Source organism: Streptomyces tendae, from assembly GCF_014650435.1.
GTDB lineage: Bacteria > Actinomycetota > Actinomycetes > Streptomycetales > Streptomycetaceae > Streptomyces > Streptomyces tendae.
The window spans coordinates 343,989-570,975 of record NZ_BMUY01000003.1 but is presented as its reverse complement, the minus strand read 5'-3'; the positions used below and the strand labels follow the sequence as shown (position 1 = coordinate 570,975).

General features: G+C 72.5%; 195 protein-coding genes, 5 tRNA genes and 5 pseudogenes (2 of these 205 only partly in view). 98 read left to right on the top strand and 107 right to left on the bottom strand.

The features are described 5' to 3' along the window. Positions 1-921, bottom strand: partial view of a Gfo/Idh/MocA family oxidoreductase gene (locus IE258_RS11260; protein WP_189742310.1) — the 5' portion only. The gene continues 162 nt to the left of window position 1, outside the view; the window shows 921 of its 1,083 coding nt (coding positions 1-921); its start codon is at positions 919-921; its stop codon lies off the left edge, out of view. A 98-nt stretch (positions 922-1,019) separates the two neighbouring features. Between IE258_RS11260 and IE258_RS11255 the strand changes: the two genes are divergently transcribed. From IE258_RS11255 to IE258_RS11200, 12 genes are all read left to right on the top strand, one after another. Continuing rightward, complete coding sequence (locus IE258_RS11255) at positions 1,020-2,270, top strand: ROK family transcriptional regulator (RefSeq protein ID WP_189742663.1); 1,251 nt, start codon at positions 1,020-1,022, stop codon at positions 2,268-2,270. Positions 2,271-2,321: 51 nt separating this feature from the next. Then, on the top strand, positions 2,322-3,077 hold the full coding sequence (locus tag IE258_RS11250; protein ID WP_127897034.1) for a GntR family transcriptional regulator: 756 nt from the start codon (positions 2,322-2,324) through the stop codon (positions 3,075-3,077). Between the two features lie 110 nt (positions 3,078-3,187). Continuing rightward, positions 3,188-4,333, top strand: coding sequence for a TIGR03364 family FAD-dependent oxidoreductase (locus IE258_RS11245; RefSeq protein ID WP_189742307.1), 1,146 nt, complete (start codon positions 3,188-3,190; stop codon positions 4,331-4,333). Positions 4,334-4,341: 8 nt separating this feature from the next. After that, positions 4,342-5,046 (top strand): phosphonatase-like hydrolase, encoded by a 705-nt coding sequence (locus tag IE258_RS11240; protein ID WP_189742304.1) that lies wholly within the window; start codon positions 4,342-4,344, stop codon positions 5,044-5,046. Further along, on the top strand, positions 5,046-6,107 hold the full coding sequence (locus IE258_RS11235) for an ABC transporter ATP-binding protein (RefSeq protein ID WP_189742301.1): 1,062 nt from the start codon (positions 5,046-5,048) through the stop codon (positions 6,105-6,107). The genes IE258_RS11240 and IE258_RS11235 overlap by 1 nt, the downstream gene beginning before the upstream one ends. Before the next feature lie 103 nt (positions 6,108-6,210). Next, positions 6,211-7,005 (top strand): 2-aminoethylphosphonate ABC transporter permease subunit, encoded by a 795-nt coding sequence (locus IE258_RS11230; RefSeq protein ID WP_229892070.1) that lies wholly within the window; start codon positions 6,211-6,213, stop codon positions 7,003-7,005. Further along, on the top strand, positions 6,992-7,789 hold the full coding sequence (locus IE258_RS11225; RefSeq protein ID WP_189742295.1) for an ABC transporter permease: 798 nt from the start codon (positions 6,992-6,994) through the stop codon (positions 7,787-7,789). Before IE258_RS11230 ends, IE258_RS11225 begins: the two co-directional genes overlap by 14 nt. Positions 7,790-7,827: 38 nt before the next feature. Beyond that, complete coding sequence (locus tag IE258_RS11220) at positions 7,828-8,880, top strand: 2-aminoethylphosphonate ABC transporter substrate-binding protein (RefSeq protein WP_189742292.1); 1,053 nt, start codon at positions 7,828-7,830, stop codon at positions 8,878-8,880. Positions 8,881-8,989: 109 nt separating this feature from the next. After that, positions 8,990-9,769, top strand: coding sequence for an HAD-IIA family hydrolase (locus tag IE258_RS11215; RefSeq protein ID WP_061444532.1), 780 nt, complete (start codon positions 8,990-8,992; stop codon positions 9,767-9,769). Positions 9,770-9,872: 103 nt separating this feature from the next. Further along, positions 9,873-10,439, top strand: coding sequence for a hypothetical protein (locus IE258_RS11210; protein ID WP_189742289.1), 567 nt, complete (start codon positions 9,873-9,875; stop codon positions 10,437-10,439). 2 nt (positions 10,440-10,441) lie between these two features. Next, positions 10,442-11,149 carry a class F sortase gene (locus IE258_RS11205; RefSeq protein ID WP_229892054.1) on the top strand — a complete coding sequence of 236 codons (708 nt, stop codon included), beginning with the start codon at positions 10,442-10,444 and terminating at the stop codon, positions 11,147-11,149. 91 nt (positions 11,150-11,240) lie between these two features. Beyond that, on the top strand, positions 11,241-12,278 hold the full coding sequence (locus IE258_RS11200) for a glycoside hydrolase family 6 protein (RefSeq protein ID WP_189742286.1): 1,038 nt from the start codon (positions 11,241-11,243) through the stop codon (positions 12,276-12,278). Between the two features lie 91 nt (positions 12,279-12,369). Here IE258_RS11200 and glxA read toward each other — a convergent pair whose 3' ends face one another. The 3 genes from glxA to IE258_RS11185 all read right to left on the bottom strand — a co-directional run bounded on the left by glxA (position 12,370) and on the right by IE258_RS11185 (position 16,647). Next, positions 12,370-14,307: a radical copper oxidase GlxA gene (glxA, locus tag IE258_RS11195; RefSeq protein WP_189742282.1), complete on the bottom strand. Its 1,938-nt coding sequence runs from the start codon at positions 14,305-14,307 to the stop codon at positions 12,370-12,372. Further along, entirely contained in the window at positions 14,304-16,280 is a 1,977-nt protein-coding gene (locus tag IE258_RS11190; RefSeq protein ID WP_189742280.1) for a glycosyltransferase family 2 protein, read from the bottom strand. The genes glxA and IE258_RS11190 overlap by 4 nt, the downstream gene beginning before the upstream one ends. 293 nt (positions 16,281-16,573) lie before the next feature. Further along, a tRNA-Lys gene (locus IE258_RS11185) sits at positions 16,574-16,647 on the bottom strand. Positions 16,648-16,844: 197 nt separating this feature from the next. Between IE258_RS11185 and IE258_RS11180 the strand changes: the two genes are divergently transcribed. The 3 genes from IE258_RS11180 (at position 16,845) to IE258_RS11170 (ending at position 19,863) form a co-directional block, all read left to right on the top strand. Continuing rightward, entirely contained in the window at positions 16,845-17,900 is a 1,056-nt protein-coding gene (locus tag IE258_RS11180) for a peptidoglycan-binding protein (protein WP_189742277.1), read from the top strand. A gap of 56 nt (positions 17,901-17,956) precedes the next feature. Beyond that, positions 17,957-19,108, top strand: a complete 1,152-nt coding sequence (locus IE258_RS11175) for an SPFH domain-containing protein (RefSeq protein WP_189742274.1) — start codon at positions 17,957-17,959, stop codon at positions 19,106-19,108. Positions 19,109-19,257: 149 nt separating this feature from the next. Beyond that, positions 19,258-19,863 (top strand): lytic polysaccharide monooxygenase auxiliary activity family 9 protein, encoded by a 606-nt coding sequence (locus tag IE258_RS11170; RefSeq protein WP_087809154.1) that lies wholly within the window; start codon positions 19,258-19,260, stop codon positions 19,861-19,863. A gap of 44 nt (positions 19,864-19,907) precedes the next feature. On the opposite strand, the gene IE258_RS11165 is transcribed toward IE258_RS11170, so the two are convergent. The 6 genes from IE258_RS11165 to ehuB all read right to left on the bottom strand — a co-directional run bounded on the left by IE258_RS11165 (position 19,908) and on the right by ehuB (position 24,098). Next, a tRNA-Lys gene (locus tag IE258_RS11165) sits at positions 19,908-19,981 on the bottom strand. 127 nt (positions 19,982-20,108) lie between these two features. Next, positions 20,109-20,867, bottom strand: a complete 759-nt coding sequence (locus IE258_RS11160) for an IclR family transcriptional regulator (protein WP_189742271.1) — start codon at positions 20,865-20,867, stop codon at positions 20,109-20,111. 181 nt (positions 20,868-21,048) lie between these two features. After that, complete coding sequence (gene ehuA, locus IE258_RS11155) at positions 21,049-21,834, bottom strand: ectoine/hydroxyectoine ABC transporter ATP-binding protein EhuA (protein ID WP_159327754.1); 786 nt, start codon at positions 21,832-21,834, stop codon at positions 21,049-21,051. Further along, positions 21,824-22,474 (bottom strand): ectoine/hydroxyectoine ABC transporter permease subunit EhuD, encoded by a 651-nt coding sequence (ehuD, locus tag IE258_RS11150; RefSeq protein ID WP_159327755.1) that lies wholly within the window; start codon positions 22,472-22,474, stop codon positions 21,824-21,826. The genes ehuA and ehuD overlap by 11 nt, the downstream gene beginning before the upstream one ends. Further along, on the bottom strand, positions 22,471-23,172 hold the full coding sequence (ehuC, locus tag IE258_RS11145) for an ectoine/hydroxyectoine ABC transporter permease subunit EhuC (RefSeq protein WP_159327756.1): 702 nt from the start codon (positions 23,170-23,172) through the stop codon (positions 22,471-22,473). Before ehuC ends, ehuD begins: the two co-directional genes overlap by 4 nt. After that, positions 23,169-24,098, bottom strand: a complete 930-nt coding sequence (gene ehuB, locus IE258_RS11140) for an ectoine/hydroxyectoine ABC transporter substrate-binding protein EhuB (protein ID WP_189742268.1) — start codon at positions 24,096-24,098, stop codon at positions 23,169-23,171. Before ehuB ends, ehuC begins: the two co-directional genes overlap by 4 nt. Positions 24,099-24,205: 107 nt before the next feature. Between ehuB and IE258_RS11135 the strand changes: the two genes are divergently transcribed. Beyond that, positions 24,206-24,703 carry a DUF3830 family protein gene (locus IE258_RS11135; protein WP_189742266.1) on the top strand — a complete coding sequence of 166 codons (498 nt, stop codon included), beginning with the start codon at positions 24,206-24,208 and terminating at the stop codon, positions 24,701-24,703. A gap of 134 nt (positions 24,704-24,837) precedes the next feature. Here the strand turns inward: IE258_RS11135 and IE258_RS11130 are convergent, their stop codons facing one another. Both IE258_RS11130 and IE258_RS11125 read right to left on the bottom strand, forming a co-directional pair. After that, complete coding sequence (locus tag IE258_RS11130; RefSeq protein ID WP_189742264.1) at positions 24,838-26,229, bottom strand: amidase; 1,392 nt, start codon at positions 26,227-26,229, stop codon at positions 24,838-24,840. Between the two features lie 36 nt (positions 26,230-26,265). Then, positions 26,266-27,255, bottom strand: coding sequence for a D-2-hydroxyacid dehydrogenase (locus tag IE258_RS11125; RefSeq protein ID WP_189742261.1), 990 nt, complete (start codon positions 27,253-27,255; stop codon positions 26,266-26,268). A 187-nt stretch (positions 27,256-27,442) separates the two neighbouring features. On the opposite strand from IE258_RS11125, the gene IE258_RS11120 reads away from it, so the two are divergent. The 7 genes from IE258_RS11120 to IE258_RS11090 all read left to right on the top strand — a co-directional run bounded on the left by IE258_RS11120 (position 27,443) and on the right by IE258_RS11090 (position 33,517). Further along, on the top strand, positions 27,443-28,345 hold the full coding sequence (locus IE258_RS11120; RefSeq protein WP_189742260.1) for a maleate cis-trans isomerase family protein: 903 nt from the start codon (positions 27,443-27,445) through the stop codon (positions 28,343-28,345). Next, positions 28,342-29,073, top strand: coding sequence for a maleate cis-trans isomerase family protein (locus IE258_RS11115; protein ID WP_159327762.1), 732 nt, complete (start codon positions 28,342-28,344; stop codon positions 29,071-29,073). The genes IE258_RS11120 and IE258_RS11115 overlap by 4 nt, the downstream gene beginning before the upstream one ends. 332 nt (positions 29,074-29,405) lie before the next feature. Then, positions 29,406-30,218, top strand: coding sequence for a hypothetical protein (locus tag IE258_RS11110; protein WP_189742257.1), 813 nt, complete (start codon positions 29,406-29,408; stop codon positions 30,216-30,218). A gap of 432 nt (positions 30,219-30,650) precedes the next feature. Then, a complete protein-coding gene (locus IE258_RS11105; RefSeq protein WP_189742255.1) occupies positions 30,651-32,219 on the top strand; it encodes a pectate lyase family protein in 1,569 nt (522 codons plus the stop codon). A 150-nt stretch (positions 32,220-32,369) separates the two neighbouring features. Then, on the top strand, positions 32,370-32,717 hold the full coding sequence (locus tag IE258_RS11100; protein WP_189742254.1) for a DUF8844 domain-containing protein: 348 nt from the start codon (positions 32,370-32,372) through the stop codon (positions 32,715-32,717). Between the two features lie 139 nt (positions 32,718-32,856). Further along, positions 32,857-33,453: a bifunctional DNA primase/polymerase gene (locus IE258_RS11095; RefSeq protein ID WP_159327766.1), complete on the top strand. Its 597-nt coding sequence runs from the start codon at positions 32,857-32,859 to the stop codon at positions 33,451-33,453. After that, positions 33,444-33,517: transfer RNA gene (locus IE258_RS11090), tRNA-Lys, on the top strand. Before IE258_RS11095 ends, IE258_RS11090 begins: the two co-directional genes overlap by 10 nt. A gap of 206 nt (positions 33,518-33,723) precedes the next feature. Here IE258_RS11090 and IE258_RS11085 read toward each other — a convergent pair. After that, entirely contained in the window at positions 33,724-35,034 is a 1,311-nt protein-coding gene (locus tag IE258_RS11085; protein WP_189742252.1) for a M6 family metalloprotease domain-containing protein, read from the bottom strand. Positions 35,035-35,318: 284 nt separating this feature from the next. On the opposite strand from IE258_RS11085, the gene IE258_RS11080 reads away from it, so the two are divergent. Next, complete coding sequence (locus IE258_RS11080) at positions 35,319-37,241, top strand: putative bifunctional diguanylate cyclase/phosphodiesterase (RefSeq protein WP_189742249.1); 1,923 nt, start codon at positions 35,319-35,321, stop codon at positions 37,239-37,241. Here the strand turns inward: IE258_RS11080 and IE258_RS11075 are convergent. Both IE258_RS11075 and IE258_RS11070 read right to left on the bottom strand, forming a co-directional pair. Next, positions 37,217-38,317 carry an LLM class flavin-dependent oxidoreductase gene (locus tag IE258_RS11075; protein ID WP_189742245.1) on the bottom strand — a complete coding sequence of 367 codons (1,101 nt, stop codon included), beginning with the start codon at positions 38,315-38,317 and terminating at the stop codon, positions 37,217-37,219. The genes IE258_RS11080 and IE258_RS11075 overlap by 25 nt on opposite strands. 146 nt (positions 38,318-38,463) lie before the next feature. Further along, a complete protein-coding gene (locus IE258_RS11070) occupies positions 38,464-39,057 on the bottom strand; it encodes a TetR/AcrR family transcriptional regulator (protein ID WP_189742242.1) in 594 nt (197 codons plus the stop codon). Between the two features lie 138 nt (positions 39,058-39,195). Here IE258_RS11070 and IE258_RS11065 point away from each other — a divergent pair, with 138 nt between their 5' ends. Next, a complete protein-coding gene (locus tag IE258_RS11065; RefSeq protein WP_189742239.1) occupies positions 39,196-40,053 on the top strand; it encodes a class I SAM-dependent methyltransferase in 858 nt (285 codons plus the stop codon). 21 nt (positions 40,054-40,074) lie between these two features. On the opposite strand, the gene IE258_RS11060 is transcribed toward IE258_RS11065, so the two are convergent. Together IE258_RS11060 and IE258_RS11055 are read right to left on the bottom strand one after the other, a co-directional pair. Further along, the gene (locus IE258_RS11060) at positions 40,075-40,584 is read right to left on the bottom strand and encodes a hypothetical protein (protein ID WP_189742236.1); all 510 of its coding nucleotides are present in this window, start codon (positions 40,582-40,584) and stop codon (positions 40,075-40,077) included. A gap of 79 nt (positions 40,585-40,663) precedes the next feature. Beyond that, positions 40,664-40,888: a DUF397 domain-containing protein gene (locus IE258_RS11055; RefSeq protein ID WP_189742232.1), complete on the bottom strand. Its 225-nt coding sequence runs from the start codon at positions 40,886-40,888 to the stop codon at positions 40,664-40,666. 486 nt (positions 40,889-41,374) lie between these two features. Here IE258_RS11055 and IE258_RS11050 point away from each other — a divergent pair, with 486 nt between their 5' ends. The 3 genes from IE258_RS11050 to IE258_RS11040 are packed head-to-tail and all read left to right on the top strand — an operon-like array spanning position 41,375 to position 42,979. Next, positions 41,375-41,629 carry a hypothetical protein gene (locus tag IE258_RS11050; RefSeq protein ID WP_189742230.1) on the top strand — a complete coding sequence of 85 codons (255 nt, stop codon included), beginning with the start codon at positions 41,375-41,377 and terminating at the stop codon, positions 41,627-41,629. Further along, positions 41,601-42,116, top strand: a complete 516-nt coding sequence (locus IE258_RS11045; RefSeq protein WP_189742226.1) for a DUF6879 family protein — start codon at positions 41,601-41,603, stop codon at positions 42,114-42,116. The genes IE258_RS11050 and IE258_RS11045 overlap by 29 nt, the downstream gene beginning before the upstream one ends. Before the next feature lie 14 nt (positions 42,117-42,130). Continuing rightward, positions 42,131-42,979, top strand: coding sequence for a helix-turn-helix domain-containing protein (locus IE258_RS11040; RefSeq protein WP_189742223.1), 849 nt, complete (start codon positions 42,131-42,133; stop codon positions 42,977-42,979). On the opposite strand, the gene IE258_RS11035 is transcribed toward IE258_RS11040, so the two are convergent. Further along, complete coding sequence (locus IE258_RS11035) at positions 42,980-43,177, bottom strand: DUF397 domain-containing protein (RefSeq protein WP_189742221.1); 198 nt, start codon at positions 43,175-43,177, stop codon at positions 42,980-42,982. 4 nt (positions 43,178-43,181) lie between these two features. Next, positions 43,182-44,033 (bottom strand): helix-turn-helix domain-containing protein, encoded by an 852-nt coding sequence (locus tag IE258_RS11030; RefSeq protein ID WP_189742218.1) that lies wholly within the window; start codon positions 44,031-44,033, stop codon positions 43,182-43,184. 218 nt (positions 44,034-44,251) lie between these two features. On the opposite strand from IE258_RS11030, the gene IE258_RS11025 reads away from it, so the two are divergent. After that, positions 44,252-44,662 (top strand): ATP-binding protein, encoded by a 411-nt coding sequence (locus IE258_RS11025; protein WP_189742214.1) that lies wholly within the window; start codon positions 44,252-44,254, stop codon positions 44,660-44,662. Between the two features lie 9 nt (positions 44,663-44,671). Here the strand turns inward: IE258_RS11025 and IE258_RS11020 are convergent, their stop codons facing one another. Together IE258_RS11020 and IE258_RS11015 are read right to left on the bottom strand one after the other, a co-directional pair. Continuing rightward, a complete protein-coding gene (locus tag IE258_RS11020; protein WP_189742211.1) occupies positions 44,672-45,238 on the bottom strand; it encodes a dihydrofolate reductase family protein in 567 nt (188 codons plus the stop codon). A 61-nt stretch (positions 45,239-45,299) separates the two neighbouring features. After that, on the bottom strand, positions 45,300-46,550 hold the full coding sequence (locus IE258_RS11015) for an MFS transporter (RefSeq protein WP_189742208.1): 1,251 nt from the start codon (positions 46,548-46,550) through the stop codon (positions 45,300-45,302). Between the two features lie 92 nt (positions 46,551-46,642). Here IE258_RS11015 and IE258_RS11010 point away from each other — a divergent pair, with 92 nt between their 5' ends. Then, the gene (locus IE258_RS11010) at positions 46,643-46,969 is read left to right on the top strand and encodes an ArsR/SmtB family transcription factor (protein ID WP_189742205.1); all 327 of its coding nucleotides are present in this window, start codon (positions 46,643-46,645) and stop codon (positions 46,967-46,969) included. 27 nt (positions 46,970-46,996) lie between these two features. On the opposite strand, the gene IE258_RS11005 is transcribed toward IE258_RS11010, so the two are convergent. Continuing rightward, positions 46,997-47,875 (bottom strand): helix-turn-helix transcriptional regulator, encoded by an 879-nt coding sequence (locus IE258_RS11005; protein ID WP_189742202.1) that lies wholly within the window; start codon positions 47,873-47,875, stop codon positions 46,997-46,999. 198 nt (positions 47,876-48,073) lie between these two features. Between IE258_RS11005 and IE258_RS11000 the strand changes: the two genes are divergently transcribed. Next, entirely contained in the window at positions 48,074-48,940 is an 867-nt protein-coding gene (locus IE258_RS11000) for an SDR family NAD(P)-dependent oxidoreductase (protein WP_189742199.1), read from the top strand. Between the two features lie 12 nt (positions 48,941-48,952). On the opposite strand, the gene IE258_RS10995 is transcribed toward IE258_RS11000, so the two are convergent. Further along, a complete protein-coding gene (locus IE258_RS10995; RefSeq protein ID WP_189742196.1) occupies positions 48,953-49,807 on the bottom strand; it encodes an NAD(P)H-binding protein in 855 nt (284 codons plus the stop codon). A 123-nt stretch (positions 49,808-49,930) separates the two neighbouring features. Between IE258_RS10995 and IE258_RS10990 the strand changes: the two genes are divergently transcribed. After that, positions 49,931-50,539, top strand: a complete 609-nt coding sequence (locus tag IE258_RS10990; protein ID WP_189742659.1) for a TetR/AcrR family transcriptional regulator — start codon at positions 49,931-49,933, stop codon at positions 50,537-50,539. Between the two features lie 11 nt (positions 50,540-50,550). Here the strand turns inward: IE258_RS10990 and IE258_RS10985 are convergent, their stop codons facing one another. After that, positions 50,551-50,916 carry a VOC family protein gene (locus tag IE258_RS10985; RefSeq protein WP_189742192.1) on the bottom strand — a complete coding sequence of 122 codons (366 nt, stop codon included), beginning with the start codon at positions 50,914-50,916 and terminating at the stop codon, positions 50,551-50,553. 104 nt (positions 50,917-51,020) lie between these two features. Here IE258_RS10985 and IE258_RS10980 point away from each other — a divergent pair, with 104 nt between their 5' ends. Further along, complete coding sequence (locus tag IE258_RS10980; protein ID WP_189742189.1) at positions 51,021-52,007, top strand: helix-turn-helix transcriptional regulator; 987 nt, start codon at positions 51,021-51,023, stop codon at positions 52,005-52,007. A 60-nt stretch (positions 52,008-52,067) separates the two neighbouring features. Here the strand turns inward: IE258_RS10980 and IE258_RS10975 are convergent, their stop codons facing one another. Genes IE258_RS10975 through IE258_RS10960 form a run of 4 tightly spaced genes read right to left on the bottom strand, consistent with a single transcriptional unit; the run spans position 52,068 to position 57,211 of the window. Further along, positions 52,068-53,429: an AAA family ATPase gene (locus IE258_RS10975; RefSeq protein WP_189742186.1), complete on the bottom strand. Its 1,362-nt coding sequence runs from the start codon at positions 53,427-53,429 to the stop codon at positions 52,068-52,070. Continuing rightward, positions 53,426-55,063, bottom strand: a complete 1,638-nt coding sequence (locus IE258_RS10970) for an amino acid adenylation domain-containing protein (RefSeq protein WP_189742182.1) — start codon at positions 55,061-55,063, stop codon at positions 53,426-53,428. The genes IE258_RS10975 and IE258_RS10970 overlap by 4 nt, the downstream gene beginning before the upstream one ends. Continuing rightward, the gene (locus IE258_RS10965) at positions 55,054-56,325 is read right to left on the bottom strand and encodes a hypothetical protein (RefSeq protein ID WP_189742179.1); all 1,272 of its coding nucleotides are present in this window, start codon (positions 56,323-56,325) and stop codon (positions 55,054-55,056) included. The genes IE258_RS10970 and IE258_RS10965 overlap by 10 nt, the downstream gene beginning before the upstream one ends. After that, positions 56,222-57,211 carry a phosphatase PAP2 family protein gene (locus IE258_RS10960; protein ID WP_189742176.1) on the bottom strand — a complete coding sequence of 330 codons (990 nt, stop codon included), beginning with the start codon at positions 57,209-57,211 and terminating at the stop codon, positions 56,222-56,224. The genes IE258_RS10965 and IE258_RS10960 overlap by 104 nt, the downstream gene beginning before the upstream one ends. A 213-nt stretch (positions 57,212-57,424) precedes the next feature. Between IE258_RS10960 and IE258_RS10955 the strand changes: the two genes are divergently transcribed. Continuing rightward, positions 57,425-58,021, top strand: coding sequence for a histidine phosphatase family protein (locus tag IE258_RS10955; RefSeq protein ID WP_189742173.1), 597 nt, complete (start codon positions 57,425-57,427; stop codon positions 58,019-58,021). 138 nt (positions 58,022-58,159) lie between these two features. On the opposite strand, the gene IE258_RS10950 is transcribed toward IE258_RS10955, so the two are convergent. Further along, on the bottom strand, positions 58,160-59,581 hold the full coding sequence (locus IE258_RS10950) for an NsdA family TPR-like regulatory protein (RefSeq protein ID WP_189742170.1): 1,422 nt from the start codon (positions 59,579-59,581) through the stop codon (positions 58,160-58,162). A 283-nt stretch (positions 59,582-59,864) separates the two neighbouring features. On the opposite strand from IE258_RS10950, the gene IE258_RS10945 reads away from it, so the two are divergent. Then, on the top strand, positions 59,865-60,245 hold the full coding sequence (locus tag IE258_RS10945; protein WP_229892052.1) for a hypothetical protein: 381 nt from the start codon (positions 59,865-59,867) through the stop codon (positions 60,243-60,245). A 67-nt stretch (positions 60,246-60,312) separates the two neighbouring features. After that, positions 60,313-61,182, top strand: a complete 870-nt coding sequence (locus tag IE258_RS10940) for a spermidine synthase (protein ID WP_189742167.1) — start codon at positions 60,313-60,315, stop codon at positions 61,180-61,182. Between the two features lie 22 nt (positions 61,183-61,204). Here IE258_RS10940 and IE258_RS10935 read toward each other — a convergent pair whose 3' ends face one another. Next, positions 61,205-61,768 (bottom strand): hypothetical protein, encoded by a 564-nt coding sequence (locus tag IE258_RS10935; protein WP_229892050.1) that lies wholly within the window; start codon positions 61,766-61,768, stop codon positions 61,205-61,207. A 119-nt stretch (positions 61,769-61,887) separates the two neighbouring features. Here IE258_RS10935 and IE258_RS10930 point away from each other — a divergent pair, with 119 nt between their 5' ends. From IE258_RS10930 to IE258_RS10920, 3 genes are all read left to right on the top strand, one after another. Next, positions 61,888-62,592 carry a response regulator transcription factor gene (locus tag IE258_RS10930; RefSeq protein WP_161379919.1) on the top strand — a complete coding sequence of 235 codons (705 nt, stop codon included), beginning with the start codon at positions 61,888-61,890 and terminating at the stop codon, positions 62,590-62,592. Beyond that, positions 62,589-64,022 carry a sensor histidine kinase gene (locus IE258_RS10925; RefSeq protein WP_189742161.1) on the top strand — a complete coding sequence of 478 codons (1,434 nt, stop codon included), beginning with the start codon at positions 62,589-62,591 and terminating at the stop codon, positions 64,020-64,022. Before IE258_RS10930 ends, IE258_RS10925 begins: the two co-directional genes overlap by 4 nt. Positions 64,023-64,203: 181 nt before the next feature. Further along, positions 64,204-65,670: a glycoside hydrolase family 18 protein gene (locus IE258_RS10920; RefSeq protein ID WP_189742158.1), complete on the top strand. Its 1,467-nt coding sequence runs from the start codon at positions 64,204-64,206 to the stop codon at positions 65,668-65,670. 159 nt (positions 65,671-65,829) lie between these two features. Here the strand turns inward: IE258_RS10920 and IE258_RS10915 are convergent, their stop codons facing one another. From IE258_RS10915 to IE258_RS10900, 4 genes are all read right to left on the bottom strand, one after another. Next, the gene (locus IE258_RS10915; RefSeq protein WP_189742154.1) at positions 65,830-67,269 is read right to left on the bottom strand and encodes a GH1 family beta-glucosidase; all 1,440 of its coding nucleotides are present in this window, start codon (positions 67,267-67,269) and stop codon (positions 65,830-65,832) included. Positions 67,270-67,383: 114 nt separating this feature from the next. Continuing rightward, positions 67,384-68,295, bottom strand: a complete 912-nt coding sequence (locus tag IE258_RS10910) for a carbohydrate ABC transporter permease (protein ID WP_189742152.1) — start codon at positions 68,293-68,295, stop codon at positions 67,384-67,386. Positions 68,296-68,307: 12 nt separating this feature from the next. Beyond that, complete coding sequence (locus IE258_RS10905) at positions 68,308-69,321, bottom strand: carbohydrate ABC transporter permease (protein WP_189742657.1); 1,014 nt, start codon at positions 69,319-69,321, stop codon at positions 68,308-68,310. A 5-nt stretch (positions 69,322-69,326) separates the two neighbouring features. Further along, complete coding sequence (locus IE258_RS10900; RefSeq protein ID WP_189742149.1) at positions 69,327-70,652, bottom strand: ABC transporter substrate-binding protein; 1,326 nt, start codon at positions 70,650-70,652, stop codon at positions 69,327-69,329. 364 nt (positions 70,653-71,016) lie between these two features. Here IE258_RS10900 and IE258_RS10895 point away from each other — a divergent pair, with 364 nt between their 5' ends. After that, a complete protein-coding gene (locus tag IE258_RS10895; protein WP_159327795.1) occupies positions 71,017-72,072 on the top strand; it encodes a LacI family DNA-binding transcriptional regulator in 1,056 nt (351 codons plus the stop codon). Positions 72,073-72,194: 122 nt separating this feature from the next. Here IE258_RS10895 and IE258_RS10890 read toward each other — a convergent pair. From IE258_RS10890 to IE258_RS10875, 4 genes are all read right to left on the bottom strand, one after another. Continuing rightward, a tRNA-His gene (locus IE258_RS10890) sits at positions 72,195-72,267 on the bottom strand. 121 nt (positions 72,268-72,388) lie between these two features. Continuing rightward, entirely contained in the window at positions 72,389-72,991 is a 603-nt protein-coding gene (orn, locus tag IE258_RS10885; protein WP_059300531.1) for an oligoribonuclease, read from the bottom strand. Between the two features lie 164 nt (positions 72,992-73,155). After that, complete coding sequence (locus IE258_RS10880) at positions 73,156-74,355, bottom strand: helix-turn-helix domain-containing protein (protein ID WP_159327802.1); 1,200 nt, start codon at positions 74,353-74,355, stop codon at positions 73,156-73,158. A 386-nt stretch (positions 74,356-74,741) separates the two neighbouring features. Continuing rightward, complete coding sequence (locus IE258_RS10875; RefSeq protein WP_164458098.1) at positions 74,742-75,041, bottom strand: hypothetical protein; 300 nt, start codon at positions 75,039-75,041, stop codon at positions 74,742-74,744. Positions 75,042-75,346: 305 nt separating this feature from the next. Between IE258_RS10875 and IE258_RS10870 the strand changes: the two genes are divergently transcribed. Further along, positions 75,347-75,874 (top strand): universal stress protein, encoded by a 528-nt coding sequence (locus tag IE258_RS10870; RefSeq protein WP_127893007.1) that lies wholly within the window; start codon positions 75,347-75,349, stop codon positions 75,872-75,874. 48 nt (positions 75,875-75,922) lie between these two features. On the opposite strand, the gene glmS is transcribed toward IE258_RS10870, so the two are convergent. Then, positions 75,923-77,740, bottom strand: a complete 1,818-nt coding sequence (gene glmS / locus IE258_RS10865) for a glutamine--fructose-6-phosphate transaminase (isomerizing) (RefSeq protein WP_159327803.1) — start codon at positions 77,738-77,740, stop codon at positions 75,923-75,925. Between the two features lie 51 nt (positions 77,741-77,791). Next, positions 77,792-78,049, bottom strand: a complete 258-nt coding sequence (locus tag IE258_RS10860; protein ID WP_003976012.1) for a hypothetical protein — start codon at positions 78,047-78,049, stop codon at positions 77,792-77,794. A gap of 165 nt (positions 78,050-78,214) precedes the next feature. Between IE258_RS10860 and IE258_RS10855 the strand changes: the two genes are divergently transcribed. Next, the gene (locus IE258_RS10855; RefSeq protein WP_189742146.1) at positions 78,215-79,777 is read left to right on the top strand and encodes a purple acid phosphatase family protein; all 1,563 of its coding nucleotides are present in this window, start codon (positions 78,215-78,217) and stop codon (positions 79,775-79,777) included. Positions 79,778-79,786: 9 nt separating this feature from the next. Here the strand turns inward: IE258_RS10855 and IE258_RS10850 are convergent, their stop codons facing one another. Next, positions 79,787-80,680 (bottom strand): DUF4429 domain-containing protein, encoded by an 894-nt coding sequence (locus IE258_RS10850; RefSeq protein ID WP_189742144.1) that lies wholly within the window; start codon positions 80,678-80,680, stop codon positions 79,787-79,789. A gap of 128 nt (positions 80,681-80,808) precedes the next feature. Between IE258_RS10850 and IE258_RS10845 the strand changes: the two genes are divergently transcribed. Next, entirely contained in the window at positions 80,809-82,416 is a 1,608-nt protein-coding gene (locus IE258_RS10845; protein WP_189742141.1) for a beta-N-acetylhexosaminidase, read from the top strand. 68 nt (positions 82,417-82,484) lie between these two features. On the opposite strand, the gene desD is transcribed toward IE258_RS10845, so the two are convergent. The 10 genes from desD to IE258_RS10795 all read right to left on the bottom strand — a co-directional run bounded on the left by desD (position 82,485) and on the right by IE258_RS10795 (position 95,495). Continuing rightward, positions 82,485-84,263 (bottom strand): desferrioxamine E synthetase DesD, encoded by a 1,779-nt coding sequence (desD, locus tag IE258_RS10840; protein WP_189742138.1) that lies wholly within the window; start codon positions 84,261-84,263, stop codon positions 82,485-82,487. Next, on the bottom strand, positions 84,260-84,820 hold the full coding sequence (locus tag IE258_RS10835) for a GNAT family N-acetyltransferase (protein WP_189742135.1): 561 nt from the start codon (positions 84,818-84,820) through the stop codon (positions 84,260-84,262). The genes desD and IE258_RS10835 overlap by 4 nt, the downstream gene beginning before the upstream one ends. Next, positions 84,817-86,097 (bottom strand): lysine N(6)-hydroxylase/L-ornithine N(5)-oxygenase family protein, encoded by a 1,281-nt coding sequence (locus IE258_RS10830; protein WP_189742131.1) that lies wholly within the window; start codon positions 86,095-86,097, stop codon positions 84,817-84,819. Before IE258_RS10830 ends, IE258_RS10835 begins: the two co-directional genes overlap by 4 nt. After that, complete coding sequence (gene desA, locus IE258_RS10825) at positions 86,081-87,523, bottom strand: lysine decarboxylase DesA (protein WP_189742128.1); 1,443 nt, start codon at positions 87,521-87,523, stop codon at positions 86,081-86,083. Before desA ends, IE258_RS10830 begins: the two co-directional genes overlap by 17 nt. Before the next feature lie 178 nt (positions 87,524-87,701). After that, the gene (locus IE258_RS10820) at positions 87,702-88,562 is read right to left on the bottom strand and encodes a siderophore-interacting protein (RefSeq protein ID WP_189742125.1); all 861 of its coding nucleotides are present in this window, start codon (positions 88,560-88,562) and stop codon (positions 87,702-87,704) included. Positions 88,563-88,589: 27 nt separating this feature from the next. Continuing rightward, entirely contained in the window at positions 88,590-89,639 is a 1,050-nt protein-coding gene (gene desE, locus IE258_RS10815; RefSeq protein ID WP_189742122.1) for a siderophore-binding protein DesE, read from the bottom strand. A gap of 129 nt (positions 89,640-89,768) precedes the next feature. Continuing rightward, positions 89,769-90,929, bottom strand: coding sequence for an acyl-CoA dehydrogenase family protein (locus IE258_RS10810; protein WP_189742655.1), 1,161 nt, complete (start codon positions 90,927-90,929; stop codon positions 89,769-89,771). Between the two features lie 5 nt (positions 90,930-90,934). Further along, positions 90,935-91,888 (bottom strand): hydroxymethylglutaryl-CoA lyase, encoded by a 954-nt coding sequence (locus tag IE258_RS10805; RefSeq protein WP_189742120.1) that lies wholly within the window; start codon positions 91,886-91,888, stop codon positions 90,935-90,937. Next, a complete protein-coding gene (locus IE258_RS10800; RefSeq protein WP_189742653.1) occupies positions 91,885-93,840 on the bottom strand; it encodes an acetyl-CoA carboxylase biotin carboxylase subunit in 1,956 nt (651 codons plus the stop codon). Before IE258_RS10800 ends, IE258_RS10805 begins: the two co-directional genes overlap by 4 nt. 38 nt (positions 93,841-93,878) lie before the next feature. Further along, positions 93,879-95,495, bottom strand: a complete 1,617-nt coding sequence (locus tag IE258_RS10795; RefSeq protein ID WP_189742116.1) for a carboxyl transferase domain-containing protein — start codon at positions 95,493-95,495, stop codon at positions 93,879-93,881. Between the two features lie 105 nt (positions 95,496-95,600). Here IE258_RS10795 and IE258_RS10790 point away from each other — a divergent pair, with 105 nt between their 5' ends. The 4 genes from IE258_RS10790 to IE258_RS10775 all read left to right on the top strand — a co-directional run bounded on the left by IE258_RS10790 (position 95,601) and on the right by IE258_RS10775 (position 99,440). Further along, positions 95,601-96,221, top strand: coding sequence for an SACE_7040 family transcriptional regulator (locus IE258_RS10790; protein WP_189742113.1), 621 nt, complete (start codon positions 95,601-95,603; stop codon positions 96,219-96,221). 189 nt (positions 96,222-96,410) lie between these two features. Beyond that, positions 96,411-97,568, top strand: coding sequence for an acyl-CoA dehydrogenase family protein (locus IE258_RS10785; protein ID WP_007449784.1), 1,158 nt, complete (start codon positions 96,411-96,413; stop codon positions 97,566-97,568). A 10-nt stretch (positions 97,569-97,578) separates the two neighbouring features. Beyond that, the gene (locus IE258_RS10780) at positions 97,579-98,451 is read left to right on the top strand and encodes an acyl-CoA thioesterase (protein WP_161381296.1); all 873 of its coding nucleotides are present in this window, start codon (positions 97,579-97,581) and stop codon (positions 98,449-98,451) included. Positions 98,452-98,456: 5 nt separating this feature from the next. Continuing rightward, positions 98,457-99,440, top strand: coding sequence for a cation diffusion facilitator family transporter (locus tag IE258_RS10775; RefSeq protein ID WP_189742110.1), 984 nt, complete (start codon positions 98,457-98,459; stop codon positions 99,438-99,440). 67 nt (positions 99,441-99,507) lie between these two features. On the opposite strand, the gene IE258_RS10770 is transcribed toward IE258_RS10775, so the two are convergent. Then, positions 99,508-100,296, bottom strand: coding sequence for a phosphatase (locus IE258_RS10770; RefSeq protein WP_189742107.1), 789 nt, complete (start codon positions 100,294-100,296; stop codon positions 99,508-99,510). Between the two features lie 209 nt (positions 100,297-100,505). Between IE258_RS10770 and speB the strand changes: the two genes are divergently transcribed. The 4 genes from speB to IE258_RS10750 are packed head-to-tail and all read left to right on the top strand — an operon-like array spanning position 100,506 to position 105,863. Continuing rightward, on the top strand, positions 100,506-101,474 hold the full coding sequence (speB, locus tag IE258_RS10765) for an agmatinase (protein ID WP_189742104.1): 969 nt from the start codon (positions 100,506-100,508) through the stop codon (positions 101,472-101,474). Further along, positions 101,471-103,156 carry a thiamine pyrophosphate-binding protein gene (locus tag IE258_RS10760; RefSeq protein WP_189742101.1) on the top strand — a complete coding sequence of 562 codons (1,686 nt, stop codon included), beginning with the start codon at positions 101,471-101,473 and terminating at the stop codon, positions 103,154-103,156. The genes speB and IE258_RS10760 overlap by 4 nt, the downstream gene beginning before the upstream one ends. Before the next feature lie 59 nt (positions 103,157-103,215). Continuing rightward, on the top strand, positions 103,216-103,635 hold the full coding sequence (locus IE258_RS10755) for a hypothetical protein (protein WP_189742098.1): 420 nt from the start codon (positions 103,216-103,218) through the stop codon (positions 103,633-103,635). Then, a complete protein-coding gene (locus IE258_RS10750) occupies positions 103,632-105,863 on the top strand; it encodes a tetratricopeptide repeat protein (RefSeq protein WP_189742095.1) in 2,232 nt (743 codons plus the stop codon). Before IE258_RS10755 ends, IE258_RS10750 begins: the two co-directional genes overlap by 4 nt. Positions 105,864-105,867: 4 nt before the next feature. Here the strand turns inward: IE258_RS10750 and IE258_RS10745 are convergent, their stop codons facing one another. Both IE258_RS10745 and IE258_RS10740 read right to left on the bottom strand, forming a co-directional pair. Beyond that, positions 105,868-106,704, bottom strand: coding sequence for an endonuclease I family protein (locus IE258_RS10745; RefSeq protein WP_189742093.1), 837 nt, complete (start codon positions 106,702-106,704; stop codon positions 105,868-105,870). Positions 106,705-106,819: 115 nt separating this feature from the next. Then, the gene (locus IE258_RS10740) at positions 106,820-108,943 is read right to left on the bottom strand and encodes an ArnT family glycosyltransferase (RefSeq protein ID WP_229892048.1); all 2,124 of its coding nucleotides are present in this window, start codon (positions 108,941-108,943) and stop codon (positions 106,820-106,822) included. Positions 108,944-109,074: 131 nt separating this feature from the next. Here IE258_RS10740 and IE258_RS10735 point away from each other — a divergent pair, with 131 nt between their 5' ends. From IE258_RS10735 to IE258_RS10720, 4 genes are all read left to right on the top strand, one after another. Then, complete coding sequence (locus IE258_RS10735) at positions 109,075-110,112, top strand: esterase-like activity of phytase family protein (RefSeq protein WP_189742087.1); 1,038 nt, start codon at positions 109,075-109,077, stop codon at positions 110,110-110,112. A 100-nt stretch (positions 110,113-110,212) separates the two neighbouring features. Beyond that, complete coding sequence (locus tag IE258_RS10730) at positions 110,213-113,944, top strand: ABC transporter ATP-binding protein (RefSeq protein WP_189742085.1); 3,732 nt, start codon at positions 110,213-110,215, stop codon at positions 113,942-113,944. A gap of 95 nt (positions 113,945-114,039) precedes the next feature. Further along, the gene (locus IE258_RS10725; RefSeq protein WP_189742082.1) at positions 114,040-114,432 is read left to right on the top strand and encodes a hypothetical protein; all 393 of its coding nucleotides are present in this window, start codon (positions 114,040-114,042) and stop codon (positions 114,430-114,432) included. 63 nt (positions 114,433-114,495) lie between these two features. After that, positions 114,496-115,920: a S28 family serine protease gene (locus tag IE258_RS10720; RefSeq protein ID WP_189742079.1), complete on the top strand. Its 1,425-nt coding sequence runs from the start codon at positions 114,496-114,498 to the stop codon at positions 115,918-115,920. Between the two features lie 37 nt (positions 115,921-115,957). Here IE258_RS10720 and IE258_RS10715 read toward each other — a convergent pair whose 3' ends face one another. The 3 genes from IE258_RS10715 to IE258_RS10705 all read right to left on the bottom strand — a co-directional run bounded on the left by IE258_RS10715 (position 115,958) and on the right by IE258_RS10705 (position 119,739). After that, positions 115,958-116,602: a hypothetical protein gene (locus tag IE258_RS10715; protein WP_189742077.1), complete on the bottom strand. Its 645-nt coding sequence runs from the start codon at positions 116,600-116,602 to the stop codon at positions 115,958-115,960. 150 nt (positions 116,603-116,752) lie between these two features. Then, complete coding sequence (locus tag IE258_RS10710; protein WP_189742074.1) at positions 116,753-118,600, bottom strand: glycoside hydrolase family 3 protein; 1,848 nt, start codon at positions 118,598-118,600, stop codon at positions 116,753-116,755. 197 nt (positions 118,601-118,797) lie between these two features. Continuing rightward, the gene (locus IE258_RS10705) at positions 118,798-119,739 is read right to left on the bottom strand and encodes a LysR family transcriptional regulator (RefSeq protein WP_189742071.1); all 942 of its coding nucleotides are present in this window, start codon (positions 119,737-119,739) and stop codon (positions 118,798-118,800) included. A gap of 138 nt (positions 119,740-119,877) precedes the next feature. On the opposite strand from IE258_RS10705, the gene IE258_RS10700 reads away from it, so the two are divergent. Together IE258_RS10700 and IE258_RS10695 are read left to right on the top strand one after the other, a co-directional pair. Then, complete coding sequence (locus IE258_RS10700; protein WP_127891948.1) at positions 119,878-120,816, top strand: EamA family transporter; 939 nt, start codon at positions 119,878-119,880, stop codon at positions 120,814-120,816. Continuing rightward, positions 120,813-121,490: a GNAT family N-acetyltransferase gene (locus tag IE258_RS10695; protein WP_189742068.1), complete on the top strand. Its 678-nt coding sequence runs from the start codon at positions 120,813-120,815 to the stop codon at positions 121,488-121,490. The genes IE258_RS10700 and IE258_RS10695 overlap by 4 nt, the downstream gene beginning before the upstream one ends. Here IE258_RS10695 and IE258_RS10690 read toward each other — a convergent pair. Both IE258_RS10690 and IE258_RS10685 read right to left on the bottom strand, forming a co-directional pair. Then, positions 121,474-122,274 (bottom strand): sugar phosphate isomerase/epimerase family protein, encoded by an 801-nt coding sequence (locus IE258_RS10690; protein WP_189742065.1) that lies wholly within the window; start codon positions 122,272-122,274, stop codon positions 121,474-121,476. The genes IE258_RS10695 and IE258_RS10690 overlap by 17 nt on opposite strands. A gap of 242 nt (positions 122,275-122,516) precedes the next feature. Next, positions 122,517-123,563 carry a LacI family DNA-binding transcriptional regulator gene (locus IE258_RS10685; RefSeq protein ID WP_159327838.1) on the bottom strand — a complete coding sequence of 349 codons (1,047 nt, stop codon included), beginning with the start codon at positions 123,561-123,563 and terminating at the stop codon, positions 122,517-122,519. A gap of 217 nt (positions 123,564-123,780) precedes the next feature. Here IE258_RS10685 and IE258_RS10680 point away from each other — a divergent pair, with 217 nt between their 5' ends. From IE258_RS10680 to IE258_RS10670, 3 genes are read left to right on the top strand one after another with little or no spacing between them, the layout of a single operon-like run. Beyond that, positions 123,781-124,932 (top strand): Gfo/Idh/MocA family protein, encoded by a 1,152-nt coding sequence (locus IE258_RS10680; RefSeq protein WP_052838047.1) that lies wholly within the window; start codon positions 123,781-123,783, stop codon positions 124,930-124,932. Next, on the top strand, positions 124,929-126,095 hold the full coding sequence (locus IE258_RS10675) for a dihydrodipicolinate synthase family protein (RefSeq protein ID WP_189742063.1): 1,167 nt from the start codon (positions 124,929-124,931) through the stop codon (positions 126,093-126,095). The genes IE258_RS10680 and IE258_RS10675 overlap by 4 nt, the downstream gene beginning before the upstream one ends. A gap of 47 nt (positions 126,096-126,142) precedes the next feature. Then, the gene (locus IE258_RS10670) at positions 126,143-126,958 is read left to right on the top strand and encodes a sugar phosphate isomerase/epimerase family protein (protein ID WP_189742651.1); all 816 of its coding nucleotides are present in this window, start codon (positions 126,143-126,145) and stop codon (positions 126,956-126,958) included. A 239-nt stretch (positions 126,959-127,197) separates the two neighbouring features. Here IE258_RS10670 and rbsD read toward each other — a convergent pair whose 3' ends face one another. The 6 genes from rbsD to IE258_RS10640 all read right to left on the bottom strand — a co-directional run bounded on the left by rbsD (position 127,198) and on the right by IE258_RS10640 (position 133,803). Continuing rightward, positions 127,198-127,587 carry a D-ribose pyranase gene (gene rbsD / locus IE258_RS10665; RefSeq protein ID WP_189742060.1) on the bottom strand — a complete coding sequence of 130 codons (390 nt, stop codon included), beginning with the start codon at positions 127,585-127,587 and terminating at the stop codon, positions 127,198-127,200. Next, entirely contained in the window at positions 127,584-128,504 is a 921-nt protein-coding gene (locus tag IE258_RS10660; protein WP_189742057.1) for a ribokinase, read from the bottom strand. The genes rbsD and IE258_RS10660 overlap by 4 nt, the downstream gene beginning before the upstream one ends. A gap of 89 nt (positions 128,505-128,593) precedes the next feature. Then, positions 128,594-130,549, bottom strand: a complete 1,956-nt coding sequence (locus IE258_RS10655; RefSeq protein ID WP_189742054.1) for an ABC transporter permease/substrate-binding protein — start codon at positions 130,547-130,549, stop codon at positions 128,594-128,596. Next, on the bottom strand, positions 130,539-132,092 hold the full coding sequence (locus IE258_RS10650; protein ID WP_189742051.1) for a sugar ABC transporter ATP-binding protein: 1,554 nt from the start codon (positions 132,090-132,092) through the stop codon (positions 130,539-130,541). Before IE258_RS10650 ends, IE258_RS10655 begins: the two co-directional genes overlap by 11 nt. Continuing rightward, positions 132,089-133,144, bottom strand: a complete 1,056-nt coding sequence (locus IE258_RS10645; RefSeq protein WP_189742048.1) for a LacI family DNA-binding transcriptional regulator — start codon at positions 133,142-133,144, stop codon at positions 132,089-132,091. The genes IE258_RS10650 and IE258_RS10645 overlap by 4 nt, the downstream gene beginning before the upstream one ends. Before the next feature lie 173 nt (positions 133,145-133,317). Then, positions 133,318-133,803, bottom strand: coding sequence for a carboxymuconolactone decarboxylase family protein (locus tag IE258_RS10640; RefSeq protein WP_189742045.1), 486 nt, complete (start codon positions 133,801-133,803; stop codon positions 133,318-133,320). Positions 133,804-133,988: 185 nt separating this feature from the next. Between IE258_RS10640 and IE258_RS10635 the strand changes: the two genes are divergently transcribed. Beyond that, positions 133,989-134,927 carry an RNA polymerase sigma-70 factor gene (locus tag IE258_RS10635; protein ID WP_229892045.1) on the top strand — a complete coding sequence of 313 codons (939 nt, stop codon included), beginning with the start codon at positions 133,989-133,991 and terminating at the stop codon, positions 134,925-134,927. A 9-nt stretch (positions 134,928-134,936) separates the two neighbouring features. Here IE258_RS10635 and IE258_RS10630 read toward each other — a convergent pair whose 3' ends face one another. Continuing rightward, positions 134,937-135,731, bottom strand: coding sequence for an ArsR/SmtB family transcription factor (locus IE258_RS10630; protein ID WP_189742040.1), 795 nt, complete (start codon positions 135,729-135,731; stop codon positions 134,937-134,939). Between the two features lie 138 nt (positions 135,732-135,869). Between IE258_RS10630 and IE258_RS10625 the strand changes: the two genes are divergently transcribed. Continuing rightward, positions 135,870-136,523, top strand: a complete 654-nt coding sequence (locus IE258_RS10625) for a DUF7691 family protein (protein WP_189742037.1) — start codon at positions 135,870-135,872, stop codon at positions 136,521-136,523. Between the two features lie 101 nt (positions 136,524-136,624). Here IE258_RS10625 and IE258_RS10620 read toward each other — a convergent pair whose 3' ends face one another. Next, positions 136,625-137,089, bottom strand: coding sequence for a hypothetical protein (locus tag IE258_RS10620; RefSeq protein WP_189742034.1), 465 nt, complete (start codon positions 137,087-137,089; stop codon positions 136,625-136,627). Between the two features lie 367 nt (positions 137,090-137,456). Next, a complete protein-coding gene (locus tag IE258_RS10615; RefSeq protein ID WP_102928343.1) occupies positions 137,457-137,867 on the bottom strand; it encodes an ATP-binding protein in 411 nt (136 codons plus the stop codon). 216 nt (positions 137,868-138,083) lie between these two features. On the opposite strand from IE258_RS10615, the gene IE258_RS10610 reads away from it, so the two are divergent. The 4 genes and pseudogenes from IE258_RS10610 to IE258_RS10595 all read left to right on the top strand — a co-directional run. Further along, positions 138,084-138,920, top strand: coding sequence for a helix-turn-helix domain-containing protein (locus tag IE258_RS10610; RefSeq protein WP_189742031.1), 837 nt, complete (start codon positions 138,084-138,086; stop codon positions 138,918-138,920). A gap of 7 nt (positions 138,921-138,927) precedes the next feature. Beyond that, complete coding sequence (locus IE258_RS10605) at positions 138,928-139,125, top strand: DUF397 domain-containing protein (protein WP_189742027.1); 198 nt, start codon at positions 138,928-138,930, stop codon at positions 139,123-139,125. Positions 139,126-139,130: 5 nt separating this feature from the next. Continuing rightward, complete coding sequence (locus IE258_RS10600; protein ID WP_189742649.1) at positions 139,131-139,328, top strand: DUF397 domain-containing protein; 198 nt, start codon at positions 139,131-139,133, stop codon at positions 139,326-139,328. Between the two features lie 40 nt (positions 139,329-139,368). Continuing rightward, positions 139,369-139,547, top strand: a pseudogene (locus tag IE258_RS10595) (transposase); the annotation flags it as partial. A gap of 274 nt (positions 139,548-139,821) precedes the next feature. Here the strand turns inward: IE258_RS10595 and IE258_RS10590 are convergent. Continuing rightward, on the bottom strand, positions 139,822-140,280 hold the full coding sequence (locus IE258_RS10590; protein ID WP_189742024.1) for a peptidoglycan-binding domain-containing protein: 459 nt from the start codon (positions 140,278-140,280) through the stop codon (positions 139,822-139,824). A gap of 333 nt (positions 140,281-140,613) precedes the next feature. Between IE258_RS10590 and IE258_RS10585 the strand changes: the two are divergent. Continuing rightward, positions 140,614-141,237: pseudogene (locus tag IE258_RS10585) on the top strand (DUF5753 domain-containing protein); the annotation flags it as partial. A gap of 59 nt (positions 141,238-141,296) precedes the next feature. Continuing rightward, the gene (locus tag IE258_RS10580) at positions 141,297-141,440 is read left to right on the top strand and encodes a DUF397 domain-containing protein (protein ID WP_373309740.1); all 144 of its coding nucleotides are present in this window, start codon (positions 141,297-141,299) and stop codon (positions 141,438-141,440) included. Here IE258_RS10580 and IE258_RS10575 read toward each other — a convergent pair. Further along, the gene (locus IE258_RS10575) at positions 141,397-141,948 is read right to left on the bottom strand and encodes a hypothetical protein (protein ID WP_189742022.1); all 552 of its coding nucleotides are present in this window, start codon (positions 141,946-141,948) and stop codon (positions 141,397-141,399) included. The genes IE258_RS10580 and IE258_RS10575 overlap by 44 nt on opposite strands. A 58-nt stretch (positions 141,949-142,006) precedes the next feature. Between IE258_RS10575 and recD2 the strand changes: the two genes are divergently transcribed. Both recD2 and IE258_RS10565 read left to right on the top strand, forming a co-directional pair. Further along, a complete protein-coding gene (gene recD2, locus IE258_RS10570) occupies positions 142,007-144,268 on the top strand; it encodes an SF1B family DNA helicase RecD2 (protein WP_189742018.1) in 2,262 nt (753 codons plus the stop codon). A 237-nt stretch (positions 144,269-144,505) separates the two neighbouring features. Next, the gene (locus IE258_RS10565) at positions 144,506-145,804 is read left to right on the top strand and encodes a citrate synthase (protein ID WP_229892042.1); all 1,299 of its coding nucleotides are present in this window, start codon (positions 144,506-144,508) and stop codon (positions 145,802-145,804) included. A 672-nt stretch (positions 145,805-146,476) separates the two neighbouring features. Here the strand turns inward: IE258_RS10565 and IE258_RS10560 are convergent. Next, positions 146,477-148,768 carry a heavy metal translocating P-type ATPase gene (locus tag IE258_RS10560; protein ID WP_189741998.1) on the bottom strand — a complete coding sequence of 764 codons (2,292 nt, stop codon included), beginning with the start codon at positions 148,766-148,768 and terminating at the stop codon, positions 146,477-146,479. 38 nt (positions 148,769-148,806) lie between these two features. Further along, positions 148,807-149,049, bottom strand: a complete 243-nt coding sequence (locus IE258_RS10555; RefSeq protein WP_087809250.1) for a heavy-metal-associated domain-containing protein — start codon at positions 149,047-149,049, stop codon at positions 148,807-148,809. 219 nt (positions 149,050-149,268) lie between these two features. Between IE258_RS10555 and IE258_RS10550 the strand changes: the two genes are divergently transcribed. Further along, positions 149,269-150,306: a zinc-dependent alcohol dehydrogenase family protein gene (locus IE258_RS10550; protein WP_189741995.1), complete on the top strand. Its 1,038-nt coding sequence runs from the start codon at positions 149,269-149,271 to the stop codon at positions 150,304-150,306. Here the strand turns inward: IE258_RS10550 and IE258_RS10545 are convergent. Beyond that, complete coding sequence (locus tag IE258_RS10545; RefSeq protein ID WP_189741992.1) at positions 150,293-150,913, bottom strand: GNAT family N-acetyltransferase; 621 nt, start codon at positions 150,911-150,913, stop codon at positions 150,293-150,295. The genes IE258_RS10550 and IE258_RS10545 overlap by 14 nt on opposite strands. A 55-nt stretch (positions 150,914-150,968) precedes the next feature. Beyond that, positions 150,969-151,160 carry a helix-turn-helix transcriptional regulator gene (locus IE258_RS10540; RefSeq protein ID WP_189741989.1) on the bottom strand — a complete coding sequence of 64 codons (192 nt, stop codon included), beginning with the start codon at positions 151,158-151,160 and terminating at the stop codon, positions 150,969-150,971. Between the two features lie 558 nt (positions 151,161-151,718). Here IE258_RS10540 and IE258_RS42015 point away from each other — a divergent pair. Both IE258_RS42015 and mmsA read left to right on the top strand, forming a co-directional pair. Further along, positions 151,719-151,928: pseudogene (locus tag IE258_RS42015) on the top strand (hypothetical protein); the annotation flags it as partial. 14 nt (positions 151,929-151,942) lie between these two features. Then, positions 151,943-153,445 (top strand): CoA-acylating methylmalonate-semialdehyde dehydrogenase, encoded by a 1,503-nt coding sequence (gene mmsA, locus IE258_RS10530; RefSeq protein ID WP_127895296.1) that lies wholly within the window; start codon positions 151,943-151,945, stop codon positions 153,443-153,445. A gap of 55 nt (positions 153,446-153,500) precedes the next feature. On the opposite strand, the gene IE258_RS10525 is transcribed toward mmsA, so the two are convergent. Then, on the bottom strand, positions 153,501-154,352 hold the full coding sequence (locus IE258_RS10525) for an SCO4651 family lipoprotein (RefSeq protein WP_189741983.1): 852 nt from the start codon (positions 154,350-154,352) through the stop codon (positions 153,501-153,503). A 343-nt stretch (positions 154,353-154,695) separates the two neighbouring features. On the opposite strand from IE258_RS10525, the gene IE258_RS10520 reads away from it, so the two are divergent. The 5 genes from IE258_RS10520 (at position 154,696) to IE258_RS10500 (ending at position 163,638) form a co-directional block, all read left to right on the top strand. Beyond that, positions 154,696-156,126, top strand: coding sequence for an APC family permease (locus IE258_RS10520; RefSeq protein ID WP_189741981.1), 1,431 nt, complete (start codon positions 154,696-154,698; stop codon positions 156,124-156,126). A gap of 147 nt (positions 156,127-156,273) precedes the next feature. Further along, positions 156,274-158,925, top strand: a complete 2,652-nt coding sequence (locus tag IE258_RS10515) for a CocE/NonD family hydrolase (protein ID WP_189741978.1) — start codon at positions 156,274-156,276, stop codon at positions 158,923-158,925. Then, positions 158,922-159,821 carry an ABC transporter permease gene (locus tag IE258_RS10510; RefSeq protein WP_189741975.1) on the top strand — a complete coding sequence of 300 codons (900 nt, stop codon included), beginning with the start codon at positions 158,922-158,924 and terminating at the stop codon, positions 159,819-159,821. Before IE258_RS10515 ends, IE258_RS10510 begins: the two co-directional genes overlap by 4 nt. Before the next feature lie 147 nt (positions 159,822-159,968). Further along, the gene (locus IE258_RS10505; RefSeq protein ID WP_189741972.1) at positions 159,969-161,597 is read left to right on the top strand and encodes a vWA domain-containing protein; all 1,629 of its coding nucleotides are present in this window, start codon (positions 159,969-159,971) and stop codon (positions 161,595-161,597) included. 112 nt (positions 161,598-161,709) lie between these two features. Beyond that, positions 161,710-163,638 carry an AMP-dependent synthetase/ligase gene (locus IE258_RS10500; RefSeq protein WP_189741969.1) on the top strand — a complete coding sequence of 643 codons (1,929 nt, stop codon included), beginning with the start codon at positions 161,710-161,712 and terminating at the stop codon, positions 163,636-163,638. A gap of 72 nt (positions 163,639-163,710) precedes the next feature. On the opposite strand, the gene rdlB is transcribed toward IE258_RS10500, so the two are convergent. Beyond that, positions 163,711-164,112 carry a rodlin RdlB gene (rdlB, locus tag IE258_RS10495; protein WP_003976081.1) on the bottom strand — a complete coding sequence of 134 codons (402 nt, stop codon included), beginning with the start codon at positions 164,110-164,112 and terminating at the stop codon, positions 163,711-163,713. 262 nt (positions 164,113-164,374) lie between these two features. Here rdlB and rdlA point away from each other — a divergent pair, with 262 nt between their 5' ends. From rdlA to chpA, 3 genes are all read left to right on the top strand, one after another. Further along, positions 164,375-164,770: a rodlin RdlA gene (gene rdlA, locus IE258_RS10490; RefSeq protein WP_030179702.1), complete on the top strand. Its 396-nt coding sequence runs from the start codon at positions 164,375-164,377 to the stop codon at positions 164,768-164,770. A 287-nt stretch (positions 164,771-165,057) separates the two neighbouring features. Continuing rightward, positions 165,058-165,285 carry a chaplin ChpD gene (gene chpD / locus IE258_RS10485; protein ID WP_059300460.1) on the top strand — a complete coding sequence of 76 codons (228 nt, stop codon included), beginning with the start codon at positions 165,058-165,060 and terminating at the stop codon, positions 165,283-165,285. A 151-nt stretch (positions 165,286-165,436) separates the two neighbouring features. Further along, positions 165,437-166,222, top strand: coding sequence for an LAXTG-anchored chaplin ChpA (gene chpA / locus IE258_RS10480; RefSeq protein WP_268256318.1), 786 nt, complete (start codon positions 165,437-165,439; stop codon positions 166,220-166,222). 87 nt (positions 166,223-166,309) lie between these two features. Here chpA and IE258_RS10475 read toward each other — a convergent pair whose 3' ends face one another. Further along, positions 166,310-167,620 (bottom strand): carboxylate--amine ligase, encoded by a 1,311-nt coding sequence (locus IE258_RS10475; protein WP_189741966.1) that lies wholly within the window; start codon positions 167,618-167,620, stop codon positions 166,310-166,312. Between the two features lie 155 nt (positions 167,621-167,775). Between IE258_RS10475 and IE258_RS10470 the strand changes: the two genes are divergently transcribed. Continuing rightward, positions 167,776-169,047, top strand: a complete 1,272-nt coding sequence (locus tag IE258_RS10470; RefSeq protein WP_189741963.1) for a glycoside hydrolase family 26 protein — start codon at positions 167,776-167,778, stop codon at positions 169,045-169,047. Positions 169,048-169,096: 49 nt separating this feature from the next. Here the strand turns inward: IE258_RS10470 and IE258_RS10465 are convergent, their stop codons facing one another. The 8 genes from IE258_RS10465 to IE258_RS10430 form a co-directional block, all read right to left on the bottom strand. Further along, entirely contained in the window at positions 169,097-170,188 is a 1,092-nt protein-coding gene (locus IE258_RS10465) for a GNAT family N-acetyltransferase (protein ID WP_229892068.1), read from the bottom strand. 71 nt (positions 170,189-170,259) lie between these two features. After that, entirely contained in the window at positions 170,260-170,979 is a 720-nt protein-coding gene (locus tag IE258_RS10460; protein WP_229892018.1) for a YveK family protein, read from the bottom strand. Further along, positions 170,976-172,160 carry a glycosyltransferase family 4 protein gene (locus tag IE258_RS10455; RefSeq protein ID WP_189742643.1) on the bottom strand — a complete coding sequence of 395 codons (1,185 nt, stop codon included), beginning with the start codon at positions 172,158-172,160 and terminating at the stop codon, positions 170,976-170,978. Before IE258_RS10455 ends, IE258_RS10460 begins: the two co-directional genes overlap by 4 nt. Before the next feature lie 10 nt (positions 172,161-172,170). After that, on the bottom strand, positions 172,171-172,860 hold the full coding sequence (locus tag IE258_RS10450; protein ID WP_189742639.1) for a polysaccharide deacetylase family protein: 690 nt from the start codon (positions 172,858-172,860) through the stop codon (positions 172,171-172,173). 31 nt (positions 172,861-172,891) lie between these two features. Next, positions 172,892-174,835 carry a murein biosynthesis integral membrane protein MurJ gene (gene murJ, locus IE258_RS10445; protein WP_229892017.1) on the bottom strand — a complete coding sequence of 648 codons (1,944 nt, stop codon included), beginning with the start codon at positions 174,833-174,835 and terminating at the stop codon, positions 172,892-172,894. A gap of 2 nt (positions 174,836-174,837) precedes the next feature. Continuing rightward, positions 174,838-176,154: an O-antigen ligase family protein gene (locus tag IE258_RS10440; protein ID WP_189741957.1), complete on the bottom strand. Its 1,317-nt coding sequence runs from the start codon at positions 176,152-176,154 to the stop codon at positions 174,838-174,840. A gap of 5 nt (positions 176,155-176,159) precedes the next feature. Next, on the bottom strand, positions 176,160-177,608 hold the full coding sequence (locus IE258_RS10435; protein WP_189741954.1) for an exopolysaccharide biosynthesis polyprenyl glycosylphosphotransferase: 1,449 nt from the start codon (positions 177,606-177,608) through the stop codon (positions 176,160-176,162). Continuing rightward, positions 177,605-179,089: a glycosyltransferase gene (locus IE258_RS10430; protein ID WP_373309739.1), complete on the bottom strand. Its 1,485-nt coding sequence runs from the start codon at positions 179,087-179,089 to the stop codon at positions 177,605-177,607. The genes IE258_RS10435 and IE258_RS10430 overlap by 4 nt, the downstream gene beginning before the upstream one ends. Positions 179,090-179,375: 286 nt before the next feature. Between IE258_RS10430 and chpG the strand changes: the two genes are divergently transcribed. The 6 genes from chpG (at position 179,376) to IE258_RS10400 (ending at position 183,336) form a co-directional block, all read left to right on the top strand. Continuing rightward, positions 179,376-179,615, top strand: coding sequence for a chaplin ChpG (gene chpG, locus IE258_RS10425; RefSeq protein WP_030179666.1), 240 nt, complete (start codon positions 179,376-179,378; stop codon positions 179,613-179,615). A 276-nt stretch (positions 179,616-179,891) separates the two neighbouring features. Then, positions 179,892-180,626 carry a hypothetical protein gene (locus tag IE258_RS10420; RefSeq protein WP_189741944.1) on the top strand — a complete coding sequence of 245 codons (735 nt, stop codon included), beginning with the start codon at positions 179,892-179,894 and terminating at the stop codon, positions 180,624-180,626. Between the two features lie 251 nt (positions 180,627-180,877). Next, entirely contained in the window at positions 180,878-181,180 is a 303-nt protein-coding gene (locus tag IE258_RS10415) for a hypothetical protein (RefSeq protein ID WP_127896819.1), read from the top strand. Between the two features lie 98 nt (positions 181,181-181,278). Then, positions 181,279-181,794, top strand: coding sequence for a hypothetical protein (locus IE258_RS10410; RefSeq protein WP_189741941.1), 516 nt, complete (start codon positions 181,279-181,281; stop codon positions 181,792-181,794). Between the two features lie 122 nt (positions 181,795-181,916). Then, positions 181,917-182,486 (top strand): tyrosinase family oxidase copper chaperone, encoded by a 570-nt coding sequence (locus IE258_RS10405; protein WP_189741938.1) that lies wholly within the window; start codon positions 181,917-181,919, stop codon positions 182,484-182,486. Continuing rightward, on the top strand, positions 182,470-183,336 hold the full coding sequence (locus tag IE258_RS10400; protein WP_189741935.1) for a tyrosinase family protein: 867 nt from the start codon (positions 182,470-182,472) through the stop codon (positions 183,334-183,336). The genes IE258_RS10405 and IE258_RS10400 overlap by 17 nt, the downstream gene beginning before the upstream one ends. 95 nt (positions 183,337-183,431) lie before the next feature. On the opposite strand, the gene chpF is transcribed toward IE258_RS10400, so the two are convergent. Continuing rightward, positions 183,432-183,704, bottom strand: a complete 273-nt coding sequence (gene chpF, locus IE258_RS10395; RefSeq protein WP_189741932.1) for a chaplin ChpF — start codon at positions 183,702-183,704, stop codon at positions 183,432-183,434. 369 nt (positions 183,705-184,073) lie between these two features. Here chpF and IE258_RS10390 point away from each other — a divergent pair. Beyond that, positions 184,074-184,379, top strand: a pseudogene (locus tag IE258_RS10390) (DUF2087 domain-containing protein); the annotation flags it as partial. Between the two features lie 6 nt (positions 184,380-184,385). On the opposite strand, the gene IE258_RS10385 reads toward IE258_RS10390, so the two are convergent. Further along, positions 184,386-185,375, bottom strand: coding sequence for a D-2-hydroxyacid dehydrogenase family protein (locus IE258_RS10385; protein WP_189742637.1), 990 nt, complete (start codon positions 185,373-185,375; stop codon positions 184,386-184,388). 159 nt (positions 185,376-185,534) lie between these two features. Continuing rightward, positions 185,535-185,607, bottom strand: a tRNA-Arg gene (locus IE258_RS10380). A 331-nt stretch (positions 185,608-185,938) separates the two neighbouring features. Here IE258_RS10380 and IE258_RS10375 point away from each other — a divergent pair. From IE258_RS10375 to IE258_RS10360, 4 genes are all read left to right on the top strand, one after another. After that, entirely contained in the window at positions 185,939-187,546 is a 1,608-nt protein-coding gene (locus tag IE258_RS10375) for a dynamin family protein (RefSeq protein ID WP_189741926.1), read from the top strand. Positions 187,547-187,549: 3 nt separating this feature from the next. After that, complete coding sequence (locus IE258_RS10370; protein WP_189741923.1) at positions 187,550-189,826, top strand: YfjP family GTPase; 2,277 nt, start codon at positions 187,550-187,552, stop codon at positions 189,824-189,826. A gap of 180 nt (positions 189,827-190,006) precedes the next feature. Further along, the gene (locus IE258_RS10365; RefSeq protein WP_229892067.1) at positions 190,007-190,549 is read left to right on the top strand and encodes a single-stranded DNA-binding protein; all 543 of its coding nucleotides are present in this window, start codon (positions 190,007-190,009) and stop codon (positions 190,547-190,549) included. Positions 190,550-190,787: 238 nt separating this feature from the next. Next, positions 190,788-192,197 (top strand): Cys-Gln thioester bond-forming surface protein, encoded by a 1,410-nt coding sequence (locus tag IE258_RS10360; protein WP_189741919.1) that lies wholly within the window; start codon positions 190,788-190,790, stop codon positions 192,195-192,197. A 197-nt stretch (positions 192,198-192,394) separates the two neighbouring features. On the opposite strand, the gene IE258_RS10355 is transcribed toward IE258_RS10360, so the two are convergent. Then, a complete protein-coding gene (locus tag IE258_RS10355) occupies positions 192,395-194,587 on the bottom strand; it encodes an FG-GAP repeat domain-containing protein (protein ID WP_189741916.1) in 2,193 nt (730 codons plus the stop codon). Between the two features lie 272 nt (positions 194,588-194,859). Between IE258_RS10355 and IE258_RS10350 the strand changes: the two genes are divergently transcribed. Continuing rightward, on the top strand, positions 194,860-196,251 hold the full coding sequence (locus tag IE258_RS10350) for a PIN-like domain-containing protein (protein WP_189741913.1): 1,392 nt from the start codon (positions 194,860-194,862) through the stop codon (positions 196,249-196,251). Between the two features lie 300 nt (positions 196,252-196,551). On the opposite strand, the pseudogene IE258_RS10345 reads toward IE258_RS10350, so the two are convergent. Then, a pseudogene (locus IE258_RS10345) lies at positions 196,552-197,046 on the bottom strand (HAD domain-containing protein). Between the two features lie 134 nt (positions 197,047-197,180). On the opposite strand from IE258_RS10345, the gene ettA reads away from it, so the two are divergent. Genes ettA through IE258_RS10330 form a run of 3 tightly spaced genes read left to right on the top strand, consistent with a single transcriptional unit; the run spans position 197,181 to position 199,995 of the window. Continuing rightward, on the top strand, positions 197,181-198,845 hold the full coding sequence (ettA, locus tag IE258_RS10340; RefSeq protein ID WP_159330080.1) for an energy-dependent translational throttle protein EttA: 1,665 nt from the start codon (positions 197,181-197,183) through the stop codon (positions 198,843-198,845). 2 nt (positions 198,846-198,847) lie between these two features. After that, a complete protein-coding gene (locus tag IE258_RS10335) occupies positions 198,848-199,258 on the top strand; it encodes an acyl-CoA thioesterase (RefSeq protein WP_159330081.1) in 411 nt (136 codons plus the stop codon). After that, complete coding sequence (locus IE258_RS10330; protein ID WP_189741910.1) at positions 199,255-199,995, top strand: DUF8010 domain-containing protein; 741 nt, start codon at positions 199,255-199,257, stop codon at positions 199,993-199,995. The genes IE258_RS10335 and IE258_RS10330 overlap by 4 nt, the downstream gene beginning before the upstream one ends. 30 nt (positions 199,996-200,025) lie before the next feature. Here the strand turns inward: IE258_RS10330 and IE258_RS10325 are convergent, their stop codons facing one another. The 4 genes from IE258_RS10325 to IE258_RS10310 form a co-directional block, all read right to left on the bottom strand. After that, positions 200,026-200,985, bottom strand: a complete 960-nt coding sequence (locus IE258_RS10325; protein WP_189741908.1) for an ABC transporter ATP-binding protein — start codon at positions 200,983-200,985, stop codon at positions 200,026-200,028. A gap of 76 nt (positions 200,986-201,061) precedes the next feature. Beyond that, a complete protein-coding gene (locus IE258_RS10320) occupies positions 201,062-203,785 on the bottom strand; it encodes an ABC transporter permease (RefSeq protein ID WP_189741904.1) in 2,724 nt (907 codons plus the stop codon). A 5-nt stretch (positions 203,786-203,790) separates the two neighbouring features. Then, complete coding sequence (locus IE258_RS10315) at positions 203,791-207,114, bottom strand: ABC transporter permease (RefSeq protein WP_229892066.1); 3,324 nt, start codon at positions 207,112-207,114, stop codon at positions 203,791-203,793. 197 nt (positions 207,115-207,311) lie between these two features. Next, positions 207,312-207,725, bottom strand: coding sequence for a globin (locus IE258_RS10310; RefSeq protein ID WP_030399988.1), 414 nt, complete (start codon positions 207,723-207,725; stop codon positions 207,312-207,314). An 87-nt stretch (positions 207,726-207,812) separates the two neighbouring features. Between IE258_RS10310 and IE258_RS10305 the strand changes: the two genes are divergently transcribed. Next, entirely contained in the window at positions 207,813-208,787 is a 975-nt protein-coding gene (locus IE258_RS10305) for a methyltransferase domain-containing protein (RefSeq protein ID WP_189741896.1), read from the top strand. A gap of 7 nt (positions 208,788-208,794) precedes the next feature. Here IE258_RS10305 and IE258_RS10300 read toward each other — a convergent pair whose 3' ends face one another. From IE258_RS10300 to IE258_RS10240, 13 genes are all read right to left on the bottom strand, one after another. Beyond that, a complete protein-coding gene (locus tag IE258_RS10300; RefSeq protein ID WP_189741893.1) occupies positions 208,795-210,489 on the bottom strand; it encodes an FHA domain-containing protein in 1,695 nt (564 codons plus the stop codon). A 46-nt stretch (positions 210,490-210,535) separates the two neighbouring features. Beyond that, positions 210,536-211,882 carry a vWA domain-containing protein gene (locus IE258_RS10295; protein ID WP_189741890.1) on the bottom strand — a complete coding sequence of 449 codons (1,347 nt, stop codon included), beginning with the start codon at positions 211,880-211,882 and terminating at the stop codon, positions 210,536-210,538. Positions 211,883-211,995: 113 nt separating this feature from the next. Then, positions 211,996-213,408: a PP2C family protein-serine/threonine phosphatase gene (locus tag IE258_RS10290; protein WP_189741887.1), complete on the bottom strand. Its 1,413-nt coding sequence runs from the start codon at positions 213,406-213,408 to the stop codon at positions 211,996-211,998. A gap of 3 nt (positions 213,409-213,411) precedes the next feature. Further along, the gene (locus tag IE258_RS10285) at positions 213,412-216,114 is read right to left on the bottom strand and encodes a serine/threonine-protein kinase (protein ID WP_189741885.1); all 2,703 of its coding nucleotides are present in this window, start codon (positions 216,112-216,114) and stop codon (positions 213,412-213,414) included. Between the two features lie 34 nt (positions 216,115-216,148). Next, positions 216,149-217,483, bottom strand: coding sequence for a coiled-coil domain-containing protein (locus tag IE258_RS10280; protein WP_189741882.1), 1,335 nt, complete (start codon positions 217,481-217,483; stop codon positions 216,149-216,151). A gap of 71 nt (positions 217,484-217,554) precedes the next feature. Then, positions 217,555-218,604: a glutamate ABC transporter substrate-binding protein gene (locus IE258_RS10275; protein WP_159329585.1), complete on the bottom strand. Its 1,050-nt coding sequence runs from the start codon at positions 218,602-218,604 to the stop codon at positions 217,555-217,557. Positions 218,605-218,705: 101 nt separating this feature from the next. Further along, a complete protein-coding gene (locus IE258_RS10270; protein ID WP_189741879.1) occupies positions 218,706-220,070 on the bottom strand; it encodes a GlnX family signal transduction membrane protein in 1,365 nt (454 codons plus the stop codon). A gap of 210 nt (positions 220,071-220,280) precedes the next feature. After that, positions 220,281-221,252: an N-acetylglucosamine kinase gene (locus IE258_RS10265; protein ID WP_189741877.1), complete on the bottom strand. Its 972-nt coding sequence runs from the start codon at positions 221,250-221,252 to the stop codon at positions 220,281-220,283. After that, positions 221,243-222,508: a 6-phospho-beta-glucosidase gene (locus IE258_RS10260; RefSeq protein WP_189741874.1), complete on the bottom strand. Its 1,266-nt coding sequence runs from the start codon at positions 222,506-222,508 to the stop codon at positions 221,243-221,245. The genes IE258_RS10265 and IE258_RS10260 overlap by 10 nt, the downstream gene beginning before the upstream one ends. Before the next feature lie 7 nt (positions 222,509-222,515). After that, positions 222,516-223,427 (bottom strand): carbohydrate ABC transporter permease, encoded by a 912-nt coding sequence (locus IE258_RS10255; protein WP_189741871.1) that lies wholly within the window; start codon positions 223,425-223,427, stop codon positions 222,516-222,518. Continuing rightward, positions 223,424-224,368, bottom strand: coding sequence for a carbohydrate ABC transporter permease (locus IE258_RS10250; RefSeq protein ID WP_189742635.1), 945 nt, complete (start codon positions 224,366-224,368; stop codon positions 223,424-223,426). Before IE258_RS10250 ends, IE258_RS10255 begins: the two co-directional genes overlap by 4 nt. A gap of 17 nt (positions 224,369-224,385) precedes the next feature. Next, a complete protein-coding gene (locus IE258_RS10245; RefSeq protein ID WP_189741868.1) occupies positions 224,386-225,723 on the bottom strand; it encodes an ABC transporter substrate-binding protein in 1,338 nt (445 codons plus the stop codon). Positions 225,724-225,817: 94 nt separating this feature from the next. After that, positions 225,818-226,987, bottom strand: partial view of an ROK family transcriptional regulator gene (locus IE258_RS10240; RefSeq protein WP_189741865.1) — the 3' portion only. 48 nt of this gene lie beyond the right edge of the window; 1,170 of the gene's 1,218 nt are visible here — the last part of the coding sequence; its start codon lies off the right edge, out of view — the gene reads right to left on this strand; its stop codon occupies positions 225,818-225,820.

Genomic DNA, 226,987 nt, shown 5'->3' with positions numbered 1-226,987 from the left:
CGCCACCTGTCCGCCGCCGGTCAGCGGGGACTCCCCGGAGCCGACGCGGCCCCACAGCGACTCGTCCTCCTCGCCCCAGCCGGGGCCCGGTCGCTTGCCCTCGCGCAGTGCGGCCTCCTGCGGGTCGAGGCCGTGCTTGACGTACCCCGCCTTCGAGCCGAGCACCCGGAAACGCGGGCCGAGCTGGGCGGCGGTGGAGGAGACGTACAGGTGGGAGCGGACGCCGTTCGCGTGCGTGAGCGCGAGGAACGTGTCGTCGTCCGCCTCCGCACCCGCGCGCCGGACCACGGACTCGGCGTACACCTGCGTGACCGGGCCGAACAGGACGAGGGCCTGGTCGACGACGTGGCTGCCGAGGTCGTACAGCAGGCCGCCGATCTCCGCCGGGTCGCCGGACTCGCGCCAGCCGCCCTTCGGCTTCGGCCGCCAGCGCTCGAAGCGGGACTCGAAGCGCCACACCTCGCCCAGCGCGTCCTCGGCGAGGAGCCGGCGCAGGGTGAGGAAGTCGTTGTCCCAGCGGCGGTTCTGGAAGACGGAGAGCAGCAGGCCGCGCTCCTCGGCCAGCGTCGCCAGCGTCCGCGCCTCGGCCGCCGTGCCCGCCACCGGCTTGTCCACCACGACCGGCAGACCGGCCTGAAGGGCCCGGGTCGCGAGCGGTACGTGCGTCTTGTTCGGGGAGGCGACGACGACCAGGTCCAGCTCGCCGGCCCGGTCGAACAGCTCGTCGGGCGTGGCGACGGTCCGCACGTTGGGGAACTCGGCGCGGGCCTGCTGCTGCCGCTCCGGGTTCGAGGTGACGACCGTGTCCAGGGCCAGGCCCTCGGTGGCGGCGATCAGCGGGGCGTGGAAGACGGAGCCCGCGAGGCCGTAGCCGACGAGGCCGACGCGCAGCGGGGGAGTGCCGGGAGGGGTACCAGTCATGCACCCTACTTTCGCAACGGTGTTGCCAAAGTGCAAGCGCCGGAGACAATGGGGGTGTGAACAGGAGCAACGGCGGAGGAACGGGGACCGGCGGCGGCATGCGGGGCGCGGCGGGCGGCGCCAACCTGCTCGCCCTGCGCAGCCACAACACCGCCCTGGTGCTCGACCTGCTGCGCACCGCCGGCGGCGCGGGCATCAGCAGGCTGGAACTCGCCGAGCGCACCGGACTCACCCCGCAGGCGGTCAGCAAGATCACCGGCCGGCTCCGGGGCGAGGGCCTGGCCGCCGAGGCCGGGCGCCGCGCGTCCACCGGCGGCAAGCCGCGCACGGTACTGCGCCTGGTGCCCGGGGCGGGCCACGCTCTCGGCGTCCACCTGGACCGCGACGAGCTGCGGGCGGTGCTGGTCGACCTCGACGGCACGGTGGTGGCGGAGCGGCGCGCACCCCTGGACCTGGGCGCGGGAGCGGAGACCGTACTGGAGATGGTGGCGCGGGCCGCGGAGGAACTCGCCGCGGAGGGGCTGGGGCATCTCGTCGCGGAGGGCGCCCGGGTGCCGGGCGCCGCACTCGCCGCCGCTCCCACCCTCCTCGGGCTCGGCGTCGCCCTGCCGGGGCCGCTGGACCACGTCCGCGGGGTGCTGCACCGGATCACCGGCTTCCCGGGGTGGGACGGCTACCCGCTGCGGGAGGCGCTGGAGCGGCGGCTGGGCGTGCCGGTCGTCGTCGACAAGGACACCAACGCGGCGGCGCTCGGCCTCGCGGTCGGCGGCGCGGGGGCCGAGGAAGGTAGCGAGGAGGGCAGCGGCGCGGGAGTCGAGGCGGGAGGCGAGGGGGGTAGTGGCGCTGGAGTCGAGGCGGCCGGTGCGGGTGCCCGGGGCGGATCCTTCGCGTATCTGCACCTCGGTACCGGACTCGGCGCCGGTCTCGTCTTCGGCGGCGGCGTGCACCGGGGCGCCAGGACCGGCGCCGGGGAGTTCGGGCACCAGGTCGTCCAGCTCGACGGGCCGCCCTGCACCTGCGGCGCCCGGGGCTGCATCGAGGCCCTGTGCCTCGCCGCCGTCGCCCGCGGGGACCTCGCGGAGGCGGCGAGGGTGCTCGGCACGGGTGCCGCGAACCTCGCCGGGCTGCTCGACATCGACCTGGTGCTGCTGGGCGGCCGCACCGTCGCCGCCGCACCCGAGGCATTCGTCCACGGCGTCGGCGCGGTCCTCGACGCCCGAGCCCGCCGCGAGGGCGGCCACGACGGCCCCGTACCGGTGCGCCTCGCCCCGGCCGGGACCCGCGGTGTGGCGGAGGGCGCGGCCCAACTCCTGCTCGCCCCCCTGTTCGGGCGGGGGGAGGGCGGCTGAGAGGTCGCCGGCGGGACCCGGCTCGTCACCCGCGTCTGCGAACATCCCTGCGTGGACTATCCGAACGACCAGGCCCCGGGCGCTCCCGTGCGCTCCGGGATTCCCGAGCACGGGCGTGTGCCGAAGTACTACGCCGTCAAGGCGCGGATCGACCGGCTCGTCGGTGAGCTGGGGGAGGGGAGTGCCATCCCCACCGAGCGGGACCTGTCCGAGCGCTACGAGGTCGCCCGCGAGACCGTGCGGCAGGCCCTGCGTGAACTCGTGCTGGAGGGCAAGCTGCGCCGACAGGGGCGGGGCACCGTGGTCGCGGGGCCGAAGCTGGCCCAGCCGCTGTCCCTGGCCAGCTACACCGAGGGCGTCCGGCGCCAGGGGCGCACCCCCGGCCGTGCGCTCGTCACCCTCGACCGCTTCCCGTGTCCCGACGCGCTCGCCGCCGAGACCGGCCTCACGCGCGGGGAGCCCGTCTGGCACCTGGAGCGCGTGCTGCTCGCCGACGACGAGCGGGTCGGCCTGGAGAGCACCTACGTCGCCGTGGCCCGCATCCCCGACCTGGACACCGCCTTCGACCCGGACTCGTCCTTCTACGCGCACCTCGCCGAGCAGGGCATCGCCTTCGGGGACGCCGACGAACGCATCGAGACCGTGCTCGCCACCCCGCGCGAGGCCCTCCTCATCGGCACCCCGCCGGCCCTCCCGATGCTGCTCATCCACCGCGTCTCCCGGGACACCGGGGGCCGCCCGCTGGAGCGGGTGCGCACGCTCTACCGGGGCGACCGCTTCTCCTTCACGGCCCATCTGCGCGGCTGAAAAACATCCTCAACGACCGTCCAGCAGAGTAACGAAAAGATAACGGGTCTAGCCCAAACGTGATGGCCAGTTCACGCTCTCGTTGTCAGCCGGATTCCTCCGGTTCCCCGATGCCAAGGAGCGTGGCGGTCGTGAGAGTGATAGTCGTCGGAGCCGGCGTGGTGGGCACCATGCACGCGTGGCACGCAGTGAACCGCGGCCACGAGGTCGTACAGATCGAGCGCGAGACCGAGGCCCGCGGCGCCTCGCTGCGCAATTTCGGCCAGATCTGGGTCAGTGGCCGCGCGGGCGGTGCGGAGCTGGAGACCGCACTGCGGGCCCGTGAGCTGTGGGAGGAGATCGGCGGCCGGATCCCCGCCCTCGGCTTCCGCCCGAACGGCTCCCTGACCCCGCTGCGCGGCGACCTGGAGGTGGCCGTCGCCGAGGCGGCCGTCGCCCGCCCGGACGCCGCCGCCCGCGGCCACAAGCTGCTCACCGCCGCTGAGGCCCGGGCCCTGAACCCGGCCCTGCGCGGCGCGTTCGACGCCGCCCTGTACTGCGAGCGCGACGCCGCCGTCGAACCGCGCACCGCCCAGCTCGCCCTGCGCGCCGAGCTGCTGAAGTCCCCGCGCTACACCTTCCTGCCCGGCCGCGAGGTCCGCGACGTCGTCGGCGAACACGCCGTCCGCGACGACCACGGCGACACGCACACCGGCGACGCCGTCGTCCTGTGCACCGGCGCCTGGCTCGGCGGCCTCGTGCGCGAACTGGCCGGCCCCGAGCTGCCGGTGCGCCGGGTGCGGCTCCAGATGATGCAGACCGACCCGCTCGGCGAACCGCTCACCACCTCGGTCGCCGACGCCGACAGCTTCCGCTACTACCCCGCGTACGGCTCGCCCGCCCTGGACGAGCTCAACGCCCGGCAGCCGCAGCCGGCCACGGCCGCCGAGCACCGGATGCAGCTGCTGATGGTCCAGCGCGCCGACGGCGGCCTGACCATCGGCGACACCCACGAGTACGAGCACCCCTTCGCCTTCGACACCGTCGAGGACCCCTACGAGCACCTCACCGGCGTCGTCGAGTCCCTCCTGGGCCGCCCGCTGCCCCGCATCCGCCGCCGCTGGGCCGGGGTGTACGCGCAGTGCACCGACACCCGCCGGGTCGTGCACCGGCAGCGGGTGCGCGACGGCGTGTGGCTGGTCACCGGGCCCGGCGGGCGCGGCATGACCTGCTCACCCGCGATAGCCGAGACCACCGCGAACGAACTGGGTTGGTGACAGCACCGATGACCCCTCCGACCACCCCCGACATCAGCCTCGTCGTCCTCGACATGGCCGGCACCACCGTCGCCGACGGCGGCCTCGTCGAGCGCGCCTTCGACGCCGCCGCCCGCGAACTCGGCGTCGAGCCCGGCACACCGGACCACGCCGAGAAACTCGCCCACGTCCGCGCCACCATGGGCGAGTCCAAGATCTCCGTCTTCCGCCACCTGTTCGGCGACGAGGACCGCGCCCGGCGGGCCAACGCCGCCTTCGAGAAGGCGTACGGCGCCCTCGTCGACGACGGCCTGATCGCCCCCGTCCCCGGCGCCCGCGAGGCCGTCGCGGAACTGGCCGCCGACGGCCGCACCGTCGTCCTCACCACCGGCTTCGCCCGCGTCACCCAGGACGCCATCCTCGACGCGCTCGGCTGGCGCGACCTGGTGCCGCTCACCCTCTGCCCCGCCGACGCCGGCGGGCGCGGACGGCCGTACCCGGACATGGTGCTGGAGGCGTTCCTGCGCACCGGCGCCGCCGAGGGCGTACAGCAGGTCGCCGTCGTCGGCGACACCTCGTACGACGTGCTCAGCGGCGTACGGGCCGGTGCGGGCCTGGTCGCCGGAGTGCGCACCGGAGCCCACGGCGACGACGCCTTCCGCGAGGCGGGCGCCACTCACGTGCTGGACTCCGTCGCCGGCCTGCCCGCCCTCCTGCGGGGGGAAGCGGGCTGATGAGCACCACAAGCAGCGGCATCCGCTTCGACTCGGTAACCGTCGCCTACGACGGCAACGTCGTCCTGGACGCCCTCGACCTCACCGTCGGACCGGGCGAGGTCATGGCGCTGCTCGGGCCGTCCGGATCCGGCAAGACCACCGCGCTGCGGGCGGTCGCCGGGTTCGTACGGCCCGCCTCCGGGCGGGTGTTCCTCGGCGACCGCGACGTCACCGGCCTGCCCCCGCACCGGCGCGGCATCGGCATGGTCGTCCAGCAGTACGCCCTGTTCCCGCACATGCGGGTGGCGGACAACGTGGCCTTCGGACTGAAGGCCCGCAAGACCGCCAAGGCCGAGATCCGCACCCGGGTCGCCGAGGCGCTGGAGCTGACCGGCATGGGTGCCTACGCCCGCCGCCACCCCCGGGAGCTGTCCGGCGGCCAGCAGCAGCGCGTCGCCATCGCCCGCGCGCTCGCCATCCGGCCGGACGTCCTGCTCCTCGACGAGCCGCTGTCCGCACTCGACGCCCAGTTGCGCTCCGGCATGCTCGCCGAACTGGCCCGCCTGCACCGCGAACTGCCCGACGTGTCGATCCTCTACGTCACCCACGACCAGGTCGAGGCGCTCACCCTCGCCGACCGCATCGCCGTGATGGACCGGGCGAGGCTGCGCGCATGCGGGACACCGAGGGAGTTGTACCGGGCGCCGACCGACGAGTTCACGGCGTCCTTCGTGGGCGGCGCGAACCTGCTGCCGGTGACGGTGGGGGCCGGGGGAGTGTCCCTCGGGGACGCGGAGATCAAGGTCGACACCGGGGGTGCCGCGCGGGGCGCGTCGGCGACCCTGTGCGTACGGCCGCACCTCGTCGGGCTCGGCGACGGGCCCAACCGGCTCACCGGGACGGTGGGGGAGATCCAGTGGCGCGGCGCCACGCATCGGCTGTACGTCGACGTGGACGGGCACCGGGTCATGGCGGACGTGCGGGAACTGAAGGCTCCGCCGGTGCACGGTGAGTCGGTGAGTCTGCATTTCTCTTCCGAGGATGCGGTGCTGCTGCCCGCGGGGGTGAGCGGTGACTGAGGTCGTTCGGAAGCCGCGGGCCGTCTTGGGCTGGTCGCGCCCGCCCGGCGGCAGCCGGAAATCGAGCACAGCCCCGCGCCCCTTTGGGGCGCTCCTCTGGGCCCTGCCTCCCCTCGCCCTGCTCGCCCTCGTCTTCCTCTACCCCCTCGCCCTCGTCGTCCAGCAGTCCTTCCAGCCCGACACCGGCGGCACCTCGGTCCAGCCGTACGCCGACGTCTTCGCCTCGTCGGCGTTCCGTGAGGCGCTGTGGACCACCGTGTGGCTGGCGGTGGCGGCCACCGTCGGCTGCCTGGTGCTCGGCTTCGTCCTCGCGCTGGTCATCGCCTTCGTGCCGTTTCCCGGGGCGAAGGCGGTGGCCCGTTTCATCGACGTCTTCCTGTCCTTCCCGTCCTTCCTGATCACGCTCGCCCTGCTGTTCGTCTACGGCACGGTCGGCATGGCCAACGGCGCGTGGACCGGCGTCACGGGGGCGGCCGAGGGGCCGTTCCAGTTCCTCACCACGCCCTGGGGCGTGCTCCTCGCGGAGATCACGTACTTCACGCCCTTCGTGATGCGCCCGCTGCTCGCCGCCTTCTCGCAGCTCGACACCGGGCAGCTGGAGGCCGCCAGTTCGCTGGGCGCCCGCGCGCCGCGCATCGTCCGGCAGGTCGTCCTGCCGGAGGCGCTGCCCGCCCTCGCGGCCGGCGGCAGCCTGGTCCTGGTGCTGTGCCTGAACGAGTTCGGCATCGTCCTGTTCACCGGCGCCAAGGGCGTCACGACCCTGCCGACCCTCGTCTACGGCAAGGCGATCCTGGAGTCCGACTACCCGGGCGCCTGCGTCGTCGCCGTCGTCAACGTCCTGATCTCCGTGGGCCTCTACGGCCTCTACCGGGTGGTGAGCCGCCGTGCTGGTGCATAGCCGGGCGGCGAGGTGGGCCGTGTGGGCGGTCTTCCTCGTCCTCTTCCTGCCCCTGTTCGCCCTCCCGCTCCTCGTGGTCCTCGGCGCCTCCTTCGCCACGAACTGGTCCGGCGTCCTGCCCTCCGGCTTCACCACCGCCCACTACGAGGCGGCCACCCGCGGCGAGGCCCTTCAGGCGCTCACCACCAGCCTGGTCACGGCCACCGCCGCCAGCCTCCTCGCCCTCGCGACCGGCACCTGGGCCGCCCTCGCCGCGGCGGCGCTGAAGCAGCGGTACCGCAAGGCGCTCGACGCCCTGTTCGTGCTGCCCCTCGCCGTGCCCTCGGTCGTCGTGGGACTCGCCACCCTGGTCGCCTTCTCCCAGCCGCCGATGCTGCTCAACGGCACCCGCTGGATCGTGATCATCGCCCACTCCGTCCTGGTCACCGCCTTCGCCCACCAGTCCGTGTCCGCCGCCCTCGCCCGCCTCGACCCGGCCTACGAGCAGGCCGCCGCGTCCCTGGGCGCCTCACCGGCGTACGTCCTGTGGCGGGCGAAGCTGCCCCTGCTGCTGCCGTCCCTGACCGCCGCCGCCGGGCTCTGCTTCGCCCTGTCCATGGGCGAGCTGAGCGCCACGATGATGCTCTACCCGCCCGACTGGACCCCGCTGCCCGTGCTGATCTACGCGGCCACCGACCGCGGCGCCCTGTTCACCGGCTCCGCCGTCGCCGTGGTCCTCATGACCGCCACCCTGCTGGTGCTGCTCGCCGTCTCCCGCATCCGCACCAGAGCCTCCTACCGCTGAACCAGCCCCGCCCCGACACGCAAGGAGTTCACCTCGCCATGCCCAGGAACGCCCTCAAGCCGCTCGCCGCCCTCGCCGTCCTCGCGATCCCGCTGACAGCCTGCTCCGGCACCTCCGCCGCCTCCGACGAGAACGTCGTCACCGTCTACAGCGCCGACGGCCTCAAGGGCGAGAACGGCGACGGCTGGTACGACCAGGTGTTCAAGGACTTCGAGAACGAGACCGGCATCAAGGTCGAGTACGTCGAGGGCGGCTCCGGCGAGATGGTGCAGCGCACCGTCCGCGAGAAGCGCAACCCGCAGGCCGACGTCCTCGTCACCCTCCCGCCCTTCATCCAGCAGGCCGACACCAAGGGCCTGCTGCAGAAGTACGCCCCGAAGGGCGTCGACCGGGTGAGCGGCGCCGACAAGGCCGCGAACGGCACCTGGACCGCCGTCGTCAACAACTACTTCGGCTTCGTCCACAACACGAAGGAGCTGAAGCAGGCCCCCGCCACCTGGGAGGACCTGCTCGATGCGAAGTACAAGAACAAGCTCCAGTACTCCACCCCCGGCGTCGCCGGCGACGGCACCGCCGTCCTCATCAAGGCCATGCACGACTTCGGCGGCGAGCAGCCCGCCATGGAGTACCTGAAGAAGCTCCAGGCCAACAACGTCGGCCCGTCCGCCTCCACCGGCAAGCTCGCCCCCAAGGTCGACAAGGGCGAACTCCTCGTCGCCAACGGCGACGTGCAGATGAACCACGCCCAGTCCAAGTCCATGCCGAACCTCGGCATCTGGTTCCCGGCCCGCGAGGGCGGCAGGCCCACCACCTTCGCCCTGCCCTACGCGGCCGGCCTGGTCACCGACGCCCCGCACACCGGGAACGGGAAGAAGCTCCTCGACTACATGCTGGGTCAGAAGGCACAGCGGCAGGTCAGCGAGATCGGCGGCGGCTTCGCGGCCCGCGAGGACGTCAAGGCCACCGACGCCAACGCCATCGCCCTCACCAAGCTGATGGACGGCGTGGAGGTCTTCGAGCCCGACTGGAACGACATCGAGAAGAACCTCACCTCCCACATCGACGCCTGGAAGGAGGCGACGGGCAGCTGAGCCCATGGGCGCGGCCGGGACGACCGGTGGTCGAGACGGCCGTTCCCACAAGATCCGGCACTGTCTAGGCTGGGGCGCACGCAGGACCGCGCAGGCAGGAGACCCGCACATGGCAGACCGCAAGCCCATCGAGTCGTGGCTCACCGACATGGACGGGGTCCTCATCCACGAAGGGGTGCCGATCCCCGGCGCCGACGCCTTCATCAAGAGGCTCCGCGAATCCGGCAAGCCCTTCCTGGTCCTGACCAACAACTCGATCTACACCCCGCGCGACCTGCACGCCCGGCTGCGCCGCATGGGCCTGGAGGTGCCGATCGAGTCCATCTGGACCTCGGCGCTTGCCACCGCCCAGTTCCTGGAGGACCAGCGGCCCGGCGGCTCGGCGTACGTCATCGGCGAGGCCGGCCTGACCACGGCCCTGCACGACATCGGCTACATCCTCACCGACCACGACCCCGACTACGTGGTCCTCGGCGAGACCCGCACCTACTCCTTCGAGGCCATGACGAAGGCGGTGCGCCTGATCAACGCGGGCGCCCGCTTCATCTGCACCAACCCCGACGAGACCGGCCCCTCCACCGAGGGCCCGCTCCCGGCGACCGGCGCGGTGGCCGCCCTGATCACCAAGGCGACCGGCAAGCAGCCGTACTTCGCCGGCAAGCCCAACCCGCTGATGATGCGCACCGGGCTCAACGCGATCGGCGCGCACTCCGAGACCAGCGCGATGATCGGCGACCGCATGGACACCGACGTGCTGGCCGGCATGGAGGCCGGGATGCAGACCTTCCTCGTCCTCACCGGCCTCACCCGGCCCGAGCAGGTCGAGAACTTCCCCTACCGCCCCTCCCAGGTGGTCGACTCCATCGCGGACCTCGTCGAACGGGTCTGAAACGCGGGCCCTCCCCGCGTGACCCGAACGGAGTAGCCCGGCCCCCGCGCGGGATGCGGGGGCGGGGTGCGCGGGGCAGCCTCCAGGTAACTGGAGGTACACGATGGGCTCAATGAAAGTCACTCTCTGTGCCGGAGCCGCGCTGGCCGCCGCGCTGTGCGCACCGGCGGCCCACGCCTACGCGGCGGACGGCGGCGGCGTCTCCGTCACGCCGTCCTCACCCGCCCCGGGCACCGACGTCACGCTCCGCGTGCCCGACTGCACCGAGAAGACGGCCGTAGCCGTGTCCGCGGCCTTCGAGTCGGACGTACGGCTCAGCCTGGCCGCGGGGGACGGCGTCCTCGTCGGCTCCAGCCGGGTCCGCACCAGCGTGCAGGCCGGTGCCTACGCCGTACAGGTCAAGTGCGGCGACCACGCCCGCAAGGGCACCATCACCGTCGAGGAGAACCGGCGCCCGGACACCCGGCCGACCTCGCCCGCCTCGCCCGTCGCCCCGGTCGACGCGGGCGGCGGCGGCACCGCCCGGCTGGCCGCCGCCGACAGCGGGGAGCAGGCCCGCTCCGAGCCTCCCGGCACGGCGCACACCGTGACCGGCCTGGTGCTCGCGGGCATCGCCGCCGTCGCCGTGGCGCTGCGCAGCGTCCGCAGCCGGAGCCGCGGGACGGACTGACCATGTCCGAACAGGACACACGGCACACAGCACCCCACGCCGAATCCGGCACCGCACCTACCGCCGCCCCCGGCGGCCGCCTGGTGACCGGCATCGCCTGGGCGGTGCTGCTCCTCGGGCTGTGGCTGTGGGGCCGCGAGGCCACCGACGTGCGCGAGGGCATATCGAGGCCGGCCACCGGCGACATGGCGGCGGCCGGCCGGCCCCCCGACGTCCCGCTGCCCCCGGCCCACGCACCGCTCGGCGCGGCCCCGCCCCAGCGGCTCGACGTGCCCGAGCTCGGCATCGACGCCCCCGTCGTGGCCCGCGGTCTCGACGGCAAGGGCGCCATCGAACCACCGCCCTTCGACCAGCCCGGCACCGTCGGCTGGTACGCGGCCGGCGTCACCCCCGGAGCGGCCGGCACCGCCCTGCTGGTCGGCCACGTCGACACCGAGACCCGGCCCGCCGTCTTCTACGAGCTGAGCACCCTGGAACCCGGCGAGACGATCCGGGTGGTCCGCGACGACGCCGAGGTCGCCGAGTTCACCGTCGACGACGTCCAGGTCCTCACCCGCGACGGCTTCGACGCCCAGCAGGCATACGGGCCCCGCGACACGGAACGCTCCGAACTCCGCCTCATCACCTGCGGCGGCACCTTCGACCGGACGACCGGCACCTACACGGCCAACGTCGTCGTCTCCGCCTACCTGACCGGAACGGCGTCCTAGCACAACCCCGGGGCCCCCACCCGGGAACCGCGTGGGCCCTGGCCGCGTATGTCAGGATTGAGCCTCGGAACAGTGCACCCAGGGGGGTTGGATGTACGGCAGCAAGCCGGCCGGAAACATGTCCAGGAGGCGGGCTGCGTCGACCGCGGCGCTGGGGGCGGCGGCGCTGCTGCTCGCGGGCTGCTCCTCGTCCGGCGACGGCGGGGACGACAAGGGCGCGGGCGCCGGGATCACGCAACAGCCCAAGGAGACCGACCCGTTCTGGGTCAACCCCGACGGCAACGCGGCACAGCAGGTCGCGTCGCTGACCGAGTCGGGCAAGAAGGACCAGGCCGAACAGATCCGCAAGATCGCCCAGCAGCCGACCGGCGAGTGGATCAGCCCGGAGAACCCCGAGGAGCAGGCCCGCGGCTTCACCGAGGCCGCCGACGAGGCCGGCCGCACCGCGCTGCTCGTCCTCTACAACATCCCGCACCGCGACTGCGGCCAGTACTCGGGCGGCGGCGCCGCCGACGGCGACGCCTACCGCTCCTTCGTCGACGGCGTGGCCAAGGGCATCGGCGACCGTGCCGCCACCGTCGTCCTGGAACCGGACGCGGTGCTGCACCTCGTCGACGGCTGCACCCCGCAGGAGTTCCACGAGGAGCGCTACGACCTCCTCAAGGGCGCGATCGCCAAGCTCGGCGCCCTGAAGAACACCAAGGTGTACCTGGACGCGGGCAACGCCGGCTGGGGCCACCCCGACCAGATCTTCGACCCCCTGAAGCGGGCCGGCATCGACCAGGCCGACGGCTTCGCGGTCAACGTGTCGAACTTCTACACCACCGAGGACTCCATCGCCTACGGCAAGCAGCTCTCCGCCAAGGTGGGCGGCAAGCACTTCGTCGTCGACACCAGCCGCAACGGCAACGGCCCCTACACCGAGGGCGCCCCGGACGAACGCTGGTGCAACCCCCCGGGCCGGGCCCTCGGCGAAACCCCGACGACGAAGACGGCCGACCCCCTGGTCGACGCCTACCTCTGGATCAAGCGCCCGGGAGAGTCAGACGGCGAATGCAAGGGCGGCCCGAAGGCAGGGCAGTGGTACCCCGAGTACGCCCTGAAACTGGCGCAAGGACAAGAAACCTAAGGGGCGCGGGGCTGTGACATGTGCGGCTACCGCCGCGTGCGCGCGACCAGCCACAGCGCTCCCGCGCCCTTAGTCGCAACCTGCGGGAGCGCTACGGAATCCGCACCCACTCCGCCTTGGAAGGCGTCCCCTCCCCATCCGTCACGAACATCATGTACCACCCCGACTGCACCAGGTTCTTGCCCTCCGGCACCGTCACCGTCAGCTTGTCCCCGTCCGCCTTGAAGTCCAGCGCGATGGACCGCTGATCCACGTCCGTGACATGGGTCGACGCGCTCGGCCGGATCAGCCGCACCTTCTTGACCGTCGACGCCGCACGCGAGGTGAACGTCCCCGACTCGCCGCGCGCGATGGTCTGCGGGCCGCCGGACAGGTCCGGCCGCGAGTCCCGGTACAGGTACGGCGGGGTGTAGATCTCGATCCGCTGCTCGAACTTGCCCGGCTTGGTGTTGGCCTTGTCGGCGTAGAGCGAGTCCGAGCCGAAGAACATCAGGCGCCCGTCCGGCAGCAGGATCGAACCGGAGTGGTAGTTGCGGCCCACCAGCGGATCGGCGACCCGCTCGAAGGAGTTCGTGTCCGGGTGGTACAGCCGCGCCTGGAGGATGTTGGAGTCGCCGCGGCCCCGGTAGTCCTGGGAGCCGCCGGAGACCAGCACGCTGTCGTCGGGCAGGACCGAGGCCTGCGGATAGCGCGTGCCCTTCTCCAGTGACGGTCCGTCCACGAACTTCGGGTCGTCCGCCTTGAGGTCGGCGATCCGGGTCTTCTCGCTGGACAGCTTGGACTCGCCGACCCCGCCGCCGCCGATCACCATGTACTTCTCGTCCTGCGCCGGCGGCAGCAGCACCGTGTTCGCCGTCTCCAGCATGTTCGCGTCGCTCATGCCGGGGACCTTGGTGAACTTGTTGGTCTCCACGTCCCAGATGCCCGGGGTGCGGCCCACGTCGTCGGGTCCGTACCCCGCGTTCGCGCCCGAGTAGAAGATCTTGCCGTTCTGCATCAGGAACAGCGCCGGGTACGTCGGGAACTGGCGGACCTTGTCGGTGTAGGTCCACTCCTTGGTCTTCGGGTCGTAGACCTCGTTCTTGCCCGGGACCAGCTGGCCGATGTCGTCGAGGCCGGAGACGCTGAGGATCTTGCCGTCGCCCAGGGTGGTGAGCGTCGGGTACCAGCGGGCCTCGTGCATCGGGTCGACATTGATGTACTTCTCGGCGACCGGGTCGAACTCGAAGGCGTCCCGGATGCCCTGGAAGTCCTTCTTGTCGAGGGCGAGCTTCTGCGCGATGCCGTACGTGTTGCGGGCGTCGGCGCCCGACAGACCCTGGATGCGGTAGTTGTCCTCGGTGCCCGTCTCGTACTTGCTGCCGCTCTGCTGCGCCTCGACGTAGATCCGGCCGAGGCCCGGGTCGTTGCGCAGGAACTTGCCGGTCGCCGGGTCGAAGACCTTCTCGGCGCGGGGCACCAGGACCGGGTCCTTGGAGACGAAGGTCTTGCCGTTCTCCTTGCCGGTGAACCTGGTGCCCGCCGGCAGGGTGATCGGCTTGTCCGGGTTCTCGTTGTGGACGACCATCAGGCCGCCGGCCTTGGTGACGTCGCCCTTGAGCTTCTCGTACCGCTTGGTGCCGCCCGCGATCAGCAGATTGCCGTTGGCGAGCTGGGTGTGCCCGGTGCAGAACAGGTCGGTGGGCGTCGGCACCTTCTTGATGGTGCCCTTGACGGGGTCCCAGATCCGGGTGTCGTACTGCTTGTCGTCGGAGTTGTCCTGGTTGTTGCCGGACCCGGCGACCATCAGCACCTTGCCGGTGCGCAGCAGTGCCGCGTGGATGGTGTTCTGCCGGTACTTCTCGGGAAACTCGATGATCTCCCACTTGCCGTTGGCGGCCTTGTACTCCGGCTGGTTGATCTTGTACTGGTGGTATTTCTCGGTGCTGAAGCGGTAGAGCCACGGCCCGTTCATCCCGGCCAGCGCTACTACCACCGCCGTACCTATCGCGAAGCGACGGGCGCGGCGGCGGCCGGCACGGTCTTTCATTCCTTACGTCCCCCAAGTCCACCAAGGGCGATCTGCATGGTCTGGTCGTCGCCCCCGTCGGCGGAGGCGGCCCAGTTGGGCTTGTGCTGCGGTGTGTGCGCCGCGTGTCGTCCGTGCGGCTGCGGCTGCGGCTGCGGCGGGACCCGTGGTCCGGGCTCCGCCGCCGCGACCGGCGGTTGCTTCTTCGCCTTCCGCAGCTCGTGGCGCCAGGCGAACATCGGCGACGCGGTGATCAGCAGCGCGAAGGTCGCCCAGATGATCATCGCGGGGTGCGAGTGGCCGTACGCGAAGCCGGCGGCGATCGAGCCGCCGAAGATCACGATGAAGTACCAGTGGTAGCGGAAGGTGCCGAACAGGGTGTCCGGGCTGGCCGAGTCGCCCTTCGGGGTCACCACGAACTTGCTCTTGCGGCGCAGCACGGAGTCGATGAGCGCCTTGGCGTACAGCGGCGCCGACAGCGCGGACATGATCATGCCGGCCACGCCGCCGGAGCCCTCCGGCTCGTGCGGGGAGACGTTGTGGCGGCGGTTCCAGACGTACAGGCCGATCTGGAGCGCGGAGGCGTTGCCGTAGAGCATCAGCCAGACCGCCGGGTCGATGTTGACGCCGGATGCGCCCAGGCCCAGGAACAGGCAGCAGCTCAGCGCCGCCAGGATCCAGTTGAGGGCCGACATCGGGTAGAAGATGATCATCATCGTGTAGTTGAAGAGCTTGCTCGGCGGCAGCGAGTACCAGCCCTTCCAGTACTGCTTGAGGATCGTCTCGTACGTCCCGCGCGACCAGCGCATCTGCTGGGTGAAGAAGTCCGTCCAGGCGTTCGGGCCCTCGCCGACCGCGAGCACGTCCGGGGTGTAGACCGAGCGCCACTTGCGGCCCGTGACCGGGTTCTTGTGGCGGTGCATCTCGAAGCCGGTCGCCATGTCCTCGGTGATCGAGTCGTACAGGCCGCCGATCTGCTTGAGCGCCCTGATGCGCACCGCGTTGGAGGTGCCCACGAACATCGGCCCGCCGTAGCGGTTGCCGGCGCGCTGGATCAGCGCGTGGAAGAGGAACTGCTGCGACTCGGCGGCCTTGGTGATCGGGTTGTCGTAGTTGCCGTAGACCTGCGGGCCGATGACGAAGCCGACGTCGGGGTCGCGGAAGAAGCCGAGCATCCGCTCCAGGTAGTTGGGCAGCGGCACGTGGTCGGTGTCGACGGAGGCGAAGAAGTCGTAGTCGTCGCCGTGCGCCTCGAGCCAGGCGTTGTAGTTGCCGTGCTTGGTCTTGGCGCGGTGCGGGCCCTTCTTCCGGTTCCACTTCGCGACGCCCTTGCGGGAGAAGTGGTGCACACCCAGGCGCGCGCACACCTCCTTCACCTCCGGGTCGTCGCCCTCGTCGAGGAGCCAGACGTGCATCAGACCGCGGTGGCGGATCTTCACGGCCGCCTCCAGGGTCTTCGTCACCATCTCCAGCGGCTCCTTGCCGGGCACGAAGGAGGTGAGGAAGGCGACCCTGGTGCCGGTCTCGGGCACCACCGGGACCGGGTCGCGGGCGACCAGGGTGGCGTGCGCGTTCGACAGCACGTTCAGGCAGCGGAACAGCTCGATCAGGCCGATCGCCACGAGCATCACGATGTCGAGCGCGGGCAGCCAGGAGAAGGCCACGTAGTCGCGCTCGGTCCAGTGCTCCGGCTGGAGCAGCCAGACCAGCAGCACCACCGACAGCAGCGGGGCGGCGGCCAGCATCAGGGCGACCCGGAGGCGGTGCGGCTCCTGCGAGATCAGCGAGCGGTACTGCACCCGGTACGGCTTGTTCGGGTCGGGCTGGGTGAGGGGGCCCGCGAGGCGGCTGTAGTGCTCGTAGTCGTACTTCGGCAGCGTCTTCTTTATCCGGCGGAACGAACCGGTGTTCCAGTTCCGGTGCCCGGGCACCCTGAGCTGGGTGGTCTGGGACGGGTCGTGGTCTGGCCCGGCGCCCGTCGGCGTCGACGTCATGAGTCATTCCCCCCACACGCGGGTCATGCGTGTTTCGTCGCTTCCTTCGCCTGCACCGGTCCCCCTCGACCGTCACGGACGTATCAGTGGTGGGTCACAGTCACCACGGCATGCACACCTTATATAGACATGGAATGGTGACCCCCGGTTGCATGATGCCCCCCTCGGCATCCCCTCGGCATCCGGCCCCCAACCGGACCAGGGTTCTACGGCGTTCATCATGATCGCAAGACGTCCCGGTGCCGGATACGCCGAAGGCCCCCCGTGTGATACGGAGGGCCTTCGACCGTCGGTGCGCCGCCAGGGACTCGAACCCCGGACCCGCTGATTAAGAGTCAGCTGCTCTAACCAACTGAGCTAGCGGCGCCTGCTGACCTGCACAACTCTACCCGATGCCGACTGGTGCTCCGGACCACCGCCTGGGCCCCCGCGGGGCCGCGCTCACGGCCGGGTACATCATTCGGACCGTCAACATGCGCGTGCTGGGGACAGTTGCGAAACTGACCGACATGTACCGAAGTGCACCGGCGCGGACCTGTCCACCGGGAGTGTGAGGGGAATCGCATGGAGACTCCCGTATTCGAGGAGATCGAGCCCGCGAGCGACTGCGACTGCGCCGGCTGCCGTCACTGGCGGCGCGTGCTGCCGCACTCCCCGGCGGGCCGCGCGCTCGCCCATCCGGCGGCGTACCGCACGCTGGTCGTGGCCACCGCCGCCGCTTCCGCCGGTGCCGTGACCGCCCTCGGCGCGGGGCCGGCGGCGGCGCTCCCCGCGGCCGCCCACGCAGCCCAGCGGCCGGGCGTTCCCGCGGCCGACGAGCCCGGCACCCCGCAGGGTCCCCGGGCTCCGCTGTACGGCGCGACCGGCCGGCCCGCGGCGCCCCCGGCCGGTGCGGAACTGGCCGGTATCACCCGTACGGAGATCATCGACCGGGCCAAGACCTGGGTGGCCGCGAAGGTCCCGTACAGCGTGACCGCCTACTGGTCCGACGGTTACCGGCAGGACTGCTCCGGCTTCGTGTCGATGGCCTGGAAGCTGCCCGCCAACGAGTGGACCGGAAGCCTCGCCACCGTCGCCGACCGCATCACCAAGGAGGAGCTCGAACCCGGCGACATCCTGCTGTTCCACAACGCGTCCGACCCCCAGGAGGGCTCCCACGTGGTGATCTTCGGCGGCTGGACGGACGGCACGCACACCGCCTACACGGCGTACGAGCAGACCCCGCCGCACACCCGCAGGCTCGACACGCCCTACGCCTACTGGAACAACTCGGCCAAGTACCTGCCGTACCGCTACAAGGGGGTCACGGCGGGCGGGGCGAGTACGGCCGGCGCCGAGCGGACGCCGCCGCCCGAGGCCACGGGCCCCGCCTCCCACGGGGTGGCCGGATACCCCGGACGGGCGATGTTCGGGCCGGGCGCGGACAACCCGTACGTCACCCGGCTGGGCAGGCAGTTGGTGCACAAGGGGTTCGGCACGCATTACACGAAGGGGCCGGGTCCGCGCTGGGGCGAGGCGGACCGGCGGGGCGTCCAGGCATTCCAGCGCGCCCAGGGCTGGCGCGGCGGAGCGGCCGACGGGCACCCGGGCCCGGAGACCTGGCGGCGGCTCTTCTCCTGACCGCACCGGGGTGATCACCCGTTCATGACGCGTCTGGCGCGGAGGCTGGAGCACGCATGAGTACGACATCGTCAACGAACCCGGAGACCGCGGCGACGGCACCGGAGGAGCCCGCGGCGGCGACCGGTCAGCGGTCCGTCCGGCTCATCCACAACGAGGCCACCACCGAGATCCCGGTCCACCTGCTCTTCCGCGACGACCCCGACCCGGCGCCGGTGGCGCTGCGGCCCGCGGTCGTCGCACGGCGCCAGGTGCCCGGGGAGCGGACGGGGGAATGGCGCAGCACGCGGCGCCCGGTCGCCGCGCGACCGCGGCCCGCGCCCCGTGTCGACCCGGAGCTGACGGAACGTCCGGCCCGGGTGCTGCCCGGCGCCGCGGGCGTGGCCGCGGGTCTGTGCGGGGCCGTCGGGTGCGCGGCCACCTCCTGGTGGGCCGGTCTCGTGCCGCCGCTCACGGCCCAGGCGCTGGGACTGCCGGTGTCCGCGGGTGCCGGACTGGGACCCGCGCAGTGGGCGGCGTATGCGGCGGCGGGGGCGCTGGGGATGTTCGGGTTCGGCGGGCTCGCCCGGGGCCGGACCGGGCGGGCCTGGGTGCTCGGCCTGTTCGGCCGCTACCGGGGGACGGTGCGGCGCACCGGACTGATGTGGGTGAACCCGCTGCTGCTGCGCCGCCGGGTGGACGTGCGGCTGCGGCACTGGCGCAGCGAGCCGATGCCCGCGGCGGACGGCAACGGGGTCGCGCTCAGGGCGGTGACGCTGGTGGTGTGGCGGGTGCGGGACACCGCCAAGGCCACGCTGGGCGTCGAGGACCACGAGACGTATCTGCGCGAGTGCGTCGAGGCGGCCTTGGCCCGGGTCCCGGTGGAGCCGCTCGGCACGGTGCGCAGCTCGGCGGACGTGGCCGGGGACACGCTGACCCGGCTGGTGGCGGCGGACGCGGCGCCGGTCGGTCTGGAGGTGTTCTCGGTGCGGCCGGTCCGGGTGGAGTACGCCCCCGAGGTCGCCGCCGCGATGCACCGGCGCCGGATCGCCGCGCTGGACGCCGCGCAGCGGGCGAGCGTGCTCACCTCGGTCGTGGACTCGGTGGAGGACACGGTGACCCGGCTGACCATGCGCGGGCTGGTCGAACTGGACGACTACGAGCGCAAGGTGCTGGTGAAGGACCTGACGGTGGCGTTCTGCGCGGGGCGCGGGGACACCGGGGCGTGACCCGTACGGCGGCCCGGCGTGGGCGGGCAGCACATCCCGTCTTTGGTATGGACATGTTCAACTAACGGCAATAATCTGAACTTGGTCTAGACCTGCACGGCTCACTGAACTTCCCCTGAACTTCCCCACACGTCACAGGGAGCAGCAGTATGCGCACAAGGACCAAGTTGTACGCGGCCGCGCTGGGCATGGCGACCACCGGAGCCCTCGTGCTCTCGTCCGGCGGCGCCAGCGGTCACGGCTACACCGACCTGCCCGTCAGCCGGCAGAAGGTGTGCCAGAACGGCACGGTCGGCGGATGCGGCGCCATCCAGTGGGAGCCGCAGAGCGTCGAGGGACCCAAGGGCTTCCCGGCCTCCGGGCCGGCCGACGGAAAGATCTGTTCCGCGGGCCACGGGTCGTTCGCCGCGCTCGACAGCCCCAAGCAGCCGAACGGCCAGGCGTGGCCGACCACCAGGGTGAACGGCGGGCAGAGCTACACCTTCCGCTGGCAGTTCACCGCCCGGCACGCCACGACCGACTTCAAGTACTACGTCACCAAGCCGGGCTGGAACCAGAACCACAACCTCGCCCGGTCCGACCTCAACCTCACCCCGTTCTTCACGGTGCCCTACGGCGGCAAGCAGCCCCCGGCCACCCTCTCCCACAGCGGCACGCTGCCGTCCGGGCTGAGCGGGCACCACGTGATCCTCGCGGTGTGGACGGTCCACGACACGGGCAACGCGTTCTACGCGTGCTCGGACGTCACCTTCTGAAACAGCGGAAGGGCCCCTCGCTCGGCGAGGGGCCCTTCCTTCTGTGCGCCGCCAGGGACTCGAACCCCGGACCCGCTGATTAAGAGTCAGCTGCTCTAACCAACTGAGCTAGCGGCGCATGACTCCCGCCGTCCGCTTCCGCGGTCGGCGACGACGAAAATACTACCCGGTCCCGGGCAGTGCTCGTGACCAGCTCCGGGCCGGTCCGCCGGAGGGGCCCACTGGAGGAGTCCGCCGGAGGGGCCCTAGATCGCCAGGGACAGGAGCACCGGTGCCGCGCTCCGGTTCAGCTCGTCGGCGGCCCGGCGCAGCCGGTGCGCGTGCTCGACCGGGAGCGACAGGGCCAGACAGCCCACGGCGGAACCGGCGGTGATCGGGACGGCCGCGCAGACCGTGCCCACCGCGTACTCCTGGAGGTCGAGGACGGGCACGGTGGCCGGCTGCGACTCCAGCCGGGACAGCAGCAGCTTGTCGCTGGTGATCGTCCGCGAGGTCAGGCGGGCCATCCGGTGCCGGGCCAGGTGGTCCCGGCGACCCGCGTGGTCCAGCTGGGTCAGCAGGGACTTGCCCACCGCGGTGGCGTGCGCCGAGACGCGGAAGTCCACCCACTCGTTCACCCGGGGCGTGGCCGGACTGTCGGCGTACTGGGTGACGCTGACCTCGCCGTCGACGTACCGGCTGATGTAGACGGCGGCGCCCACCGAGTCGCGCAGCCGGTCCAGGGTGCGCTGGAGCTTCTCGCGCAGCGCCTGCTCGCGGCCGTGGGCCGAGCCGAGGCGGGCCAGGGCCTCCCCGGTGACGTACGCGCCGTCGGCGGTCTGCTCGACGTAGCCCTCGCGGCGGAGCATGTGCAGGAGCGTGGTCAGGCGCTCCGGGTCGATGCCGCTCTCGCGGGCGATCTCGGTGTCGGTGACACCGGAGGTGTGCCGCGTCACCGTCTCCAGGACGCGCAGGGCGTCCTGGGCCGAGTGGTGCGGCGCGGTCGGCCTGTGCTGCAGCGCCACGGTGGTCTCCCCCTGCGCTCGCTGGTGCATCCCTGCGTTCAGGGTAGCCGCCAAGATGCCTCTCGTGAGGGGGTGTTGACCGGATTTCGGGGCCCTCATCTGCGGCGCAGGCCCACTGGCATATGCCCTCGGCCTGCCCCAACGTTCCGACCTCGGGCGTTGGGGCAGGCGCGTCGCGCAATTACAGGACCGCGCTCAGGAACTCCCGCGTACGGTCGTGCTCCGGCTCGCTGAAGATCTTCTCCGGCGGGCCGGCCTCGATGACCCGGCCCGAGTCGAACATCAGGACCTGGTCCGAGATGTCCCGGGCGAAGTTCATCTCGTGGGTCACGCAGAGCATGGTGATGTCCGTGGTGCGGGCGATGTCCCGCAGCAGGTCCAGGACGCCCGCGACCAGCTCCGGGTCGAGCGCCGAGGTCACCTCGTCGAGCAGCAGCACCTTGGGGCGCATCGCCAGTGCCCGGGCTATCGCCACCCGCTGCTGCTGGCCGCCGGAGAGCTGGGCGGGGTGGGCGTCGCACTTGTCGGCCAGGCCCACCAGGTCCAGCAGGCCCTTGGCCCGTTCCACCGCCTCGTCCTTGGACATGCCGAGCACGGTGACCGGCGCCTCGGTGATGTTGCGCAGCACCGTCATGTTCGGGAACAGGTTGAACTGCTGGAAGACCATCCCGATCTGCTTGCGCACCTCCCGCCGCTCCTTCTCGGTCGCCGGGAAGAGCTTCTGCCCGTCCACGGTGATCGTGCCCTCGTCGGGCTTGAGCAGCGTCATCAGCAGCCGCAGGATCGTCGTCTTGCCCGAACCGGACGGCCCGATCAGCGTGACGTGCTTGCCGGCGTCCACGGAGAAGTCCAGGTGGTCCAGGACGGTGTTGTCCCCGAACCGCTTGGTGACCTGCTCCAGGCGGATCAGCTCACCGCCGCTCTGCTCCGGGCTCTTCTCGGGGTTGGGGAGGGTGTCAGTGGACAAGGCGTCGCTCCAGGGCTCGCAGGGCAAGGGAGGCCAGGTAGGAGATGATGATGAAGGCCACACCGATGACCGTCAGGGGCTCGGTGAACTGGAAGTTCTGCTGCGAGAACAGCCGGGCCTCGCCGAGCATCTCCAGCACCGTGATCGCCATCAGCAGCGGCGTGTCCTTGAGCATGGAGATCACGTAGTTGCCGAGGGCGGGCACCACCCGGCGGATCGCCTGCGGCAGGATGATCGCCGTCCAGGTCCGCCGCAGGGGCAGGTTCAGCGCCGTCGCGGCCTCCCACTGGCCGACCGGCACGCCCTCGATGCCGGCCCGGTAGACCTGCATCGTGTACGTCGAGTAGTGCAGGCCGATGGCGACCACACCGGTGGTGAGCGCCGAGAACGTGATGTTCCACTCGGGCAGCACGTAGAAGAGGAAGAACAGCTGCACCAGCAGCGGGGTGTTCCGGACGAACTCGGTGACCACCCCGATCGGCCAGGTCACCCAGCGGCTCGGCACCCGCATCAGCAGCGCCCACACCAGGCCGAGGCCGAAGGAGACCAGCGAGCCGAGGACCAGGATCTGCAGGGTGACCAGCAGGCCGTCCCAGAAGTGCGGCATGAAGTCGGAGACCGCGCTCCAGTCCCATTTCACGACACACCACTTCCCTCAGGCACCCGCACGGCCGCCGTCTTCTTCTTCGGCGCCTTTCCGACGCCCGCCTTCAGCTTCTTCTCCAGACCGCGCATCACCCGCGTGAGCAGGAAGGCGATCACGAAGTAGATCAGCAGGATGTACGTGTAGATCTCCGCGCTCTCCTGCAGTGCCAGCCGCACCAGGTTGCCGCTGAAGGCCAGGTCGCCCATGCCCATGATCGAGACCAGGGCGGTGCCCTTGAGCAGCTCGATCAGCAGGTTGGAGAAGGGCGGGATCATCTCCGGCACCGCCTGCGGCAGCAGGATCAGCTTCATCCGCTGCCAGGGCGTGAAGCTGAGCGCGATGCCGCCCTCCTTCTGCGCCGGGTCGACCGCGGCCAGCGCGCCGCGCACGATCTCGGAGCCGTACGCCCCGTAGGTCAGGCCGAGCGCCAGCGTGCCCGCCCACATCGGCACCAGCTGCCAGCCGAAGGCGGGCGGCAGCACGAAGAAGACCCAGAAGATCATCACCAGCGCTGAGGTCCCGCGGAACACCTCGGTGTAGAAGCCCGCGAGGAAGCGGACGATCCACAGCCGGTGGGTGCGCGCGATGCCGACCACGAAGGAGACGGCCGTCGCCAGCAGCGAACTGAAGAAGAGCAGCTGGACGGTGACCCAGACGCCCTGGAGTACGAGTTCCCACAGTCCCGAGGTCATCCGCCGCAGAGCTCCTTCGCGGTCAGATCCGTCATCTCTTCCTCGGTGAAACCGAAGGGCTTGAGGATTCGCAGCAGTTCGCCGCTCTTCTTCAGCTTCTGCAGCTCGACGTTGAAGGCGTCCCGCAGGTTGGTCTCGTCCGGACGGAAGGCGAAGCCGCCGCCGTCGACGTGGGGCTTGCCGCCGACCAGCGGTGCGAAGGGCTCGGTCGCCTCCGCCTTGCTCGACTTCTTCACCACCTCGCGCACGGTCAGGGCCGTGCCGGCGAAGACGTCCACGCGCCCGGACTCGACGGCGTTGAGTCCGGCCACCTGGTCGGGGACGATCAGGATGTCGTCCTCCTTGTACCCGTGCTCCACCGCGTAGGCGATCTCGGCGTAGCCGGTGCCGGTTGCGAACTTGGCCTTCTTCTTGACGACGTCCCGGTAGTTGTGCAGCCCGAGCGGATTGCCCTTGCGCACGATGTACGCGTCGAGCATCTGGTAGTCGGGGTCGGAGAAGATGACCTGCTCACAGCGGTCGGCGTTGATGTACATCCCGGCCGCCACGACGTCGAACTGCTGGGACGCGAGCCCCGGGATGAGGGAGCCGAACTCCGTCGGCACGGGCTGCACCCGGTCCACTCCGAGCCGCTTGAAGATGACCTTCGCCAGCTCCGGGGCCTCACCGGTCAGCTCGCCGTTCTTGTCGATGTACCCGAAGGGGATCTCACCGGCGATGCCGAGCCGGGCGACGCCCTGTGCCTGGAGCCGCCCGAGCAGGTCTCCCCCCTTGACGTCGGACGCGGTGGCCACCCGCGAGCAGCCGGCCGCCCCCAGCGCACCGAGCGCCGCGACCCCCGCGAGCAGCGTCCGGCGAGTGGGCCCGGCTGTCCTGGACCTTTGGTCGGATATACCCCGTAGAGGGGTTCTGTGTGGTGGAGCCATGGGCGCGCAGCTACCCGAAGGTGGGCAGGTTATGCCGATCTTTTTCAGTCCGATACATCGGCCCGGCGCCCTTGACCGCGGGGGCCCGGGGCACTGCCATGGAGGGCATGGCTGATCGCTACATCGAAGTCTCGCTGGTCAAGCGCGGAATCACCTGCACGGCCCAACTGCTCGACGACCGGGCCCCGATCACCTGCGCGGCCGTCTGGGACGCGCTCCCCCTCGGCGGCGACGTGTACCACGCCAAATACGCCCGCAACGAGATCTACGCCCTTTTCCCGCCCTTCGCGACATCCGAACCCCCACTGGAGAATCCGACAGTCACGCCCATTCCGGGTGACCTGTGCTATTTCGCCTTCGCGGGTGCCGAGTTGGGCACGAAGGCGTACGGCTACGACCGCGAGGTCCGCCCCGGCACCACCCTCGTCGACCTCGCCCTGTTCTACGAGCGCAACAACCTGCTCCTCAACGGCGACGTCGGCTGGGTCCCCGGCACCGTCTGGGGCCGCATCACGGAGGGCCTGGAGGCGATGGCGGAGGCCTGCAACGACCTGTGGCGCACAGGAGCAGCAGGCGAAACCCTGAGCTTCCGCCGGGCAGGGTAGCTGCGACCAGTCGTGCCGCCCCAGCCCCCAGCCTGCGGGCAGTCGTGCCGCTGGGGCGGCACGGGTGGGCGCAGGCGGCACCCGCCAGCGCCGGTCGGCGTCCCCCACCGCGCGCCCACACCGACGCCGGTCAACTACTGAGCCGACGTACCAGCACCCTCCCCGTACAGCGCATGCGCGGCCCGCAACACCAGATCGTCCCGATGCCGAGCCGCGACGATCTGCACCCCCACCGGCAACCCGTCCCCGTCCACCCCCACCGGCACGGTGGCAGCAGGCTGCTGCGTGAGATTGAACGGATACGTGAACGGCGTCCACCCCGTCCACCGCCGCTGCCCCGACCCCTTCGGCACCTCCACCCCCGCCTCGAACGCCGTGATCGGCAACGTCGGCGTCACCAGCAGGTCGTACGACGCGTGGAAGACCCCCATCCGCCGCCCCAGCTCCATCCGCACGTCCACCGCCGCCAGATAGTCCAGCGCCGAATACCGCGCCCCCGCCCCCACGATCTCCCGCAGCCCCGGGTCAAGGAGCTCCCGCTGCCCCGCCCGCAGATGCTGCACCACCCGCGCCGCCCCGCTGAACCACAGCGTGTGGAAGGCGTCCACCGGATCCGTGAAGTCGGGGTCGGCCTCCGTCACGTACGCGCCGAGACCCGCCAGCCGCTCCACCGCCCGCCGCACCGCCCCGGCCACCGCCGGACGCACCGCCACCTGTCCGCCGAGCGAGGGCGAGTACGCCACCCGCAGCCCCCGCACCCCGCCCGACAGGGCCTCGGTGTACGACCCGGGGGCCGGTCCGAGCGCCGACCAGTCCCGGGCGTCCGGGGTGCCGATGACGTCCAGCAGCAGCGCCGCGTCCGCCGCGTCCCGGGTCATCGGACCGACGTGCGCGAGCGTGCCGAACGCACTCGCGGGGTACAGCGGCACCCGGCCGTACGTCGGTTTCAGGCCGAAGATGCCGCAGAAGGACGCCGGGATGCGCACACTGCCGCCGCCGTCCGTGCCCAGCGCCAGCGGCCCCGCCCCGAGCGCCACGGCCGCCGCCGCGCCCCCGCTGGAACCGCCCGCGGTACGAGAGGGATCGTGCGGGTTGCGCGTCACGCCGGACAGGGGCGAGTCCGTCACGCCCTTCCAGCCGTACTCCGGCGTCGTGGTCTTGCCGACGAACACCGCGCCGTGTTCGCGCAGCCGGGCGACGGACGGTGCGTCCTCGTCCCAGGGACCGTCCGGCGAGACGGCCCGCGATCCGCGCAGGGTCGGCTGACCGCGCGTCAGCAGGATGTCCTTCACTGTGACCGGCACCCCGTCCAGACGCCCGCACGGCTCCCCGCGGCGCCACCGCTCCTCGGCCCGCCGGGCCTGGTCCAGCGCCTCCTCACCGGTCAGCCGGACGAAGGCGTTCACCTCCGGCTGGATCCGTTCGGCCCGCTCCAGGACCGCCCGGGTCGCCTCCACGGGGCTGAACACACCCTTGCGGTAGCCGTCGACGAGCTGTACGGCGGTCAGCTCGGTGAGGTCGGTCATGCGGCATCCTCCCGCGGGTCGGAGACGTCGGCGACGTCAGTGTCCGGGCACGTATCCACGTTCTTTGTCGACCACGTTGGCCAGCGGTCCGCCCGCCGCCCAGCTCTCGAACAACTCCACGAACTGCGCCCCCAGTTCGTCCCGCCAGCCGACCGTGTCCCCGCTCATGTGCGGCGAGACGATCAGCCCCGGCACCTCCCACAGGGCGCTGTCCTCGGCCAGGGGCTCGTGGTTCAGCACGTCCAGGGCGGCGCCCCCGATCCGGCGCGCGGTCAGTGCCTCGACCAGGTCGTCCTCGACGACCAGCGGCCCCCGCCCCACGTTCACGAACCGGGCGGAGGGCCGCATCAGGGCGAACCGCCGGGCGTCGAACATGCCGCGCGTGTCGTCGGTGAGCGGCGCCGCCGCCACCACCCAGTCGGCTCCGGCCAGCAGCCGGTCCAGGTCCTCCGGGCCGTGCGCGCCGGGGCGCGCGGCGCGGCCGACCAGCGCGGTGGTGATGCCGAGCGCCTCCAGCGTGCTCACCACCGCCCGGCCGATCGGGCCGGAGCCCACCACGCAGGCGCGGGTTCCGGCCACCCGCGTCGACTCACGGTGCCGCCAGGTCCGCTCACCCTGGAGGCGCAGCGTGGTGGGCAGGTCCTTGGCCATCGCCAGCACGAGCGCGGCGACGTACTCGGCGATCGGCCGGTCGAAGACACCGCGCGCGTTGGTCACCACCGTGTCCGACGCCGCCAGCTCCGGGCACATCAGATGGTCCACACCGGCGCTCGCCGTGTGCACCCAGCGCGGGCGCGGGCCGCCGCCCGGCCATGCCTCGCGCACCGCGTGCGAGGTGAAGTCCCACACCAGCAGGACGTCGGCGTGCGGCAGCCGCTCGGCCAGCGTCTTCGCGTCGGCGTGCTCGACCCTGGCCCGGCCGGTCAGCCGGCCCAGCCGGGGGAGTGGCTCGGCGTCCAGGACGAGGAGGGTCGGCAGGGAGGTCGGCGCGGGCGTGGACGCGGGCGCGGACGGGGACGTGGTCATCGGCGGCCTGTCTCCGGTCGGTGGAAGCGGGTGCGGTTCAGGTGTTGACGCGGAAGTTAACCGGCTGTTGACCTGGGAGTGATGCGGGCGGATTGACCACGCTCGCACCGGAACCTACCTTCGTCAACACGGCCGTTCATAACGGTGCGTTGCCCTCTCCTTCCTCAGTGTGAGGCCGGTGCGTGCCATGGACATCTCCTTTCTCGGCGGACCAGCTCCGCAACGCGGGGTCGGCGTGGTCGCCCCCTTCGACTTCGCACTCGATCGCGAGCTGTGGCGATGGGTGCCCGACGACGTGTCACTGCACATGACACGGACCCCCTTCGTGCCCGTCGAGGTCAGTCTGGACCTCGCCCGGATGGTCAGCGAGCACGAGACCCTCGGCGAGGCGGTGCGCACCCTCAACGCCATCGCGCCCGAGGTCGTCGCCTACGCCTGCACCTCGGGCAGCTTCGTCGGCGGCATCGCCGGGGAGCGCGCCATGTGCGAGGCGATGACCTGGGCGGGCGCGGTCCCGTCCGTCACCACCTCCGGCGCACTGCTCGACGCGCTGACCGAGCTGGGCGTGCGCCGGGTCGCGCTGGTGACGCCGTACACCGTGTCCGTGACCCGGGCGCTGGAGGCGTACGTCGCCGAGGCCGGAGTCACCATCACCGGGTGCGCCTTCATGGGGCTGACCCGGCACATCTGGAAGGTCCCCTACCGCGACGTGGCCGACATGGCCCGCCAGGCCGTGCCCGCGCCGGGTGCCGCGGACGCCCTGTTCATCTCCTGCACCAACCTCCCCACCTACGACGTCATCCCGCAGCTGGAGGCCGAGCTGCGGATCCCGGTGATCTCGGCCAACCAAGTGACGATGTGGGCGGCACTGCGCCGACTGGGTACCCCTGCGGTGGGGCCGTACCAGGCGCTGACCGATCCGGCCGCGCGCCTCGGCCCCGCGGCGGCGGGTGCGGCCGGTCCCGCGGTGGTGGGGCCGGTGGGTCCCGTCGACCCGGCGGTGGCGGGCCCGGTCGGCCCTGCGGCCGCGGACATGCCGGGCGTCGCTGACGGCCCGGACACGGAACAGCAGCAGGAAGGGTGGACATGACAGCACTGGGATTCCTGTACCCGGGCCACTCCGGCGAGGACGACTACCCACGCATCGAGCAGCTCCTGGGCAGCGACATCCGGGTGGACCTGGTGCACACGGACATCGGTGAGGACGCCCACCGGGTGGACGCGCTCCTCGAGATGGGCTCGCCCCGGCGGCTGGAGGCGGGCGTGGCCGAGCTGCGGCTGGCCGGCGCCGACGCCGTGGTGTGGGCCTGCACCAGCGGCAGCTTCGTGCACGGCTGGGACGGCGCCCACGAGCAGGTGCGCGCCCTCGCCCAGGCGGCGGGCCTGCCGGCCTCGTCCACCTCCTTCGCCTTCGTGCACGCGGCGAAGGAGATCGGGGTGCGGCGGGTGTCGATCGGCGCGACCTACCCGGAGGACGTGGCGCGGCTCTTCGCGGACTTCCTCGGCGCCGCCGGCATCGAGGTGGCCGACGTCGTCAGCTCGGGCATCATCACGGCGGCGGAGGTCGGCACCTGGACCGAGGAGGAGGTGCTGGCGCTGGCCCGCGCCGCCGACCGCCCGGACGCCGAAGCGGTGCTCCTCCCGGACACGGCGCTGCACACGGCGGCCCACATCCCGGCCCTGGAGAAGGAGCTGGGCAAGCCGGTCCTCACCGCGAACCAGGTCACCATCTGGGAGGGCCTGCGCCTGGCCGACCGCCGGGTCAACGCTCCCGAGCTGGGCGCGCTGTTCACGCGGGAGCCATTGGTACAGGTCTGAGAAGGGGACCGCGACGTAGTTCGCGGGACCCGAAGTGGAAGAACCCCGGTCCGCGTGGGCGGGACCGGGGTTCTCGTCGAGCGCTGGGCAGGCCTTGCACCTGCATTTCCCCACGGGAAGTGGGGCGTCTTTCCTTGGACCACCAACGCAGTGCCCGCTGCGGGGGGTTGGCCCCGTGATCAGGCAGGATGATCGTACCGCAGTGCCGACCGGGGTGCACGTCGGCGGCACGGCGCGGTCGCGTACAACCCCGGGCGGGTCCCGGTCGTCTTGATCTTGTCGACCCCGCGCTGCGTCTCGGTGCGGGGCGCTTGAGCACAAGGAGAACGACCATGCGCGCCACTGCCGTACGCCGTACCGTCCTGACCGCTTCCGCGGTCGCCCTCACCCTGGCGGTCGCCGCCTGCGGCGGAGGTGACCAGGACGGTGGAAACGGCGGGGACGACAAGCCCGAGGGCGGCGCGGCCGAGAAGCCGGCGTCGAAGGCGCTGACCGCCGCCGAGCTGGAGAAGCGGATCGTGGCCACGGCCGACCTCAAGGACCACAAGGTGCAGGAGCCCGGGAAGGACGACGTCTTCGATCCCGCTTCCCTCACCGTGGACCGGGCGGAGTGCGAGCCCGTCGCCCGGGTGCTCTCGGCTCTTCCGGCGGGCGACCCGGCGGCGAGCGCCCAGCGACTCGTCGTCCAGGAGTCCGCGGCGTCCAAGAAGGGGATGCCCTCGATGGAGGAACTGGCGGAGATGACGGAGGAGGAGGCGAAGGAGGCGACCATCGACTCCCTCGACATCACGAAGACGATGACCTCCCTCTGGTCCTACGACGCCGACGGCGCGGACCAGGCCCTCGGCACGCTGCGGGCGGCGGGCGAGAAGTGCGCGAAGGGCTTCGCCATGACGATCGACGGGGAGAAGCAGCAGGTCACCAAGGTCGCCGGGGAGAAGCTCACGGCCGGTGAGGACGCCGTCGCCTGGACGGTGGCCGCGAAGACGGACGAGGACCCCGTCGAGACGAAGGTCGTCGTCTTCCGGACGGGCACCACGCTCGCCGGCTTCTCCTCCTTCAACATCGCGGCGATCAGCCGCGGTGAGGCGTACGAGCAGCCGACCGCCGTCATCGGCGCACAGGAGGCCAAGCTCGCCCGATGACCCGGACCCGGGTCCGGGCGCTGCTCCGGACCCGGCCGACACGGAAGAACCCCGGTCCGCGTGGGCGGGACCGGGGTTCTCGTCGAGCGCTGGGCAGGCCTTGCACCTGCATTTCCCCACGGGAAGTGGGGCGTCTTTCCTTGGACCACCAACGCAGTGCCCGCTGCGGGGAGTTGGCCCCCGTGATCAGGCAGGATGATCGTATCGCAGGTCCGGACCGGGTGCACATCGAGCGTCGTGCGGATCGCCGCACGTTCATGTAGATGGATGCCGGTCGGGATACTGAATGCGGGCCAGCTTGTCTGAACCCTTGTCAGCTTCCGGACGTCCCCCTATTCTCACGCCGAGAAAGCGCTTTCCGCCAGGGCGTGATTGACATGATCACGCCATGGCTTCCGTTCCGGCATGTGAAGGCGAATGGGGAGACCGAGGATGAGACGACCAGTCGCGCTGCGACTCCAAGCGGCACTGGGCACGCTGGCCCTCGCGGCCGCGGCCGGTGTGGTGCTGACGATGCCCGAGACGGCGTCGGCGGCGGCCGGCGGCGCCACCGGCTACGCGACCCAGAACGGCGGCACGACCGGCGGTGCGGGCGGGCAGACCGTACGGGCCACCACCGGCACCGCGATCCACGAGGCCCTGTGCGGCCGGGCCAGCAGCAGCACCCCGATCATCATCGAGGTCGAGGGCACCATCAACCACGGCAACACCAGCAAGGTGTCGGGCGACAGCTGCAACACCGCCGCCGACAAGATCGAGCTGAAGCAGGTCAGCAACATCACGATCGTCGGGGTCGGGAACGGCGCCGTCTTCGACCAGCTGGGCATCCACATCCGGGAGTCCAGCAACATCGTCATCCAGAACGTGACCGTACGGAACGTCAAGAAGTCCGGCTCGCCCACGTCCAACGGCGGCGACGCCATCGGCATGGAGAGCGACGTCCGCAACGTCTGGGTCGACCACACCACCCTGGAGGCGTCCGGCGGGGAGTCGGAGGGCTACGACGGCCTCTTCGACATGAAGGACAACACCCAGTACGTGACCCTGTCCTACAGCACCCTGCGCAACTCCGGGCGCGGCGGCCTGATCGGCTCCAGCGAGTCCGACCGCTCCAACGGCTACGTCACCTTCCACCACAACCTGTACGAGAACATCGACTCCCGGGCGCCCCTGCTGCGCGGCGGGATCGCCCACATGTACAACAACCACTACAAGAGCCTGAACGAGTCCGGCATCAACTCCCGGGCCGGCGCCAAGGCCAAGGTGGACAACAACTACTTCGAGGACTCCAAGGACGTCCTCGGCACCTTCTACACCGACCAGGCCGGCACCTGGCAGGTCAGCGGCAACATCTACGACAACGTCACCTGGTCCGAGCCCGGCGAGGACAACAACCCGGCCGGTCCCGACCCGCAGTCCAACACCACGGTGTCCATCCCGTACTCCTTCACCCTCGACGCCGCCTCCTGCGTGCCGTCCGTCGTGAGCGCCACGGCGGGCGCCAACAAGGGCCTGAAGGTGTCGGACGGCAGCTGCACGCCGCAGAGCCCGGACCCGACCGACCCCACCGACCCGGACCCGACGGACCCGGACCCGACCGACCCGACGGACCCCGACCCGACCGATCCGCCGAGCGGGACCAACCTGAGCCTCGGCGCCGGCGCCGACGGCTCGTCCAAGGCGAGCGGCACCAGCTACGGCAACGTCCGCGACGGTGACCTCGGCACGTACTGGTCCCCGGCCGGCACGACCGGCTCCATCTCCGTCAAGTGGCCCTCCGCCACCACCGTCGGCAAGATCAACGTCCGGGAGGCGGCGGGCTCCGAGGGCACCGTCGGCTCCTACCGCGTCGTCAACCACGACACCGGTGCCGTCCTGGCCTCCGGCAGCGGGGCGGGCGTGATCGGCTTCTCCCCGGTCTCGCTGGAGAAGATCACCTTCGAGATCACCGGCGCCTCGGGCACCCCGAGGATCGCCGAGTTCGAGACGTACGCGGGCTGACCCGGCCCGGCGGGCGGGGTGTGACCGGATCGCGGCTCCGGTCACACCCCGCCCTCTTGCGCGGGCGCGGGACAATGGACGGTGGCCCACTCCACCGGAGTGCCCCCGCACCCGGGGACGGGCCGTCGTCCCGTACGAGGAGGAGAAGACATGGCGGAGCCCACGCCGCGTCGGCACGAACCGCGGCTACGCCCCGCGCCCCTGCTCTTCGAGCCGGCGGAGGCGGCCGCCGATCCCGAGCACTTCTTCGACCTCGAGTCCATCGACGACCCCCGCGCCCTGCTGGAGCGGGCCACCGAGCTGACCCACGCGTTCCGCGCCGCGGCGGACCGGGCGATGGAGTTCCAGGCGCTCGCCGCCGCCCAGCTGGCCGATCCGCGGCGGTTCGACCGGCTGACGACGGCCGACATCGCCGAGCGCGCCGAGTGGACCGAGGACTACGCCAAGAAGATGGTCGAGTTCGGCCGGGACCTGATGCGCGGCGAACCGGCCGACTGAGCCGACGGCCGCGGCCGTACCGAGCAGCCGGAGCGCATATGCCAGGAGGGTGGGCAAGATACTCGCCTCCCCGCCGCCGTGTCCCGGTTTCCGGTAACCCGGCGGAGCGGAATCCTCACGCCCGGTAGACATGGGCGGTATGAGCAGCACACGCAACGCCACGCCCCACATCTCGGACGTCACCTCGGACGGCGCCGCCTGGCTGGCCTCGGCGGGCGCGTACCCGCGCAGCACGCTCTCGCTCTGGGAGGAGCGCCCCGACGCCCCGGTCGTCCTGCCCTGCGGTTCCGCCTTCGACGTGGTGAGCGCTCCCGCGATCTTCGGCCGCCGGATGCTGGACCGGCTGTGGGACGACGGCCCGGGTTCGGGTCCGGTGGCGGAGTTCCGCGGCCGGATGCTGCTGTTCGCCGCACCGGGCACCGCCCAGCGGCTGCCGTCGCTGCTCGACTGGGAGGAGTGGAGTGCCCGCGGCCGGGAGGGCGGCCGTACGGACGAGGTGCCACCGCTGCTGTGCCACGGCGCCGGGGACGCGGTGACCGTACCGGCCCCCGCGGGTGCGCCCGCGCGCTCCGGGTCCCGCTGGCTGGTGGCCCCGGACACCCGCCAGCCGTGGCTGCCCGGCCCGGAGATCATGCTCTGGGCGGCGGTGCGGGCGGCCCGGGCGGCGGTGCGGATTTCGATTTTTCCTCCCGCCGACCAGGATGCTAAGGTCTACGACGTCAGCAGGCGCCGCTAGCTCAGTTGGTTAGAGCAGCTGACTCTTAATCAGCGGGTCCGGGGTTCGAGTCCCTGGCGGCGCACGATGGCGATGGCGAGGCGTGTTCGCGGAAAGCGCGAACCGGCCTCGCCATCGTTGTTTTTGCGCGGCTTTGCCGCGCGTTGTGGGGGCTTCGCCACCCACACCCCCCATGCGCGGTGGGCCGGGGATGCCTGGTGGTCCGAGATCGGTGCGGGCCGGGGATGTCTGGGTGGCCGAGGTCGGTGCGGGCCCGGGGGCGGGGGTGGGTCAGCTGGGGGTGATTCGTACGGTCCAGGCGCCCGACTCCGTGCGGTTCTCCACCTCCACCCGTACGTGGTCGCCGGGCACCGTGAAGCTCTCGCCGAGGGCCACCGGGGCGTCGGCGAGCGGGGGATAGACCGAGTCGGCCCAGCACGCCTCGGTGTCCGGGTGGGCGTCGACCACCTCGATCGGCCCGCCGCCCGACTCCGCCCCGGTGTGCACCCGGTACACCAGCACCCCGGCCCGGCAGGAGGCGGCGTCGTTGCCGACCGGCGTGCGCACCTCGAAGGCGAGTGCGCTGTCCGCGCCGGTGCGCACGACCGCCAGCTTCGTGCCCCGCCCGAGACCGAAGGCCGGTGCGCCGGCGGCGCCGGTCACCACCACCCCGGGCCCCGCCCCCAGCGGCTCCAGCGTCAGCCGGGTCGGCTCGCTGCCCCGCACGCAGGCCACCTGCCGGGGCTGCAGCCAGCCCAGCTTCCACTTGTGCCAGGCGAACAGGTCGGGGGAGAGCCCGAACTGGCTGCCCATCAGGTCCCAGTCGCCGACATGCGTGTCCCAGTCGCCGTCGCCGTCCACCGGCCGGTGGTACAGATCGGGCAGGTCGAAGACGTGCCCCGTCTCGTGGGCCAGGACCAGCCGGTCCGGCGGATGGTTCTCGAAGACCGTGACGACCCGCCGGATGTCGGTGCCGTCCGCCCGCATGGGGGTGTCCAGGTTGACGACCTTCGTGGCGTCGGAGTCCACCCCGGGCGCGTCCGGGTCCGCGACGAAGTAGACGACGTCGTACCGGGAGAAGTCGACGTGCCGGTCGGCCGCGGCCAGCGCGTCGCGCAGATAGGCGGCCCGGTGCTCCGGGCTCCAGTCGCGCCGTATGGCGTACGACGTCGACGGGCTCGGCATCCGGATCCAGTCCCGCAGCGGGTGCGGGCGGAGCGTGAAGGCGCCGTAGGAGGCGCGCCGGAAGAAGTCGCCGGTGGCGGGGAAGTGGTCGGCGGCGAGTTCGGCCGGTGCCGTCAGTGGCTGGGAGTCGGGAAAGGAGAGGAAGACCATCACCGCGTCCAGGGCCCGGGCTGGCCGCGGATAGGCGGCGTTCCAGGTGTCCAGACCCTCGGAGTGGTGCACGGCGGTGCGCTGGAGGGCGCAGGGCTCCGGGGAGAAGGGCTCGGCGACCGAGGGCGCGGTGATCAGGGACGTCGCGGCGAGCGCCGACATCGTGGTGCATACCGCGGCGGTGCTGCGCAGCCTGTTCCGGGGGAGCTGGCGCGGCACATGAACCTCCGGACGCGGTTGAGGGGACACCGCACCCAGCTTGTGCATGATTGTCGTATTGCGCCCTGTTCGCCTGCACCGGATGGGTGAGCCGGCTGGGATTTCGCCGGAGTTCTCCCGGTCGACACCTCGAAGACACTCACGGAACGTCACAACTGGTCGGAGGGGTGACGGACCCGTCCAGGTGTGGGCAGAAACGATCTGCCAGAGGGGTCGCTCGGTCTGCAACGCGGAACGGCGGCTGGAAGGGCCCGGTGTCAGCCTCTATGATCGGCACACTTTCCTGCACGAACAGAGCACGAACAGAGATCGAGGCACTGCGGGAGCGAGCGGTGAACGGAACCTCCGAAGGGCCGGCGCCCGCGGTAGACCTCGGCCCGGCGGTCACTGAGAGTGACGACGACCTGGCTCCTCGTACCGGGCGTACCGGCCGTACTGGGCGTACAGGGCCGCCGGCCTACCGGTCGGTCTTCACCACGGCGCCGCTCGCCATGGCCGTCGTCGACGCCGAGGGCCTGGTCGTCAGCGCCAACGACACCCTGGGCACCCTGCTCGGCACCGACCCCGCCGCGCTGGCCGGGTCGGTGGCGGCCGACCTCGTCGACCTCGCCTCCGACGCCGGTACCTGGCACGCCTACCGCGAGGTGCTGCGCGGCCACCGGTCCCGGCTGCGCTGCACCCGGCGGCTGAAGCGGGCCGACGGACACTCCCTGTGGGCGCAGGTGACGGTCGAACCGCTGGCCGGTACCGGGGACTCCGCGGACTCCGGTGACGGGGACGCCCCGGGGCTGCTGCTCTCCGTCGCCGACGTCAGCGCCCGGCGCGAACTCCAGGCCCGGCTGCGGCACCTCCAGATGCACGACCCGGTGACCCGGCTGCCCAACCGCGCGCTGTTCTTCGAACGCCTGACGGCCGCGCTGGAGGCGGAGTCGCACGAGCACGGCGGCACCGGCCGGATCGGCGTGTGCTATCTGGACCTGGACGGCTTCAAGGCCGTCAACGACACCCACGGCCATCGCGTCGGCGACCGGCTCCTGGCCGCCGTGGCCGAACGGCTGACCAGATGTGCGGAGGAGGCCGCCCACGCCCGGTCGGGCGCCCCGCTGGTGGCCCGGCTCGGCGGCGACGAGTTCGCCCTCCTGGTGGAGGACTCCACCGGCACCGACCAGCTCGCCGAACTGGCCGCGGCGGTCCTGGCGGCCCTCCAGCCGCCGTTCGAGCTGGCCGACCGCCGGCTGTCGGTCACCGCCTCGGTCGGCGTCGTCGAACGCCACACCGCCGGCACCACCCCCACCGCGCTGATGCAGGCCGCCGACACCACCCTGTACTGGGCGAAGGCCGACGGCCGGGCCCGCTGGACCCTCTTCGACCCCGAACGCAACGCCAACCGCATGACCCGCCAGGCACTGGCCGCCACCCTCCGGCCCGCCATCGAACGCGGTGAGTTCGCCCTCGAGTACCAGCCGCTGGTCGGCATGGAGGACGGCCGGGTGCGGGGCGTCGAGGCGCTCATCCGCTGGAATCATCCTCAGTTCGGCGTACTTGCGCCGAATCGGTTCATCGCACTGGCGGAGGAGGATGGTTCGATCGTTCCCCTCGGCCGCTGGATCCTGCGCACCGCCTGCCACCAGGCCCGCCGCTGGCAGCTGGCCCATCCGGACGAGCCGCCGATCTTCGTCAGCGTCAACGTGGCCGTCCGCCAGGTCTGGGACTCCGACCTGGTCGCGGACGTCGCCCGCACCCTGGAGGAGACGGGCCTCGCCCCGGAGCTGCTCCAGCTGGAGCTGACGGAGTCGGCGGTGATGGGCTCGGCCGGGCGCCCGCTCCAGGTCCTCAAGGCGCTCAGCGACATGGGCGTCCACATCGCCATCGACGACTTCGGCACCGGCTACTCGAACCTGGCCTACCTCAGCCGGCTGCCGGTCTCGGTGCTGAAGCTGGACGGCGCGTTCGTCCGGGGCTTCCAGTACGACGCCGTGCCCGACGCCGCGGCCGCCGGTGCCGGGGGCGCCAACCCGGCCGACGAGGTCATCGTCGAGGCGATGGTCCAGCTCGCCCACCGCCTCGGCCTGACCGTCACCGCCGAGTGCGTGGAGACCTCGGCCCAGGCGACCCGGCTGCGCCGCATCGGCTGCGACACCGGCCAGGGCTGGCTCTACTCCCGGCCGGTGGCGCCGGACCGCATCTCCGCGCTGCTGGGTCACGCGGGACCCGGCGGCCCCGCCGGGGTTCAGGCGGGCGTCGGCAACCCGTAGGCGTCGGCGATCAGCTCGTAGGAACGCAGGCGTACGTCGCCGCCGTGGGCGTTGGCGGTGAGCATCAGCTCGTCGGCGCCGGTGCGCTTCTGCAGGTCGTCGAGGCCGGCCCGCACCTCGTCGGCGGTGCCGTGGATGACGTTGGCGTTCCAGGACTGGATGAAGTCCTGCTCCATCGGGCTGAAGTCGTACGCCTCGGCCTCCTCCGGCGTCGGCACCAGCCCCGGGCGGCCGGTGCGCAGCCGGACCATGTTCAGCGCGGCCGCCAGCACCTGCCTGCGGGCCTCCTTCTCGTCGTCGGTCGCGAGCGCGGAGACGCCGATGAGGGCGTACGGCGCGTCCAGGACGGCGGACGGCCGGAAGGACTCGCGGTACAGGTCGAGCGCGGGGATCGTGTTCTGCGCCGAGAAGTGGTGCGCGAAGGCGAACGGCAGCCCGAGGGTGCCGGCCAGCCGCGCGCTGAACCCGGAGGAACCGAGCAGCCACACCGGCGGCCGGTGCGCCGACTGCACGCCCCCGGGCGAGGTGGCCTGCACGGGCCCGGGCACGGCGTGGATACGGGCGTACGGGTGGCCGTCCGGGAAGTCGTCGTCCAGGAACCGGATCAGCTCGGCGAGCTGCTGCGGGAAGTCGTCGGCGCCCTCGTTCAGCCGGTCGGTGCGGCGCAGGGCGGCGGCGGTGGCCCCGTCGGTACCCGGGGCGCGGCCGAGCCCGAGGTCCACCCGCCCAGGCGCCATCGCCTCCAGCGTCCCGAACTGCTCCGCGATGACGAGCGGCGCGTGGTTGGGCAGCATGACGCCGCCGGAACCGAGCCGGATGCGGTCGGTGTGGGCCGCCAGGTGGGCGAGGATCACCGCGGGGGAGGACGAGGCGACGCCGGGCATGGAGTGGTGCTCGGCGACCCAGTACCGCTGGAATCCGCGCGCCTCGGCGAGCCGCACGATGTCCACGCCGGTCCGCAGGGCGTCGGTGGCGGTCCGACCGGCCCCGACGGTCACCAGGTCCAGTACGGAGAGCGGGACGGGAGCGGTGCCGTGGGCGGTGCCCCGGATCTCCTCTGCGGCGTCTGCGGGCATGGTGGGGTGCCTCCTGTGCTTGACGTGGTCGTACACGCGGTCGTACGCGGGTCGCTTCGCGAGGTAACAGGAGGGGCTCTCCGGTTATTCCCGGCCGATCGCGGGTGAGCGGTCGGCGCCCACACGTCGCGCTCCGCGTGAGCGGCTCACGAGGTCGGGGCGTTCACCAGCGTGGCGATCAGGCGGGTCACCAGCGGGCGCGGGTCGGGTGTGCCCTGCCGGCCGGTCATCAGGAGATGGTGAGCGGTGCCGACGACGGCGAGGGCCACCGAGGGCGGGTCGACGGTCCGCGCCACGCGGCCGAGCTCCCGCTCGGCCTCCAGGTAGTCGGCAATCGCCTCCTCGATCGCGGTGAAGCCCGGCGCGCCCTTCTCCAGCGCCTCGCGGATGCCCAGCGTGGCGGCCGGGCGGGTCATGGCGAGGCCGGACAGGGCGAGGCCGCCGGATTCGAACAGGGCGAGAGCGACGGTGTTCAGGTTGCGCTCCACCGTGCCGTGTCCGGCGATCCCGGACAAGGCCCGCGCCTTCGTCGCCGTCTTCGCGAACCGGTCCAGGCACAGCTCGGCCACGAAACCGTCGAACCCGGCGAAGTGCGCGTGCAGCAGCCCCTTGGCGCAGCCGGCTTCGGTGGTGACCGCCCGGCTGGTGAGCGCGCCGGGGCCGTCCCTCTCCACGATGCGCTCGGCCGCCGCGAAGAGCCGCTCGCGTACGTCCGGTGTCGCCACTCCGCGCGGTGCCATGGTCCCCTCATTCGTCCCGGATCGCTCGCCCCGGCTGGGCTCGACCCCGTGGATCGTAACGGGGATTGCGGAGTTTGGGCACTTGCCCATACTGTTTGGGCGCACGCCCATTCCCTGTCGTTCGCCCGGGAGGCACCTGTGCCGGACATCGTCAACACCGAGCAGTCTCAAGCGTGGAACGGCCCGGAGGGAGCCCACTGGGCACACAACCAGGACCGCTGGAACGCCGTGAACGAGGGCTTCGACGACCCGCTCCTCGACGCCGCCGGTGTCACCGGAGAAGACCGGGTTCTCGACCTCGGTTGCGGCTCGGGCCAGACCACGCGGCGCGCCGCGCTGCGGGCACCCCGAGGACACGCGCTGGGTCTCGACCTGTCCGGCCCGATGCTGGCCGAGGCCAGGAGTCGCGCCGAGCGGGAAGGCGTCGCGAACGTCTCCTTCGCACAGGGCGACGCGCAGGTCCACCCCTTCGAGGCGGGGGCGTTCGACGCGGCGGTCAGCCGCTACGGGGTGATGTTCTTCGCCGACCCCGTGGCTGCCTTCGGTAATGTCGGCCGGGCGTTGCGGCCCGGCGGGCGGCTGACGTTCGTCTGCCCGGCCGACGCGATGCTGAACGGCTGGGTCACGGCGATGGCGTCACTGCGCGAGGTCCTGCCGGTGGGCGACTTCGGGCAGCCCGGGCTGCCCGGCATGTTCTCCCTGGCCGCCCCGGACCGCATCGGCGACGTCCTCGCCGCGGCGGGCTTCGTCGACATCGACGTCCACCAGGTCCAGGCATACGGGACGTGGGGGCAGGACGCCGAGGACGCGGCGGAGTTCCTCCTGGGCACGGGCCCCGGCCGCCACCTCATGAACCTGGCCGACCCGACCGCGCGGGCCCGCGCCCGCGGCATCCTGTCGGACCATCTGCGCGCACACGAGGCGGCTGACGGTACGGTCCGGCTCCTCAGCACGTCGTGGCTGGCCACGGCGGACCGCCCGACCGCTGCCGCATGACTGGGTGACCGCGCCGACGCCTCAGTTCCTGCTCGACGATGTTGTGCGAGCTGCACCGAAATCGCGTGCGGTAGGGCAGGGCAGTCCGGCGTTCGCCCGATTCGGGGAGCAGGTCACCAGGGCGACGGACAGGTACGAGGGATGTTCCAGGTAGAAGCCGTACGACACGTCGGCGCCGGCGCGGAGCCGTCCGGTGCCGCCGTCGACGAGTCGGCGAAGGCGGGTGCTGTCCCGGTCCCTGTCTGCCGAGAAGCGGGGCGCGTACTCGGCCAGCCGTTCGCCGATCCATGTCGCCGCCTCTTGCGGCTCCTCCCACGTGCCCTCGACCAGCGACCGGGGCTTGAGCAGCCAGTATGCGGTCTCCAGCGGCGGCAGGTCCGCCGTGGGAAACGCTGCGGCCACCTCCCGGTACCGCTGAATCGCTTCCGGTCTGCTCCTGGCAGGGGGCGGCTCGGGGTGTGGGGGGCGTCGTAGTGCCTCCTGGTCGAAGCGCTGCTTCGGGCCGGACCACAGGTAGCCGTGGTGGTGCACGAGGCGTTCCCGTTCGAGAGGTGCCGGTCGAGAGCGGGGGCGGGGCCCGGCGCCCGACCGGCGGTGGGGGAGGAGAGGATCAGACGTCGAGTCCGAAGCGCGCCGGGTCGATACCGGCCGCGCCCAGTTCCTCCGTGGTGAAGCGGAGCGGCTGGGCGTCGGGCCGCTTGCTGTCACCGAGGGCCCAGGCGTTGTCACCGATCCGCGCCAGGGTCACGCATCCCTCGGTGCAGGGGCCGCCACACGCCTGCACGAACGCAGCGCTGGCGATGTCGAGGGCGTACAGGTTACTTCCGTTCAGCATCACTGCACCTTCCTGCTCAACTGATCGCGGCCATGACTGACCGCCGCCGCCCGTACCGGGCGGGAGTACATGGGGCGAGACCTGGGAATCCGGGCACTTCACGCTCCCGCACGCACACCGAGGCCAGTGCAGGACCGAGCCGGGGGCCAAGTCCGCGCCTTCGGGGCCGGGGTCACTCTTCTGGACGACGAGGACGCCGCCGGCGCCGAATGCTGTTGAAAGACGCGAGAGGAACTGTCGGGCCGCACTGCTGCCCCGACGATCCATCGATCCGGTGTCCCGCGCTCCGTTCTCGTCCATGGCGCCGCAGCCTCTCGATCGATTCCGCTTCGATGTGCCGACGGTAGGAAGCGGCGAGTGGCGAGCTCCAGGACCTTGCATGACCTTGCACAGGAGTTGACGTGGAACCTGGCGCCATTGACACCGTCTCAGCAGCTCAGCATGGTTGATGCAAGCCTGAGCAAGTGCCTGGATGAGGAGCCGACCATGGCCGTAGAGTTCATTGGGATCGACCCCGAGACGGACCGGGACCACTGCCCCACGGTGTGGGCGGACGCGGACGCTCAAGAGATCTTGTTGCAGGGGTGGAAGCCGGACACCGAGACTCGGACGGGGTGCGAGGCGAGCAGCCCCGCGAACGGCTCAGTGCCCGACAGTGAAGCCATCGTCAGGATGCCTGCCCGGATGATCCCGATGATCAGGGAGGCGTGCGATGCCGTCGAGCGTGCCCGACTTCGCTGAGTTGCTCGGCCGGTGCGAGCGGTCCGCCGTCCACCTGGAACTGCGCGACTCCTACGCCCCGACGGACCGGTTCGAGGCGTGGAAGCGCGGTGAGCGGATCGATTGGGAGGACCGCGCCTCCTGGTGGCACCCCTACGATCAGTTGATCGAGGACGCCGTCTCCCGGGGCGTGGCGATCCGTCGCGCCCGTGTGGTCTCCGAGCCTGTGTCGGACTACATCCGTTGGGAGCACTACGTGACCCGCGCGAACGTCACGGCGGGTGAGGAAGTGCGGTGGCTGCCACGGCGACAGGCTACGAGCATCGCTCTGCCGGGCAATGACTTCTGGCTCTTCGACGGCACCCTGCTGCGGGTGCACCACTTCTCGGGTGATGGAGTGGTGGTCGAAGATGAGATAACGGCTGACCCGGAAGCCGTGAAGCTGTGTTCCGCCGCCTTCGAAGCGGTCTGGGAGCGAGCGATCCCGCACGGCGTGTACGAGATCTGACGAAAGCCGGCTCCATGCCCCCGCACCCCTCCTCACGCGTTCAGAAGGCCCGCGAAGAGTTGGCCGGTCGGCTGCGCGAGATCCGCAAGGACGCGGGGATCAGCGGGCGGGAGCTTGCCGTCAGATGCGGCTGGTCGGAGTCGAAGTCGTCCCGCATCGAGAATGCCAGGACTCCTCCCTCCGACGCGGACATCAAAGCGTGGTGCCGGGCCTGTGACGCCGATGATCAGACGGCCGACCTGATCGCCGCCAACAGGCAGTCCGCAGACGCTCATGTGCAGTGGAGGCGACTGCAACGAAGCGGCCTTCGACGGCTGCAGGAGTCGACCGGGGATCTGTATCGGCAAACGCAGATGTTCAGGACCTATGTCTCCGACGTGATCCCCGGATTCCTCCAGACGCCCGGATATGCCACTGCCCTGCTGTCGTCGATCGCGGGCTTCCGGGGGACCCCGGACGACGTGGGCGATGCCGTCGCGGCCCGTATGAGGCGTAACGAAGTGCTGAGCAACGGTGCACGCCGGTTCTCGTTCGTGCTGGAGGAGTCAGTGCTGCGGTACCGGTTGTGCAGTGCGGAGACCATGGCGGCGCAGCTCGGACACCTGCTCGGGGTCATGGATCACCAGAACGTGGCCGTGGGACTCATCCCGCTCTCGGCCCAACGAGCCGTCTGGCCCATGCCCACCTTCACGATTTTCGATGACACCAGGGTGCACGCGGACACCCTGGACGCCGCTGCCACTCTTACGCAACCCGGCCAGGTCGAGCTGTACGCCCGTGCCTTTGACCGGCTGTCGCAGGGGGCTGTGAGGGGAGCGGCAGCACGTTCGCTCATAACGGATGCGTTGGCATCCCTGGACTGACTACTTCATCGCCCCGGGTGGGTTCCGAAGGGCGGCGAGGAAGGCGGTGAAGGCGGGGGTGGGGAAGGTGAGCACGGCTCGGGCGGGGGCCTTGGAGTCGCGGATGGCTATGTGGGGGTGGTCGAGGGCGACCTCCACGCAGGCGTTGCCCTCGCCTCCGCCGGAGTACGACGACTTCTTCCATGCGCCGCGTGTCATCGGGTCACAGCTCCTTCGTCAGCCGGTGAATGAAGTCACGGGAACGTTCGGGCTCGAAGGCTACTTCTTCCACCCTACGGAACAAGGTTCGAAAATGGCTCAGTTGAGCTTCGGCATCGACGAAGACGGTGCCGTGCGGTGTGTCCCGGACGACCGTGTCCAACTGGGGGACGGGTCCGCCCGCGTACACCATCGCGCTGCCGGCGCCCGCGAAGCCGGTCACGGTGAACGGAATGACGCGTACGGTCACGTGGTCGGACTCGGCTAGACCCAGGATGTGGGCGAGCTGAGCCTTCGTGCCGACGTCGTCGACCACCTTGATGCGCAAGGCCGCTTCATGGATGACGGCTTCGTACGGGATCGGCTCCGAGCGCTCGACGATGGTCCTGCGTTTCATGCGGTGATCCACCCAGCGCTGGATCTCCTCGCCCGAGAACTGAGGGTTGACGTAGGAGAAGAGCGCACGAGCGTAGTCAGCGGTCTGCAAAAGCCCCGGCACGTGCAGGAAGTCCACGTCCCACCGGAAAGACGCGTGATGCTCCAACTCGGAGAGGTCCAGGAACGGGTGGGGCAGCGAGCCCCGGTACTCCTCCCACCATCCAAGCGTGCGACCGGTGGCCATCGTCACCAGCGCCGCGATGAGGTTCTCGTCCGCACAGGCGTAGTGGGCGGCGAGACGTCGCAGACGCTCCTCGCTCACGCCTGCGACGCCGGATTCGATCTGACTGATCTGAACCGAGTTCACGCCGAGGAGACTTGCCGCCTCCGTCGCCTTGAGGCCCGCGGCTTCCCGCAACTTTCGCAGCTCGATCCCGAGGCGCTCCTGGCGCGCCGTGCGGGTGCGTCTGGGCGGCACGACTCCTCCTTGTCCAACGGCCGTCCACGAGCGGCCCGTTCGAGGCAAGGTTACGCGATCTGCTTGCCCCGTAATAAAACTATGCCCTACCGTCAGTGACGTAAGGCGCACTCATTGCGACTCCGTGGCGCCGGAAGCGCACCGCTTTGCCCTGTCATGGCAAGGCGGCATGGACACCGGCACCGCGACCACCCACCCCGTCCCCGAAGGGAACCGGCATGCCTGAAAACGATCCGTGGGAGTACTCCCTCTATATCCCGAACGACCCCAGAGCCGTGACCGTCTGCCGTCGGACCCTGCGGTTGATCCTGACGATGCACGGGCTGATCCGGATGGTCGATCTCGCCGAACTGCTCGCGACGGAGCTGGTATCGAACGCCGTGCGGCACACCAAGGGGCCCGCCGCGCTGCGGGTCCGCTGGTCCGGGGGCGGCGTGCTTCGGCTGGGCGCCTGGGACGCGGACCCCTCGCCGCCGGAGCCCCCGCAGCCCTTCGACCGGGCGGCCGACCGGGAGGACGGGCGGGGGCTGGCGCTGGTCCGGGCGTGTGCGGACGTGTGGGGGTGGCAGCCGCTCGCACGGGAGGGGAACCGGGGCAAGTACGTGTGGTGCGAGCTGGGTGTGGCTTGACGGGCCGGGTCAGTGGAGCACGCGGTGGCGGAGGAGGGTGACGTTTCGGCCGAAGGTGCGGGACTCGACGAGTTCGAGGTTCACCCGGCGTCCGTGGTGGGGGAAGAACGGGGTGCCGCCACCGACCAGTACCGGGTGGATCATGGCCCGGTACTCGTCGATCAGGTCGGCGGCGGCGGCCTCGGCGGCGAGGGTCGCGCCGCCGATCGCGATGTCGCCCTCGCCGGGTTCCGCACGCCGGCGCTCGATCTCCTCCGCCAGGGTGCCGGAGGCCAGGTGGGTGTTGGTGCCCCGCACCGTCGACAGCGTCCGGGAGAACACCACCTTCGGCAGTGCCTTCCACAGCGCGGCCCACTCCGACTCCGCGGCTCCGAGCGGCTCGTCCTGCTCGGCGGTCTCCCAGTACAGCATCGTCTCGTACAGCCGCCGCCCCAGCAGGTGGACGCCGGCCTCGCGGATCTCGTCCGTCCAGTACCGGAAGACCGCCTCGTCCGGGTCGCTCCAGTCGATGTCGCCGTTCGCGTCGACGATGTAGCCGTCGAGGGACACGTTCATCGAATAGGTCACGCTGCGCATCGGAAGCCTCCTCGGTAGCCGCTCGGGTTCGACGGTACGGCCATGTACGGGCGGGTGCCGGTCAGTCGGCGGCGTTCACCGCTGGTACTTCCGTTTCCGGTGCCCGTGCGGCCTCGGTGCGCCGGCCTCGGCGTTCCCGTACCCGCTCGACGACCACGGCGGAGGAGCAGAGCAGCGCGGTGAGTACGGAGAAGACGGCGAAGACCGTGGTGTCGGCCCAGACGGTCGCGCCGATGCCGACGAGGAGGGTGGGCGTGATGAGCGCGCCGTACGCGAGCAGGTAGAACATCGACATGACGGCCCCGCGCCGGTCGGCGGGGATGCCGGCGGTGAGGTGACGCAGGGAGCCGCCGAAGGCGAGCCCGTACGCGGCACCCTGGAGGGCGACGGTGACGACGATGACGACGGCGTTGCCGGTCGCGAAGCCCGCCACTCCGGCCAGCATCAGCGCGGCGAGCGCGGTGTCGCCGACGAGTGCCACCGTGCGTGCCGGACGGCGGGCACTGAGGATCTGGGTGCAGGCGGCCGCGAGGGTCACGGCCGCGATGACGACGCCGCCGAAGAACGGGCCGTCCACGTTCGCGGCGTCGGCGGCGATCGAGGGTTCCAGCGAGAAGCAGACCCCGAGTACGGCCCAGGCGGCGCCCGCGCCGATCACGGAGAAGGTGAAGCGTCCGCGCATCTCCTTGGGCACGTGCGGGCGCGGGATCCCCACGGCTGCCGTACCGGGCGAGGGGTGCGGTTCGCGCATCACCACGAGGAGGACGAGCAGGACGAGGCCGATCAGCGCGTCGGCGAGGTAGGGCAGGAGCAGGGGGTGGAAGCCGGTCTGGGCGAGGGCCGCGGTGCCGAGTGCGGCGGCGGCGATGCCGATGTTGAACGCGACGGCGGTGAGCGTCCCGCTGCGTGCCGCCCGCTCGGGGCTCACGTCCAGCAGGGCGGCTCCGCCGACGACCACGATCGCGCCGATGCCCAGCCCGTTGAGCATCCGGGCCACGACGAGGTACGCGGGTCCCGCGGCCAGCACGAAGACGGCGAGCCCGGCGAGCAGCAGCAGGACGGCGACCAGGAGCACGGGGCGGCGGCCGTAGCGGTCGGACAGGGCGCCGGACAGGAGGATCGCGACGACCGCGACGGCCCCGTACGCGGCGAAGACGACGGTGGTGAGAACGGGAGGGTAGTCCCACTTCTCGGCGTACAGGGAGTAGAGCGGCGAGGGGATGGCGGAGGTCGCCTGCCCGAGCATGAGGAGGACGAGGAGGGCCGGGTAGCTCCATGGCTGGGGGCGGCGGCCCTGGGAGAGTTCCCGCACGAGGACTCCAGGGAGAAAGAGAAGTATGATGTGCGTCGTACTTCGAGGATGCTAAGGAGAAGTATGATGCTCGTCAAACTTGGGGGTTTCTGATGCCGCCCTGGGAGATCCCTTCCGACCAACTGCCGCCTGTCGCCGCGGTCCAGAAACTGCTGCGCGCCCTCGCGGATCCCGTACGGCTGGAAATGGTCCGCCGCCTGGCGGCGGACCCGGCCGGCGAAGCGCCCTGCTCGGACCTCTACGAGGGCCTGAACAAGTCCACCGCGACCCACCACTTCAAGATCCTGGTGGAAGCGGGCGCCTTCCGTCCGGTCATGGTCGGCCCCTCCCGGGGCCACCGCCTGCGGCGTGACGCCCTGCAGGAGGCGGCGCCCGGTCTGCTGGACGCGCTGATGGGGGCGCTGGACCGGGAGAACTGACCCCCCGGGGGGCCGGAGGGTCGGGTGTCAGTCGCGCGACTGTCCCGGGGCCGTGGAAGGTCCGGCCAGTGTCCACGAGGCCAGCAGGCTCAGTGCCTCGGCGGACGCCGAGCGGGGTTCGGCGGTGTAGAGGAACAGCGTGGTGTCGCTGTCACCGGGGAGCGAAAGGGTCTCGTACTCCACGGTGAGTTCGCCGACCAAGGGGTGCAGCAGCCGTTTGGAGCCGTGGGTGCGCTGGTGCACACGGTGCTGCTGCCACCAGCGGTCGAAGTCGTCGCTCCGCTCCCTCAGCTCCGTGACGAGCGCCTCGGTGGACTGCCGGTCCGATGCGCGGACCGCGTCCAGGCGCAGGTTCTCCACCGCGGCGCGGGCCTGGACGTCCCAGTCGACGAACAGGTCGCGCGCGTCCTCGTCGAGGAAGAGCCAGCGGGTGTAGTTGCGCTCGACGGCCGGCATGGCGTCGAAGTCCGCGAACAGGGCCCTGGCCATCCGGTTCGCCCCCAGGACGGCGGACTGCCGCCCCAGGACGAGGGCGGGGACGGCGGTGTCCAGGGAATCCAGCAGCCGATGGAGCCCGGGACGCAGACGCTGCACGCTCGGCGTGCGCGACGGGGGGACGGCGGCGGTGATGCCGACGAGGTCCTTGAGGTGGGCGAGGCTCGCCGCGTCCAGTCCCAGGGCGTGCCCGACGGCTTCGACCACGGCGGGGGACGGGTTGACGGAGCGGCCCTGCTCCAGGCGGGCGTAGTAGTCGGCGGACACACCGGCCAGGCGGGCGACCTCCTCCCGCCGAAGGCCGGGCACGCGCCGGACGCGGCCGTCCGGCGGCAGTCCGGCCTGCTCGGGATCGCACTGGGCGCGGCAGCGCCTGAGGAAGTCCGCGAGCTCTCGGTTGGTGCGGGTCATGGGAGCAGTCTGTCCCGCGCGGGACGACGAGGGCCCCCGCGAAGGGGGGTCTGTCGGTCCTACCCCTGCGCGACCCAGGCCGCGCAGGGCTTGCCGTGGCCCTCCGAACCACTCCCGCGCGGTCCACGATCGAGTCAGCGCCGGTCCGGCAGCCGGCCCGGCGCGTCCCGTCGCGGCACCTACGGAAGAGGAACACCCATGCCCGCCACCACCACACCCACGGCCCCCGCCACCTGGTTCGTCACCGGCGCCTCCCGCGGACTGGGACTCGAACTGGTCCGGCAGCTGCTCGCCCAGGGCAGCAACGTGGCCGCCACCACCCGCTCCGCCGAGCGCCTCGAGGCCGCGCTGGGCAGCGCGGCCGACACCGGCCGGCTCCTCGCGCTGACCGTGGACCTGACGGACGAGAGCCAGGTCCAGAGCGCGGTGGACCGGACCACCGAGCGCTTCGGCCGGCTGGACGTCGTCGTCAACAACGCGGGCTACGGCTACCTCGCGGCCGTCGAGGAGACCACCGACCAGGCCGTACGGGACATGGTGGACGTCCAGATCGTCGGGGTGTGGAACGTGCTGCGCGCGGCGCTGCCCGTCCTGCGCGAGCAGCGTGCGGGCCGGGTCGTCAACGTCTCCTCGATCCTGGGCCTGACCACGATGCCCGGATGGGCCCTGTACTGCGCGGGCAAGTTCGCGCTCGAGGGGCTGAGCGAGGCGCTCGCCGCCGAGGTCGCGGACTTCGGCATCGAGGTCACCGTCGTCGAGCCCGGCTACTTCCGCACGTCCTTCCTCGGCTCGGACTCCCTGGTCCTGCCCGGCGAGACCACGGAGCACTACCCGGCCGTGCGGGCCATGGTCGAGGACCACCTCGCGCTGCACGGCCGCCAGCTCGGCGACCCCGTCAAGGGGGCCGCCGCCATCATCGAGCGCGCCGGTCTCGAAGGCGGCCCCCTGCGTCAGCTGCTGGGCTCCGACGCGCACGCCTTCGCCACCGCGAAGGTCGACGCCCTGCGGGCCAACCTCGACGCCACCGCCGCCTCCGCCCCCGGCACCGACTTCCCCGCGGCCTGAGCAGGGCGGGCTTCAGGCGGTGAGGCCGGCCGCGAGCCGGTCCGCGACGGTGCGGGGCTCGCGGCCGAGGAGGTCGGCCAGCAGCGGGCCGGCAGCGGCGAAGTGGCCCGCGCGGGCCGCCTGGTACCAGGTGAGCATGAACCGGGCCATTTCCTCCGGCACACCGGCCGCGACCTGGTCGGCGACCCACTGTTCGTCGTCCGGGACGACGCGCTCGACCGTGCCACCGGTGAGGTCGGAGGCGATCTTCGCGACGTCCTCGAAGGTGACGGCGGTCGGCGCCGTGAGGTCGACGGGGCCGTCGAAGGTGCGGTCACCGGCGAGGACGACCGCGGTGGCCTCGGCGATGTCGTCACGGTCGGTGTAGGGGACGGGGCCGTCCTGGGGCTGGGTGATCACGCCGGTCCGCCGCCACGGGCCGAGCACCTGGTCGAGCGGGCCGTAGGCGCCGTTGCGCAGTGCGGTCCAGGCGACGCCGGAGTCCGCGAGGATCGCCTCCGTGGCGATGTGGAAGTGCGACGGCGGGTACGGGTTGCCGGGGACGGCGCCCTGCTGGCTGGTGTAGACGATCCGCCGGACGCCGGCCGCGACCGCCGCTTCGACGGCACCGCGGTGCAGGCCGACGATGTCGGCGGCCGGGTCGTTGCCCGACACCAGGAGGACCTGCTCGGCACCGGCGAAGGAGTCGCGCAGCGCGGCCGGGTCCTCGTAGGAGCCCTGCCGCACGCGCACACCGCGGTCGGCGAGGTGCCGCGCCTTGGCGGTGTCGCGGACGCTGACGCCGATCTCGTCGGCGGGTACGCGCTTGAGGAGGTGCTCGACGGTGGTGCCGCCCAGCCCACCGGTGGCGCCGGTGACAACGATCATGGTCTTGGCCTTCCCGCATAAGTTGACCACATGGGTCACTTTCTCTCCGCCGACGACCGTAGGTAAGCTGACTCGACGAGTCAAGTTGCGACGGTCGAGTGACAGGAAGAGACGGTGAGGACCATGGCCGGTGCGGTGCCGCCGGGGCCCCGGCTGCGTGCCGACGCCCGGCGCAACTCCGAGCAGATCCGCTCCGCCGCGATCGGCGCCTTCCAGGGACAGGGTCTGACGGTGCCGCTGGAGGAGGTCGCCAAGGCGGCCGGGGTGAGCAAGGCCACGATCTTCAACCGGTTCGGCGGACGGGTCGGCCTCATCGAAGCCGTCATCGAGGAGGTCGTCGCCCGTGAGCTGTTCGCCCTCATCGACCGCACCCGGACCGTCGACGACGCAGGCGAGCGGATCGCGTACTACCTCACCGCGATCCGCGACCTCCAGTACCGCCAGCCCGCCTTCAACGACGTCCTGTTGCAGACGTATCCGCACTCCGGGCAGCTCATGGAGATCTGCCGGGTCGGAAGCGTGGCCAACGAGGAGTTCGTCGAGGCGGCGCGGGCCGGCGGCGCACTGCGGCCGGAGTTCACGGCGGGCGACCTCCACGCCCTCGTCCTCGACAACGCCCTCGCCCTCAAACACGGCGAACGGCCGCCCCGGGGCGACTACGACCGCCGTACCGGATACCTCCTGGACGGCATCCGCGGGCGTGAGCCCGTCCGGCTCCAGGACAGGCCCTAGTCGACCAGGCCCTAGTCGACCGGCGCGACCCGGATCAGGTTGCCGTCCGGGTCCGTGATCGCGAACGTGCGGCCGAAGGGCTCGTCGTGGGGTTCCTCCACCACCGTGACGCCCTTGGCGGCCCACTCGGCGTGCAGCGCGTCGATGGCGGCCGAGGAGCCCGGGACCATGAGGCCGACCTCCGAGGTGCGCGGGGTCCCCGGCGTGAGCCGGTCCGCGCGGCCGCTCCAGAGGGCGAAGAGGACTCCGGGGGCGACTTCGAAGGGGACGTAGCGCGGGGTGGTCATCACCGGCTTGATGTCGAACAGGCCGGAGTAGAAGGCGGTCGCGCGCTCGACGTCGGTGACGTAGACGAGGAAGAGGTTGGGTGCGGACATGGGTATCGGCTCCTTCCGGACGGGCCGGTCGGTTCCGGCCCTTGGTGTCAGCCTCGCCTGAGAACATGACAGGAGTTGTCCTGTTCGGAGCGGGGAGGTGTCCGGTGAGCCGGCCGCAGCGCTTGATCGAGCTTCTCGCGGCCCTGCAGGCGCGTCCGCGGACCACCGCGGAGGCGCTGGCCGAGGAGCTGGGGGTGTCGACGAGGACGGTCCTGCGCGATGTGCGGGCGCTGGTCGACGCCGGGATCCCCGTCTTCACCGAGCGGGGCAAGTACGGCGGCATCAGCCTGCTCCCCGGTGACCAGGCCGACCTGTCGAAGCTGACGACCGGCGAGGCGGACCTGCTGCGGGCCGTCGGGCTCGACCTCGACCGGGCCCGTCAGCTCGGCGGCGAGGCGGCCGCCCGGTCGGCGCTGCGCAAGCTCACGCCCCGTCGGGCCCTGCCGCCCGTACGGGACGACCTGCCGCTCGCGCTGACGGACGTGATCGCGATCGACAACCGGCCCTGGTTCGAGGACGCCGCGCCCCTGCCCGACGTCGCGGGGCTGGTACGGGACGTGCGTACGGCGAGGCGGCTGCGGATCGTCTACCGCAGGAGCGGGGACGCCGCCCCACGGGAGCTCGTGGTCGACCCCTACGGGCTGGTCCAGCGGGGCGGCCGCTGGTACCTCGTCGCCGACCGGGACGGGCGGCCCCGCCTGTTCGCGCTCTCCCGGCTCCAGCGCTGGGCCGTGCTCGACGGCCCGCGCCGCTTGCGTGCCGGTGCCGATCTCGCCGGTACGGCACGCGAGTTGGGCGAGGCGTTGGAGCGCAGAAAGCACGTGACGGTCACGGCTCGTGTCGACGCGGCCCGCCTCGACCTCGCCCGCCGGATCCTGGGCGCCAGGCTCAGGACGGTGGGCGACCAGCGGGACGACGGGCGGGTCGAGATCACCGTGGCGTACGACCAGGTCGACGGCGTACGGCAGCTACTGCAGTTCGGCGAGCACATCGAGGTCGTCGCCCCGGAGGCCGCACGGCGACTGGTCGGACGGCTGGCGGCCACAATCGCTCGCGCGCACGCCGCCGACAGTCCTCGACCCTGTCCATGAACGGGACCGACGGCCCTCGACCCCGGCCATGAACGAGGGCCGGGCCGAGGCCGCACCGCGTCAGGGTCGCCAGGCCACCCGGTGCTCCGCCAGATGCGCCAGCACCGCGTGGTTCGCCTCCCAGCCGTCCGGGAACTTCACCAGCGTTCCCAGCTGGACCGGTTCCGTGGACGGATAGTCGTCCAGCAGGTCGCCGACGCCCTCGCGGCAGACCACGACGCACGCGTGCCGGTGCCGGGAGGCAAGGACGCACAGGCGGCCGGTCTCCAGGTGGAAGGCGGTGGCGTCGGGGCGGCCGGAGAGCGGGTGCAGGACGACCGTGACGTCGTACTCGCGGCCCTGGAGGCGGTTGGCCGTGTCCACGGTCACGTCGTGCACACCGAGGTCGGCCAGCGCCGCACGGACCGCCGCCGCCTGGTCCCGGTGCGCGGTGCCGACGGCGATGCGGGCGGCGGTGAGGGGAGCGGGGTCGGGCGAGCGCTCGGAGGTCGCCCGGCCTTCGCGGTCGAGGAGACGCCGGACCACCGCCGCCACCGCCCGCACCGCCTCCGGGTCGGTGCGCGGGGTGTGCCGGGCGGGCAGCTCCAGCAGGCCCCAGCCGGCGGCGGCGGCCTCGTCGATCACCCGGTCGGGGCCCGAGCCGTCCGACGGCACCGCGAAGGCCAGGCTCCGGTCGCCGTGGTCCGTGCCGCTGCGGAACGGCGTGTACGGGTAGAAGGCGTCCGAGACCAGACGGGCCGCCGACGCCGGGAGCCGCCAGGAGACCGGGAGGCGGTGCTGGGGCAGGCCCGGGTTGTGGGCGAGGAGGGTCGTCACGGCCGAGGACGACGGGTCGTAGGCCAGGCCCGCCCACTGCTCGCTGCCCACCGTCGCGAACGGGTCCAGCTGGCCCGGGTCGCCCACGAACAGCGCCCGCTCGAAGAGCCCGGCGACCGCGAGCAGGGAGTCCGAGCGCATCTGGTACGCCTCGTCGACGATCGCGTGCCGCCACGGCTCGTCCACCTTGACGTGTGCCCACTTCGCCGCCGTCGACAGGACGACGGCCTGCCCGGCGAGGTCGGCCGCCTTCGCCGACTTGCGGACGTTCTCCAGCGCGTCGAGCGCCTTGTCGTACGGGTCGGCGTCACTGCTGTGCAGGCGGCCCACCGGGAGGTCCGGGTCCTTCTCGGCCAGGCGCAGCACCAGGTCGTCGACCTGGGCGTTGGTCTGCGCCACCACCATCAGGGGGCGGCCCGCCTCGGCCAGCTCCAGCGCCGCCCGCACCACGAGCGTGGACTTCCCGGCGCCGGGCGGGGAGTCCACGACGACACCGCGCTCCGTGCCGTGCAGGGTGTCGTGGAGGATCGCCGCGGTGGCGCGGGCCGCCTCGGCACCCGGGTCGAAGGCCGCGGGGGCGGGGGCGGCGAGGGTCTCGGCGGTCACAGCACGTCCTCCTCGGTCTGGGCGTCGGCGGCCTCCGGCACGGTGGCCGTCTCACCGGGCGGGCCGCCGTGCGTCCACGGCGTCTGCTCCGGGTCGGGGAGCTTCGCGCCGCCCCGCTGCTCGTGCTCGAAGAGCGTGAAGCAGACCAGGTCGCCCTTCTCCGGCACCGACCCCGCCTCGGGCTCCTTGCCCCGGCCCATCTTGTCCATGATCCGCAGGACCAGCGTGCCGTCGTCGGCCCCGGTACCGGTCCCGTCGCCGTGGTCCGGGGCGGCCGGGCCGACGTACTCGGCCGTCTGGGGCTTGCCGCCCAGCGAGCGGTAGACCTTCACCCGCTCGCCCAGGTGCGGGCGGTCGTCCGTGCGGACCGTGACCAGCGGGCGCGGACTGGGCCGCTTGCTCTCGCTGTACGCCATCACCACGTCGACGACCTCGCCCGCGAACGCCTCCCCGGACAGCCGCCGCCCGGCCATCACCAGCGGATCGTCCAGCGCCTCCTGGGCCTCCAGGCGGGCCTGCTCGCGCTCGCGCGTGGCCAGCTTGTTCGCCGCCGTCACGGCGTCGTCGCGGCGCGGCTGCGGCGGCTCGCCGGCCAGGATGCGGTCGCGGTGGGAGGTGAACGACCAGCGGTCGCGGGTCCAGCGCTCCTCGGCGTGCGCCCCCTCGGGCAGCTCCCGCAGCAGGTCCAGGCCCCGCCACACCGCGTCCCAGGTGGGCCGGGTACGGCTCTCGACGAGGCCACGGATCTCCCGCTCCGCGGCCGTGAGTGCACCGAGCCGGTCGTCGGCCTCCAGACCGTCCTCGGCGGCGGCCAGCGCGGTGCGGGCGCGGTGGTGGCGCTCGATGGCGGGGGCGAGCAGCCTGTTGTCGAAGGCCGGGTCGGTCGCCGGGCCCGCGGGCGGGCACAGCAGCTGACCGTCGGCGTCGCGGGCCAGCTCGGCGCGGCGGGCGGCCTCCGCGCCGGTTGCGCCCTGCGTGCCGTCCGGCGCGATCCACGCGAGCAGGGCCCCCAGGTGCTGGTCCTCCAGCGTGGACTGCCCGGTCGCCCAGTGTCGGCCCAGCAGGTCGGTCATGGCGAGCAGGAGGGAGGAGCCGGGTACACGGGCCCGCTCGCCGTAGTGGGTCAGCCACCGGCCGAGCAGCGGCACCCGGGGCGGCGCGGGGTGCGGGGTCTCCGGGTCCTGCTCCGCCGTACGCCGAAAGCGCATGGACCGGCCCAGCAGCCGTACGAAGTCGACGCCCGCGCGGCTGGGCACGACCAGCTGCGCGGCGTCGGCGCACAGGTCGACCTCGACCTTGACCCGCTTGCCCGTCTCCGGGTCGGTCTCGGTGCGCTCGGCGGCCTCGACGCTCTCCGCGTACGCCTCGATGTGCGGCAGCACGATGTCGGCCAGGTCGGCCAGGAACGCGAAGCGCAGGTCGCGGTCGCGGGGCTGCGGCACGACCAGCAGGTGCGGCGCGTCCCGGTCGGTGCCGACCAGCGCGCCGAGCGGGGCCCCGGCCTCACCGGCGGTGGTCAGCGGCACGAAGACCAGCGGACGGTCGGACAGGTGCCGGTGCCGGACGGTGGCGGCGGGCTGGGCCCGGCCGGTGCGCACGGCCTCCAGCCGGGCGAGCGTGGTGATCAGCGACACGCGGACACCTCGCCGACGCCGGTCCGGCTTCCGGCACCGCTGCCGTCGCCCGCCGCCGAGGCGGTCCCCGCTCCGCCGGAGCGCGAACCGGCCGTCGCCAGTGCCTCCGCACGCAGCCGGGCCGCCCTGCGCAGCGCGGCCACCGCCGGGTCGTCCGGATCACCGGCCTCCCCGCGGGCCGCGGCCAGCACGTCCTCGACCGTGGAGAGACCGCCCAGCTCGGCCCGCACCGGGCGGCCCAGGCAGGTGACCGCACCCGCCTCGCGAGACCCGGCACGGCAGTGGAAGGCCAGCTCGCAGGCCGACAGGCATTCCGGCGCGTACGCCGCCGGGACCGCCTCGACCGCCGCCGCCAGCTCCTCGGCCGGCAGCTCGGGGGAGAAGCAGACGCCCTCCGGGAGCGCGTCGGCGATGTCCTCGACGCGGGTCAGCCGGGCGAGCTGGCGGTCGGTGACGGCGCGCTGCTTGCGCACGTCGACGGCGGACGCGGTGGGCAGGTTGGAGAAGTCCTTGGGGCAGACCAGCAGGACCCGGTGGCGCACGCGCGGGGCCGGGTCGAGCCGGGCGGCGACCCGCTCAAGCGCCAGCACGTACACCGCGGCCTGCCGGGCGGCGGCGCCCACCTTCGCCGGGTCGGCGGAGCCGTCCAGCATGGGGAAGGACTTGATCTCGACGACCGTCCAGCTGCCGTCCGGATGCACCACCACGGCGTCCGGCTCCAGGAAGGCGGGCGAACCGGCGACGTCGAGCGCGAGCATCGGATGGTCCAGCAGCGTCCACGCGCCGGGTGTGCCGGCGGCCTCGCGCAGGGCCAGCGCCGTGCGCGCCGTACGGCCCTCGGGTCCGGTCGCCGACAGGTCGGGCACCTCCACCCGGGCCTCGGCGGGCGGCTCGGCGCCCCGGTCCAGCCTCTCGTGCACGAGCCGCAGCAACTCGGCGCCGCCGTCCGCCTTGACCTTCGCCTCGAAGGCGTTGCCCCGAGTGAGGGCGAACTGCGACTGTCCGAACGCCGCCGGCGAGCCCAGCGCACTGGCCAGGGCGGCCTTGTCCACCCCCGCGCCGTCGAGGATCGCGCGCCGGCGGCACCCCGGGTTGGCGGCGAGGGCGGCCAGCGCCCGGGCGTCCAGCGCCTTGGCCGGTACGTCGGGACCGCGCAGCTCAGCGAGTCGGTGCCGGAGTCTCGTCCCCCGCGTCCGAGGGGGCGGGGTCCGGCTCGGCCCCTGCTCCGAACCGCTGCTCGCGCTGCCGTGGAAATCGCTCACCCGCGGAAGTCTGGCATCCGCCACTGACAATCGCGGAACCCGCGCCGTCCCGGGCGGAGTCGGGGGTGGACGCGGAGACGTTCGCCGAGTCCGCCGCGGCCGGTGCGAAACGGGCCGTGAGCCGGGTCCGCGCCCGCTCCGCGGTCCGCAGCACGAACGGCGTCAGCAACAGTCCCGCGCCCATCACGGCCGCACCGGCGACCGCGTCCAGGAAGTAGTGGTTCGCGGTGCCCATGACGACGATCGTGGTCACCAGCGGGTAGACGACCCCCGCCACCTTGGCCGTGCGCGTGCCGCCGTGGCGCCACAGCATCACCCCGCACCACAGCGCCCAGCCCACGTGCAGACTCGGCATCGCCGCGTACTGGTTGGTCATCCCGCCCAGACCGCGCGGAGCGCTCGCCTCGCCGCCCCACCAGCCGTACGAGCTGTACTGGGCCATGGTGTCGACGAACCCGTGACCGGCGTCCAGCAGCCGGGGCGGGCAGGTCGGCAGCAGGGTGAAGCCGATGAGACCGATGAACGTGGACGTCATCAGCCAGGTGCGGGCGGCCCGGTAGCGCACCGCGCGGGAGCGGAAGAGCCAGACCAGGACCGCCGGGGTGACCACGTAGTGCAGCGACGCGTACCAGAAGTCCGCCGGTACGCCGATCCACGGCTCGCTCGTGAAGAGGCGGTTGAGGGGGTGCTCCGCGTTGAGGTGGAGCGCCTTCTCGATGTCCAGGATGGCCAGGCCGTGGTCGACGGCGTCGGAGACGTCACCCCGCACGAGCAGGCGCCCCGCGCTGTAGCAGGCGTACACGAGGACGATGAGCGGCAGCTCGGTCCACCAGCGCAGCCGAGGGTGCGGGGCCGCCTCGGTGCCCGGTGTCTCGGTGTGCCGCAATCCGATCGCCCTCCCCCTTCTCACGCTTCTCACTTCTCGCTCACCCGTACGCCCGGACGGACACGGGCGAGCCACTTTACGGCCTTGCCGCGCCCGCTCCGCCAAGCGCCCTCGGACCGGATAGACGCGGGCACCGCCCCTCGGGTTGCCCGCACGGACAGTACGGGATGATGGAGGGGTCCCCTCAGACATTTCTCCCGGAAAGGCCCCTTCATGGCACCGCGCATCCTGCTGGCACGCCACGGACAGACGGAGTGGTCGCTGTCCGGCAGACACACCGGCAGGACCGACGTGCCGCTCCTGGAGGAGGGCCGGCGCGGCGCGAAGCTGCTGGGCGAGCGGCTGCACCGGACGCCGCTGGACGGGCTGCCGGGCGTGGAGGTGCGGACCAGTCCGCTGGTGCGGGCGAGCGAGACCTGCGAGCTGGCCGGTTTCGGCGAGCGCGCACGCGCGTGGGACACGCTGCAGGAGTGGGACTACGGGGCGTACGAGGGCATGACGCCGGAGCAGATCCAGGCCGTGCGGCCCGGGTGGCTGATCTGGCGGGACGGGGTCCCGGAGGGAGAGGGTGTGGCGGATGTCACCGCGCGCGCGGACGAGGTGGTGGCCTGGGCGCGGGAGGCGGAGCGGGACGTGCTCGTCTTCGCCCACGGGCACATCCTGCGGGCGATCGGGGCGCGGTGGCTGGGGCTGCCGTTGTCCTTCGGCGCGCGGATACGGCTGAATCCGACGTCGCTGTCGGTGCTGGGGTGGGCGTACGGGGAGCCGGCGGTGGAGAGCTGGAACGACTCGGGACACCTGGTCGGCTGACGGCTCCGCAACTGCGGGCAGTCGTGCCTCCCCCAGTGCCTGAACGGCCTGGGGGTACCCCCAGGCGGCACGGGTGGGCGCAGCGGCACCCCGCCACGCCGGGTTGCGCACCCACCCCCACGGAACCCGCGATCGATGTCACGCCGGTCGCGGCAGCGCTCCGTGGCGGTCCAGGAACGTCGAGACGCCCGACGCCCGGCGGTGGGGCAGGAGCACCCGGGCCGTGCCCGCCAGCATCGTGTGGATGCGGGAGGACTGGACCTCGCCCAGCAGGTCCAGGCACCGCATGCCCGCCCCCGCCGCCTCGTCGGGGCGGCCCCCGCGGGCCAGGTCGTCCGCCAGCTCCGCCGAGTACAGCGCGAGGTTCCGGGTGAAGTGCGGGTCCTGGAGATCGCCCGCCCGCCGCGCGTGCCGTGCGGCCCGCGGCCAGTCGCCCAGGGTGGACCAGCACTGCGCCTCGAGCCCCTCCAGCTCGGCCTCGCCGTAGAAGCTCATCCACTCGGGGTCGGCGTCCGAGGGGCCCCGTTCGAAGAAGGTCTGCGCGCGCACCAGCGCCTGCTCGCAGCCGACCCGGTCCGCGAGCCCCGCCCAGCCGCCCGCCTCGCGCAGGGAGAGCAGTGACATCAGCCGGGCCGAGCCCAGCGGACGGGCGGCGCGCTGCGCGGCCTGGGCCGCCCGTACCGCCTCGCGCGGGCGGCCGGCGTCACGGGCCAGGAACGCCATGTTGCAGAAGGCGTGCGCCTCCAGGCCCGCGTCGCCGTTCATCCGGGCGGTGGCCAGGGCCTCGGCGTAGTGGGAGCGCGCGTCGTCGAAGCGCCCCGAGTCGTGTGCCAGCCAGCCCACGGAGATCGCCAGTTCCCCGGCGCCCGTGTAGAGCCGGTCCGCGGTCGCCTGCCGGGACGCGCCGGCGTCCAGGAGCGCGTACGCGGTGCGCAGCGGGGCCGCCGCGCGCCGGTAGAGGCCGTCCGCGCCGTGCCGGTCGTCGAGCAGCCGGATCCGGCGGACGGCTTCTTCGAGGGCGCCGGCCTCGCCCGTCCCGGCCCGGCGTGCGGGGCGCCCGGCCGCCGCGGCGTCGAAGGCGAGTCCCAGCGGGCCCAGCGAGGCGGCGGCCACCGTGGCTCCGCTCGTCATGAATGCGCGACGCAGCACGTCGCTCTCCTCGTTGTTGTCGTGCGTTTCGTACAGGTCGTGCGGGTCGTGCGTGTCTCGCGTGTCATACGTCTCATACGGCTCACCCGCCCCTCTCGACTCACTCGTGGAGCGCGCCTGGCGTCCGCGTACCGACGAGCGGGGCGCGAACCCCAGGTCGGTGAGCGTGCGGCCGGGGAACATGTGCAGGAACACCCGCTCGTACGCGTAGTTGGGGCAGCGGATCTCGCCCGCCTCGACCCGGCCGACGTAGCGCGCGTCGCAGCTGACCCGCTCGCCGATCTCGCGCGCGGCCCGGCGGACCGCCGCCGCGAACTCCGCCGGGGAGCGCTTGCCGCGCAACCGCCTGAAGGCGAGGTTCGGCCGCGGTGGCCGTTCGGGCTGGGCGGAGGTCACCGTTGACGACGCCATGGCCGGGTCCTCTCGTGCGAACCGTCGAACCATGCCGGGAACGGGCGGACAAGGCTGACGGCCCTGTTTCCGGCGAGCAAGAACGTACCGGCTGTGACGGAGCGGCCACGCGGTGTTTGGCTACAAACCGGATATCTCATCCACGATCTGCCATGAAGTGCCATCCTTTGCGGCGGTACTGGGCCGTAGCCGTTGACGGACCGCCGCGTTGAACCGGGTGGACCGGGAGGCCCCCGACTCCCGAGCCGCTCGTCCGAGGAGGAGTTCCGTGGTGGAGGCCGGGATGGACACCAGCGTCAGCGTTCCCCCCTGCGACGCCTGTGACGTCGTCACCGTGCCGACCCGGCAGGGTCTGGAGGCGGTCGACATCCTCAGGCGGGGAGCCGGTGAGGGGGTGGGCTCGGTGATCCACGACGACGGCTGCGACACCCTGGGATTCCTGGTGCCGCCGGGCACCGCCGCCGCCTGGGACGTGCCGGGCAGCACCTGCACGGAGACGGACGGCCGCGGACTGAGCATCGTCCCGGCGCCCGAGCCGCCCGTGGAGGGCTCCGACTGGCTGCTGCCGCCCGGCGAGGCGGACCTGGCGACCGACCCCGCCGTCCTGCGGGCCGCGCTGGGCGAGGCGGCCCGGCTGATCAGGGCCGCCGACAGCTGCCGCTGAGCACCGCCGGTCCCGGTCCGAGGCCGGACCGGGACAAGGGACCGGTGCGGACCGGGACAATGGACCGATGGGAAAGTCCAGGAACGCCCGCCGTGGGCGCGCTGCCGCCGAGACCGTCGTCGAGGACGTCGACCAAGGGCGCGCCGAGCTGGTGCCCGACCGGGACCGGCCCCGGGCCCGGACGCTGCTGATCGACGGCGCCCCGCAGTCCCACGTCGACCTTGACGACCCGGCGTACCTGTCCTTCGAGTACCAGCGCCGCATCGGCCACGTCATCGACCTGGCCGCCCCGCCGGGCAGACCCGTGCACGCCGTGCACCTCGGCGGCGGCGCCCTCACCCTCGCCCGCTACGTCGCCGCCACCCGCCCGCGCTCCACCCAGCAGGTCGTCGAGCGCGACGCCGCCCTCGTCCAGCTGGTCCGCCGGGAGCTCCCGCTCGACCCCGGCGCACGGATCCGGGTGCGCTCCACCGACGCTCGCGCCGGTCTCGCCAAGGTGCCCGACGGCTGGGCGGACCTCGTCGTCGCGGACGTCTTCGGCGGGGCCCGCACCCCGGCCCACCTGACCTCCACCGAGTTCCTCGACGAGGTGCGGCGCGCGCTCGCGCCCGGCGGGGTCTACGCCGCCAACCTCGCCGACGGTCCGCCGCTGGCCCACCTGCGCGGCCAGATCGCCACCGCCGCGGCCCGGTTCGCCGAACTCGCGCTCGTCGCCGACCCGGCCGTACTGCGCGGCAAACGCTTCGGCAACGCGATCCTGGTCGCCGCCGACCGCCCGCTGCCGGTCGCCGAACTCACCCGCCGGGCCGCCTCCGACCCGCACCCCGCGCGCGTGGAACACGGCCGCGCGCTCACCGACTTCACCGGGGGCGCCCAACCGGTGACGGACGCGGCGGCGGTGGACTCGCCCGCGCCGCCGGAATCCGTGTTCAAGTGAGCGCGTACCGGAGCGGTCCGGTTCAGTAGCTGCCGATCTCCACCCGCGGCGGCCCGTCGTGCCAGGTGCAGAACACCGACACCCGGTCGGCGCCCGAGGTGAACTCGACCCGGATCCACGACTCCGTCTTCCACACCTGCATCGACCAGCCCGCGCCCGGTGTCGCCGACACCAGGGACGCGGACGACGTACCGAGGTCGAATACTGCGCGGCCCCCGTCGGTGTCGTAACTCCTGACCTGGCCGGACGTGTCGGGTGCCGGGCTCGCCGGGTCCGCGGGCGGGGTGCTGGACGGCGCGGTGCGCGACGGGGCGGGGCCGGGCTCGCGGGACGTGCGGCTCGGCGTCGGCGACGCGCTGACCGACGGCGACGGCGAGGGCGACGGACGGCTGGTGGACGACGCCAGGGAATCCCCGTCGTCGCTCTCCCCGTCCCGCACGCTCGCGTCCGCCGCCGTGATCGGCAGCGCCCGGGGAGCGTCGTAGGCCGTGCCCGCCATCACCGTGTGCACGCCCCACCACGACAGCGTGACCGCAGCGCCGGTGGCGAGCAGCCAGGCGATCACGTGGACGAGTCCTCTGCGCATCGCGGCCATACTGCCCCACCCGCCCCGTGCGTGTCGCCCGAAAGCGGTGTGACGCGGGCCGGGGCGCAGTTGTCCACAGGCCCGGACCGGGTCGGTCCGTATGGCGTACGGTGCCGCCCATGGCAAGTGTGCTCGTGGTCGAGGACGACCAGTTCGTACGCTCGGCGCTCATCCGGCAGCTGACCGACGCCTCGCACACCGTGCGCAGCGTGGGCACGGCACTGGAGGCGCTGCGCGAGGTCGCCCATTTCCGGTTCGACGTGGTGATCCTGGACCTCGGACTGCCCGACCTGGACGGCTCCGAGGCGCTGAAGATGCTGCGCGGCATCACCGACGTACCGGTGATCGTCGCCACCGCCCGGGACGACGAGGCGGAGGTCGTACGGCTGTTGAACGCGGGCGCGGACGACTACCTCACCAAGCCGTTCTCCGTGGAGCACCTGTCGGCCCGGATGGCGGCCGTGCTGCGCCGTGCCCGCGGCGGCCCGGCGGAGGCGGCGGCGCCCACGGTCCTGCGGGTCGGCGGCCTCACCGTCGACCCGCTGCGCCGCCAGGCCGAACTGGACGGCGCGGTCCTCGACCTGACCCGCCGCGAGTTCGACCTGCTCGCCTTCCTGGCCGGCCGCCCCGGGGTCGTCGTGCCCCGCAAGGAGCTGCTCGCCGAGGTCTGGCAGCAGTCCTACGGCGACGACCAGACCATCGACGTCCACCTGTCCTGGCTGCGCCGCAAACTGGGTGAGACCGCGGCCCGGCCGCGCTATCTGCACACCCTGCGCGGCGTCGGCGTGAAGCTGGAGCCACCGCGACTGGAGCCACCACGATGAGATGGGCCCTGGTCAAGGTCTCGCTCGCGGTCACCGTGATGGTCGTGGTCGCCTTCGCCGTGCCGCTCGGACTCGTCATCCGGGAGATGGCCCGCGACCGTGCCTTCTCCAACGCCGAACGGGAGGCTGCCGCCGTCGCCCCGGCCCTGTCCATCACCACCGACCGCGAGCAGTTGGAACGCGTCGTCGCCTCCGCCGGTTCGGACGCCGGGATGGCCGTGCACATACCGGCGCCGGGGGATCGGAGCGGGGGCGCCACCGACATCGGGCGGCAGCGCGCCACCGACGAGGACATCGCCGCCGTACGGCGGATGGGGCGGGCCTCCACCACCGAGGTGGGCGGCGGTTCCACCCTGCTCCAGCCGGTCGCGCTCAGCTCCGGCGAGATCGCCGTCGTCGAGGTGTACGTCCCCGAGTCCGAGGTGACCAACGGCGTCGGCACGGCCTGGGCGGTGCTGGCCGCGGTCGGCGCCGCCCTGATCGTCGGCTCGGTCGCGGTCGCCGACCGGCTGGGCGTACGGATGGTGCAGCCCGCACGGCGCCTGGTCGACGGCGCGCACGAGCTGGGGGAGGGCAAGCTGGGCGCGCGGGTGCCCGTCGAGGGGCCCGACGAACTGCGGCGCGCGGCGGTCGCGTTCAACTCCATGGCCGACCAGGTCGTCCAGCTCCTCGCCAACGAACGGGAGCTGGCCGCCGATCTGTCCCACCGGCTGCGCACCCCGCTGACCGTGTTGCGGCTCAACGCGGCCTCGCTCGGCGACGGCCCGGCCGCCGAGCAGACCAGGGCCGCCGTCGAGCAGCTGGAGCGCGAGGTCGACACGATCATCCGCACCGCACGGGACGCCAAGCCCCAGACGGCCGCCGCAGGGCCGGGCGCCGGGTGCGACGCGGCCGAGGTGGTCCGGGAGCGGATGGGATTCTGGTCGGCGCTCGCCGAGGACGAGGGCCGCAAGTGGAGGGTGGCCGGCGCCGACCGGCCGGTGCGCATACCCGTGGCCCGCACCGACCTGGCCGCCTCCCTCGACGCCCTGCTCGGCAACGTCTTCCGGCACACCCCGGAGGGCACCGCCTTCGCCGTCGACCTGCACAACGGCGAGGACGCGGTGATCGTGCTGGTCTCCGACGCGGGCACCGGGATAGCCGACCCCGAGGCGGCCATGGCCCGCGGCCGGGGTTCGGGCACCGACGGGTCGACCGGGCTCGGCCTGGACATCGTGCGCCGGATGGCGGAGTCGACCGGCGGCGACGTACGCATCGGCTCCTCCGTGCTGGGCGGCACCGAGGTGCGGATCTGGATCCAGCTGGACGGCCGGACGGCGCCCGTGCGGCGCGGACACCGGGGAGCGGTACGCCGACGCCGGCAGGGCCGTACGCCCACGCCCACGCAGGCGCCGACGCCGCCGCCGGCCCGGGCCGGTCACGAGCGCTGACCGGTCGTGACCATTAATCGGCCCCGATCCCTTCCTTAAGCCCACCCTAAGATCGCCAACCCCCGTCCGGATCAGGCTCTTTGCCCGTTTCCGGGTCGCTAGCGTGCTGCCGCACCCACCCCCACCCCGCCCTCGCCGCGTCTCCCGCGGGGGCACCGTGAACAGCGAAGGCAGGCACGTGATGCGCACGCACCGACGCAAGGTCAGTGGCAGGAACAAGGCGATCGGCGCCCTCGTCGCGGCGGCCGTGGCCGGTGGCGGGGCGCTGCTGTTCACCAGCACCGCCCAGGCCGCCCCGGTCGGCGCCGCGTACACGAAGACCAGCCAGTGGTCGACGGGCTACACCGCCCAGTACGTCGTCACCAACAACACCGGGGAGGCGAAGGCGGACTGGACCCTGGAGTTCGACCTGCCCTCCGGCGCGAAGCTCGGCTCCCTGTGGAACGCCGAGTCGAAGACCGACGGTCAGCACGTCACCGTGACGCCGCCCGCCTGGGACACGGACGGGCTGAAGGCCGGCGAGTCCGTCACCGTCGGCTTCGTCGTCAACGGCACCGCCGACCCGACCGGTTGCCTCGTCGACGACGCCGCCTGCTCGACCGACGACGGCGCCACCCCCGAGCCCAGCGGCCGCCCCACCGAGCCCCCGGCCACGCCGGCCCCCACCCCCACGGAGACCGACAGCGCCGAGCCGACCCCGACCGACAGCGCCACCACCCCGGCGCCCACCGGGACCCCCGGCGACGGCACCGCGGCGGGCGCCGGCTTCGCGCCGTACGTCGACACCTCGCTCTACCCGGCCTTCGACCTGCTCGCGCACTCCGCGGCGACCGGCGTCAAGGAGTACAACCTCGCCTTCGTCACCGACGGCGGCGGCTGCACCCCGAAGTGGGGCGGCGTCACCGACCTCGGCAGCGACGCCGTCGCCGGCCAGATAGGCGACCTGCGTGCGAAGGGCGGCGACGTCCGGGTCTCCTTCGGCGGCGCCTCCGGCTCCGAACTGGGCACGACCTGCACGTCGGCCGACGCTCTGGCGGCGGCGTACGGCAAGGTCGTCGACGCCTACCGGCTCACCAAGGTCGACTTCGACGTCGAGGGCGGCGCGCTGCCCGACACGGCCGCCAACACCCGCCGCGCCCAGGCGATCGCAGCGCTGCAGAAGGAGCACCCCGGCCTGGACGTCTCCTTCACCCTCCCGGTGATGCCCGAGGGCCTCACCCAGGCGGGCGTCGACCTGCTCGCCGACGCGAAGAAGAACGGCGTGGACATCGGCGCCGTCAACATCATGGCGATGGACTACGGCCCCGCGTACAGCGACGACATGGGCACCTACGCCGAGCAGGCCGCCACCGCCACCCAGGCCCAGATCAAGGGCGTCCTCGGCCTGTCCGACGCGGACGCCTGGAAGACGGTCGCGGTCACCCCGATGATCGGCGTCAACGACGTCGCCAGTGAGGTCTTCAAGGTCGACGACGCCGCCCAGCTGGTGGAGTTCGCGAAGTCCAAGGGCCTGGGCGCGCTGTCCATGTGGTCCGCGACCCGCGACAAGGCATGCCCCGGCGGTCCGAAGCCCTCGGCCGACGCCACCTGCAGCTCCGTGGACCAGGAGCCGAACGCCTTCGCCAAGGCGCTCGCCGCCTACAAGTAGGCCCGGGCTCCTCCCCGTCGGACCGGGCCCCACACCGGTCCCACGAGCGGGGCGCGGCATCCCCCCGTCGGATGCCGCGCCCCGCTTCACTTCCCGTCCCGGCTCCCCGTACCGGCCCCCCCCGTCCCGGCTCCCGAGTACCGGCTCTTCCCCGAGCGGCTACTCGACCGCGTCCAGCGGCGGCAGCGTCCCCGTGCGGGCCGCCCGCCCGTACCACAGGGCGCTCGACTTCGGGGTGCGCTGCTGGGAGGCGTAGTCGACGTACACCGCGCCGAAGCGCTTCTCGTAGCCGTACGCCCACTCGAAGTTGTCCAGCAGGGACCACAGGTAGTAGCCCCGGACGTCGGCGCCGTCGGCGATGGCCTGCCGGACCGCGGTGAGGTGGCCGTTCAGGTAGGCGACCCGCTCAGGGTCGTGCACCGAGCCGTCCGCGCCGGGCTTGTCGTCGTAGGCCGCGCCGTTCTCGCTGATGTACAGCGGCATGCCGGGAGCCTCCCGGTTGTAACGCATGATCAGCTCGTGCAGGCCGGACGGGTCGACGCTCCAGCCCATCTCGGTGCGCTCGCCGGGCGGCTGGTGGAACGCCACGTCGTCCGCCGCGGGCCACGGCGAGTGGTCGCTCGCGCCGTGGCCGTCGGCGCGCGGCGCACGCGAGTCGGCGTCGGCCGCCGACACCACCGTGGGCGTGTAGTAGTTGAGGCAGATCGCGTCGATCGGCTGGCGGATCTGGCCCAGGTCGCCGTCCTGGACGAACGACCAGTCCGTCACCGGCGCGGTGGCCTCCAGGAGCGAGGGCGGGTAGGCGCCGTGCAGGATCGGGCCGTGGAAGATCCCGCCGGACAGGTCGTCGATCTTCTGCGCCGCCGCCAGGTCCGCCGGGTTCTGCGACAGCGGCCGCACGACGGACGTGTTGAGGCTGATCGCCACCGAGTTGCGGGCCGGCATCACCGAACGCAGCGCGACCGTGCCGAGGCCGTGCGCCAGGTTCAGGTGGTGCGCGGCGCGCAGCGCGGCCGCCGGGTCGGTGCGGCCGGGGGCGTGCACACCGGAGGCGTAGCCCAGGAAGGCGGCGCACCAGGGCTCGTTGAGCGTGATCCACTGCTCCACCCGGTCGCCGAGCGCCTCGCCGACGATCTGCGCGTATTCGGCGAACCGGTACGCCGTGTCCCGCTCGGGCCAGCCGCCCGCGTCCTCCAGCTCCTGCGGCAGGTCCCAGTGGTAGAGGGTGACGGCAGGCTTGATCCCGGCGGCCAGCAGCTCGTCCACCAGGCGGCGGTAGAAGTCCAGGCCGCGCTGGACGGCGGGGCCGCGGCCGGTCGGCTGCACCCGGGTCCAGGAGACCGAGAAGCGGTAGCCGCCGAGGCCCAGGTCCTTCATCAGCGCCACGTCGTCGCGGTAGCGGTGGTAGTGGTCGACAGCGATGTCACCGGTGTCCCCGCCGGCCGTCTTCCCGGGCGTGTGGCTGAAGGTGTCCCAGATGGAGGGGGTACGGCCGTCCTCCCGCACCGCACCCTCGATCTGGTACGCCGAGGTGGCGGCGCCCCAGAGGAAGGCGGGGGGGAAGGTCACCGGGGTCACCGGCGTTGCGGACTCAGGCATGGAAGCGCTCCCATTGCGGGTCATGGCGGGTCGGGTCGTGGACGACCGACAGGTGGAGGTACGAGGGGGGAAGGCGGGGCCGGGACGGCGGTGGCCCGGCCCCCGGGACGGCGGTCATCCCTTGACGGCGCCCTGCATGATGCCGCCCACGATCTGCTTGCCGAAGATCGCGAACACCAGGAGCAGCGGCAGCGTGCCGAGCAGCGCGCCGGCCATGATCAGGGACTGGTCCGGCGTGTAGCCGCGGCCCAGTCCGGCGAGGGCGACCTGCACGGTCGGACTGCCGTTCTGCGTCAGCACCAGGAACGGCCACAGGAAGTCGTTCCAGGACTGCACGAACATCAGCATGCCGAGCACGGCCATCGCGGGCCGCGCCGCCGGGAACACCACGTGCCACACCACGCGCCAGCTGCTGGCGCCGTCGACGCGGGCGGCCTCGATGATCTCGTCGGGCAGTGCCTGGAGCAGGTACTGGCGCATGAAGAACACGCCGAACGCGTTCACCAGGGACGGCAGGATCACCGCCTGGAGCTGGTCGGACCAGTCCAGCTTCGCGACCATCATGTACAGCGGGATGATGCTGAGCTGCGGGGGCACCATCATCGTGCCGATGACGATCAGCATCAGCGCGCCCCGCCCGCGGAAGCGCAGCTTGGCGAAGGCGAAACCGGCGATCGTCGACAGGAAGACGATCGTGAGCGCCGAGGTGCCGGCCACGATGGTGGTGTTGAGGAACGCCTCGCCGAGGTTGGCGTCGTTCCAGGCGATCTCCAGCTTGTCGAACAGGTTGCCGCCGAACCAGAAGGGCGGCGGCGTCTGGGCGAGCCGCTGGTTGTCGCGCGAGGCGGCGATCGCCGTCCACACCAGGGGGAACAGCGAGCCGATGGTGAACAGGGCGAGGATGATGTAGGCGATCGGTCCGGCGTGCAGCGTGCCGCCCGCCCGCGCCGCCTTGGAACGTCGTCGGCCCCGCCGGGGCGGCTCGGGTGCCGCGTCGGCCGGGGGTTTCGTCATGGTCGTCGTCACGGCCGGTTCTCCTTAACTACTGGCGCGCAGCCGGCGCGAGATGACGGCGTTGAGGATCCCGATCACGATCAGGATCAGGAACATCGCCCAGGCGATCGCGGAGGCGCGGCCCAGGTGCTGGTTGACCCAGCCCTGCTCGTACAGGTACAGGCCGAGCGTCTGGAACTGGTGCTGGGAGCCGCCCGAGGCGCCCTTGTTGGCGTCGAAGAGCAGCGGCTCGCCGAAGACCTGCGAGGCGCCGATGGTCGACACGACGACCGTGAACAGGATCGTCGGGCGCAGCGAGGGCAGGGTGACGTGGATGAACTGCCGCCAGCGGTTGGCGCCGTCCAGTGCCGCCGACTCGTACAGGTCCTGCGGGATCGCCTGCATCGCGGCCAGGTAGATCAGCGCGTTGTAGCCGGTCCAGCGCCAGATGACGATCGTGGACACGGCGAACTTGGACGACCACGAGCCGTTCTGCCAGTCGATCTTGTCCAGGCCCACCATGTCGAGGACCCAGTTGATCATGCCGTAGTCGCGGCCGAAGAGCAGCACGAAGACCAGCGAGGCCGCGGCGATGGACGTCGCGTACGGCGCCAGCATCACGACCCGGTAGAAGGTCGAGGCACGCAGCTTGTAGTTGAGGATGTGCGCCAGGCCCATCGCCATCAGCAGCTGCGGCACCGTGGAGATGACGCCGATCCACAGCGTGTTCTTCGCGGCGTTCCAGAAGAACTCGTCGTCGAAGATCCGGGTGTAGTTGTCCAGGCCCGTCCACTTCATGTCGGTGGGCGCGGTCAGCTCCACCGTGTGCAGCGAGGCCCAGCCGGTGTAGATCAGCGGGAACAGGCCGAAGGCGAGGAACAGCAGGAAGAACGGCGAGACGAACGCGTACGGGCTCCAGCGCATGTCCCGCTGCCAGCGGCGGGAGAGCTTGGCCCGCTTTTTGCGGTCCGCCTCCGCGGACGCCCTGCCGCCGGGCGGGCGGCCCGGGGCCGCGCCCCCCTTGACGGGGGACGCGGCGGTGTCGTGCCGGGTGGTCATTCCGGTCACTTCTCCAGGTTGTTGTCGATGGTCTTCACGGCGTTGTCCCAGGCTTCCTTGGCGGACTTGCCCTGGGTGACGAGGATGACGCCGTTGTCGGTCAGACCCTGCTGGACGATCTGGTCCTTCGGGCCGATCACCTGGGTCGGGATCTCCTCGGCGGCCTTGGCGAAGGCCTTGCCGATCGGAGCGTCACCGGTCATCTCGTTCTTGCCGCCGGTCACCTCGGGCATCGTGTACGTCGAGGGGGCGCTCGGGAAGCTGGCCATCACGGAGAAGAGCTTTGCCTGCTGCTCGGGGGCCGTCAGCCAGGTGATCAGCTTCTGGGCCTCCTTCACGTGCTTGCCGCTCTTGGGCACGCCGAGGAAGGTGCCGCCCCAGTTGCCGGACTTCGGGGCCTGGGCCACGTCCCACTTGCCGGCGGACTCCGGGTTCGACTTCTCCTTGATGGTGCCGAGCATCCACGGCGGGCAGGCCACGGTGGCGAACAGGCTGTTGGCGACTGTCTGGTCCCAGGCCGGCTGGAACTGGGTCTGCGACTGGACCAGGCCCTTCTCGGCGGCGTCGGCGGTCAGGTCGAAGGCCGCCTTCACGGCCGGGTTGGTCTTGTAGATGACCTCGCCGGACGCGTCGTAGAACTTCTCCTTCTCACTGCTGAGGATGGCGTTGATCAGGCCGCCGGGGGAGTCCATGAAGTAGGTGTCCTTGCCGGCACCCTTCTTGTACTGCTCGCCGACCTCGACGAACTTCTTCCAGTCGCCGGCCCACAGCTTGGAGACCTCGTCGCGGTCCGTCGGCAGGCCCGCCTTCTCGAAGAGGTCCTTGCGGTAGCAGATGGCCATCGGGCCGATGTCCGTGCCGAGACCTATCGTGGCGCCGTCCTTGGTGGTGGCCTGCTGCCACTTCCAGTCCAGCCAGTTGTCCTTCTTGACGCCCTCGGCCTTGGACATGTCCTCGAACTTGTCCGCCTGGGTGGCGACGACCTCGGCGATGTTGCCGACCTCGATCGCCTGCACGTCCTGGAGACCGCTGTTGGTGGTGAGGTGGTTGACCAGAGCGGGGTAGTAGTTCTCGTTCCGCTCGGTGACGTTCTCCTCGATGTTGATGTCCGGGTTGAGCTTCTCGTACTCCTCGTAGAGTCCGGCCTGCTTGAAGCCCATCGTCCCGAAGAGGCCGAGGGTGATCGTGGTCTTGCCGCTGCTGTCGCCCGACGACGAGCTGTCCTCGTCGTTCCCGTCGTCGGCACAGCCGGCCAGCAGCCCGGCGCCCAGCGACGCGATGGCCGCCATGACCACCACCTTGCGGGCCGATCCTCTGCGTGCTGCTCGCATTGCGTCCTCCTGTTGCCCTGACGTGCCGACCCCCCGGCCAACTACATGGTTGGACCCGCTGCTTCATGTGTTTCGTTCGTCGCTGCGGCTCGGGCGGGGAACGTGCGGGATGTGTAAGTGCCAGGTAGTGTGGGAGCGCTCCCACAAGTGATGTGTTGAAGAGTCGTCGGTCCGGGCGGGGGTGTCAAGGGAACGGACGCGACGAATTGCGTTCAGTTATCGGCCTGTTAACTGGACATTGCGAGCGACGCCGAGACACTCCCGTACCGCGGGGGAGGGGCCGGAGTCGGTCATTACACCCGACCGGCCTGTTAAATTCCAGGCCAGCCGCAGAGTGCGGGGGTGACGACGGGAGGCGGAGCCGATGGCAAGCCACGGAGTGCGTGGTCGGAGCGGTGGCCGGCCCACCCTCGAAGAGGTGGCGGCCCGCGCGGGCGTCGGCCGCGGCACGGTCTCCCGCGTGATCAACGGCTCGCCGCGGGTCAGCGACGCGACCCGGGCGGCCGTCGAGGCGGCGGTCGCGGAACTCGGTTATGTCCCGAACACGGCGGCCCGTGCGCTGGCGGCCAACCGCACCGACGCGATCGCCCTCGTGGTGCCGGAGCCGGAGACGCGGTTCTTCGCGGAGCCGTACTTCTCGGACATGCTCAAGGGCGTCGGCTCGGAGCTGTCCGACACCGAGATGCAGCTCCTGCTGATATTCGCGGGCAGCGACCGGGAGCGGGAGCGGCTCGCCCAGTACCTCGCGGCGCACCGGGTGGACGGCGTCCTGCTGGTCTCGGTGCACGCCGACGACCCGCTGCCCGACCTGCTGACCCAGCTGGAGATTCCCGCGGTGATCAGCGGCCCGCGCTCGGCCGCGGAACCGCTGGCGTCCGTGGACTCGGACAACTACGGCGGCGCCCGGTCGGCCGTCGAGCACCTGCTGGGCCGGGGCCGCGGCCGTATCGCCCACATCACCGGCCACCTCGCCGTCTACGGCGCCCAGCGACGCGTCGACGGCTACCGCGACGCCCTGCGGGAGGCGGGCCACGAGGTGGACGAGGCGCTGATCGAGCCGGGCGACTTCACCGAGGACGGCGGGCGCCGCGCGATGGCGGAACTGCTGCGCCGCCACCCCGACATCGACGCGGTCTTCGCCGCCTCCGACGTCACCGCGGCGGGCGCCGGCCAGGTCCTGCGCGAGGCGGGCCGGCGCATCCCGGACGACGTGGCGCTGGTCGGCTACGACGACTCGGCCATCGCCCGCCACATGGAGCCGCCGCTCACCAGCGTGCGCCAGCCCATCGAGGAGATGGGCCGCGCGATGATCGACCTGCTGCTGACCGAGATCGCCGACCGCCGCCCGGCCGCCTCGCGGGGCCTGGAACGGCACCAGGTGGTACTGGCGACGGAGCTGGTGGAGCGCAGGTCGTCCTGAGGCCGTACGCGGGGCCGCGCGCCGGGTGTGCGCGGTCCCGGTCGGGCTCCCGTGCGCGCGTGGAGAGTGCTCTCACGCAATCAGCCGGTGACTCTCGCGAGAGCCACCGGCTGATTACTCAGGGTGAGTGACGGGACTTGAACCCGCGGCCACCTGGACCACAACCAGGTGCTCTACCAACTGAGCTACACCCACCAAGGCCGGTGCTCGAATCCCGCGTGGCGGGTTTCCCGACCGGCTGAGAAAAAGTGTACAGGGTCCGAAGGGGTGCTCGCGCCCGGCTTTCCGGACGCCGCCGCCCGGCGGGCCGTACCCCCTAACCGGCGGATACGACGTGCTTCGCGGCGATCGCCCTGGCCGTGTCGGAGTCGGGGCCGGGCTGCGGGACGAAGACCGCCTCCCGGTAGTAGCGCAGTTCGGCGATGGACTCGCGGATGTCGGCGAGCGCCCGGTGGTTGCCGTTCTTCTCGGGGCTGTTGAAGTACGCCCGCGGGTACCAGCGGCGGGCCAGCTCCTTGATCGAGGAGACGTCGACGATCCGGTAGTGGAGGTAGCCCTCCAGCGTCGCCATGTCCCGCAGCAGGAAGCCGCGGTCGGTGCCGACCGAGTTGCCGCACAGCGGGGCCTTGCCCGGCTCCTTCACGTGCTCCCGCACATAGGCCAGGACCTGGGCCTCGGCGTCCGCCAGGGTCGTGCCGCCGTCCAGCTCCGCGAGCAGCCCCGACGCGGTGTGCATCTCGCGCACCACCTCAGGCATCGTCTCCAGGGCCCGGTCCGGCGGGCGGATGACGATGTCGACGCCCTCGCCGAGGATGTTCAGCTCGGAGTCGGTGACGAGGGCGGCAACCTCGATGAGCGCGTCGTCGGACAGCGAGAGGCCGGTCATCTCGCAGTCGATCCACACCATGCGATCGTTCATGCGGGCCACTTTACGGTGGGCGCCTGTTTATTTGGTCCCCGGTGTCGGTGCGGGCGTCACGGGGGCTACCGCCCCCGAACCCCGCTTCGGCCCTGAACGGGCCTCGTCCTCAAACGCCGGACGGGCTGAGACAGCCCGTCCGGCGTTTCGAGTGTCACTTCATTTCACGGTGCCGCGCTGCGCTGGCCCGGGACGCCGGCCGCGCCCGCCGGCATCGGGGTGGCGGTGCGGCGGGTCTGGAACGGGACCGCGTTCTCCGGGGGGAGGGCGGTCGGCGGGTCGGACGGGGGCAGGGGTCGGGGGGCTCCCGCGGTGGCGGTGTCCGGGTCGGGCTGGCGGTCGCCCTGGGGGCGGCGGGCCCGGTAGGCCGCCCGGTAGGCGGCCGGGGACGAGCCCAGCTGGCGGCGGAAGTGGCCGCGCAGGGCGACCGGCGAGCGGAAGCCGCAGCGGCCCGCGACCTCGTCCACCGAGTAGTCCGACGTCTCCAGGAGCCGCTGCGCCTGGAGCACCCGTTGGGTGATCAGCCACTGCAGCGGGGCGCTGCCCGTCAGTGAGCGGAACCTGCGGTCGAAGGTGCGGCGGCTCATGTAGGCGCGCGCGGCCAGCGTCTCCACGTCGAACTGCTCGTGGAGGTGCTCCAGCGCCCAGGCGACGACCTCGGCGAGCGGGTCGGCGCCGATCTCCTCCGGTAAAGACCTGTCGAGGTAGCGCTCCTGGCCGCCGCTGCGGCGCGGGGGGACCACCAGTCGGCGGGCCAGCGCACCGGCCGCCTCGTTGCCGTGGTCCGTGCGCACGATGTGCAGGCACAGGTCGATCCCGGCCGCGGTGCCCGCGGACGTCAGCACGTCGCCGTCGTCCACGAAGAGTTCGCGCGGGTCGACGTGCACCGACGGATAGCGCTTGGCCAGCGTCGGCGCGTACATCCAGTGCGTGGTGGCGGGGCGGCCGTCCAGCAGGCCGGCCGCCGCGAGGACGAAGGCGCCCGTGCACAGTCCGACTATGCGGGCACCCTCCTCGTGCGCCCGGCGCAGTGCGTCGAGCGCCTCCTCGGGGGGCGGCGAGGTGATCGAACGCCAGGCCGGCACGACGACCGTGCCCGCGCGCGAGATCGCCTCCAGCCCCTGCGGCGCGGTGAGTTCCAGGCCGCCCGTGGTCCGCAGCGGGCCCTCCTCGCCGGCGCACACCAGCAACCGGTAACGCGGCACGCCGGCGTCCTGGCGGTCGATCCCGAACACCGACAGCGGTATGGAACTCTCGAAGATGGGGCCGCCGCTGAACAGCAGCACCGCGACGATCTCCTTGCGGCGTCGCCCGGAAAGCTTCCGGGCCGCGGCTTCCGGCGCGGCAGCGGAGTCGTGGCTCATACTGCTAAGCCCCCCTCGGTGGTCGCGGCGCCCTTCACCCTTCGGGTCTGTCGCTCCAACACGTTTCCCCTCGGTCCTGCACGAGTCCCCCGCCGTAGACGGTCAAGATCGAATCTACTGTGTCCCGCCGCGCCGAGGTGGCTGGTTCGGCACTTGGGACATTGTCGACATGGCAACTTGGCGTGAAGCAGTCGATCACGAAGCGTTGCACTCCGGGGCGCCCCTGGGAAGTGCGCCTTGTGTCAGTGGCCAATCCACGTAGGGTGCGAGGGGGTCCCGAGACCCTTTCCGTGCAGGTGGAACGGGGGTTTGGGGGTGGTGAGGGGTGCGGATGCGCCACCCGCGGAAGTTGGCTGAAAAGAAGCGGAACTGTGCGCGGAAACCGGTCAGTCGACCGGTGTGTTTTCCCCAGTGTGCCGCCCGCCCCTGTGAGCCTGCCGTCCACCCCTGCGAGCCCGCGGCCGGGCCGCGACACGCTCGGAACGCCGCAGCAGCAGCCGGCACACGCCGGTCACGGCGGCCAGCCCCAGGGCCGTGCCGGCGGCGCCCGCGAACGAGGCGCCGTACCAGAGGAGCGCGACGGGGACGAGGAAGCAGCTGAAAGCCGCCCAGCGGACGAGATCGGTGACGCCGTCCCGGTCGGACGGACCGGACGTCGGTTCGGCGCGGCGGTGCGGTCCTGGCACGGGTGCTCCCTGGGGTGGCGGCATGGAGATCAACGCCCGGACGGCGTGTCGGTCACGACCGGTCACGGACAGTTGAATCCTGTGCAAACCGCCTGTACAGAGCAGCAACCATTGCGTTACGGGCGCCCTCTCGGGCATGCTCCGGTGAATCCCGCGGGGAGCCTCCGCGGGATCTGGGCGAAGGAGGCGTGCCGCCGTACCCTTGGGGGTATGGGGTTGGGAAGACCATTCCCGGACACACACACCGGACACAGCTCCGCCGCACACTGTTGTCCCCCATAGAGGATAAAAACGCCGAGACAGCCATGGCCGGTCACGAATTCTTCGAACCCGCGGACCGCAAGCGGCCCGTCGCCGAACCTACGGCGGCCGAGCCCCTGGCGGCCGACGAGCCACGCCAGTCGTGCGACCCAGCCTTCAAGCACGGCGTCGTCGTCGGCTTCGACGGCTCCACCTCCAGCGAGCGCGCCCTCGCCTACGCCATCGGCATGGCCTCCAGGCTCGGTTCCGGCCTGGTCATCGTGCATGTCGCCAACCGGCTGCCCACCACGGTGTGGGCCGGCTGCGAACCCCCGGTCTTCGTCGACGTGCCCGACCACCGCACCGAGGTGCTCGGTCTGGAGCTGGCGTGTGCGGACTACCTCGCCGAGGTGTCCTGGATCCTGGTCGAGCGCGGCGGCGACATCTGCCACGAACTCGAGGAGGTGGGGCGGGAGTACGAGGCGGACGCCATCGTCGTCGGCTCCAGCCACGGCCTGGTCGGCCGCCTCTTCGGCTCCGTCGCCGGCCGGCTCGCCAAGCGGGCGAAGCGGCCCGTGGTGGTCATTCCCTGACGATCCACCCACGGGCCGCGAACGACTGGGCCGCGAACGGCCCGGCTGCTACTCCACCGTCACCGACTTGGCGAGGTTGCGGGGCTTGTCGATGTCCCGGCCCAGGGCCAGGGCCGTGTGGTACGCGAGGAGCTGGAGCGGGATGCCCATGAGGATCGGGTCCAGCTCGTCCTCGTTCTTCGGGACGACGATCGTGTGGTCGGCCTTCTCCTGCTCCTGGTGGGCCACGGCGAGGATCTGACCGCTGCGGGCCTTGATCTCCTCCAGGGCCGCGCGGTTCTTCTCCAGCAGGTCGTCGTCCGGCACGATCGCGACCGTCGGCAGGGCCGGCTCGATCAGGGCGAGCGGGCCGTGCTTCAGCTCGGAGGCCGGGTATGCCTCGGCGTGGATGTAGGAGACCTCCTTCAGCTTCAGGGAGGCCTCGCGGGCGACCGGGTAGCCCCGGACGCGGCCGATGAAGAGCATCGAGCGGGCGTCGGCGTACTGCGCGGCCAGCTTCTTGACGTCCTCCTCCTGCTTCAGCATCTCCTCGATCTGCGCGGGCAGCTTGCGCAGCCCCTCGATGATGCGCTTGCCGTCGCGGACGGAGAGGTCGCGGGTGCGGCCCAGGTGCAGGGCGAGCAGCGCGAAGGCGACGCAGGTGTTGGTGAAGCACTTGGTGGACACGACGCAGACCTCGGGGCCGGCGTGCACGTACATGCCGCCGTCGGCCTCGCGGGCGATCGCCGAGCCCACGACGTTGACGATGCCGAGGACCCGGGCGCCCTTGCGCTTCAGCTCCTGTACGGCGGCGAGCACGTCGTAGGTCTCGCCGGACTGGGAGACGGCGATGTACAGGGTGTCGGGGTCGACGACCGCGTTGCGGTAGCGGAACTCGGAGGCGGGCTCGGCGTCCGCGGGGATGCGGGCCAGCTCCTCGATCATCTGGGCGCCGATCTGGCCCGCGTGGTACGAGGTGCCGCAGCCCAGGATCTTCACGCGGCGCACGGCGCGCGCGTCGCGGGCGTCCAGGTTGAGGCCGCCGAGGTGCACGGTGGAGAAGCGGTCGTCGATCCGGCCGCGCAGCACGCGGTCCACGGCCTCGGCCTGCTCGTGGATCTCCTTGTGCATGTAGGTGTCGTGGCCGCCCATGTCGTAGGAGGCGGCCTCCCACTCCACGGTGGTGGGCTCCGACGTGGTGCGGGTGCCCTCGGTGGTGTAGGTGCGGAAGTCGTCGGCCTTGAGGGTGGCCATCTCGCCGTCGTCGAGCGTGACTATCTGCCGGGTGTGGGCGACCAGCGCGGCGATGTCCGAGGCGACGAACATCTCCTTCTCGCCGATGCCGAGGACGACCGGCGAGCCGTTGCGGGCGACGACGATGCGCTCGGGGAAGTCGGCGTGCATCACGGCGATGCCGTACGTGCCCTCGATGACCCGCAGGGTCTCGCGGACCTTGTCCTCCAGCTTGACGCCCTCGGAGCGGGCGATGAGGTGGACGAGGACCTCGGTGTCGGTCTCGGAGAGGAACTCGACGCCGTCCGCCTCCAGCTTGCGGCGCAGGTCGGCGGCGTTGTCGATGATGCCGTTGTGGACGACGGCGACCTTGTTGTCGGCCGACATGTGCGGGTGGGCGTTCACGTCGGAGGGGGCGCCGTGGGTGGCCCAGCGGGTGTGGGCGATGCCGGTGGTGCCCTTGAAGCGCGCCGGGACCTTGGCCTCCAGGTCGCGCACCCGGCCCTTGGCCTTGACCATCCTGAGGCCGGCTGCCTTAGGGGAGGTCACGACGATGCCCGCCGAGTCGTACCCGCGGTACTCCAGGCGCTGCAGGCCCTCCAGGAGCAGGGGCGCGACGTCACGCTTGCCGATGTATCCGACGATTCCGCACATGTATACGTAAACCTCGTGTCTTTCTTCGGCCTCTCGGCCGTGGCCGGCCTCTCAGCCGTAGACGATGCGGCGCAGCTGACGGAGCGACAGCTCCGGGGGTGCGACCGCCCGGTATTTCAGTTCCGCCTCGATCCGTTCGAAGATCGTCGCGTTCACCAGGCCCTGGGCCTGGAGCTCGCGGTGGCGGCGACGGACGTATTCCTCGGTCGTCTCGTCGAAGTAGGCGAGCACGTCCTGGACCACGCGCAGTGCCTCGCCCCGGCTCAGGGGGGTGGACCGCGTCAGATGATCAACGAGTTCGTCGTGCACCCGGTAGATCCTGGGGTACGGGAGTTCGCTGCGCAAGAATCCTGCCCGATTCCGGGCAGGTGACTGTTGAAACTCTCATGAGGGGCTGTTCGCGACCTGTCCATCTGGCGTCCGGGATCTCGTTGCCTGAGGAGACGAGTTTCAGACGCCATGGACATTCCTCGCATGGGCGTTCCCGAACCGCTGGCCGGCCGCATGAGCATGGCCGAGCAGCACGAGTACCTGCGCGCCAGGTTCTCGCGGCGCACGATGATCAGGGGCGGCGCGGTCACGCTGGGCGCCGTCGCGGGCGGCGCGTTCGTGCCGGGCGCCACCGCGCGGGCCGCCACCCCGAACCGGCGGCCCGGCGGGACCGACACGGTCGACGGCGCCCTGGTCGCCCCCTTCGGCCGCCACCTCGCCTACGGCAACGACCCGCGCACCGAGATGACCGTCTCCTGGCAGGTGCCGGTCGCCGTGAACAAGCCGTTCATCCGCGTCGGCACCCACCCCTGGGACCTCTCCCACAGGATCGACGCCGAGCCGCGCCCGCTGCACACCCCGGCCGGCGTCGGTGCGAGCGGCGACCACACGCAGTACTACCTGCACGCCAGGCTGACCCGCCTCAAGCCCGGCCGCACCTACTACTACGGGGTCGGCCACGCCGGCTTCGACCCGGCCGAGCCCCACCTCGCGGGCACCCTCGGCACCTTCACCACCGCGCCCGCGCGCTCCGAGCCGTTCACCTTCACCGCCTTCGGCGACCAGGGCGTCAGCTACCACGGCCTCGCCAACGACGCCCTGATCCTCGCCCAGAACCCGGCCTTCCACCTGCACGCCGGCGACATCGCCTACGGCGACCCGGCCGGACAGGGCAAGACCTCCGACACCGGCTTCGACTCGCGGGTGTGGGACCAGTTCCTGTACCAGACCGAGTCGGTCGCCAAGCAGGTCCCGTGGATGGTGGCGTACGGCAACCACGACATGGAGGCCTGGTACTCGCCCAACGGCTACGGCGGCGAACGGGCCCGCTGGGAGCTGCCCGACAACGGCCCCGACGCCGACCACCTCCCCGGCGTCTACTCCTTCGTGCACGGCAACACCGCCGTCATCTCCCTCGACGCCAACGACATCTCCTTCGAGATCCCCGCCAACCTGGGCATCTCCGGCGGCACCCAGACCCGCTGGCTGGAGCGGCAGCTGAAGAAGTACCGGGCCGACCGGGACATCGACTTCGTCGTCGTCTTCTTCCACCACTGCGCCTACTGCACCTCCACCGCGCACGCCTCCGAGGGCGGTGTCCGCGACGAGTGGGTGCCGCTGTTCGAGAAGTACACCGTCGACCTGGTGATCAACGGGCACAACCACGTCTACGAGCGCACCGACGTCATCAAGGGCGGCGAGGTCGCCAAGGAGCTGCCGATCGGCGGCACCGCCCACCCCGAGACCGACGGCGTCGTCTACGTCACGGCGGGCGCGGCCGGCAAGAGCCTGTACGCGTTCAGCGCCGAGCAGAGCTACCAGGGTCACGAGAAGGACGTCGAGTCGGTGTCCTCCTTCGTGTGCGTCGACGGCGGGCGGCAGAGCGAGGACGTCGCCTGGTCCCGCGTCCGCTATCTCGACTACTCCTTCCTGCGCGTGGACGTGACGCCCGCATCCCGGGGCCGGCTGGCGACCCTGAAGGTGCGGGGCATCGCGGAGACGGGGGAGACGGTCGACCACTTCACGGTGGCGCGCCGGGCCCGGTAGGACGGCCGCTCACATCCTTTTCAGCACCGCCTGCTTCGCCAGGGTGAACTCCTCGTCCGTCAGCACCCCGGAGCGGTGCAGTTCGCCCAGCTCCCGCAGCCGGCGCAGCAGCGCGTCGTGGTCGTCCTCGGCGGCCGGTGCGGGGGCGGGCGCGGGTGCGGAGGGCTCGTCGGCCGCGCGGGCCTCCTCCAGGGCCGCGCGGGCGGCCGGGTGCAGGAGGCGGGCCTGTACGGCCGCGGCCACCAGGGCCATCAGCGGGTCCCGCTTGAAGCCCCACAGCTCCACCGCGTTGGGGTCGTACTTCGGCGGCACCTTGCCCGGCGCCGCCCGCACGGTGAAGCGCAGGTGGCCGTTCTCCAGGCCGACCGACGGCTGCCACTCCACCGCGACGATGTCCGCGAGGGGCAGGGTGCGCGGACCGGCGGCCGACTTGGCGTCCTCCGCCTGCCACTTCCACTCCAGGCGCACCTGCTCGCCGTCGAAGTGCGCGATGCCGTCCCCGGCCGACACCGACAGCGGCACCGAGGGACCCGGCAGCAGGTAGGCGTCCACCGGGCCGGACGGGACCTGGTCGAGGAGCAGCGCGTTGCGCACCTCGTCCACGAAGTACTCGGCCACCCCGTACCGTGCGGACTCCACGAGGAGCTGGTACGGGTCGTGCGGCTCGGTCAGCCGGCCGCCCGCCGCGTGCAGCAACGGGTCGGCGCCGTCCCGCAGCCGCAGCCTGAGCCGCCCCGACTTCTTCCCCTGCTCGAACGATATGCCCGCCAACGCCGCGAGGGGTACGAGCAGTTCACCCAGTTCCCTGCGGAGCAGACTGACGTTCTTGTCCCGCCCGGGTGTCAACCGCAGGGCGTCGCCGTCGAAGACCCAGGTGCCGTCCTTCTGGATGATTTCCGCCATGCGGGGATTGTTTCATCGCTCCCGTGGGCGGTGATGGTGCGGGAGAGTGGTCCACACCCGTCCTCAACCCCCGTCCCCGAACCCCTGATTGCACGCCTCTGATTGCACGCCTCGCGAAGGGAGCGCACGTGAGACCTCATCGACGGCACCACAGAACGACTCCCCGCATCACCCGGCTGCTGGGATCGCTGCTGCTGGTGGCGGCGGTCGGCGCCATGACCACCGGCGCCGCCCCGGTCCGGAAAACAGCCGCGGAACCGACCCCCCTGGACCGGGTGATCCCGGCCCCCGCCTCGGTCGACCCCGGCGGAAACCCGTACCGCATCACCGGCGGCACCCACATCCGGGTGGACGACTCCCGTGAGGCCCGCCGCGTCGGCGACTACCTCGCCGACCTGCTGCGGCCCGCCACCGGCTACCGGCTCCCCGTCACCTCCCACGGCCACGGCGGCATACGACTGCGCCTGGCCGAGGGCCCGTACGGCGACGAGGGCTACCGCCTGGACAGCGGACGCAGGGGCGTCACCATCACCGCCCGCAAGGCCGCCGGGCTCTTCCACGGCGTCCAGACCCTGCGTCAGCTGCTGCCCGCCGCCGTCGAGAAGGACTCCGCGCAGCCCGGCCCCTGGCTGGTCGCGGGCGGCACCATCGAGGACACCCCGCGCTACGCCTGGCGCAGCGCCATGCTCGACGTCTCCCGGCACTTCTTCGGCGTCGACGAGGTCAAGCGCTACATCGACCGCGTCGCCCTGTACAAGTACAACAAGCTCCACCTGCACATCAGCGACGACCAGGGCTGGCGCCTCGCCATCGACTCCTGGCCGCGCCTGGCGACCTACGGCGGCTCCACCGAGGTCGGCGGCGGACCCGGCGGCTACTACACCAAGGCGGACTACAAGGAGATCGTCCGCTACGCGGCATCCCGCCACCTGGAGGTCGTGCCCGAGATCGACATGCCCGGCCACACCAACGCCGCCCTCGCCTCCTACGCCGAGCTGAACTGCGACGGCGTGGCACCCCCGCTCTACACCGGCACCAAGGTCGGCTTCAGCACGCTGTGCGTGGACAAGGACGTCACCTACGACTTCGTGGACGACGTCCTCGGCGAACTCGCCGCGCTCACCCCCGGCCGCTATCTGCACATCGGCGGCGACGAGGCGCACTCCACGCCCAAGGCCGACTTCGTGGCGTTCATGAAGCGGGTGCAGCCGATCGTCGGCAAGTACGGCAAGACGGTCGTCGGCTGGCACCAGCTGGCCGGCGCCGAACCGGTCGAGGGCGCGCTCGTCCAGTACTGGGGCCTGGACCGCACCAGCGACGCCGAGAAGGCCGAGGTCGCCGAGGCCGCCAGGAACGGCACCGGGCTGATCCTCTCCCCGGCCGACCGGACGTACCTGGACATGAAGTACACCAAGGACACCCCGCTGGGCCTGTCCTGGGCGGGCTACGTCGAGGTGCAGCGGTCCTACGACTGGGACCCGGCCGCCTATCTGCCGGGCGCCCCGGCCGAGGCGGTCCGCGGGGTCGAGGCCCCGCTGTGGACGGAGACCCTGTCCGACCCGGACCAGCTGGACTTCATGGCCTTCCCGAGGCTGCCGGGCGTCGCCGAGCTGGGCTGGTCCCCGGCGTCGACGCACGACTGGGACACCTACAAGGTGCGGCTCGCCGAACAGGCACCGCGCTGGGAGGCGATGGGGATCGACTACTACCACTCGCCGCAGGTGCCCTGGACCTGATCCGGACGGCACGACGGGCACCCCGGAGGACCGTCTCCGGGGTGCCCGCCCGTCCGTGGGGCCGGTGGCTACCGGCCTGCCAGGGGGTTCCTCAGGTTGCCGACGAGCTGGAGCGCGCCGGACGGGTCGGCCAGGTCCACCATCTGCCGGTTGTCGCGCAGCTGGAGCCGGTTGAGGCAGGACAGCGCGAACTCGGGCGCGAACATGTCGTACCGGTCGAACTTGTCGGCCAGCTCCGGCACCGACTCCTGGTACTCCCGGGTGACCTCGGCGACCGTCCGCCAGAAGGCGTCCTCCGTGACGATCCCCTCGTCCGCCAGGTTCGCGGCCAGGAAGCGGAAGAAGCAGTCGAAGACGTCCGTGAAGATCGACAGGAGCTTCTTGTCGTCCGGCACGTCCACCGCGATCCGGGCGACCTCCGGCGGCAGCACCGCGTCCGGGTCCATCACCGCGATCTCCTCGGCGATGTCCTTGTAGATCGCCCGCCGCACCACCCCGTCCTCCAGCACCAGGATCACGTTCTCGCCGTGCGGCATGTACACCAGGTCGTAGGCGTAGAAGCTGTGCAGCAGCGGAACGTAGTAGGCCCGCAGGTAGTGCCGCAGCCACTCGGTGGACGTGAGCCCCGACCGCTCGATCAGCGCGCCCGCGAAGGAGGCGCCCTCGTGGTCCACGTGGACCAGGGAGGCCATGGTGGCGAGCGTCTCCCCGTCCCGGAGGGACGGCACGGGGCTCTCCCGCCACAACGCCGCCAGCATCTTGCGGTACGGCGAGTAGCGGTCGGTGGCCCGCTCGTACTCCAGGTGCCGGTAGCCGACGGCCGCCCGCTCCCGGATGATGCTCAGCCCCGTCTCCTTCAGCACCGGGTCGCCCTCGATCAGCCGGGCGAGCCAGTCGTTGATGGCCGGGGTGGCCTCCATGTACGCCGCCGACAGACCGCGCATGAAGCCCATGTTGAGGACGGACAGGGCCGTCTTCACATAGTGCTTCTGGGGGTGCGAGGCGTTGAAGAAGGTGCGGATGGACTGCTGGGCCAGGTACTCGTCGTCGCCCTCGCCGAGGCAGACCAGGTGCCCGCGGGCGACCTCGGCGGCGAAGGTGACGGTGAGCTTGTTCCACCACTGCCAGGGGTGGACCGGGATGAGGAGGTAGTCGGCCGGGTCCAGGCCGCGCCCGCGCAGCACGCCGTGGAAGCGGTCGACGGTCCCCTCGCCCAGCTCGTCCCGGACGAAGGACTCGTACTCGATGCCCACGCCCGCCGTGAACGCCGCCCGCGAGCGGTGCGCGGCCAGCCACACCAGCCGGACCGGGCTCGCGGTCTCGGGGGCGTACGACAGGTACTCGTGGATGCCGAAGCCGAGGCGCCCGTTGTTGGCGACGAAGCAGGGGTGGCCCTCGGTCATGCCCGTCTCGACGGCCTGGAAGTCGTCGCTCCGGGCCAGCTCGGCGGAGGTGAGCTGCGGCTTGGTCAGCTTGTAGCAGGTGCCGGAGAGGGTGGAGGAGATCTCCTCCAGGTAGACCGGGAGGATCTCGTCGCTCAGGCCCAGGGTCTGCTTCAGCTCGACGAAGAAGTCCAGCGCGGCGAGCGGCAGTTCGGCGCCGTCGCGATGGCGGGTGACGGAGTCTGCGTCCACCTGCCAGTGGTCCAGGGCGCGGACGGTGGCGGTGAAGCGGTACGCGGTCTGACCGTCGTCGCTGCGGACGACGTACGCGTCCCCGTCGGGCCCCCGCTCCGGGGTCAGCAGCCGCTCGTGGGTGAACTCGGCCAGCGCCTTGCGGATCAGGAGGCGGTTGGCCCGCTCCCAGCGTTCGGGGGACAGGTGGGCGACGGCGTCGGCGAGGCTCATGCGGACACCGCCTTCTCGAACTGCTCGCGGGTGCAGAAGCTCAGCAACGCCTTCTTCTCCGGCTTCTGGATCTCGCGCTCGGGCACGAATCCGACGGCTGCGTTCAGGGCGTGGACGGCGGTGTTGGTGACGTCCGGTTCGACGACGACGCGCCGGGTCGCCGGGTCGGCGAACAGCTCGGTCATCACGGTGGTGATCACGGCGCGGGTGAAGCCGTGCACGGGCCGGTCGGTCGGCGCGACCAGGAAGTGCATGCCGACGTCGCCCGGCTCGGGCTCGTACAGCCCGACCAGCTCGCGGTGGGCCGGGTCGTAGCGCTCCATCAGGAAGGCCGGGACGCCGTCGTGCAGGCCGAGGTGGGCCTGCTGGTGCTCGTCGGCGGCCAGCTCCATGTAGGCCCGCTCGACGTCCACCAGCCGGGCGTCCTGCATCATCCAGAACGCGGACTTGGGGTGGGTGAGCCACCCGTGCAGCAGTACGGCGTCGGTCAGCGGGTCGACGGGGCGCAGGGTCAGCGCCCCGACGGCGGTGGCGGTGGTGGTGCTCGTGCGGCTCATACGGCGAACTCCTGGAACGCGATCGTCTGCTCGACCGGGTAGTACTCGCGTCCGAGCAGCTCCCGGACGATGCAGCTGTTGCGGTAGGCGCCCATGCCCAGGTCGGGGCTGGTGACGCTGTGCGCGTGGACCCCCGCGTTCTGCAGGAACACGCCGCTTCCCGTGACGTCCACGGCGTAGTTGCGGCCGATGTCGAAGTTGCCGCGGGAGTCGTGGCGCAGGCGGTCCCGGACGGGCTTGAGGAACTCCGGCTCGGTGTAGCGGTAGCCGGTGGCGAGGACCAGGCCCTCGGTCTCGATCTCGAAGTCCTTGCCCTGTTCCTCCTGGCGGAAGCCCAGCGTGTAGGTGCCGTCCGCGTACCGGGCGCTGGTCAGCGCCGAGTTGGTGAGCAGGCGGGTGGGGACGGGACCGCCGATCTTCTTCTGGTAGAGCAGGTCGAAGATCTCGTCGATCAGATCGCCGTCGATGCCCTTGAAGAGGCCCTTCTGCTCGGCCGTGAGGCGGTAGCGGGTGTCCTCGGGCAGCGCGTGGTAGTAGTCCACGTACTCCGGGGAGGTCATCTCCAGGGTGAGTTTGGTGTATTCGAGGGGGAAGAACCGCGGGGAGCGGGTGACCCAGTTGAGCCGGTAGCCGTGGACGTCGATCTCGCCCAGCAGGTCCTGGTAGATCTCGGCGGCGGACTGGCCGCTGCCGACCAGTGTGATCGACTTCTTCTTCACCAGCTCCGCCCGGTGCTGGACGTAGCGGGAGTTGTGGAGGAAGTCGCCGGCCAGGCCCCGGCAGGCGTCCGGGATGTGCGGCGGGGTGCCGGTGCCGAGGACGAGGCGGCGGGCGCGGTAGGTGTCGCCTGAGGTGGTGGCGACGGCGTAGAGCTCCTCGCACTCGTCGTACGTGACCTCGGTGACCGTGGTGGAGAAGCGGACGCTGCTCAGCTTGTGCGCGGCCCAGCGGCAGTAGTCGTCGTACTCGACGCGCAGCGGGTAGAAGTTCTCCCGGATGTAGAACGAGTAGAGGCGGCCCTTCTCCTTCAGGTAGTTGAGGAAGGAGTACGGCGAGGTCGGGTCGGCGAGCGTCACCAGGTCCGACATGAACGGGGTCTGGAGGTGGGCGCCGTCCAGGAACATCCCGGCGTGCCACTCGAAGTCCGGCTTGGACTCCAGGAAGACGCCGTTCAGCTCGGCGATGGGCTCGGTGAGGCAGGCGAGGCCGAGGTTGAAGGGGCCGAGGCCGATGCCCACGAAGTCGTACGGGGCGCTGGCTTCAGGAAGCGCGGTCAAGGGAGTCTCCCAGGTACTGCTCGGCGTGGCCGGCGATCAGGTCGAGGACGGCTGCGATGTCGGCCGTGGTCGTCTCGGGGTTGAGCAGGGTGAACTTCAGGTAGTGGCGTCCGGCCACCTTGGTGCCCGCGACCACGGCGTCGCCGGAGGCGAACAGGGCCTTGCGGGCGTACAGGTTGGCGCGGTCGATCCCGGCGGGGTCGGTGACGTCCGCCGGGATGTAGCGGAAGACCAGCGTGGACAGCGACGGCTGGACCACGACGTCGAAGCGCGGATCGGCGGCGAGCAGTTTCCAGCCCTCGGCGGCCAGGTCGCAGACCTCGTCGAAGAGTTCGCCGATGCCGTCGGCGCCCATCACGCGCAGCGTCATCCACAGCTTGAGGGCGTCGAAGCGACGGGTGGTCTGGAGGGACTTGTCCACCTGGTTGGGGATACGTTCCTGCACCATGCGGCGCGGGTTGAGGTACTCCGCGTGGTAGGTGGCGTGGCGCAGGGTGGCCGCGTCCCGGACCAGCACGGCGGAGGAACTCACCGGCTGGAAGAAGGACTTGTGGTAGTCCACGGTGACCGAGTCGGCCCGCTCGATGCCGGTGATGCGGTCCCGGTACTTCAGGGAGGCGAGCAGCCCGCAGCCGTAGGCCGCGTCGACGTGCAGCCACACGCCGTACTGCTCGCACAGCCCGGCGATCTCCGGCAACGGGTCGATCGAGCCGAAGTCGGTGGTGCCGCCGGTGGCGACGACGGCCATGGGGACGAGGCCGTCCTGCGTGCAGCGCTCCAGCTCGCGGGCGAGGGCGACGGTCTGCATCCGCTTGTCGCGGTCGACCGGGACCGACACGACGGCGTCGGGGCTAAGGCCGAGCAGTTTCGCGGACTTCTTGACGCTGAAGTGGCTGACCTCGGAGGCGAAGATCCGCAGGTCGGCGAAGGATTCGGCCTTCGCCTCCTCGCGGGCGAGGAGCAGCGCCTGCAGGTTGGACTGGGTGCCGCCGGAGGTGAACACGCCGTCGGCCGCCGGGCCGAGGCCGATCCGGGCGCAGGTCCAGTCGATCAGCTTCCGCTCGATGAGCGTGCCGCCGGCCGACTGGTCCCAGGTGTCCAGGGAGGAGTTGACGGCGGAGAGCACCGCCTCGCCGAGCACGGCCGGGATGACGACCGGGCAGTTGAGGTGGGCGAGGTAGCGGGGGTGGTGGAAGTAGACGGCGTCGCGGAGGTAGACGTCCTCCAGCTCGTCCAGGACCGCGGCCGTGTCGTGCAGCGGCTCGTCGAGGTCGATCCCGTCGATGCGGGGGGAGAGGGCGTCGACCGTGACGCCGGTGAACGGACGGTCGGTGGTGGCGAGTTTGGCGGCCACCCGCTCGACTCCTTCGGTCACGGAGCGGCGGTACTGCTCCGCGGTGGTGTCGTTGAGCAGGTGCGAGCGCATGTGGGGGTCCTCCGGTGGGGACGGTCCGAGAGGGGTGGGGAGGGCCGGAGCCCTCGCTTCGACTTAGGTGAGCCTAACCTAAGTCGAGTCGATCAAACGCGTGCCTGTGGGTGACCGCTGTCACTCACGCCCCGTCCGTGCGGCCGGGTGGGGCGGGGCGCGGTGGCGGGTGCGGTCCTCAGCCCTGCTCGCGGAGTTGTTCCTCCGTCAGGCCGCGGCGCCAGTAGCCGACGAAGGTGACGGCCCGTCGGTCGATGCCGCGCTCGCCCACGAAGTGCCGCCGCAGCTGCTTGACGCAGCCGGACTCGCCCGCGATCCAGACGTAGGGGTGTTCGGCGGGCGGCAGTTGGGCGGCCCGGAGGGTGGCGAGGGTCGCCTCGGGCCCGTCGGTGTCGTCCCCGACCAGCCAGGTGATCTCGGCGTCCGCGGCCGTCCGGAGGTCCTGCACGTCCTCGGCGTGCGGCACCTGAAGCCAGACCCGGGCGCGGGTGCCGGCCGGCAGTGACTCCACTGTCGCGCAGGCGGCCGGTACGGCGGTCTCGTCGCCCCAGATCACCACCAGGTCGGTGTCCTCGGGCGGCCGGAAGCGGATCGCCCGGTTGTCGGCGACCGCCGGACCGAGCAGCAGTACGCGGTCGCCGGGGGCGGCGTCGGCGGCCCAGCGGGCGGCGGGACCTGCCTGGATCCCCGAGTCCGGACCGAGGCCGTGCAGGACGAAGTCGACGTCGATCTCGGCGGTGTGCCCGTCGTCGTCGCGGCGCAGCGCCCGCAGCGTGTACGAGCGCATCACCGCCCGCACGTCGTCCGGCAGTTCCCGCCAGCCCTGCCACCAGCCCTCGCCCAGCTCGACGGGGACCGCGGGCTCCGACTGCCCCGGGTGCGGCAGGAACAGCGACAGCGACTGGTCGAGGCCGTCGGAGTGGAAGGCGCGCAGGTCGGGCCCGGCGAAGGTGACCCGGGCCAGGGACGGGCCGAGCCGCCGCGTCCCTACGACCTGGAGGGAGAAGAAACGGAACGGGGCGGCCACGGCCGTCGTCATGGAGGGCTCCGGGGGAAAGGGGGCGGGTCAGCCGACCTTCTTGGCGTTCTCGATCGCCTCGGCCAGGTTGTCCAGCAGGGGCGTGCACTTGTCGTAGGACAGGATCGGCTCGGGGGAGCGGGCGATGACCTGGCCGGCCTTGACCGCGGGGAGCTGCTTCCAGGTGCCCTCGGTGATGTCCGCGGGCTGGATGGTCGAGGCGCGGTCGTCCATGATGATGACGTCGGCCGGGTACTTGTCGACGTTCTCCCAGCTCAGAGACTCGAACCAGCCGCCGGTCGCCTTCTTGGCCGCCTCGGAGGGCTCGACGAAGTTCACGCCGAGGGCCTTGAAGTACTCCAGGTCCACCGAGAGGTTGGTGCCGGAGACGTAGAACAGGTCGGGGCTCGCGGAACCGGCCAGCACCCGGATCTCCGGCTTGGCCTTGGCGGCGGCGCGCAGCCGGGCGGCGGCCTTGTCGAAGGCGGCCTTGGCGTCGGTGACCTTCTTGGCCTTCATGTCCGCGCCGAGCGACTCGGCCAGCTCCCACATGCGCTGCAGCGGCTGGGTGAGCTGGCGGTCGAAGACCGAGATGGCCACGCTCGGGGCCAGCTTGGCGATCTTGTCCTTCGACTCCTCCGGGACGGACCACAGGGTGCCCGCGGTGTCGAAGGTGGTGGTGATGAGCACCTGGGGCGCGAGGGAGGCGTACTTCTCGACGTTGAGCTTGCCCCACTCGTTGCCGAGGACGGTGACCTTGTCCACGTCGAGGTCGCCGGCCTGCACGTCGGGCTTGCCGTCCTTGGTGGTGGTCGGGCCGAAGACGCCCTTGACCTGGACGCCGTAGTCGAAGAGCGCGGCGGCGACGCCGGTGAAGGCGACGATGTCCGTCGGCACCTCGTCCAGCTTCACGGTCGTACCGCGGTCGTCCTTGAAGGACCAGGGGCCGGACTTGGCGGCGCCGCCCGACCCGTCGCCCGCGCCACCGCTCTTGCCGTCGTCGTCCCCGCAGGCCGCGAGCACGGCGCCGAGGCCGAGGGCGCCACCGGCGGCGAGGATTCCGCGGCGGGTGGGGTGGGTAGCTCTGGCGTTGGACATGGTGGTGGCTGCCTTCGAACGGTGCGGAGCGTCGTGCTCTGCGGGACAATTCGAAGGTAGGTTAGCCTAACCTCAGATCTTGTCCAGGGGTGGGGGCGGGGCAGCACCCACCCCCACCGCGCCGGAGGCTCAGCTCACCAGCCCCAACTCCCGTGCGATCAGCATCCGCTGGACCTCGCTGGTGCCCTCGCCGATCTCCAGGATCTTCGCGTCCCGCCACATGCGGGCCACCGGGTACTCGTTCATGAAGCCGTAGCCGCCGTGGATCTGGGTGGCGTCCCGGGCGTTGTCCACCGCGACCGTCGACGAGTACAGCTTCGCCAGCGCCGCCTCCTTCTTGAACGGCTCGCCCGCCACCAGGCGCGAGGCCGCGTCCCGCCAGGCGAGGCGGGCCGTGTGGGCCTTCATCTCCATGTCGGCGATCTTGAACTGGATGGCCTGGTTGGCGCCGATGGGCTTGCCGAAGGCGTGACGTTCCTTCGCGTAGGCGACCGACTCGTCCACACAGCCCTGCGCGAGCCCGGTGCCCAGCGCGGCGATGGCGACCCGGCCCTCGTCGAGGATGCGCAGGAACTGCGCGTAGCCGCGCCCCAGCTCGCCCAGCAGGTTCGCCGCCGGGACCCGGACGTCGGCGAAGGACAGCTCACGGGTGTCCGAGGCGTTCCAGCCGACCTTCGAGTACGGGGCGGCCACCGTGAAGCCGGGGGTGCCCGAGGGGACGATGATCGACGAGATCAGGGGCCCGCCGTCGGGCTTGCGGCCGGTCACCGCCGTGACCGTGACCAGGCCCGTGACGTCCGTGCCGGAGTTGGTGATGAAGCACTTGGTGCCGTTGATCACCCACTCGTTCGTGGCCTCGTCCAGGCGGGCCGTGGTGCGGGTCGCGCCCGCGTCGCTGCCGCCGTCCGGCTCGGTGAGGCCGAAGGCGCCCAGGATCTCGCCCGAGCAGAGGCGGGGCAGCCACTCGCGCTTCTGCTCCTCGGTGCCGAAGAGATGGATCGGCATCGCGCCCAGCGAGACGCCCGCCTCCAGCGTGATCGCCACCGACGAGTCGACCCGGGCCAGCTCCTCCAGGGCCACGCCCAGGGCGAAGTAGTCGCCGCCCATGCCGCCGTACTCCTCCGGGAACGGCAGCCCGAACAGGCCCATGCGGCCCATCTCGCGGACGATCTCGTACGGGAACTCGTGCCGCTCGTAGAAGTCGCCGATCTTCGGCGCCACCACGTCGTGCGCGAACTGTTCGACCGTGCGGCGCAGTTCTTCCAGTTCGGGGGAGAGCTTGTGGTCCATGGTGTTCACGACTCCTGGTGGGAGAGGGCTCGAACGGTGCGGGACGGGCTCGGTCGGCCCAGGTGCGCGGCCATCCAGACGCTTGTGGCGACGAGACGGCCGAGGTCGACGCCGGTGTCGATGCCGAGGCCCCGCAGCATCCACACGAGGTCTTCGGTGGCGAGATTGCCGGTGGCGGACTTCGCGAAGGGGCAGCCGCCCAGCCCGCCGGCCGAGGCGTCGACCGTGCTGACGCCCTGCTGGAGCGCGGCCAGCGTGTTGGCCAGGGCCTGGCCGTAGGTGTCGTGGAAGTGGACGCCCAGCGCGGACACCGGCACGCCCGCCTCGGCCAGCGCGGCGAGCAGGGCCGTCACCTGGCCCGGGGTCGCCACCCCGATGGTGTCGCCCAGGCTCAGCTCGTCGCAGCCCAGGTCCAGCAGGGCCCGGCAGACCCGCACCACCTGTGGGACGGGGACCGGGCCCTCCCAGGGATCGCCGAAGCACATCGAGAGGTAGCCCCGTACGCGGACGTCGTCGCCCTCCCCCTTCGCCCGCGACACCACCGGCTCGAACATGGCCAGCGACTCGTCCACCGTGCGGTTGAGGTTGGCCTTGGCGAAGGACTCCGTGGCGCTGGCGAACACCGCGACCCGGCGCGCGCCGAGCGCCAGTGCGCGGTCCAGGCCGCGTTCGTTCGGCACCAGCACCGGCAGCGACACCGGCAGGTCGGAGATCTGCGGGTACAGGTCCTCGGCGTCCGCCAGCTGGGGGACCCACTTGGGGTGGACGAAGCTCGTCGCCTCGATCGTGGTCAGGCCCGTGCCGGCCAGCCGGCGGATGAACTCCGCCTTGACGGCCGTCGGCACGGTCGCCTTCTCGTTCTGCAGCCCGTCGCGCGCGCCGACCTCGTGGATACGGACGCGGGCGGGCAGGCCCTCGGCCGGTACGGGCATGGGCAGGCCCAGTTCCGGGGTGTTCACGCCGTCTCCTCCTTCGCGTCCGCCGCCTCGTCGGTGGGTGTGATGACCGCGAGCACCTGGTCCATGGCGACGGTCGTGCCCGGCGCCACGTCCAGCTCGGCGACCGTTCCCGCGTGCGGGGCGGAGACGACGTGCTCCATCTTCATCGCCTCCACCACCAGCAGGCTCTGCCCCGCGCTCACCTCGTCGCCGACGGCGACCTTCACCACCGTCACCGTGCCCGGCATCGGCGCGGTCAGCGAGTCGGCGCCCGCGTGGGCGGCCCGGTCGAGGGACGCGGCGACCGGGTCGTGGTCGCGCACCTGCCAGGCGTCGCCGTCCCTGCCGAGCCAGTCGGCGGCGCGGTGGAAGGTGTGCCGGACACCGTCCAGGGTGACCGTGACCCGGTCGTCGGTGACGGTGTGGGTGCCGCGCGGGGTGTGAGTGACGGGTTCGAGTCCCGGCGCACGCAGCGGGAAGGCGACCGGTTTGGGCTCGCCCCCGGTGCGCCAGCCGCTGGGCACCGAGAACGGGTCCGTCCAGCCGTCGCCGCGCGGACGCAGCGCCTCCAGCCGTACGGCCGCCGCCGCCTCGTAGACCTCCTCCGGTACGTCCGTGGCGACCAGGCCGTCGACCTCCCGCTCCACCAGCCCCGTGTCCAGCTCGCCCGCCACCACCGCCGGGTGCGCGAGCAGCCGCCGCAGGAACCCGGCGTTGGTCTGCACGCCCAGGGTGACCGTCCCGGCCAGCGCCGCCCGGAGCCTGCGCAGCGCGGTCGCGCGGTCGGGGCCGTACGCGATCACCTTGGACAGCATCGGGTCGTAGAGGCTGCCGACCTCGGTGCCTTCACTTAGCCCGGAGTCGGTGCGCACGCCGTCGCCCTCGGGCTCGCGCAGCCGCAGCACCGTGCCGCCGGAGGGCAGGAAGCCGCGTGCGGGGTCTTCCGCGCACAGCCGGGCCTCGATCGCGTGCCCGGTCAGCCGTACGTCCTCCTGAGCGAACCCGAGCCGCTCACCGGCCGCCACCCGCAGCTGCCGCTCCACCAGGTCCAGGCCGGTCACCAGCTCGGTCACCGGGTGCTCGACCTGGAGACGGGTGTTCATCTCCATGAAGTAGTACTGGGACGGGTCGCCGCCCGGCACGATGAACTCCACCGTGCCCGCGCCCCGGTATCCGCAGGAGCGGGCCGCCTGCACGGCCGCCTCGCCCATCGCGGCCCGGGTCGCCTCGTCCAGCAGGACGCTCGGCGCCTCCTCGATCACCTTCTGGTGCCGGCGCTGGAGCGAGCACTCGCGCTCGCCCAGGTGCACCACGTTCCCGTGGCCGTCGGCCAGCACCTGGATCTCGATGTGCCGGGGCCGGTCGATCCACCGCTCCACCAGCAGCGTGTCGTCGCCGAAGGAGGCGCGGGCCTCACGGCGCGCGGCGGCGATCTCGTCGGCCAGCACGGCCTCGTCCCGCACCAGCCGCATGCCCTTGCCGCCACCGCCCGCCGACGGCTTGAGCAGCACCGGGGTACCGATCTCGCGGGCGGCCGCGGCGAGCTGCTCGTCGGTGAGCCCGCTGCCGCTGGAGCCGGGCACGACCGGCACCCCGGCCGCCCGCACCGTCTCCTTGGCGCGGATCTTGTCGCCCATCAGGGCGATCGCGTCGGCGGACGGCCCGACGAAGACCAGCCCGGCCTCCTCGCAGGCCCGCGCGAATCCCGCGTTCTCGGCGAGGAAGCCGTACCCGGGGTGGACGGCCTGCGCGCCGGTGCGGGCGGCGGCCTCCAGCAGCCGCTCGACGGACAGATAGCTCTCCGTCGCCGGTGCCGGGCCGATCCGCACCGCCTCGTCGGCCTCCCGCACGTGCCGGGCGTCGGCGTCGGCGTCGGAGAAGACCGCCACCGAGCGCACGCCCATCGCACGCAGGGTCCGGATGACGCGGACGGCGATCTCGCCCCGGTTGGCGACGAGCACGGTGTCGAACATGCGTGGTGTTCCGTTCGTGTTCTGCACGGGTCCCCTCCTCACATCCGGAAGACGCCGAACTGGGGTTCACCCAGCGGCGCGTTGGCACACGCGGTCAGGGCCAGGCCCAGCACCTGCCGGGTGTCGGCGGGCTCGATCACGCCGTCGTCCCACAGGCGGGCGGTCGCGTAGTAGGCGTTGCCCTGGCGCTCGTACTGGGCGCGGACCGGCGCCTTGAAGGACTCCTCCTCCTCGGCCGGCCACTGTTCGCCGCGCGCCTCCAGCTGGTCCCGCTTGACCGTGGCCAGCACGGACGCGGCCTGCTCGCCGCCCATCACGGAGATCTTGGCGTTGGGCCACATCCACAGGAAGCGCGGCGAATACGCCCGCCCGCACATCGAGTAGTTCCCCGCGCCGTACGAACCGCCGACGACCACCGTCAGCTTCGGCACCCGGGTGCAGGCCACCGCCGTCACCATCTTGGCGCCGTGCTTGGCGATGCCACCGGCCTCGTAGTCCCGGCCCACCATGAACCCGGAGATGTTCTGCAGGAACACCAGCGGGATGCCGCGCTGGTCGCACAGCTCGATGAAGTGGGCGCCCTTCTGGGCCGACTCGGAGAACAGGATGCCGTTGTTCGCGACGATCCCGACCGGGTGGCCGTGGATGCGGGCGAAACCGGTGACCAGGGTCTGGCCGTACTCGGACTTGAACTCGGCAAACCGGGAGCCGTCCACCACGCGCGCGATGACCTCGCGGACGTCGTAGGGGGTGCGGGAGTCGACCGGCACCGCGCCGTACAGACCCTGCGGGTCCACCTTCGGCTCGACGGCCGCCTGCACGCCCCAGGGGAGGGTGCCGCGCTCCGGCAGGGTGGAGACGATCTGGCGCACGATGCGCAGGGCGTGCGGGTCGTCCTCCGCGAGGTGGTCGGTCACGCCGGACACCCGCGAGTGGACCTCGCCGCCGCCCAGCTCCTCGGCCGTGACCACCTCACCGGTGGCCGCCTTCACCAGCGGCGGGCCGCCCAGGAAGATCGTGCCCTGATTGCGGACGATCACCGCCTCGTCGCTCATCGCCGGGACGTACGCGCCGCCCGCCGTGCAGGAGCCGAGGACGGCGGCGATCTGCGGGATGCCCGCGCCCGACATCCGGGCCTGGTTGTAGAAGATCCGCCCGAAGTGCTCGCGGTCGGGGAAGACCTCGTCCTGCATCGGCAGGAAGGCGCCCCCCGAGTCCACCAGGTACAGGCACGGCAGCCGGTTCTCCAGCGCCACCTCCTGTGCCCGCAGGTGCTTCTTCACGGTCATCGGGTAGTACGTGCCGCCCTTGACGGTGGCGTCGTTGGCGACGATCACGCACTCCCGGCCGCTGACCCGGCCGATCCCGGCGATCACGCCGGCCGCGGGGGCGGCGCCGTCGTAGAGCCCGTCGGCCGCGAGCGGCGCCAGCTCCAGGAACGGCGAGCCCGGATCGAGCAGCGCGTCCACGCGGTCGCGCGGCAGCAGCTTGCCGCGCGCGGTGTGCCGGGCCCGCGCCCGCTCGCCGCCGCCCAGCCGGGCCGCCGCGAGCTTGGCGCGCAGTTCCTGAACGAGGGCGGCGTGCGCCTCCTCGTTGGCCCGAAAGGTTTCCGACGCGGGATCCGCCGCTGTCGTCAGCTCCGGTGCCTCGTGCATCCTGCGGTCCCCTCACCCGATGGTCGATCGGTCGATCGGTTAATGAGCGTTAACGCATTTCCCTCAGGTTAACGACCGCTAACCGCCCTGTCTAGAATCGATCCCATGGCCACCAGAACCGATGCCCCCACCCGCCGCGAGCAGATCCTCAAGGAGGCCGCCCGGCTCTTCGCCGAGCGCGGCTTCCACGGGGTGGGCGTCGACGAGATAGGCGCCGCGGTCGGCATCAGCGGTCCCGGCCTGTACCGGCACTTCCCCGGCAAGGACGCGATGCTCGCCGAGCTGCTGGTCGGGATCAGCGACTCGCTGCTGACCGGGGCGAAGCGGCGGCTGGCGGAGGCGGACGGGGCGACCGGCTCCGGGGCGGATGCCGGTGGACCCGGGGCGGTCCTCGACTCGCTCATCGAGGGGCACATCGACTTCGCGCTCGACGACCGCCCGCTCATCACCCTGCACGACCGCGAGCTGGACCGCCTGCGGGACGCCGACCGCAAGATGGTGCGCCAGTTGCAGCGGCAGTACGTCGAGCTGTGGGTCGGCGTGCTCCGGGAGGTCTACCCGGCCCTCGCCGAGCCCGCCGCCCGCTCCGCCGTCCACTCGGTCTTCGGCCTGCTGAACTCCACCCCCCACCTGGGCCGCCCCGGCTCCCTGCCCGGCCGCGCGGTGACGGCGTCGCTGCTGCACCGGATGGCGCGGGGGGCGTTCGCGGCGGTGGGGGAGGCGTAAGGCTGCTTCCTCGCCTCCCGGCCGATCGGGCAGGGGGCCTCCGCTCCCCGGTCGAGCGAGGCGCGGTCCTGCGGCCGCGCCCCGGAGTGACGAGGGTTACCCGCGCCCCGGTCTGGACGCCTTCGGCTACCCGCCGGTACGGTGATATCTGAGCAAGCGCTTAGATATTCGTACCCTGGAGGTGGCGCGGTGCGCCGTACGGTGTTCAACGAGGACCACGAGGCGTTCCGGGAGACCCTCCGCGCCTTCATCGAGGCCGAGGTCGTCCCCGTCTACGACGACTGGTTCGCCGCGGGCCAGGCGCCGCGCGAGTTCTACTACAAGCTCGGCGAGCTGGGCATCTTCGGCATCAACGTGCCCGAGGAGTTCGGTGGCGCCGGCATGGACAGCCACAAGTTCGAGGCCGTCCTCTACGAGGAGACCGCCCGCGCGGGCGTCCAGTTCGGCGGCTCCGGCGTCCACGTGCTGCTCGCCCTGCCCTACATCAACATGCTGGCCACCGACGAGCAGAAGAAGCGCTACCTGCCGAAGTTCGTCACCGGCGAGGAGATGTGGGCCATCGCGATGACGGAGCCCGGCACCGGCTCCGACCTCGCGGGCATGAAGTCCACCGCCAAGCTCTCCGAGGACGGCACCCACTACGTCCTCAACGGCGCCAAGACCTTCATCACCGGCGGAGTGCACGCCGACAAGGTCATCGTCTGCGCCCGCACCGACGCGCCCACCGCCGAGGACCGCCGCCACGGCATCTCCCTGTTCGCCGTGGACACCAAGTCCGAGGGCTACTCCGTCGGCCGCAAGCTGGACAAGCTGGGCCTGCGCACCTCCGACACCGCCGAGCTGGCCTTCGTCGACGTCAAGGTCCCCGTCGAGGACCTGCTCGGCGAGGAGAACAAGGGCTTCTACTACCTCGGCCACAACCTGGCCTCCGAGCGCTGGGGCATCGCCTTCGGCGCCTACGCGCAGGCCAAGGCCGCCGTCCGGTTCGCCAAGCAGTACGTGCAGGACCGCACCGTCTTCGGCAAGCCGGTCGCCCACTTCCAGAACACCAAGTTCGAGCTGGCCGCCTGCCAGGCCGAGGTGGACGCCGCAGAGGCCGTCGTCGACCGCGCCACCGAGGCCCTGGACGCCGGGGAGCTCACCCCCGCCGAGGCCGCGTCCGCCAAGCTGTTCTGCACCGAGGTCGCCCACCGCGTCATCGACCGCTGCCTCCAGCTGCACGGCGGCTACGGCTACATGAACGAGTACCCGATCGCCCGCCTGTACGCGGACAACCGCGTCAACCGCATCTACGGCGGCACCAGCGAGATCATGAAGTCGATCATCGCGAAGAACATGGGCCTGTAGACCACAGGTCATGAGCGAAGCACTCCAGTCCCTCCTCGACCTGCTCGACCTCGAGCGGATCGAGGAGGACATCTACCGCGGCCGCTCCCGGTCCGCCGTCGTCCCCCGGGTCTTCGGCGGGCAGGTGGCGGCCCAGGCCATGGTCGCCGCCGGCCGCACGGTCCCCGAGGACCGGCACGCGCACTCCCTGCACGCGTACTTCCTGCGCCCCGGCGACCCGGGCGCCCCCATCGTCTACAACGTCGACCGGCTGCGCGACGGCCGTTCCTTCACCACCCGCCGCGTCGTCGCCGTCCAGCACGGCAAGCCGATCTTCACCCTGTCGGCGTCCTTCCAGACGTACGAGGAGGGCCTCGACCACCAGGCCCCGATGCCGCCCGCACCGGACCCGGCGACCCTCCCCACCGGCGAGGAGCGGCTGCGCGGCTACCCGCACCTGCCCGCCGAGACCGTGGAGCGCTTCCTGGAGGCGCGCGCCGCCGTCGACCTGCGCTACGTCGACGACCCGCCCTTCGGCGACTTCGGCACCCCGCGCGAACCGCACTCCCAGGTGTGGTTCCGCACCAACGGCAAGCTCGCGGACGACCCCCTGCTGCACGTCGTCCTCGCCACCTACGTCTCCGACATGACCCTGCTCGACTCGGTCCTGCTCGCGCACGGCCGCGGCGGCTGGGCCGTCGGCGACGTCGTCGGGGCCTCGCTGGACCACGCCATGTGGTTCCACCGGCCCTTCCGCGCCGACGAATGGCTGCTGTACGACCAGCAGTCGCCGTCCGCGTCCGGCGGCCGGGGCCTTGGCCAGGCGCGCATCCACACCCAGGACGGGCGGCTCGCCATATCGGTCGTCCAGGAAGGCGTGGTGCGCGTCCCTCGGGAACACTGAGGGGCATGGCGGACACGGCAGCGGGAGCGGGCACGGGGAACGGCGGCGGCGACAGCACCTTCACGGTGCTCGTCGCCGCCTTCGCCAATCTGGGCATCGCCGTCGCCAAGGCGGTGGCCGGCGTGATCAGCGGCTCCAGCGCGATGCTGTCCGAGGCCGCGCACTCGGTCGCCGACACCGTCACCGAGGTGCTGCTGCTGACCTCGCTCAAACGCAGCGTCCGCCCCGCCGACGAGGACCACCCCCTCGGCCACGGACCCGAGCGCTACATCTGGGCGCTGCTCGCCGCCGTCGCCACCTTCGTCGGCGGCGCCGTCTTCTCCCTCTACGACGGCATCCACACCCTCACCCACGGCGAGGACCTCGGCGACCCGCTGGTCTCGTACATCGTCCTGGCCGTCGCCTTCGTCCTGGAGGGCTACTCGCTGCGCACCGGCCTCAGACAGGTCCGCGGCGAGGCCGCCCATCACCGGGTGTCCTTCGGCCGCTATCTGCGCCGCACCCCCGACACCGCCGTGAAGGCCGTCGTCATGGAGGACTCCGCCGCGCTGGCCGGCCTGCTGCTGGCCGCGGGCGGACTGCTCGGCGGACAGCTCACCGGCTCCGGCGTCTGGGACGCCGTCGCCTCGCTGTGCATCGGCGCGCTGCTGCTGTACGTCGCCTGGGTGCTGGGCCGCTCCAACGCCGAGTTCCTGGTCGGCCGCCCGCTCTCGCGCACCGTCCGGGACCGGATCCGGGCGGAGCTGGTGGCCGTCGAGCACATCGAGGCCGTACTGGAGCTGACCACCCTGGTGCAGGGGCCGAACGAGGCACTGGTCGCCGCCAAGGTCGACTTCCGGGACGTGTCGACGGCGGCGCAGATCGAGTGGGCCTGCGAACGGGCCGAGCAGCGGCTGCGTGAGCAGTTCCCGATCGTGCGCCGGGTCTACCTGGACCCGACGCCGGGCTTCGCGCAGCGCCGCTCGGAGGGGCTCAACCCCTGGCCGTAGGAGCCGAGCCGTGACAGCCCGAGTCGCGAGGGCCGAGCCGCGGGGGCCGAGCCGCGGGGGGTGCGGGCTATTCCAGCCCGGCCTCCGACAGCAGGTACGCCGTCATCGGGTCGTAGTAGCGCGGGCTGACCACGTGGTCGTCCAGCGGCACCGCCACCTGGAGGGTGCCCTCGGACTCGGCGAGGAAGAGGGCCGGGTCGTTGCAGTCCGCGTAGCCGACCGAGTCCACGCCGTGCTGGGCGGCGTACCCGGCCCAGCCGTGGTCGGCGACCACCAGGTCCGGCAGCGGACGGCCCTCGCGCTCCAGACCGGTCAGGATGGCCTTCATCGGCTCGCCCGAGTGGGTGTGCCACAGCGAGGCCCCGTGCTCCAGCACGGACACGTCCGCGAACTGCTGCACGTACCCCTCCTCCGTGGTCAGCCCCTCCGGGATCACCACGATCTCGCAGCCCGCGGTCCGCAGCGCGGCGGCCGTGGCGCGGTGCACGTCGAGCAGCCCGCCGGGGTGACCGGTGGCGAACAGCACCCGCTGCCCGCCGTCGGCCGCCTTGCGCAGCCGCCCCGCCATCCGCTCCAGCGCCGAAACGGTCAGCTCGACATCGATGGTGTCCTGCCCGTACCGGTGCTCGGGGTCGTCGTTGACGCCGACCCGCTCCGCCATCACCGCGAGCACGTCCTGCTCGTCGCTCCAGCGGTCGCCCAGCTCCAGACCGAGCCAGAAGCCCCGGTCGCCGTTCGCCAGTTTCCGGTAGTGGGAGAGGTTGTTCTCGCGGGGCGTGGCGACGTCGCCCGCGATACGCGTCCTGACGAGGTGCTCGGCGAGTTCGGCGCGGCTGGGTGTCCCGGGTATCGGCATGGCTCCATTGTGAGGCAGCCCCGGCCCGGACAGCAGCCGGTCCCGCCGGGATAGCCGATTCCACCAGTCCCCGGCCCGCGTATGGACGGAATGTACATGTCGCGGCGGCAATTGGGCCATCTAGTCTGCGACGACCGGCTGCCCCGCTCACCAGTACAGTCGGACAGCAGCAGTACATACGCGACGAAGCGTAAGAAGGAAGGCAGTGCATGAGCAGCAACGAGACGCCCCGCGGGCCCGTCGACTCCTCGCGGATCCCGCGCTACGCCGGGCCCGCGACCTTCGCCCGGCTCCCGCGCCTGGACGAGGTCGGCGCCGCCGACGTCGCCGTCGTGGGCGTGCCGTTCGACTCGGGCGTCTCCTACCGGCCCGGCGCCCGCTTCGGCGGCAACGCCATCCGTGAGGCATCCCGCCTGCTGCGCCCCTACAACCCGGCGCAGGACGCCTCCCCCTTCGCCCTCGCCCAGGTCGCGGACGGCGGCGACATCGCCGTGAACCCGTTCAACATCCACGAGGCCGTCGAGACGATCGAGGCCGCCGCCGACGACCTCCTCGGCACCGGCGCCCGCCTGATGACCCTGGGCGGCGACCACACCATCGCCCTCCCGCTGCTCCGCTCGGTCGCCAAGAAGCACGGGCCCGTCGCGCTGCTGCACTTCGACGCCCACCTGGACACCTGGGACACCTACTTCGGCGCCGAGTACACCCACGGCACGCCCTTCCGGCGCGCGGTGGAGGAGGGCGTGCTCGACACCTCCGCGCTCTCCCACGTCGGCACCCGCGGCCCCCTGTACGGCAAGAAGGACCTCACCGACGACGAGAAGATGGGCTTCGGCATCGTCACGTCGGCGGACGTCTACCGCCGCGGCGCCGACGAGGTGGCCGACCAGCTGAGGCAGCGCATCGGGGACCGCCCGCTGTACATCTCCATCGACATCGACTGCCTCGACCCCGCCCACGCCCCCGGCACCGGCACCCCCGAGGCGGGCGGCATGACCTCCCGCGAGCTGCTGGAGATCCTGCGCGGCCTGGCCTCCTGCAACCTGGTCTCCGCCGACGTCGTCGAGGTCGCCCCGGCCTACGACCACGCGGAGATCACGTCGGTCGCCGCCTCGCACACCGCCTACGAACTGACCACGATCATGTCCCGCCAGATCGCCGAGGCGCGTTCCAAGTGACCCACGACCACGACCTGGTGCTCCGTCCGACCGCCGCCCAGACGGAGGCCGCGCTGAATCCTCCCCCCGGGCGCACCGGCGGGGACCTGGTCGTGGAGTCCCTGGCCGCGCTCGGCGCGACCACCGTCTTCGGCCTGCCCGGCCAGCACGCCCTCGCCGTGTTCGACGCCCTGCGCCGCTCCGACCTGCGCTACGTCGGCTTGCGGGTGGAGAACAACGCCGGGTTCGCCGCCGACGCCTACGGCCGGATCACCGGCGAGGCGGCCCCGCTGCTGCTGTCCACCGGCCCGGGAGCCCTCACCTCGCTGGCCGCGCTCCAGGAGGCGCGGGCGGCCTCCGCGCCCGTCCTGGCCGTCTGCAGCCAGGTCCCCAGGGCGGGCCTCGGCGGCGGCCGCCACGGCCACCTGCACGAACTCCCCGACCAGGCGGCCTCCTTCCGGGGCGTGGTCAAGTCCGTGCACACCGCCCGCACCCAGTCGCAGATCCCCTCCGCGATCGCGGAGGCATGGACGTCGGCGCTGACCGTCCCGCACGGCCCGGTGTGGGTGGAGATCCCGCAGGACGTCCTCCTCGCCGAGACCTCCGTCCCGGTCGTGTCCGGCGGCGACACCTTCCCCGAGGAACTGCCCCCGCGCCCCGAACTGACGGCGGTGGCGGCCGACCTGCTCACCCGCGCCGAGCGCCCGGCGATCGTCGCGGGCGGGGGAGTGGTCCGCGCGGACGCCGCCAAGAAGCTGCGGCAGTTGGCGGAGCGGCTCCAGGCGCCCGTCGTCACCACCTACGGCGGCAAGGGCGCGTTCCCCTGGACACACCCGCTCTCCCTCCAGTCCTGGCTGGAGGACCGCCACACGACGGACTTCCTGGAGGACGCCGACGTCCTCCTCGTCGTCGGCTCGGGCCTCGGCGAACTCTCCTCGAACTACCACACGTTCGCGCCCCGCGGCCGGGTGATCCAGATCGAGGCCGACCTCGGCAAGCTGGAGGCCAACCACCCGGCCCTCGGTATCCACGCCGACGCCCGCCTCGCCCTCCAGGCCCTCCTCGAGACGGTGGGCGAGCGCACCGACCCGGCCGCCCCGGAGCGGGTGAGCGGGGTACTGGACAAGGTCCGCGCCCGCATCGCCGCCCAGGACCTCACACTGGAACAGGACCTCCTGGCCGCCGTACGCAAGGCCCTCCCGACCCGCGCCCCCTCCTTCTGGGACATGACGATCCTGGCCTACTGGGCCTGGTCCGCCTTCGACGCGAAGGCCCCCAACACCATGCACTCCGCCCAGGGCGCCGGCGGTCTCGGCTACGCCTTCCCGGCGGCCCTGGGCGCCGCGGCCGCCGACCCCACCCACCCGGTGCTGGCGGTCTCCGGCGACGGCGGTGCCCTGTACTCGGTCGCCGAACTGGCCACCGCCCGCCAGTACGGCCTGAACGTCACGTGGCTCATCGTCGACGACGGCGGCTACGGCATCCTGCGCGAGTACATGACCGACACCTTCGGACAGCCCACGGCGACGGACCTGCCGGGACCCGACTTCGTCGCCCTCGCGGAGTCGTTCGGGGTGCCGGGCGTGCGGACGTCACCGGAGACCCTGGAGACGGACCTCGCGAAGGCCCTGGCCGCACCCGGCCCTTCGGTGGTCGTACTCCCCGCCGTCCTGCGGACGTTCGCGCCGACGCACACGGAGTGAAAGGCTGTGCCGCCGACGGCCAGGGGGCCTAGGATCGGGAGCCGGCCTTAGGGGGGACCGTGGATCCGGAGATCGCCGCGCTGGCAGGGACGGCGGGCACGACCGTCGTCACGCTGATGGTCACGAACGCCTGGGAATCGGCGCGGGACGGCATGGTCGGCCTGTGGCGCCGTTTCCAGCCCGCCCGAGCCGAGAGCGTCGGCGAGGAGCTGGACGCGGGCCGCGAGGAACTGCTCCTCGCGCGTCAGGCCGGTGACGACGAGGCCGAGGCCGGGCTGACCGCCGAATGGCAGGGACGCGTACGGCGCCTGCTGCTCGCCCGCCCCGATGTCGCCGACGAACTGCGCGCCCTCCTGGACGAGTTGGCGCCCTCGATGCCGGAGGAACCGGACGCGCGCCACGTCCACCTGCAGGCCCGCGCCTCGGGCAGCGCCCGGATCTACCAGGCCGGCCGCGACCAGCACATCACCGAACGATGAGCGTTCCGCGGCCGATGGAGGGCCGTGCCTCGGACAGCGCCCGGATCTACCAGACCGGCGGCGACCAGTACATCGAGGAACACGTCCACCACTACGCCCCGGGATCGGCCCCGCTGTTCGGGCACCCGTGGACGGGCCCCGCCGAACCCCGAGGGACCGCCCCCGACTCCGTCCGCATGCCCCTGGTCGGCCGCGCGCCCGGGGTCCTGCGGGACCGCACCGACCTCATGGAGCGGCTGCGGGCCGCCGTGGCCGGACCCGGCGGCGACATCCAGGTCCTGCACGGAATGGGCGGCTGCGGCAAGACGGCCGTCGCCCAGGCCCTGTTCCACGAGGCCGTACGGGACCACGGTCGTGTCGGCCTGTGGGTCAACGCCTCCGAACGCGTGTCCCTGCGCGCCGGCATGCTCGCCGTCGCCGGTGACCGCGGTGCCACCGCCGGCGAACTGGCCGCCGCGACCGGCGGCCGGCGCGCCGCGGCCGACCTGGTCTGGCACTACCTGGACCACTCGGCACAGCCCTGGCTGCTCGTTCTCGACAACGCCGACGACCCCGCCGTCCTGGAGGAGGGCGCCTGGCTGCGCCCGAGCCCCTCGGGCACGGTGCTGGTCACCACCCGCCACGCGACCTCTCCGCTGTGGCGCACCCCGGCGGCGAGCAGCCACCGGCTCGGCGTGCTTCCGCTGGAGGACGCGGCCCTGGTGCTGCGTGATCTGGCTCCGGACGCGGGCACCCGGGAGTCCGCGCGGAAGGTCGCCCGGCGCCTGGGCTGCCTGCCCCTGGCGCTGACCCTGGCCGGAGCACATCTGGCCCACCAGCTCCTGGAGTCGTGGTCCATGGACGAGTACGACCGGAAACTGGCCGAGGAGTCGACGTCCCTGGTCGACGGGGGCGCGTCCGCGACCGGCGGCGGCCAGTCCCGTCACCTCGTCGGCCGCACCTGGCAGTTGTCGCTGGACAGCCTGGCGGAGGGCGGCCTGCCGGAGGCGACGGCCCTGTTGCGGCTGCTGTCCTTCTGGGCGGCGGACCCCGTGCCGCTGGCCCTGCTGATGCCGGCGGCACAGGGCGGGTTCGACCTCGAACACCTCAGTCCGCCGCTGGCCGCGCCCCGGGTCGAACCGGCCCTGCGCGCGCTCCTCGACCACTCGCTGATCGAGATGGTGGAGACGGACGGACACCGCTGTGTGAAGGCCCACGGTGTCCTGCTGGACGGCGTCGCCGCGGGCGTGCCCGACGCGGAGCGCGAACTCCTGGCGGCAGCGGCGGGCCGACTGCTGCGGGCGGCGCTGCCGCAGGAGGGCACCGGGTCGCCGCGCGCCCGCTCCCAGGTGCGGCTCCTGGCACCGCACGCGACCGGCCTGCTGCACCGGTCCCACCGCCACGGCCAGGTGACGGCGGAATCCGTACGGATCGCGGCCCGTGTCGCACGGCTGGTGTACGACGCGGGCGACTGGACCGCCGCGCTGACCCTGGCCTCCGCCGCCGGGAAGACGGCCGCGGAACACCTGGGGGACGAGCACCCGGCCACCATCGAGGCCCGGACTGGCCAGGGCACCGTGCTGTTCCGGCTCGGCCGGTACGCCGACGCCGCCGACCTGCTGCGACCGGTCCACCAGGACGCGCTGCGCACGCTCGGCTCCCACGACGCGCACACCCTGGACGCCGGCTACGAACTGCAGCGGGTGCTGCACCGCCTGGGCGACCTGGAGCAAGCCCGTACGCTGCTGGAAACCGTCCTGGACGGCCGCCGCCAGGCGCTCGGCGAGGACCATGTCGCCACCCTCAAGGCCCGCTGCGAGCTGCTGGAACTCCGCCTGGCGCAGGACGACTTCGACGGTTACACGACGGTGGCCGAGGAACTGGCGGGGGAGTGCGAACGCCTTCTCGGCCCCGAGCACCTGGTGACGGTGTGGGCGCGCGACGCGCTGGCGCGAGGGCTCCTGCGCTCCGGACGGGGCGCCGAGGCCGAGGACATCTTCCTGCGGGTACTGGCCGGGCAGCGGGCGGGGTACGGGGACGAGCACCCCCTCGTCCTCGGGGTGCTCATCCAGCTCAGCCGGGCCCAGTACGCGCAGGGCAAGCGGGAGCGGGCCGCCGAGAGCGCGCGCGAGGTGGCCGAAGGGCGGGCCCGGGTCCTGGGCGAGGACCACCCCGAGACCGTCGCGGCCCGTGCCTGGTACGCCGAGGTCCGCGCGGCGCCGCCCGCCCCGGACGATCCCGTGGGCTGACCGCCTACCAGATCGACTCCACCCACTCCGGGTGGTCGATGAACGGGTTGCGGTTGTGCTGGTAGTCGTCGTAGACGACCTGGTTGCGGTGCTCCTCGAAGGCGTCCGGCGGGTCCTCGTCGTTCCACGCCTTCAGTACGGAGAGCTTGCCGATGTACGGGTTGCTGCCGTTGCCGACCTGGCCGTTGACCTCCAGGTCGGCGAAGCCGTCGCCGCCCTCGTAGCGGACCGCCATGTAGAAGATCATGCGGGCCACGTCGCCCTTGACCGCGTCGCGGGGTTCGAAGGAGTCGGAGTCGGTGAGGCTGCCGCCGCCCCCGCTGACGGCGCTGCCGCCGTTGTCGAAGTCCTTGTTGCCCCGCACGCTGTTGACCCGGACGTCCGAGGGCCGCAGGTGATGGATGTCCGTGCCGGGTCCGGTCGAGGTGCCGAAGTCGCCGTGGGACTTGGCCCACACGTGCTCGCGGTTCCAGTCGCCGGTGTCGCCGCCGTTGAGCGACTTGCTGCGGGAGGCGCCCGAGTAGAGCAGGATCACGTTGCCGCTGTTGTCCGGGTCCTCGTCGGTGGCCTTGAGCGCGTCCCAGACCGCCGAGTACGACAGCTTCGTCTGGTCGCTGATGATCGTGTGGAGGGACGACTTGAGGCTCGCGCCCGTCTTGCCGATCGCGTCCTTGTAGTACGTGTCGTCGTAGTCCGTGTTCGTCGTCGCGGTGTTTGCGGTCGCGGTGGTCGTGGTCGCCGTGGCCGGACTCGCCGTCAGGGAGGGTGCGGTGAGTCCGGCGAGGACGGCGGCCGTGGCGAGGACGACCGCCTTCCGGCGCCGGGTGCGTATCGCGAGCATGTGGGGTGTCCGATCTACGCGTGTGGAATGGAGCGGTGGACCGAGCGTGACATGGACATGTTGGAGGTGGGGTGTACGGAACGTGTCGATTGCGTGACGGTGCCCGTACCGAGGGTCACTCCACGTCCGCGGGGTCCAGTCGGTAGACGGACGAGGCGTTGTCCGCAGTGCTGTCCGAAGCGCCCTCCGAGACGCCCCCGTACGCGCTCGCCTCGACGGCCGTGCCGTGCTCCTGGACCCACTGGGTCACCTCGGAGGCGACTCCCGAGCCGCCGCCCGGGCCGCCGCCCATGCCCCCGCCGCCCACCTGGACGTAGTGCAACTCGCCCTTCCTCACCAGCTCCTTGAGCCGGGCCAGGGTCATGGCGTTGTCAGTGCCGGACCAGCCCCACATGGAGATGACCGGTTCCCCGCTGTCGAGGACGAGCTGCGCGGCGCTCTGCGAACTCGACACGGCCAGCAGCCACTTGGCGCCGTCCTGGTGCTTCTTCAGATAGGCGACCAGTTCGGTGCTCGCGCCGCCCATGCCACCACCGCCGCGTCCGCCGCCGAAGCCACCCGCGCCGCCGTCCGGCAGTTCACCGGCGCCCGGGCCGTCCGGCAGTTCACCGGCGCCCGCGCCGCCCGGGAACGATCCGGCTCCGGGGCCGTCCTGGCCGCCGCCCGGCTGCCCGCCCGGTGCCTCGCCGCCCGCACCACCGGGGAAACCACCCCGGCCGCCACCACCCGGGCCGCCCATGCCGCCGCCGCCCGTCGAAGGGCCGGCCGTCGGGTTCGTCCCGCCCATGCCGCCGCCCGAGCCGGACGGCACGGACCAGGCGTACGCCGCCGGGCCCGCGACCGCGGCGACGACGGCCGCCGCCACGGACACCGCCAGCAGCCGCACCCGCCGCCCGAAACGGAAGGCCAGCAGCCCCGCGATCGCCAGCGCCATCACCACCGCGACCGCCGGCCACAGCCAGGTGTTCCAGCCGGACGCGCGGCGCAGCAGCACGATCGCCCACACGCCCGTGACGCCGAGGGCGAGCGGTAGCACCCACACCCACCGCCGGTCGGACCGGAACGCGCGCAGCAGCATGACGCCGCCGCCCCCGCACAGCGCCGCGATCCCGGGTGCGAGCGCGGTCGTGTAGTACGGGTGCATGGTGCCCTCGGCCAGGGCGAAGGTCACGTAGTGCAGCACCGTCCAGCCGCCCCACAGGACCAGCGCGGCGCGCGTGAGGTCGGTGCGGGGCGCCCTGCCGCACAGAACCAGGCCGCCGACGAGTGCGATGCCCGCGAAGGGGAGCAGCCAGGAGATCTGGCCGCCGAGGACGTCGTTGAACATCCGGCCGATGCCCGCGGCCCCCGAGAAGCCGCCTCCGCCGCCGCCTCCGCCCCCGCCCATGTTGCCGTCGCCGCCGAAGATCCGGCCGAGCCCGTTGTAGCCCGTGATCAGGTCCCACGCCGTACCGTCCGTCGAACCGCCGATGTAGGGCCGCTCCGACGCCGGCACCAGGGACACCGCCGCCGCCCACCAGAAGCTGGCGACGGCCAGCGCCACGGCGGCGAGCGCCAGGTTCCGGACGCGCTTCGTCCAGCCGAGGTCCGTCGCGCAGACGTACGCCAGGAAGACGGCGGGCAGCGCGATGTACCCCTGGAGCATCTTCGTGTTGAAGGCCAGCCCGAAGCAGACCGCCGAACCCAGCAGGGGCAGCAACCGCCCGGTGCGGACGGCGCGCAGGCCGAGGGCCGCCCCGGCCACCATCAGGAACACCAGCAGCGTGTCGGGGTTGTTGTCCCGGTTGATGGCGACCGTGATCGGGGTCAGCGCCAGCACCAGCGCGGCGACCGTCGCCGCGCCGTGGCCCCACACCCGCCGCACGGACGTGTGCAGGATCCAGATCGTCGCGAGCGCCGCGGCGATCAGCGGCAGCATCATCTGCCAGGTGCCGTACCCGAAGAGGCGGCACGACAGGCCCATGACCATGAGCGCGAAGGGCGGCTTGTCGACGGTCAGGAAGTTCCCCGCGTCCAGCGAGCCGAAGAACCACGCCTTCCAGCTCTCGGTGCCGCTGAGCACGGCCGCGCTGTAGAAGCTGTTCAGTCCGGACCCGGACAGGTTCCAGCAGTACAGCCCGGCCGCCAGGGCGAGGATCGCCAGCAGCGCGGGCCGCGACCAGCGGGGCGCGGCGGGTGCGGGGGACGGCGGGACGGGCGGCTCGGTGGCCGCGTGCGGTGCGGCGGTGGCAGATGTCACGACGCCACCGTGTCCGCGGCCGATGGGCACGGGCTGTGGTCCGCCTGGGGATGAGCTGTGGATCGTCGGCGCAGCCCAGCTTTCGGAAAGCGGCCAACTCCCGTCCATTCCCCCGCCCTAGGGTGACCGGCATGCGCCCGAGAACCCTCCGTACCGCCCTGGCCACCGCCACCGCCGGGCTTGCCGCCGCCGGCTGCCTGACCGCCGCCGCACCGGCCACCGCCACCGCCGGACCGTCCACCGCCGCCGCCGGACCGTCCACCGCGCAGGGGCGGCCCCCGGCGAACGCCTGCTCGCCCGCCGTCTCCCTCACCGGCTTCACCGACGCCCTCGACAAGACGACGTACGACGGCGCCTACGTCGGCAACCTCTCCGCCCTCGCCGCCGACCGGCGCGGCTCCCTGGCCGCCCTCTCCGACCGCTCGTCCCTCTTCCGGCTGGACGCGCGCACCCTGAAGCCGCGGAGCGTCGTCACGCTCGCCGACGAGAGCGGCGCCGCCCTCGACTCCGAGGGACTGGTCGCCGACCGGGACGGCACGTACCTGGTCTCCTCCGAGACCGAGCCGTCCGTCCGCCGCTACTCCCGCACCGGCGAGCTGCTCGGCCGCCTGCCCGTGCCGGACGACCTGCGCACCGCCCCCGAGGGCCGCGGCCGGGCCAACGGCAGCTTCGAGGGGCTCACGCTCCTCCCCGGTGGCCGGACCCTGCTCGCCTCGATGGAGTACCCGCTCGACGGCGACCCCGCCGACCTGGTCCGCATCCAGAGCTGGCAGCGGACGCCGCACGGCGACTTCCGGCTCGGTGCCCGGTACACCTACCGGACGGACCCCGGCCTCGGCGTCTCCGAGGTCACCGCGACCCCCGACGGGCGCCTCCTCGTCCTGGAGCGCGGCTTCACCGCCGGCGTCGGCAACACCGTCCGCCTCCAGCTGGCCGACCGGCCCGGCCGCGGCACCGTGCTCCACAAGAGGCTCCTCGCCGACCTCGCCGACTGCCCCGCCCTCGGCGCCACCGCCAAGCAGCCGCAGCCCAACCCGCTCCTCGACAACTTCGAGGGGATGGCCGTGACCGGCCGTTCCGGGGGCCGCCTGGAGGTCCTGGTCGTCAGCGACGACAACCAGAACGCCGTACAGACCACCCGCTTCCTCAGGCTCCGCGTACGCGCCTGATCACCCGGCCGATTGTTGCGGCGGGATGAAATCCCCGCTCGCAGGCGTTGGTGCCTTCCGGTAGATCAGGTGAGCAGGACGACCGACCGGAGGGCACGGCGTGGACGCGCAACGGGGATGGGTACGACGACTGGCGGGGTACGCCTGGCGCAACCCCAAGGACGTCGTCCTCGCCCTGGGGGCCTCGCTGGGCGGCATGGCCGTCATGGCCTTCGTCCCGTTGATCACCAAGGTGATCATCGACGACGTGATCGGCGACAAGACCCGGGACATGGCGGTCTGGGCCGGTCTCCTGATCGCCGCCGCGGTCGTCGTCTACGTCCTGACCTACATCCGCCGCTACTACGGCGGGCGGCTCGCCCTCGACGTCCAGCACCACCTGCGCACCGACATGTACGGGACGATCACCCGGCTCGACGGCCGGCGCCAGGACGAGCTGTCCACGGGGCAGGTGGTCGGGCGGGCGACCAGCGACCTCCAGCTGATCCAGGGCCTGCTCTTCATGCTCCCGATGACCATCGGGAACGTCCTGCTCTTCCTGATCTCCCTGGTGATCATGGCGTGGCTGTCCCTGCCGCTCACCCTGGTCGCGCTCGCCGTCGCCCCCGCCCTGTGGTTCATCGCCCGCCGCAGCCGCACCCGGCTGCACCCCGCCACCTGGTACGCGCAGGCGCAGGCCGCCGCCGTCGCCGGGGTGGTCGACGGCTCGGTGAGCGGCGTACGCGTGGTGAAGGGCTTCGGGCAGGAGGAGCAGGAGACCGGGAAGCTCAGGCAGGTCGGGCGCAAGCTCTTCGCCGGGCGGCTGCGCACCATCAAGCTGAACGCCACCTACACCCCGGCCCTCCAGGCGGTCCCCGCGCTCGGCCAGGTCGCCATGCTCGCCCTCGGCGGCTGGCTGGCCGTACGGGGGCACATCACCCTCGGCACCTTCGTCGCCTTCTCCACCTACCTCGCCCAGCTGGTCGGCCCGGTCCGGATGCTCGCCCTGGTGCTCACCGTCGGCCAGCAGGCCCGGGCCGGCACCGAACGCGTCCTGGAGCTGATCGACACCGAGCCGGCCATCGAGGACGGCACGAAGACCCTGCCTGCCGACGCGCCCGCGACCGTCGAGTTCGACGACGTCGCCTTCGGCTACGACACGGGCGACGGGGAGCCGCGGCCGGTCCTGGACGGGCTGTCCTTCGAGATCCGCGCCGGGGAGACGCTCGCCGTCGTCGGCTCCTCGGGGTCCGGCAAGTCCACGGTCTCGCTGCTCCTGCCGCGCTTCTACGACGTGACGCGCGGCGCCGTCCTCGTCGGCGGCCACGACGTGCGCGAACTGACCCTCGACTCGCTGCGGGCCGCCGTCGGCCTGGTGCCCGAGGACTCCTTCCTCTTCTCCGACACCGTCCGCGCCAACATCGCCTACGGCCGCCCGGACGCCACCGACGAGGAGGTCGAGACCGCCGCACGGGCCGCGCAGGCCCACGGGTTCATCACCGAGCTGCCGGACGGCTACGGCACGACCGTCGGCGAGCACGGGCTGACCCTCTCCGGCGGCCAGCGCCAGCGCGTCGCGCTCGCCCGGGCGATCCTCACCGACCCCCGGCTGCTGGTCCTCGACGACGCCACGTCCGCCGTGGACGCCCGGGTGGAGCACGAGATCCACGAGGCGCTGAAGCAGGTCATGCGGGGCCGCACCACGCTCCTCATCGCCCACCGCCGCTCCACCCTCGGCCTCGCCGACCGCATCGCCGTCCTCGACCGCGGCCGTCTCGCCGACCTCGGCACCCACGAGGAACTCCAGGAGCGCTCCGCCCTGTACCGGCGCCTGCTCACCGACCCGGACGAGCTGGGCGGCGTCTCACCCGGGCACACCCGCCCCGCCGAGCAGACCGAGGACACCTCCGTACGCGACGAGCTGGACGCCGAGTTCGACGCCGAGCGCGGGGTCACGCCCCGGCTGTGGACCGGCGACCGCGCGCCCAAGGACACCGCGCTCGCCGGCACCCCGGCGACCCCGGAGCTGCTCGCCCAGGTGGACGCGCTGCCCCCGGCGAACGGCACCCCGGACATCGACGAGACGCAGGCGGTACGCCCCGAGTCGTCGTACGGCCTGCGGCGCCTGCTGCGCGGCTTCCGCGCCCCGCTGCTGATCAGCCTCGCCCTGGTGGCCGTGGACGCGGGCATGGGCCTGCTGCTGCCGGTGCTGATCCGCAACGGCATCGACGACGGCGTCACCCAGGTCGCCCTCGGCGCGGTGTGGGCGTCCTCGCTGCTCGGCCTGGTCGCCGTCCTCGCCCAGTGGGCGGCGCAGACCGGCGAGATCCGCATGACGGGGCGGACCGGTGAGCGGATCCTGTACTCGCTGCGCCTGAAGATCTTCGCCCAGCTCCAGCGGCTCGGCCTCGACTACTACGAGCGCGAGCTGACCGGCCGGATCATGACCCGGATGACGACGGACGTGGACGCGCTGTCGACGTTCCTGCAGACGGGACTCGTCACCGCCTTCGTCTCGGTCGTCACCTTCTTCGGCATCATGGTCGCCCTGCTGGTGATCGACGTGCAGCTCGCGCTGATCGTCTTCGCGACGCTGCCACCGCTGATCATCGCCACGTACTACTTCCGCAGGGCCAGCGTGAAGGCGTACGAACTGGCCCGCGAGCGGGTGTCCACGGTCAACGCCGACCTCCAGGAGTCGGTGGCGGGCCTCAGGATCGTGCAGGCATTCCGGCGCGAGCACGACGGCGGCCGGCGGTTCGCCGAGCGCAGCGACAGCTACCGGCAGGCCCGCATCCGCGGACAGTGGCTGATCTCGATCTACTTCCCGTTCGTGCAGCTCCTGTCGTCGGCCGCCGCCGCGGCGGTGCTGGTCGTGGGCGGCGGGCGGATCGACGACGCCACGCTGACGACCGGTGCGCTGGTGGCGTACCTGCTCTACATCGACCTGTTCTTCGCGCCGGTCCAGCAGCTCTCCCAGGTCTTCGACGGCTACCAGCAGGCGTCCGTCTCGCTGGGCCGCATCCAGGAGCTGCTGCGCGAGCCGACCTCGACGCGGGCCGCCGACCAGCCCTCCGAGGTCACCGGCCTGCGCGGCGAGATCGCCTTCGAGGACGTGCACTTCCGGTACGGCGACGATGAAGAGGCCCTCACCGGCATCGACCTGCGCATCCCGGCCGGGCAGACCGTCGCCTTCGTCGGCGAGACCGGCGCGGGCAAGTCGACGCTGGTGAAGCTGGTGGCCCGGTTCTACGACCCGACCGGCGGCCGGGTCACCGTCGACGGACAGGACCTGCGCGGCCTCGACCTCACCTCCTACCGGCACCGGCTGGGCGTCGTCCCGCAGGAGGCGTACCTCTTCCCCGGCACCGTCCGCGACGCCATCGCCTACGGCCGCCCGGACGCCACCGACGCCGAGGTGGAGGCGGCGGCGCGGGCGGTCGGCGCGCACGAGATGATCGCCACGCTCACCGGCGGCTACCTGCACGAGGTCGCCGAGCGGGGCCGCAACCTCTCCGCCGGGCAGCGGCAGCTGATCGCGCTGGCCCGCGCCGAGCTGGTCGACCCGGACGTACTGCTCCTCGACGAGGCCACGGCGGCCCTGGACCTGGCCACGGAGGCACAGGTCAACCAGGCCACCGACCGCGTCGCGGGACGCCGTACCACGCTTGTGGTCGCGCACCGGCTCACCACGGCCGCCCGCGCGGACCGGGTCGTCGTCATGGACGGCGGGCGGGTCGCAGAGGACGGCACGCACGACGAACTGCTGGCCCTCGACGGGCGGTACGCGCGCCTGTGGCGGACCTTCGTCGGCGCGTCCGAGCCCGAGGAGCCGGTCGGGGCGCTCCGCTGACGTCCCGGACCGGCCCTGCGCGCAACCGTGCGACACCTGTCCTGCGTCCGTACATCCGTACGTCGTCAGTGATCGCCCGACGGAGGGGGACCGCAGTGGGCCGGGCCGGTGCCGCAACTCGCCGTCGGCTGGCGCTCGGCACGGCCGTGCTGAGCGCCGCCGCGCTGCTCGCCGTCGCGGCGCCGCAGGAGGCACAGGCCGCCACCGGGTGCGCCGGCCGCAAGGTGCGCACCCTCCACTTCGCCACCGGCTCCGTCCTCGTCCACAAGCGCGGCGGCTACGTCTGCGCCGTCACCGTCCCCGAGAAGCCGGGTACCAAGCGGCAGATGTCCGTGAGCGTGCGGGCCCGTGGCGGCCGGGCCGTGGTGGACTCGGGCCGGTTCGCCTACCGCGCCGGACCGGTGACCGTGCACGCCGGGAAGCGCTGTGTGTGGGTGACCGGCAAGGTGTCCAGGTCCTCGGTCAGCTCCGGCTGGATCCTCTGCTGACTCTGGTGTCGCGGGAGTTGCTCCGATAGCTTCCGGCGGACATCAGTTTCACAGGGAGGGTGCATGCGCAAGGCGCTCAGATGGCTGCTGGCGCTCGTGGTGCTCATAGGCACCGTCAGCACGGCGGGCGCGGCCACCGCCGCCGAGCCGAAGGCCGTCGACATCAAGGACCGGCTGCTGTCCATACCGGGCATGAGCCTGATCGAGGAGAAGCCGTACACCGGCTACCGCTTCTTCGTCCTCAACTACACCCAGCCGGTGGACCACCGGCACCCGTCCAAGGGCACGTTCCAGCAGCGGATCACCGTGCTGCACAAGGACGTGAACCGGCCGACGGTCTTCTACACCGGCGGCTACAACGTCTCCACGAACCCCAGCCGGCGCGAGCCGACCCAGATCGTGGACGGCAACCAGGTCTCCATGGAGTACCGCTACTTCACGCCGTCCCGGCCCGCCCCGGCCGACTGGTCCAAGCTGGACATCTGGCAGGCCGCCAGCGACCAGCACCGCATCTTCAAGGCCCTGAAGCCGATCTACTCGGAGAACTGGATCTCCACCGGCGGCTCCAAGGGCGGCATGACCGCCACCTACTACGAGCGCTTCTACCCGCGCGACATGGACGGTGTCGTCGCCTACGTCGCCCCCAACGACGTGGTGAACAAGGAGGACTCGGCCTACGACCGCTTCTTCGCCCGCGTCGGCACCGAGGAGTGCCGCGACAAGCTCAACGGCGTGCAGCGCGAGGCGCTGGTGCGCCGGGCGCCGCTGGAGAAGAAGTACGCGGCGTACGCCGCCGACAACGGCTACACCTTCGACACCATCGGCAGCCTCGACCGCGCCTACGAGGCCGTCGTCCTCGACTACGTGTGGGGCTTCTGGCAGTACAGCACCCTCGCCGACTGCGCGGACATCCCGGCCGACGCGAAGAACGCCACCGACGAGGCGATCTGGGACTCCGTCGACACGATCTCCGGCTTCTCCGCCTACACCGACCAGGGCCTGGAGACGTACACGCCGTACTACTACCAGGCGGGCACCCAGCTGGGCGCGCCGACGATCCACTTCCCGCACATCGAGAAGAAGTACATCCGCTACGGCTACCAGCCGCCGCGCAATTTCGTGCCCCGCTCGATCCCGATGAAGTTCGAGCCGTGGGCGATGCGGGACGTCGACACCTGGGTGAAGCACAACGCCCGGCACATGCTGTTCGTGTACGGCGAGAACGACCCGTGGGGTGCCGAGCCCTTCCGGCTCGGCCACGGCGCGCGTGACTCCTACGTCATGACCGCGCCCGGCATGAACCACGGTGCGAACGTGGCCGGTCTGGTGCCCGACCAGAAGGCCCTGGCCACGGCCCGCATCCTGGACTGGGCCGACGTCGCCCCCGCCAAGGTCCAGGAGAACCCGTCGGCGGCCAGGCCGCTGGCGGCCTTCGACGCCAAGCTGGACGCGCGGGACGTCGAGCGCGAGCCGGCGCTGCGCCCGTAGGGCCCGCTCCTCTGGCACGGTGACTGTGCCCGGCCGCTCACAGCGGCCGGGCACAGCCCACCGGGCGTTCGCCGCCGCCGAGCCGGACGTACAGACCGGTCGAGGCGGGGCAGTCCGCCCGGTCGGCGACCGCCTCGACCACCTTGAACTGCGGTGTGTATCCGCCCCCGCCGTCGCAGGCCGCCTCGCGGACCTTGCCGTCGCCGATCTCACGGACGCAGTCGCCGACGATCGTGCGCGGGCCGCCCCCGCCGCCCGGGTCGCCGGGGTGCGGCGGCCGCAGTGTGCGCATGCAGGCGTAACCCCGGGGCACGGCCCCGTCGCCGTCCTCGTCGGCGGACGGCCGCCGCTCGCTGATGTGCAGGACGAAGTCGGTGGTGCCGGGGCACGGCGGACCGTGGCTCGCGCGGCCGTCCTCCCGGGCGACCACCCGGGCCGCGGCACGCTCGCTGTCGCAGGGCACCTCGGTGGGGTCGACCGTGCCGAACGAGCTGCACTCGTCGACCGCCAGGAACACCTCCCCGTACCCGGACGGCAGCACCCCGGAGGGCGAGGAGTCCGCCACTTGGCCCTTTTCTGAAGGCCCCTGACAGCAAGTCAGTAACAAGAGGCACATCGCGACACACAGCACGACGCCCAGCAGGAAGTGCGCGCGCACCCCCACTGCCCTTCGCTCACGCATCGCCGCCCCCCGGATTCCCCGGCCCAGCGTGGCCCGCCGGAGCGGGCGCACGCCAGACGCGCGGGAGGCTTCGGGCCCGGGCGCCGGGAGCGCCCCCGGCGCGTGTCGTAGGCCGCGCTACGACCGGCCACGACCGGACCGCGACCCGGGCTACGACCGGTAGGTCAGCCCGTGCCCGAGCGGCAGGAGCACCGTGTCCGGATCGTCCGCCCGCACCACCGGCACCGGCAGCTTCCCGCGCGGCCGCGCCCGCCCGGCGATCACCCGGGCCGCCGCCCGTACCTCCACGTCGGTCCAGGAGTAGGCGGCGAGGAAGGCGGGGACGCCGGGCAGCTGGGCGACGTCGTACGGATTGCGGACGGCGACCGCGACGACCGGCTTCCCGGTCTCCAGCAGTCGTGCGACCAGGGTCCGCTGGCTGCTGCCCGCGGTCACGTTGTACGTGGCGACCACCACCGCGTCGGCGTCCTGGGCCGCCGCGACGGCGCGGTCGATCACGGCGGCGGCGGGCGCGGTGCCGGTGGACAGGGCGGTGGCCGTGAAGCCCAGCTCCGTCAGCGCGCCCGCGAGGACGCCGGTGGGCGGCCCGGTGGTGCCCGACGGAGAGGCCGGGTCGGCGCCCACCACCAGCACCCTGCGGTGCTCGCGGCGGGAGAGCGGCAGCAGCGCCCCTTCGTTGACCAGCAGCGTGGTGCTCCGCTCGGCGATCCGGTCGGCCGCGGCCAGGTGCGCCCGGGTGCCGACGGTCCGGTCGACGTCCCGGCGGCTGGTGTACGCGTCCCGGAACAGCCCCAGCTTGGCCTTCAGCCGCAGCACGCGCAGGATCGATTCGTCGAGCCGCGCCTCGGTGAGTTCGCCCTCCTGTACGGCCGTCAGGACCGCGTTCCAGGCGAGCGGCAGGTCGGGCGGGTTGAGCAGCTGGTCGACACCGGCCTTCAGGGCCAGCACCGGCACCCGCTCGTCGCCGTACTTCGTGCGTACGCCCTCCATGCCGAGGGAGTCGGTGACAACGACCCCGTCGTAGCCCAGCTCCTCGCGCAGGATGCCGGTGAGGATGGGGCGGGAGAGGGTGGCCGGGTCGCCGGAGTCGTCGAGCGCCGGGACCACGAGGTGGGCGGTCATGATCGCGTCGATGCCGGCGTCGATCGCCGCGCGGAAGGGCGGGGCGTCCAGCTTCTCCCACTGCTCCCGGCTGTGCGTGATCACCGGGAGGCCGGTGTGGCTGTCGGTGGCGGTGTCGCCGTGCCCGGGGAAGTGCTTGGCGCACGCGGCGACGCCGGAGCGCTGATACCCCGTCACCTCGGCAGCCACCAGCCCCGCCGCGGCCTCGGGGTCGGCGCCGAAGGACCGTACGCCGATCACCGGGTTGGCCGGGTTGACGTTCACGTCGGCCACCGGCGAGTAGTCCTGGCGGATGCCCATGGCGTGCAGCTCGGCGCCCGCGACCCTGCCGAGGGTACGGGCGTCGGACCGCGACCCGCCCGCGCCCACGGCCATCGCGCCCGGGAAGAGGGTCGCCGGCTCGCCCACGCGAGCCACTATCCCGTACTCCTGGTCGGTGGAGACGAGCACCGGGAGACCGCGCGGCTGCTCCAGGGACGCCCGCTGGATGCCGTTGGACAGCTCGGCGATCTGGTGCGGGTCGCGGGTGTTGTGCGCCCAGGCGAAGTAGATGATGCCGCCGACCCGGTACTTGGCGACCAGCTCGGCCGCGGTGCGGACGCCGATCTCCTTCAGGTTGGCGTCGATGTCGGCCTGGTCGGGTTCGGTGGCGGAGTGGCCGTAGACCCGCATGACGAAGAGCTGGCCGACCTTCTCCTCCAGCGTCATGCGGGAGATCAGGCCGCGCAGTTTGTCGTCGTCGGGCCTGCGGGCGTCGGCGTACGCAGTGCCGCCCCCGGCCGCGAGGGCCGCGGTGACGACCGCCGTGGCGGTGAGGACGGTACGTCTGGAGGGCTGTGCGGTGCTTCCCGTGCCGGCCGTGCTGCTGTGGTGCACGTGCGCTCCTTCCGGAGGGCTGGTGAAGGAAACTGCCAAGGAGTCACCAATATCCAGGAAGTTTCTGCCAGTCAAGGGACCGCACAGGAGTCGCCCGAAGCGAGCCGGGACAGTCGGCGGGGGGGCCGTGAGTGCGGCCAAGCGCTTAGAAGGCGCTTGCTCGACGAGGCCCCGTCGGACGTGCGGCCGGTGCGGGGTCAGGCGGAGCCGACGGCCTGGGGAGCCGGGGTGCTGCGGGCCGCGACCGTCGGCCAGTGGGTCCGGAGTGTGCGGACCGTTTCCGCGATGGCCGGGCGGCGGGCCGCGCCCGTGCGCCACAGGGCGTACAGGCGGCGTACCGGCATCGGGTCGAGCGGGACCTCCACCACCCCCGCGGGCAGGGGGCCGCGTCCCAGGCGGGGGATGAGGGCGACGCCGAGGCCGGCCGCGACCAGTGCGACGAGCGTCGGGTTCTCGTCCGCCTGGTGGACGATGTCCGGCTCGTGCCCGGCGCCCCGCAGCGTCCGCATCAGCCAGTCGTGGCAGACCCGCCCGGGCGGCTGGCAGATCCACCGCTCCCCGCCCAGCTCGGCCCGCCGCACGGCCGTCCGGCCCGCCAGGCGGTGACCCTCGGGCACCAGCAGGTCGCACAGGTCCTCGCCGATCGGCGCCTGCTCCACGCCGCCCGGCGCCGGCAGCGGGGCGATGTCCCAGTCGTGCGCCACCACCAGGTCGACGGCCCCCTTGGCCACCAGGTCCACGGACAGGTGCGGGTCGACCTCGGTGAGCCGCGCGTCCAGCGCGGGGTGACGTACCGCCAGGTCGGCCAGCACGGACGGCAGCAGCCCGCGCGCCGCCGACGCGAACGCGGCGATGGTCAGCCGTCCCGACGGCACCCCCCGCCGCTCCTCGAGCCGGGTCTCGGCCCGCTCCACGATGGCCAGCAACTCCGCCGCCGAGTCCACCAGTTGCCACGCCTCGTCGGTGAGCCGCACCCCGCGGCCCTCACGCTCCAGCAGCACCGTCCTGGTCTCCCGCTCCAGCTTGGCGATCTGCTGCGACACGGCGGACGGCGTGAAACCCAGCGCGGCGGCGGCCGCCCCGACGGTCCCGTGCACGGACACGGCGTGCAGGGCGCGCAGCCGCTGGAGGTCGAGCATGACGGCTCCCGGGGGTACGAGGGGGCGGGCAGCAATTGGCGGTGCTTCAGTAGGCGCTTCAGTAATTAGCGATGCTTCATCCAATCATGCAGTAATCATCGCTGGTGCTACACGGTCCTTCCGGTCGATCCTCGACGCATGCGACCTTCCCACCTCCTCCTCGCCGTGCTCGTCGCCGCCGTCTGGGGCGTGAACTTCACGGTCATCGAGATCGGCCTCGACCACTTCCCGCCGCTCCTCTTCTCCGCCCTGCGCTTCCTGGCGGCCGCGCTGCCCGCCGTCTTCCTGGTGGGCCGCCCGAAGGTGGCGTGGAAGTGGATCGTGGCGGTGGGGCTGGTGCTGGGCGTGGCCAAGTTCGGCCTGGTCTTCGTGGGCATGGACGCGGGCATGCCGGCCGGCCTGTCGTCCCTCGTCCTGCAGATCCAGGCGGTGTTCACCGCGGTGTTCGCCGCCGCGGTCCTCGCCGAGCGCCCCTCCCGCGTCCAGACCCTCGGCATGCTGGTCGCGCTGGCCGGGATCGGCGTGGCGGCGCTGGACGAGGGCACCTCGGGACCGCTGGGCGCGTTCCTGATGGTCGTCGGCGCGGCGGCGGCCTGGGGCGTGTCCAACGTGCTGACCCGCAGGGCGTCCCCGCCCGACGCGCTGAACTTCATGGTGTGGGTCTCCACCGTCCCCGTGCTCCCCCTGCTGGCCCTCTCCCTGCTCACCGAGGGCCCCGCCGAGGACCTCGCGGCCCTGCGCGCCCTGGACTGGCAGGGGGCGGGCACGATCCTCTTCGTCGCCTGGGTCTCGACCGTCTTCGGCTTCGGCGCCTGGGGCTGGCTGCTGCGCCGTCACCCCGCCTCGACGGTCGCGCCCTTCTCCCTCCTGGTCCCGGTCTTCGGCATGTCGTCGGCGGCCCTCTTCCTCGGCGAGTCGGTGACCCCCCTGCGCTGGTGCGCGGCGGCCCTGCTGGTGGGCGGGGTGGCGCTGACGACACTCACCCCCGCACGCGGGCGCGGGCCGCGGGTGACCGTCCGCACCTCCCCGGAATTCGCTGGACGGCTCCCCGCTCCCGCTGAAGAATCCGTGCGGTGACGTTCACACTGAAGGGCCCGGTCCTCGAAGGCACGCTGGTACGACTGGAGCCGCTGGGCCATCAGCACGCGGCCGACCTGGCGGTGGCGGCGGAGGAGGACCGCGGCACCTACGACTTCACCTCGGTACCGAGGGCCGACGAGGTCGGCTCCCACATCGACGCCCACCTGGCCACCGCGGCCACCGGAAGGCTGGCGCCCTACGCCCAGGTGTCCCTCGCCACCGGCCGCGCGGTCGGCGCCACCGCCTACTGGGAACCCCGCTCCTGGCTCACCGACGACGCGCTCGACGCCGTCGAGGTCGGCTTCACCTGGCTGGCCCGCTCCACCCAGGGCACGGGCATCAACGCCGAGGCCAAGCTGCTCCTGTTCCGGCACGCCTTCGAGGTCTGGGGCGTGTCCCGCGTCGACCTGAAGACCGACGCCCGCAACCGGCGCTCGCGCGCCGCGATCGAGAGGACCGGCGCCCGCTTCGAGGGCATCCTGCGCAACTGGTCCCGTTCCTGGGCGCCGGGCGAGGAGGGCCGGCTGCGCGACTCCGCGATCTACTCGATCACGGCGGCGGAGTGGCCGGGGTGCCGGGAGCGGCTGGAGGACCGGGTGCGGTCCGCCGCGGTGCCGTCCGCTGCCGTACCGCCTGCTGCCGTGCCGTCCGCCCTCACGCCGCGTCCGTGAGCAGCCGGGCGAGGTGCTCGCGGCCCTGCCCGAGCAAGTCGGTCAGCGGCGCCGCCGACTCGTACCACCGCTTCTCGTACTCCCAGCACAGCCAGCCGTCCCAGCCGTGCCGGGACAGCACGTCCACCACCTCGGTGAGCGGCAGCACTCCCGCGCCCAGGGGCAGCGGAGTGGTGTCCTCGGCGGAGGCGATGTCCTTGACCTGGACGTAGCCCAGGTGCGGGGAGAGCGCCGCGTAGGTGTCCGACGGCTGCTCCCCGCCCAGCCAGGTGTGCATCACGTCCCACAGGGCGCCGACCTGCCGGTGCCCGACCAGCCCGAGGACGCGCATCGCGTCGGCGCCGGTGCGGTGCGAGTCGTGGGTCTCCAGCAGGATGCGCACGCCCAGCTCGGCGGCGTACTCGGCGGCCGTCCCCAGCCGCCGCGCGGCCACCGCGTCGGCCTCCTCGGCGCTCTGCTCGGTGCCGCCGCCGGGGAACACCCGGACGTACGGTGCGCCCAGGTCGCGGGCGAGGTCCAGCATGCCGCGCACTTCGGCGATCACCGCCTCGTCGTCCCCGGGCGCGGCGACCCGCGCGTACCCCGCGAGCCCCAGTAGCTCGACACCGGCCGCCTTGAACTCGGCGGCCACCGCCGCCCGTTCGTCCGGGCCGAGGCCCGGGTGGACCGGTTCCTCCGGGTGGGCGCGCAACTCGACGCCGTGATAGCCGTGTGCGGTAGCGAGCCCCAGCACATCGGCCAGGGGCAGTCCGGGAACACCGAGAGTGGAGAACGCCAGCTTCATGCCCACGGAGCGTACCCGCGATCACGCGGTTCACCTGTCGACGCCGGCCGGAAAATCCAGCCCGGCTCCGTGAGGACGTCGGCGTGAAACCTCATCTGTCCGGTCACCTATGGACGCAGGCAGGTGAAATCAGCCCGTCCGGCGATTGAGGACGAGGCCGTTCAGGCCGAAGCGGGGGTCTGGGGGCGGCAGCCCCAGCAACGCCCACACCAACGCGGGCCACCGCGAAACCAACGGTCCGTTCAAGACCGCGGCCGTCCGGAGGACCCCCGCACCATCAACTCCCCCCGCACCGTCGCGATCCCGCCCACCGGCGCGTCCTCCCGCCCCATCGCGACCCGCCCCGCCCGTGCCCCCGCCTCCGCCAGCGGCAGCCGCACCGTCGTCAGCGCGGGCACCGCGTCGATGCTGAACGGCAGGTCGTCGAAGCCGGCCACGGACACGTCGTCCGGGATCCGCAGCCCCGAGTCGCGCAGCGCCGCGCACGCGCCCAGCGCGACGGTGTCGTTCGCGGCGACGACCGCGGTCAGCGTCGGGTCCCGGCGCAGCAGCTCCAGCGTGGCCTCGTACCCGGCCTGCCGGTCGTAGCGGCCGTGGACGGTCCAGCGCGGGTCCTCCTCGATGCCGTGCGCGGCGAGGGCGGTGCGGTGCCCCTCCAGCCGGTGGCGCGTCGTGGTCCGTTCCTCCGGACCCGCGATGTAGCCGAGCCGCCGGTGCCCGAGCCCGATCAGGTGCTCGGTCAGCTCCCGCCCGCCCCCGCGGTTGTCGAAGGTGAGCGCGATCGCCCCGGTGTCCGGCGCCGGCGGCCGCCCGCACAGCACCACCCGCGTCCCGGCCTCGGTGAGCTTGCGCAGCTTGGCCGCCACGGCCGTCTGGTGGGCCCCGTCCTCCATCGCGCCGCCGGTCAGTACCACGGCCGCCGCTCGCTGGCGCTGGAGCAGCGTGAGGTAGGTCAGCTCGCGCTCCGGAGTGCCGCCGGTGTTGCAGACCACGGCGAGTCTCTCGCCGCCCGCCCGGCCGCCAGGGCCGCCGATCTCGGACTGGACGGCGCCGGCCATGATGCCGAAGAAGGGGTCGGCGATGTCGTTGACGAGGATGCCGACCAGGTCGGAGGTGGCCGCCGCCAGTGCGCTCGCGGGGCCGTTGAGCACGTAGTCCAGCTCGTCGACGGCCTTGAGCACCCGCTCCCGGGTGGAGGCGGCCACCGGGTAGTTGCCGTTCAGTACGCGCGACACCGTCGCGGGGGAGACCTGGGCGCGGGCCGCCACGTCCGCCAGTGTCACCGTCATGTCCTCGTCCTCCGCATCGCGCGTGTGAGCCGAACGCCGTACCGGCTGACCCTACGGCCACCGCTCGCCGCCGTTCGCCCCCTCGAACAACTCACCCGAACCGCGGTCTTGTCCAGACCACCGTTCACAGGCTAGCTTCGTTCTACATAGAAAGCGCTTGCTGTACGGCTCGAACTCGATCCGGGGCTCGCGGCACAGCTCGTACGAAGGGAATGACGTGACACGCAAGACGGTGCGTATCGCCATGAACGGTGTGACCGGACGCATGGGCTACCGCCAGCACCTGGTCCGCTCCATCCTGGCGCTGCGCGAACAGGGCGGGCTCGACCTCGGCGACGGCACCGTGCTGTGGCCGGAGCCGGTCCTGGTCGGCCGCCGCGAGCACGCGCTGAAGGCGCTGGCGGAGCGGCACGGACTCGCCGACGTCTCCACGGACCTGGACGCGGTCCTCGCCGACGACACCATCGACATCTACTTCGACGCCCAGGTCACCTCGGCCCGCGAGGAGGCGATCAGGAAGGCGATCGCCGCGGGCAAGCACGTCTACACCGAGAAGCCCACGGCCACCGGCCTCGACGGCGCCCTGGAACTGGCCCGGCTGGCGAACGCGGCCGGCATCAAGCACGGCGTGGTCCAGGACAAGCTCTTCCTCCCCGGCCTGCTCAAGCTCAAGCGCCTCATCGACGGCGGCTTCTTCGGCCGGATCCTGTCCGTGCGCGGCGAGTTCGGCTACTGGGTCTTCGAGGGCGACTGGCAGGAGGCCCAGCGCCCGTCCTGGAACTACCGCAGCGAGGACGGCGGCGGCATCGTCGTCGACATGTTCCCGCACTGGGAGTACGTCCTGCACGAGCTGTTCGGCCGCGTGAAGTCCGTCCAGGCCCTCACCGCCACCCACATCCCCGAGCGCTGGGACGAGAAGGGCAAGCCCTACGACGCCACCGCCGACGACGCCGCCTACGGCGTCTTCGAACTCGACGGCGGTGCGATAGCGCAGATCAACTCCTCCTGGGCGGTCCGCGTCAACCGCGACGAACTGGTCGAGTTCCAGGTCGACGGCACCGAGGGCTCCGCCGTCGCGGGCCTGCGCAACTGCCGCGTCCAGCACCGCTCGGCCACCCCCAAGCCGGTGTGGAACCCGGACATCCCCGCCACCGAGGTCTTCCGCGACCAGTGGCAGGAGGTCCCGGACAACGGCGAGTTCGACAACGGCTTCAAGGCCCAGTGGGAGCTGTTCCTCAAGCACGTCTACGCCGACGCCCCCTACCACTGGGACCTGCTGGCCGGCGCCCGCGGCGTCCAGCTCGCCGAGCTGGGCCTGAAGTCCTCGGCCGAGGGCCGTCGCCTCGACGTGCCGGAGATCGCGCTGTGACCCTCCACCTCCCCGACGCGCACGGCGCCCTGCGCGCCTACGAACCGCGCACCGAGCCCCTGCCGGCCCTCCGGGCGACCCCGGGAAGCGCTTTCACCTCCCGTACGGTCTTCTCGGCCGCGCACGTCGTCGCCGATCCGTACGCCGACACCGGCCCCGACGGGCCCGCCGCCGTCGACTGGGACGCCACCCTCGCCTTCCGCCGCCACCTGTGGTCCCACGGACTCGGCGTCGCCGAGGCGATGGACACCGCCCAGCGCGGCATGGGCCTGGACTGGGCCACAGCGGCCGAGCTGATCCGCCGCTCCGCCGCCGAGGCGAAAGCGACCGGCGGCCGCATCGCCTGCGGCGTCGGCACCGACCAGCTGACCACCACGACCGCCACTCTCGCGGAGGTCCGGTCGGCCTACGAGGAACAGCTCGCCGTCGTCGAGGAGTCGGGCGCCCAGGCCATCCTCATGGCCTCCCGCGCCCTCGCCGCCACCGCGCAGGGCCCGGACGACTACCTGGAGGTCTACGGCCACCTCCTCCGCCAGGCCGCCGAACCCGTGATCCTGCACTGGCTGGGCCCGATGTTCGACCCGGCCCTGGAGGGCTACTGGGGCTCGTCCGACCTGGACACGGCGACCGACACCTTCCTGGAGGTCATCGCCGCCCACCCCGACAAGGTCGACGGCATCAAGGTCTCCCTGCTGGACGCCCGGCGCGAGGTCGACCTGCGCCGCCGCCTCCCGCAGGGCGTGCGCTGCTACACCGGCGACGACTTCAACTACCCGGAGCTGATCGCGGGCGACGACCAGGGCTTCAGCCACGCCCTGCTCGGCATCTTCGACCCGCTGGGACCGCTGGCCGCCGAGGCGGTCCGGGTCCTCGACACCGGGGACAAGGACGGCTTCCGCGCCCTGCTCGACCCCACCGTCGAACTCTCCCGCCACCTCTTCCAGGCCCCCACCCGCTACTACAAGACGGGCGTGGTGTTCCTGGCCTGGCTGGCCGGCCACCAGAGCCACTTCACGATGGTCGGCGGCCTCCAGTCGGCCCGCTCCCTGCCGCACCTCGCCCGCGCCTACGAACTCGCCGACGACCTCGGCCTGTTCCCGGACCCGAAGCTGGCCGAGGAGCGCATGCGGAACCTGCTGAGCCTGTACGGAGTGAACCAGTGAGCGACGACGACACGAAGCCCGCCCCGACCCGCTTCAGCATCAACCAGATGACGGTCAAGCAGCTCTCCCTGCCCGAACTGACCGCCGCCTGCGGCGAGCTGGGCATCGGCAACGTCGGCCTGTGGCGCGAACCCGTGCAGGCGTACGGCGTCGAGGCGGCCGCCAAACTGGTCCGCGACGCGGGCCTGACCGTGACCACCCTGTGCCGCGGCGGCTTCCTCACGGCCGTCGAACCCGGCGAACGCGCCAGGGCCCTGGCCGACAACCGCCGCGCCGTCGACGAGGCCGCCACCCTCGGCACCGACACCCTCGTGCTGGTCTCCGGCGGCCTCCCCGCCGGCGACAAGGACCTGCGCGCCGCCCGCGAACGCATCGCGGACGCGCTGGCCGAGCTGGGCCCCTACGCCGAGCGGCACGGGGTGCGCCTGGCCATCGAGCCGCTGCACCCCATGTTCGCCTCGGACCGCTGCGTGGTCTCCACCCTCGCCCAGGCCCTGGACCTCGCCGAACGCTTCCCGGCCCAGCAGGTCGGCGTCACCGTCGACACGTACCACATCTGGTGGGACGACCGGGCGCCCGAGCAGATCGCCCGGGCCGGCGCGGGCGGCCGCATCCACACCTTCCAGCTCGCCGACTGGACGACGCCGCTGCCCGAGGGCGTCCTCAACGGCCGCGGTCAGATCGGGGACGGCGCGATCGACATGCGGGAGTGGAAGGGGTACGTCGAGGCGGCCGGGTACACCGGTGCCATCGAGGTGGAGCTGTTCAACGAGGGGCTGTGGGCGCGGGACGGGCGGGAGGTGCTCGCCGAGACGGCGGCCCGGTTCGCCGAGCACGCGGGGGACGGAACGTCCGGAAAATAATCCCGGCGGCCGTGCAACCCTTCCGCCCCTCGGCGGGTCGTACTTGGCATCGGAACTCCCGTGGGGGTACCTGGGGGGAATTCCCGGGGTTCCGAAGGGGAGGGAAACCCGAGGGGGCGCGGTCGTCGACCGGGCCCCCTCAAACTTGTTCCGCACCGCCTCGGAACTTGTTCCGCACCGACTCGAAGCCTGTGAGGTCCGCACCGACTCCTTCCGCACCCGGGGCGGACCTCACAGGCTCAGAAGAAGACCCCGCACCGCAGCAGCACGTTGGCGTACGGCCGCGCCTCCCCGGTGCGCACGATCAGCCGCGCGCCCGCCGACAACTCCTTGAGCCGCTCGTGCGGGACGAGTTCGAGGGCGGGCAGGCGGAGGTCGAGCAGCGCGGCGCACTCGGCGTTCGCCTCCCGGACCTCGGTCGCCGCCGTCGCGCCCTCGACGACCAGCTCGGCCAGCAGGCCGTCGAGGACCTCCGCGAAGGACGGCACCCCGGCGCGGAAGGCCAGGTCGACGACGCGCGGCCCGTCCGGCACGGGCATGCCCGCGTCGCACACCAGGACGCCGTCCCCGTGGCCGAGTTCGGCCAGCGCGCCGGAGAGATGGCGGTTGAGTATCCCGGCCTTCTTCACAGTGCCCCGGCCTCCAGTGCCTCGGCCTCGGCCGCCGTCGGGTAGGACTCCTGCGCGCCCGCCTTCGTGACCGCCGCCGCGCCCACCCGGGCCGCGTACGCCGCCGCCTCGGCCAGCGACTCACCGGTGCCGAGCCGCCAGGCCAGCGCCGCGGTGAAGGCGTCGCCCGCACCCGTCGTGTCCACGGCCGCCACCTTCACGGACGGCACCCGGACCACGCCCTGGGCCGCCGAGGCGACCAGCGCGCCCTCGGCGCCCAGGGTCACGACCACCGAGCGCGGGCCCTTGGCCAGCAGGACGCGGGCCCAGTCCTCGGGGCGCCCGCCGACCAGCGAGTCCCCGAGGATCACCTTCGCCTCGTGCTCGTTGACGATCAGCGGGTCGCAGGCGGCCAGCACCTCCTGCGGAAGCGGCCGCGGCGGCGACGGGTTCAGCACGAAACGGCTGTCCGGCGCGAGCGAGCGGACCACCTCCACGACCGTCTCCAGCGGGATCTCCAACTGCGTGGAGACCACCCGGGAGGCGTGGAAGAGACTGGCCGCCGCCCGTACGTCCCCGGGCGCCAGGCGGCCATTCGCACCCGGCGAGACCACGATGCTGTTGTCCCCGGACGGGTCGACGGTGATCAGCGCGACGCCGGTCGGGGCGCCGCCCACCAGCACACCGACCGTGTCGACGCCGGCCGCCCGCTGCGAGTCAAGCAGCAGCCGGCCGTAGTCGTCGTCGCCGACCCGGGCCAGCAGCGCCGTACGGGCACCGAGCCGGGCGGCGGCGACGGCCTGGTTGCCGCCCTTGCCGCCCGGGTGGACGGCCAGGTCGGAGCCGAGCACCGTCTCCCCGGCCCCCGGCCGCCGCTCGACACCGATCACCAGGTCGGCGTTGGCCGATCCGACGACCAGCAGGTCGTAGTCGTACATCAGTCGTTCTCCGATTCGAGTGATTCCCGCTGATTCCGGCTGGCTTCCACTGATTCCGGCTGGCTTCCGCCGGGTCCCGAGGGCCGGTCTCAGCCCTCGAAGCCGGCCACGTTCTCCTTGGTGACGACCTTCACGGGCACCTTCACCGTCTGCTCCACCTTCTTGTCCTCGGCAGCCCGCAGCGCGTTCTGTACGGCGATCCTGCCCAGTTCCTTCGGCTGCTGCGCCACCGACGCGAACAACGTGCCGTCCTGGACCGCCTTCAGCCCGTCCGGGGTGCCGTCGAAGCCGACGACCTGGACCGACTTGCCGGCCTTGGAACCCAGCGCCTTGATCGCGCCCAGCGCCATCTCGTCGTTCTCGGCGAAGACGCCGTCGACGTCCGGGTGCGCCTGGAGCAGGTTGGTCATGACGTCCAGGCCCTTGGTGCGGTCGAAGTCCGCGGGCTGCTTGGCGACGACCTTGATGCCCGGGTACTCCTTCAGCCCGGCCGCGAAGCCCGCCCCGCGCTCCCGGCTGGCGGAGGTGCCGGCCTGGCCCTGGAGGATGACGATGGTGCCCTTGCCACCGAGCTTCTCGGCGAGCGCCTTGGCACCCAGCTCACCGCCCTCGACGTTGTCCGAGGCCACCAGCGCGGAGGTGTCCGCCTTGTTGACGCCGCGGTCCACTGCGATGACCGGGATGTCGTCCTTGTTGGCGGAGCGCACCGAGGGGCCGGCCGCGTCGGAGTCCACCGGGTTGACGATGACCGCGGACAGGCTGCCGCTGACGAAGTTCTGCAGCTGGTTGGCCTGCTGGGAGGCGTCGTTCTGGGCGTCCGTGACCGTCAGGTCCACGCCCAGCTTCTTCGCCTCCGCCTCCGCGCCGTTGCGGATCTGCACGAAGAACGGGTTGTTCAGCGTGGACAGCGACAGCCCTATCTTCTGGTCCTTGCCGCCGGAGGAGCCGTTGTGCAGCAGCGAGGTCGCGCCGACCACGGCCACCGCGACGACGGCCGCGATCACGTACGTGAGTGCCTGCTTGCCCCGGTTGCCGCCGCCGGACGCCCCGGCCGCCGGGGTGACCGCGCCCGCCTTGCGGCGCAGCGTGTCGAAGAGCACCGCGAGCGCGATGACGACACCGATGACGACCTGCTGCCAGAACGCGGAGACGGACAGCAGGTTGAGGCCGTTGCGCAGCACCGCGAGGATCAGCGCGCCGATCAGGGTGCCGGACGCCTTGCCGGTGCCGCCCGCCAGCGAGGCGCCGCCGATGACGACGGCGGCGATGGCGTCCAGCTCGTAGCCCTGCGCGGCCTGCGGCTGCGCGGAGGAGAGCCGGGAGGCGAGCACGATGCCCGCGGCGGCGGCGAACAGGCCGGAGAAGGCGTAGATGGCGAGCTTCTGCCGCTTCACCCGCAGCCCGGACAGCCGGGCGGCCTCCTCGTTGCCGCCGATGGCGTACATGGACCGGCCGATGTAGGTCCGCCCGAGCACGAACGCCGTGATCAGACCCATCACGACCATCACCAGCACCGGCACCGGCAGCCACCCGCCGAGCGTGTCGCCGAGGTGCGAGACCGAGTCCGGGAAGGCGATCGGCGAGCCCTGCGAGATGACCAGCGACAGACCGCGGCCCACCGAGAGCATGGCGAGCGTCGCGATGAACGGCGGCAGCTTCCCGTACGAGATGAGGAAACCGTTCACCAGACCGCAGGCGATGCCCGTCAGGACGGACAGCAGCACCGCGAGCACCACCGGCATCCCGGCCTCGGTGGCGCTCCAGGCCAGCACGGTGGCCGACAGCGCGGCGACCGAGCCGACCGACAGGTCGATGCCCGCCGAGACGATGACGAAGGTGACGCCGAAGGCGAGGATCGCGGTGACGGCGGCCTGGACGCCGACGTTGAGGAGGTTGTCGGCGGTCAGGAAGTCCCCGGACAGCGCCGACATGGCGATGACCAGGACGATCAGCGCGGTCAGTGCGCCGTTGTCGAGCAGCAGGCGGCGCAGCCCGCCCGTGGCGCCCTGCGCGCCCGGCTTGCTCTTGAGCGTGTCAGTGGCCACGGGGGGCCTCCGTTCCGTCCGTTCCGTCGGTGTGGGGGGAGTCGCTGGTGTGCGTGCTGACGGCGAGGGCCATCACGGCGTCCTGGGTGGCCTGTTCGGCGGGGAGTTCGCCCGCGACGCGGCCCTGCGCCATGACGACCACGCGGTCGCTCATGCCGAGCACCTCCGGCAGATCGCTGGAGATCATCAGCACGGCGGCACCGGCGGCCGTCAGTTCGTTGATGAGCTGGTAGATCTCGACCTTGGCGCCGACGTCGATGCCGCGCGTCGGCTCGTCGAGGATCAGCACCTTGGTGTCCGCCAGCAGCCACTTGCCGATGACGACCTTCTGCTGGTTGCCGCCGGAGAGCGTGCGCACATGCTGGCCGAGCCCGGCCATCCGCACGCCGAGCTGCCCGGCGATCCGCTCGGCCGCCGTGTGCTGCCCCTTGAGGTCGACGAGACCGGCGCGGGCGGTGGACCGGAGCGTGACGAGCCCGAGGTTCTCCTCGACGGAGGCGTCTAGGACGAGTCCCTGCCCCTTGCGGTCCTCGGGGACGAGCCCGATCCCGGCGGCCATGGCGGCGTTCACGTCGTGCCGCCGCAGCGGCGCGCCCGCGACGTGCACGGTCCCGGCGTCGTACGGATCGGCGCCGAACACCGCCCGCACCACCTCCGTCCGCCCGGCCCCGACCAGCCCCGCGATGCCGACGACCTCACCGGCCCGCACCTCGAAGCCGACGTCGTGGAAGACCCCGTCCCGCGTCAGTCCCTCCACCTTGAGCAGGGGCTCACCGGCGTCGGTGCGCTCGCGCGGGTACTGCTGCTCGATCGACCGCCCGACCATGAGCCGGACCAGTTCGTCCTCCGGGGTGGAGGCGGGCACCTGCCCGACGCTCCGGCCGTCCCGGATGACGGTGACGCGGTCGCCGAGGGCGGCGATCTCCTCCAGGTGATGGGTGATGAAGACGATGCCGACGCCGTCCTCGCGCAGCCGCCGCACGATGGCGAACAGCTTCTCGACCTCCTCGGAGGTGAGCACGGCGGTCGGCTCGTCCATGATGAGCACGCGCGCGTCCAGGCTGAGCGCCTTGGCGATCTCGACCATCTGGAGCCGGGCGATGCCCAGTTCACGGACCCGCGCCCGCGGGGACACCCTGACCCCGACCCGCTCCAGCAGCACCTCCGCGTCGGCGTCCATCTTCTTCCGGTCGATCATGCCGAACCGGCGGGGCTGGCGCCCCAGGAAGATGTTCTCGGCGACGGTCAGATCGGGGACGAGGTTGAACTCCTGGTAGATGGTGGCGATCCCGAGGCGCTCGGAGTCCTGCGCACCGTGGATGCGCACTTCCTCGCCACCGGCCAGGATCCGCCCGGCGTCGGGCGTGTAGGCGCCGGAGAGCATCTTGATGAGCGTGCTCTTGCCCGCGCCGTTCTCACCGAGGAGCACGTGCACCTCGCCCCGGCGCAGGTCGAAGTCGACGCTGTCGAGCGCCACCACGCCGGGGAAGGTCTTGCGGATGCCCTCGATGCGCAGCAACTCGTCCGGACTGCGGCTGCTCACGGCGTACTCCTTTGTACGGGGGACGGGGACTGTGCGGGGGACGGGGGTCGTTGTTCGGAGGGCGGCTCGCCGCACGAGCGGCGTACGACGAGCCGCGCCGGAAGGGTCACGGACTCGCCGGCCCGCCCCGCGATCCGCTCGACCAGCGCGCGTACGGCGGCCCGTCCGAGGTCGCGGGTGGGCTGGGCGATCGCGGTGACCGGCGGATCGGTGTGCAGGAACCAGGGGATGTCGTCGAACGCGGCGAGCCCGATGTCCTCGGGGACCCGCAGCCCGCGCGCCCGTACGGCGTCCAGCGCGCCGAGCGCCATCAGGTTGTCGGCCGCGAAGACGACCTCGGGCGGCTCGGGCAGGTCGAGGAAGCCCTCGGTGACCCGGCGCCCGCTGCCGGCCTGGAAGTCGCCCTGGCCGATGTAGGCGTCGGGGAGGGGAAGCCCGTACGCGGCCAGCGCCTCGCGGAAGGCGTCGACGCGCTCGCGTCCGGTCGTGGTGGCGGCGGGCCCGGCGATGATCGCGAGCCGCCGGTGCCCGAGCCCGTGCAGGTGCGCGACGAGATCCCGTACGGCAGCCCGCCCGTCCGACCGGACGACCGGCACGTCGACGCCGGGGATCCACCGGTCGACGAAGACCATCGGCGTGCCGGCCCGCGCGGCGTCCAGCATGCGCGGGGAGCCGCCGTCGGTGGGGGAGACGAGGAGCCCGTCGATCCGCCGGTCCAGCAGCGTGGTGACGTGGTGGTCCTGGAGGTCGGGCCGCTCGTCGGCGTTGCCGATGATGACGCTGTACCCGAGCGCGCGGGCCTCCTCCTCGACGGAGCGGGCCAGCTCGGTGAAGTACGGGTTCATCACGTCGCTGATGACCAGGCCGAGGGTGCGGGTCTGGTCCGTGCGCAGCGACCTGGCGAGGGCGTTCGGGCGGTAGCCCAGCGTCTCGACGGCGGCCAGCACGCGGGCGCGTGCGGCGGCGCTGACCGACGGGTGGCCGTTGAGCGCCCGCGAGACCGTCGCGACGGACACACCCGCCTCGGCGGCGACGTCCTTGATGCTCGCCATCGTCGTTCCACCTCCTCGTGGAATCGATTACACGGAGGATTGGAAACGATTACACGAGCGGATTCAAGGGGTCGGCCGGGGCCGAGACGGAATCGTGACCGGAGAAAGGGGCGGAGAAAGGGGCGGCACCCGGGGGATGTCGCCCCGGGTGCCGCCCCGACCGGTTGCGGCGCTCAGCCCACCGCCGCCGCGAACATCCCCGGCTCGTACGAGCCGCCCTTCTGGTGCGTGATCACGGCGAGCCGGTTGGCCGCGTTGATCATGGCGACCAGGCAGATCAGTGCGGCGATCTGGTCGTCGTCGTAGTGCTTGCGCACCAGCGCCCACGTCTCGTCGGAGACGCCCTCGTGCGCGTCGGCGAGCCGGGTGCCCTCCTCGGCGAGGGCCAGCGCCGCCTGCTCGGCCTCGGTGAACACCGTGGACTCGCGCCAGGCGGCGACCAGGTGCAGCCGGACCGCGCTCTCCCCGGCGGCCGCGGCCTCCTTGACGTGCATGTCGATGCAGTGGCCGCAGCCGTTGATCTGGCTGGCCCGCAGCGAGACCAGTTCCTGCGTGGCCTTCGGCAGCGGCGACTCGTGCATCAGCATGCCGATGCCGGCGAACCGCTTCGTGAACCGCCCGGCGAACTCGTTCTCGAAGAGGTTGAATCGGGTGTCCATGATCTTGTCCTCGCTGTGTCGATGCCTCGGTGACGAACACAAGACGCCGCCGACCCGCACCCTGTGACAGGACGCGGACGTGACCCAGGACACCGCTGCCGGGTGTCACAGAACCCCGGCGGCCGGTGTCCCGTGCACGAGACACCGCCGGAACCGAGCCGGAACCGAACGAACGGGAGAAGCTGGTGACCAGCGAGAACAGCGGCCGCGAACAGGACGAGGCGACCGGCGCGGGCGCAGCCGCGGACGCGGCCACCGAGGACTTCGTCGCGCACCGCAACCTGCTCTTCACGGTCGCCTACGAGATGCTCGGCTCGGCCGCGGACGCCGAGGACGTCCTCCAGGAGACCTGGCTTCGGTGGGCGGGAGTCGACCTCGACACGGTGCGCGACCGCCGCGCGTACCTGGTCCGCATCACCACCCGCCAGGCCCTGAACCGACTGCGCACGCTCGGCCGCCGCAAGGAGTCCTACGTCGGCTCCTGGCTGCCCGAGCCGCTGCTCACCACGCCCGACGTGGCCGAGGACGTCGAGCTGGCGGACAGCGTGTCGATGGCGATGATGCTGGTCCTGGAGACCCTGGCGCCGGTCGAGCGGGCGGTGTTCGTGCTGCGCGAGGTCTTCGACCTCGGCTACGACGAGATCGCCGAGGCGGTGGAGAAGAGCCCCGCCGCCGTCCGGCAGATCGCGCACCGGGCCCGCGCGCACGTCGCGGCCCGCCGCCCGCGCGGGGAGGTCTCGGCGGCGGAGTCCCGCCGGGCGCTCGCGGCGTTCCAACGGGCGGTGGAGACGGGCGACCTGCAGGGCCTGCTCGACATCCTCTCCCCGGACGTCGTCCTCCTCGGCGACGGCGGCGGCATCAAGCAGGCGGTGCTGCGGCCGATCGTCGGCGCCGACAAGGTGGCCCGCCTCATGCTGGGCGGCCTGGGCAAGCTGGACATGGCGATGAGGATGGACCCGGCCCAGGTCAACGGTCACCCCGCCCTGGTCGTCCGGCTCGACGGCGAACTCGACACCGTGGTGGCGGTGCGCTTCGACGAGGGCCGCATCACCGGGCTCTACGCGGTGCGCAACCCGGAGAAGCTGTCGTACATGCGCGAGGAGGCGACCACCCTGAGCCGGTGAGCGCCCGGCTCACCGGGGTTCCGGAAGCGCCTCGCCGGTCTCCAGCAGCGTCTTGAGGCTGGACAGCAGGGCCGGCCAGCCGTGCTGGATCATCTCGCGGGCGGTGCTGCCGGGCTCGAACCCGTCGTGGACGACGGTCAGCTTCACCGAGCCGCCGCCGAGGTCCTCGATGTCGAAGGCGACCTTCGAACGCCGCTCGGCGGAGAGCCTGGCGAGGGTCTCGTCGTCGATCCCGTTGGCCGCCGCCCATTGCGGCGTGAAGGTGTGCCAGGTGTACGACAGCCGACGGGGCGGGTCGGATTCCAGGACGACCTGCTCGGGGTGGGCGGTCTCGGCCCCCCGCTCCCGCCACACCACGGGCGACCCGGTCGCCCAGTCGGTACCGAACTCCAGCCCCCAGTAGCGGCGCGTGAAGGCCGGGTCGGTGAGCCCCTGCCACACCTTCTCCGGTGTGGCCTTGATGTAGGTCGTGTAGACGAACGCGTTGCTGTCCATGGCGGTGTCCTCCAGCGCCTGCTTGAGGTCGGCGAGTGCGTGCACCCGCTCGCGGTCGTAGCGGCTGATCCAGCGTTCGGCGATGGCGTTGATCGGTTCGGCGTTGAGGTAGTGCAGCCTCTCCCGCCCCCGCCGCACGGCGGTGACCAGACCGGCCGCCTCCAGCACCGCCAGGTGCTTGCTGACCGACTGCCGGGCCATGTCGAGCCCGGCGCACAGCTCGCGCAGGCTCTGCCCGTTGCGCGCGTTCAGACTGTCCAGCAGCCGTCGCCGGCTGCCGTCGGCCAGCGCCTTGAAGACCTCGTCCATCTCCGCCCCTCTAACATGCAGCCTATTGGCTGCCTTTAACGATAGGCAGCCAAACGGCTGCATGTCAAAAACCGGCTGGCGGGGTTGTCCGCGGCGCTGTGACGGCCGCTGTCAGTGCGGACTGGCAGTATGCCGATCATGAGCCGGATCATCTCGTACAGCACGGCCGACAAGGCCGACGTCCTCGCCTTCCTGGGAGCATCCAAGGAGTTGACGGCCGATCAGCAGCGCCGCCTGGGCCGCATGCGCGAGCGGGCACAGCAGCGCCAGTACGACCTGGACAGGCAGGACATCGACCTGGGCCTGTCCATACCCGACGCGCTGGAGCACCTGGTGGCCGGCCACGCGAGCGCGACGGCGGAGGGCGCGGCGAGCGCGTACCACCACGCGCTCCAGCTCGTCATCGACTCCAACGCCTCCGACCCGTCCGACCTGGGCGTGTACTCCAAGCCCTCCACCTTCTTCGGGCTGCTCGACGAGGAGCTGAGCCGCCTGGGCGTCGCCCCCGACCTTCTCCTGTACGAGTACCTCTTCTCCGGCCCCCCGGCGGAGATCCCCTTCTCCCTCCCGTATCCCGTGGACGGGCCGCACATCGGCATGCTCCCGCTGGCCAAGGCCGAGCCGATGGCGGACGCCTATCGCGCGGTGCTGGACCGGATGAACGAGGACTTCCGGTACGACGTCCGCGAGGTGATCGAGAAACTCGAGTTCGAGCACAAGGAGTGGGAGTACGCCACGAAGAGCATCGACTGGTACACCCAGGACACCCTCTTCTTCTCGATCACGGGCTGATCGGGAACCGGGGGGGGGGACTGCAGAAGCCCGGGCCAGCTCGCAGACAGCAGTTGTCGGCCGAACAGCGGGACCAGCGCACCCATCCCAGCCTCACCCGCTCACCCGGAAGCGGACATCAGATGGGCATCCGCTCCCACCAGCGAGAGACCCAACCTGACCAGCGCAAGCAGGGTCAACACCACTGCGGCTATGAGCACGCCGCTGCGTATGCGCCGCCGGAGCAGGCTGATCCCGAGCCACACCCCATAGGCTGCCAGGCTGGCCGACACCAGCAGGATGACGATTTGAACGCCTGACCTCGCCCCGTTTGGCGCCGCGATGGTAAGGGCGATGTAGGCCAGGATCGTCTGCGGAAGCCCGAGAAGCAATATATTCCGCACATCGGCCGCATCTGGGGCCTGGACGGGAGCCACGGCAGGTCTGGGCGGCGGAATCGGTGGCGGGGGGCCCGCCGAAGCACGTCGGCGTGCGGCGGCCTGCGACGGCGGGCTGTAAGGCACTTGGAGGGTCCTGGCCATCAGCTCAGCGAACTCCGGGTCCGCCCGCAATTCGTCGGTGAGCACGGAGGCCACGATGTTGGCTGTTCCTTCGCCGGGCCGCTCGTGCAGCCGGGCCAACGCAGACGCGCCCAGAGTGCTTCCTCCAAGGCGGCCCCAGACCAGTCCCTGAACTGCCATCTTCTGCTCGGCCGTGACCGGAGCCCCTCCGGTCACCACCTGTACCGCTGTAGTGGCCAACTTCGAAGCCTGCAACGTTCGCCATCCCCCCAGGCCGGCCGCCCTCGCGGGACAGTCACTGCGCTCTACTGTCACGTGCGCCGGCCGATCGCGTCTTTGGCTTTGAGCGCAGATTTGCCTCACGTTCAGTGCATGGAAGGCCCGACAGCCCTCCGCGACCTTCTCTGGGTGATCGCCGGCGTCGCCGGGTTTCTCAGGCCGCCGACAGCTCGCACCACACGTACTTCCCCCGGTTGCCGTGTCTGGCCAGCGGGTGCCAGCCCCACACGTCGGCGCAGGCCCGCACCAACGCCAAACCTCGCCCCTCCTCCAGCTCCGTCACCCTCTCGAACTTCGCGGGCGGCTCCGGCGGTTCGGGATCCGCGTCCCACGCCCCGATCCGCAGCGTGCCCGGCGGCGACCAGCGGATGCGGAGGGCGGCGGGGCCCTTGGTGTGCCGTACGGCGTTGGATACCAGCTCCGTGGCGAGCAGCTCCGCCACGTCCACGAGGCGGATAAGGCCGTGCATCGTGAGGACCAGACGGAGGGTGCGGCGGCTGATGGTGACGGCGCGCAGATCGTTGGGGACGTAGAGGGAGTACTCCCAGGGTTCGTTTTCAGGCATGCGGGACTCCTCGCAGAGGCGGTGGGGTGAGAGCGGGCCCGGTGTCTATGCCGCAGCCGTCATGGCAGGACGGGGCGGTGCGCTTCCGGTCGCCCGGTGTCGCACGGTGTGCGTCGCGTCACCGACGGTAGATCTAAATTTAGGGACGCGGCAAGTCGATCGCGTAATCTGACGCCGAACGAGTTGCACCAACGGGCGGGTAAGAAGGGCCAGTCGATGGTGAAGAGGCGCGAACCAACGGCGCGTCAGGTGCGTCTGGCAACCGAACTACGCAGACTCCGTGAAGCGGCGGGACTCAACTCCCGTCAGGCTGCGGAGCTGCTCGGTGTGGCACCCGCTCAGATCACCCACATCGAGTCCGCACTCGCGGGTGTCAGCGAGCAGCGAGTTCGCCGCCTGGCCTCTCACTACGCCTGTACAGACGAGGAGTTCATTGACGCGCTCGTCGCTATGGCCACGGAACGGTCGACCGGCTGGTGGGAGGAGTACCGGGGCTTGCTCCCCACGCCGTTCCTGGACCTGTCCGAGCTCGAACACCACGCTCAGTTCCTCCGCCACGTGGCCATTTTGTATGTCCCGGGGCTGCTCCAGACCGAGGACTATTCACGCGCTGTCTTCTCGTCCAGGCTGCCGGCGCTGACCGCCGAGGAGCTGGAGGTGCGCATCCAGCACCGCAGAGCGCGCCAGGCGGTGGCCATTCCCTATGAAGCGGTGATCCATGAAGCCGCACTCCGGATCAGGGTCGGTGACCGTGACAAGTCAAGGGCACAACTGGCGCAGCTCGCAGCACTCTCTGAGGCGGACCACATCACCGTGCGCGTCATTCCCTTCGACCTGGACGATTTCGCCAGAGCCTCCAGCACCATGACGTACGTGAGTGGTCCATTGCCCAAGCTGGACACCGTCGTCCGGGACGCACCTCATGGTTCGGTCTTCATTGACTCCGAGGCCCAGCTCAACGCGTACCGAACGCGTTTCCGTATGGTGGAGGCAGTGTCTCTTGACCCCGGCAAGTCGCGTGATCTCATCCATCAGCTGGCGAAGGAGCTATGACGTACCGATGAGCACTCATGGCAACTGGCGGAAGTCCTCCTACTCGGGCGAGGGCGACGGCAACGAATGTGTGGAAGTCGCCAACTCGACGACCCACGTCGCCGTCCGCGACTCCAAGGCCCTCGCATTCGGAACGCTTGCTCTCCCGACTGAAGCCTTCGCGGCATTCGTTGACGGGCTCAAGAGGGTGGAGGGGAAGCTGTGAGCACCATGGACACCTGGCGCAAGTCGTCCTACTCCGGTGGCGGCGACGGCAACAACTGCGTGGAGATAGCCACGTCGGCCACCCACGTCGCCCTTCGTGACAGCAAGGCCCCCACCCGAGCCACCCTCACCTTCCCCCGCGCCGCCTTCACGCGCTTCCTCACGACGGTGGAGGGGCCGGAGGGAAACCCGCCTCCCCGCTGACCCAGCACACCTCCCCGGGGCTGCCGTCGCCCACGTCGAACTGGCCGGCAAGGCCCGGCTCTGGGAACCCCGCGGGCTTCGGCTCCGCCTCTTCTCCGCGGCCGCCCAGCTCGTCACCACCGGCCGGCGTCGCATCCTCCGTATCGCCCGCCACTGGCCATGGCCGGCGAGATCACCGCAGCCTTCGCACGGCTCGCTCTTCTGCCGAACCCCGGATAACCAGCGGCTTCACCCGTCCCTACGACAACAGCTTCCAGTCGGCGCAGTGGAACCCGGCGTCCACCCGAGATGACACTCGGGCCCTCAGCCTGCCCGCCCCCAACCCGCAGCACGAAAGCGGGCCACCGACTCCGTCGGCGGCCTGTCACGAAACTTCGAGGCTAGCCAACCCCTCCACCGGCGAGGAGTCCAAGACCACAGCGGGTGACCCAGGCCAGATCGCCACCGATGTTCTGGCCTGCGACACCCGACGCTGACGATGTCCGCACAGCTCCTACATGCAGGCGCCGGAGAACGCATTGTCGACGGTCCGATACAACGGAAACCTCATGGCGGAGTAGGTGTCGGGGCCGTACTCGCCGTCTACCTTGATTCGGTGCTCCGCTTGAACAGCGCGTACCGCTGCTCGGGTGGCGCTCCCGTAGCTCCAATCGACCTCAAGATTAGGGATGTTGTTGTAGCAAAGGTTGATTGCCTGCTGAAGCGCTTTGACTCCCTCGCCTGTGGTTCCGTAGGCCATCCAGCAGGCGTAGTTGGAGCCGCCGCCGTTGTAGTACCTAGGCAGGTAGAGATACCGCCCGCTGGGGGTGTTTGGGGCGGCCGTCGTGATCGTGGCTCTGTTGCACTCGGGGGTGGCGGCAGAGGCAGGGCTCGCGGTCAAACCAACCAGCAGCGTCGAGATCACGCCGGTGATGGCACTGATGGCGCCGACCTTGAAACGGTTTCTGTTCACGGTTCTCCAGTTCGTAGGTAGCTGACGACGAGACTGCGGCACCGGCACGATGTCCGGCCACGGCTGACGCGGAAGTGACCTCGTCCCGGGACGTCCCGCTCGCTGACCTGCTGAAACGTTGCCTGCCGAGTCACTATGACGGGACCCTGTTCGCGCTACAGCTGATGCACAATGAGGCCGGAACATGGGGGTCCGGGCAGAACCTGCGGTCTGCGCGAGATGGCGCGCATGTGACTTCCCCTTCTCTGGCCTCGCCCATGGACCTTAGGGTCATCGTCGGCTTCGGACTTTGTCGTCCGTGCAGGGAACTTCGTCAGTCGTGCACCGCCTCACTTCATCGACGCCCTCGTAACCATGGCCATCGAACGGACGAACGGCTGATGGGAGGATTACCGCGGTCTCCTGCCCACGTCATTTCTGGACCTGTCCGAGCTGGAGCTCCACGCCCGATTCCTCCACCACGTCGCGATCCTGTACGTGCCGGGGCTGCTTCAGACCGAGGACTGTTCGCGGGCCGTCTTCTCCGCCAGATTGCTGGAACTGACTTCCGAGGAGCTGGAGTTGCGCATTCAGCACCGCAGGGCCCGGCAGAAGTTCACCACCCCTTACGAAGCGGTCATCCATGAGGCGGCGCTTCGCATCAGGGTCAGCGACCGTGCCACGTCGAAAGCGCAACTGGCGCGACTCCTGGAGCTTTCCGAGGAGGACCATGTCACCGTACGCGTCATCCCCTTCGACCTGGACGGATTCTCCGGAGCCTCCAGCACCATGACCTACGTGGGCGGACCTGTACCAAAGCTGGACACAGTGGTGCGCGACGCACTGCACGGATCGGCGTTCATCGATTCCGAGGCTCAGCTCAACACCTATCGAACGAGCTTTCTTAAGGTGGAGTCCGCGTCACTCGACCCCGAACAGTCGCGTGACTTCATCCGCAGCCTGTCGAAGGAGTTCTGAGCCCCATGGAGAACTGACGCAAGTCCTCCCACTCGGGTCCGGGGGATGGCAACGAATGCGTGGAGATAGCCACGTCGGCCACCCACGTCGCCGTCCGCGACAGCAAGGCCCCCACCCGAGCCACTCTCACCTTCCCCCGCGCCGCCTTCACGCGCTTCCTCACGGCGATGGAGGAGCCGGAGGGAAACCCGCCTCCCCGCTGACCCAGCACACCTCCCCGGGGCTGCCGTCGCCCACGTCGAACTGGCAGCATTCGGCGCCGACGGCGGCGGCGAGGTCGGTGAACGTCCTCCTGATGCTCGCCGACCGCTCGAACAGGCGGCTCATGCCCGACGTCGCCGCCCAGAACTCCAGGGAGGTGTACCGGGGATCGAGGAAGGAACGGAACCGGACCGTCAGGTAGACGTACCCGATCCGGACCCGTCCGTTCTCCTCGGGCGGGAGTCCGTACGACTCCGCGTACGCCCGCACCGCGTCGTCGACCGGGAACATGAGGGACGTGTCCAGGTCCAGGGTGTCGCGCGCGGAGCAGTCGACCGGCTCGCTGCGGAAGCCGGACGTGAAGGGGAGGGTGATCCACTGGCCGCCGGGCAGCGTGACATCGAGCGGCGGCACGTCCCGGGACGGCGGCGCCAACTCGGCCACGGCGGCCAGCGCCCCCGCGACGTTCCGCGGACGCAGATAGACGTCGTAGCCGTAGGTCAGCCCCATGTTCCCCGATCTTGCCGGACCGTGCACCGCTGTCACACCCCACCGGTACCGTCGGATCATGCCCACCCAGCCCCCCGCGGCCCCCGGCGAGCGGCGGCTCGCCACCCTCGAAGGTGTTCTGGAGCGCGTCACGTACGCCAACGAGGAGAACGGCTACACGGTCGCCCGCGTCGACACCGGCAGAGGCGCCGGCGATCTGCTGACCGTCGTCGGCGCGCTGCTCGGTGCGCAGGTGGGGGAGTCACTGCGGATGGAGGGGCGCTGGGGGTCGCACCCGCAGTACGGCAAGCAGTTCCACGTGGAGAACTACACGACGCTGCTGCCCGCCACCGTGCAGGGCATCCGGCGTTATCTGGGGTCCGGGCTGGTCAAGGGGATCGGGCCGATCTTCGCCGACCGGATCACGCAGCACTTCGGGCTCGACACCCTCACCATCATCGAGGAGGAGCCCAAGCGGCTCATCGAGGTGCCCGGGCTCGGGCCCAAGCGGACCAAGAAGATCGCCGACGCCTGGGAGGAGCAGAAGGCGATCAAGGAGGTCATGCTGTTCCTCCAGACCGTCGAGGTGTCCACCTCCATCGCCGTGCGGATCTACAAGAAGTACGGGGACGCCTCGATCTCCGTCGTCAAGAACCAGCCCTACCGGCTCGCCGCCGACGTCTGGGGCATCGGCTTCCTCACCGCCGACAAGATCGCCCAGTCCGTCGGGATCCCGCACGACAGCCCGGAGCGGGTCAAGGCCGGGCTGCAGTACGCGCTGTCGCAGGCCACCGACCAGGGGCACTGCTACCTCCCCGAGGAGAAGCTGATCGCCGACGCGGTGAAGCTGCTCCAGGTGGACACCGGGCTCGTCATCGAGTGCCTGGGGGAGCTGGCCGCCGAGCCGGAGGAGCCGGACGAGGACCCCGGAGTCGTGCGGGAGAAGGTGCCGCACCCGGAGGGGGGTGAGCCGATCACCGCCGTCTACCTCGTGCCCTTCCACCGGGCCGAGCTGGCCCTGGCCGGGCAGTTGCGCCGTCTCCTGCACACCGACGACGACCGGATGCCCGGCTTCCAGGACGTGGCCTGGGACAAGGCGCTCGGGTGGCTGAAGGGGCGCACGGGCACCGACCTCGCGCCCGAGCAGGAGGCCGCCGTCAAGCTCGCGCTCAGCGAGAAGGTCGCCGTGCTCACCGGCGGGCCCGGCTGCGGCAAGTCCTTCACCGTGCGGTCCATCGTGGAGCTGGCGCGGGCCAAGAAGGCGAAGGTCGTGCTCGCCGCGCCCACCGGCCGGGCCGCCAAGCGGCTCGCCGAGCTGACCGGCGCCGAGGCGTCCACCGTGCACCGGCTGCTGGAGCTGAAGCCCGGCGGAGACGCGGCCTACGACCGGGAGCGGCCGCTCGACGCCGACCTGGTGGTGGTGGACGAGGCGTCGATGCTCGATCTGCTCCTCGCCAACAAGCTCGCCAAGGCCGTACCGCCGGGGGCCCATCTGCTGCTCGTCGGGGACGTCGACCAGTTGCCCAGCGTGGGGGCCGGGGAAGTGCTCCGGGATCTGCTGGCGCCCGGCAGCCCCGTCCCCGCCGTCCGGCTCACCCGCGTCTTCCGGCAGGCACAGCAGTCCGGCGTGGTCACCAACGCGCACCGGATCAACGCCGGGCAGCACCCCGTCACCGACGGGATGAAGGACTTCTTCCTCTTCGTCGAGGACGATACGGAGGAGGCCGGGCGGCTCACCGTCGACGTCGCCGCGCGGCGCATCCCCGCGAAGTTCGGGCTCGACCCGCGCCGGGACGTGCAGGTGCTGGCGCCCATGCACCGGGGACCCGCCGGGGCCGGGACGCTGAACGGGCTGCTCCAGCAGGCCGTCACCCCGGGCCGCCCGGACGTGCCGGAGAAGCGGTTCGGCGGCCGGGTCTTCCGGGTCGGCGACAAGGTCACCCAGATCCGCAACAATTACGAGAAGGGCGAGAACGGCGTCTTCAACGGCACCGTCGGCGTCGTCACCTCGCTCGACCCGGTGGACCAGCGCCTCACGGTGCTGACCGACGAGGACGAGGAGGTGCCGTACGACTTCGACGAACTCGATGAACTGGCTCACGCGTACGCGGTCACCATCCACCGGTCCCAGGGAAGCGAGTATCCGGCCGTCGTGATCCCCGTGACGACCGGCGCCTGGATGATGCTCCAGCGCAACCTGCTGTACACGGCGGTCACCCGGGCGAAGAAGCTGGTCGTCCTCGTCGGCTCGCGCAAGGCGATCGGGCAGGCGGTGCGGACGGTGTCGGCCGGACGACGCTGTACGGCGCTCGACTTCCGGCTGGCGGGCCCCCGGACGTGAAGCCTTCCCGTAAACCTCCCGACCCGTGTGAAAAAAATGATCGATCAAACGAGTCGGAAAGGTCACACAGCACTTCCGGATGGGCCCCACAGGGGGCAGGATGAGCAAGTTGGCGGCACTGAGTGCCGCCAATAGGCCCGATGGTCGACCCCGAGTGCACTCTCCTGAGCCAAGTGGGGGATGGTAGAGACAGTCAGGGCACCTCGAAGATGAGGCACTACGTCGGTGAGGGAAGACGTGAGCGAGCACACCAACAACTCGGTAGTACTGCGGTACGGCGATGGCGAGTACACCTACCCGGTGATCGACAGCACCGTCGGCGACAAGGGCTTCGACATCGGGAAGCTCCGCGCCCAGACCGGTCTGGTGACGCTGGACAGCGGTTACGGCAACACCGCCGCCTATAAATCCGCCATCACCTATCTGGACGGCGAAGCCGGCATCCTGCGGTACCGCGGCTACCCGATCGAGCAGCTGGCCGAGCGCTCCTCCTTCGTCGAGGTCGCCTACCTGCTGATCAACGGTGAGCTGCCGACCGTCGACGAACTGTCCGCGTTCAAGGACGAGATCACGCAGCACACCCTGCTGCACGAGGACGTCAAGAACTTCTACAAGGGCTTCCCGCGCGACGCCCACCCGATGGCCATGCTGTCCTCGGTGGTCTCGGCGCTGTCCACCTTCTACCAGGACAGCCACAACCCGTTCGACGAGCGGCAGCGCAACCTCTCCACGATCCGGCTGCTCGCGAAGCTTCCGACCATCGCGGCCTACGCGTACAAGAAGTCGATCGGCCACCCGTTCGTCTACCCGCGCAACGACCTCGGCTACGTCGAGAACTTCCTGCGCATGACGTTCTCGGTGCCGGCGCAGGAGTACGAGCTGGACCCGACGGTCGTCGCGGCCCTCGACAAGCTGCTGATCCTGCACGCGGACCACGAGCAGAACTGCTCGACCTCCACGGTCCGCCTGGTCGGCTCCTCGCAGGCGAACATGTTCGCCTCGATCTCCGCCGGCATCAACGCCCTGTGGGGCCCGCTGCACGGCGGCGCCAACCAGTCGGTGCTGGAGATGCTGGAAGGCATCCGCGACGCGGGCGGCGACGTCGACTCCTTCATCCGCAAGGTGAAGAACAAGGAGGACGGCGTCCGCCTGATGGGCTTCGGCCACCGGGTCTACAAGAACTTCGACCCGCGCGCCAAGATCATCAAGGCCGCCGCGCACGACGTCCTCTCCGCGCTCGGCAAGTCCGACGAGCTGCTGGACATCGCGCTCAAGCTGGAGGAGCACGCGCTCTCCGACGACTACTTCGTCTCGCGCAGCCTCTACCCGAACGTCGACTTCTACACCGGCCTGATCTACCGGGCCATGGGCTTCCCGACCGAGATGTTCACGGTCCTGTTCGCCCTCGGCCGGCTGCCGGGCTGGATCGCCCAGTGGCACGAGATGATCAAGGAGCCGGGTTCCCGCATCGGCCGCCCGCGCCAGATCTACACGGGCGTCGTCGAGCGCGACTTCGTCCCCGTCGAGGCGCGCTGAGCCGTAAGGCACCCCCGCAGCGCACCTGGTCGCCGCGCATCCGGTGAGTCCCGTACCGCCCCGAGTGGTACGGGACTTTTCCGTGCGGGACCACCGAACGGTGCGGGAACAGCAGAAGGCGCCCTGGCGCCGGTCCCCCCACGGGCCGACGATCCAGGGCGCCTTCCCATGTCCCGGTGCGGATTCCCCCCACGGGATCCGGCCGGGCGTCTGTGAGGACAGCGCCTGAATTCGCTGTGTCGTGCTGGTGGTGCTGGTGGTGCTGGTGTTGCTTGTCGTGCTGGTGGTGCTTGTCGTGCTGGTGGTGCTCGTCGTGCGGTCTGCCGGGACAGCGCACGCCCGGGAGGGCCGCTCAAAGCTTCCCGGTGTACGTGTCCCGGCAACGCAGCTCTGGGAAAGTCCCCCAAGACATCCCCAGATGCCAGGTCGCGCCCCCCAAGACGCTGCCTGACATCGCCAACTTAGACCTTCGAACCCCTTCGATGGTTACGTTCGCATCACTGTGATCTGCGTCTCTTGCATATGTCCGTTAGGTGCGCAAGAGCCCCGTACGTCGGACGGGGCTCCAGCGTAAGGAAGATGCGCGAGCCTTGTGAAGAGCTTATGTGAGGGACGTGCCGGACTCCAGAGGCGCAGCCCCTCGACCTGCATGAAATGCGGACCGGTCCGGAGCTAGTGAAAGGCGCGCAGCCGGAGGCTGTTGGTGACCACGAAGACCGACGAGAAGGCCATCGCCGCCCCCGCGATCATCGGGTTCAGCAGCCCCGCGGCGGCCAGCGGCAGGGCGGCGACGTTGTAGCCGAAGGCCCACACCAGGTTGCCCTTGATCGTGGCCAGGGTGCGCCGGGACAGCCGGATCGCGTCCGCCGCCACCCGCAGGTCCCCGCGCACCAGCGTCAGGTCGCCCGCCTCGATCGCCGCGTCCGTCCCCGTGCCCATCGCCAGGCCCAGGTCGGCGGTGGCGAGCGCGGCGGCGTCGTTGACACCGTCGCCGACCATGGCGACCGTACGGCCCTCGGCCCGCAGCCGCTCCACCACCGCGACCTTGTCCTCGGGCAGCACCTCGGCGATCACCTCGTCGATGCCGACGGCCGCCGCGACCGACTCGGCCACCCGGCGGTTGTCCCCGGTCAGGAGGACGGGGGTGAGGCCCAGGCGGCGCAGTTCGGCCACCGCCTCGGCGCTGGTCTCCCTGACCGCGTCCGCCACGGCGAGGACCCCGCGCGCCGTGCCGTCCCAGCCGACGACGACGGCCGTACGGCCGTTCCTCTCGGCCTCGTCCGCCGCACGGGCGACCTCGGGCGGCAGCGCGTCGTGGAGGCGCCCCACGGACACCTCGCGGCCCTCCACGCGGGCGCGTACGCCGCGTCCCGGTACGTTCGTGAAGTCCTCGACGCCCGGCAGCGTGCCGACCCCCATCTCGGCACCGGCCGCGATCGCGCGGGCCACGGGGTGCTCGGAGGCGTGCTCGACGGCGCCCGCGAGCCGCAGCAGCTCCTCCTCGTCGGTGCCCTCGGCGGCGTGGACCTCGTGCAGGGTCATGCGGCCGGTGGTGACGGTGCCGGTCTTGTCCAGGACGACCGTGTCGACGCGCCGCGTGGACTCCAGGACCTCGGGGCCCTTGATGAGGATGCCGAGCTGGGCGCCGCGCCCGGTGCCGACCAGCAGGGCGGTCGGGGTGGCCAGGCCCAGCGCGCACGGGCAGGCGATGATCAGTACGGCGACGGCTGCGGTGAACGCCGCGACCGTGTCACCCGTGGCGCCGAGCCACCCGCCGAAGGTCGCGACCGCGATCACCAGCACGACGGGCACGAAGACGCCGGATATCCGGTCGGCGAGCCGCTGCACCTCGGCCTTGCCGCTCTGCGCGTCCTCCACCAGCTTGGCCATCCGCGCCAGCTGGGTGTCCGCGCCGACCCGGGTCGCCTCGACCACCAGCCGGCCCCCGGCGTTCACCGTGGCGCCGGTGACGGCGTCGCCGACGGTGACGTCCACCGGCACGGACTCGCCGGTCAGCAGGGAGGCGTCCACGGCCGAGGCGCCCTCGGTCACCGTGCCGTCGGTGGCGATCTTCTCGCCGGGCCGTACGACGAACCGGTCGCCCACCGCCAGCCGGGACACCGGTATCCGCACCTCGCGACCCTCGCGCAGCACGGCCACGTCCTTCGCGCCCAGCTCCATCAGCGCCCGCAGGGCAGCCCCCGCGCGGCGCTTGGAGCGAGCCTCCAGCCAACGGCCGAGGAGGAGGAAGGCGGTGACCCCGGCGGCGGCCTCCAGGTAGATCGCGGAGGCGCCGTCGGTGCGGGAGACGGTGAGGTCGAAGCCGTGCCGCATGCCCGGCATGCCCGCGTCGCCGAAGAACAGCGCCCACAGGGACCAGCCGAACGCCGCCAGCGTGCCGAGCGAGACCAGCGTGTCCATGGTGGCCGCGCCGTGCCGAAGGCCCGTCCAGGCGGCGCGGTGGAAGGGCAGCCCGCCCCACACCACGACCGGCGCGGCGAGGGTGAGCGAGAGCCACTGCCAGTTGTCGAACTGGAGCGCCGGGACCATCGCGAGCAGCACGACGGGCGCGGCGAGGAGGACCGAGACGACCAGGCGCTGCCGGAGGGCCGACAGCTCCGGGTCGTCGCCGTCCTCTCCGGAACCGCCCTCCCCGGAGCCGGGCTCGTCCGAGGGCTCCGGCGGCGGCGCGGGCTCCTCGGCGGTGTACCCGGTCTTCACGACGGTGGCGATCAGGTCGGCGACCTCGGTGGTCGCCGGGTAGCTGACCCTGGCCTTCTCCGTCGCGTAGTTCACCGTGGCGGTGACACCGTCCATGCGGTTCAGCTTCTTCTCGACGCGAGCCGCGCAGGAGGCGCAGGTCATCCCGCCGATGAGCAGCTCGACCTCGGTGTGGCCGGGCTCGGCGGCCGGCGTGGTGGGGGTGTCCGCGCTGGTGCGGGTGTCCGCGGTGGTGCTGGTCATGGTCCGGACTCCAGGACGGGGGGTGGGTGCGCCGGGGCTCAGACCCGGCCGACGAGCTCGAAGCCCGCCTCGTCCACGGCGGCGCGCACGGCCGCGTCGTCGAGGGGGGCCTCGGAGACGACGGTGACCTCGCCGGTGGAGGCGACGGCCTGCACGGAGCCGACGCCCGCGATCTCGGAGATCTCGCCGGAGACGGCGCCCTCGCAGTGGCCGCAGCTCATTCCGCTCACCTTGTAGACGGTGGTGACGGAGCCCTGGGTGGTGTCGGTCTGGGCGGTCATGTCGTTACTCCTCGGTGGAGGGGGCGTGCGCGGGCGGGTACCCGCGGGTCCGGGCTGGACCACTCATCGTCCACTGTACCCCTAGGGGGTATGGCGTCGAATGGGTCTGCCGTGAGATGAGGGGCGAAAGGCGGAAACACCGCCACGACGTTCACGACCACCATGGTCACGGCAGTCGCGACCACCACGGTCACGACACTACGGAAGTGAGGGTGACGGATGCGCGCGGTCGTGTTCGAGCGGTTCGGGGAGCCGGCCGAGGCACGCGAGGTCGCCGACCCCGCGCCCGCGCCGCACGGCGTCGTGGTGCGCGTCGAGGCCACCGGGCTGTGCCGCAGCGACTGGCACGGCTGGCAGGGCCACGACCCGGACATCGTGCTGCCGCACGTGCCCGGCCACGAACTCGCCGGTGTCGTCGAGGCGGTCGGCGCCCGGGTGACCGGGTGGCGGCCCGGGGACCGGGTGACCGTGCCCTTCGTCTGCGCCTGCGGGAGCTGCGCGGCGTGCGCGGCGGGGGACCAGCAGGTGTGCGAGCGCCAGACCCAGCCGGGCTTCACCCACTGGGGTTCCTTCGCCGAGTACGTGGCGCTCGACCACGCCGACGTCAACCTCGTCGCGGTGCCCGACGGCATGTCGTACGCCACGGCCGCCTCGCTCGGCTGCCGGTTCGCCACCGCGTTCCGGGCCGTGGTGCAGCAGGGGCGTGTCGCGGCGGGGGAGTGGGTCGCGGTGCACGGCTGCGGGGGCGTCGGGCTGTCCGCGGTGATGATCGCCGCGGCGGCGGGTGCGCGCGTGGTCGCCGTGGACGTGTCGGCCCGCGCGCTGGAGCTGGCGCGCGCCTTCGGCGCGGTGGAGTGCGTGGACGCCTCCCGGACGCCGGACACGGCGGCGGCCGTCCGCGACCTCACCGGCTCCGGCGCCCACCTCTCGCTGGACGCCCTCGGCTCGCCCGTCACCTGCGCCGCGTCCGTGGCCGGCCTGCGCCGCCGCGGCCGGCACGTCCAGGTCGGGCTGCTGCCCTCGGCGGACGGCACCACACCGGTGCCGATGGCCCGCGCGGTCGCCCTGGAGCTGGAGCTCCTGGGCAGCCACGGGATGGCCGCGCACACCTACCCGCCGATGCTGGAGCTGGTCCGCGCCGGAGTGCTCCGGCCCGACCTGCTGGTGACGTCCACCATCGGCCTCGAGGCGGTCCCGGCGGCCCTCGCGGCGATGGGGACGGCGCCCGGCGCCGGGGTGACGGTCATCGAGCCGTGACGGCCGCCCCGGGGCGCCCGGGGACGGAGTCGCCGTGCCGTTGCGCGGCGGGGTGCCCGCGGTGCACGGCCCACTCGTGGTCGAGGACGGCCATCAGGACCTCGTCCACCCACACCCCGTCCCGCCGCTCCACCTCGCGCCGCACGCCCTCGCGTACGAAGCCGACCTTCTCGTAGACCCGCAGCGCCCGGTGGTTGTGGGCGTAGGCATCCAGCTGGACGCGGTGCAGGCCGAGTTCCTCGAAGGCGTGGCCGACGATCAGCCGGGTCGCCTCGGTGCCGACGCCGCGGCCGCGTCCGCGCGGGCCGATCAGGGTGCGGAAGGTGCAGGAACGGTTCTCGGGCTCCCAGTCGTGGAGCACGACCTCGCCGAGCAGTTCCCCGTCGGCGAGGTCGGTGACGGCGAGGTCCAGGCGGTCGGGTCGGGCGCTGCGGGTGCCGTACCAGTCGCGCAGCACCTGAGGGGTGAGTTCGCGCGGCGGGGAGCCGGTGAAGTGCGTGACCTCGGGATCGTTGACGATCTCCCACATGCGCTCGGCGTCCGCCTCGGTGAACGGCCGCAGCACGGCCTTGTCACCGGTCAGCAGGGGTTTGACGGAGAAGTCCATGGCCCGAACTGTGCCCCACGCTGCCGCGGGGCACCGAACGGTTTTCCGGCCGCCCCTACTTGTTCCGATTGCGCGGGCGGGACGCCACCCAGGACCGGACCGTCTCCGCGTACCAGTACGGCTTCCCGCCCTCCACGTGGTCGGGCGGGGGCAGCAGCCCGTGCTTGCGGTACGACCGCACGGTGTCCGGCTGGACGTGGATGTGGGCCGCGATGTCCTTGTAGGACCAGAGCCTTCGGTCGGTCACTCGTTGCACCTCCCTGCGCGCGCCGCGGCGGCGACCGGGGACGGCCGCCGGGGGGAGCCGGGCGCTGCGCTGGCGATCACCAAGCCTGTTCCGGGTGAACGACGCCGGGCGCGGGGCGGTCAGGGGCCGTTCCCGGGTGTGACGGAAGCCCCGTGCGCCCGTGACATGTGTGACCCGGAGGGCGCTTTTGTGACACGAGTGCCACACAGGCGTACGCCGTCGTTCAGGCGCGGCGCGTTGACTGCGGCGGTCGGGCGTGCTCCGCCGTACGTCCCCTCGTGCGCCCGCGGGGGGTCCCCGGGCGGCCACCCGGATCACGTCGTCCGAATGTCCGGACAAAACATTGACAGGCCGCACGCACAGGGCTAGAAACCGGGGAGACGCAAGGGCGGGCAAGAAGGGAACGCGATGGCGCACGACCCGAGGGCACTCGGCCCGGTCGCCGGTTCCCCCACCGAACGCCTCCGGCGCGGGAAGGCGGCCTCGCCCTGGCAGGAGCGAGGCACGAGCGCCAACTCCCCGCTCGCACCGGCTCCGCGCCGGAGGTCCCCGCGTCGCGCCCCGGCGCGCACCGCGCACACTGCCCCACGTGTCTACGCGGACACCCGAACCGCAGACACAGTGTCGGGCGCGCTCGCGGCCCGGGGCTGCTGGGATGGAGTCATGGCCGAGACCGCGACCCGAGCGTCACCGGTCCCGGCCCGTGAGCTGCACGAGCAGCGCGAGCTGCACCAACGGCACGTCTGGACCCGTCGCCGCCATCTGTGAAGGAGTTCTCGGTCATGACGAACATCGTCAACCACTGGATCGGCGGCAAGACCGCCGAAGGCGCCTCGGGCACGTACGGGCCGGTGACGAACCCGGCGACCGGCGAGGTCACCACCAAGGTCGCCTTCGCCTCCGTCGACGAGGTGGACGCCGCGGTCGCCGCCGCCAAGGAGGCGTACCTGACCTGGGGTCAGTCGTCCCTGGCGCAGCGGACCTCGATCCTCTTCAAGTTCCGGGCGCTGCTGGACGCGCACCGCGACGAGATCGCCGAGCTGATCACCGCCGAGCACGGCAAGGTGCACTCCGACGCGCTCGGCGAGGTCGCGCGCGGCCTGGAGATCGTCGACCTGGCCTGCGGGATCACCGTCCAGCTCAAGGGCGAGCTGTCGACGCAGGTCGCCACCCGCGTCGACGTGTCCTCGATCCGGCAGCCGCTCGGCGTCGTCGCGGGCATCACGCCGTTCAACTTCCCGGCGATGGTGCCGCTGTGGATGTTCCCGATCGCCATCGCCTGCGGCAACACCTTCGTGCTCAAGCCGAGCGAGAAGGACCCCTCGGCCGCCGTGAAGGTCGCCGAACTGCTCTCCGAGGCCGGTCTGCCGGACGGCGTCTTCAACGTCGTGCACGGCGACAAGGTGGCCGTGGACCGCCTCCTGGAGCACCCGGACGTCAAGGCGGTCTCCTTCGTCGGCTCCACGCCGATCGCCCGCTACATCCACACCACCGCCTCCGCGAACGGCAAGCGCGTGCAGGCACTCGGCGGCGCCAAGAACCACATGCTGGTGCTGCCCGACGCCGACCTCGACGCGGCGGCCGACGCGGCGGTCAGCGCGGCCTACGGCTCGGCCGGCGAGCGCTGCATGGCGATCTCCGCGGTCGTCGCGGTCGGCGCCGTCGGCGACGAACTGGTGGAGAAGATCCGCGAGCGTGCCGAGAAGATCAAGATCGGTCCCGGCACCGACCCGGCCTCGGAGATGGGCCCGCTGATCACCAAGGCGCACCGCGACAAGGTCGCCTCCTACGTCGCGGGCGCGGCGGCCGAGGGCTGCGAGGTCGTCCTGGACGGCACCGGCTACACGGTCGACGGCCACGAGGACGGCCACTGGATCGGCATCTCCCTGCTCGACCGGGTGCCGACCGGCGCGAAGGCGTACCAGGACGAGATCTTCGGCCCCGTCCTGTGCGTGCTGCGCGCCGAGACGTACGAGGAGGGCGTGGCCCTCATCAACGCCTCGCCGTTCGGCAACGGCACCGCGATCTTCACCCGGGACGGCGGCGCGGCCCGCCGCTTCCAGCTGGAGATCGAGGCCGGCATGGTCGGCGTGAACGTGCCGATCCCGGTCCCCGTCGGCTACCACTCCTTCGGCGGCTGGAAGGACTCGCTCTTCGGCGACCACCACATCTACGGCAACGACGGCACGCACTTCTACACCCGCGGCAAGGTCGTCACCACCCGCTGGCCGGACCCGGCCGACGCCCCGGCAGGCGTGGACCTGGGTTTCCCGCGCAACCACTGAGACACACGGTGCCTCGGTCCCGCTCCCGGCGGGACGGAGGCACCTTCGCGTCTTCTCAGCCCTGCTGCAGGCCGGCGTCCTTCACCTCCTGCGTGAGGTCACCGACCTGGTCGGCGGGCGGGGCGACGATGTCCTTCGTGGCGCCCCACTTGTCGAAGTCCATGGTGACCGTCATGGCGCCGAAGTCCTGCTTCAGGCGCACCGGCAGGTCCTTGGCGCCCACCCAGATCTCCATGGTGATCGAGCCGTCGCCGGTGGCGGAGTTGAGCATGCTGTCGTCGCCCTTGAAGACCTCCTTGAACTTGCCGAGGTCCTGCTCGTCGAGCACCGCGCGGTAGTGGGTCGCCGACTTGCCGTTGACGGTCTCCTTGCCGAGATCGTCGACGTCACTGGCGTACTTGAGGCCCTTCATGGAGTCCGCCGGACTGCCCTCGCCGCCGCCACCGGCCATCGTGGCGGCGCCGGACTCGCCGAACACGGCCGAACCGTCGATCTTCATCCACTCCTTGCCCGCGAGCGGGCCGGCGGGCTGCGGGTCGATGTCGTAGTAGTAGGCGCCGTCCACGAAGAGGGTGCGCACGGTCGGCGAGTCCGTGAGCTCCTGCATCTGCGCGGCCTCGGTGTCCATCTCCACGTCGAGTGCGTAGCCGTCGCCCCAGGAGTAGGTGCCGTCCATGGCGATCGGCTCGCCGGTGCCCAGCTCCGTCGTCGTCCTGACCTCGGCGGAGCCCAGCTCCTCGGTCCGGTCGGTGGCCCGGGTGAGGGCCGCCATGATGGTGTCCGCCTTGTCCACGGCCTTGTCGGCCGTCTCCGCCGCCGTCTTCGCGCCCTCCGAGCCGCACGCGGTGGCCGTGACCATCGCGGCCGCCGTGAGCCCCACCCAGGCCGCGGTGTACTTCAGCTTCATGAGTCCCCACCCGTTGCTGCGTTCCTGTGATTCATCTGTGCGACGGACTGTACCGGGACCCACAGACATGTCCGTATGCCGGACGTCGGCAGTCTTTTCGCCCTCCACGTTGCGGTTCCCGTACCGCCGCAAGAAGCGGAACCAGACTGCCTCTTCTACTGTTTCGGCGATCAAGGAGGCTATTTGGTTGCGGATTTCGTAGGTAAACAGCCATTGACGCGTTGGTTTTCGTCGGTGTTCTATGCAGCGCCGGGAGTGGACGAAAACACGTACGCACGAAGCCGCCGGAGGCGATAGCGCTCCCGTCCGAACCACCGCCGCACGAGTCGATCGGAACCGCTCCATGACCGACACGCTCCGCCCCGTCGAGACCGCTGCCGCGCCCCCGGACGTTCCGGCACCCGCGGCCCCTGTGGAGTCACGGACGCTCAAGCGCTCCATCGGCGTCGTCGGCGGCACGCTCCTGACGCTCTCGTGCGTGACCCCGGCCTCCACGCTGTTCGTGGTCGTCCCCGACCTCTTCGGCTCGCTCGGCACCGCCACCGCCCTGACCATCGCCATCGGCTCCCTGCTCTGCGTCGCCGTGGCGTTCTGCTACTCGGAACTGGGCACGCTGGTCCCCAGCGCGGGCGGCGAGTACGCCATGGTGTCGACGATGGCCGGGCGCCTGGCGGGCTGGCTGGTCTTCGTGCTGTCCCTGCTGGTCGTCATGATCGTGCCCCCGGTGATCGCGATGGGCACGGCCGACTACCTCGAACCGGTCCTGCACCTCGACCCGTCCCTGGCAGGCGCCGGTGTCATGCTGCTCGCCACCCTCGCCGGGCTGCTCGACCTGCGCGCCAACGCCTGGATCACCGGCGTCTTCCTGGTCCTGGAGGTCATCGCCGCGGCCGTCGTCGCGGTGCTGGGCTTCGCCCACGCCGAGCGCGGACCCGGCAGCCTGGTGTCGATGGAGGTGGGCGGCACGGGCGGCGGCGCGGACCCCGTGACGGCGATGCTGGTCGTCTCCGGGCTCGCCATCGCCCTCTTCATCACGCAGGGCTTCTCCACCGCCGTCTACCTCTCCGAGGAGCTGGAGAACCCGCGCCGCAACGTCGCCCGCACGGTGCTGGCCACCCTCGCCATCTCCACCGTGATCATCCTGGTCCCGGTCGTCGCCATCACCTTCGGCGCGTCCGACCTGGCCGCGCTGACCGGCGGCGACATCGGCGCCATGGTCACCGCCTGGTCCAACTCCGCCGTCGGCACCTTCGTCAGCCTGTGCGTGGCGCTCGCCATCGTCAACGCGGGCATCGTCATGGTCATCCAGAACTCGCGCGTCCTGTTCGCCTCCGCCCGCGACAAAGCGTGGCCCGCCCCGGTCAACGGACTCTTCGCCAGGCTCGGCCGGTTCGGCTCCCCGTGGGTCGCCACCCTCGCCGTCGGCGTGCCGGGCGCCGCGCTGTGCTACGTCAACCTCGACACCCTGTACGGCGTCACCGGCGTCTCCGTGACCGCGATGTACCTGCTGGTCGCGGTCGCCGCACTGCTGTCCCGGCGCGGCGCCCACCGGCACGCGCACGCGTGGCGCATGCCCCTGTGGCCGGTGGTGCCGGTCCTGCTGATCGCGGTGCTCGCCTACGTACTGACCCAGCAGGAGGCGAGCCACCTGCTGCTGACCGGCTCCATCGCCGCCGTCGCCACCCTGTACTGGGCCCTGTACCTGCGCCCGCGCCGCGACACCCGCTGGCTGGTGACGGTCCCGCAGGACGTCCGCGAGCCCGCCGGGCCGTGACCGCCCACGGGACGTGACCGCCCGCCGGACCCCGGCCGGCCTACCGCGCCCGTGGTACGCGCGAGCGGCCGCGTACTTCCGTGGGAGGGCCGCCGGTTCAGCCCCGGGGCGGCCCCCGTTGTCGGCGGCGGCCCGTACCGTTGACGCATGGATCTTCGACTGCCCCGCGTGCGAGGGCTGCTACGGGGGCCGCGGCGGATGCTCTCCGCCGCGGCCGCCGTCGTCGTGCTCGCCGGCGCCGGGACGTGGACGGCCGTCGCCGGTGACGACCCGGCCCCGGTGCGCCGTGCCGACCGGGTCGTGGCGGTGGGCGACGGCGTGCGCCTGGACACCTCGTACTTCACGGCGGGCTCCGGCGGCCGCCGCCCGGCCGTCCTGCTCGCGCACGGCTTCGGCGGCAGCAAGGACGACGTACGGGAGCAGGCCGAGGACCTGGCGCGGGACGGGTACGCGGTCCTGACCTGGTCGGCGCGCGGCTTCGGGAAGTCCACGGGGAAGATCGGGCTGAACGCGCCCGACGGCGAGGTCGCCGACGTCTCCCGCCTGATCGACTGGCTCGCGGAGCAGCCCCAGGTTCGGCTCGACAAGGACGGCGACCCGCGCGTCGGCATCGCCGGCGGCTCCTACGGCGGCGCGGTGGCCCTGCTCGCCGCCGGGCACGACACCCGGGTGGACGCCGTCGCCCCGGCCATCACGTACTGGAACCTGGCGGACGCGCTCTTCCCGAACGGCGTCTTCAAGAAGCTGTGGGCGGGCATCTTCGTCAACTCCGGTGGCGGCTGCGACCGGTTCGAGGCGGACCTGTGCCGCATGTACCAACGGGTCGCCGAGTCCGGCACGCCCGACGCCGAGGCCGTCAAGCTCCTCGAAGCGCGCAGCCCGCAGGCGGTGGGCGCGCGCATCAAGGTGCCCACGCTGCTGACGCAGGGCCAGACCGACTCCCTCTTCCCGCTCGGCCAGGCCGACGCCGCGGCGAAGGCGATCCGGGCGAACGGCGCCCCGGTGGACGTCGACTGGATCGCGGGCGGCCACGACGGCGGCGACCTGGAGAACGACCGCGTCCAGGCACGCATCGACGCCTGGTTCGACCGCTACCTCAAGGACGACGAGGGCGCCGGCACCGGCCCGGCCTTCCGCGTCACCCGCACCGGAGGCGTCGACTCCACCGACGGACAGGCCCAGTTGCGCGGCGCGAGCGCCGACCGCTACCCGGGCCTGACGAACGGACAGCGCTCCGTGCCCCTGCGCGGCCGGGAGCAGAGCGTCGACAACCCCGCCGGGGCCAACCCGCCCGCCGTCTCCGCCCTCCCCGGCATCGGCGGTGCCGGCGGGCTCTCCCAGCTCTCCTCGCTCGGCCTCGGGGTCTCCCTGGACTTCCCCGGCCAGTACGCCGCGTTCGAGTCCGCCCCGGTCGGCGACGACCTGCGGATCACCGGATCCCCGACGGCCACCGTGCACGTCCGCTCCACCACCGAGGACGCCGTCCTGTTCGCCAAGGTGTACGACGTCGGCCCCGGCGGCACCTCGCCCGTGCTCCCGTCGCAGCTGGTGACCCCCGTCCGCGTCGAGGACGCCAAGGCGGGCAAGGACGTCACGGTCACCCTCCCGGCGATCGACCACGAGGTGGAGAAGGGCCACCGCCTCCGCCTGGTCCTCGCCTCCACGGACCTCGGCTACGCCTCCCCGGCCGCCCCGGCGACGTACACCGTCTCCCTCGAAGGCGACCTGAAGGTGCCGACCGCCCCCGGCGTGACGACCGCCGCCGCGCCCCTCCCCGCCTGGGTGTGGTGGCTGCCCCTGGCCGGTGCCGCCGTCGCCCTGGCCCTGCTGTGGACGGCCCGCCGCCGCACCGCCGCGCCCGCGCCCGACCCGGCGCTCGCCGACGTGCCCCTGCAGATCACCGGCCTGAGCAAGCGCTACGCCGGGTCCACCGAGCGGTACGCGGTGCGGGAGCTGTCCTTCCGCGTGGAGAAGGGCCAGGTCCTCGGCCTGCTCGGGCCCAACGGCGCGGGCAAGACGACGACTCTGCGGATGCTGATGGGCCTGATCAAGCCGGACGACGGCGAGGTCAGGGTCTTCGGCCACGCCATCCGGCCCGGTGCCCCGGTGCTGTCCCGGGTCGGCGCCTTCGTCGAGGGCGCGGGCTTCCTGCCGCACCTGTCCGGCCGGGAGAACCTGGAGCTGTACTGGCGGGCGACCGGCCGCCCGCCCGAGGACGCCCACCTCGACGAGGCCCTGGAGATCGCCGGGCTCGGCGACGCGCTGGCCCGCGCGGTGCGCACCTACTCCCAGGGCATGCGCCAGCGGCTCGCCATCGCCCAGGCCATGCTCGGCCTGCCCGACCTGCTCATCCTCGACGAGCCGACCAACGGCCTGGACCCGCCGCAGATCCGCGAGATGCGCGAGGTGATGATCCGCTACGCGGCCGCCGGGCGCACCGTCATCGTCTCCAGCCACCTGCTGGCCGAGGTCGAGCAGTCCTGCACCCACCTCGTGGTCATGGACCGGGGCCGACTCGTCCAGGCCGGCCCGGTCGCCGAGATCATCGGCTCCGGCGACACCCTCCTGGTCGGCACCGGCCTGCCCGTGGACGAACCGCTCGTGGACAAGGTCGCGGCCCTGCCGGACGTCGCCTCGGTCGTGCACACCGACGACGGGCTCCTGGTCCGCCTCGACCCCGGCGGCACCGCGCCCGGCCTGGTCGCCGAACTGGTCCGGCTGGAGATCCCCGTGGCGTCGGTCGGCCCGCACCGCCGCCTGGAGGACGCCTTCCTCACCCTGATCGGAGGTTCCGCATGAGCACGCCCACCAAGCCGGCGACGACCGGGCCCGCCCCCGAAGCGGCGTCCGCGTCGGAGTCCGCGTACGGCTACCGGGCGGGCCGCACGCTGCCGCTGCGGGTGGAGCTGGTGCGCCAGCTCAAGCGGCGCCGCACCCTGGTCATGGGCGCGATCCTCGCCGTCCTGCCGTTCGTCCTCGTCGTCGCCTTCGCGATCGGCGGCGAGCCGGAGGGACCCGGCGACCGCATCACCCTGATGGACACCGCCACCGCCTCCGGCGCCAACTTCGCCGCCGTCAACCTCTTCGTCTCGGCGGGCTTCCTGCTGGTCGTCCCGGTCGCCCTGTTCTGCGGGGACACCGTGGCCTCCGAGGCGAGCTGGTCCTCCCTGCGCTACCTGCTCGCCGCCCCGGTGCCGCGCGCCCGGCTGCTCGCGTCCAAGCTGGCCGTCGGGCTGGGGCTGAGCCTGGCCGCGATGGTGCTGCTGCCCCTGGTGGCGCTGGCCGTGGGCACGGTCGCCTACGGCTGGGGGCCGCTGGCCATCCCCACCGGCGGTTCGCTCGCCCCGGGCACGGCCGCCCAGCGCCTGGTGGTGGTCGTCGCGTACATCTTCGTGTCCCAGCTGGTCACCGCCGCGCTCGCGTTCTGGCTGTCGACCAGGACCGACGCCCCGCTGGGCGCGGTCGGCGGCGCCGTCGGCCTCACCATCGTCGGCAACGTCCTGGACGCCGTGACGGCGCTCGGCCACTGGCGCGACTTCCTGCCCGCGCACTGGCAGTTCGCCTGGGCGGACGCCGTCCAGCCGAACCCCGAGTGGTCGGGCATGATCCAGGGCACGGCCGTCTCGGTAACGTACGCGCTCGTGCTGTTCGCCCTGGCCTTCCGGGGTTTCGCCCGCAAGGACATCGTGTCCTAGGTCAACGGAGGATCACCCACCGGTCTCGGCCGGCCGCCCCCGTGCCCGCTTCGAGACACAGCCGTGACACCCCGTGCCGCACGTTTCGCCCCGCCGCCCCGTCACAGTCACGTACACCGGCGCCGAACAAGCACAGGGGGACGGACGATGAACCGGTACGGGATCCACGGGGAGCGGGGGCGGCGCGGCACGACCGCGCTGCTCGCGCTCACCCTGGCGGGCGGGCTGCTGCTCACCGGCTGCGGAGGGACGGACGACGCGTCGAACGGGGCGAAGGACACCGCGGCGGACTCCCGGGGCGGCTCGGGCCCGATGCCCGCCCCCGACCGCCCGCGCGGCGAGGGCGAGCAGCGCTACGACGGCGGCACCAGCAGCGGCGCGGCGGGCGAGAGCGGCGAGGGGGAGAAGAACGGCGACTCCCGCGAGATCGCGCCCGACCCCGACTACCTGTCCACCTTCGCCCTCGACGTCGACACCGCCTCCTACGGCTACGCCCGCCGCACCCTGTCCGAGGGCCGGCTGCCCGACCCGTCTACGGTCCGCCCCGAGGAGTTCGTCAACAGCTTCCGCCAGGACTACGAACGGCCCGACGGCGACGGCTTCTCGGTGACCGTGGACGGCGCCCGCACCGACGACGAGGACTGGTCGCTGGTCCGCGTCGGCTTGGCCACTCGCCCCGCCGAGCGGCAGAGCGAACGCCCGCCGGCCGCCCTGACCTTCGTCATCGACGTCTCCGGCTCCATGGCCGAGCCCGGTCGCCTCGACCTCGCCCAGGAGGCCCTCGGCACCATGACCGACAGGCTCCGGGACGAGGACTCCGTGGCGATCGTCACCTTCAGCGACGAGGCCGAGACCGTCCTGCCCATGACCCGGCTCGGCGACCGCCGCGGCCGCGTCCACGACGCGATCGACGGCCTGGAGCCCATGGAATCCACCAACCTCGGCGCGGGCGTGGAGACCGGCTACGAGACCGCCGTCGAGGGCCGCCGCGAGGGCGCCACCAACCGCGTCGTCCTCGTCTCCGACGCCCTCGCCAACACCGGTGACACCGACGCGGACACCATCCTCGAACGCGTCGCCACCGAGCGGCGCGAGCACGGCATCACCCTCTTCGGCGTCGGCGTCGGCAGCGACTACGGCGACGCCCTGATGGAACGCCTCGCCGACAAGGGCGACGGCCACACCACCTACGTCTCCACCACCGAGGACGCCCGCGAGGTCTTCTCCGAGCAGCTCCCGCGCCACATCGAGCTGACCGCGCGCGACGCCAAGGCCCAGGTCGCCTTCGACCCGGAGACCGTCGCCGAGTTCCGACTCGTCGGCTACGACAACCGCCAGGTCGCCGACGAGGACTTCCGCGACGACCGGGTGGACGGCGGCGAGGTCGGCCCCGGCCACACGGTCACCGCCCTGTACGCCGTCCGCACCAGGTCCGGCGCCGACGGCCACCTCGCCACGGCCACCGTCCGCTGGCTCGACCCCGACAGCCGCACCCCGCACGAGGAGTCCGGCGTCGTGGAGACCGACGCCCTCGACGACTCCGTCTGGGACGCGGACCGCGGACTGCGGGTCACGGCGACCGCGGCCTACTTCGCCGACGCGCTCCGCACCTCGGACGGCGGCTACGACCACGGCGACGACCACGGCGGCTCCCTGCCCGGGGCGCCCGGCCTCTCCGAACTGTCCGAGCGGGCCGACGGCCTGGCGGACCGCACGGAGGACGAGGACCTGCGCGACCTGGCCGAGGCGATCGAGGAGGCGAACCGGCTGGCCTGACCGGACGGGCCGCCCATTGACGTTTCCTTACGCGTGAGTAAGTTTACTCCGAAGTAAGTTCACAGGAGAGCACGCGACAGCGCATCAGTCCGATCCGCGACCGGGAGCCGTCATGGGCGTACGCAGGGACCTGAAACGGGCGAGAAGGCGCGGTGACCTGGCGTCCCGCACGAGGACCGAGACCCTCGCGGACGCGCACGGCACCGTCCGCGAGGCCCGCACCGCCGCCCTCGCGCCCCGCCCCGCCGAGGGCAGCACCGCCGACATCCCGTTCACCAACGCGGCCGAGGCCCCCGACGCGGTGGTCCTGCGCCGCGAGGTGGACGGGGCCTGGCGGCCCGTCACCGCGGCCGAGTTCGCCCGCGAGGTCACCGCCGTGGCCAAGGGGCTGATCGCGGCCGGCCTGGAACCCGGCGGGCGGGTCGCCGTCATGTCCCGCACCCGCTACGAGTGGACGGTCCTGGACTTCGCGATCTGGACGGCCGGCGGGCAGACCGTCCCCGTGTACGCCACCTCCTCGGCCGACCAGGTCGAGTGGATCGTCCGCGACTCCGGCGCCCGGTACGCCGTCACCGAGACCGCCGCGAACACGGCCACCGTGCTGACCGGCACGGCCGAACACCCCGAACACCCGCGGGTCTGGGAACTGGACGCCGGCGCCCTCGCCGACCTCACCGCCCTCGGCCGGGGCGTGGGCGACGACGAGGTCACCAAGCGCCGCACCGCCCTCACCCCGGACACGGTCGCCACCGTCTGCTACACCTCCGGCACCACCGGCCGCCCCAAGGGCTGCGTCCTCACCCACGCCAACCTGCACGCGGAGGCCGCCAACACGGTCGAGCTGCTGCACCCGATCTTCAAGGAGGTCACCGGCCAGACCGCCTCGACCCTCCTCTTCCTGCCGCTCGCCCACATCCTGGGCCGCACCATCCAGATCTCCTGCCTGCTGGCCCGTATCGAGATCGGCCACTTCCCGAGCATCAGGCCCGACGAGCTCCGCCCCGCGCTCAAGTCCTTCCGCCCGACCTTCCTGGTCGGCGTCCCGTACCTGTTCGAGAAGATCCACGACACCGGCCGGGCCACCGCGGAGAAGATCGGCCGCGGCGCCTCCTTCGAACGCGCCCACCGCCTCGCCGTCCGCTTCGGCGCCGCACACCTGGAACGCTTCCTGGGCCGCGGCAAGGGCCCCACCCTCGGCCTGTGGGCCGGCTGGGCCCTGTACGACCTGCTGGTCTACCGCCGGGTGCGCAAGGAACTCGGCGGCCGGATGCGCTACGCCATCAGCGGCGGCTCACCGCTGGAGAGCGACCTCAACCTGTTCTTCTACGCCGCCGGAATCATGATCTACGAGGGCTACGGCCTGACCGAGACCACCGCCGCCGCCACCATCGTCCCGCCGCTCGGCCCCCGCCCCGGCACCGTCGGCCCGCCGGTCCCCGGCACCGCCGTGCGCATCGCGGACGACGGCGAGGTGCTGGTCGAGGGCGGCATCGTCTTCGGCTCCTACCGGGGCAACCCGCAGGCCACCGAAGCGGCCCTCACCGACGGCTGGTTCGCCACCGGCGACCTCGGCTCCCTCGACGCCGACGGCTACCTCACCATCACCGGCCGCAAGAAGGACCTCCTGGTCACCTCCGGCGGCAAGAACGTCTCCCCGGCCGTCCTGGAGGACCGGCTGCGCAGCCGCCCGCCCGTCGCCCAGTGCCTGGTCGTCGGCGACAACCGCCCCTTCGTCGCCGCGCTGATCACCCTGGACCCGGAGGCCGTCGCCCACTGGCTGGCGGTACGCAAGCTGCCCGCCGACACGCCGATCTCCGAGCTGGTGCGCGACGAGGGGATGCGCGCCGACGTCCAGAAGGCCGTCGACCACGCCAACGCGGCCGTCTCCCGGGCCGAGTCGATACGCGCCTTCCGGCTGGTCGAGGGCGAGTTCACCGAGGAGAACGGGCTGCTGACCCCCTCCCTGAAGGTGAAGCGGCACGCGGCCGTCGCGGCGTACGCGGCCGAGATCGAGGCGCTGTACGCGACGCCGGGGCGCTGATCGGCGACCCGGTGCCCGGGCATGCGAAAGGGCGGGCCGCCGAAGTGCTCGGCAGCCCGCCCCGGGGTGATGTCAGCCCTTGCCGCCCTCGCCGTTGGAGGACAGGATCGAGACGTCCTCCAGCAGGTGGGCCAGCGCACCGTCGCGCTTGGCCTGCGTCGAGTTCTCGGCGCACTGCTGGTTCATGTCGTCGCCCAGGACGTTGAGATCCTGGATCGGCACGAGACCGATGACACTGACCGGGATGTCGCTGACCGCGATGCACGGCTTGTTGAACGAGCCCTGGATGAGAGCCATCTGCGGGCTCATGTTGCCCGTGGTCATCGAGTTGCCGAAGTACTGCGAGGCGCCGTTCCCGTTGGCGGAGACGGGCCCGCTGTCGTCGCCGATCGCCATCGCCTGCGGGGCCGCGGCAGCGGAGGCGCCCATGACGGAGGCGGCGATCGCCGCGTAGGCAACTACCTTCTTGATCACTGGCCAGTCCTTTCTGAGGAAACCCCGTCCACCGGAGCTCACTGGTCAACTCCGTGGGTCCGGCCGGGTTTCTCCCGTTCACTCCGTCGGCGGACAACGGGAAATGTGTACGGGTCGGCGTTTCCCCCCGGGATTCCGGGGATTTTTGCGGCGTTTTTGAGATCCCGTGCGGGCCAACCGGGTGAACGCCCGCAACCAATCATCGCGCACCGGGTTGATGAGGCCGTAGGACAGTGCGTCGCTACGACGAAAGGAACGCGAAGTGCTCAAGAAGGCAATGGTCGCCGCGGCGGCTGCCGCTTCTGTGATCGGCATGTCGGCTGCCGCCGCTCCCCAGGCCCTGGCCATCGGGGACGACAACGGGCCGGCCGTGGCCAACGGCAACGGCGCCGAGTCGGCGTTCGGCAACTCGGCCACCAAGGGCGACATGAGCCCCCAGCTGTCGCTGGTCGAGGGCACGCTGAACAAGCCGTGCCTCGGTGTCGAGGACGTCAACGTCGCCGTCATCAACCTCGTGCCGATCCAGGACGTCAACGTCCTGGCGGACGACCTGAACCAGCAGTGCGCGGACAACTCCACGCAGGCCAAGCGTGACGGCGCCCTGTCGCACGTCCTCGAGGACCTGTCGGTGCTGTCGGCGAACGGCGAGGGCCGCTGAGCCCAGCCCAGCCCGGTACGGGCGGCCCGCTGACTTCCGCGCGGGCCGCCCGGCCGTGAACGGGACGGGATTTCGCCGGGGAGCGGATCGACTTCGTCGCTCTCCTGGGGGAACGGCCGGACCGTGTCGTGAGGCATCCGAGTGAATTTCGGGGTGTCCCACGTTCGGTAGTTTCTCCGGCCGTCAATTCCTCGTTTGCAGGCTGCAGGTCATGGTGCGAGCCGTCAATGCTGTGCTCGCGCGGTTTCGGCCGTCATTCAGGCATGACCGCAGAGAAGGGAAAGTTCATGAAGAAGAGCGCTGCTGTCGTCGCGGGCGCGATCATGGCCCTCGGCATGGCCGCCCCGGCCTTCGCCGACGCCGGCGCCGAGGGTGCCGCCGTAGGCTCCCCGGGCGTCCTGTCCGGCAACGTCGTCCAGGTTCCCGTGCACGTTCCCGTCAACGTGTGCGGCAACAGCATCAACGTCGTTGGTCTGCTGAACCCGGCGTTCGGCAACAAGTGCGAGAACGACTGACGTCGTTCCGCACCGACCGGCTGCGTCACGGCCGGCCTTGGCCAACTCGTTTGGTTCGGGGCCGGCTTTTCCCCTATCTGCAGCCCGTCCCCCCGGAGCGTTCTCCGGCCGTCTCTCATCTCTCATCTCTCCAAGCAGGAAGACAACCAGAGTGCGACAGACCCTGAGCAGGGGGATGGTCGCGGCTGCCGCCGCGACGGGCATCCTTTCCCTGTGCGGCAGCCCCGCCCTTGCCGACTCGCATGCGGACGGGGCCGCCACGAACTCGCCGGGCGCCGTGTCCGGCAACGCCCTCCAGGTCCCCGTCGACGTGCCCGTGAACGCCTGCGGCAACACCGTCGACGTGATCGCCGCCCTGAACCCGGCCTTCGGCAACGAGTGCGAGAACACCTCGGACGAGCAGCCCGACGGCAACGGCCACGGCGGAGGGTACGGCGAGGACACCTCGTCCTCGACCTCGTCCTCGTCCTCGTCGTCCGGCGGGTCCCACGCGGACGGCACGACCGTGGGCTCGCCCGGCGTCGGTTCCGGCAACAACACGCAGGTCCCGGTCGACGTGCCGGTCAACCTCTGCGGCAACACCGTCGACGTGATCGCCGCGCTGAACCCGGTCTTCGGCAACAAGTGCGAGAACGAGGCGGAGGAGCCCCCCGGCTACGGCGAGGAGGAGCCGCCGCCCCCGACCACGCCGCCCGGCTACGGCGAGGAGGAGCCCCCGCCGCCCACCCACGAGGAGCCGCCGCCGCCCTCCGGCGAGGAGGAGCCCCCGCCGCCGTCCGAGGAGGAGCACACCCCGCCCGCTCCCCAGACGGAGCAGCCGCCCGTCCTGGCCGAGACCGGCAGCGAGGGCACGCTGGGCGCCGCGGCCGCCGGTGCCGTACTGATCGCGGGCGGAGCGATCCTCTACCGCAGGGGACGGGCCCTCTCGGGCCGCTGAGCCCACCCCCGCTCGTCCCGTCGCCCCCGGCGGCCCTCCCACGGGCCGCCGGGGGCGACGTGCTGTCCGCCGCCGCGCCCGGGTGCCTCAGTGGCGGCCGGCCCGGTCCTCCTCCGGGCGGTCGGAGACACCGGTGCGGTCCGCGGCGGGGGCGGAGCCCTGGCGTACGACGCGGGCGCGGGCCGGGGCCGCGGCGTCCGGCCGGGCGCCGCGCCCGCGGAGCGCGCGGTCTTGCAGCCGGGCGCCCACATGGCGGCCCCACAGCGCCCACAGCGCCCGTCCCGGCGCCCGGTCGTCCCGGGCGTGCCAGGCCAGTTCGCGCCCGCCGCGTTCCCCGCGCGCCGGACGCAGGGCGCTCAGCGGCGCGTAGTTCTCCACCACGAACACCCGCCCCGGTCGCGGCGCCCCCGCCGGCAGCGGGCGGTGGGTCAGGTCCAGGTGCAGGGCCCGTACGACGTCCAGTCCCGCGGTGTCGGCGAACAGCCGGAACTGGGCACCGGGGCGCGGGTTGAAGTCGAGCAGGTGGTAGCGGCCCGTCGTGCCGCAGCGACGGAAGTCGAGGTCGAAGACGCCCCGGTAGCCCAGCTCCGCGGTGACCCGCTCGGCGAGCGCCTGCACCCGCGGGTTCGGCGTCCAGCGGCCCACTGCCGTCAGACCGGCGCCGCGCGGTCTGGCCCGTGTCTTGCGGCCGGGACCGCCCGCCCGGACCGCGCCCGAGCGGTCGGCGTAGCCGTGGAAGAACCAGTCCCGGTCGGCGCCCGGCGGCAGGAACGCCTGGAGCAGCAGCCGGCTGCCCGCCTCCTCGGCCCGCCGGTACAGCTCTCCGGCCTCCCGCGCCGAACGCACCAGCACCGTGCTGCGCAGCCCGCCGCCCGGCGGCACCAGCCAGGGCCGGCTCCACTTCGCCACCACCGGCAGGCCCAGCCGCCACGCCGCCCGCGCCGCCTCCGCCGCGCCGTCGGGGACCAGGGTCTCGGGGTGCGGGACGTCCAGGGACGCGCACACGGCGGCCAGCTCGGCCTTGTCGGCCACGCGTGCGGGCAGGTCCCCCGGCTGGTCGGGCAGCAGGTACGCGGGCGCCAGTTCGGTCCGCGCCCGGGCCACCGCGACGGCACACGCGTCGTCCATCGGGATCAGCACGGCGGGCCGCGCGATCCTCGCGGCGACACGGCGCAGGGCCGCCGCGATGTCCTCCGGCGACGCACCGGGCGGCGGCGGAGTGTGCAGCCCGGTCACGTACCGGGAGGCGCGGACGGGGCTGTGCGCGCAGTCGGCGACCACGTGCACGTCCACCCCCGCACGGCCGAGCGAACGCACCGCGCCCAGCGTGCCGTGGTGAAAGGGGTTCCGGTCGGTCCGCAGCAGAACGGCGGGGACACGGGTGTCGAACAGCGACACGGGAGACTTCCTTCGTCTTCGGACCGGTTCTCGGACCGGTTCACCGGTGCGGGCGATCGGCGCACTCGAAAGCCGTAACGGCGGTGGCGTGATGGTCATTCATATGACTGGGTGTCAGTAAGCAAGCGCAATTCACGGCGAGGAAAGGAGCCGGCATGCCCGTACGGCAGTCACGGAAGCGGTCCAGGCGGCCGGCAGGCGTCGCGGCGGCGGTCGCGGCGGCGGCGCTGGTGGCCGCGGCGGGCTCCACGGCCGCCGCCGAACCGACCCCGCCTAAACCCGCACCCGCACCCGCACCCGCGGCCCCGGCACCCGGACCCGCGGCGCCGGCACCCGGACCCGCGGCCCCGGCGCACGGAGCTCCGGCGAAGACACCCGCCTTCGGCGCCTACCTCGACTACGGCCCCCGCGGCGTGGCCCGGATGGCCGCGCTGAGCCACTGGCTGGGCGGCGCCGAACTCCGCGTCGGCCACACCTACCTGCCCGGCGACCGCTGGAGCAACATCGAGGGCGCCCCCGGCTTCCTCGACGTGTGGGCCGACTGGCGCACCCGCAAGGCCGACCGGATGCTCGTCCTCAACGTGCCCATGATGGAGCGCAACGAGGAGCACGTCGACGACGACGAAGTGCGCGACCTGCTGCGCCAGGGCGCCGCCGGACGCTTCGACCACCACTTCCGCGCCCTCGCCGAACGCCTGGTCGCACTCAAGGTCCCGGATACGGTCCTGGTGCTGGGCTGGGAGATGAACGGCACCACCTACACCCACCGCTGCGGGCCGGACCCCGAGGCGTGGAAGACGTACTGGAACCGGATCGTCACCACCATGCGCGCGGTGCCCGGCCAGAAGTTCCGGTTCGACTTCGCGCCGAGCCGCGGTCGCGACGCCGTGCCCTGGACGCAGTGCTACCCCGGCGACGCCACCGTCGACATCGTCGGCATGGACTCCTACGACCAGCCGCGCGGCATGTCGTTCGACGAACAGGTGAAGGAGCCGTACGGGCTCCAGGCGCACGTGGACTTCGCGAAGGCGCACAACAAGCCCGTCTCCTACCCGGAATGGGGGCTGTTCCGCAACGGCGACAACGCCGCCTACATGCGGCGCATGCTCGCCTGGATGGACGAGCACAAGCCGGTGTACAACACGGTCACCGACTACTGCCCGCACGGAGTGTGGCAGTGCGACGACAATCCACGGTCCACGGCCGTCTACCGGTCCGTGCTCTTCGGCCGCACCGACGAGACCGAGCCGACGGTCCCCACGCCCCAGGAGACCACCCCGCCCACCGCGCCGCCCGTGCCCCCGGCGCCGTCCACCGCGCCCGAGCCCCCGGCGGGCTGCTCGCCGCTGGAGCTGGGCGACTGGGTCGAGTACTGGCTCGGCGGGAAGCTGTGCATGCGCCTCGACTGGTACGCGCGCGACAAGTAGCGGCGCACGGAGGAAGCCACGGAGTGCGCCACGGTGGCGGCGGGCCCGGTCAGGTGCCGCCACCGTCGTGCTCCTTCCGCTCCGCCCGCCGCCGCAGCAGCTCCTTGCCCCGCCGTCGTGCGGCGGCGTCGGCCAGGACCGCCGCCAGCAGCGGGGCGGTGCGGCGGCGGGCCAGCAGCAGCCGCTGGTTCGGCACCCGCTCCGGGCGCCAGTGGTGCTTGTACGGCTCGTCGCCCCGCAGCAGGCTCAGCGTGCCGCGCCCCGGGGCACGGGCGTACTCGGCGCACGCGTCCAGCAGCATCACCGCCACGTCCGCCCTGCGCTCCCGCAGCCGGGGATGCGCGCCGTACAGATAGCCCCCGGCCAGCCGGCGGGACAGCAGCGTCACGTCCACGGCCACCACCTCGTCGGCCATCCGGAACTCGGTGACCACCGCGTCCCCGGTACGCACCATCGGTGCCACCGCCCGCACCAGGTGCTCGCGGAAGCGGGGCCGCAGGTGCTCGCCGGTCACCTTCCGGCCCCGCCACTGCAACCGGTGCAGTTCGAGGAGGCGCCGCACCGCCGCGTCCGCCTCGTCGGGCAGGACGGGCCTGCTCTTGACACCGAGCGCGTCCAGCCGGCGCAGCTGGGCACGCACCCGCTGCCTGGCCTTGGCCGAGGACAGCCGGTCGACCAGCCCCTCCATCGGGAGGGCGGGCAGTTCCAGGCAGAGCGAGTCCGCGAGCCGGTAACGGGGCCCGCGCCAGCGTGCGTAGACCCGTTCGGCGGCAGCGCCCGGCCGTACCTCGCGCAGGTCGACCGGCGCGGTGCGGGCCAGCGCGGCGAGGCCCGCGGTCAGCGCGGTCTCCGCGTCCGGGCCACGCTCGTCGTCCAGCAGCACGTCCCCGTAGTCCGAGATCGCCCCGCCCAGCGGCACCAGCGCCGGAACCGGGCTCCGTACGCTCATCAGCGGCGCGGCGGCGACCAGTTCGCGGCCCTCGCGGGCCAGCACCAGCCGCAGTCGGCCGGCCGAGCCGTACGAGCGCCACCAGGAGAGCAGCCAGGCGTGGCTCTGGAACGGGGTCGCGGCGGCGCACCGGCCGTACAGCCGCCGCCACTGCGGGGCCAGCGCGGCGAAGGCGTCCTCGTCGGTGACCAGTTCGACGGTGTGGCCGGGCGGGAGTGTCCCCGGGTGCGGCGGTCCCGGGAACGCCGGGTACGCCGGGTACGTCACAGCTGTCCGCGGACGTCGGCCGCCGACGCCGGTCCGGGTACGGCCGCCGCCGCATGGCCTGGCTGCCGTGCGGTGCGGCGCGGCCGGACCAGCAGGGCGAGGCCGCCGAGGAGTCCGCCCGCGCTCGCGCCCACCAGGCCCGTCACCGGGGCGGACGCCGAGGACGCCTCGGTGGGCTCGGTGGCGCGGGCGAACTGCCGCAGCTCCACATGGGTGTCGTCGGCGGAAGCCGCCGCGTGCCGGGTCAGGGCGCGGGCGACGGCGTTGGCCATGTCGGCGGCCTCTTCCGGGTCGGCGGAGGTGGCCGTCACCGAGACCATCGGCGCGTCCGGCGAGGTCGCGGTGCGCACGCTCCGCTCCAGCGTCGCCACCGGCACGTGGGCCCACATCTGCGCGTCCCCGAGCACCGCGAGCTGGGTGGCGACCCGGCCGTAGGCCTGCGCGAAGCCCAGCGCGGACGCCGGGTCGGAGGCGTCGGCGGGGACGGCGACGACGTAACTCGTCGCCGTGTACTGCGGGGTGGCGACCAGGCCGTACCCGGCGCCGAGCAGCCCACCGACCAGGACGCCCGCCGCGAGCGGGGACCAGGGCGGCAGGGAGCGCAGGCGGTGCGGGAGGTGGCGCAGGGCGGCCCGGACGCGGTGCCGCCGTGCGGGGGGTGGAGGCTCGTCGTCCGTCGCGGGCGCGGCCGGGGACTGGGTGAGGGGCTCGGTCATGCGGAACTGACTCCCTGGGATGCCGGGGACGGGGACGGGGGCGAGGACGGGGGCAGCGGTCGGGTGAGGGCGGTCGCGTACACGTCCATCAGCCGGGCCGCGCTGCGGGTGACGCAGTAGTGGCGGGCCGCTTCCGGGGCGGTGCGCGTGCCGGGGACCGGACCGTGGGACGCGCGGGCCTCGGCGAGGGCGTGCGCGAACTCCTCCGCGCCGCCGACCACGCGCCGGGCCGTGGGCGCGGACCCGGAGGGCAGGTCCTCGATCGCCGGGCAGGAGGCGTACAGCACCGGCAGCCCCGACGCGAGCCCCTCCACGGCGGCCAGCCCGAAGGCCTCCTCCGGCGACGGCGACGCGAGGACGTCCATCGCGGCGGCCAGCGCGGGCAGGTCGGGGCCGGGGGAGCCGTCGGGCAGGTAGGGCCGTTCGCCGGTGAGCAGGACGCGGTCGGCGACCCCGGCCTCGCGGGCGGTGCGGCGCAGCAGGTGCTCCTGGGGGCCGCCGCCGACCAGCAGCAGCCAGCAGTCGGGCGGCAGCAGGGCCAGCGCCCGGACCAGGACGTCGAAGCGTTTGGCCGCCGTCAGCCGCCCGATGCCGCCCACGACGTACGCGCCCTCGGGCAGGCCGAGGCGGCGCCGGGTGCGCAGCCGCTGGACCGGGTCGAAGCGGAAGCGGGCCAGGTCGATGCCGTTGGGCACCACCTCGATGCGGGGCGCGGGCACGCCCCAGCGCCGCAGCCGGTCGGCGACGGTGGGGGAGACGGCGACCGTGGCGCTGCCCAGGCGCTCCCCGGCCAGGTACAGGGCGCGGACGCCCGGGGTGAGCGGACGGCCCTCCATCTGCGAGTCGCCCAGGGAGTGTTCGGTGGCGACGACCGCGCGCACCCCGGCCAGGCGGGCGGCCAGGCGGCCGTAGAGGCAGGCGCGGTAGAGGTGGGTGTGCACGAGGTCGTAGCCGCCGGTGCGGATGAGGCGGGCCAGGCGGGGCAGTGCGGCCAGGTCGCGGTTGCCGGTCATGCCGAGGTGGACGACGTTCACGCCGTCGGCCAGCAGCCCCTCGGCGACCGGGCCCGGGTTGGTGAGCGTCACCACGTCGCAGTCGACCGGGAGGTGACGCAGGATCAGTCGCAGCTGCTGCTCGGCGCCGCCGACGCCGAGACCGGTGATGATGTGCAGGGCCTTCACGTCGGTCACCTCACACTCCCGCCGCGGCCCGGCGGCGCAGGCGGTGCAGCCGCGTCTTCAGGAGCAGCCGTACGGCGGTGTCCCGCTGCCCCACGTGCACGCGCGGCAGGGCGTACGGGCCGGTCAGCGGGCCGGGGTCGATGGCGCAGGCATAGGTGTAGCCGGCGGCGCGCACGGCGTCGGCGGCACGGGCGTCGACCGTGCCGTACGGGTAGCAGAAGCCGGTGACCGGAGCACCGGTCAACTCCGAGAGCAGCGCCCTGCTCTCGGCGGTCTCGGCGCGCAGCGCGGCGTCGTCGGCGCTGGTCAGGTCGGTGTGCGTGAGACCGTGCGAGCCGATCTCGACGCCTGCGGCGGCGGCGCGCCGGATGCCGTCGGCGGTCAGCAGCGGCTTGCGCGGGCCCAGCGGGTCCCAGGCGTTGTCGCCGCCGAGCCGTCCCGGCAGCACGAACAGGGTCGCCCCGCAGCCCCAGCGGCGCAGGCACGGCAACGCCTGCTCGACGAAGTCGGCGTACCCGTCGTCGAAGGTCAGCCCCACCAGGTCCCGGCCGCCGCCCCGGGCGCGCTCGGCCAGCAGCTCGGCGACCGGCACGCCGCGCAGCCCGCGCCGCCGCAGCCAGCCCAGCTGCGCGTCCAGCCGGTCGGGCGTGACCGTGATGCGGTACGGGTCGTCCGAGCAGTCGCCGACGGAGTGGTACATGGCGACCCAGGGGACCGTGCCGGGGCGGGCGTCAACGGTGGTCGCGGAAGGGGAACCGGAAGCGGAAACGGCCATGAGGGTGCCTTCGTGTGACGGGGTGGAGGAAACGGAAGGGGCGGACCGGCGCCAGTGCGGTACCGAGCCCCCGGACGCCCAGGACCAGGCAGAGGGCGACGAAGACGCCGCCGACGGTCGCGGCACCGACGGCGAGCGGGAGGCCGGCCTGCGCGCCGTCGGCCGCCGCGCCCGACGCGCCGGTGACCCGGGCCGCGGCCAGTGCGCCGGCGCCGGTCGCGACGGCCGCCGCGAGCACCGGCCGGCCCAGGTCGCCCAGGACCCGCCGGATCCGTACCGGCACGCTGCGCGGGCCCATTCCGGCGAGCAGCAGGGCGGCGGTGACGGTGATGCCGGCGGCGTTCGCGGCGGCGATGCCGGTCACGCCCCACGGGCCGACCGCGCGGGCACCGACGACGGCGGTGGCGACGACGCCGACGGCCATCGCGCCGAACGGGTACCAGGAGGCACGGCCCGCCGAGAAGTAGGAGCGGGCCAGCGCGCCCACCACGGTCTGGCCGAGCAGTCCGAGGGCGTACACGCGCATGACGCCCGCGGTCGCCGCCGTGTCGGCCGCCGTGAACGCGCCGCGCTGGAAGAGCAGGTGGATGATCTGCGGGGCGCAGGCGACGACGGTGGCCGCGCCGAGGAGCACCAGGCAGGCCGCCAGTGCCACGTCCCGCTCGACCCGGTCGCGGGCCCGCTCCGTGTCGCCGTCGGCCAGCGCGCGGGCCACCACCGGGAAGGTGACCGTGCAGAGCATCAACGACAGCGTCATCGGGATCTGGGCGACCTTCTGCGCGTAGTTAAGGTGCGAGATGGCCCCGGAGGGGAGCCCCGAGGCCAGGAAACGCTCGATGAGCACCTGCGACTGGCGGCACAGGGCGAACAGCAGCACGGTGCCGAACAGGGCGAGAGCGAGGGGACGCGCACCGTCCGCGGGGCTCGGTGGGTGTGTGTCGGGAGGGGTGCTCGACGGAGGCGCGCCGTGCGGCATGCTCGGCGGACGCGTGTTGTGCGCGGTGCCCGGCGTGTCCGGCGTGTCCGGCGTGTCGTGCGCGGTGTCCGGCGTGTCCGGCTCGCCGTCCCGGTGGCGGAGCCGGCCGAGCAGCGACGGCAGTTGTGCCGCCACCATCAGGACCCCGCCCACCGCGACCCCGGCCGCCGCCGAGCGCACCCCCCAGCGCCCGCCGAGCAAGAACATCGCCGTGATGATGCCGGTGTTGTACGCCACGTAGATCGCCGCCGGTGCCAGGAACCGGCGGTGCGCCCGCAGCGCCGCGCTGCAGTACCCGGCGAGCCCGAAGCTGACCACGCAGGTGGCGGTGAGCCGCGTGCAGTCCACGGCGAGGGCGTGGTCGGGCAGCCCCGGTGCCAGGGCCCGGACCAGCACCGGTGCGGCGACGGCGACCAGCGCACCGGCCGCCGCGAAGGCCAGGGCCAGCCGGGGCAGCGTCGCGGCGACCAGCGCGCGGACCGGGTCGCCAAGGGCGCCCTGCGCGCGGCGGGCCAGGGCCAGGCTGAACATCGGGACCAGCGCGAAGGCCAGCCCGTCCTCGATCAGCAGCGTCGCCGCGAACTCGGGCACCGTCCACGCCACCAGGAAGGCGTCCGTTTCGCTCCCGGCCCCGAACAGCCGGGCCAGCGCCTGGTCCCGGGCCAGCCCGAGCACCGACCCGGCCACCGACAGCACGGCCGTGACCAGCGCGGCACGGGCGAGGAACCTGCCGGAGGACCGGCCCTCCTCGGCAACGCCCGCGGCGTCCGGGCGCGGTGTGGTGATTCGGGTGCCGGAGCCGGGGCCGGTGCCACCAGTGCCAGTACCGGCTTTGCCGGTGGAGGGCGCGGAGGCGGCGCGGGCCGGTGGGACGGCGTCCCCGACCGTACCGTCCGCACCGCCCGCCCCTCTCGCCCCGCGCATCGTCACCGCCCCGCCACCCCCTGCCCGCGGGAGCCGAGCGCCCACCAGGCCGCCAGGCCGAAGCACACCGCCGTCAGCACCGTCGACGGGCCGCCGATGTCGGCGTACGCGAAGTCGGTCAGCTGCCACACCAGCAGCCCGCAGGCGACGAACGCGCAGTCCGGCACCGCCCCCCGCTCCCGGCGGACGGCACGCAGCCCGCGCAGGCCCAGCACGAGCAGCGCGAGCCAGCTCCCGGCGAGGCAGAACAGCCCGATCAACCCCTGCTCGGCCAGCACCAGCAGGTACATGTTGTGCGGGGAAAGCAGCGGCTGCCTGCGGTACCCGGCCCCGGCGCCGTCGGTCTCGCTGCCGGAGGAAAGCGCCAACGATGCGTGCGTGTCGCGGTGTTCGGGAAAGCCCTTCAGCCCCACGCCGGTCAGCGGCCGCTCCCGCCACATCCCGGCCGCCGCTGCCCACATCGTGTAGCGGTCGGTCACCGACTGGTCGGGGGCGTCGGTGACCTCCGTGATGCTGCCGACCCGCTCCTGGAGCATCGCCGTACCGACCCCGAAGCCGCCCACCAGCACCACCGCCGCCGCGACCACGACCGCCCCCACCGCCAGCGCCCTGCGCACCCCCGCGAGCAGCAGCTGCACCGCGCAGGTCACCGCCGTCGCGATCCACGCCCCGCGGCTGAACGACAGGGCGAGCGGCAGCAGCAGGACGAGCGCGCACCCGGCGGCGAACAGCCGCTGCCGCACCGGCGTCCGGCCCAGCGCCAGCCCCACCGCGCAGACCAGCCCCAGGGAGACCACGGTCGCCATCCCCATCACGTCCTGCGGCCCGAAGGTGCCCACCGCCCGGATGGGCTCGCCCTGGTAGGAGGCGCCGGTCGCGGTGACGTACTGGTGCACCCCGACCGCGCCCTGCCACAGCGCCAGGCCCACCATCGACCAGGTCAGCAGCCGTACGTCGCCCCGGTCGCGGAGGAGCAGCAGGACGGCGGCCGGGACCAGGACGAAGACCTGGAGGTAGCGGCCGAGACCGGCCAGCCCCGCCCCGGGCGACACGGCGCCCACCGCGGCGACGGCCAGGCCCAGTACGGGCAGCCCGAGCACCACGGCCGCGGTACGGGACAGGGGACGCAGCCGGTCCCGCACCAGCCGCAGCGCGCAGTACAGCACCGCCAGGGCCGACACCGCGTCGGCCGGGTGCGCGCCGCCCCCGTCGCCCGGGGCGAAGGGCAGCGCGAGCAGTGCGACGACGGCGACCACGGCCAGCACCGGCGGCAGTCGCCGCAGGCGCGCCGTCGGCCGGACGGTCAGGGCGTGGGCCACCCGGGTCAGCTCCCTGTGGGGCGCACGAGCGCGGCGGCCGTGCGCAGCAGGATGCAGACGTCCTGCCACAGCGACCAGTCGTCGATGTAGGCGTTGTCGAAGCGGGCCCGGTCCTCGATGGACGTGTCACCGCGCAGCCCGTTGATCTGGGCGAGGCCCGTGATCCCGGCGGGCACCCGGTGGCGGGCCGCGTAGCCGGGGTGGGCCTGGCTGAACCGGGCCACGAAGTACGGCCGTTCCGGACGCGGGCCGACCAGGCTCATGTCGCCCCGGAAGACGTTCCAGAGCTGGAGCAGTTCGTCCAGCGAGGTGCGCCGCAGGAAGCGGCAGAACCACGGCATCCGGCGTTCGTCCGCCACGCTCCACCGGGTCGCCGACTCGTGCTCGTCGGCCGGGCGGTGGGTGCGGAACTTCAGCAGCGTGAAGGGCCGGCCGCCCTCCCCGACGCGCTCCTGCCGGAACAGCACGCCGGGACCGCCCATCACCCGCAGCACCGCCGCGCAGGCCAGCAGCAGGGGGCTCAGCAGCAGAAGAAGCGCCCCGGACACCGTCACGTCCAGGACCCGCTTGCCCGCGCCGCCCGGTCGCCGCGCCGCCGGTGCCAGCGGCCGGCAGGAGAACCCGGCGATCCGGTCACCGCCCGGGCGGACGGGAGCGTCGGCGTACGCGGGTGCCTCGGCGTCCAGCTCCCACACCGCGCACCCCGACGCGGCCAGCGCCCGCAGCAGCGCCGCCTGCCCCACCCGTACGGAGGGATCCACGGCCAGGACGTCCCGTACGCCGTTCTGCACGACCGCCCGCCGCACCTCCTCGCCCGTGGACAGCACGGGCAGGCCCGCGACGCCGCCCGGGTCGTCGGTGACGATCCCGACGGGGCGCACCCCGCAGCGCGGGTGGCGCAGCAGCGCCGAGGCCACGCGCTGCGCGGTCGCGGCGGGCCCGACGACGAGGGCGGCGCGGGGGCGGTTCAGCAGCGCCGTACGGTGTCTGCGGTGCACGGCACCCCGCCCGGCGCAGCCCGTCACCGCGTGCAGCAGGAAACCGGCGCACAGGGTGTGCACGGACAGCGCGTGCGGCGGAGCGTACGCCGCGACGAGCGCCGCCAGCGCCAGCCACACCACCCCTACCCGGGCGCACAGGGCGGGCAGGTCGTCCAGCGCGCCGGAGGTCCGCCGGGCCGGGTGCGGCCGGGGGCGCAGCAGCAGCGAGGCGGCCACCAGCAGGACCGCGAGCAGCGGTTGGTGCGGGGTGCCGGTGAGGACCAGCGAGCCCGGCAGGGCCGCCGTGCCGTCGGCGACGAGCAGCGGCAGCGGGGAGTCCGGCCGCGGGGCCGGGCGCCGGGCGGGCAGCCGGGGGCCCGCGGTGCCGTCGCGCGGCGGCAGCACCGAGACGGGGGAGGAGCCGAGGTCGCGCGAGGGACCGGCGGGGGAGGGGACGGTGCTTTCCGCGGTCACGGGTGGGTGGACTCCCTGCACTCGATGGGCACGACGGCGGACCGCCCCACGGCCGCGGGCCTGTCGCCGATGCGGCCGACGCCCTCGCGGACGCCGTCGGCGGTGCGGTCGCCGGTGCCGCGGCCGGTGGGGGTGGCGATGGTGTGGGGTGGGCCGTCGGCGATGGGGTCGCCGGTGCCGTAGCCGGTGGGGCGCGCGGTGGTGTCATGCCGGCCGCCGACGGTGCGGTTGCCGTGGTCGTGACCGTGACCGTGACCGTTGCCGGTGTGCGCCGCGGCCGGGGGCCGTACGTCGTCGGGGAAGCCGCCAAGGAGGTCGCCGCCGGGGAAGCCGTCGTAGGGGAAGCCGTCGAGCAGGTCGCTGTAGAGGGCCGTGACCGCCGCGGTCGTGTGCCGTACGTCGTGCGCGGAGCGCACATGTGCCCGTCCCCGGCGGCCGAGCGAGGCGCGCAGCGGCGCGTCGAGCAGCAGCGCGGCGGTGGCGTCGGCCAGTGCCGCGGGATCCCCGGGCGGCACCAGGCAGTGCGGTACCAGTGCGGACGGCAGGCCCTCGCGGGCACCGTCCACGTCGGTCACCACCACCGGCCGCCCACAGGCCATCGCCTCCAGCGGGGCCAGCGCCATGCCCTCCCAGCGCGACGGCAGGACGACCAGGTCGGCGGCCCGGTACCAGGCGGCGGCATCGCCGACGGCCCCCGTGAACAGCACGGACGCCGGGGCCCGCGCCGCGAGCCGGGCACGGCCCGGGCCGTCGCCGACCAGGACCAGCCGGGCGTCGGGCACCCGCGCGAGGACCGACTGCCAGGCGTCCAGCAGGACGTCCTGTCCCTTCTGCCGGCACAGCCGCCCCACGCAGACCACCAGCGGGGTGTCCGCGGCGACGCCGTGCCGCACGCGCGGACCGGCCGGGTCGTCGTGGCCGTACCCGGGCGCGTCGGTGTGGAAGCGGGCGAGGTCGACGCCGTTCGGGACGACCGACCAGGGCCCGCGCAGCCCGGCCCGCACCCCCCGCAGCCGCTCCGCCTCGCTCACGCACACCGTCCGTGCCGTCCACCGTCCCGACCACCGCTCCCAGCCCAGCGCGAGGCGTGCGGCGGACCCGCCGACCGCCTCGAACGACCAGGCGTGCGGCTGGAACACGGTGGGGATCCGGCCCCGGACGGCGAGCCGCCCGGCCAGACCGGCCTTGGCGCTGTGCGCGTGCACCAGGTCGGGCCGTACGTCCTCGATCACGCGGCACAGCCGCCGTACCTCCGGCACCAGCGCCGGGCCCGGCGAACGGGTCGCCGGCCAGTGCCGCACGTCGGCGCCCAGCACACGCAGCCGGTCGGCGAGGCTTCCGGAGGGACAGGCGACCGTGACGCGCAGTCCGGCGTCGAGCTGAGCCCGGGTCAGGTCCGCCACCACCCGAGCGACCCCGCCGTCCGCCGGTTGGGTGACGTGCAGAACCCGTGGGCGCGAGCCGGTCGGTGGCAGGTGCATGCGCGTTTCCTCGCTCACGGAGATTGCTCGGGACGGGCGGGGACGCGCCCGGCCGCGGGGCGCCGGCCGCGACGCGGCATACGGGTGCGTCGAATGGGTCGAATGGTGCGGGACTCTAGCTGCTATCCGTACTAATACGTCGAAACCGGGTAAGTGTGTTGGATTTGTGAACGCCGGTCTTTCGCGAGATCACCCCTTTGGCGGCACAACTCGCGCTCGCGCCACGCGTTGACACTGCGCCGGGCAGCCGCCCGGATGTGTGTACAACCCCAAGGAGCACTTCTCCATGTCGCGTATCGCGAAGGGCCTGGCCCTGACCTCCGTCGCCGCCGCCGCGGTGGCGGGCACCGCCGGTGTCGCCGCCGCCGACAGCGGCGCGCAGGCCGCCGCCGCCCACTCCCCGGGCGTCCTGTCCGGCAACGTGGTGCAGGTCCCGGTCCACATCCCGGTCAACGTCTGCGGTAACACCATCGACATCATCGGTCTGCTGAACCCGGCGTTCGGCAACGAGTGCGAGAACGACTGACGTCGGCTCACCACTCTCCGTACCGGCCGTCCGTACCGCGGTTCCTCCGCGAGCGGGCGGCCGGTTCGCGTTGCCGCGCGGACGGCGGTGTGCTGCCCCGAATGGGGGGTCCGGGCGGCGACACGGCGCACGGCCCTTGACAGGGTGTCTCACCAGGTAAGACGCCGCCGGTGAGAAGGACGGGCGGGCGCGCGGGGTCGCCGCCTGCGTTGCAGAGCGCCAAGGGCACTTCCACGGTGGGCACAACATCCGACGCACCACCGAAAGGAACTCCCCATGCGTCTGCCCGCACGGCGAATCGCCACCTCCGCTCTCTGCGCCGGCCTGCTGATCGGCCTCTCCGGTCCGGCGGTGATGGCGGCCGACGGCGACTCGGTCCGGGAACGCACCCACGCGGCGTCCCACGCACCCCTCCCCGACGCGGAGGAACTGCAGAGCCAGGTCGGCAGCCTGGCCGGCCTGGGCGGAGTGCTCACGCCCGTCACCGACATGCTCAGCGCCGTCCTCAAGGCCGACAACGGCCAGCTCTCCGCCACGGACGCCGACAAGCTCTCCACCGCCGTCAAGGACGCTCTCGCCAAGGCGGAAGCGGTGGACACGGACGCCGACGACGCGGCGACCACCCCCGGCACCAGCACCCCGGCCCAGCCGCCGGTCGTGACCACGCCGGAGACCGGAGCCGACACCCCGGTCACGCTCCCGGCGCCCGTCACGGCCCAGGACGACGAGGGCACGGCGGCGGCGTCCGACCTGACCGCGGCCGCGAACGCCGCCCTGCAGAAGCAGGTCGACGCCCTGGTCAAGGCCACCACCTCCGGCACCGCCGAACAGGTGAGCCCGGCCGTCAAGGACCTGATGACCGGCATCGTCAACGTCGTCGCCGCCACCATGGTCGGCAACGGCCTGCCCGCCGCGGACCTCGCCGGGCTGCCCGGCGTCCCGACCGCGCCCGAGGCCACCACGCCGGAGGCCGCCACGCCCGAGGTCGCCGCGCCTGCGGACCCCTCCTGACGCCGAGCAGGCCCCCGGGCCGTCGCGCTCTCCCCTTCCGGAGGCGCGGCGGCCCCTTTTCGTGTTCCGGTCTCGTGCCCGGTTTCATGCCCGGTCTCCTGCCCGGTTTCATGGCCCGGTCTCGTGTCCTGTTTCGTGTCCGGAGATCTCATATGTCTTCCGGACGGCGGAGTTTCCGGGTCCGGCGCAGGTCGTTAGGGAGGGCGTCAGCAACACCTCCGGTGACACGGGTCGCCGAAGAAAGGAACACGATGAAGTCCCTCAAGGCCGCCGCCGTCGTCGCCGGTTCCCTGGTCGCCGCCGGCTCCGCCGTGCCCGCGTTCGCCTACGACGCCTCCGACGCCGCCGCGCTCACGCCCACCAGCCTCAACGGCGCCGTGAACGCGCTGACCGCGGAGCCCATCGACGTCATGCCGATCAAGCACCAGTCCGAGGCGCGGTCCGACGCGCTGGACACCGAGAACAAGGACTCCGTGCTGCACACCGTGAAGGGTGCGACCACGAAGCTGAACTCCGCGAACGGCCTGCTGGGCGGCCTGCCGCTGGGCGGCTGAGCCACCCCCGCTCGCGGCCGTAGCCCCGCCTTGCCGAAGCCGTACCCCCGCCTTCTCGAAGCCGTACGCCCGCCTTCTCGAAAGGGACCGTGCCTGTCATGAAGCCGACCACCAGACGAACCCTGGCCGCCGTCGTCACCGGTGTGGCCGCCGCCGTGGGCGTGGCCGCGACCCCCGCCGCCGCGGCCCGCGCCGTCCCCGTGCCGGTGCCGCTGGGCGGCGCGGAGACGGCCCTCGGCATGGAACTGCCCGAGGTGGCCGGCGAGCTGCCCGTGCCGACGGCGGGCGCGCCGGAGGGACCGCAGTACGTCGAGGGACGGCTGCTGCCGGAGCGGACGCTGCCGCAGCTGCCGGTGCGCGGCGGGCTGCCCGGCGTCGACGTGCGCCAGCCGCTGCCGCACGTCCTCGGCGACGACTTCGACCACGCCGGTGTCGACGCCCCCGCCGCCGAGCTGCGCACCCTGGCGCCCGGGCTGTCCCTGGACGCCCCGCTCACCGCGCCGAACCCCGAGGCCCTCGGCCTGCCCGCGCCCAAACTTCCCGAGGTCGGTGTGCTGGCCCCGGTGGTCCAGACGGTTCCGGTGGCCGACCTGGGCGTCGGACCGGGCCTGTAACCGCTCCGCGGCGGCCTCGTCCGACCGGGCGGCCCTGCTCCGACTGGCCCTGCGTGCGGTGACCGCGGGGCCCGCCGTCCCGTTAGCGGTGCGGACCAACGGAACCGGACGAGGAGTGAGCCATGGCCGGCAACACGGGCGCGGCGGCGAACGGCGCGACGGAGAGAGGCGCGGAGCGGGAGAGGGAGTACGCGGCGGGGGACACGGCGAGAGGCGGGCCGTCGTCCGGCACCCGGCGGCAGGTGATGCGGGGGCTGCTCGCTCCGGCTCTCGCCGTCGGCCTGGCGCCCCTGATCGCCGCCTCGCGGCCCTCCGGGGCCGCGCAGGCCGCCACGACCGGACCGCGAGCCGCCCACCCCGGGCCGCACGCCGCCGAGTCCTCCTACGGGGCCGAGAGCACCGCCTTCGACGAGACCTACCGCGGTCGGCGCATCCGCGGCATCCGCTCCGCCGCGGGCCGGGCGGTGGGCGCCGGGACCTGGCAGGTCACCGTGGACGGCCGTCCGCTGCACCTGATGCGCCGGGCCGACGGCAGCTGGCTGAGCATGGTCGACCACTACCGGTCGTACCCCACCCCGCTCGCCGCGGCGCGCGGCGCGGTCGACGAACTCGGCCCCGGCGAGCACCTGCGCGACACCCCGTCCACCGGCCACGACCAGCACTCCGGGGGGCGGCATGGCGTACACGCGTAAGGACGTCAGCACGCTGACCCGCACCGAGAAGCGACGGTTCGTGAACGCGCTGCTGGAGGTCAAACGACGCGGCGAGTACGACGAGTTCGTGCGCACCCACATCGAGTACTACGTCTCCGACGGCGAGGACGGACTGCGTACGGCGCACATGGCGCCGTCCTTCCTGCCCTGGCACCGCCGGTTCCTGCTGGACCTGGAGGAGGCGCTGCGCCGGGTCGACTCTTCGGTCACCGTGCCGTACTGGGACTGGACGAAGGACCGCGGCGCCAAGTCCACGCCCTGGACCGGGGACCTCCTGGGCGGCACCGGACGGCGGTCCGACCACCGGGTCACCACCGGGCCCTTCGCCCACGCCGAGGGCAACTGGACCATCAAGGTGAACGTCACCGACACGGAGTACCTCACCCGGGACCTCGGACGCGCGGGCGACCCCCTCGACCTGCCCTCGAAGAGCGACCTGGAGTGGGCGCTGGACGATTCGACGTACGACGTCTCGCCCTACGACTCCACGGTCCGCAAGGGCTTCCGCAACAAGCTGGAGGGGTGGGGGGCCGGCCGGGGCAGCGTCTCCTGGCGCAACCACAACCGCGTGCACCGCTGGGTCGGCGGAGCCATGGTCGGCGGTGCCTCCGTCAACGACCCGGTGTTCTGGCTGCACCACGCCTTCGTCGACCTGCAGTGGTCGCGCTGGCAGGCCCGTCACCGCGGCGCCCGCTACCTGCCCGCCGAGCCGCCCGGCCGGGGCAGCGCGCAGCGCGGGCGGGTCGTCGCCCGGCACGAGAAGCTGCCGCCGTGGGACGTGACGCCGGACGAGCTGGAGGACGTCGGCCGGATCTACCGGTACGCCTGAGCGCGTCCGCGCGGGCCGGAGTGCGGCTGGAGCACGGGAGGAGCACGGCAGGAGCCCCGGCCGGGAAGGCCGGGGCTCCTCGGTGCCTGGGGGACTCAGCCGCCGTAGCCGCCGCTCTTGTCGTCGTCGTCGCCGTTTTCGCAGGCGTTGCCGAAGGCCGGGTTCAGCAGGCCGATCACGTCGATGGTGTTGCCGCAGACGTTGACCGGCACGTGCACCGGGACCTGGACGACGTTGCCGGACAGGACACCGGGCGAGCCGATGGCCGCGCCCTCCGCGCCCGCGTCCGCCATGGCCATGCCGGTGCCGCTGAGCACCACGGCACCGGCGCCGAGGGCGACGCCGGCGGCCTTCGCGATGCGAGACATCACGTTCTCCTTCTGACTCGGGGAGCACGGCGGCAGGACGCGCCGCCGCACTGCCGGTTCAACGCACCCGGTCGCGGCGGGTCACGGGGGGAATGTGCGGATCACCCTTTTTGAGCGCCCGGGGCGGAGATCGCGGTGGGGACGGCGGCGCAGACGACAGCGGAGGCGGAGGGGAGGCCGCGGAGGCGGCGGGGCGGCCGGAAAAACCGTTCTCGTCCGCCCCGGTGTGTCCACTAGCCTCCCGGCATGCCGAATGACCGATCCGACTCGCCCGTCGAGGATCCCGAGTCGTCCCAGCCGTCCCAGCCGTCCCAGTCGCCCCGGTCGTCCGAGCCGCTCCAGCCGCTCCAGCCGTCCCCGGACGCCGACGCGGCGGGGGACGACGGCCGGGAGGGCATGATCGTGCGGACCTTCGTCAGGGACGGCCGGCTGGTGCGTCTCCCCGCACGCTGGACGCGCAAGAAGGTGGTGCTGCGGCACATCGCCGAGCAGACCTTCGTACCCGGCGTGGAGTACCCGGAACGCACCGTCGACGAGAAGCTGCGCGGCTGGTGCGAGGACGGCGAGGTCGACCATGTGACGCTCCGGCGCCACCTGGTGGACTTCGGTCACCTGCGCCGGAGCGACGGCATCTACGCGCGCCCGGCGGACTCCGCGCGGACGGGTTCCGCCTGAGCGGTCCTACCCCGGGTTCGGTGCCGCGGGCGCCGGCACGGGCAGCCGCCGTACGGGCGAGCCCGCGAGGTAGGCCGTGATCGCCTCTACGGCCTGGCCGTAGTACGTGGCGTAGTTGGCGCGCGAGACATAGCCCAGGTGGGGTGTCGCGAGCAGGCGCGGGGCGGTGCGCATCGGGTGGCCGGCGGGCAGCGGCTCGGTGTCGAAGACGTCCACGCCCGCGCCGGCGATGCGGCCCTCGTGCAGCGCGGCGAGCAGCGCCTCCTGGTCGACGATCGCCGCGCGCGAGGTGTTGACCAGGTAGGCGGTCGGCTTGAGCAGGGCCAGTTCGGCGGGGCCGAGCAGGCCGCGGGTGCGCTCGCCCAGCGCCAGGTGGACGGAGACGAAGTCGGCGGTGCTCAGGAGCTCTTCCTTGGAGCGGGCCAGCTCGACGCCGACCTCGTCGGTGCGCTCCCGGGTGAGGTTCTGGCTCCAGGCGCTCACCCGCATGCCGAAGGCCAGGCCGACCTGTGCCACCCGTCCGCCGATCTTCCCCAGGCCCAGCAGGCCGAGCCGACGGCCGTGCAGGTCCGCACCCACCGTCTGCTGCCAGGGGCCGCCCGCGCGCAGTCCGTTGCCCTCCTGGACGATGCCGCGGGCCAGGCCCAGCAGCAGGGCCCAGGTCAGCTCGACGGGCGGGGTGGAGGAGGAGGCCGTACCGCAGACGGTTATGCCGCGCGCCTCGGCGGCGGCGTAATCGATCACGCTGTTGCGCATGCCGGAGGCGACGAGCAGCTTCAGCCGGGGCAGCCGGGCGAGCAACGAGCCGGGGAACGGCACGCGTTCGCGCAGGGTGACCACGATGTCGGCGTCCGAGAGCGCCGCGGCCAGGGAGTCCTCGTCCGGGAAGTGGGTGGCGTAGGACACGACGTCCACGTCGTCCGCGACCGGGGACCAGTCCGCGATCTCGGTCGCCACCTGCTGGAAGTCGTCGAGTACCGCGCAGCGCAGTCGCACGTCGCCCACGTCGTCCAGTACCTCCCACTCGCGAGCAGTGGCGTCCCCGCGGGCGCCACGACCAGGGGCCGATCGTGTCACACCCGGACCGGGGAACCGGCCGTCGTGGTCGCTCGGACCGTTGATCAAGCCATCAACCGGCGTCAACCCATGAGGGAGCGCCCCCGGCAGGACTCGAACCTGCGGCCAAGCGCTTAGAAGGCGCCTGCTCTATCCACTGAGCTACGGGGGCCTGGTGTGGGGCCTCGGTCGTGGTGCCCGGCTGTGGGTGCCGGTCCGTGACCTCGCCGGGGACAAGGATAGGGCTCCCGGCTCCATGTCCCGGATGCTTCCCCTCCGTGGCTCGATGTGGAGGTTCGGTGAAGCGATCCCGATAATCGCAGGCAGTTACGAATCGTGCATCGTTTTTGGCGCCCCGCGCATCGGGTGTTGTCCACTCGTTATGCCTGGACTGTCCTCGCGTCCCAGTAGTCCCTTCCGCCCGGAGTGTCCGATCGGCGCGCAGACATGCTCATCATGCTCATATGCTTCAGAATTCCCTCAAAATTGGGCATTCTTCACATGTGGTGACCTTGGACGTACGGCCTCAGCTGCTCGACGCACTCTCCGCCCTGCGCGACCGTGTCGCGGCCGCACGCTTCCCGCTGCCCCTGGCGGGGGCCCCACGCGCGCGTGCCAACCGCGACGAACTGCTCGCCCAGCTCGACGACTACCTGGTGCCCCGCCTGAAGGATCCCGAGGCGCCGTTGCTCGCCGTGGTGGGCGGATCCACCGGCGCCGGGAAGTCCACGCTGGTCAACTCCCTGGTGGGACGCCGGGTCAGCGAGGCGGGTGTGCTGCGGCCCACGACCCGCACGCCGGTCCTGGTGTGCCACCCGGAGGACCACCACTGGTTCAGCGGCATGCGGGTGCTGCCCGACCTCACGCGCGTGTGGGTGCCCCACCGGGACCCCGACGACGACCTGCTGCTGCCCGGCGAGAACCCCGCGCGCGTGCTGCGGGTCGAGACCGCCGACACCCTGCCGCCCGGCATCGCCCTCCTCGACGCGCCCGACGTCGACTCCCTCGTCGCCGACAACCGCGTCCTGGCGGCCGAACTGATCTGCGCCGCCGACATCTGGGTGATGGTCACCACGGCCGCGCGGTACGCCGACGCGGTTCCCTGGCACCTGCTGCGCACCGCCAAGGAGTACGACGCCACCCTGGTCACCGTGCTCGACCGGGTGCCCCACCAGGTGGTGTCCGAGGTGTCGCGGCAGTACGGGGCGCTGCTCACCAAGGCCGGGCTCGGCGACGTCCCCCGCTTCACGGTCCCCGAACTGCCCGAGTCGGCCTGGGGCGGCGGCCTGCTGCCGGCCAGCGCCGTGGCGCCGCTGCGGTCCTGGCTCGTCCACCGGGCCCAGGAACTCGACGCCCGGCACCACGCCATGGCCCGTACGGCGCACGGCATCCTGGACTCGCTCAAGTCCCGGATGCCCGAGCTGGCCGGCGCCACCGCCGCGCAGTACGCCGCCGCGCTGCGGCTCACCGCCGCCGTCGACGGCGCCTACGACGGTGAGCACGCGCGCGTGCGGGGGCGGTTGCAGGCGGGCGCGGTGCTCGCCGGGGACGCGCTGAAGCGCTGGCGGGCCTTCCCCCTCGACTGCTCCCCGGAAGAGCTCCTCGACTCGCTGGTGGAGAGCCTGAGCGCCCTGCTGCTGTGCGCCGTCACGGCTGCCGACGAGCGGGTCGACGAGGCATGGCGCCACGAACCGGCGGCGGACGCCCCCGAACTCGCGGGCCACGCCCCCGCGCCGGAGAGCGCCGAGCACCGCATCGGTCTGGCCGTACGGCGCTGGCGGCGCGAACTGGAGGAGTACGCCGAGGAGGAGGTGCGCGAGCTGGACCGGAACCTGGCACCGGACCCCGGGGTGGTGGCCGGCCTGGTCGCCACCGTGCTGCTGGGCGGGCGGCGCGCGCGTGTGGCCGGGGAGCGGCTCGCCGAGCGGATCGGCGCCCACGGCGCACTGCGGCTGCGCGACCGGGGCGGGCGGCTGCTCGAAGAACACGTCGACCGGGTCATGCACGTCGAGCGCGAGCGCAGGCTGGCGCCGCTCGACGGTCTCGAGGTGCACCCCGAGCCACAGGCAGAGCTCATCGCCGCGCTGTCCGTACTGCAGAAGGAGAGGTGACCGGTGACCGCCGTCACTGACCAGGACCCCACCGAGCACACCCAGCACACCGACGCTGCGACGAAGGGGACGGAGCGCACGAACCGCACCGACGGCGCGGATCACACGGATCCCACGGATCACATGGACCCCGCCGATGGCACGGGCCGCACGGGCCGCATGGATCGCGCGGGCCGCATGGATCGCGCGGATCGGGGGGATCGGGCGGCCGACGCGCCGGTCCCGCGGGACGGCCGAGGCGGGGAGGACCCTGCCGAGCAGGCAACCACCCGTGAGCGCGGCGCCCGTGAGTACGCGGCCCGTGAGCGCATCGCGGGTGACGGTGCGGCGGGAGAGCCGGATGTGGCCGAGGACGCGGGGCGCGGGAGGCGTCCGCGGGGGCGGGGGAGCGAGGGCTCGGGCGGTTCCCGCGCGCGCGTGCGGGACGAGGCCACCGGGGCGCACCCCCGCGAGGACGGTACGGAGGGCCCGACCGGCGGGTCGGGCGGTGCGGCCGGTGTGGGCGGCTCGGCCGGTGCGGGCGGTGCGGGCGGTGCGGGCGGTGTGGGCGGTTCCGGGGACGGGGAGGGCGCCTGGGGTGACGGGCTGATCGCACGGCGGGTGGACGAGAACGGCGGCGCCGAGCAGTTCGCCGTCCTGCCGAGCAGGCCCTCCTCCTCGGCCGCCCTGATGCCGCTCGCCTACGACGGGAACCTCAGGTCGCGCCTGGACGCACTGCGTGAACTGGTGGGGCTCTCCAGGACCCGGCTCGACAGCGGGACCCTGGCCGAGGCGGGCCGGGTCCTGGACGAGGCCGCCGCGCGGCGCAGGCTCTCCGGACAGCACACCGTCGTCGCCATCGCGGGCGCCACCGGCAGCGGCAAGTCGCAGCTGTTCAACACCCTCGCCGGGGTGACGATCTCCGAGACCGGCGTCCGCCGGCCGACCACCGCCGCGCCCATCGCGTGCAGTTGGAGCGACGGCGCCGCCAGCCTCCTCGACCGGCTCGGCATCCCGGGCCGGCTGCGCCGCCGTCCGCTCCAGCACCCGGACTCCGAGTCGCCGCTGCGCGGGCTGGTCCTGATCGACCTGCCCGACCACGACTCGGCGGCCGTGCAGCACCGCGAGCAGGTGGACCGCATCCTGGCCCTGGTCGACGCCGTCATCTGGGTCGTCGACCCGGAGAAGTACGCCGACGCCCTGATCCACGAGCGCTATCTGCGACCGATGGCGGGCCACGCGGAGGTCACCTTCGTCGTCCTCAACCAGGTCGACCGGCTGCCCGGGGAGGCCGCCGAGCAGGTCCTCGACGACCTGCGGCGCCTGCTCGACGAGGACGGCATCGCGCTGGGCGAGTACGGCGAACCGGGCGCAACCGTGCTCGCCCTGTCCGCGCTCACCGGGGAGGGCGTCGGCGAACTGCGCGAGACCCTGGGCCAGTTCGTCGCCGAACGGCAGGCTCCGGCCCGCCGTATCGCGGCCGATGTGGACGCCGCCGCCCGGCACCTGCGGCCCGTGTACGTCACGGGGCGGCGCACCGGGCTCAGCGAGGAGGCGCGGGAGGAGTTCGCGGACCGGCTGGCCGACGCGGTGGGCGCCACCGCGGCGGGCGATGCGGCCGAACGTGCCTGGCTGCGCAACGCCAACCGCGCGTGCGGTACCCCCTGGCTGCGGCTGTGGCGCTGGTACCACGACCGGCGCGACCCCGTCACGGGACGGCTGTCCACGCGCTCCCAGTCGGACGAGGAGGCCACGGCCCGGCAGCGCGTCGAACAGGCGGTGCGTACGGTCTCGGACCGGGCGTCGGCCGGACTGCCCGCGCCGTGGGCGCAGGCGATGCGGGAGGCGGCCGTCCGCGGCGCCCGGGGACTGCCCGAGGCCCTCGACGAACTGGCGGTGCGCGCGGGGCTGCCGCCGGGACGTCCGCCGCGGCCGGGGTGGTGGCCGGTGGCCGTCCTCTCCCAGGCGACCATGACCCTGCTCCAGGTGGTGGGCGGCCTGTGGCTGCTCGGCCAGATCATCGGCATCGTGCCGCCGAACCTGGGCGTACCGGTCCTGCTGATGCTGGCCGGCATCGTCGGCGGCCCCCTCATCGAGTGGAGCTGCCGCCTGGCGGCCCGCGGCCCCGCCCGGCGCTACGGCCACGAGGCGGAACGCCTGTTGCGGGAGGCGGCCGCGGGGTGCGGCCGGGCCAGGGTGCTGGATCCGCTGGCGGCGGAGCTGCTGCGCTACCGCGAGGTGCGGGAGCAGTACGCGCGGGTCACCGGGGCGGGGGCGGGAGTGGGGACGGCGACGAGGTAGCGGCCGCACCCACGGCGACCACCCCTGCGGGTGGCGGAGTTCTCCACAGGCGCCGGGCCGGTCCACAGCCCCGGGCGGACCGGCCGGGCGGCGGGCAATCTGGCCTCCACGGCGATCGCGACGGACGCGGTCGCCCCGGCCGCCGTACGGGACAGACCCGTGCGGGAGGGAGGACTCGTGATGAACGAGACGATGATCTGTGCGGTGGGCAACGTCGCCACCCAGCCCGTCTTCCGGCAACTGGCGAACGGAGGGTCGCTGCGCTTCCGGCTCGCGGTCACCGCGCGCTACTGGGACCGCGAGAAGAGCGCCTGGACGGACGGGCACACCAACTTCTTCACCGTGTGGGCCAACCGGCAGCTCGCCACCAACGCCTCGGGCTCACTGGGGGTGGGCGACCCCGTCGTCGTGCAGGGCAGGCTGAAGGTGCGCGCCGATGTGCGCGAGGGGCAGAGCCGGACCTCGGCCGACATCGACGCGGTGGCGATCGGTCACGATCTCGCCCGCGGCACGGCGGCGTTCCGACGCACCGGCAGGGCGGAGGCGTCGACCTCCCCGCCCCAGCCGGAACCCAACTGGGAAGTGCCGGCAGGTCAATCACCCGGGGAGTCGCCCGGGGAATCGAGCGGTGAGCCCGTGGGGGAGCGGGCGGGCGAGTCGGTGGCGCCGCCGACCGCTCCCGCCACCCCCGAACAGCGGCCGGAGCCGGTCCCGGTGGGATGACACAGAGGCCCGTCCAGGCACGCGCCCGAGGGCGAACACGGGTGGATTTGTCGATAAGCCCTGCTCAAACACGCTCTCGGCGATAACGATTCCGATTCGGATCACCGTGCGGGCGACGATCACCGGCAAGCCCGGTCCGGCATGTCCTTAGGATGCCGAACGAGCCCTGTGTGGCTGCTGATTCTGCTGGTGGGACCGTTCCCCCCACGCCAACGGGTCCTGCTCGAAGGGGAATTTGGTGTTTTCTTCGCTCGCTGCGCCGTCTCTGCCCGGTCGAGGGGCGGCGCGTCTCGCCGCCGGGGCGCTTGCCTCCGCGCTCGCCGTCGCCGGTGTGGTGACCGGTGCGGCACCGGCCGCCGCCCAGGACGGTGCGCGGGGCCAGGGCGGGGCGACGGCCACGATAGGCGGCCTGAAGACGCACGGCACCGCGGTCATCCACGGGGAGGACGGCGACCATCAGGTGCCGGCCGGGCTGTTCGAGATGTCCGTCGAGGGCGGCGGCATGCTGCAGACGTACTGCGTCGACATCCAGAACCCGACGCAGAAGGACGCGAAGTACCGGGAGACTCCCTGGAGCGGGACGTCCCTGGGCACCAACAAGGACGCCGGCCGCATCCGCTGGATCCTGGGTAACTCCTACCCGCAGGTCAACGACCTGGCGGCGCTCGCGAAGAAGGCGGGTGTCCGCGGCGGGCTCACCGAGGAGGACGCGGCGGCCGGCACCCAGGTCGCCATCTGGCGCTACTCGGACGACACGGACGTCGAGGCCGTCGACCCGCAGGCCGAGCGGCTCGCCGACTATCTGGAGAAGAACGCCCGCGACCTGGCCGAGCCCGCGGCGTCCCTCGCCCTCGACCCGCCGGCCGTCTCGGGCCGCCCCGGTGAGCGGCTCGGCCCGGTGACGGTCCACACCAACGCGGGCGGCGCGACGGTGACACCCCCGGTGGACGCCACCGCCAAGGACGCCGTACGGATCGTCGACAAGAAGGGCGAGCCCGTCACCGAGGTCCGCGACGGCAACCAGATCTTCTTCGACGTGCCCGAGGACGCGGAGCCCGGCAGCGCCCAGCTGTCCGTCCAGGCGTCGACGACCGTGCCGGTCGGCCGCGCCTTCGCCTCCGAGAGCCGCAGCCAGACGCAGATCCTGGCCGGTTCCAGCGAGTCGACGGTCGCGGCGACGGCGACCGCCACCTGGGCCGCCGAGGGCGCGATACCCGCAGTCTCCGCCGAGAAGAACTGCGCCGAGGGCACCCTCGACATCACCGCGCTCAACAAGGGCGACGCGCCCTTCACCTTCGAGCTGCTGGACACCGAGTACACCGTCGCGCCGGGCGAGACCCGGACGGTGCCGGTGCCGCTGCCGGAGGACCGCGCCTACGACTTCACGATCCGCGGCCCGGCCGGCTTCGAACAGCGCTTCACCGGCGTCCTCGACTGCCGCACCCAGAGCGCCACCCTGGCCGACACCACCCACACCCTTGGCGAACCGGCCCCCACCACGGTCGTCACCCCCTCACCCGCCCCCAACCCCAACCTCGCCGAAACCGGCAGCTCCAACGCGACCCCCCTGATCGGCGGCGCGGCCATCGGCCTGGTGGTGATCGGCGGCGCGGTCCTCCTCTTCATCCGCCGAAGGAACGAGCAGTGACGCGGTGAACGGCAGGCGTCACGACCGTCATCGCCCCGCAGGTCGGTCGCGTTCCCACTCGGTGTCCGGGCAGCGCGGCTGAAGTCGGCCGACGGGTCGGCTTCGGCTCCGCCATCCGACCCATGGTGAAGCCCCGGGGCAGGGGCCCGGGGTCGGGCCCGTCGCAGCGCCCACTCGCTCCGTGCCCCTGCAGCCGGTCAGAGGAGCGGGTCCAGCCCCTCCACGTCCGCAAAGGGAGGCTCGGTCGCGGGAAACGGTGTTCTCCACTGGCCCGTGCCGTAATAGAACCTCATGCGCGTGCGGGAAACGTCACCTGCGGGGACGGTGACCACGTCGCTCCAGCCGTCGCCGTCGATGTCCCCCGGGCCGATCACCTGGTAAGGGCTCCAGCCGCTGCTGATCCGTGACCGCGGCGCGAAGGTTCCGTCACCCTTGCCGAGGTAGAGCCACAACACGCCGGACCTGTCACGGGCGAGGAGGTCACCTGCCGGGGCGCCCGCGAGGTTGCCGGCGGCGGTCAGCTGGTTGTAGACGCCCCAACCGCCGCCGACGCGTTTGCGAGCGGCGAAGGTGCCGTCGTTCTTGCCGGGGTAGAGCCACAGGACGCCGGCCTTGTCCGTGGCGAGGAGGTCGTTCCGGCCGTCGCCGGTCAGGTCGGAGCCGCTGGTGAGTTTGTCGTAGATGTTCCACCCCCCGCCGACGCGCTTGCGGGTGGTGAGGGTCCCGTCGCCGTTGCCCTCGTACGACCAGAGCACGCCGTCGCGGTCACGTGCGACAAGGCCGGTGGCGGCGGGGATGATCTTGTCGTACGTGTTCCATCCGCCGCCGATCCTGGTGCGGCGCGGTGTGTCCTGGTTCGTCAGGTGACGGAGCTGACCGACGTCGTACAGGGACAGAACGCCGGTCGTGGAGCGGCTGAAGATGTCCGGCGAACCATTGTCGTCGAAGTCGTGCGCACGGGGCACGCGCGTGACGGTGAACGATCCGGAGCGCTCGAGGGCCGGACCGATGCCGTTGCGTGGCTCGGCGGTCATCGTCCACGTGTATGCCCCGCGGTACGCCGGGAACTTGTCGAGCAAGCCGTTCCAGTCCACCCGGTACTCGGTCGTGCCCGACTCGGCTCCCCAGGCGGTGACGGTGTCGGACGCTCCCGTGGCCGTGTGAACCAGCTTCAGACGAACGTTGGCGTTGGGGCGGCTCAGCGTCCAGGAGGCCGGTACCTTCCCGTCCACTTGGCCGAGGTCGATCACGCCGTGCGGAGCCACGGGTTCGGACAGGGGGGCGAGGGCGGTGGACTCCCCGGTGGTCGCCAGGACGGCCACCGTGGGCCGGCCTCCGTTCGGGCCGGGGGTGATCCGGTACAGCCCCTCACCGTGCTCGATCGTGCCACCGGTCGCGATGAGACCGCCGTCGGAGGTCGGAACGAGGGAGGTGGCGTGTGCGAGGAGTTGGGCCGTCTCGCCCGTCACCAGGGACCTGGCGGTCAGGCCGGGCAGTTCGACCGGCCCCATGTAGGTGAAGGCGTAGGGGTCGCTGTACAAGGCCCAATCGCCCACCAGCCCGAAGGTCAGAGTCGTGTGGTTGGCCCGCTCCACCCAGGCACTGCGCGTGACCTCCGGGGACCCTCGCCGGGCCGCGGCCAGCACGGCACCGCCCTCGGCGTCCCGCTCCTGCCAGACCACGCGGCTCTTCGACCCGCCGACGGGACTCACGACGTTCTCGTTGTTCAAGACGTCGTACGTCGCCGTCACCGAGGCCGAGGCGAGATCCACCACGGCCAACCGCTGCTCCCATACCTCGTCCGTGTGCTTGAAGCCGTGGAGCAGCAGCGCGTCCGGGTCCGTGTCGGTCGCGGCGAGCCACGTCATGCCCTCCGGCAGACCGGTCACCGTCCGGTCCACGAGCCGGCCTTGGTCGTCCTTGTCGAACAGATGCGGCTCCCGCCGGTTCTCCACGCGTTTCGAGGCGATGAGCGTCGTCCCCTGATAGCCGATGACCTTGTAGGGCTCGCCGATGTCGTAGGACACCAATTCCTTGCCCGTGGCCATGTCGAGGAAGGTGTGCGTGGTGCCGTCGATCCGGACGACGGTGTCCGTACCGGGGTCCGCCCCGTACGGCCCACCCGGCAGCGTGGTCCGGGTGCCGTCGTACCGCGTCCAGGTGTAGACGTCGGCCTCCCCCTGCTTGTGGCGCGACAGGAAGCCCGTGGGTCCGCCGGAGAGGGCGACCGTGCCCGGGGGCACGGAGATCGCCTGCTGCTGGGAAGCGGCGGATGCCGTCACGGCCGAGTCGGCTGCCAGGGTCGGGGAGACCAAGCCGCCGGCCGTCACTGCGAGGGCGACGGCAACGGCGACAGCGAGGCGCCGACCGACGGGGCTGAGATGGTTCAAAGGGAGTCCTCCCAAACACTGTGAGCGTGACGCCCGAGCGCCACGGTCAAAGCGACTCCCGACAGCCCTTCAGGGTTGTAGCGCCGCTCGAAATGGACAGAACAGTGCCTTACCTCCGGTTCGGTGGACCATGTACGGGCGGGGTGTTCGGAACCCAGGCGTTCTTGAGCGTCCCGTTTCCTCGGTCGCAGTGGCTCTATCCGGTCCTAGACTTTCCCCGGCGCACCCAGCCGGGGAGAGCTGATGCGCTTGGCAATTCAGGGGAGCGTTTCATGGCAGCACCGCGCACCACGCCAGACCAGCCACAAGTCCGTGGCGTCTTCGACTGCGACGAGGCTCATCGCAGCCCACTCCGCTCCGACTACAAACGGATCTTCGACTCCGGTCTGGTCGTGCTCGACACCAATGTGCTGCTCAACCTCTATCGCTCGAACGAAAGCACCCGCCGGGACACCCTTGCCGCCCTCGCCCGGCTTCGCGAGCGCCTGTGGATTCCACACCAGGTGCTCACGGAGTTCTGGCGTAACCGCGAGTCGCCGACCGTACGCCATCACCACGCGACCAAGGCCAATGAGGCGAGCGCCGCGCTCGACAAGGCAGTCAACGCGGCCAGGGCAGTAGTGACCACGTGGCTGACGGCCGTCCAACTCAAGGACAACGAAGAGGCTGTAGAGCGGACTGACCGAGACCTGACCGAGCTCGCCGAAGCAGCCGGCAGTCTTAAAAAGTTCATCCGGGCGCAGGCCGAGTGCGACGCACTCAAGGAGACCGCCATCACTCACACTGACCCGGTGCTCAACGCCCTCGAACCGCTTCTGCACGGCCGGGTCGGCGAGCCGCTGTCGTCGGACGACTACGACAGGGCCGTGAAAGAGGCGCAGGAGCGAGCCGACGAGGGGATACCGCCGGGGCACGAGGACTTCCGAACCAAGGAACCCGAGCTGGCTGCCGGTGACTACCTCGTGTGGGTACAGCTCATGGCGGAGGCCCGGCACCGCGGGTGCGACGTTCTACTGGTCACCGGGGATGTGAAGAAGGACTGGTGGACCAACCGCGGTTACGACATCCCGCCTCGTCCCCGTGCCGAGCTCCTCCAAGAACTGCGAGAGCAGGCCGGGGTGGGGCTTTACATGCTCACTCCGAGTGAACTGCTTCGCTGGGCCAAAGAACTTCTCGAACTGAATGTGGACGAAGGCTCGGTCCGTGACCTGCAGCAACTGGGAGAAGCATCGGCTGACGAAGAATCCGAAGACGAAACCTGGACGGCGGAGTCGCTGGCGGCGTTCATGGACGAGCTGATGAGGCGCTACCCGTCCCGAGTCAAAGCCATCGTTGCAGCTGCGGCAAACGGCGGGTTCGTGGACCGGGAGACGGTGTACGAGCTTGCGGGCTACGACGAGACACGCAGACTTCGCGGCTTCACCCAACCGATCGGCACCCTGTCGAGAGATCTGCAAGCAATGGGTGTGCTGACGGGAGGGGAGCCGTTCCTGCTCACAACCGTCTACGGCCACGCCACCGACCCTTCCTGGGCGAAGGGGTTCCGCATTCCCAGCGGGGTGATTCCCCTGCTCCGGAGCAAGTACGAGGGAGGCGACCTGTGGCAGACCCGAGACACCGGAGAAGCTGGGAGCGAACTTCCGACAAAGGCTAAGGAAGGCTGACACGACGATTGGAGCCGCCGGTGGGTGATGAGGCAGCAACCGATAGCCGCGCCTACGCTTCGCCGTATGGCTGACGATGCTCCCTCCTGTCCCGCGTGCAGGCAGCCCCTGAAGTCGGGCGGCCTTGTGCGGGTCGAGAGAGACGACGACGGTCGGACGGCCTGCCGATCTCTGTGGCGGTGCGCTGGTCGGCATACCTGGTGGCGGTGGGCGGACCGGCCGGAGGGGCCGCTGGAAGTCTGCCCGGTTCCGCAGGTCTTCCGTTGACATCCCGCCCCCACGCGGGAGGTGTGCTCATGCTCATCTCCGCGCGACGGCATCCAGCCATTCGGCGAGCGCGCAGAAGTCGGTGCCGTCGAGGCCCGCGGCCGGCTCGACCCGGTGCAGCAGCGAAGGTCCCGGGTGGGTGGCGTCGACTCACAGCCGGTCCATGGCGCTGATCTCGTCGTCGACCCAGATGAATGGTCGGCCGGCCGCCCACTCGACCACGGGGCGAGTCTTCCAGTGGAGACCCCGCGGGGTTCCTCCCGCGTCGGTGTCCGGCCACTCCAGCACCGGCAGCCTGGGCAGGCCGACGCGCGGGGCGACGACCGTGTTGGCCTCCTCCATCCAGGTCGTCGCCCAGACGAGATCACAGCCCAAGGCCATGAGCCGCGCCCCGACCCGGGGGTCGAGCCGGGCCAGCAGCGGGTTCCCCGTGGCGACCAGGGCCGCGGCGACGGTCGGTGACCCGAAGGGGATCAGTGGGCCGTCCACGTCGAGGAAGAGGAGGGGGCGCTCCGCTGCGCTGGTCACGGCGGCACGGTAGCGCAGCGCGCGAAACCCCAGGTCAGCGCATTCGTACGGAACGCGTTTCCGCGCAGGGGTGGCGGTGCGGCAAGATGGGGTGTATCTGACCACTGCCTGATCAAGCTGCCGGACGGTTTCTCTTGGCTGAGTACATTTACACCATGCGCAAGGCGCGCAAGGCGCACGGCGACAAGGTGATCCTTGATGACGTCACCCTGAGCTTCCTGCCCGGCGCGAAGATCGGTGTGGTCGGACCGAACGGTGCCGGTAAGTCGACCGTTCTGAAGATCATGGCGGGGCTCGAGCAGCCCTCCAACGGGGACGCCTTCCTGTCCCCGGGTTACACCGTCGGCATCCTGCTCCAGGAGCCCCCGCTCAACGAGGAGAAGACCGTCCTGGAGAACGTCCAGGAGGGTGTCGCCGAGGTCAAGGGCAAGCTCGACCGGTTCAACGAGATCGCCGAGCAGATGGCGACCGACTACTCGGACGCGCTGCTCGAGGAGATGGGCAAGCTCCAGGAGGAGCTCGACCACGCCAACGCCTGGGACCTCGACGCCCAGCTCGAGCAGGCCATGGACGCGCTGGGCTGCCCGCCCGGCGACTGGCCCGTGGTCAATCTGTCCGGTGGTGAGAAGCGGCGCGTGGCACTGTGCAAGCTGCTGCTGGAGGCGCCCGACCTGCTGCTCCTCGACGAGCCGACGAACCACCTCGACGCCGAGTCGGTGAACTGGCTGGAGCAGCACCTCGCCAAGTACGAGGGCACCGTCGTGGCCGTCACCCACGACCGGTACTTCCTGGACAACGTCGCCGGCTGGATCTGCGAGGTCGACCGCGGCCGCCTGCACGGCTACGAGGGCAACTACTCCAAGTACCTGGAGACCAAGGCCACCCGCCTCAAGGTCGAGGGCCAGAAGGACGCCAAGCGGCAGAAGCGCCTCAAGGACGAGCTCGAGTGGGTGCGCTCCAACGCCAAGGGGCGGCAGGCCAAGTCCAAGGCGCGCCTCGCCCGGTACGAGGAGATGGCCGCCGAGGCCGACAAGATGCGGAAGCTGGACTTCGAGGAGATCCAGATCCCGCCGGGCCCGCGGCTGGGCAACGTCGTCGTCGAGGTGAACAACCTCAGCAAGGCGTTCGGGGAGAAGGTGCTGATCGACGATCTCTCGTTCACGCTGCCCCGTAACGGCATCGTCGGGGTCATCGGGCCCAACGGCGCCGGCAAGACCACGCTGTTCAAGATGATCCAGGGACTCGAGGAGCCGGACTCCGGCGAGATCAAGGTCGGCGACACGGTCAAGATCTCCTACGTCGACCAGAGCCGCGAGCACATCGACCCGAAGAAGACGCTGTGGGCCGTCGTCTCCGACGAGCTGGACTACATCAACGTCGGCCAGGTGGAGATGCCGTCGCGTGCGTACGTCTCCGCCTTCGGGTTCAAGGGGCCGGACCAGCAGAAGGCGGCCGGGGTCCTCTCCGGCGGCGAGCGCAACCGGCTGAACCTGGCGCTCACCCTCAAGCAGGGCGGCAACCTGCTCCTCCTCGACGAGCCGACCAACGACCTCGACGTCGAGACCCTGAGCAGCCTCGAGAACGCGCTGCTCGAGTTCCCCGGCTGTGCCGTCGTCGTCTCCCACGACCGGTGGTTCCTGGACCGAGTGGCCACCCACATCCTCGCCTACGAGGGCGAGTCCAAGTGGTTCTGGTTCGAGGGCAACTTCGAGTCGTACGAGAAGAACAAGGTCGAGCGGCTCGGACCGGACGCCGCCCGTCCGCACCGCGCCACCTACAAGAAGCTGACCCGGGGCTGATCTTGCGGCACATCTACCGCTGCCCACTGCGCTGGGCGGACATGGACGCGTACGGCCACGTCAACAACGTGGTCTTCCTCCGCTACCTGGAGGAGGCCCGTATCGATTTCCTGTTCCGCCCGGAGAAGGACTTCAAGCAGGGGTCGGTGGTGGCTCGCCATGAGATCGACTACAAGCGGCAGCTCGTCCACCGGCACCACCCGGTCGACATCGAGCTGTGGGTCACGGAGATCAGGGCGGCTTCGTTCACTCTCACCTACGAGGTCAAGGACGGGGACGAGATCTACGTCCGCGCCTCCACGGTGATCGTGCCGTTCGACTTCGAGGGGCAGCGGCCCCGGCGGCTCACCGCCGAGGAGCGCGAGTTCCTCCGGGAGTACACGGACACCAAGGAGGAGGCCGTCGCCGCATGACGGTGCTCCATCTGGCCGACGAGGGGGAGGCCGCGGATCTCGCGGCCTTCCTCTCCCGGCTGCTCCACTACGACCGTTCGGCCGCGGTGCGCCTCCAGGCGGCCGGCACGGCCCTGGCCGTCTTCGGGCGGCCGCCCTCCTTCGAGGTGCTGGCCGTGCGCGCGGTCCGGCTGGCCAAGCCGTACGAGAACGGGCTCGACGACACGCTCGACGTGACCGTCTCCGCCGGTGAGCTGCTCGAGTCCGTGGACGAGCGGGCGGCCACCTCCGGTGTGCCGGGCGCGGTGACCGGGCCGCCCTGGGCCGGGGTGCTGCCCCCGCGCGGGGGCTGGCGGACCGAGGCGGGGCTGCCCGGCCCGGACGCCCTGCGCGCGCTGGTCGCCGCCGCGGTGGCGGAGTTCCGCACGCGTACGGGGGAGTTGGCCCCCGAGGACCGTACGCGGGCCGAGCTGGACCGGGTCGGGCGGGAGATCTGGTCCCGGAGCGTCGGGGACACCGGGTTGCCGGTGCGGGCCGTGCACGCGGCCCAGTCGCTCGGCTTCCTGCGGTCACGCCGAACTCCGCCCGGCTCAGGGCCCGTGACCGGAGCCGGAGCCGGGGCCGGGTTCGACACCGACCTCGGCGAGGACGCGCCGAAGCTGCTGTCCTCCGGTGCGTGGCTGCGGCTGCGCACGCCCTTCGGGTCCGTCGCGCTGCGGCGGGCCGGTACCGGGGCGCTGGGTCTCAGCGTGCGCTGAGGCCCAGGAGGTGCAAACCTCCCCGGCCGCTCAGTGCTGGGGGTCGCTGTCGTCCGGGCGTACGGCGATGTGGTCGGACTCCAGTTCCAGCGCGACGCGGTCGCGCATGCCGAGGGCCGCGGTGTAGTCGGCGGGCAGCTGGAGCCGGCCGGCGCGGTCGAGCATGGCGTACTCGCGGGCCACCACCGTCTCGTGGCCGGTCTCGGCGTCCACCTCGCTGCGGCGCAGGACCTCCGTGGAGGTGCGGCCGTCGCGGATGGCGACGGTGCGGCGGACCTCACCGGCCACCGCCTGGTCGTGGGTGACGATGACGACCGTCGTGCCCAGGTGCTCGTTCGCCGTGCGGAACGCGGCGAAGATCTGTTCCGCGGTGTGGGAGTCCAGCTCGCCCGTCGGCTCGTCCGCGAGCAGTACGGACGGGCTGCCCGCCAGGGCCACGGCGATGGCGACCCGCTGCTGCTGCCCACCGGACATCTGCTGCGGACGCCGGTCGCGGCACTCCGCGATGCCCATCAGGTCCAGGAGTTCCAGCGCGCGCTCGGTGCGCGCCGCCCGGCGTCCGCCGGTGCCGGCCAGCTGCATGGGCAGCGCGACGTTCTGCGCGGCGGTCAGGTACGGCATCAGGTTCCGGGACGTCTGCTGCCACACGAAGCCGACCACCGTACGGCGGTAGGCCAGGCGGTCCTTCGCCGTCATCGCGAGCAGGTCGCGCCCCGCGACCCGGGCCGCCCCGGCAGTCGGCGTGTCCAGACCGGCCAGGATGTTCATCAGGGTGGACTTGCCGCTGCCCGAGGCACCGACCAGTGCCATCAGCTCGCCCTCCCGGACCAGCAGGTCGAGCCCCTGCAGGGCCTGCACCTCCACCCCGTCCGCGCTGAAGATCCGCACCAGGCGGTCGCAGGTGATCAGGGCGTCGTGTCCGTACGCGGGCCGGTCCCGGGACGCGGTGGCGCGGTCGGCCAGGTCCGCGAGGGTGGGGTTGGTCGTCATCGGCTCTCCTCCGTGTCCGCGGCCGTCTCCGTGTCGTCCGTGTGCGCTGTCCGCCAGGTCTCCTCACGCCGGGCCCTCACCGCGCGTCGCCCGCCCGCAGCTCCGCCACCGCTGCGCGCCGGCCCGACCACCACGCCTGGAGCGCCGCCACCCCCACCGTCAGGACCAGCACCGCCACCGCCGGGACGGCCAGCGACCACGGGTCGGCGCTCAGCTCCGCCCGCCCCGCCGTGGACGTCGTCGAGGACACCGCGATGGTCGTCAGGTCGATGCCGGGGGAGAGGAGCCGTACGGCGGCCCAGCCGGTCAGGATGCCGCCCAGGGCCGCGGGCAGGGCCTGCGGGAGCGACTCCAGGACGAGCAGGCGGCGGCCCTGGGCGCGGGTGAGGCCCATGGTGCGCAGCCGGGCCAGGAGGGCGGCGCGTTCCGGTGCGGCGCTCGCCAGGGACAGCAGCAGGGCCAGCGCCGCGTAGCCGGCGCCGGCGGCCACGGCGGCCGTGTAGATGCGTTCCGCGCCGGACTGCAGTGGGGAGTCCACGAACGTGCCGCGCTCCTCGGACCGCAGGTGGACGGCACCGGCGCCGTCCGCCGCCCGGTGCACCGCACCCGCGTCCAGGTCGTCGCCGGTCAGCAGCAGTACGTTCGGCCGGGCGGCCGCGGCGGGCAGTCCGGCACGGTCCACGACGAGGAACTCGTCGCCGTACACGGCGGGAGTGCGGTCGCGGACCACGACGATCCGCAGCGTGGCGTGGCCGCCGTCGGCGAGGCGCACCTGGAAGGTGCCGTCGCCGAACCGTTCGGCGACGGTGGGGGAGGCCAGCGCGGGCAGCACGGCGTCCTCGGAGCCGCCCTCGGCGCCGTCCGGCCGTCTCAGCTCGCCCGCGGGGAACGTGCCGAGGTCCGTCCGCCCGGCCAGCGCCGCGTAGTCGCCCGGGTCCACCGCCGCGAGCGGCAGGGCCTGGCGGCCGTCGTTGGTCCTGGCCTGGTAGTCGAGGCCGACCTCGGTGACCTTCCGCACCCCGGGCGCCTGCCCGAGGCGGTCGGTCAGCCCGGCGGGCAGCGCGGCCTCCGCCTCCACCCGGCCGTCGGCGCCGACGGAGATCAGCGCCGCCCGGTCGCGGGCGTCGGCGACGCCGCTGAGGACCGAGCCGCCGAACGCCGCCACGGTGAACGCGGTCAGCAGTGCGAGCAGCGGCAGCACGGCGGAGGCGGAGGCGCGGCCCGCCCGGGCCAGCGCGAGCGGCCCGACGGCGCCCCGCAGCCGCCTGGCCGGGCGGGCCAGTCCGCGCAGCGGCAGCGGGTACAGGCGCACCAGCACCAGCGCGGCGATCACCCCGACCAGGACCGGGGCCATCGCCTCCAGGTCACCGGCACCGTCCGTCGTCCCGCGCCGGCGCAGCAGTTCGACCGCGCCGAGGGCGAGGACCACGACGGTCAGTTCGGCGACCGTACGGCGCCGGGACGCACGCGGGGACGCCGCGTCCCGGCGGCCGTCGTGGATCCGTACGGCGTGGTGCGCGGCGACGGCCCGCAGCGGCAGCGCGAGGCAGGCCACGGCGGTGACCGCGACCGCGGCCCACAGCGCGGGCAGCAGCCGGGCGCCGGGCAGCGCGAGCAGGGCCGCGCCGAAGCCGAGGGCGCCCGCGGGCACGGCGACGACGGCCGTCTCGGCGAGCAGCCGCCCCGCCATGCCCCGTACGGAGGCGCCGCGGGCCCGCAGCAGGGCCAGCTCGGCGCGGCGCCGGTCGGTGGCCAGGCCGCCCGCCATCAGCAGGACGACGACGGCGACCGTGCCCGCGCCGGACGCGGCGACGACGATCAGCGGGCCGATGTCGCCGCGGAGTTCCTCGTACGTGGTGAAGGCGGCGTCGAGTCCGGTCGCGACGTCCGTGAGAGGGCTGATCGTCGCGTGCAGCCGCTCCAGGCCCGGACCGGACTCCAGGGAGGCCACGGCGGACGCGAGTGCGTCGACGTCGCGGCTGTGCAGGGTGTCCGGGTCGGGGGTCAGGTGCCAGTAGCGGACCGTGGTGGTCACGCTCAGCAGTGCGGGTGCCGCCTCGGGGGCGAGCAGCAGGCCGCCGACCCAGTAGCTGGGGTTGGAGGCCCCCATCGGACCCGGCACCCGCCGCAGGGAGGGGGTGCGCAGCAGGGAGTCGACGGACCAGTAGGGGCTGTCGGCCTCCTCGGGGGCGACGATGCCGGTGACGCGGACGGTGAGGTCGTGGCTGCCCGGCAGGTGGATGACCGAGCCCACCTCGATGTGCAGGGTGCGCGCCGTCTCCTCGGTCACCGCGGCCTGCACCTCGGCGGTCTCGACGCTCGCCTCCCCGCCGGTGACCTCGGGCAGTCGGCCGGAGCGCAGCCGGGCGTGGTCGGCGAGACCCTGCGGGGCGGCGAGGAGCATCTCCGCGGGGAGGCCGTCGGGCCGGGGCAGCCACTTGTCCGGCGACGGCACGGTCTCGGTGGTGCGGACGCCGTAGGAGGACCGCTTCCGGTCGATGACGAGCGGACGTTCGACGGTGTCGAGGGTGGACTCGTAGAGGCCGGTGAGGCGTTCTGGCCGGACGCTCTCCTCCGTGTGGGCCACCCCTCCGTCGAGGTCGGGCCCGGCGGTCACCAGGATGCTGCTCTCGTCGACCGGGGCGTGCTCGACGGCCTGGCGCAGACCGGCGTCCGTGTACCGGTCCAGCGCCCGGGGGAACGCGGCGGCCAGGCACGCGGTCAGCGCCACCAGCACCGCCAGCGCGACGGCGGCGCCGGGCGCGGCCCGCAGCCGGGTCCGCACCCAGGGCGCGGTCACGGGGTTCACCGTCCGGTACCTCCGTCCTTGAGGGTCACCGTCGTGTCCGTGCGGCGCAGGGCCAGGGCCGCGGTGACCAGGAGCGGGACGACGGCCGTACCGGCCAGCAGCAGGACGATGCGGTCGGCCGGCAGCGCCACGTGGACGTCCGGCACGGGGCGGGTGGCCTGCGGGGTCAGCACGGTCAGCGGGATCACCGCCCGGGTCAGGACGGCGCCCAGGGCCGCGCCGGTCAGCAGCGCCAGGCCGGTCAGCACGCCCTGCTCGGCGGCGACCGTACGGGCCAGCCGGCGGCGTGAGGCGCCCAGGGCGCGCAGGACGGAGAACTCGGTGCCGCGCTCGCGCAGCGACCCGGCCGCGCTCACCGCGAAGCCGACCGCGGCGAGCGCCACCGCCACCAGGGTCGCCGCGGCGAACGCCGCCCCGGGACCGGCCCCGAACGGGTCGTCGCGCAGCCGCTCGGCGACCTCGTCGCGCACCAGCACCCGGGCCGGTGCGGTGTCCGGGAACGCCCGCAGGCCCGCCGCCGCCTCGTCGGTCTTCCCCGGCCCGGCCCGCAGCCACCACTCGGTGGGCGCGACGGCGGCGCCGTACGTGCTCTGCAGCCGCCGGTTGACCGACGGCAGGTCGACCAGCAGGCCGCCGCCGAAGCGCGCCGAGGGGGTCTCGGGACCGGTGCCCGGCAGTTCGCGCACCGAGCGGACGATGCGCACCGGGACGTCGTGGCCGCCGATCAGGACCGTGACGCGCTGCCCGGTGCGGGCGCCCGAGGAGTCGAGGAAACGGTCGGTGGCCACGGCGGTCACCTCGGACGCCTTCGGCTGCGCGACCCGCAGCCGCACGGTCAGCGTGGCGATCTGCCAACCGCCGTCCGAGCGGCCCGTGAAGTACTCGACGCCGAGCGGCCCGGAGTCGAGCAGGCGGGGCTTGGACGGGGCGCCGGCCGCGTCCGGCACGGAGAGCGGCGGCGACAGTTGCGACCCGGCCGTCCAGTCGTCCGGCAACGGCACCCGGCGTACGGTCCCATCGTCGGCGGTGGTGGTCACCTGCCGTACCGTCAGGCGGTGTTCCTCGCCCCGGCCGCCGGGCTGGACCACCGTGAACTCGACGCCGGTCAGGGTGAGCGGTCCGGCGGCGAGGTCCAGGCCGAGCGTGTGCTCGCGGCCGTCGGCGGCCAGCGAACCGGCGTCCAGCAGGTACGGGGTGCCCCAGCGGTCCTCGACGGTGACCGTCACGTCCGCCGACCGGGAGCCGTCCGGCCCGGCCTCCGGTCCGGCGCCCGGCCTGGTGTCAGGGCCGGTGTCCGGCGGGGCGTCCGTGTCGGCGTCCGAGACGGTCAACGTCGCCGCCAGCGCCAGCCGGGCCGTGTCCGCCGGAATCGGCGCGCCCTTCGACGGCCGACCCGGCGCCATCCCGGACAGCAGCTCGCGCGGCGACGCGTCGGCCAGGTCCGGCCGCAGCAGCATCGACCCCGCCGCGTGCGAGGTGTCCAGCGCGAGCACCGTCGCCGTCCGGTCGCCGGACAGGGAGACCTCGGACCGGGCCGCCGGGGCGACCTCCGCCACGCCCGGGACGCCCGCGATCAGGTCGGTGCGGCCCGGTCCCGGCGTGCCCGCGGCCTGCATCCGGATCGGCGCACCCGCGCGGAAGTCGGCCTGGTCGTCCTGCGAACGGGACCACGAGGCACCCTGCCCGATGGCCATCGTGCCCAGCGCCACGGCGAGCACCAGCAGCAGCACCGGGCCGGCCCCGCGCATCGGACGGCGGCTCAGCTGCCAGCCCGCCAGCGCCGCCGCGAGCCCGCGCCCGCTCGCCGCCCGGCGTTCCGCCAGCCGCGCCACCAGCGGCAGCAGCCGCAGCGCCAGCACCGTCCCGGCCAGCAGCGCCAGCGTGGGCGTCGCCACGAACAGCGGATCGACCCCCAGGGTGCCCGCGTCGTCGGCCTCGCCCGTTTCGGTGGCGGAGGTCTGCTGGTCCAGCTGCCAGTAGGCGATACCGGCGATCACCAGCAGGCCCACGTCCGCGCCGGCCCGCAGCCAGCCCGGCAGCGCCCGGGGCCGTCCGCCCGCCTCCGGCGCCAGGGTCAGCGCGGGCAGTGCCACGGCCAGCGTGCACCCGAGCGCCGCGACCGCCGTCACCAGCCACACCGTGCCACTGCCGCCGGCCGACGGTTCCCAGCCGAGCCCGATCCGGGCCAGTGCGCCCTGCCCGGCCAGCAGCCGGACCAGCGGCCTGGCCAGCAGCGGCGCGCAGACCAGCGCGGGCACCGCCAGCAGCAGCGCCTCCAGCGCCGAGCCCGCCGCCAGCCGGGCCCGGGAGGCGCCGCGCGCCCGCAGCAGCCGCAGCTCGCCCGCCCGCTCCACGCTCAGCAGCCGCGCCACCAGCAGCAGCGCACCGCCCGCGAGCAGCACGAGCTGCAGCGCGATGACCAGGAGGGTGGAACGGGACACCTCCAGCGAACGGTCGAGACGCTCCAGGATCGAGGGCAGCTCCGTGGTCGCCGCGGTGGTGCCGCTGAGCACCTTCTGCTCGCGCAGCCACGCCATACCGCCCCGGGCCGCGTCCCCGAGGTCCTGGGTCCGTCCGGTCGTCAGCGAGGAGTAGTCCGCGGTCACCAGCCACCCGGACGATCCCGCGCTGACCCGGCCGCCGCTCAGCGCCCCGGGCGGGGCGAGCAGCGGCCCGTACGTCGTGAAGCCGCCCTCCTGGAGGCCGCGCCCGGCCAGGTCGTCGAGCCGCCAGTACGGTGCCCCGGCGTCGACCGGCCGGTACAGGCCGCTCACCACGACGCGGACGGCGGGACCGTCGAGCCGGTCGGTGAGGGTGAGCCGGTCGCCCGTGCCGACGCCGATGCGCTCGGCGGCGGCCACCGGCACCGCCACCTCGACGGCGCCGTCGGCGTCCGCGCCCCCGCCCCCGTTCGAGGGCATCCGGCCCTCGTCGATGCGGACCTGCGTCGGGTCGAGCGCCGCGAAGAACGTCAGGTCCGGGTCGCCGGACCGCTCGGTGGGGGGCCGCAGGGAGCCGGGCAGCGCGTATGGGCCCGAGCGCACCAGCGTCCGTACCGTGCGCGGCAGCCCGTCGAAGGTCCTCGCGGCGCCCTCGCGCACGGTGGCGTCGGCGGTGGGCCGCTGCTCGGCCGGTACGTCCGCCTTCACGATCAGCGCGGCGTCGGCCCCGGTGCGGGAGTCGGCCAGTGCGTGCCGCAGGGCCGCGTCGCCGACGGCGCCCGAGTAGGCGGTCAGGGTGGCCAGCACCGTGCTGGTCAGCAGGACCGTGAGCAGGGCCGCGGCCAGCAGCAGACGGTGCGCACGCGCCCGCAGCAGCACGAACCCCACGAGTCCCCCGTACCCCGCCACCCGGCCCCCCGCCGCTGTTGTACAGACCTTTCCGGGATGCTGTCAGAGGGAGAGGTGTGGAAGTAAGCGTCTGGGGCTCGGACTTGACCGGATTGTGACCGGAATCCGGTGTCGACTGACCGGAATGCGCCCGTCAGTCCGCGCCCGTCAGTCCGCCGGGAGCGGGATCAGTCAGGGGTGTTGATCATCGAGGCCGCCGCGTACGTCAGGTACTTCCACAGCGTCTGCTCGTGCTCCTCGGACAGGCCCAGTTCGTCCAGCGCGACCCGCATGTGCTTCAGCCAGGCGTCGTGCGCGGCCCGGTCGACGGCGAAGGGCGCGTGCCGCATCCTCAGCCGCGGGTGGCCCCGGTTGTCGCTGTACGTGGTCGGGCCGCCCCAGTACTGCATGAGGAACAGCGCGAAACGGTCCTCGGCCGGACCCAGGTCCTCCTCCGGGTACATCGGCCGCAGGATCGGGTCCTCGGCGACCCCCTCGTAGAAGCGGTGGACGAGTCGGCGGAAGGTCTCCTCCCCGCCGACCTGCTCGTAGAAGGTCTGCTCCTGAAGCGTGCCGCGCCGAATCTCATTCACGCCGTCCATGGTCTCAGACCCGGGGGCATAGGACTCAAGACCTAGGACCCCGCCAGGGCCCCTGCCCGCGGCCCGCCAGGCCCGTACTGTGGAGGCATGGGCGGGTACGAGGACCTGGACAGCCTCGCCGCCTCCGCGCGGGCGGAGCTGGTGCGGGAGATCGAGCTGAGCGGCGCGTGGGCGGCCGACCCGGTGTGGCGGGAGGCGTTCCGGCAGGTCCCGCGCCACCTCTTCGTGCCGTACTACTACGTCGGCGTCCGGGGCGGCTACGAACGCCGGTGGGGCGAGCACCCCGACCGCCACGCCCGCGAGCGCTGGGTGCTCGGCGCGTACGCCGACGCCCCGCTGGCGACCCGGCTGCGCGACGGCGAACTGCTCTCCTCCAGCAGCCAGCCCTCGCTGATGGCGATGATGCTGGTGGAACTGGACGTGGCCGAGGGCCACCGGGTCCTGGAGATCGGCGCCGGCACCGGTTACAACGCCGCCCTGCTCGCCCACCGCCTCGGCGACGACGCCCTGGTCACCACCGTCGACCTGGACCCCGAGATCACCGAGTCGGCCCGCCGGCACCTGGACACCGCCGGGTACCACCCGGCCGTCGTCACGGGCGACGGCGCCCGCGGCGTCCCCGAGCGCGCCCCCTACGACCGGATCCTCGCCACCTGCACGCTGCCCTCGGTGCCGCGCGCCTGGCTGGCCCAGTGCCGCCCCGGCGGCCGGATCCTGACCCCGCTGGCCACCGGCCTCCTCGTCCTCACCGTCCGCGACGCGGGGCACGCCGAGGGGCGCTTCCTGCACACGCCCGCGTACTTCGTGCCGCTGCGCGGCGCCGAGCGCGCCGAGGCCGAGACCCCGGGCCTGGGCGGCGTACCGCGCCGGGCCCGGGAGGACGACCTGTTCCGCTTCCTGCTGGCGCTGAGCCGGGGCGGGCTCGATCCGCAGGAGGCGTACGCGCTGTGGGACCGCGAGGACGCCCCGCGCCGCGAGCGCTACGGCATCACCGTCAGCGGCGAACGGGCCTGGGCGTGGCTGGACGACCCCGAGGGGCCGTACGCCTGGCCGTTCGCCTGAGACCGGTCTAACCCCGGCGGATCGTGATCGTCGTCCAGGCGCCCACGTGCACCCGGTCGCCGTCCTGGAGCGGCACCGGCACGAAGGGCTGGATCGGCTCCTCGCCGCCGTTGACCGTCGTGCCGTTCGTCGAGTTCTGGTCGACGACCGCCCAGCTGCCGTCCGGCTGCTGCACCAGCACCGCGTGCTGGTGCGAGACGCCCGGGTCCTCCGGCGGCACGGCCAGATCGATGTCCGGGGTGTCACCGGTGGAGTGCCTGCGGCGGCCGATGGTGATCTGGTTGCCGGTGAGCGTGCGCTGCTGCTCGGGCGAGTACGCGGGCAGGTTCAGGCCCGCGGCCTCGGGGCCGGAGCGCTGCATCATCGCCATGAAGTACTCGCGGTCCGGGCCGATCGTCGCCGACCAGGTCGTGGGCTGCTGGGGCCGCTGCGGCTGCTGCGGGAAGCCCTGGCCGGGCGGAGCCTGGGTGGCGCCGGGCTGCGGGTAGCCGTAGCCGCCGCCCTGGGCCGCGCCCCGGCCGTTCGGCCCGCCGGGACCTGCCGGTCCGCCGGGGCCGGCCGACGACGGCGGGGAGAGCACCCAGTCGTCCCCGCCGAAGGACGGGCCGCCCTGCTGCGGGCGGTTGGTCTCCTGCGGGAAGGCGGGCGGGGCGGGCGGACCGGACTGGAACCCCTGCGGGGCGCCGCCGGGGCCGCCGGGACCACCGGCGCCACCGGGCGGAGGCGGAACCGGACGCGACGGATCGCCACCGAAACCGGGAGGGGCCGGCGGACCGGAGGGCCCGCCCTGGCCACCGGGACCTCCAGGACCGTTGAAGCCACCCGGGCCACCGGGGCCGTTGGGGCCACCGGGACCCCCCGGGCCGTTGGGGCCGCCGAAACCGCCGGGCCCGTCAGGGCTGCCCGGGCCGCCGGGGCCACCGGGACTGTGGGGGCCACCCGGGCCACCCGGGCCGTTGGGCCCACTGAACCCGCCGGGCCCGTCAGAGCTCCCCGGCCCGCCGGGACCGCCGGGACCGCCGGGACCGCCGGGTCCATTGGGGCCGCCGGGCCCACCGAATCCGCCGGGCCGGTTGGGCCCGTCGGGGCTGCCGAAACCACCGGGCCCACCAGGCCTGTCAGCACCTCCGGGCCCGCCAGGACCGAAGGGGCCGCCGGGGCCACCCGCGGGGCCGCCGGGGCCGCCCGGGCCACCGCGGCCCGACGGGTCGGCGCCGAAGGGCGGCGGGCCCGGAGGGATCGGTTCCGCGGGACGGTTCACCTGGGACGGGCGGGAGCCCTGGTAGTCGTACGAGTCACCGCCGCCGTACGACGGACCCGCGGGCGGCTGCCCGAAGTGCGGTGCCGGCGCCGGGCCGCCGGACGCCGGCGGGCGCGGGGCGGCGGGGGTGTACGAGGTGGCGGTGTTGGTCAGGAAGTTCCACCGGCACTCCTCGCAGAACGGCGCACCGCCCTCACGCGGCGTGCGGCACTGCGGGCACAACTGCGGCTCGCCGCCGGGACCTCCGGGACCGCCCGGACCGCCACCGGGAGCGCCGCCCGGGCCGCCGGGCCCACCCGGGCCGGCGGGCGGCGGGAAGCCGTAACCGCCGCCGGGCGGCGGTGGCGGCGGAGGGGGCGGCACGGCACCGGCCATGCGGTGACCGCAGACCTCGCACCAGTCGTCGGAACCCGACTGGTGTCCGTTCGGGCAGGTCGGCATGTCGGAGCTTCCCTCTCTTGCGGGAGTGTCGCGCGGTTGGTGTGCGTCACTTCTTTACACGAACAGTCTTTGTCGACCGGGTCTCGAGAGTCATCTCGTCGGCCTCCTCGACCTTCGCTTTCAGTCGCACAGTACCTGCCGCCGCGTCCACTACGTCCACCACCTTCGCAAGCAGTTTCGCCGTATCGGCGTTTCCGGAGGCTCCGGCGAGCTGAACCGCGCGGCCCAGTTTGGCCGTTGCTCCATCGATGTCTCCCGCTTTGCGAAGATCCAGCCCTTGCTGGATGGCTTGTGCCAGTTCGGCCTGCCCGGTGTAGTGGGCGACTTGCGGGTTGATCGACGTGGAGGCCGTCATGTCGTCCGTCCACACGGCCCGTACGAGACCCTGCGCGCCGAGGTTCTGGACGCTGCCCCCGGGCTCCGGGATGACCAGGGAGACGCGGGCGGCCAGCATCTCCTGGCCGAGGCCGGCGGCCGGTACCTCCACGCAGACGTGGTAGTCACGGGACTCGTCGCCCCAGGAACCGGTGGGGTAGTCGCCGGCCCGCGGTCCCGCCTCGGTGCGGCGGCCGGTCAGTTCCTCGACCGTCGGGGCGACCTGCTTGACGAACTTCACCGTGGTGCCGAGCGGGGTCCACAGCCGCAGCGCCACGTCCGCGACCTCCTTGCCCATGGCCGTCTCCATCATCCGCGTGAAGTCGGCGGCCAGGCCCGCCGGATCGGCGACGATGTCGGCGGTGCCGAGCAGGGCCGAGGCGATCCCTGTGACTTCTTTCACTTCCCAGTCGGTGCCCACGCCGCGGGCGTCGCAGGTGAAACGTCCGGCGCAGGCGTCGAGCGCGGCCTTGAGGTCCTCGGGCGACTCGTGCTCGTTGCGGCCGTCGGTGAGCAGGATGCCGTGCCGGATGGCGACGTCCGCGGTCGACAGCAGCCGGTCGGCCAGCCGCAGCCAGGTGCCGATGGCGGTGCCGCCGCCCGCGCTGAGGCTGTGCAGCGCCTGCTTGGCCTGCGCCCGGGTGGTGTCGCCCGCGACGGCGAGCCGGCCGCCGCCCGGGTAGACCTCCTTGGCCACGTGCGTGCCGCCGACCACGGCGAAGTGCACGCCGTCGCGCAGGGTGTCGATCGCCGCGGACGTGGCGTCGCGGGCGTTGCGCATCTTGGTCGGCGGGTAGTCCATCGAGCCCGAGCAGTCGACCATCAACGCCACGGCGGCGGACGGTCCCTGACCGGGCGAGTACAGGTGGGGCGCGGCGACCGCGCTCCCGACGGTGCCGCCGCCGGTCGCGGTGACCGTGACGATGGCGTTGACCTCACGGCCGCCCTCGGGCAGGTACTCGTTCTGGTAGACGTCCACCGCGAACTGCGGCACGTTCGACTTCGAGAAATTGGCCATGCCGGATCGCATCCCCCTCTACGTCCCCCAGTGGCGGGGGTCCTGGCTTGCTGGCGCGGACCGCCCCCTGCGGTCCGCGAGGCCGCCCCGCCAACCGTGTCCGTGCGGGGGCCTCAGGCCGATCCTGCCCCCTGCGACGGGGCCGGGAACGGCAGGAGGGCCACTGTTACGTTGTCGTGGCCCCCGCCGTCCAGGGCGTGACCCACCAGGACGCGGGCGCCGTGCAGCGGACGGGCGGCGGCGTCCAGGGGTACGGCCTCGGCCATCTCCTCGGCGGACTCCGCGTAGTTCCACAGGCCGTCCGTGCAGACCACGACCACACCGGGGCGGTCCGGCTTGAAGGACGCGGTGTGCGGCTCCAGTTCGTAGGCGTCGGCGCCCAGCCAGCCGGTGATCGCGTGGGCGCGCTCGTCGGCGTAGGCCTCGGCCTCGTTCATCAGACCGGCGGCGACCATCTGCGCGGCCCACGAGTCGTCCTCGGTGAGCCGGGCGGGCGGGGTGGTGCGGTCGGCCGGGACCCAGTAGACGCGGCTGTCGCCGACCCAGCCGACGACCAGCAGGCCCGCGGTGACCACGGCGCCGACCAGGGTGCAGGCGGGCGCGTTCTGGTGCGGGGCCTGCTCGCGGGCGGTCGCGGGCTCGTCGGCGAGCGCGTTGACGGCCTGCGAGGCGGCGAGGATGGCGTCGTGCATGGCCTGCTGCGGGTGCGTGCCGCGCGGCAGGGCGCCGAGCAGCGTCTCGCCGGCCGCCCGGGACGCGGCGAGGGAGGCGTCGTCGGGGCGGGTCGCCGAGGACACGCCGTCGCAGACGATCGCCACGGAGGCGGGGGCGCCGTCGGGCAGCGCGGTGCAGCCCACCGAGAACGCGTCCTCGTTGCGGTGGTGGCGCAGGCCGCGGTCGCTGACGGCGGCGATCGGTCCGGACTCCTGCTCCATGTGGTCGCGTTCGCGGGGCTGGGCGTGCCCGCAGTTCTCGCAGTAGCCGTCGTCGTCGACCCGGCCCGCGCGGCAGGCCACGCACACCTTCTCGGCCGCGTCCGGTGCGGGCTGCCGGGAGGCCGCGGCCGGTTCGGGCGCCGGAGCCTGCCCGGGGACCGGGGCCGGTTCGGCGGTCAGCCGCGGGTCGGGCGCCTGCAAGGGGTACTCCTCGGGCTCGCCCGGCCGGTCGAACCGCACTCCGGTCGCGGGCGACCCGGCCGGAGCCACCGGAACCGCCGGAGCCGAGGGGGGCGCCGCGGGCGGGGGCGGCGGCAGCGGGGAGCCGCCCGAGTCGGTGCCCGGCAGTTCGGCCGCCGCGTGCACGGGCGCGGGGTGGCCGTGGCCGTCCGAGTCCCGGGCCACGGGCCAGTCCACGTCGTCCGGCGCGGGCACCACGCCGTGGATGGCCAGGGTCGGACTGTCCTCGGGCCGCGCGGGCACGACGGACAGGTCGTATCCGCACGCACCGCAGAAACGGTCACCCGGCTCGAGGGGTTCCTCGCAGCTCGGGCACTTCGACACAGCGGCCTGCTGGGGCATCTGCGACATCAACTACACCCACGTCCGGGGGCGGTAACGATTGGCACGTTCCACCAGGTCGATCCTCTCCTCGCCGCCCCGCGCCAGCCGGGCCAGCGTGCGGTACGAACGCTCCAGGCCGAAACGCAGGCCGCGTTCGTCCAGGCCGCTGCCGAGCAGCGTCCGTCCCCCGGCGGCGGGAGGGACGGAACCCCGACCTCCGGAGAGTACCCAGTCCAGCGCGCAACCGAGGACCTCGGCCGACAGTTGCTCGCGCCGCGCCGGATCCAGACCGTACACGTCCAGGGCCTCGACCTGCCGCGCGGCGGCGATCAGGTCGTCCAGGAACTGCAGGTCGCCCGCGGCCGCGGTGCGCTGCCGCAACCGCGCCCGTACGGCCGCCACCCGCGCCCCCGTGCAGTGGACGGACGACTCCGGCACCGACTCCAAGGTCCGTACGGCACCGGCCCGGTCGCCCGCGGCCAGCTGGACCCGGGCCAGGCCGAACGCCGCGCTGACATGGCTCGGGTCGGAGGACCACACCAGCCGGTAGTACTCGGCGGCGTTGTCGAGCTGGCCCAGCACCTCCGCGCACAGGCCGAGCGCCAGCTTGGGCGCGATCTCGCCGGGGAAGGCGTCGTAGATCGCGTCGAAGGCCAGCGCGGCGTCCTCGTGGGCGTCGGTCACCAGCGCCGCGAGACCGCGGTACCAGACCACCCGCCAGTCGTCGGGGCGCTCGCCCTCCAGGGCCTCCAGTGCCTCCAGCGCGCCCGACGCGTCGCCGTTCTCCAGCCGGGCCCGGATCTGCCGCAGCCGGGTCTCGGTCGACGGCGCCGGGGCCGCGGCCAGCGCGGTCAGCAGCTCGGCCGGCGCGGACGCCATGAGGCCCGCCAGGAAGCCCGCGTTGGGGTCACCGGCGTCGACCCGGGGGACCGGCAGCGCCAGCGACGCGGAGGGCGCGTCGGCGTCCTTGACCAGTCCGGCGGCCCCGGTGCCGAGACCGCCGACCGCGCTGACCGCACCCGGCAGCGAGGCGCTCGCGCCCCCGGACACGGCCACCGGCGTACCCGCCGCCCCCGTGCCCGGGCCGGCCGGCGGGGCGTGCGCGACGGTCCCGCCCGGCGCGCCCACGGCGGGACCGGACCCGCCCGGCAGCGCGGGCACGGGTCCCGCGCCCGGCAGGGCCGCACCGGAGCCGCCCCGCCGTCCTCTCGCGGGGGGCACCCTGGCCCCGAGCCGCGACACCTCGCCGTCCAGGCGCGGGAACAGCTCCGTGTCCGTCACCCGCACCTCGGGCCCGAACAGGGTGGAGACGGCGGGCCTGGCGCGGCCCGTCTGGAGCGAGACCACCTCGCGCAGCACGCCCGTCAACTGCTCCGCCATCTCCTGCGCGGAGGCGAACCTGCGGGCCGGGTCCGGGTCGGTGGCCCGCACCAGCAGCCGGTAGAACGACTCGTACTGCCGGAAGACCTCGATGCTGTCCGGGTCGGGCAGCGAGTCCGCGTAGACGGTGGTGTAGCCCTGGAAGTCGAACGACAGCACGGCGAGGGTCCGCCCGACCGTGTACAGGTCGGACGCCACCGACGGGCCGACGTCGGCGACCTCCGGGGCCTGGTAGCCCACCGTGCCGTAGATGGCCGACTCGTCGTCGTCCATGCGGCGTACCGCGCCCATGTCTATGAGCTTGAGCTGGTCCTCGGTCTGGATGGCGTTGTCGACCTTGAAGTCGCAGTACAGCAGCTTGCGGTTGTGCAGGTGGCCGAGCGCCTCCAGCGCCTCGATGCCGTACGCGCAGGCATGCTCGACCGGCAGCGGGTCGCGCCGTCCCTGCGGGGAGCGCCGGGCGTTGGCGATCTCCTTGAGCGACTTGCCGCCGACGTACTCCATGACGATGTAGCCGTCGAGGGAGCCGGTGCGCTGGTCGAGGTGCTCGACGAAGTTGTAGATCCGCACGATGTTGGCGTGCTCGATCTCGGCGAGGAAGCGCCGCTCCGAGATCGCCGCCGCCATCGCGTCCTGGTCGCCGGTGTCCAGCAGGCCCTTGAGGACCACCCAGCGGTCGGAGACCGCCTTGTCCACGGCCAGGTAGATCCAGCCGAGCCCGCCGTGCGCGAGGCAGCCCACCACCTCGTACTGGCCGTGCACCACGTCCCCGGCCGTCAGCTTGGGCACGAAAGAGTACGGGTGGCCGCACTTGGTGCAGAAGCCCTCCGTGCGGCCCGGCCGCTCGCCGCGCGACCGCCCGACCGGCGCCCCGCAGTCCGAGCGCGAGCAGAACCGCTTGCGTTCGGGCACCTCCGGGTGGTCCATCACCATCTCGCGCGGGTCGGGCCGCGGCACCGCCGGTACCTCGACGAGACCGACGCCGAGGCGCCCGCGCCCGGTGGAACCGGCGCCCGAACCGGAGCTGCGCACCGACACCGAACGGCCCGTGGAGCGGCCCGAGACGGCTCGGGAGAGCCGCCCGGACACCGAGCGCCGGGACTTCGACGAGCGCGACGACTGGGACGACGTGCGTGAACTGCGGGCGCTGGAGCGTGAGCCGCCGCTGCCCGAGGAACCCCGCGAGCCGCGGCCCCCGCCCCCGGCCACGCCGGTCGGTGTCGCGCCGAGCGCGCCGCCCGCGGCGACGACCGGCGCGAGACCGCACGTGTCGCAGTACAGCTCGCCGCCGCCCATGTCCTCGTACGTCCCGTCGCAGCCGGGACGCTGACACGTCCGTCCTGCCTCGCTCATGACGCTGCCTCCCCCTCGTCGCTCCGGTCCTCGCTCATGCGCCGGGTCCCGTCCGGTCCACCGGTCCGCCCTGGCCGGGCACGCGCCGGGCGGTGCCGAGCAGTTCGGCCGCCGCGTGCTGGTAGCGCAGGACGGCCTGCTCGGCGACGCGCAGGTCGCAGGGCGCGCTCCACAGCATGCGGCGCGCCTTCTCGTACTTCTCGGCCAGCTCGGGATCCTCGGCGTGGCCCAGCCGGGCCATCTTGGCCTTGTACGCGTCCAGCCGGCCGCGCAGCTCGGCACGGACGGCGAGCGGCGCGGTGACCGCCGTCAGCGACTCCCGGGCCCGCAGCAGCTCGTCCTCGGCCTTCTCCTCCAGGGACTCCAGGAGCGGCGACAGCCGGTGCCACTGGGCGTGCCTGCGGTACTCGGCGGCCGCCGCGAGCTGCTCCTGGAGCACGATCGGCGGTCCGCCGACCACCGGCACCTCGGTCGCGGCGATCTTCGCCAGCACCTCGCCCCGCGCGGTGCGGGCCTCGGCGAGGGTGCGGTCCGCGCGCGAGAGCACGTCCCGCAGCCGCACGATCCGCTGCTCGGCGTCCTGGCGCACGGCCAGCACCGCGTCGATCTCGCGGCGCACCTCCTCCAGGGCGCGCGCCTCCCGGTCGTACACCGTGGTGTCGGGACGGCCGCCGCCCGGCGCCGAACTGCCCTGGGCGGGCGTCCAGAAGGCCAGCGGGTCGCAGACCGCCTGCTCGCGCAGCCGCGTCAGGGTGCGGGTGATCCGGTCCAGGTCGTCGCCCGCCGGGTGCTCCCCGGGGCGCACGCCCACGGAGTGCGCCAGCTTGCGGGTGCGCCCCAGTTCGGCGGCGAGTAAATCGATCCGGGCGGGCAGCGCCGACCACACCGCGTCGGCGGCGACCACCATGTCCAGGGAGGTCGCGTACAGCTGGTTCATCCGCTCGACCAGCGTCACCAGCGAGTACCGCTCGCTGAGCCGGCCGGGACCGCCGTGCAGGGTGGGCGCGTTGGCGGTGGCGGCGGCCGAGCCGGCCACCGTGACGGCCTCGCCGCGCAGCAGCTCCGTCAGCTCCACCAGGTCCTCGCGGCTGGACCAGCGGCGCCGGGAGCGGATCTCGCGGGCGGTGCGCAGCGCGCCCGTGTACGCGTCGAAGTAGGTCCACAGCAGCGTGATCGACGCCTCCGCGGCGCTCCAGCGCTCGGCGGTGACGCCGGTCAGCTCGGCGCCCTCGAGGAGTCTGCGGCCCGCGTGGTCCTGGAGGGCGAGGAGCGAGGTCTCGATCGCCTCGTGCTCCGCGCCGAGCCGCGCCAGCGCACGGTCCACCTCGTCCCGGTCCATCACCGGCCCGGTGGGTCCCGTGTCGCCCATCGATCACCTCTCGCCGTCGCGGACTTGCGTGTGCCGTGCGTGTGCTCTGTCTTCTCCCGCGCCGCCGCCGGTCAGCTCGTGCGCAGGTACTGCGGGGTCGGCGGCAGCGACTTCGCCGCGTCGTCCATGGTCTCCGACAGCCACTCCTCGTACGAGTGCTGCCAGCCGCCGGCCCGGTCCGCGCGCCACTCCTCGAGGACCTGGTTGACCCGGCGTACCAGATCGTCGGCGTCCTTCTTCATCGCCACGCCGTAGTACTCGGTCGTGAAGGCGTCGCCCTTCAGCTCGACCGTCGGGTCCTGCGCGGCCTGGCTGGCGGCGAGTGCGCCGTCGGTGACGACCGCGTCGACCTCGCCGAGCTGGAGCCTTACCAGGCAGTCGAGTTGGTTGGGGACGGTGGTGCGCAGGTCGACGCCCTCGGCGAGCCTGCCGTCCTTCTGGTCCTGCTCCAGCGTGCTCAGCGCCGTCGAACCGGCCGCCGTGCAGATCTCCTTGCCGGCCAGCGTGCCGTCGTACCCGGTGATCTTCGAGGACTTGGGTGCCAGCACCTGCTGGCCGGTCCTGAAGTAGGGGGCGGAGAACGCGACGTCCTCCAGCCGGTCGCAGTTGATGGTCATCGTGCGGACCACCATGTCGACCCGGCCGTCCTGGATCGCGGGGATGCGCTGGTCGGTGGGGATCGCCTTGAACTGCACGGCGTCCGCGTCGCCGAGGACGTCCTTGGCGATCCGGTGCGCCAGGTCGATGTCGAAGCCCTCCAGTTCGGCGTCGCCGCCGCTGTTCGGGTCGCGGTAGCCCCAGCGGTAGCTGTTCTGGTCGACGCCGACGACCAGCTTGCGCTTCTCGCCCTCGCGGGCGCGGATCGCGTCGATGGTGGGCCCGTCGTCCCCGGACGGGGCGAGGGTCTGCTTCTCCGGGTCCGTGCACTCCTGCGCGGCCCGCGCCTGGCTGCCGTGGGCGACGCCGTGGCCGTCGTCGTCCGCACCGCCGCCACCGCCCGTGCCGTGCCAGGGGACCATCGGCAGGAGCAGGGCCGCCAGCACCGCGAGGACGCAGGCGAAGGCCATCGCCCCCACGCCGCCCCAGCCCTTCAGGCCGGTCCGCAACCGTCCCGCTCGCATCCTCACGCCCCCTCTCACGGGTCCTGTCTTCACGGGCCTCACCGGCCTCACGGGCTTCACGGGCACCCCTTCCCACCGGTCCGCCGGGCCCGCGCCCCGGCTCACCGGTACTCCGACAGCCTGCGGCCGATGCCTATGAGCGCGCCGGCCGCACCCAGCGCGGCGAGCACGCCCGCGCCCTGCGGCAGATAGCCCATCGCGTCCAGGCCGTCGCCCGCCGCCTGCTCGAACTCCGCCTTCTCGTGCTTCAGGGCGGTGGCGAGGGCCTCGTCGACGCCGTAGAAGCACTCCACCGTGGCGCCGTCGCCGCCGATCACCAGGTTCAGCGCCTGCTGGTAGTTGCCGTTCTCGTCCTGCGTCCGGGCCGAGGTGTGGCGCTTCTTCCACTCCGTCATGTTGCCGTTCGCCGTGTCGACGGGCTGTGCGCCGGACTTGTCGTCGGCGAGCCGCCCCGCCTCGGCCAGCGCCTTGCCGAGGCTGTCCATGTTCTTGCCGAAGGCCAGGTCGTAGGAGTCGTACGTCCTCTCGCCCACCTTGGTCGTCTCGGCGCCGCGGGAGACCAGGGTCAGATTCTCGTTGCCCCGGGCCTTGAGGGAGGCGATGCGGGCCTCGTTCAGCGCGTTGAGGGAGCGCACGCCGTGCTCGTAGGAGTCGGTCAGGTTCGACCGTGCGACGGTGTGCCCGACGGCCAGCCAGAGCAGCACCACCGCGGAGGCGGCGGTGGCGGCGACCAGGCCGTGGTTCAGGACGCGGTTGGTGCGGCGGTAGTTGCGGTGCTGGGCCCAGGCCAGCGCGGCGAGCAGGACGACGCCGAGGGCGATCGCCGCCCAGGGGTAGGGCTTGGCGTCGCCGTAGTCGGCGCCCAGCCGCTGGTTCTCCTTCTTGTAGAGGTCCTCCGCCGCCGGGAGCATCTCCTTCTGCATCTTCTCGTTGGCGTAGCGCAGGTAGGCGCCGCCGACGGGGAAGCCCTGGCGGTTGTAGGTGCGGGCGCGCTCGACGAGGCCCTTGTACTCGGGCAGCAGCCGGTTGAGCTTCGCGATGGTCGTCGCCGCGGGGGACTTCGGCTCGGAGTTGGCGGCGGCCGTCACGAGTCCCTCGGCGGCCGCGCGGATCCCGTTGTCGTAACGCGTGCGGGAGTCCTCCGTCTCCTGGCCGCCGGCCAGGAAGCCGCTGGATGCCGCCGTGTTGGCCTCGGCGAGGGAGCGGTAGATGTCGGCCGCGGCGGAGCTGAGCGGCTGGCTGCGGGTCAGTACGTCGTCGGCCGCCGTGGTCCGCGCGTTCATCTGCCAGGCGGTGACGGTGCCGAAGGCGACGACGAGCACGGCGAGCAGCGCGCCGATGATGCGCAGCCGCCCCGGCTCGGTGACCGCGGCCGCGCGCAGCCGGTCCACGCCCTCGGCGAAGGCCGTACGCCGCGGTGCCGTGTCCGGCGGCGGTGCCGCGCTGCCCTTCGGCGGTTGAGTCACTGCTGACCTCCCCCATGGTCATCCGTCGCCGCAAGTATCGCTGTCGGCACCGACATTCGCACCGGCCTTCACCCGATCTTGATGTGATCCCGGTGCAACGCACCACCCCTGCCCATGAATACGCCACGGGAACCGGTTCGGTTCCCGTGGCGGCTGAGGCGGCTCGGTTGCTCAGGCGGTCGGGCGGCTCGGGCGGTCGGGCGGCCCGGCTCAGGCGGCGAAGTGCGCGCGGGCCCGCTCCCCGGCCGCGGGCGGAGCGCCCACGTGGTCGAGGCCCAGCAGCACCGCGCCCAGCACGGGCCGGGCCGTCACCACCCGGGGCACGGCCTTGGGGGCGCGGGCCGCCAGCAGCTCCCGTATCCGCCCGTCGAGCCGCGGGTGCCGGGCGGCCAGCACGCTGCCGCCCAGCAGGACCGGCGCGGGTTCGGCCAGCAGGTCGAGGCGGGTCAGCGCGACCACCGCCATGGCCACCACCTCGTCGGCCTGCCGGTCCACGATCGACCGCGCGACCGGGTCGCCGTCGGCCGCCGTGGCGAACAGCACGGGGGTCAGCTCGTGCCGCCGCCCCGGCTCGACGCTCCGCAGGTGCAGGGCCTCGATGAGGGCGTACATCGAGTCGAGACCGAAGTGCGCCGGCAGCGTGCGGGCCAGCTCCGTCGGCCCGCCGCGGCCGTCCTCCGCGCGCGCGGCGTGCCACAGCGCCTCCTCGGCCAGCCCCCAGCCGCCGCCCCAGTCCCCGGAGATGCGGCCGATGGCCGGGAAGCGGGCGGTGCGGCCGTCGGGGCGCATGCCGACGCAGTTCACGCCCGCCCCGCACACGACGGCGACGCCCAACGGTTCGTCGACTCCCGCCCGCAGGACCGCGAACGTGTCGTTGCGTACCTCGACACTCCTGCCCCACGCGCGCGCGTGCAGCGCGGCGGCCAGCTGTTCCTCCTCCACCGGCAGGTCGGCGTTGGCCAGGCACGCCGACACGTGGTCGACGGAGGTGACGCCGGCCGCGGCGAAGGCCCGTGCCACCGCGTCCGCCAAGGCGCCCACGGCCCGCTCGACGCCGACCGCGGGCGGCCGGAAGGCCCCGCCGCGCGCCGTGCCGAGGACCTCCCCGTCGCCCGCCACCACGGCCACGTCGGTCTTGCTGTTGCCCGCGTCGACGGCGAGGACGCTCGCGCTCAGGCCCACGCCAGGTGCTCCCGGTTGTGCGCGATCAGCCGGTCGGTGAGCTGCTCGGCGTACGCGTACTGGCCGACGAGGGGGTGGGCGAGCAGCGCCCGGAACACCCGGTCCCGGCCGCCGCGCAGGGCCGCGTCCAGGGCCAGGTCCTCGTACGCGGTCACGTTCGCCATCAGCCCCGCGTACAGCGGGTCCACGTCCGCCACCGGCAGCGGGGAGGCACCCTTGCCGCCCACAGCCGCCGGCACCTCGATCACCGCGTCGTCGGGCAGGAAGGGCAGCGTGCCCCGGTTGTAGGTGTTCACCACCTGGTAGGGGGAGCCCGCGCCGCCGAGCAGGGCGGCGGCGAGGTCGACGGCGGCCTCGGAGTAGTAGGCGCCGCCGCGCTTGGCGAGCAGCTCGGGCTTCTCGTCCAGGGCCGGGTCGCCGTACATCTCGAGGAGTTGCCGCTCCATTTCCGCCACTTCGGCGGCCCGGGACGGCTTGGTGCGCAGCTCCTCGACGACCTCGTCGTGGGCGTAGTAGTAGCGCAGGTAGTAGGAGGGGACGACGCCGAGGCGGTCCAGGAGCGGGCGGGGCAGGCGCAGGTCGGCGGCGACCGACTCCCCGTGCTCGGCCAGCAGGCGGGGCAGCACGTCCTCGCCCTCGGGGCCGCCGAGCCGTACGGCGGTCTCCCAGGTGAGGTGGTTGAGGCCGACGTGGTCCAGGTGGACGTCGGCCGGTGCCACCCCGAGCAGCCCGGCGAACTTCCGTTGCAGTCCGATCGCCACGTTGCACAGCCCGACCGCCCGGTGCCCGGCCTGGAGCAGGGCGCGGGTGACGATGCCGACCGGGTTGGTGAAGTCGATGATCCAGGCGTCCGGGTTGGCCCGGCGCACCCGCTCGGCGATGTCCAGCACCACCGGCACCGTGCGCAGCGCCTTGGCGAGCCCGCCCGCGCCGGTCGTCTCCTGGCCGACGCAGCCGCACTCCAGCGGCCAGGTCTCGTCCTGCTGCCTGGCGGCCTGCCCGCCGACCCGCAGCTGGAGCAGTACGGCGTCGGCGCCGTCGACGGCCGCGTCCAGGTCGGAGGTGGTGACCACGCGGCCGCCGTGCCCCTGCTTGGCGAAGATGCGGCGGGCGAGGCCGCCCACCAGCTCCAGCCGGTCCGCCGCCGGATCGACGAGGACCAGCTCCTCGACGGGCAGCGTGTCCCGCAACCGGGCGAAGCCGTCGATCAGTTCGGGCGTGTAGGTCGAACCGCCGCCGACCACGGTGAGTTTCATGCAGTCATCAACCCTTTACTCCGGTCAGTGTGACGCCCTCGACGAACGCCTTCTGCGCGAAGAAGAACACGAGGATCACGGGGGCCATGACCAGCACGGTCGCGGCCATGGTGAGGTTCCAGTCGGTGTGGTGGGCGCCCTTGAAGGACTCCAGGCCGTAGGAGAGCGTCCAGGCGCCGGGGTTCTCGGAGGCGTAGATCTGGGGGCCGAAGTAGTCGTTCCAGGCGTAGAAGAACTGGAAGAGGGCCACGGCCGCGATCCCCGGCTTGGCCATCGGCAGGACGACCTTCAGCAGGGTGCGCAGCTCCCCGCAGCCGTCGACCTTCGCCGCGTCCAGGTACTCGTCGGGGATGGTCAGCAGGAACTGCCGCAGCAGGAAGATGGAGAAGGCGTCGCCGAAGGCCATCGGGATGATCAGCGGCCACAGCGTGCCGGACAGGTCCAGCTGCTTCGCCCAGAACAGGTACATCGGGATGATGATCACCTGCGGGGGCAGCATCATCATCGAGATCACCAGCATCAGGGACAGGTGCCGGCCCCGGAAGCGGAACTTGGCCAGGGCGTACGCCACCGGGATCGACGACGCCACGGTGAGCACGGTGCCGAGCCCCGCGTACAGCAGCGTGTTCTTCCACCAGGTGAGGAAGCCGGGCGTGTCCAGGACCGCGCGGTAGTTGCCCCACTCCCAGGTGTGCGGCCACAGGTCCCGGGTGAGGGCCTGCTGGTCGCTCATCAGCGAGGTGAGCACCACGAAGACGAACGGCAGCGTGAAGAAGAGCGCGGCGGCCACGCCGAGCGAGTGGACGGCGATCCAGTGCAGCAGCACGCGCCGGCGGGCGGTGCGCTCCTCGGTGGGCGGCGGGCCGGCGGCCGCGGCGGGCCGCGCCGGCGCCTGGGCCGTCGGTACCTGGGTGGTCATCGGTCACCTGCCTGGATCAGACCGCCCCGGCGGCGCATCAGCAGCGCCGTGAACGCCATGGCCAGCGCGAACAGCACGAGCGCGACCACGCAGGCGGAGCCGTAGTCGAAGCGCTGGAAGCCGAGGTTGTAGACGAGCTGGGGGAGGGTGAGGGTCGACTTGTCGGGATAGCCGGGTTCGAAGGACTGGCCGGAGCCGCCGATGATCCCGGAGGCGACCTTCCCGGCGACCAGCGGCTGCGTGTAGTACTGCATCGTCTGGATCACGCCCGTGACCACGGCGAACAGCACGATCGGCGAGATGTTCGGCAGCGTCACGAACCGGAACCGCTGCCAGGCCGACGCCCCGTCCAGCTCGGCCGCTTCGTACTGCTCCTTCGGTACGTCGAGCAGCGCCGCCATGAAGATCACCATCAGGTCGCCCACGCCCCACACCGCGAGCGCGGTCAGCGCGGGCTTGGACCAGGCGGCGTCCGTGAACCAGCCGGGCGCCGGTACGCCGAGCCCCTCCAGGACCGAGTTGACCGGCCCCGTACCGGGGTTGAGGAGGAAGACGAAGGCGAGCGTCGCCGCGACGGGCGGGGCGAGGTAGGGCAGGTAGAAGAGAGTGCGGAAGACCCCGGCGCCCGTCCTGATCTTCGTGATGAGCAGCCCGACCCCGAGCCCGAACACCACCCGGCAGGTCACCATCACCAGGACCAGCCAGAGCGTGTTGCGCAGCGCGGGCCAGAACAGCGGGTAGTCCTGGAAGACGTACGCCCAGTTCTCCAGGCCCCGGAACTCCGGGACGCCGAAGCCGTCGTACTTCATCAGCGAGAAGTACACGGTGGACACCAGCGGGTAGGCGAAGAAGACGCCGAACCCGACGAGCCACGGCGACATGAAGGCCGCCGTCCGAAGCGCCGAGGAACGGCGCTTCGCGCGGAGCGTGTTGGCGGACATGGACGTGGTCATGGCCGCTACTTCGCCTGCGCGATGTCGCGGTCGATCTGCGCGGCCGTCTTCTCCAGACCGGCCTTGAGGTCCTTCACCTTGCCCGACTCGTACTGGTAGCCGAAGTCCTGGAGGGTCAGCTGGTAGGTGGCGCCGTTGACGGAGGCCGGCGGGGAGTTCGACTCGGGGTGCTGGGCGATGTCCAGGAAGGTCCTGAACTCCGGGTCGGTCTTCAGGTCGGGCGACTTGAGGGCCGGGAAGGTGGAGGGCACGTTGCGGATGGCGTTGGCGAAGGCGACGACGGCCCCGGTGTCGGTCGTCATGTACTTCACCAGCTCCCACGCGGCGTTCTGCTTCTTGCTCTGCGGGGCGATGCCCATGACGGTGCCGGACAGGAAGCCCTTGCCGTACTCGGCCACCTCGTCGTCGGCGACGGGCATCGGCGCGGTGCCGATCTCGAAGTCGACGCCCGCGTCCTTCGCCATTCCGAGCCGCCACTCGCCGTCCAGCTGCATGGCGACCTGGCCGGTCTGGAAGGGGTGCTTGGCGCCCCACTCGTCGCCGAAGGTGTTGCGGTACTTCTCCAGCTTCTCGAAGCCGCCGAGGTCGTCGACGAGCTTCTTCTGGTACGTGAACATCTCGGCGAACGCCGGGTCCTTCGCGACGCTGGACTTGCCGTCCTCGTCGAAGTAGGCGTGGTCCCACTGGGACATGTAGTGGTCGACGACGGTCTCGTAGCCGTGGTAGTTCGGCATGAAGCCGAGCTGCTGGTACCCGTCCCCCTTGGTCTTCGTCAGCTTCTTCGCCACCTGGGCGAACTCGGACCAGGTCTTCGGCGGGGCCTTGATCCCGGCCGCCTCGAAGGCGTCCTTGTTGTAGTAGAGGCCGTAGGCGTCGCCGAGCAGGGGCAGTGCGCAGCGCGTGCCCTCGAACTGGGTGTAGTCCAGCATCGGCTTCGGGATGAGCGCGTCCAGGTCGAGCTTCGACTTCTCGACGAACGGCTTCAGGTCGAGGAAGGCGCCCGAGGAGCAGAACTTGCCGATGTTGGAGGTGGTGAACGAGGACACCACGTCGGGACCGTTCGAACCGCCCGCGCGCAGCGCCTGGTTGAGCTTGTCGTCGTTGATGTTGCCGACGACCTTCACCTTGATGTTGGGGTGCGCCTTCTCGAAGCGGTCCACGTTGGCCTGGACGGCCTTCACCTCGGCGGGGGCGCTCCAGCCGTGCCAGAAGGTGATGGTGGTCTCGGCGTTCGGGTCGTCGGAGGCGCCGGATTCGGACTGACCGGTACAGGCGGTGGCGAGCAGGGCGAGGGAGGCGGAGGCGGCGACCGCGAGGGCCGCTTTTCTGGATATTCCGGGCATGGCGAAGCTCCCAGGGGCAGGGTGGGGACAGGTGGGTGGGGCGGGGTGCAGCCAGTGGGGTGGCGCGGGGTGGAGTCAGCGTGTGGCGCGGGGGTCAGCGCGAGGTGTCGAAGACCTCGTCGCGGGTGGTCGCGAGCGCGCTCTCCAGTGCGCCGCGCAGGACGGGGTGCTCGGTCACGTCACCGACGGCGAGCCGGGGCCGGGAGGCGGCCAGTTCCTCCAGCTCGTCCCGGACCAGGTCGCGCAGTGCCTCGCCGCCCGCGGTGAGGGAGGTGCCGCTGAGGACGACCAGCTCGGGGTCGAGGACCGAGACGAGGGAGGCGAGGCCGGTGGCCAGGCGGGTGGCGTAGGTCTGGAGCAGCCGGCGGTGCGGGTCGTCGTCGGCGTCGGCCCGTGCGGCGCGGGCCACCAGGGCGGCGGCGACCTCGGTGTACGGCCCCGACGGCACGTCGGCGACCCCCAGCTCCCGGGCCAGTCCGGCCAGCGCCTGGGAACCGGCCAGCTCCTGGAAGCCGCCGCTGCCGGTGCGGCTGACCTTGCGGACCAGCGGAGCGCCCGGCACCGGCAGGAACCCGACCTCGCCGGCGCCGCCGGTCCAGCCGCGGTGCAGCCGGCCGCCGAGGACCAGGGCGGCGCCCAGGCCCTCCTGGTTCCACAGCAGGACGAAGTCCTCGTGCCCCCGGGCCGCGCCGAGGCGCTGCTCGGCGACGGCGGCCAGGTTCACGTCGTTCTCGTACTCCACCGGCATCGGCAGGGCGGCGGCGAGTTCGTCCAGGAGTGCGGGGGAGTGCCAGCCGGGCAGGTGGGAGGCGTAGCGCAGCCGCCCGGTACCCGGGTCGAAGGCGCCGGGCGTGCCGATGACGAGGCGGTGGAGGTCGCCGCGGGCGAGCCCGGCCGCCTTCACCGCGCCGTCGAGCGCGTCGGTGACCTGCTGGACGACGGGGACGGCGGGGCGGCGGCCCGGGGTGGGCAGCTCGTACCGGCCGACCGTGCGTCCGGTGACGTCGGCGACCGCGGCCAGGATGCGGCCCGGCGTGACGTCTAGCCCCGCGGCGTACGCGGCCGCCGGGTTCACCTCGTAGAGCTGGGCGCCGGGCCCCGGACGCCCCTCCGTCGTGCCCCCGGCCAGGACCAGGCCCGCCGCCTCCAGCCTGGCCAGCAACTGCGAGGCGGTCGGCTTCGACAGGCCGGTCAGCTTGCCGATCCGGGTCCGGGACAGCGGCCCGTGCTCCAGCAGGAGGTCGAGTGCGGCCCGGTCGTTCAT

What these genes read in the sequence shown, in the direction of transcription:
- IE258_RS11255 (WP_189742663.1), top strand. Translation starts at nt 1,020, where the DNA reads ATGCGGGGCGCGGCGGGCGGCGCCAACCTGCTCGCCCTGCGCAGCCAC.
- IE258_RS11245 (WP_189742307.1), top strand. Translation starts at nt 3,188, where the DNA reads ATGCCAAGGAGCGTGGCGGTCGTGAGAGTGATAGTCGTCGGAGCCGGC.
- IE258_RS11240 (WP_189742304.1), top strand. Translation starts at nt 4,342, where the DNA reads ATGACCCCTCCGACCACCCCCGACATCAGCCTCGTCGTCCTCGACATG.
- IE258_RS11235 (WP_189742301.1), top strand. Translation starts at nt 5,046, where the DNA reads ATGAGCACCACAAGCAGCGGCATCCGCTTCGACTCGGTAACCGTCGCC.
- IE258_RS11220 (WP_189742292.1), top strand. Translation starts at nt 7,828, where the DNA reads ATGCCCAGGAACGCCCTCAAGCCGCTCGCCGCCCTCGCCGTCCTCGCG.
- IE258_RS11215 (WP_061444532.1), top strand. Translation starts at nt 8,990, where the DNA reads ATGGCAGACCGCAAGCCCATCGAGTCGTGGCTCACCGACATGGACGGG.
- IE258_RS11210 (WP_189742289.1), top strand. Translation starts at nt 9,873, where the DNA reads ATGGGCTCAATGAAAGTCACTCTCTGTGCCGGAGCCGCGCTGGCCGCC.
- IE258_RS11205 (WP_229892054.1), top strand. Translation starts at nt 10,442, where the DNA reads ATGTCCGAACAGGACACACGGCACACAGCACCCCACGCCGAATCCGGC.
- IE258_RS11200 (WP_189742286.1), top strand. Translation starts at nt 11,241, where the DNA reads ATGTACGGCAGCAAGCCGGCCGGAAACATGTCCAGGAGGCGGGCTGCG.
- glxA (WP_189742282.1), bottom strand. Translation starts at nt 14,307, where the DNA reads ATGAAAGACCGTGCCGGCCGCCGCCGCGCCCGTCGCTTCGCGATAGGT.
- IE258_RS11190 (WP_189742280.1), bottom strand. Translation starts at nt 16,280, where the DNA reads ATGACGTCGACGCCGACGGGCGCCGGGCCAGACCACGACCCGTCCCAG.
- IE258_RS11180 (WP_189742277.1), top strand. Translation starts at nt 16,845, where the DNA reads ATGGAGACTCCCGTATTCGAGGAGATCGAGCCCGCGAGCGACTGCGAC.
- IE258_RS11175 (WP_189742274.1), top strand. Translation starts at nt 17,957, where the DNA reads ATGAGTACGACATCGTCAACGAACCCGGAGACCGCGGCGACGGCACCG.
- IE258_RS11170 (WP_087809154.1), top strand. Translation starts at nt 19,258, where the DNA reads ATGCGCACAAGGACCAAGTTGTACGCGGCCGCGCTGGGCATGGCGACC.
- ehuC (WP_159327756.1), bottom strand. Translation starts at nt 23,172, where the DNA reads ATGACCTCGGGACTGTGGGAACTCGTACTCCAGGGCGTCTGGGTCACC.
- ehuB (WP_189742268.1), bottom strand. Translation starts at nt 24,098, where the DNA reads ATGGCTCCACCACACAGAACCCCTCTACGGGGTATATCCGACCAAAGG.
- IE258_RS11135 (WP_189742266.1), top strand. Translation starts at nt 24,206, where the DNA reads ATGGCTGATCGCTACATCGAAGTCTCGCTGGTCAAGCGCGGAATCACC.
- IE258_RS11130 (WP_189742264.1), bottom strand. Translation starts at nt 26,229, where the DNA reads ATGACCGACCTCACCGAGCTGACCGCCGTACAGCTCGTCGACGGCTAC.
- IE258_RS11125 (WP_189742261.1), bottom strand. Translation starts at nt 27,255, where the DNA reads ATGACCACGTCCCCGTCCGCGCCCGCGTCCACGCCCGCGCCGACCTCC.
- IE258_RS11120 (WP_189742260.1), top strand. Translation starts at nt 27,443, where the DNA reads ATGGACATCTCCTTTCTCGGCGGACCAGCTCCGCAACGCGGGGTCGGC.
- IE258_RS11115 (WP_159327762.1), top strand. Translation starts at nt 28,342, where the DNA reads ATGACAGCACTGGGATTCCTGTACCCGGGCCACTCCGGCGAGGACGAC.
- IE258_RS11110 (WP_189742257.1), top strand. Translation starts at nt 29,406, where the DNA reads ATGCGCGCCACTGCCGTACGCCGTACCGTCCTGACCGCTTCCGCGGTC.
- IE258_RS11105 (WP_189742255.1), top strand. Translation starts at nt 30,651, where the DNA reads ATGAGACGACCAGTCGCGCTGCGACTCCAAGCGGCACTGGGCACGCTG.
- IE258_RS11100 (WP_189742254.1), top strand. Translation starts at nt 32,370, where the DNA reads ATGGCGGAGCCCACGCCGCGTCGGCACGAACCGCGGCTACGCCCCGCG.
- IE258_RS11095 (WP_159327766.1), top strand. Translation starts at nt 32,857, where the DNA reads ATGAGCAGCACACGCAACGCCACGCCCCACATCTCGGACGTCACCTCG.
- IE258_RS11085 (WP_189742252.1), bottom strand. Translation starts at nt 35,034, where the DNA reads ATGCACAAGCTGGGTGCGGTGTCCCCTCAACCGCGTCCGGAGGTTCAT.
- IE258_RS11075 (WP_189742245.1), bottom strand. Translation starts at nt 38,317, where the DNA reads ATGCCCGCAGACGCCGCAGAGGAGATCCGGGGCACCGCCCACGGCACC.
- IE258_RS11070 (WP_189742242.1), bottom strand. Translation starts at nt 39,057, where the DNA reads ATGGCACCGCGCGGAGTGGCGACACCGGACGTACGCGAGCGGCTCTTC.
- IE258_RS11055 (WP_189742232.1), bottom strand. Translation starts at nt 40,888, where the DNA reads ATGCTGAACGGAAGTAACCTGTACGCCCTCGACATCGCCAGCGCTGCG.
- IE258_RS11050 (WP_189742230.1), top strand. Translation starts at nt 41,375, where the DNA reads ATGGCCGTAGAGTTCATTGGGATCGACCCCGAGACGGACCGGGACCAC.
- IE258_RS11045 (WP_189742226.1), top strand. Translation starts at nt 41,601, where the DNA reads ATGCCGTCGAGCGTGCCCGACTTCGCTGAGTTGCTCGGCCGGTGCGAG.
- IE258_RS11040 (WP_189742223.1), top strand. Translation starts at nt 42,131, where the DNA reads ATGCCCCCGCACCCCTCCTCACGCGTTCAGAAGGCCCGCGAAGAGTTG.
- IE258_RS11035 (WP_189742221.1), bottom strand. Translation starts at nt 43,177, where the DNA reads ATGACACGCGGCGCATGGAAGAAGTCGTCGTACTCCGGCGGAGGCGAG.
- IE258_RS11025 (WP_189742214.1), top strand. Translation starts at nt 44,252, where the DNA reads ATGCCTGAAAACGATCCGTGGGAGTACTCCCTCTATATCCCGAACGAC.
- IE258_RS11020 (WP_189742211.1), bottom strand. Translation starts at nt 45,238, where the DNA reads ATGCGCAGCGTGACCTATTCGATGAACGTGTCCCTCGACGGCTACATC.
- IE258_RS11010 (WP_189742205.1), top strand. Translation starts at nt 46,643, where the DNA reads ATGCCGCCCTGGGAGATCCCTTCCGACCAACTGCCGCCTGTCGCCGCG.
- IE258_RS11005 (WP_189742202.1), bottom strand. Translation starts at nt 47,875, where the DNA reads ATGACCCGCACCAACCGAGAGCTCGCGGACTTCCTCAGGCGCTGCCGC.
- IE258_RS11000 (WP_189742199.1), top strand. Translation starts at nt 48,074, where the DNA reads ATGCCCGCCACCACCACACCCACGGCCCCCGCCACCTGGTTCGTCACC.
- IE258_RS10995 (WP_189742196.1), bottom strand. Translation starts at nt 49,807, where the DNA reads ATGATCGTTGTCACCGGCGCCACCGGTGGGCTGGGCGGCACCACCGTC.
- IE258_RS10990 (WP_189742659.1), top strand. Translation starts at nt 49,931, where the DNA reads ATGGCCGGTGCGGTGCCGCCGGGGCCCCGGCTGCGTGCCGACGCCCGG.
- IE258_RS10985 (WP_189742192.1), bottom strand. Translation starts at nt 50,916, where the DNA reads ATGTCCGCACCCAACCTCTTCCTCGTCTACGTCACCGACGTCGAGCGC.
- IE258_RS10955 (WP_189742173.1), top strand. Translation starts at nt 57,425, where the DNA reads ATGGCACCGCGCATCCTGCTGGCACGCCACGGACAGACGGAGTGGTCG.
- IE258_RS10950 (WP_189742170.1), bottom strand. Translation starts at nt 59,581, where the DNA reads ATGGCGTCGTCAACGGTGACCTCCGCCCAGCCCGAACGGCCACCGCGG.
- IE258_RS10945 (WP_229892052.1), top strand. Translation starts at nt 59,865, where the DNA reads ATGGACACCAGCGTCAGCGTTCCCCCCTGCGACGCCTGTGACGTCGTC.
- IE258_RS10940 (WP_189742167.1), top strand. Translation starts at nt 60,313, where the DNA reads ATGGGAAAGTCCAGGAACGCCCGCCGTGGGCGCGCTGCCGCCGAGACC.
- IE258_RS10935 (WP_229892050.1), bottom strand. Translation starts at nt 61,768, where the DNA reads ATGCGCAGAGGACTCGTCCACGTGATCGCCTGGCTGCTCGCCACCGGC.
- IE258_RS10930 (WP_161379919.1), top strand. Translation starts at nt 61,888, where the DNA reads ATGGCAAGTGTGCTCGTGGTCGAGGACGACCAGTTCGTACGCTCGGCG.
- IE258_RS10925 (WP_189742161.1), top strand. Translation starts at nt 62,589, where the DNA reads ATGAGATGGGCCCTGGTCAAGGTCTCGCTCGCGGTCACCGTGATGGTC.
- IE258_RS10920 (WP_189742158.1), top strand. Translation starts at nt 64,204, where the DNA reads ATGCGCACGCACCGACGCAAGGTCAGTGGCAGGAACAAGGCGATCGGC.
- IE258_RS10915 (WP_189742154.1), bottom strand. Translation starts at nt 67,269, where the DNA reads ATGCCTGAGTCCGCAACGCCGGTGACCCCGGTGACCTTCCCCCCCGCC.
- IE258_RS10905 (WP_189742657.1), bottom strand. Translation starts at nt 69,321, where the DNA reads ATGACCACCCGGCACGACACCGCCGCGTCCCCCGTCAAGGGGGGCGCG.
- IE258_RS10900 (WP_189742149.1), bottom strand. Translation starts at nt 70,652, where the DNA reads ATGCGAGCAGCACGCAGAGGATCGGCCCGCAAGGTGGTGGTCATGGCG.
- IE258_RS10895 (WP_159327795.1), top strand. Translation starts at nt 71,017, where the DNA reads ATGGCAAGCCACGGAGTGCGTGGTCGGAGCGGTGGCCGGCCCACCCTC.
- orn (WP_059300531.1), bottom strand. Translation starts at nt 72,991, where the DNA reads ATGAACGATCGCATGGTGTGGATCGACTGCGAGATGACCGGCCTCTCG.
- IE258_RS10880 (WP_159327802.1), bottom strand. Translation starts at nt 74,355, where the DNA reads ATGAGCCACGACTCCGCTGCCGCGCCGGAAGCCGCGGCCCGGAAGCTT.
- IE258_RS10870 (WP_127893007.1), top strand. Translation starts at nt 75,347, where the DNA reads ATGGCCGGTCACGAATTCTTCGAACCCGCGGACCGCAAGCGGCCCGTC.
- glmS (WP_159327803.1), bottom strand. Translation starts at nt 77,740, where the DNA reads ATGTGCGGAATCGTCGGATACATCGGCAAGCGTGACGTCGCGCCCCTG.
- IE258_RS10855 (WP_189742146.1), top strand. Translation starts at nt 78,215, where the DNA reads ATGGGCGTTCCCGAACCGCTGGCCGGCCGCATGAGCATGGCCGAGCAG.
- IE258_RS10850 (WP_189742144.1), bottom strand. Translation starts at nt 80,680, where the DNA reads ATGGCGGAAATCATCCAGAAGGACGGCACCTGGGTCTTCGACGGCGAC.
- desD (WP_189742138.1), bottom strand. Translation starts at nt 84,263, where the DNA reads ATGAGCCTCGCCGACGCCGTCGCCCACCTGTCCCCCGAACGCTGGGAG.
- IE258_RS10835 (WP_189742135.1), bottom strand. Translation starts at nt 84,820, where the DNA reads ATGAGCCGCACGAGCACCACCACCGCCACCGCCGTCGGGGCGCTGACC.
- desA (WP_189742128.1), bottom strand. Translation starts at nt 87,523, where the DNA reads ATGCGCTCGCACCTGCTCAACGACACCACCGCGGAGCAGTACCGCCGC.
- IE258_RS10820 (WP_189742125.1), bottom strand. Translation starts at nt 88,562, where the DNA reads ATGACGACGGCCGTGGCCGCCCCGTTCCGTTTCTTCTCCCTCCAGGTC.
- desE (WP_189742122.1), bottom strand. Translation starts at nt 89,639, where the DNA reads ATGTCCAACGCCAGAGCTACCCACCCCACCCGCCGCGGAATCCTCGCC.
- IE258_RS10810 (WP_189742655.1), bottom strand. Translation starts at nt 90,929, where the DNA reads ATGGACCACAAGCTCTCCCCCGAACTGGAAGAACTGCGCCGCACGGTC.
- IE258_RS10800 (WP_189742653.1), bottom strand. Translation starts at nt 93,840, where the DNA reads ATGTTCGACACCGTGCTCGTCGCCAACCGGGGCGAGATCGCCGTCCGC.
- IE258_RS10795 (WP_189742116.1), bottom strand. Translation starts at nt 95,495, where the DNA reads ATGCACGAGGCACCGGAGCTGACGACAGCGGCGGATCCCGCGTCGGAA.
- IE258_RS10790 (WP_189742113.1), top strand. Translation starts at nt 95,601, where the DNA reads ATGGCCACCAGAACCGATGCCCCCACCCGCCGCGAGCAGATCCTCAAG.
- IE258_RS10780 (WP_161381296.1), top strand. Translation starts at nt 97,579, where the DNA reads ATGAGCGAAGCACTCCAGTCCCTCCTCGACCTGCTCGACCTCGAGCGG.
- IE258_RS10775 (WP_189742110.1), top strand. Translation starts at nt 98,457, where the DNA reads ATGGCGGACACGGCAGCGGGAGCGGGCACGGGGAACGGCGGCGGCGAC.
- IE258_RS10770 (WP_189742107.1), bottom strand. Translation starts at nt 100,296, where the DNA reads ATGCCGATACCCGGGACACCCAGCCGCGCCGAACTCGCCGAGCACCTC.
- speB (WP_189742104.1), top strand. Translation starts at nt 100,506, where the DNA reads ATGAGCAGCAACGAGACGCCCCGCGGGCCCGTCGACTCCTCGCGGATC.
- IE258_RS10750 (WP_189742095.1), top strand. Translation starts at nt 103,632, where the DNA reads ATGAGCGTTCCGCGGCCGATGGAGGGCCGTGCCTCGGACAGCGCCCGG.
- IE258_RS10745 (WP_189742093.1), bottom strand. Translation starts at nt 106,704, where the DNA reads ATGCTCGCGATACGCACCCGGCGCCGGAAGGCGGTCGTCCTCGCCACG.
- IE258_RS10735 (WP_189742087.1), top strand. Translation starts at nt 109,075, where the DNA reads ATGCGCCCGAGAACCCTCCGTACCGCCCTGGCCACCGCCACCGCCGGG.
- IE258_RS10720 (WP_189742079.1), top strand. Translation starts at nt 114,496, where the DNA reads ATGCGCAAGGCGCTCAGATGGCTGCTGGCGCTCGTGGTGCTCATAGGC.
- IE258_RS10715 (WP_189742077.1), bottom strand. Translation starts at nt 116,602, where the DNA reads ATGCGTGAGCGAAGGGCAGTGGGGGTGCGCGCGCACTTCCTGCTGGGC.
- IE258_RS10705 (WP_189742071.1), bottom strand. Translation starts at nt 119,739, where the DNA reads ATGCTCGACCTCCAGCGGCTGCGCGCCCTGCACGCCGTGTCCGTGCAC.
- IE258_RS10700 (WP_127891948.1), top strand. Translation starts at nt 119,878, where the DNA reads ATGCGACCTTCCCACCTCCTCCTCGCCGTGCTCGTCGCCGCCGTCTGG.
- IE258_RS10690 (WP_189742065.1), bottom strand. Translation starts at nt 122,274, where the DNA reads ATGAAGCTGGCGTTCTCCACTCTCGGTGTTCCCGGACTGCCCCTGGCC.
- IE258_RS10685 (WP_159327838.1), bottom strand. Translation starts at nt 123,563, where the DNA reads ATGACGGTGACACTGGCGGACGTGGCGGCCCGCGCCCAGGTCTCCCCC.
- IE258_RS10670 (WP_189742651.1), top strand. Translation starts at nt 126,143, where the DNA reads ATGACGGTCAAGCAGCTCTCCCTGCCCGAACTGACCGCCGCCTGCGGC.
- IE258_RS10660 (WP_189742057.1), bottom strand. Translation starts at nt 128,504, where the DNA reads ATGTACGACTACGACCTGCTGGTCGTCGGATCGGCCAACGCCGACCTG.
- IE258_RS10645 (WP_189742048.1), bottom strand. Translation starts at nt 133,144, where the DNA reads ATGGCGAGCATCAAGGACGTCGCCGCCGAGGCGGGTGTGTCCGTCGCG.
- IE258_RS10640 (WP_189742045.1), bottom strand. Translation starts at nt 133,803, where the DNA reads ATGGACACCCGATTCAACCTCTTCGAGAACGAGTTCGCCGGGCGGTTC.
- IE258_RS10630 (WP_189742040.1), bottom strand. Translation starts at nt 135,731, where the DNA reads ATGGACGAGGTCTTCAAGGCGCTGGCCGACGGCAGCCGGCGACGGCTG.
- IE258_RS10625 (WP_189742037.1), top strand. Translation starts at nt 135,870, where the DNA reads ATGAGCCGGATCATCTCGTACAGCACGGCCGACAAGGCCGACGTCCTC.
- IE258_RS10615 (WP_102928343.1), bottom strand. Translation starts at nt 137,867, where the DNA reads ATGCCTGAAAACGAACCCTGGGAGTACTCCCTCTACGTCCCCAACGAT.
- IE258_RS10610 (WP_189742031.1), top strand. Translation starts at nt 138,084, where the DNA reads ATGGTGAAGAGGCGCGAACCAACGGCGCGTCAGGTGCGTCTGGCAACC.
- IE258_RS10605 (WP_189742027.1), top strand. Translation starts at nt 138,928, where the DNA reads ATGAGCACTCATGGCAACTGGCGGAAGTCCTCCTACTCGGGCGAGGGC.
- IE258_RS10600 (WP_189742649.1), top strand. Translation starts at nt 139,131, where the DNA reads ATGGACACCTGGCGCAAGTCGTCCTACTCCGGTGGCGGCGACGGCAAC.
- IE258_RS10575 (WP_189742022.1), bottom strand. Translation starts at nt 141,948, where the DNA reads ATGGGGCTGACCTACGGCTACGACGTCTATCTGCGTCCGCGGAACGTC.
- recD2 (WP_189742018.1), top strand. Translation starts at nt 142,007, where the DNA reads ATGCCCACCCAGCCCCCCGCGGCCCCCGGCGAGCGGCGGCTCGCCACC.
- IE258_RS10560 (WP_189741998.1), bottom strand. Translation starts at nt 148,768, where the DNA reads ATGACCAGCACCACCGCGGACACCCGCACCAGCGCGGACACCCCCACC.
- IE258_RS10555 (WP_087809250.1), bottom strand. Translation starts at nt 149,049, where the DNA reads ATGACCGCCCAGACCGACACCACCCAGGGCTCCGTCACCACCGTCTAC.
- IE258_RS10550 (WP_189741995.1), top strand. Translation starts at nt 149,269, where the DNA reads ATGCGCGCGGTCGTGTTCGAGCGGTTCGGGGAGCCGGCCGAGGCACGC.
- IE258_RS10545 (WP_189741992.1), bottom strand. Translation starts at nt 150,913, where the DNA reads ATGGACTTCTCCGTCAAACCCCTGCTGACCGGTGACAAGGCCGTGCTG.
- mmsA (WP_127895296.1), top strand. Translation starts at nt 151,943, where the DNA reads ATGACGAACATCGTCAACCACTGGATCGGCGGCAAGACCGCCGAAGGC.
- IE258_RS10525 (WP_189741983.1), bottom strand. Translation starts at nt 154,352, where the DNA reads ATGAAGCTGAAGTACACCGCGGCCTGGGTGGGGCTCACGGCGGCCGCG.
- IE258_RS10520 (WP_189741981.1), top strand. Translation starts at nt 154,696, where the DNA reads ATGACCGACACGCTCCGCCCCGTCGAGACCGCTGCCGCGCCCCCGGAC.
- IE258_RS10515 (WP_189741978.1), top strand. Translation starts at nt 156,274, where the DNA reads ATGGATCTTCGACTGCCCCGCGTGCGAGGGCTGCTACGGGGGCCGCGG.
- IE258_RS10510 (WP_189741975.1), top strand. Translation starts at nt 158,922, where the DNA reads ATGAGCACGCCCACCAAGCCGGCGACGACCGGGCCCGCCCCCGAAGCG.
- IE258_RS10505 (WP_189741972.1), top strand. Translation starts at nt 159,969, where the DNA reads ATGAACCGGTACGGGATCCACGGGGAGCGGGGGCGGCGCGGCACGACC.
- IE258_RS10500 (WP_189741969.1), top strand. Translation starts at nt 161,710, where the DNA reads ATGGGCGTACGCAGGGACCTGAAACGGGCGAGAAGGCGCGGTGACCTG.
- chpD (WP_059300460.1), top strand. Translation starts at nt 165,058, where the DNA reads ATGAAGAAGAGCGCTGCTGTCGTCGCGGGCGCGATCATGGCCCTCGGC.
- IE258_RS10470 (WP_189741963.1), top strand. Translation starts at nt 167,776, where the DNA reads ATGCCCGTACGGCAGTCACGGAAGCGGTCCAGGCGGCCGGCAGGCGTC.
- IE258_RS10460 (WP_229892018.1), bottom strand. Translation starts at nt 170,979, where the DNA reads ATGACCGAGCCCCTCACCCAGTCCCCGGCCGCGCCCGCGACGGACGAC.
- IE258_RS10450 (WP_189742639.1), bottom strand. Translation starts at nt 172,860, where the DNA reads ATGTACCACTCCGTCGGCGACTGCTCGGACGACCCGTACCGCATCACG.
- murJ (WP_229892017.1), bottom strand. Translation starts at nt 174,835, where the DNA reads ATGCGCGGGGCGAGAGGGGCGGGCGGTGCGGACGGTACGGTCGGGGAC.
- IE258_RS10430 (WP_373309739.1), bottom strand. Translation starts at nt 179,089, where the DNA reads ATGCACCTGCCACCGACCGGCTCGCGCCCACGGGTTCTGCACGTCACC.
- chpG (WP_030179666.1), top strand. Translation starts at nt 179,376, where the DNA reads ATGTCGCGTATCGCGAAGGGCCTGGCCCTGACCTCCGTCGCCGCCGCC.
- IE258_RS10420 (WP_189741944.1), top strand. Translation starts at nt 179,892, where the DNA reads ATGCGTCTGCCCGCACGGCGAATCGCCACCTCCGCTCTCTGCGCCGGC.
- IE258_RS10415 (WP_127896819.1), top strand. Translation starts at nt 180,878, where the DNA reads ATGAAGTCCCTCAAGGCCGCCGCCGTCGTCGCCGGTTCCCTGGTCGCC.
- IE258_RS10410 (WP_189741941.1), top strand. Translation starts at nt 181,279, where the DNA reads ATGAAGCCGACCACCAGACGAACCCTGGCCGCCGTCGTCACCGGTGTG.
- IE258_RS10405 (WP_189741938.1), top strand. Translation starts at nt 181,917, where the DNA reads ATGGCCGGCAACACGGGCGCGGCGGCGAACGGCGCGACGGAGAGAGGC.
- IE258_RS10400 (WP_189741935.1), top strand. Translation starts at nt 182,470, where the DNA reads ATGGCGTACACGCGTAAGGACGTCAGCACGCTGACCCGCACCGAGAAG.
- chpF (WP_189741932.1), bottom strand. Translation starts at nt 183,704, where the DNA reads ATGTCTCGCATCGCGAAGGCCGCCGGCGTCGCCCTCGGCGCCGGTGCC.
- IE258_RS10365 (WP_229892067.1), top strand. Translation starts at nt 190,007, where the DNA reads ATGAACGAGACGATGATCTGTGCGGTGGGCAACGTCGCCACCCAGCCC.
- IE258_RS10350 (WP_189741913.1), top strand. Translation starts at nt 194,860, where the DNA reads ATGGCAGCACCGCGCACCACGCCAGACCAGCCACAAGTCCGTGGCGTC.
- IE258_RS10330 (WP_189741910.1), top strand. Translation starts at nt 199,255, where the DNA reads ATGACGGTGCTCCATCTGGCCGACGAGGGGGAGGCCGCGGATCTCGCG.
- IE258_RS10325 (WP_189741908.1), bottom strand. Translation starts at nt 200,985, where the DNA reads ATGACGACCAACCCCACCCTCGCGGACCTGGCCGACCGCGCCACCGCG.
- IE258_RS10310 (WP_030399988.1), bottom strand. Translation starts at nt 207,725, where the DNA reads ATGGACGGCGTGAATGAGATTCGGCGCGGCACGCTTCAGGAGCAGACC.
- IE258_RS10305 (WP_189741896.1), top strand. Translation starts at nt 207,813, where the DNA reads ATGGGCGGGTACGAGGACCTGGACAGCCTCGCCGCCTCCGCGCGGGCG.
- IE258_RS10300 (WP_189741893.1), bottom strand. Translation starts at nt 210,489, where the DNA reads ATGCCGACCTGCCCGAACGGACACCAGTCGGGTTCCGACGACTGGTGC.
- IE258_RS10295 (WP_189741890.1), bottom strand. Translation starts at nt 211,882, where the DNA reads ATGGCCAATTTCTCGAAGTCGAACGTGCCGCAGTTCGCGGTGGACGTC.
- IE258_RS10290 (WP_189741887.1), bottom strand. Translation starts at nt 213,408, where the DNA reads ATGTCGCAGATGCCCCAGCAGGCCGCTGTGTCGAAGTGCCCGAGCTGC.
- IE258_RS10285 (WP_189741885.1), bottom strand. Translation starts at nt 216,114, where the DNA reads ATGAGCGAGGCAGGACGGACGTGTCAGCGTCCCGGCTGCGACGGGACG.
- IE258_RS10280 (WP_189741882.1), bottom strand. Translation starts at nt 217,483, where the DNA reads ATGGGCGACACGGGACCCACCGGGCCGGTGATGGACCGGGACGAGGTG.
- IE258_RS10275 (WP_159329585.1), bottom strand. Translation starts at nt 218,604, where the DNA reads ATGCGAGCGGGACGGTTGCGGACCGGCCTGAAGGGCTGGGGCGGCGTG.
- IE258_RS10260 (WP_189741874.1), bottom strand. Translation starts at nt 222,508, where the DNA reads ATGAAACTCACCGTGGTCGGCGGCGGTTCGACCTACACGCCCGAACTG.
- IE258_RS10255 (WP_189741871.1), bottom strand. Translation starts at nt 223,427, where the DNA reads ATGACCACCCAGGTACCGACGGCCCAGGCGCCGGCGCGGCCCGCCGCG.
- IE258_RS10250 (WP_189742635.1), bottom strand. Translation starts at nt 224,368, where the DNA reads ATGTCCGCCAACACGCTCCGCGCGAAGCGCCGTTCCTCGGCGCTTCGG.
- IE258_RS10245 (WP_189741868.1), bottom strand. Translation starts at nt 225,723, where the DNA reads ATGCCCGGAATATCCAGAAAAGCGGCCCTCGCGGTCGCCGCCTCCGCC.